The organism is Sandaracinobacter neustonicus (assembly GCF_006385875.1).
GTDB classification, from domain to species: domain Bacteria; phylum Pseudomonadota; class Alphaproteobacteria; order Sphingomonadales; family Sphingomonadaceae; genus Sandaracinobacteroides; species Sandaracinobacteroides neustonicus.
Window position 1 is genome coordinate 111,914 of the sequence record NZ_VFSU01000024.1, and the last position, 178,455, is coordinate 290,368.

Annotated in this window: 164 protein-coding genes, 5 tRNA genes and 3 pseudogenes (1 of these 172 running past the window's edge); 94 read left to right on the forward strand and 78 right to left on the reverse strand. The window is 65.9% G+C overall.

The window, feature by feature from the left end:
• On the reverse strand, positions 1-827 hold the 5' portion of the coding sequence (locus tag FJQ54_RS09260) for a phosphotransferase family protein (RefSeq protein ID WP_181160075.1). It extends 136 nt beyond the left edge of the window; only the first 827 of its 963 coding nucleotides appear in the window; its start codon is at positions 825-827; the stop codon falls past the left edge of the window.
• A 19-nt stretch (positions 828-846) separates the two neighbouring features.
• Positions 847-1,938 carry a hypothetical protein gene (locus FJQ54_RS09265; protein WP_140928136.1) on the reverse strand — a complete coding sequence of 364 codons (1,092 nt, stop codon included), beginning with the start codon at positions 1,936-1,938 and terminating at the stop codon, positions 847-849.
• A 115-nt stretch (positions 1,939-2,053) separates the two neighbouring features.
• Here FJQ54_RS09265 and nusB point away from each other — a divergent pair, with 115 nt between their 5' ends.
• The 3 genes from nusB (at position 2,054) to FJQ54_RS09280 (ending at position 5,692) form a co-directional block, all read left to right on the forward strand.
• Positions 2,054-2,530 (forward strand): transcription antitermination factor NusB, encoded by a 477-nt coding sequence (gene nusB / locus FJQ54_RS09270; RefSeq protein ID WP_140928137.1) that lies wholly within the window; start codon positions 2,054-2,056, stop codon positions 2,528-2,530.
• Between the two features lie 14 nt (positions 2,531-2,544).
• On the forward strand, positions 2,545-3,450 hold the full coding sequence (gene thiL, locus FJQ54_RS09275; RefSeq protein WP_235890381.1) for a thiamine-phosphate kinase: 906 nt from the start codon (positions 2,545-2,547) through the stop codon (positions 3,448-3,450).
• A gap of 148 nt (positions 3,451-3,598) precedes the next feature.
• A complete protein-coding gene (locus FJQ54_RS09280) occupies positions 3,599-5,692 on the forward strand; it encodes a sodium-translocating pyrophosphatase (RefSeq protein WP_140928139.1) in 2,094 nt (697 codons plus the stop codon).
• 371 nt (positions 5,693-6,063) lie between these two features.
• Here the strand turns inward: FJQ54_RS09280 and FJQ54_RS09285 are convergent, their stop codons facing one another.
• Positions 6,064-6,576 carry an outer membrane protein assembly factor BamE gene (locus tag FJQ54_RS09285; protein ID WP_235890382.1) on the reverse strand — a complete coding sequence of 171 codons (513 nt, stop codon included), beginning with the start codon at positions 6,574-6,576 and terminating at the stop codon, positions 6,064-6,066.
• An 86-nt stretch (positions 6,577-6,662) separates the two neighbouring features.
• On the opposite strand from FJQ54_RS09285, the gene FJQ54_RS09290 reads away from it, so the two are divergent.
• The 3 genes from FJQ54_RS09290 to FJQ54_RS09300 are packed head-to-tail and all read left to right on the forward strand — an operon-like array spanning position 6,663 to position 8,865.
• The gene (locus FJQ54_RS09290) at positions 6,663-7,175 is read left to right on the forward strand and encodes a ubiquinol-cytochrome C chaperone family protein (RefSeq protein WP_140928140.1); all 513 of its coding nucleotides are present in this window, start codon (positions 6,663-6,665) and stop codon (positions 7,173-7,175) included.
• Positions 7,172-7,705, forward strand: a complete 534-nt coding sequence (locus FJQ54_RS09295; protein ID WP_140928141.1) for a YceD family protein — start codon at positions 7,172-7,174, stop codon at positions 7,703-7,705. The genes FJQ54_RS09290 and FJQ54_RS09295 overlap by 4 nt, the downstream gene beginning before the upstream one ends.
• Positions 7,702-8,865, forward strand: coding sequence for an aminotransferase class I/II-fold pyridoxal phosphate-dependent enzyme (locus tag FJQ54_RS09300; RefSeq protein WP_140928142.1), 1,164 nt, complete (start codon positions 7,702-7,704; stop codon positions 8,863-8,865). Before FJQ54_RS09295 ends, FJQ54_RS09300 begins: the two co-directional genes overlap by 4 nt.
• 190 nt (positions 8,866-9,055) lie before the next feature.
• Here FJQ54_RS09300 and FJQ54_RS09305 read toward each other — a convergent pair whose 3' ends face one another.
• Positions 9,056-9,208, reverse strand: coding sequence for a DUF1674 domain-containing protein (locus tag FJQ54_RS09305; RefSeq protein ID WP_140928143.1), 153 nt, complete (start codon positions 9,206-9,208; stop codon positions 9,056-9,058).
• 47 nt (positions 9,209-9,255) lie between these two features.
• Between FJQ54_RS09305 and FJQ54_RS09310 the strand changes: the two genes are divergently transcribed.
• The 3 genes from FJQ54_RS09310 to FJQ54_RS09320 are packed head-to-tail and all read left to right on the forward strand — an operon-like array spanning position 9,256 to position 12,355.
• A complete protein-coding gene (locus tag FJQ54_RS09310) occupies positions 9,256-10,098 on the forward strand; it encodes an SDR family NAD(P)-dependent oxidoreductase (RefSeq protein ID WP_140928144.1) in 843 nt (280 codons plus the stop codon).
• Between the two features lie 39 nt (positions 10,099-10,137).
• Positions 10,138-11,094, forward strand: a complete 957-nt coding sequence (gene htpX / locus FJQ54_RS09315) for a zinc metalloprotease HtpX (RefSeq protein ID WP_140928145.1) — start codon at positions 10,138-10,140, stop codon at positions 11,092-11,094.
• Positions 11,081-12,355: an RsmB/NOP family class I SAM-dependent RNA methyltransferase gene (locus tag FJQ54_RS09320; protein WP_140928293.1), complete on the forward strand. Its 1,275-nt coding sequence runs from the start codon at positions 11,081-11,083 to the stop codon at positions 12,353-12,355. Before htpX ends, FJQ54_RS09320 begins: the two co-directional genes overlap by 14 nt.
• Before the next feature lie 8 nt (positions 12,356-12,363).
• On the opposite strand, the gene FJQ54_RS09325 is transcribed toward FJQ54_RS09320, so the two are convergent.
• Positions 12,364-12,900, reverse strand: a complete 537-nt coding sequence (locus tag FJQ54_RS09325) for a glycine zipper 2TM domain-containing protein (protein ID WP_140928146.1) — start codon at positions 12,898-12,900, stop codon at positions 12,364-12,366.
• Between the two features lie 112 nt (positions 12,901-13,012).
• On the opposite strand from FJQ54_RS09325, the gene FJQ54_RS09330 reads away from it, so the two are divergent.
• Positions 13,013-14,059: an esterase-like activity of phytase family protein gene (locus FJQ54_RS09330; protein ID WP_140928147.1), complete on the forward strand. Its 1,047-nt coding sequence runs from the start codon at positions 13,013-13,015 to the stop codon at positions 14,057-14,059.
• A gap of 4 nt (positions 14,060-14,063) precedes the next feature.
• On the opposite strand, the gene rpmB is transcribed toward FJQ54_RS09330, so the two are convergent.
• Positions 14,064-14,354 carry a 50S ribosomal protein L28 gene (gene rpmB, locus FJQ54_RS09335; RefSeq protein ID WP_140928148.1) on the reverse strand — a complete coding sequence of 97 codons (291 nt, stop codon included), beginning with the start codon at positions 14,352-14,354 and terminating at the stop codon, positions 14,064-14,066.
• A gap of 174 nt (positions 14,355-14,528) precedes the next feature.
• Between rpmB and FJQ54_RS09340 the strand changes: the two genes are divergently transcribed.
• Complete coding sequence (locus FJQ54_RS09340; protein WP_140928149.1) at positions 14,529-14,822, forward strand: YciI family protein; 294 nt, start codon at positions 14,529-14,531, stop codon at positions 14,820-14,822.
• 175 nt (positions 14,823-14,997) lie between these two features.
• On the opposite strand, the gene FJQ54_RS09345 is transcribed toward FJQ54_RS09340, so the two are convergent.
• A complete protein-coding gene (locus tag FJQ54_RS09345) occupies positions 14,998-16,188 on the reverse strand; it encodes a serine hydrolase domain-containing protein (RefSeq protein ID WP_140928150.1) in 1,191 nt (396 codons plus the stop codon).
• 59 nt (positions 16,189-16,247) lie between these two features.
• Between FJQ54_RS09345 and FJQ54_RS09350 the strand changes: the two genes are divergently transcribed.
• The 3 genes from FJQ54_RS09350 to FJQ54_RS09360 all read left to right on the forward strand — a co-directional run bounded on the left by FJQ54_RS09350 (position 16,248) and on the right by FJQ54_RS09360 (position 20,358).
• A tRNA-Val gene (locus FJQ54_RS09350) sits at positions 16,248-16,322 on the forward strand.
• A 254-nt stretch (positions 16,323-16,576) separates the two neighbouring features.
• A complete protein-coding gene (locus FJQ54_RS09355) occupies positions 16,577-19,918 on the forward strand; it encodes a TonB-dependent receptor (RefSeq protein WP_140928151.1) in 3,342 nt (1,113 codons plus the stop codon).
• Positions 19,919-20,273: 355 nt separating this feature from the next.
• Positions 20,274-20,358, forward strand: a tRNA-Leu gene (locus tag FJQ54_RS09360).
• Between the two features lie 177 nt (positions 20,359-20,535).
• Here FJQ54_RS09360 and FJQ54_RS17490 read toward each other — a convergent pair.
• From FJQ54_RS17490 to FJQ54_RS09385, 5 genes are all read right to left on the reverse strand, one after another.
• Positions 20,536-20,976 carry a MarR family winged helix-turn-helix transcriptional regulator gene (locus FJQ54_RS17490; protein ID WP_181160076.1) on the reverse strand — a complete coding sequence of 147 codons (441 nt, stop codon included), beginning with the start codon at positions 20,974-20,976 and terminating at the stop codon, positions 20,536-20,538.
• Between the two features lie 106 nt (positions 20,977-21,082).
• A complete protein-coding gene (locus FJQ54_RS09370; protein ID WP_140928153.1) occupies positions 21,083-21,655 on the reverse strand; it encodes a DUF2939 domain-containing protein in 573 nt (190 codons plus the stop codon).
• Positions 21,656-21,734: 79 nt separating this feature from the next.
• Positions 21,735-22,157: an OsmC family protein gene (locus tag FJQ54_RS09375; protein WP_140928154.1), complete on the reverse strand. Its 423-nt coding sequence runs from the start codon at positions 22,155-22,157 to the stop codon at positions 21,735-21,737.
• Between the two features lies 1 nt (position 22,158).
• Entirely contained in the window at positions 22,159-23,556 is a 1,398-nt protein-coding gene (locus tag FJQ54_RS09380; protein ID WP_140928155.1) for an alanine/glycine:cation symporter family protein, read from the reverse strand.
• Positions 23,553-25,028 (reverse strand): alpha/beta hydrolase, encoded by a 1,476-nt coding sequence (locus FJQ54_RS09385; RefSeq protein ID WP_140928156.1) that lies wholly within the window; start codon positions 25,026-25,028, stop codon positions 23,553-23,555. The genes FJQ54_RS09380 and FJQ54_RS09385 overlap by 4 nt, the downstream gene beginning before the upstream one ends.
• Before the next feature lie 143 nt (positions 25,029-25,171).
• On the opposite strand from FJQ54_RS09385, the gene FJQ54_RS09390 reads away from it, so the two are divergent.
• A complete protein-coding gene (locus FJQ54_RS09390; protein WP_140928157.1) occupies positions 25,172-26,680 on the forward strand; it encodes a tetratricopeptide repeat protein in 1,509 nt (502 codons plus the stop codon).
• Positions 26,681-26,775: 95 nt separating this feature from the next.
• Entirely contained in the window at positions 26,776-28,281 is a 1,506-nt protein-coding gene (locus FJQ54_RS09395) for a tetratricopeptide repeat protein (RefSeq protein WP_140928158.1), read from the forward strand.
• Here the strand turns inward: FJQ54_RS09395 and FJQ54_RS09400 are convergent.
• The gene (locus FJQ54_RS09400; protein WP_140928159.1) at positions 28,278-29,147 is read right to left on the reverse strand and encodes an acyl-CoA thioesterase; all 870 of its coding nucleotides are present in this window, start codon (positions 29,145-29,147) and stop codon (positions 28,278-28,280) included. The genes FJQ54_RS09395 and FJQ54_RS09400 overlap by 4 nt on opposite strands.
• A gap of 67 nt (positions 29,148-29,214) precedes the next feature.
• On the opposite strand from FJQ54_RS09400, the gene FJQ54_RS09405 reads away from it, so the two are divergent.
• Complete coding sequence (locus FJQ54_RS09405) at positions 29,215-30,099, forward strand: alpha/beta fold hydrolase (RefSeq protein ID WP_181160077.1); 885 nt, start codon at positions 29,215-29,217, stop codon at positions 30,097-30,099.
• 189 nt (positions 30,100-30,288) lie between these two features.
• Positions 30,289-30,699: a hypothetical protein gene (locus FJQ54_RS09410; protein ID WP_140928161.1), complete on the forward strand. Its 411-nt coding sequence runs from the start codon at positions 30,289-30,291 to the stop codon at positions 30,697-30,699.
• A gap of 9 nt (positions 30,700-30,708) precedes the next feature.
• On the opposite strand, the gene FJQ54_RS09415 is transcribed toward FJQ54_RS09410, so the two are convergent.
• From FJQ54_RS09415 to FJQ54_RS09430, 4 genes are all read right to left on the reverse strand, one after another.
• The gene (locus tag FJQ54_RS09415) at positions 30,709-31,998 is read right to left on the reverse strand and encodes an adenylosuccinate synthase (RefSeq protein WP_140928162.1); all 1,290 of its coding nucleotides are present in this window, start codon (positions 31,996-31,998) and stop codon (positions 30,709-30,711) included.
• Positions 31,999-32,091: 93 nt separating this feature from the next.
• Complete coding sequence (locus FJQ54_RS09420) at positions 32,092-33,192, reverse strand: ATP phosphoribosyltransferase regulatory subunit (RefSeq protein ID WP_140928163.1); 1,101 nt, start codon at positions 33,190-33,192, stop codon at positions 32,092-32,094.
• Positions 33,189-34,769 (reverse strand): phosphoglycerate dehydrogenase, encoded by a 1,581-nt coding sequence (gene serA, locus FJQ54_RS09425; protein WP_140928164.1) that lies wholly within the window; start codon positions 34,767-34,769, stop codon positions 33,189-33,191. Before serA ends, FJQ54_RS09420 begins: the two co-directional genes overlap by 4 nt.
• Positions 34,770-34,772: 3 nt before the next feature.
• Complete coding sequence (locus FJQ54_RS09430) at positions 34,773-35,894, reverse strand: phosphoserine transaminase (protein WP_140928165.1); 1,122 nt, start codon at positions 35,892-35,894, stop codon at positions 34,773-34,775.
• A gap of 135 nt (positions 35,895-36,029) precedes the next feature.
• Here FJQ54_RS09430 and FJQ54_RS09435 point away from each other — a divergent pair, with 135 nt between their 5' ends.
• Positions 36,030-36,899 (forward strand): LOG family protein, encoded by an 870-nt coding sequence (locus FJQ54_RS09435; RefSeq protein ID WP_140928166.1) that lies wholly within the window; start codon positions 36,030-36,032, stop codon positions 36,897-36,899.
• Between the two features lie 18 nt (positions 36,900-36,917).
• Here the strand turns inward: FJQ54_RS09435 and FJQ54_RS09440 are convergent, their stop codons facing one another.
• On the reverse strand, positions 36,918-38,381 hold the full coding sequence (locus FJQ54_RS09440) for a S41 family peptidase (RefSeq protein WP_140928167.1): 1,464 nt from the start codon (positions 38,379-38,381) through the stop codon (positions 36,918-36,920).
• Between the two features lie 83 nt (positions 38,382-38,464).
• Positions 38,465-39,133, reverse strand: a complete 669-nt coding sequence (locus FJQ54_RS09445; protein WP_235890384.1) for a c-type cytochrome — start codon at positions 39,131-39,133, stop codon at positions 38,465-38,467.
• A gap of 185 nt (positions 39,134-39,318) precedes the next feature.
• Between FJQ54_RS09445 and FJQ54_RS09450 the strand changes: the two genes are divergently transcribed.
• The gene (locus FJQ54_RS09450; protein ID WP_140928168.1) at positions 39,319-40,227 is read left to right on the forward strand and encodes a prephenate dehydratase; all 909 of its coding nucleotides are present in this window, start codon (positions 39,319-39,321) and stop codon (positions 40,225-40,227) included.
• Between the two features lie 42 nt (positions 40,228-40,269).
• A complete protein-coding gene (locus FJQ54_RS09455; protein ID WP_140928169.1) occupies positions 40,270-42,780 on the forward strand; it encodes a putative bifunctional diguanylate cyclase/phosphodiesterase in 2,511 nt (836 codons plus the stop codon).
• Here FJQ54_RS09455 and nudC read toward each other — a convergent pair.
• Together nudC and FJQ54_RS09465 are read right to left on the reverse strand one after the other, a co-directional pair.
• Entirely contained in the window at positions 42,695-43,576 is an 882-nt protein-coding gene (gene nudC, locus FJQ54_RS09460; RefSeq protein WP_140928170.1) for an NAD(+) diphosphatase, read from the reverse strand. The genes FJQ54_RS09455 and nudC overlap by 86 nt on opposite strands.
• Positions 43,573-44,646 carry an A/G-specific adenine glycosylase gene (locus tag FJQ54_RS09465; protein WP_140928171.1) on the reverse strand — a complete coding sequence of 358 codons (1,074 nt, stop codon included), beginning with the start codon at positions 44,644-44,646 and terminating at the stop codon, positions 43,573-43,575. The genes nudC and FJQ54_RS09465 overlap by 4 nt, the downstream gene beginning before the upstream one ends.
• A 27-nt stretch (positions 44,647-44,673) precedes the next feature.
• Here FJQ54_RS09465 and FJQ54_RS09470 point away from each other — a divergent pair, with 27 nt between their 5' ends.
• On the forward strand, positions 44,674-45,192 hold the full coding sequence (locus FJQ54_RS09470; RefSeq protein ID WP_140928172.1) for a DUF721 domain-containing protein: 519 nt from the start codon (positions 44,674-44,676) through the stop codon (positions 45,190-45,192).
• A 5-nt stretch (positions 45,193-45,197) separates the two neighbouring features.
• On the opposite strand, the gene FJQ54_RS09475 is transcribed toward FJQ54_RS09470, so the two are convergent.
• Positions 45,198-45,374: a YegP family protein gene (locus tag FJQ54_RS09475; RefSeq protein ID WP_140928173.1), complete on the reverse strand. Its 177-nt coding sequence runs from the start codon at positions 45,372-45,374 to the stop codon at positions 45,198-45,200.
• A gap of 153 nt (positions 45,375-45,527) precedes the next feature.
• Here FJQ54_RS09475 and FJQ54_RS09480 point away from each other — a divergent pair, with 153 nt between their 5' ends.
• From FJQ54_RS09480 to FJQ54_RS09505, 6 genes are read left to right on the forward strand one after another with little or no spacing between them, the layout of a single operon-like run.
• Complete coding sequence (locus FJQ54_RS09480; protein ID WP_140928174.1) at positions 45,528-45,848, forward strand: DUF1476 domain-containing protein; 321 nt, start codon at positions 45,528-45,530, stop codon at positions 45,846-45,848.
• A 6-nt stretch (positions 45,849-45,854) separates the two neighbouring features.
• Positions 45,855-46,088: a BolA/IbaG family iron-sulfur metabolism protein gene (locus FJQ54_RS09485; RefSeq protein ID WP_140928175.1), complete on the forward strand. Its 234-nt coding sequence runs from the start codon at positions 45,855-45,857 to the stop codon at positions 46,086-46,088.
• Between the two features lie 44 nt (positions 46,089-46,132).
• Positions 46,133-46,459 carry a Grx4 family monothiol glutaredoxin gene (grxD, locus tag FJQ54_RS09490; RefSeq protein WP_140928176.1) on the forward strand — a complete coding sequence of 109 codons (327 nt, stop codon included), beginning with the start codon at positions 46,133-46,135 and terminating at the stop codon, positions 46,457-46,459.
• Between the two features lie 36 nt (positions 46,460-46,495).
• Positions 46,496-47,245 carry a glycerophosphoryl diester phosphodiesterase membrane domain-containing protein gene (locus FJQ54_RS09495; protein WP_140928177.1) on the forward strand — a complete coding sequence of 250 codons (750 nt, stop codon included), beginning with the start codon at positions 46,496-46,498 and terminating at the stop codon, positions 47,243-47,245.
• A complete protein-coding gene (locus FJQ54_RS09500) occupies positions 47,245-47,727 on the forward strand; it encodes a dihydrofolate reductase (RefSeq protein ID WP_140928178.1) in 483 nt (160 codons plus the stop codon). Before FJQ54_RS09495 ends, FJQ54_RS09500 begins: the two co-directional genes overlap by 1 nt.
• Before the next feature lie 42 nt (positions 47,728-47,769).
• The gene (locus FJQ54_RS09505; RefSeq protein WP_140928179.1) at positions 47,770-48,693 is read left to right on the forward strand and encodes a bifunctional riboflavin kinase/FAD synthetase; all 924 of its coding nucleotides are present in this window, start codon (positions 47,770-47,772) and stop codon (positions 48,691-48,693) included.
• Between the two features lie 44 nt (positions 48,694-48,737).
• On the opposite strand, the gene FJQ54_RS18110 is transcribed toward FJQ54_RS09505, so the two are convergent.
• The gene (locus FJQ54_RS18110) at positions 48,738-48,914 is read right to left on the reverse strand and encodes a (2Fe-2S)-binding protein (protein ID WP_140928180.1); all 177 of its coding nucleotides are present in this window, start codon (positions 48,912-48,914) and stop codon (positions 48,738-48,740) included.
• A gap of 260 nt (positions 48,915-49,174) precedes the next feature.
• Here FJQ54_RS18110 and wecB point away from each other — a divergent pair, with 260 nt between their 5' ends.
• A complete protein-coding gene (wecB, locus tag FJQ54_RS09515; protein ID WP_140928181.1) occupies positions 49,175-50,329 on the forward strand; it encodes a non-hydrolyzing UDP-N-acetylglucosamine 2-epimerase in 1,155 nt (384 codons plus the stop codon).
• Here the strand turns inward: wecB and aroA are convergent.
• Positions 50,326-51,669 carry a 3-phosphoshikimate 1-carboxyvinyltransferase gene (gene aroA / locus FJQ54_RS09520; RefSeq protein ID WP_140928182.1) on the reverse strand — a complete coding sequence of 448 codons (1,344 nt, stop codon included), beginning with the start codon at positions 51,667-51,669 and terminating at the stop codon, positions 50,326-50,328. The genes wecB and aroA overlap by 4 nt on opposite strands.
• 135 nt (positions 51,670-51,804) lie before the next feature.
• Between aroA and FJQ54_RS09525 the strand changes: the two genes are divergently transcribed.
• The 3 genes from FJQ54_RS09525 to FJQ54_RS09535 all read left to right on the forward strand — a co-directional run bounded on the left by FJQ54_RS09525 (position 51,805) and on the right by FJQ54_RS09535 (position 53,647).
• Complete coding sequence (locus FJQ54_RS09525; protein WP_140928183.1) at positions 51,805-52,128, forward strand: TIGR02300 family protein; 324 nt, start codon at positions 51,805-51,807, stop codon at positions 52,126-52,128.
• A gap of 138 nt (positions 52,129-52,266) precedes the next feature.
• A tRNA-Ala gene (locus FJQ54_RS09530) sits at positions 52,267-52,342 on the forward strand.
• A gap of 117 nt (positions 52,343-52,459) precedes the next feature.
• Positions 52,460-53,647: a hypothetical protein gene (locus FJQ54_RS09535; protein WP_140928184.1), complete on the forward strand. Its 1,188-nt coding sequence runs from the start codon at positions 52,460-52,462 to the stop codon at positions 53,645-53,647.
• On the opposite strand, the gene hutU is transcribed toward FJQ54_RS09535, so the two are convergent.
• The 4 genes from hutU to hutI are packed head-to-tail and all read right to left on the reverse strand — an operon-like array spanning position 53,648 to position 58,849.
• Complete coding sequence (gene hutU / locus FJQ54_RS09540; protein WP_140928185.1) at positions 53,648-55,309, reverse strand: urocanate hydratase; 1,662 nt, start codon at positions 55,307-55,309, stop codon at positions 53,648-53,650. It lies immediately after the preceding gene.
• On the reverse strand, positions 55,306-56,133 hold the full coding sequence (gene hutG, locus FJQ54_RS09545) for an N-formylglutamate deformylase (RefSeq protein WP_140928186.1): 828 nt from the start codon (positions 56,131-56,133) through the stop codon (positions 55,306-55,308). Before hutG ends, hutU begins: the two co-directional genes overlap by 4 nt.
• Positions 56,130-57,656 (reverse strand): histidine ammonia-lyase, encoded by a 1,527-nt coding sequence (hutH, locus tag FJQ54_RS09550; RefSeq protein ID WP_140928187.1) that lies wholly within the window; start codon positions 57,654-57,656, stop codon positions 56,130-56,132. The genes hutG and hutH overlap by 4 nt, the downstream gene beginning before the upstream one ends.
• The gene (gene hutI, locus FJQ54_RS09555) at positions 57,653-58,849 is read right to left on the reverse strand and encodes an imidazolonepropionase (RefSeq protein ID WP_140928188.1); all 1,197 of its coding nucleotides are present in this window, start codon (positions 58,847-58,849) and stop codon (positions 57,653-57,655) included. Before hutI ends, hutH begins: the two co-directional genes overlap by 4 nt.
• 72 nt (positions 58,850-58,921) lie before the next feature.
• On the opposite strand from hutI, the gene FJQ54_RS09560 reads away from it, so the two are divergent.
• Positions 58,922-60,256 (forward strand): formimidoylglutamate deiminase, encoded by a 1,335-nt coding sequence (locus FJQ54_RS09560; protein WP_140928189.1) that lies wholly within the window; start codon positions 58,922-58,924, stop codon positions 60,254-60,256.
• A gap of 1 nt (position 60,257) precedes the next feature.
• On the opposite strand, the gene FJQ54_RS09565 is transcribed toward FJQ54_RS09560, so the two are convergent.
• Positions 60,258-60,989, reverse strand: a complete 732-nt coding sequence (locus FJQ54_RS09565) for a UTRA domain-containing protein (RefSeq protein WP_140928190.1) — start codon at positions 60,987-60,989, stop codon at positions 60,258-60,260.
• Positions 60,990-61,213: 224 nt separating this feature from the next.
• On the opposite strand from FJQ54_RS09565, the gene FJQ54_RS09570 reads away from it, so the two are divergent.
• Positions 61,214-64,114: a TonB-dependent receptor plug domain-containing protein gene (locus tag FJQ54_RS09570; protein WP_140928191.1), complete on the forward strand. Its 2,901-nt coding sequence runs from the start codon at positions 61,214-61,216 to the stop codon at positions 64,112-64,114.
• 320 nt (positions 64,115-64,434) lie between these two features.
• Here the strand turns inward: FJQ54_RS09570 and FJQ54_RS09575 are convergent, their stop codons facing one another.
• The 9 genes from FJQ54_RS09575 to FJQ54_RS09615 all read right to left on the reverse strand — a co-directional run bounded on the left by FJQ54_RS09575 (position 64,435) and on the right by FJQ54_RS09615 (position 72,834).
• Entirely contained in the window at positions 64,435-64,761 is a 327-nt protein-coding gene (locus tag FJQ54_RS09575) for an SHOCT domain-containing protein (RefSeq protein ID WP_140928192.1), read from the reverse strand.
• Position 64,762: 1 nt separating this feature from the next.
• Positions 64,763-65,215, reverse strand: a complete 453-nt coding sequence (locus FJQ54_RS09580; RefSeq protein ID WP_140928193.1) for a DUF6325 family protein — start codon at positions 65,213-65,215, stop codon at positions 64,763-64,765.
• Positions 65,216-65,276: 61 nt separating this feature from the next.
• Complete coding sequence (locus FJQ54_RS09585; RefSeq protein WP_140928194.1) at positions 65,277-66,092, reverse strand: universal stress protein; 816 nt, start codon at positions 66,090-66,092, stop codon at positions 65,277-65,279.
• Positions 66,093-66,178: 86 nt separating this feature from the next.
• A complete protein-coding gene (gene fahA, locus FJQ54_RS09590) occupies positions 66,179-67,474 on the reverse strand; it encodes a fumarylacetoacetase (RefSeq protein WP_140928195.1) in 1,296 nt (431 codons plus the stop codon).
• Positions 67,471-68,736, reverse strand: coding sequence for a homogentisate 1,2-dioxygenase (gene hmgA, locus FJQ54_RS09595; RefSeq protein WP_140928196.1), 1,266 nt, complete (start codon positions 68,734-68,736; stop codon positions 67,471-67,473). The genes fahA and hmgA overlap by 4 nt, the downstream gene beginning before the upstream one ends.
• A complete protein-coding gene (gene hppD, locus FJQ54_RS09600) occupies positions 68,733-69,824 on the reverse strand; it encodes a 4-hydroxyphenylpyruvate dioxygenase (RefSeq protein WP_140928197.1) in 1,092 nt (363 codons plus the stop codon). Before hppD ends, hmgA begins: the two co-directional genes overlap by 4 nt.
• Before the next feature lie 42 nt (positions 69,825-69,866).
• The gene (locus tag FJQ54_RS09605) at positions 69,867-70,292 is read right to left on the reverse strand and encodes a MarR family winged helix-turn-helix transcriptional regulator (RefSeq protein ID WP_140928198.1); all 426 of its coding nucleotides are present in this window, start codon (positions 70,290-70,292) and stop codon (positions 69,867-69,869) included.
• A gap of 33 nt (positions 70,293-70,325) precedes the next feature.
• Entirely contained in the window at positions 70,326-71,915 is a 1,590-nt protein-coding gene (locus tag FJQ54_RS09610) for an acyl-CoA dehydrogenase family protein (protein ID WP_235890385.1), read from the reverse strand.
• A 4-nt stretch (positions 71,916-71,919) separates the two neighbouring features.
• The gene (locus FJQ54_RS09615; protein ID WP_140928199.1) at positions 71,920-72,834 is read right to left on the reverse strand and encodes a LysR family transcriptional regulator; all 915 of its coding nucleotides are present in this window, start codon (positions 72,832-72,834) and stop codon (positions 71,920-71,922) included.
• A gap of 106 nt (positions 72,835-72,940) precedes the next feature.
• Here FJQ54_RS09615 and FJQ54_RS09620 point away from each other — a divergent pair, with 106 nt between their 5' ends.
• From FJQ54_RS09620 to FJQ54_RS09630, 3 genes are read left to right on the forward strand one after another with little or no spacing between them, the layout of a single operon-like run.
• The gene (locus FJQ54_RS09620) at positions 72,941-74,434 is read left to right on the forward strand and encodes a CoA-acylating methylmalonate-semialdehyde dehydrogenase (RefSeq protein ID WP_140928200.1); all 1,494 of its coding nucleotides are present in this window, start codon (positions 72,941-72,943) and stop codon (positions 74,432-74,434) included.
• Positions 74,435-74,439: 5 nt separating this feature from the next.
• Positions 74,440-75,315 (forward strand): 3-hydroxyisobutyrate dehydrogenase, encoded by an 876-nt coding sequence (gene mmsB, locus FJQ54_RS09625; protein ID WP_140928201.1) that lies wholly within the window; start codon positions 74,440-74,442, stop codon positions 75,313-75,315.
• A gap of 26 nt (positions 75,316-75,341) precedes the next feature.
• Positions 75,342-75,830, forward strand: coding sequence for a low molecular weight protein-tyrosine-phosphatase (locus FJQ54_RS09630; protein WP_140928202.1), 489 nt, complete (start codon positions 75,342-75,344; stop codon positions 75,828-75,830).
• On the opposite strand, the gene FJQ54_RS09635 is transcribed toward FJQ54_RS09630, so the two are convergent.
• The 5 genes from FJQ54_RS09635 to FJQ54_RS09655 all read right to left on the reverse strand — a co-directional run bounded on the left by FJQ54_RS09635 (position 75,820) and on the right by FJQ54_RS09655 (position 79,840).
• Entirely contained in the window at positions 75,820-76,473 is a 654-nt protein-coding gene (locus FJQ54_RS09635) for a 2'-5' RNA ligase family protein (RefSeq protein ID WP_140928203.1), read from the reverse strand. The genes FJQ54_RS09630 and FJQ54_RS09635 overlap by 11 nt on opposite strands.
• Before the next feature lie 195 nt (positions 76,474-76,668).
• Positions 76,669-77,202, reverse strand: a complete 534-nt coding sequence (locus tag FJQ54_RS09640) for a hypothetical protein (RefSeq protein ID WP_140928204.1) — start codon at positions 77,200-77,202, stop codon at positions 76,669-76,671.
• Between the two features lie 295 nt (positions 77,203-77,497).
• Positions 77,498-77,574, reverse strand: a tRNA-Pro gene (locus tag FJQ54_RS09645).
• A 54-nt stretch (positions 77,575-77,628) separates the two neighbouring features.
• The gene (locus FJQ54_RS09650) at positions 77,629-78,930 is read right to left on the reverse strand and encodes an FAD-dependent oxidoreductase (protein ID WP_140928205.1); all 1,302 of its coding nucleotides are present in this window, start codon (positions 78,928-78,930) and stop codon (positions 77,629-77,631) included.
• A 76-nt stretch (positions 78,931-79,006) separates the two neighbouring features.
• Positions 79,007-79,840 carry a helix-turn-helix domain-containing protein gene (locus FJQ54_RS09655; protein WP_235890386.1) on the reverse strand — a complete coding sequence of 278 codons (834 nt, stop codon included), beginning with the start codon at positions 79,838-79,840 and terminating at the stop codon, positions 79,007-79,009.
• Between the two features lie 122 nt (positions 79,841-79,962).
• Here FJQ54_RS09655 and FJQ54_RS17945 point away from each other — a divergent pair, with 122 nt between their 5' ends.
• Both FJQ54_RS17945 and FJQ54_RS09660 read left to right on the forward strand, forming a co-directional pair.
• Complete coding sequence (locus FJQ54_RS17945) at positions 79,963-80,085, forward strand: hypothetical protein (protein ID WP_268920569.1); 123 nt, start codon at positions 79,963-79,965, stop codon at positions 80,083-80,085.
• A 179-nt stretch (positions 80,086-80,264) separates the two neighbouring features.
• Positions 80,265-81,332, forward strand: coding sequence for a sigma-54 interaction domain-containing protein (locus FJQ54_RS09660; protein ID WP_140928206.1), 1,068 nt, complete (start codon positions 80,265-80,267; stop codon positions 81,330-81,332).
• A 570-nt stretch (positions 81,333-81,902) separates the two neighbouring features.
• On the opposite strand, the gene FJQ54_RS09665 is transcribed toward FJQ54_RS09660, so the two are convergent.
• Positions 81,903-83,186 carry a citrate synthase gene (locus FJQ54_RS09665; RefSeq protein WP_140928207.1) on the reverse strand — a complete coding sequence of 428 codons (1,284 nt, stop codon included), beginning with the start codon at positions 83,184-83,186 and terminating at the stop codon, positions 81,903-81,905.
• 103 nt (positions 83,187-83,289) lie between these two features.
• Positions 83,290-84,729 carry a glutamate--tRNA ligase gene (gene gltX / locus FJQ54_RS09670; protein ID WP_140928208.1) on the reverse strand — a complete coding sequence of 480 codons (1,440 nt, stop codon included), beginning with the start codon at positions 84,727-84,729 and terminating at the stop codon, positions 83,290-83,292.
• 58 nt (positions 84,730-84,787) lie between these two features.
• Between gltX and FJQ54_RS09675 the strand changes: the two genes are divergently transcribed.
• Together FJQ54_RS09675 and ligA are read left to right on the forward strand one after the other, a co-directional pair.
• On the forward strand, positions 84,788-86,932 hold the full coding sequence (locus FJQ54_RS09675) for a ComEC/Rec2 family competence protein (RefSeq protein WP_140928209.1): 2,145 nt from the start codon (positions 84,788-84,790) through the stop codon (positions 86,930-86,932).
• A complete protein-coding gene (gene ligA, locus FJQ54_RS09680) occupies positions 86,908-89,031 on the forward strand; it encodes an NAD-dependent DNA ligase LigA (protein ID WP_140928210.1) in 2,124 nt (707 codons plus the stop codon). Before FJQ54_RS09675 ends, ligA begins: the two co-directional genes overlap by 25 nt.
• A 52-nt stretch (positions 89,032-89,083) precedes the next feature.
• Here the strand turns inward: ligA and FJQ54_RS09685 are convergent, their stop codons facing one another.
• From FJQ54_RS09685 to pnuC, 4 genes are all read right to left on the reverse strand, one after another.
• Positions 89,084-89,389, reverse strand: a complete 306-nt coding sequence (locus FJQ54_RS09685; RefSeq protein WP_140928211.1) for a GIY-YIG nuclease family protein — start codon at positions 89,387-89,389, stop codon at positions 89,084-89,086.
• A gap of 155 nt (positions 89,390-89,544) precedes the next feature.
• Positions 89,545-90,507 carry a 50S ribosomal protein L11 methyltransferase gene (locus tag FJQ54_RS09690; RefSeq protein ID WP_181160079.1) on the reverse strand — a complete coding sequence of 321 codons (963 nt, stop codon included), beginning with the start codon at positions 90,505-90,507 and terminating at the stop codon, positions 89,545-89,547.
• Positions 90,504-91,025 (reverse strand): AAA family ATPase, encoded by a 522-nt coding sequence (locus FJQ54_RS09695; RefSeq protein ID WP_181160080.1) that lies wholly within the window; start codon positions 91,023-91,025, stop codon positions 90,504-90,506. Before FJQ54_RS09695 ends, FJQ54_RS09690 begins: the two co-directional genes overlap by 4 nt.
• Positions 91,025-91,591: a nicotinamide riboside transporter PnuC gene (gene pnuC / locus FJQ54_RS09700; RefSeq protein ID WP_181160081.1), complete on the reverse strand. Its 567-nt coding sequence runs from the start codon at positions 91,589-91,591 to the stop codon at positions 91,025-91,027. Before pnuC ends, FJQ54_RS09695 begins: the two co-directional genes overlap by 1 nt.
• A gap of 118 nt (positions 91,592-91,709) precedes the next feature.
• On the opposite strand from pnuC, the gene FJQ54_RS09705 reads away from it, so the two are divergent.
• The 19 genes from FJQ54_RS09705 to FJQ54_RS09795 all read left to right on the forward strand — a co-directional run bounded on the left by FJQ54_RS09705 (position 91,710) and on the right by FJQ54_RS09795 (position 111,574).
• The gene (locus tag FJQ54_RS09705; RefSeq protein ID WP_181160082.1) at positions 91,710-92,717 is read left to right on the forward strand and encodes a phosphotransferase family protein; all 1,008 of its coding nucleotides are present in this window, start codon (positions 91,710-91,712) and stop codon (positions 92,715-92,717) included.
• 1 nt (position 92,718) lies between these two features.
• Positions 92,719-93,057, forward strand: coding sequence for a DUF6285 domain-containing protein (locus tag FJQ54_RS09710; RefSeq protein WP_140928216.1), 339 nt, complete (start codon positions 92,719-92,721; stop codon positions 93,055-93,057).
• 156 nt (positions 93,058-93,213) lie between these two features.
• Positions 93,214-93,609, forward strand: a complete 396-nt coding sequence (sdhC, locus tag FJQ54_RS09715) for a succinate dehydrogenase, cytochrome b556 subunit (RefSeq protein ID WP_140928217.1) — start codon at positions 93,214-93,216, stop codon at positions 93,607-93,609.
• The gene (gene sdhD, locus FJQ54_RS09720; RefSeq protein WP_140928218.1) at positions 93,609-94,001 is read left to right on the forward strand and encodes a succinate dehydrogenase, hydrophobic membrane anchor protein; all 393 of its coding nucleotides are present in this window, start codon (positions 93,609-93,611) and stop codon (positions 93,999-94,001) included. The genes sdhC and sdhD overlap by 1 nt, the downstream gene beginning before the upstream one ends.
• Positions 94,002-94,003: 2 nt before the next feature.
• Positions 94,004-95,806 (forward strand): succinate dehydrogenase flavoprotein subunit, encoded by a 1,803-nt coding sequence (gene sdhA, locus FJQ54_RS09725; protein ID WP_140928219.1) that lies wholly within the window; start codon positions 94,004-94,006, stop codon positions 95,804-95,806.
• 7 nt (positions 95,807-95,813) lie between these two features.
• Entirely contained in the window at positions 95,814-96,599 is a 786-nt protein-coding gene (locus FJQ54_RS09730) for a succinate dehydrogenase iron-sulfur subunit (protein WP_140928220.1), read from the forward strand.
• Between the two features lie 231 nt (positions 96,600-96,830).
• Entirely contained in the window at positions 96,831-97,637 is an 807-nt protein-coding gene (locus FJQ54_RS09735; protein WP_140928221.1) for an SPOR domain-containing protein, read from the forward strand.
• Positions 97,638-97,670: 33 nt separating this feature from the next.
• Positions 97,671-98,111, forward strand: coding sequence for a PaaI family thioesterase (locus FJQ54_RS09740; protein ID WP_140928222.1), 441 nt, complete (start codon positions 97,671-97,673; stop codon positions 98,109-98,111).
• Positions 98,108-99,226, forward strand: a complete 1,119-nt coding sequence (gene zapE / locus FJQ54_RS09745; protein ID WP_140928223.1) for a cell division protein ZapE — start codon at positions 98,108-98,110, stop codon at positions 99,224-99,226. Before FJQ54_RS09740 ends, zapE begins: the two co-directional genes overlap by 4 nt.
• 212 nt (positions 99,227-99,438) lie before the next feature.
• Positions 99,439-99,810, forward strand: coding sequence for an HlyD family secretion protein (locus tag FJQ54_RS09750; RefSeq protein ID WP_140928224.1), 372 nt, complete (start codon positions 99,439-99,441; stop codon positions 99,808-99,810).
• Complete coding sequence (locus FJQ54_RS09755; RefSeq protein ID WP_181160083.1) at positions 99,758-100,480, forward strand: HlyD family secretion protein; 723 nt, start codon at positions 99,758-99,760, stop codon at positions 100,478-100,480. Before FJQ54_RS09750 ends, FJQ54_RS09755 begins: the two co-directional genes overlap by 53 nt.
• A complete protein-coding gene (locus FJQ54_RS09760; protein ID WP_140928226.1) occupies positions 100,477-102,084 on the forward strand; it encodes a DHA2 family efflux MFS transporter permease subunit in 1,608 nt (535 codons plus the stop codon). Before FJQ54_RS09755 ends, FJQ54_RS09760 begins: the two co-directional genes overlap by 4 nt.
• Positions 102,085-102,179: 95 nt before the next feature.
• Positions 102,180-103,142: a malate dehydrogenase gene (mdh, locus tag FJQ54_RS09765; protein WP_140928227.1), complete on the forward strand. Its 963-nt coding sequence runs from the start codon at positions 102,180-102,182 to the stop codon at positions 103,140-103,142.
• Between the two features lie 10 nt (positions 103,143-103,152).
• Positions 103,153-104,352, forward strand: a complete 1,200-nt coding sequence (gene sucC, locus FJQ54_RS09770) for an ADP-forming succinate--CoA ligase subunit beta (RefSeq protein ID WP_140928228.1) — start codon at positions 103,153-103,155, stop codon at positions 104,350-104,352.
• A gap of 3 nt (positions 104,353-104,355) precedes the next feature.
• Entirely contained in the window at positions 104,356-105,240 is an 885-nt protein-coding gene (gene sucD / locus FJQ54_RS09775) for a succinate--CoA ligase subunit alpha (RefSeq protein ID WP_140928229.1), read from the forward strand.
• Positions 105,241-105,417: 177 nt separating this feature from the next.
• The gene (locus tag FJQ54_RS09780; RefSeq protein WP_140928230.1) at positions 105,418-108,261 is read left to right on the forward strand and encodes a 2-oxoglutarate dehydrogenase E1 component; all 2,844 of its coding nucleotides are present in this window, start codon (positions 105,418-105,420) and stop codon (positions 108,259-108,261) included.
• Between the two features lie 10 nt (positions 108,262-108,271).
• Positions 108,272-109,516: a 2-oxoglutarate dehydrogenase complex dihydrolipoyllysine-residue succinyltransferase gene (gene odhB / locus FJQ54_RS09785; protein WP_140928231.1), complete on the forward strand. Its 1,245-nt coding sequence runs from the start codon at positions 108,272-108,274 to the stop codon at positions 109,514-109,516.
• 26 nt (positions 109,517-109,542) lie between these two features.
• The gene (gene lpdA / locus FJQ54_RS09790) at positions 109,543-110,934 is read left to right on the forward strand and encodes a dihydrolipoyl dehydrogenase (protein WP_140928232.1); all 1,392 of its coding nucleotides are present in this window, start codon (positions 109,543-109,545) and stop codon (positions 110,932-110,934) included.
• Positions 110,935-110,944: 10 nt separating this feature from the next.
• Positions 110,945-111,574 carry a trimeric intracellular cation channel family protein gene (locus FJQ54_RS09795; protein WP_207790399.1) on the forward strand — a complete coding sequence of 210 codons (630 nt, stop codon included), beginning with the start codon at positions 110,945-110,947 and terminating at the stop codon, positions 111,572-111,574.
• A 283-nt stretch (positions 111,575-111,857) separates the two neighbouring features.
• Here the strand turns inward: FJQ54_RS09795 and FJQ54_RS09800 are convergent, their stop codons facing one another.
• Entirely contained in the window at positions 111,858-113,147 is a 1,290-nt protein-coding gene (locus tag FJQ54_RS09800) for an APC family permease (protein ID WP_140928233.1), read from the reverse strand.
• Entirely contained in the window at positions 113,137-115,026 is a 1,890-nt protein-coding gene (gene sppA / locus FJQ54_RS09805; protein WP_140928234.1) for a signal peptide peptidase SppA, read from the reverse strand. The genes FJQ54_RS09800 and sppA overlap by 11 nt, the downstream gene beginning before the upstream one ends.
• A gap of 116 nt (positions 115,027-115,142) precedes the next feature.
• Here sppA and FJQ54_RS09810 point away from each other — a divergent pair, with 116 nt between their 5' ends.
• The 5 genes from FJQ54_RS09810 to FJQ54_RS09830 all read left to right on the forward strand — a co-directional run bounded on the left by FJQ54_RS09810 (position 115,143) and on the right by FJQ54_RS09830 (position 120,415).
• On the forward strand, positions 115,143-116,225 hold the full coding sequence (locus FJQ54_RS09810; protein ID WP_140928235.1) for a hypothetical protein: 1,083 nt from the start codon (positions 115,143-115,145) through the stop codon (positions 116,223-116,225).
• Between the two features lie 244 nt (positions 116,226-116,469).
• Positions 116,470-117,654 (forward strand): class I SAM-dependent RNA methyltransferase, encoded by a 1,185-nt coding sequence (locus FJQ54_RS09815; RefSeq protein ID WP_235890387.1) that lies wholly within the window; start codon positions 116,470-116,472, stop codon positions 117,652-117,654.
• Positions 117,655-117,660: 6 nt separating this feature from the next.
• A complete protein-coding gene (locus tag FJQ54_RS09820) occupies positions 117,661-118,563 on the forward strand; it encodes a DMT family transporter (RefSeq protein WP_140928237.1) in 903 nt (300 codons plus the stop codon).
• 132 nt (positions 118,564-118,695) lie between these two features.
• The gene (locus FJQ54_RS09825; protein WP_140928238.1) at positions 118,696-119,277 is read left to right on the forward strand and encodes a PEPxxWA-CTERM sorting domain-containing protein; all 582 of its coding nucleotides are present in this window, start codon (positions 118,696-118,698) and stop codon (positions 119,275-119,277) included.
• 70 nt (positions 119,278-119,347) lie between these two features.
• Positions 119,348-120,415 (forward strand): DUF5694 domain-containing protein, encoded by a 1,068-nt coding sequence (locus tag FJQ54_RS09830; RefSeq protein WP_140928239.1) that lies wholly within the window; start codon positions 119,348-119,350, stop codon positions 120,413-120,415.
• A 122-nt stretch (positions 120,416-120,537) separates the two neighbouring features.
• On the opposite strand, the pseudogene FJQ54_RS09835 reads toward FJQ54_RS09830, so the two are convergent.
• The 4 genes and pseudogenes from FJQ54_RS09835 to FJQ54_RS09850 form a co-directional block, all read right to left on the reverse strand.
• Positions 120,538-121,589: pseudogene (locus FJQ54_RS09835) on the reverse strand (1,9-bis(guanidino)-5-aza-nonane synthase).
• A 98-nt stretch (positions 121,590-121,687) separates the two neighbouring features.
• Positions 121,688-122,905: an alanine racemase gene (locus tag FJQ54_RS09840; RefSeq protein ID WP_140928240.1), complete on the reverse strand. Its 1,218-nt coding sequence runs from the start codon at positions 122,903-122,905 to the stop codon at positions 121,688-121,690.
• A gap of 189 nt (positions 122,906-123,094) precedes the next feature.
• A complete protein-coding gene (locus FJQ54_RS09845; protein WP_140928241.1) occupies positions 123,095-123,619 on the reverse strand; it encodes a hypothetical protein in 525 nt (174 codons plus the stop codon).
• Between the two features lie 57 nt (positions 123,620-123,676).
• A complete protein-coding gene (locus FJQ54_RS09850; RefSeq protein ID WP_181160084.1) occupies positions 123,677-123,955 on the reverse strand; it encodes an acyl carrier protein in 279 nt (92 codons plus the stop codon).
• Positions 123,956-124,126: 171 nt separating this feature from the next.
• Here FJQ54_RS09850 and dapF point away from each other — a divergent pair, with 171 nt between their 5' ends.
• The 6 genes from dapF (at position 124,127) to FJQ54_RS17790 (ending at position 129,461) form a co-directional block, all read left to right on the forward strand.
• Entirely contained in the window at positions 124,127-124,921 is a 795-nt protein-coding gene (dapF, locus tag FJQ54_RS09855) for a diaminopimelate epimerase (RefSeq protein ID WP_140928243.1), read from the forward strand.
• Positions 124,918-126,057 (forward strand): radical SAM protein, encoded by a 1,140-nt coding sequence (locus tag FJQ54_RS09860; protein WP_140928244.1) that lies wholly within the window; start codon positions 124,918-124,920, stop codon positions 126,055-126,057. The genes dapF and FJQ54_RS09860 overlap by 4 nt, the downstream gene beginning before the upstream one ends.
• Positions 126,054-126,986, forward strand: coding sequence for a signal recognition particle-docking protein FtsY (ftsY, locus tag FJQ54_RS09865; protein ID WP_140928245.1), 933 nt, complete (start codon positions 126,054-126,056; stop codon positions 126,984-126,986). The genes FJQ54_RS09860 and ftsY overlap by 4 nt, the downstream gene beginning before the upstream one ends.
• Positions 126,987-126,990: 4 nt before the next feature.
• Positions 126,991-127,620, forward strand: a complete 630-nt coding sequence (locus tag FJQ54_RS09870) for a septation protein A (protein WP_235890388.1) — start codon at positions 126,991-126,993, stop codon at positions 127,618-127,620.
• A 176-nt stretch (positions 127,621-127,796) separates the two neighbouring features.
• Positions 127,797-128,525, forward strand: a complete 729-nt coding sequence (locus tag FJQ54_RS09875; protein ID WP_181160085.1) for a PEPxxWA-CTERM sorting domain-containing protein — start codon at positions 127,797-127,799, stop codon at positions 128,523-128,525.
• 198 nt (positions 128,526-128,723) lie between these two features.
• Positions 128,724-129,461 (forward strand): PEPxxWA-CTERM sorting domain-containing protein, encoded by a 738-nt coding sequence (locus tag FJQ54_RS17790; RefSeq protein ID WP_235890389.1) that lies wholly within the window; start codon positions 128,724-128,726, stop codon positions 129,459-129,461.
• 60 nt (positions 129,462-129,521) lie between these two features.
• Here FJQ54_RS17790 and FJQ54_RS09885 read toward each other — a convergent pair whose 3' ends face one another.
• Complete coding sequence (locus FJQ54_RS09885) at positions 129,522-131,108, reverse strand: leucyl aminopeptidase family protein (protein ID WP_140928248.1); 1,587 nt, start codon at positions 131,106-131,108, stop codon at positions 129,522-129,524.
• A 169-nt stretch (positions 131,109-131,277) separates the two neighbouring features.
• On the opposite strand from FJQ54_RS09885, the gene FJQ54_RS09890 reads away from it, so the two are divergent.
• Together FJQ54_RS09890 and FJQ54_RS09895 are read left to right on the forward strand one after the other, a co-directional pair.
• Positions 131,278-132,717: an aldehyde dehydrogenase family protein gene (locus FJQ54_RS09890; protein WP_140928249.1), complete on the forward strand. Its 1,440-nt coding sequence runs from the start codon at positions 131,278-131,280 to the stop codon at positions 132,715-132,717.
• A 13-nt stretch (positions 132,718-132,730) separates the two neighbouring features.
• Positions 132,731-133,558, forward strand: a complete 828-nt coding sequence (locus FJQ54_RS09895) for a metallophosphoesterase (RefSeq protein WP_140928250.1) — start codon at positions 132,731-132,733, stop codon at positions 133,556-133,558.
• Between the two features lie 3 nt (positions 133,559-133,561).
• Here FJQ54_RS09895 and cysK read toward each other — a convergent pair whose 3' ends face one another.
• On the reverse strand, positions 133,562-134,479 hold the full coding sequence (cysK, locus tag FJQ54_RS09900; RefSeq protein ID WP_140928251.1) for a cysteine synthase A: 918 nt from the start codon (positions 134,477-134,479) through the stop codon (positions 133,562-133,564).
• A 12-nt stretch (positions 134,480-134,491) separates the two neighbouring features.
• Complete coding sequence (locus FJQ54_RS09905) at positions 134,492-135,754, reverse strand: MFS transporter (protein ID WP_140928252.1); 1,263 nt, start codon at positions 135,752-135,754, stop codon at positions 134,492-134,494.
• 183 nt (positions 135,755-135,937) lie between these two features.
• Between FJQ54_RS09905 and FJQ54_RS09910 the strand changes: the two genes are divergently transcribed.
• Entirely contained in the window at positions 135,938-138,070 is a 2,133-nt protein-coding gene (locus FJQ54_RS09910) for a PQQ-dependent dehydrogenase, methanol/ethanol family (protein WP_140928253.1), read from the forward strand.
• A 7-nt stretch (positions 138,071-138,077) separates the two neighbouring features.
• Here FJQ54_RS09910 and FJQ54_RS09915 read toward each other — a convergent pair whose 3' ends face one another.
• The gene (locus FJQ54_RS09915) at positions 138,078-139,622 is read right to left on the reverse strand and encodes a winged helix-turn-helix domain-containing protein (RefSeq protein ID WP_140928254.1); all 1,545 of its coding nucleotides are present in this window, start codon (positions 139,620-139,622) and stop codon (positions 138,078-138,080) included.
• 183 nt (positions 139,623-139,805) lie between these two features.
• Between FJQ54_RS09915 and FJQ54_RS17795 the strand changes: the two are divergent.
• Positions 139,806-140,810 (forward strand): annotated as a pseudogene (locus FJQ54_RS17795) (ScyD/ScyE family protein); the annotation flags it as partial.
• Positions 140,811-140,813: 3 nt separating this feature from the next.
• A pseudogene (locus FJQ54_RS18115) lies at positions 140,814-140,927 on the forward strand (PEPxxWA-CTERM sorting domain-containing protein); the annotation flags it as partial.
• A gap of 107 nt (positions 140,928-141,034) precedes the next feature.
• On the opposite strand, the gene FJQ54_RS09925 reads toward FJQ54_RS18115, so the two are convergent.
• From FJQ54_RS09925 to FJQ54_RS09945, 5 genes are read right to left on the reverse strand one after another with little or no spacing between them, the layout of a single operon-like run.
• Complete coding sequence (locus tag FJQ54_RS09925) at positions 141,035-141,691, reverse strand: DUF1345 domain-containing protein (protein ID WP_140928256.1); 657 nt, start codon at positions 141,689-141,691, stop codon at positions 141,035-141,037.
• Positions 141,688-144,003 (reverse strand): ATP-dependent helicase, encoded by a 2,316-nt coding sequence (locus FJQ54_RS09930; RefSeq protein WP_140928257.1) that lies wholly within the window; start codon positions 144,001-144,003, stop codon positions 141,688-141,690. The genes FJQ54_RS09925 and FJQ54_RS09930 overlap by 4 nt, the downstream gene beginning before the upstream one ends.
• A gap of 21 nt (positions 144,004-144,024) precedes the next feature.
• The gene (gene rsmD, locus FJQ54_RS09935) at positions 144,025-144,564 is read right to left on the reverse strand and encodes a 16S rRNA (guanine(966)-N(2))-methyltransferase RsmD (RefSeq protein WP_140928258.1); all 540 of its coding nucleotides are present in this window, start codon (positions 144,562-144,564) and stop codon (positions 144,025-144,027) included.
• Positions 144,565-145,509, reverse strand: coding sequence for a pseudouridine synthase (locus tag FJQ54_RS09940; RefSeq protein WP_140928259.1), 945 nt, complete (start codon positions 145,507-145,509; stop codon positions 144,565-144,567).
• Positions 145,502-145,978, reverse strand: a complete 477-nt coding sequence (locus FJQ54_RS09945; protein WP_140928260.1) for an Lrp/AsnC family transcriptional regulator — start codon at positions 145,976-145,978, stop codon at positions 145,502-145,504. The genes FJQ54_RS09940 and FJQ54_RS09945 overlap by 8 nt, the downstream gene beginning before the upstream one ends.
• Positions 145,979-146,156: 178 nt before the next feature.
• Between FJQ54_RS09945 and trxB the strand changes: the two genes are divergently transcribed.
• The 7 genes from trxB (at position 146,157) to FJQ54_RS09980 (ending at position 153,395) form a co-directional block, all read left to right on the forward strand.
• Entirely contained in the window at positions 146,157-147,113 is a 957-nt protein-coding gene (gene trxB, locus FJQ54_RS09950; RefSeq protein ID WP_140928261.1) for a thioredoxin-disulfide reductase, read from the forward strand.
• A 22-nt stretch (positions 147,114-147,135) separates the two neighbouring features.
• Positions 147,136-148,044, forward strand: coding sequence for a LysR family transcriptional regulator (locus FJQ54_RS09955; protein ID WP_140928262.1), 909 nt, complete (start codon positions 147,136-147,138; stop codon positions 148,042-148,044).
• A 429-nt stretch (positions 148,045-148,473) separates the two neighbouring features.
• Positions 148,474-148,550: transfer RNA gene (locus FJQ54_RS09960), tRNA-Ile, on the forward strand.
• A gap of 152 nt (positions 148,551-148,702) precedes the next feature.
• Positions 148,703-150,112 (forward strand): efflux transporter outer membrane subunit, encoded by a 1,410-nt coding sequence (locus FJQ54_RS09965; protein ID WP_140928263.1) that lies wholly within the window; start codon positions 148,703-148,705, stop codon positions 150,110-150,112.
• Positions 150,109-151,476, forward strand: a complete 1,368-nt coding sequence (locus tag FJQ54_RS09970) for an efflux RND transporter periplasmic adaptor subunit (protein WP_140928264.1) — start codon at positions 150,109-150,111, stop codon at positions 151,474-151,476. Before FJQ54_RS09965 ends, FJQ54_RS09970 begins: the two co-directional genes overlap by 4 nt.
• Position 151,477: 1 nt before the next feature.
• Positions 151,478-152,185, forward strand: coding sequence for an ABC transporter ATP-binding protein (locus FJQ54_RS09975; RefSeq protein WP_140928265.1), 708 nt, complete (start codon positions 151,478-151,480; stop codon positions 152,183-152,185).
• A gap of 1 nt (position 152,186) precedes the next feature.
• Positions 152,187-153,395, forward strand: coding sequence for an ABC transporter permease (locus tag FJQ54_RS09980; RefSeq protein WP_140928297.1), 1,209 nt, complete (start codon positions 152,187-152,189; stop codon positions 153,393-153,395).
• Between the two features lie 7 nt (positions 153,396-153,402).
• Here the strand turns inward: FJQ54_RS09980 and FJQ54_RS09985 are convergent, their stop codons facing one another.
• Entirely contained in the window at positions 153,403-154,062 is a 660-nt protein-coding gene (locus tag FJQ54_RS09985) for an MOSC domain-containing protein (protein ID WP_140928266.1), read from the reverse strand.
• An 83-nt stretch (positions 154,063-154,145) separates the two neighbouring features.
• Between FJQ54_RS09985 and FJQ54_RS09990 the strand changes: the two genes are divergently transcribed.
• The gene (locus FJQ54_RS09990) at positions 154,146-154,583 is read left to right on the forward strand and encodes an MAPEG family protein (RefSeq protein ID WP_140928267.1); all 438 of its coding nucleotides are present in this window, start codon (positions 154,146-154,148) and stop codon (positions 154,581-154,583) included.
• Positions 154,584-154,737: 154 nt separating this feature from the next.
• Positions 154,738-155,379, forward strand: a complete 642-nt coding sequence (locus FJQ54_RS09995) for an Npun_F0296 family exosortase-dependent surface protein (RefSeq protein WP_181160087.1) — start codon at positions 154,738-154,740, stop codon at positions 155,377-155,379.
• Positions 155,380-155,649: 270 nt separating this feature from the next.
• Here FJQ54_RS09995 and purL read toward each other — a convergent pair whose 3' ends face one another.
• Entirely contained in the window at positions 155,650-157,812 is a 2,163-nt protein-coding gene (gene purL / locus FJQ54_RS10000) for a phosphoribosylformylglycinamidine synthase subunit PurL (protein ID WP_140928269.1), read from the reverse strand.
• 94 nt (positions 157,813-157,906) lie between these two features.
• Here purL and FJQ54_RS10005 point away from each other — a divergent pair, with 94 nt between their 5' ends.
• The 3 genes from FJQ54_RS10005 (at position 157,907) to FJQ54_RS17800 (ending at position 160,303) form a co-directional block, all read left to right on the forward strand.
• The gene (locus FJQ54_RS10005) at positions 157,907-158,374 is read left to right on the forward strand and encodes a VOC family protein (protein ID WP_140928270.1); all 468 of its coding nucleotides are present in this window, start codon (positions 157,907-157,909) and stop codon (positions 158,372-158,374) included.
• Between the two features lie 194 nt (positions 158,375-158,568).
• On the forward strand, positions 158,569-159,282 hold the full coding sequence (locus FJQ54_RS10010) for a DNA helicase (protein WP_140928271.1): 714 nt from the start codon (positions 158,569-158,571) through the stop codon (positions 159,280-159,282).
• A gap of 373 nt (positions 159,283-159,655) precedes the next feature.
• Positions 159,656-160,303: a PEPxxWA-CTERM sorting domain-containing protein gene (locus FJQ54_RS17800; protein WP_235890390.1), complete on the forward strand. Its 648-nt coding sequence runs from the start codon at positions 159,656-159,658 to the stop codon at positions 160,301-160,303.
• Between the two features lie 277 nt (positions 160,304-160,580).
• Here FJQ54_RS17800 and FJQ54_RS10020 read toward each other — a convergent pair whose 3' ends face one another.
• From FJQ54_RS10020 to FJQ54_RS10030, 3 genes are all read right to left on the reverse strand, one after another.
• Entirely contained in the window at positions 160,581-161,435 is an 855-nt protein-coding gene (locus FJQ54_RS10020; protein WP_140928272.1) for an alpha/beta hydrolase, read from the reverse strand.
• A 125-nt stretch (positions 161,436-161,560) separates the two neighbouring features.
• Positions 161,561-162,469: a dioxygenase family protein gene (locus tag FJQ54_RS10025; RefSeq protein ID WP_235890391.1), complete on the reverse strand. Its 909-nt coding sequence runs from the start codon at positions 162,467-162,469 to the stop codon at positions 161,561-161,563.
• A gap of 99 nt (positions 162,470-162,568) precedes the next feature.
• A complete protein-coding gene (locus FJQ54_RS10030) occupies positions 162,569-163,804 on the reverse strand; it encodes a DNA polymerase Y family protein (protein ID WP_235890392.1) in 1,236 nt (411 codons plus the stop codon).
• Between the two features lie 77 nt (positions 163,805-163,881).
• On the opposite strand from FJQ54_RS10030, the gene FJQ54_RS10035 reads away from it, so the two are divergent.
• The 3 genes from FJQ54_RS10035 to FJQ54_RS10045 all read left to right on the forward strand — a co-directional run bounded on the left by FJQ54_RS10035 (position 163,882) and on the right by FJQ54_RS10045 (position 165,531).
• Positions 163,882-164,649, forward strand: coding sequence for a queuosine precursor transporter (locus tag FJQ54_RS10035; RefSeq protein WP_140928274.1), 768 nt, complete (start codon positions 163,882-163,884; stop codon positions 164,647-164,649).
• On the forward strand, positions 164,646-164,960 hold the full coding sequence (locus FJQ54_RS10040; protein WP_207790400.1) for a hypothetical protein: 315 nt from the start codon (positions 164,646-164,648) through the stop codon (positions 164,958-164,960). The genes FJQ54_RS10035 and FJQ54_RS10040 overlap by 4 nt, the downstream gene beginning before the upstream one ends.
• A gap of 115 nt (positions 164,961-165,075) precedes the next feature.
• Positions 165,076-165,531: an ester cyclase gene (locus tag FJQ54_RS10045; protein ID WP_140928275.1), complete on the forward strand. Its 456-nt coding sequence runs from the start codon at positions 165,076-165,078 to the stop codon at positions 165,529-165,531.
• A 154-nt stretch (positions 165,532-165,685) separates the two neighbouring features.
• On the opposite strand, the gene purQ is transcribed toward FJQ54_RS10045, so the two are convergent.
• A complete protein-coding gene (gene purQ / locus FJQ54_RS10050; RefSeq protein WP_140928276.1) occupies positions 165,686-166,351 on the reverse strand; it encodes a phosphoribosylformylglycinamidine synthase subunit PurQ in 666 nt (221 codons plus the stop codon).
• The gene (gene purS, locus FJQ54_RS10055; RefSeq protein WP_140928277.1) at positions 166,348-166,578 is read right to left on the reverse strand and encodes a phosphoribosylformylglycinamidine synthase subunit PurS; all 231 of its coding nucleotides are present in this window, start codon (positions 166,576-166,578) and stop codon (positions 166,348-166,350) included. The genes purQ and purS overlap by 4 nt, the downstream gene beginning before the upstream one ends.
• Before the next feature lie 47 nt (positions 166,579-166,625).
• On the opposite strand from purS, the gene FJQ54_RS10060 reads away from it, so the two are divergent.
• Positions 166,626-167,486, forward strand: coding sequence for a c-type cytochrome (locus tag FJQ54_RS10060; RefSeq protein ID WP_140928278.1), 861 nt, complete (start codon positions 166,626-166,628; stop codon positions 167,484-167,486).
• Between the two features lie 26 nt (positions 167,487-167,512).
• Complete coding sequence (locus FJQ54_RS10065) at positions 167,513-168,208, forward strand: NYN domain-containing protein (RefSeq protein ID WP_140928279.1); 696 nt, start codon at positions 167,513-167,515, stop codon at positions 168,206-168,208.
• Between the two features lie 535 nt (positions 168,209-168,743).
• On the opposite strand, the gene FJQ54_RS10070 is transcribed toward FJQ54_RS10065, so the two are convergent.
• From FJQ54_RS10070 to FJQ54_RS10100, 7 genes are all read right to left on the reverse strand, one after another.
• A complete protein-coding gene (locus tag FJQ54_RS10070) occupies positions 168,744-171,479 on the reverse strand; it encodes a valine--tRNA ligase (protein WP_140928280.1) in 2,736 nt (911 codons plus the stop codon).
• A gap of 33 nt (positions 171,480-171,512) precedes the next feature.
• The gene (locus FJQ54_RS10075; RefSeq protein ID WP_140928281.1) at positions 171,513-171,851 is read right to left on the reverse strand and encodes a DMT family protein; all 339 of its coding nucleotides are present in this window, start codon (positions 171,849-171,851) and stop codon (positions 171,513-171,515) included.
• Complete coding sequence (locus FJQ54_RS10080; protein ID WP_140928282.1) at positions 171,848-172,192, reverse strand: DUF2497 domain-containing protein; 345 nt, start codon at positions 172,190-172,192, stop codon at positions 171,848-171,850. Before FJQ54_RS10080 ends, FJQ54_RS10075 begins: the two co-directional genes overlap by 4 nt.
• Positions 172,193-172,202: 10 nt before the next feature.
• Positions 172,203-173,594, reverse strand: coding sequence for a TolC family outer membrane protein (locus FJQ54_RS10085; protein ID WP_140928283.1), 1,392 nt, complete (start codon positions 173,592-173,594; stop codon positions 172,203-172,205).
• 11 nt (positions 173,595-173,605) lie between these two features.
• Entirely contained in the window at positions 173,606-174,304 is a 699-nt protein-coding gene (locus FJQ54_RS10090; protein ID WP_235890393.1) for a protein-L-isoaspartate O-methyltransferase family protein, read from the reverse strand.
• 50 nt (positions 174,305-174,354) lie between these two features.
• The gene (locus tag FJQ54_RS10095; RefSeq protein WP_235890394.1) at positions 174,355-175,866 is read right to left on the reverse strand and encodes an MFS transporter; all 1,512 of its coding nucleotides are present in this window, start codon (positions 175,864-175,866) and stop codon (positions 174,355-174,357) included.
• Positions 175,867-175,974: 108 nt separating this feature from the next.
• A complete protein-coding gene (locus tag FJQ54_RS10100; RefSeq protein ID WP_235890396.1) occupies positions 175,975-177,024 on the reverse strand; it encodes a LacI family DNA-binding transcriptional regulator in 1,050 nt (349 codons plus the stop codon).
• A 209-nt stretch (positions 177,025-177,233) separates the two neighbouring features.
• Here FJQ54_RS10100 and FJQ54_RS10105 point away from each other — a divergent pair.
• Positions 177,234-178,455 (forward strand): TonB-dependent receptor plug domain-containing protein (locus FJQ54_RS10105; protein WP_181160088.1); only part of this gene is annotated, 1,222 nt, incomplete at its 3' end.

Sequence of the window (178,455 nt, forward strand, 5' to 3'; positions counted from 1 at the left end):
AGCCCCTGATAGGTGGAGAACAGCTGCCACCAGCCGCGGCTGCGCGCATCGAACTGGCGGCCGGATGCCGCCTCCCACGCGGCAATTGCGGCCTCCCGGGTGCAGGTGCCCGCCACCACGCCCGGCATCTGGTGCCCCCATAACGGGTCCGTCACCCAGGCCAGATCTTCCATCGGATCGCCCAGATGCGCCATTTCCCAATCCAGAATCGCGAGCAGCCGATTGTCCGCATCCACAAGGAAATTGCCGGAGCGGAAATCCCCATGCACCAGCGTGGGCGGGCCGGATGGCGCGGGGATATTTGCCACCAGCCAGCGCCACGCCGCATCGGCCGCCGGTTCGGGCCGCAGCCGGTGGCGGTCGATCTCCGCCTTCCAGTGCGCCAGCCGCCCGGCGGCATCCATGAAGGGCAGGGTGGCGCGGTCCGCCGCATCCGGCTCCAGCGCGTGCAATTGCCCCAGCGCGGTGAACAGCGCCACGCCGGTTATCGCCGCATTGGCTCCATAGGCCCCCGGCTCGAACGGGTTGCAAGCCCGGCCACCGGCAATCTCTGTCATCACGAATCCCGGCGAGCCAAGGTCCACGCCGCTCGCGTCCAGATGCACCGGGCGCGGCACCGGCAGCCCCGCCGCATGCGCCCGGCCGATGGCGTGAAACTCCACCTCGCGGGAGGTGTCGATCAGGCTGGCAGACGGATCGCGCCGCATCACCAGCCATTCGGAACGGCCCCCGGCGCTGGCGCGAAAGCGGTAAGTCTCCCGCGCGGCACCGCCATGGAAGCGGTCGATGCCGTCGATTGCCACGTCCGCGCCCCACAGGCGCGACATCAGCGCTGTCAGCCGGGCCTCAGGCAAGGTCGAACAACTCCCGGAAACCCGAAGGTGCGTGCGGGCCGATGAACAGCTGCTCCAGCACGCCCCGGCCGTGCAGGATGCGCCCATCCGGCAGCTTCATTTCGGCGGAAACCAGTGCCTGAATATGCGCGTTCAGCGGGCTGGCCGGATCGGCTGCCGCCGTATCGAAGCGCTCGGTCTGCACGTCCAGTTCGCCACGCCAGCCGCCATGGCCGAACTTCGGATGGCCATAACCGATGCCGTGCATGTGAAACGCTGCCTCCGGCATCAGCTTCACCTGCACCGGCCCGTCCGCCATCCGCCCGCTCAGCAGCGCTTCGCCCGCGCGGCGCGTGCCCGGCCGATAGGGAAGGGCGGCCGCAGGGTCCGCCAGCTTGGTTTCCGCGCCCGACGCCAGATCCACCAGCACGGCAGAGCGATTCCACGGCGCGCCATCGGCAGCATCGTTGGTGTGGAAGAACAGGGCATGGCCGTCGAAGTTGATCGGCGCCCACAGCCAATAGAATTGCGGCAGCGCGGGCGGGGCCGCCCCTTGCGGATCGGCCGCGCCGATCGGCCGCACGCCCCAGCTGCGATCCCGCGTGCCACGCCAGCTGTCCACGCCGATGCGCTGCCCATCCACCGTCACACTGCCGGACACCGCGACATTCTGCGTCATCCGCGTCACGTCCATGATGGTGCGCGGGCCTTGTCGCCATGTGAAGCGCGGCTCCTCGATGGGGGCGTGCCGCCCCTCGAACAGCAGGTCCGCGCACAGCCCGTCCGTCTCGCTCAGCCGCAGCCGCAGCTTCTTCAGCGGCTCCACCACCTCCACGGAAATCGGCCCCACTTGTGTATCCAGCCGCTCCATCCCCAGCAGGCGGGAGGCGAACACAGACCGCTGCACCCCGCCTTCCATCCAGCAGACAGAGGCGTCCATCACGTTCAGATGCGGATAGACTCCCAGCGCCGCCGCCACGAAGCGCGACCCGTCCGCAGGCTGGGCATTGAAGAAATAGCGGTCATAGAAATTCCGGTCCGTGCCCGCATAGGCTATCGGCTCCGGGCGCTGGTGCACCGGATAGTCATCGGCCTTGGTCAGCATGTCTCTCTCCCGCTCCCCTTGTTGGCGAATAGACCGCGCGCTCTCAAGCCTGCCAAAAGAACCGGCTTCGCCTGCGGCCTCGCAAAACCGTCATGTCGGCGCTAAGGGGCTGGCCATGTCCTCTCAGAATCTCTCTCCGGCAGATGCCCGCCGTCGCCGTTCGGCCGCCCGGCTCGCTGCCGTGCAGGCGCTTTACCAGCATGCGTCGGCCAGCACCCCGCAGGCGAAGCTGATCGCCGAATTCCATGATCACCGCCTGGGGGCGGAGGTGGAGGGTGAACAGCTCTCCGCCGCCGATCAGCCCTTTTTCGACGATCTCGTCTCCGGCACGCTCGCCCGGCTGGACGAGCTGGACGCGCTGATCGCGCAGTTCCTCGGCGCGGGCTGGTCGCTGGACCGGCTGGACAGGCTGATGCTGCAAATCCTGCGCGGCGGGGCCTATGAACTGCTGGCCCGGCCGGACGTGCCGCGCGCGGCGGTCGTCTCCGAATATGTCGATGTCGCCCACGCCTTCTACGAAAAGCGCGAGGCCGGATTCGTGAACGCCCTGCTGGACAGGCTGGGCCGTTCCGTGAGGGACAACGAAAGCTGAGCCTTGAGGCAGATATGCTGGCCCGCCTGAAGGCCGTCGCCCGCCACCCGGCGGCGCGCGGGCTGGCGGACGACGCGGCCGTGCTCGGCTGGCCGCTGGGGCAGGATCTGGTCGCCACGCACGACATGCTGGCCGAAGGCGTGCATTTCACGCCCGATTGCCCGCCCGCAGACATCGGCTGGAAGCTGGCCGCCGTGAACCTGTCAGACCTCGCGGCGATGGGCGCGCGGCCCGTCGGCGCGCTGATGGGGGCGGGCATCGGCAACGCGCGCGGCACCGACTGGGCCGCCGAACTGCTGCGCGGGCTGATGCAATGCCTCGACGCGTATGACACCCCGCTACTCGGTGGAGACACCATCCGCTCCGGCCCCACCAGCGTCCTCTCGCTCACGGCATTGGGGCAATCGGCCCCCGGCACCGCACTGGCGCGGAGCGGCGCGACGGACGCAGACGATCTGTGGGTTTCCGGCACGATCGGCGACGCCGGGCTGGGCCTCAGGATCGCGCAAGGTGGCCCCGGCGCATCCGCGCTGCTGAAACGCTATCGCCGCCCCACCCCCCGCCTCGCGCTGGGCCTCGCGCTGAGCGGGGTGGCGAGCGCGGCAATGGACGTGTCGGACGGGCTGCTGATCGACGCCGCGCGCCTCGCCGCCGCCTCGGGCCTTGCGGCGGATATCAGTGCCGCCGCCATCCCGCTCAGCCCGGACGCCCGCGCCAGCGGCGTGCCAGTCGCCGAGCTCGCCACGCTGGGCGATGATTATGAACTGATCTTCGCCGCGCCCCCCGCCGCCCGCGCGAAAATCGAAGCCGCAGCCACACAGGCGCGCACCCCCATCTGCCGCATCGGCCGCCTGCACGCGGGCGCGGGCCTCACGCTGGACGGCGCAACACCCGCCGCGCTTGGCTATCAACATCGCTGAGCCGTTGCGCGGGCGCGACGGGTTGCGCCCCGTCCGCCACAGTGCCACAACCTTTCCACCCCCGCCGGGCATGTCCGGCGGGAGACGCCCATAACCGGCGCGATCCCTGGGGAGGGGGAGCGCCCCTTTTGAGAGGGGTAGGGGACTGATGGATTTCGTCTTGATCGCCATCCTGTGCGGCCTGTTGGCCGTGCTCTATGGCCTGTTCACCACGCGGCAGGTGCTGGCAGCGCCAGCCGGAAACCCGCGCATGCAGGAAATCGCCGCCGCCATTCAGGAAGGGGCCGGGGCCTATCTGCGCAAGCAATATAGCGCCATCGCCATCGTTGGCGTGGTCGCGCTGGCGCTCGTCTGGTGGTTCTTCGGGGTTTATCCGGCCATCGGCTTCCTGATCGGCGCGCTGCTGTCCGGCCTCACCGGCTTTATCGGCATGAACATCTCCGTTCGCGCGAACGTCCGCACGGCGGAAGCCGCGCGGCAGGGGCTGCAGGCGGGCCTCACGCTGGCGTTCCGCGCCGGGGCCGTGACGGGCATGCTGGTCGCGGGCCTCGCGCTGCTGGCCATCGCGGGCTATTATTACATCCTCACCCGGCAACTCGGTTTCGCCACCGATGACCGGGTGGTGATCGACAGCCTTGTCAGTCTCGCGCTGGGTGCGTCGCTGATCTCCATCTTCGCCCGTCTGGGCGGCGGCATCTTCACCAAGGCCGCCGATGTCGGGGCCGATCTCGTCGGCAAGGTGGAGGCTGGGATTCCAGAGGATGACCCCCGCAACCCCGCCGTCATCGCCGATAACGTGGGCGACAATGTCGGCGATTGCGCCGGGATGGCCGCCGATCTGTTCGAAACCTATGTCGTCACCGTCGGCGCGACCATGGTGCTGACAGCGCTGCTGGTGGGCGGCGAACATCTCTCCAGCCTGATGATGCTGCCGCTGCTGGCAGGCGGGGTGTGCATTCTCACCTCCATCCTCGGCACCTATTTCGTGAAGCTGGGTTCATCGAAGAACATCATGGGCGCGCTCTACAAGGGCTTTGTGGTGTCGGCGCTGGCCTCCATTCCGGCCCTGTGGCTGGCGACGAAGCTGGTGTTCCCGGATATGTCCGCAACGCTGGGCACCGCCAATGGCGTGGCCTTCACCGCGACCGATCTTTTCCTCTCCATGCTCGTCGGCCTCGCCGTTACCGGGCTGATGGTGTGGATCACCGAATATTACACCGGCACCAATTATCGCCCGGTCCGTTCCATCGCCAAGGCGTCGGAAACCGGCCATGGCACCAACGTGATTCAGGGGCTGGCGATCAGCCTGGAATCGACGGCGCTGCCCACGCTGGTGATCTGCGCGGGGATGATCACGGCCTACCAGTTCGCAGGCGTGATCGGCATCGGCTTCGCAGCCACCGCGATGCTGGCGCTGGCAGGCATGGTCGTCGCGCTGGACGCTTATGGTCCGGTCACTGACAATGCGGGCGGCATCGCCGAAATGGCGGGTCTGGAAGGCGAAGTGCGTGAACGCACCGATGCGTTGGATGCCGTGGGCAACACCACCAAGGCCGTCACCAAGGGCTATGCCATCGGCTCAGCGGGGCTGGCGGCGCTGGTGCTGTTCAACGCCTACACGGCGGATCTCGGCAAATTCTTCACCGATCTCACCGTCGATTTCTCGCTGTCCAATCCGTACGTTATCGTCGGCCTGCTGATCGGGGCCTTGCTGCCCTATATCTTCGGGGCGATGGGGATGACGGCGGTCGGCCGCGCGGCCGGATCGGTTGTTGAGGAGGTGCGCCAGCAGTTCCGCTCCAACCCCGGCATCATGGCGGGCACCTCCAAGCCGGATTACGCCCGCACCGTGGGCCTCGTCACACAGGCCGCCATCAAGGAGATGATCATCCCCTCGCTGCTGCCGGTGGTGGTGCCGATCCTCGTCTATTTCGTCATCACTGCGGTGGCGGGGCAGGCGAACGGCTTCGCGGCGCTCGGCGCGCTGCTGCTGGGCGTGATCGTCTCCGGCATCTTCGTCGCCATCTCGATGACCTCGGGCGGCGGCGCATGGGACAATGCGAAGAAGTATATCGAAGACGGCCACCACGGCGGCAAAGGCTCCGACGCGCACAAGGCGGCGGTGACCGGCGACACCGTGGGCGATCCGTATAAGGATACGGCCGGGCCTGCGGTGAACCCGATGATCAAGATCAGCAATATTGTGGCGTTGTTGTTGCTTGCTGCTCTTGCCCATGGCTAAGCGGGTGGGGGAGGGCGTGAGCCTTCCCCCATCCACTGCCGTTCGTTCGGAAGCCGGACGTTGATTCACCCACCACCGTCACCCCGGACTTGATCCGGGGTCCAGCTGTTCTTCGGCGGCGGTTTGGGTGGATGTGGGCTACGCGGAGCAATCAATGGGATTGTCCGCGCGGAGGCGCGGCCGCTGGCGAAGCCAGCGAGTCCGCTCAGAGGGAAAGGGAAAGAAAAAATCCGGCGAACCGAAGGTCAGCCTCTGGCTGAACGCCGGACTCGTCGGACGGGTTCGTCGGGCTGATGCCCTCCGCCCCGCCGTCCGGGCTTGCGCCGAGTCTGCGAGTTAAGGCTTTGCCTTAATCGCAGCCGGCTACAGCCTCACTGCGGCCCACCGCCACCCGGCGCGGCCCCCACAGTGCCAATATTCCCAAACAGATCCTCCAGCAGCGTCGCCTCGCGGCCCAGAGTCGGGGTCTTGTCGGAATTGGGGCTGATGTTCGCCACATGCTCCAGCCCGCGGCGTTCCACATTGCTTACCGATCCATCGGCGGCAAAGCGCACGATGATCACCCGCTGATCCCTCGGCACCGGCCGGGCAAAGGCCAGCTGCTTGGTGTTGCGCGACACATAATACCAGACGTTCGGATCCCAGCGGCTTTCCAGCGTGGGGCGGCCCAGCGCGCGCTGCACGGATTCCTTGTTGTCCACGCCCGGCTGCACGCTGTTCGCCAGTTCCTCGTCGGCGATATAGCCCTGATTGTTCTGGATTTGCCGCGTGGCGCAACCGGCGGTCATCAGGGCAAGGGCAGGCAGCAGGATCAGGTAAGGCGGGCGCATCGGCTCTCCGGCAGTAAAATTCCGCTGCTTGCGGGCAGCGATTACGCGCGTCATATGCGCGTTGGATGCCGCCCTTGCAAGCAAGCGGGCGTCGGCTCGTCGCACGCACCGGCCTGCCGGGCATCACTCAGGAACCGCGAATGTCCCTTCTGAAGCGCCTGCTGAACCCGCCCCCGCCGCCGCTGATGCCCCTGTGGACATGGATCACCGAAACCGCGCGGGACCCGCTCTACTACACCCGCCACCAAGTCGCAGACACGGTGGACGGCCGTTTCGATATGGTGGCGCTGGTCTCCTCGCTGGTGCTGATCCGGCTGGAACAGCTCGATCTGCGCCGCGAACAGGCCATCCTCACCGAACGCTTCGTGGAGGATATGGACGGCTCGCTGCGCGACATCGGCATCGGCGACATGGTGATCGGCAAGCATATGGGCCGCATCATGGGCGCGCTGGGCGGGCGGCTGGGCGCTTACCGCGACGCGCTGGCCCAGGCCGCCGCGCCGGACCTGCTGGCCGAGGCGCTGGCCCGCAATGTCTATCGCGGCGATCCGCCCGACGGCGCGGCAGAGGATATGGCCATTGCCGTGCGCGCGCTGTTCGCCCGCATCGCCGCTGCGCTCCCTGCGCAATTGCTGGAAGGAACCGTCCGTTGAGCACACGGGAATTCTCCCACATCGTTGCGCTGGCGAAGCTGTCGCCGCGCGCGCAACCGCATCATCTGTCCGCAGGGGAGGGGGCGCGTGAGGCGCTGGCCCGTCGCTTCGGGCTGATCTCCATCGCCCGGCTGGAAGGCGATTTCGACGTCTCCCGCAGCGGCAATGGCGCCGATCTCACCGGCCGGATGGTGGCGGATGTGGTGCAAAGCTGCATCGTCTCCGGCGAACCCGTGCCCGCCCATGTGGAGGAGGAACTGACCCTCCGCTTTGAGCCGCAGGCCGAAGCACCGGACGATCTCGAGCTGGATTCGGGCGCGCTCGACGTGCTGCCGGTGGAAGGCGACAGCATCGATCTGGGCGAGGCGCTGGCGCAATCGCTCGCGCTCGCGCTGGACCCATGGCCCCGCGCCGCGCCGGAGCAGCTGGCCGCAGCCCGCCGTCACCTGATCACAGAGGCAGAGGCCGAAGCGCAAGCGGAAGCCGAAAAGCTGGCCGCCAGCCCGTTCGCGAAGCTGCGCCCGAAATGAGCGGCATCGGCCCCATCCCGGTTCGCACCACCATCTTCGAATTCATGTCCGCGAAAGCGGCGGCGCTGGGCGCGATCAATCTGGGGCAGGGCTTCCCGGATGCCAGCGGCCCGGCCAGCGTTCGTGCAGAAGGCGCGCGGCTGATGCTGGAAGGGCCGCAGCAATATCCGCGCATGCGCGGCACGGATGGGCTGCGCACGGCGCTGGCGGCTTTCTATGCCGAGACGCAGGGGCTGGCGCTGGACCCGGCGACGGACATCGTCGTCACCAGCGGCGGGACGGAGGCGATCGCCGCCACCCTGCTGGCGCTGCTCTCGCCCGGAGAGGCGGCGCTGGTGATCGAACCCGCTTATGACGCCTATGCCCCGCTGATTCGCCGGGCGGGCGCGACGGCGAACTTCACCCGGCTGTTCCCGCCCGAATGGCGCATCACCCGCGCCGCGCTGGAAGCCGCCGTGACGCCGAACACGAAGCTGATCCTTGTGAATGATCCGGTGAACCCCACCGGCCGCATGCTGGATGCGGATGAACGCGCCGCCGTGCGCGAGGTGGCGCTGGCGCATGATCTGCTGATCGTCGCGGACGAGGTGTGGGAGGAAGTGCGCCCCAATTCGCGCCCGCATGTCAGCCTGGCGGCCGATCCGGCGCTGGCGGGCCGGGTGGTGAAGATCGGCTCTGCGGGGAAGATTTTTCAGGTGACGGGCTGGAAGATCGGCTGGGCACTGGCGCCTGCGCCGCTGGCCGCGAAGATTGCCGCGACGCACCAGTTCCTCACCTTCACCTCATCCCCCACCTTGCAGGATGCGGTGGCTTTCGGCCTCAACAGCGAACGGGCGTGGCTGACCGTCATGCGCGACGAGATCGAGGCAGGCCGCGCCCGGCTCGCTGACGGATTGGCGGCGGCAGGCTATGTGGTGCTGCCGTCGGAAGCCACATGGTTCCTCTCCATCGACCTCGCAGCCTCAGGAATCGCGCTGGGAGACGTGGATTTCTGCACCCGAATCGTGGAGCAGCACGGAATCGCCGGAATCCCCGTCAGCGCCTTCTTCGAGGGGGAGGACGGCCCAACCAATGTCGTCCGCTTCTGCCACGCCAAGGCCCCGGCCACCATCGACGCCGCGCTGGAACGGCTGGCGGCGGCGCGGAGGGCGCTGGGTTAAAAGGGCGATTACAGCTTTGCAAATCCGCCGACTTTTCGGCCTCTACCGCCGCCGCCCGCTCAGGCTGAGCTTGTCGAAGCCCATGGAGCATGTCCCCCGGGCTTAGCCACAGTGCTTTCACGTCCGGGGCTTCGACAAGCTCAGCCTGAGCGGGGGAGAGGACAGGCAAGCGATTCCGGCTCAATCGCTCCTAGAAGTCGCTGCAAATCCCGTTGCGTTCCCAATCGCCATAGCGGGTGGGTTCGGGGCCTTTGGGGCCGCCGATTTCGCCGGTCTCAGCGGGTTTCTTTTCGGCCTCAGCCGGTTCGGCCTGCGGCTTTTGCGGGGTCTCTTTCTCTGCCATGCGCGCTGCTCTAGCATGGCGCGAACAAGATAAGGAGAGGGAGGTTTATGCCGGAGCTGAAGGGGAAGGTGATCGCCGTTACGGGCGCGGGCAGTGGCATCGGCCGGGCGCTGGCGCTGGGTCTGGCGCGGCGCGGGGCGACCGTGGCGCTGGCAGACAAGGATGCGGCAGGGCTGGCGGAAACCGCGCGGCTGCTGGGCAATTATCCGCACAGTTTGAAGGCGTTCGACGTAACCGACCACACCGCGCTGAAGGGCTGGATCGATGGTGCGGCGGCCGAATTCGGCGGACTGGATGGGATCATCAACAACGCCGGGCTGTCCGTTGTTGCGCCGTTCGCGGATTGCCCGCGCGAGGATTTCGACCGGGTGATGGCGGTGAATTTCGATGCCGTGGTGGAAGGCTGTCGGCAGGCCTTGCCGCATGTCCGGGCGAGAGCGGCGGGTGGAAAGCCCGGCTGGATCGTCAATATTTCCAGCGTGTTCGGCATGATGGGATATCCCACGCAAAGCGCCTACAACGCCTCCAAATTCGCCGTGCGCGGGCTGACGGAGGCACTGCATCTGGAACTGGCCGTCACTGATCCCAGCATCAACGTCATCCGCGTGCATCCGGGCGGCATCAAGACGAACGTGGCGCGCAACGCTAAGGTGATCGCCACCATGCCCGGCACGGACAGCGCGCTGGACAATGGCGAGGAGTTCGAGAAAGCCGCCCGCACAACCCCTGAACAGGCAGCCGAAACCATCATCAGCGGCATGGAGCGCGGCCAGCACCGGGTGCTGATCGGCCCGGACGCGCGCTTTATCGACTGGATGGTGCGGCTGTTCCCGGTGAGCTACTGGAAGCGGATCGGTGCGTTCCTTGGCGGCGCGAGCCGCAACGACTGACGCATTGATTTTTCCGCCCGCCTGTCCATCTGGAGAGCCATGAACCAGACCAAGACTTTCATGCTGATGGCCGCCATGGTCGCCCTGTTCATGGGGCTGGGCTTCCTGATCGGCGGCCGCCCGGGCATGACGATTGCGCTGCTGTTCGGGCTTGGCACCAACATCTTCGCCTGGTGGAACAGCGACAAGATGGTGTTGCGCATGCACAATGCGCAGGAAGTGGGGCCGGACCATCCGTTGCACCAGATCGTGGCCCCGCTGGCCGCCCGCGCGGAGCTGCCGATGCCGCGCGTTTACATGGTGGAACAGGATCAGCCCAATGCGTTCGCCACCGGGCGCAACCCGGAAAATGCCGCTGTTGCAGCCACTTCCGGGCTGATGCGCACGCTGGACCGCGACGAGATCGCCGCCGTGATGGCGCATGAACTGGCGCATGTGAAGAACCGTGACACGCTGTTGATGACGATGACGGCGACGCTGGCGGGGGCGATTTCCATGCTGGGGAATTTCGCCTTTTTCTTCGGCGGCAACCGGGGCAATGGCCAGTCCAACGCGCTGGTGGCGCTGGTGGCGATGATCGTGGCCCCCATCGCGGCGGCCATTGTGCAGATGGCGATCAGCCGCACGCGCGAATATGGCGCGGATGCCGTGGGCGCGGATATTTCGGGCCAGCCGCTGAAGCTGGCCTCTGCACTGGGGAAGCTGCAAGGCGCGGCGCAGCGGATTCCCAATCCTGTCGCGGAAGCCAATCCGGCTGCGGCCTCTTTGTATATCGTGAACCCCGGCCTTGGCGGCGTGCGCGACAATCTGTTCAGCACCCACCCGGCAGCGGAAAACCGCATCGCCGCGCTGGAGGCAATGGCGGGCAGCGCCTTGCCAGAAATCGGCGGAAGTGGCGGTGACCCTTGGCCCGTGCGTGACAGTGCGCGCAAGCCGAGCGCCTTGGGGCTTCCCAAGTCCGCACCGCCGAAGGGGCCGCGCAATCCCTGGGCCTGACCGCGCGCGGCAGGCAGCGGAGGTGCCGGGGCTGGAAGCCCGGCGCGCCGCCGTGCGGCTTGTGCATGCAATTACCGTGCTGGGGCGTCCGCTGGACGGCCAGCTTGAATCCGCGCTGAAAGGGCTTGGGCCCAGCGACCGGGGGCTGGCGCGGGCGCTGACGGGGGGCGTGCTGCGCAACCTGCCGGGGCTGGATTCGCTGATCGACGGCGCGACGCGCCTGCCGCTGCCGACGGACGCGCGGGCGCGGATGGTGCTGCGGGTGGCGCTGGCCGGGCTGCTGCTGCTGGAAACACCGCCGCATGCCGCGATTGCCACGGCCTTGCCGCTGCTGGAGGGCGGGCCGCGTCGGCTGGTGCATGGGGTGCTCTCCACCCTGATCCGCGAGCGGGCGAAGCTGCCGCCGCCATCGCTGCCCGGCAAATGGGCGGCGCGCTGGACGGACAGCTGGGGGGCGGACGAAGCCGCAGCCGCAGCGGAGCGGCTGGGGGAAATCCCGCCGACGGACCTCTGTCTGCGCGATGCCACGGCCACGGCGGACTGGTGCGCGCGGCTGGGCGGAAGCTCGCTGATGCCCGGCCATGTGCGGCTGGAAGGCTCGCAGCAGGTGGAGGCGCTGCCGGGCTTCGCGGACGGGGCGTGGTGGGTGCAGGATATCGCCGCCAGCCTGCCTGCGCGGCTGCTGGGCGATGTGGCGGGCCTGCGTGTGCTGGATATGTGCGCCGCGCCGGGCGGCAAGACCATGCAGCTGGCCGCCGCCGGGGCGGAGGTGACGGCGCTGGATATCAGCGGCCCCCGGCTGAAGCGGCTGAAGGCCAATCTGCAGCGCACCGGGCTGACGGCCGCCGTGGTGGAGGCGGATGCGAAGCAATGGGAGCCGGATGCGCCGTTCGACGCCATCCTGCTGGACGCGCCCTGTTCGGCGACCGGCACATTCCGGCGGCATCCTGACCTGTTGTATTTGAAAGACGATCTGGATCTGGGCGCGTTGACGGCCTTGCAGCAGGCGCTGCTGGCGCGTGCGGCCACATGGCTGAAGCCCGGCGGACGGCTGGTTTATGCCGTCTGTTCGCTGGAACCCGCGGAAGGGGAGGGGGAGACCCCTCCCGCGGGTTTGCTGCCAGACCCTGTTGGGCCGGGCGAACTCCCGGCCGGGCTGCTGCCCGAGTCCGGGGGTGCCGTCCGCACCCGCCCCTCTGTTTGGGGGGCAAAGGGCGGGGCGGACGGCTTCTTTATGTCACGCTGGCGAGCGCCAGCGTAACGAATGCCTCAGCGGCAGCGGGCGCTGCCCTTGGCGATTTCGTTGCCCAGCACCGCGCCCAGCGTTCCGCCGATCACGCTGCCCAGCGTTTTGTCGCCCTGCTTGGCGATCATGTTGCCCAGCGTGCCGCCGGCCAGCGCGCCGACGACAAGGCCGGTGGTGCCATCCTGCCGGCGGCAATGCACCTGCCCGTTCGAACCCCACCAATAGGGCTGCGAGCCTTGCACCGTCGCGCCGCGATAGGTGGGATAGCGGTTGTTATAGCTGTTGCCATAGACGGGCTGCTGCCAGCCGTAATTGCCGCGATACTGCTGGCGCTGATCGCGGCGGTTTTCCGCGCGCCAGCCATCACGATAGCCTTGATAATAGGCTTGATTCTGCTGATAGCTGTTGCTGCGCGAGCGGCGGTCGTCATGGCGGTGCGGCCTGTCATCGCGCCATTCGCGACGATCATCGTCGCGATCCCAGCGGCTGTCGGCCAGCGCGGGCGCACCCAATCCCAGGGTCGCGAGCGTTGCGGCGGTCACTGCAAGTCCGGTTTTCATGGCGGCCTGTCCTCCAAGTGGTGATGATGTTTTCAACCACGGCGGCTTGCAACAAGCTGAAGTCTCCGTTCATCCGAGAGACAGGCCGGATCGGCCCTGCTAATCCGCGCTTATGACCCGGATTCGTCGCGCCATCCCCTCCGCCGCCGCCATTGCCGCCGGTGCCGTGCTTGGCGTCTATTTCGCGGGTCCCGCGCTGGGGGCCGGGCCGGTGACGCCGATCGAGGTGCAGGCGAAGGCCATCCCGCTGAGCAACGCCGATCCGGCGCAGGATCGGGTGGGGCGGCTGCGCTACATGGGCGGGCTGGTGCTGAGCGCGAACAACATGCGCTTTGGCGGCATTTCCGACATGCTGTGGGAGCCGGAGTGCAACCGGCTGCTGGCCGTGACAGACGCCGGAAGCTGGGTGATTCTGGAGCCGCGTGAGCAGGACGGGCGGCTGACCGGCGTTTCCGCAGGCTGGATTGCGCCGATCAAGGGGCCGGACGGGATGCCGCCGGTGACCAAAAGCGGGGCCGATGCGGAAGGGGTGACGCGGACGACCGACGGTCGCACATGGGTGAGCTATGAGCAGGCGCACCGGTTGGAGCGGTTCGCGGATGTGTCGGGCTGTCGCCCCGAATCGCTCGATTCCACGCCGGACCGGCGCTGGGTGCTGCCCGCGATGGCCGGCTGGCCTGAGAATGGCGGCGCGGAAGCGATTGCGGCGGACAATGGGCGGGTGGTGATTCTGGCCGAGGAAGTGAGCGGACCGGGCGGCGGGATACTGGGGCTTTCGGCCGACCCGGAAGCCGGGGTGCAACAGTTCGGCTGGCAGGCACCCAAAGGCTATGCCCCCACCGCGATCGGCAGGCTGGACGATGGGGCGGATGGATTCGTGGTGCTGCACCGCCGCTTCACGCCGATCGAGGGGGTGTCCGCGGTGATTTCGCAAGGGCGGATTCCGGCCGATCCGGCGAAGCTGCCCGAACTGGTGCAATCGACAGAACTGGCGCGGCTGCGGCCGCCGCTGAACGTGGACAATATGGAAGCGCTCGCCATCCGCAAGGAGGGCGAGCGCCGCTATCTCTACATCATGTCAGACAACAATTTCAACGCCTTGCAGCGGACCTTGTTGCTGAAGTTCGAGCTTCTGCCAGAGGCTGACGCGAAGCCCTGAAACCTCAGGCGGCTTCGGCCACCTTCTTCGCGACATCGCGCTTCAGCCGACGGGCGCGCAGGCTGAGATCGTCATCGCTGGTCTTCAGCAGCCAGTTGTCCAGACCGCCGACATGCTCGACGGAGCGCAGGCCGTGCGTGGACACGCGCAGACGGACGGAGCGGCCCAGCGCTTCGGACTGGAGCGTCACATTCTGCAGGTTGGGCAGATAGGTGCGCTTCGTCTTGTTGTTGGCGTGGCTGACATTGTGGCCGACCTGACGACCCTTGCCCGTGATCTCGCAAACGCGCGACATAGTATAAGTCCCTTAAGAATGACTCGAAAATGCAGGGGGCGAACTGGAAGGCCCGCCGGAAAAACGAGCGCGCGCCATAGCGGCGGGGCGCTTTCCAGTCAAGCTTTGTGGCCCGGTTCGGGACTGAACCGCTGCCAGCGCAATGGCGGCTGGACCGATGGGATTCAGCATGCCATGAACGCCCACGTGCCGATATTCGCGATCCATTGCATCGACAAGCCCATGCAGCAAGCGCTGCGCGCCGCCACGCGCGCGGAGCATCTGGCCTATCTGGAAAACGCGATCGAGCAGGTCGTGCTGGCCGGGCCGTTGCTGGACGATGAGGGCGGGCCGATCGGATCGATGCTGTTGATGAAGTTCCCGGATCGCAAGGCGGCCGTCAGCTTCGCCGCAGCAGACCCCTATGCGCTGGCCGGGCTGTTTTCCAGCGTGGCGGTGACGGCGTGGCGGCAGGTGCTGCCCAAGTAGGGCTGTGGCAGGTGCTGCCTAGAGTTTCGGGCGATTATGTCCTTTGTTAACCTCTACCACCTTTCCCCCGCTCAGGCTGAGCTTGTCGAAGCCCTATGGAGCATGTCCCCGGCTTAACCGTTGAGCATTCACGTCCGGGGCTTCGACAAGCTCAGCCTGAGCGGGGGAAGGGGCCTCACTCCACCGCCGAGTAAACCATCGTCCGCAGTTGCCGCCTGACCGGCCATGTGGAGGAGGGGATCAGCTGGGTGAGGAACAGCACCGTCATCTCCTCCGCCGGATCGATCCAGAAGAAGGTGGAGGCCGCGCCGCCCCAGAAATAATCGCCGTCATTGCCCGCGATCATCGTCTTGTGCACTGCCGTGGTGGTTGCGAAGCCCAGCCCGAAGCCGACGCCTTCATAGGCAGCCTCCGAAAAGGCCGAGCGCGAGAGCGCCGGGAGATCCTTGCCGCCGGGCAGGTGATTCGCCGTCATCAGCTCCAGAGTCTTGCGGCCCACGAGGCGGGGCGTGCCGGTGCGCAGCGCCTCTGTGAAGCGCAGATAATCATCCGCGCTGGAGATCAGCCCGCCGCCGCCGGAGATGAAGCTGGGCGGGGCGAGGAAGCTGGAGGTTTCGGCCTGATCCTGCACCACGATCCCGCCCTTGGGGCTGGGTTGATAGCAGGTGGTCAGGCGGTGCCCCTGACCTTCGCGCACATGAAAGCCGGTATCCACCATGCCCAGCGGGCGGAAGATACGTTTGGCCAGAAACTCTTCGAAGGGCATGCCCGACACGACCTGCACCAGCCAGCCGACGACATCGGTGGCGACGGAATAGTTCCACCAGTCTCCGGGCGAGAATTCCAGCGGCAGCTGGCCCAGAAGCTCGATCATCCGCTCCAGCGTGATGTCGCCCTTGTCGATCTCCCCCACACCCAGCTGACGGTAGGCGGCATCGACATTGGTGTTCAGCTGGAAGCCATAGGTGAGGCCGGCGGTGTGGCGCATCAGGTCGATCACCAGCATCGGCCGCTTGGGCGCGCCGGTTTTCCAGCCGGTTTTCAGCGTGCCGCTTTCAAAGACCTGCAGATCCTTCCACGCCGGGATATAGCGATGCACCGGATCATCCAGCTGGATGCGGCCTTCTTCCACCAGCATCATCAGCGCGATGGACGTGATGGGCTTCGTCATGGAATAGATTCGGAACAGGCTGTCGGCCTGCAGCGGGCGGGCGGCTGCGACGTCGGCGAAGCCAGCCACGCTTTCAAACAGGATCTCGCCCCGCTGCTGCACCCTGACGATGGTGCCGGGCAGGCGGCCGGTATCAAGATAGGCGGATTTCAGAAAGCCGTCGATCTTCTGAAGGCGGTCCCGGTTGAGCGACATCACTTCCCCTTTGCATGCGGATGCCAATCTCGCGTAGCAGGGCAGGCGGCTTGCGCAAAGGGTGGTTAGCTCAGCGGTAGAGCATCTCGTTTACACCGAGAGGGCCGGGGGTTCGAAACCCTCACCACCCACCAGCCTTTTGGTTGGCGCATCGAATCTGTTGCTGCACTGCAACAGCCCGGCAAAACCCCGCGCACAGATGGCAGGCTTCATGCCACAGCCCCTCAACTGCAACAAAAATGTCATATAAGACGGCCATTGCGGCCCCATTCGGGGCGAACGTCGCCTTCAACATGATTCGCGTTAATCGGGGCTGAATTCAGCCATCAGGCTGTAACTCACTGTGGTTAGTGGACATTCTTTCAACTGCCGAAGGGGTATTCTTCGCATGGCACTTCGTATTTCCTCTCTCGTCTGGGCCGGTCTGCGCCTTGGCGCTTCCGCTTCCATCATCGCGCTGGCCGCCACCTCGGCCTATGCGCAGGAAGTTACCGGCACGATCCGCGGCGATGTGCAGGATGAAAACGGCAACCCGCTTCCCGGTGCCACCGTCACCGTGACGCACGTGCCGTCGGGCACGCGCTCGGTGCAGACGACGGATTCGTCGGGCAGCTTCACTGCCCCCAACCTGCGCGTCGGCGGCCCGTTCGACGTGGAAGTGACGGCCCCCGGCTTCGATCCAGCCAAGGCCACTGTGCCCACCATTCAGGCCGGCGTGCCGCAGCGACTTGCCGTTTCGCTCGTCAGCGAAGGCGCCACCATCGAAGTGACTGCCGCGCGGACGATCTCCTCCATCGCCATCGCCACCGGCCCGGCCACCACGCTGAACGCGCGGGAAATCGCCGGGGTGTCGTCTGTGAACCGCGACATCCGCAACCTCGCCGCGCGCGACCCGATGGTGACGCTGGACCCGACCAACGGCGGGGCCATCTCCATCGCCGGGCAGAACAACCGCTTCAACCGCATCACGGTGGACGGCATCGGCTTCGGCGATCCGTTCGGCCTGGAATCGGGCGGTCTCGCTTCGTCGCGCGGCCCGGTCCCGCTGGACGCCATCGCCGAATTCACGGTTGAAACCGCGCCGGTGGATATCCAGCAAGGCGGCTTCCAGGGCGGTGCCATCAACACCGTGCTGAAATCCGGCGGCAATGATTTCAACATCGGCGGCTTCTTCAGCTACACGGCTGACGAACTGGCCGGCACCCGCGTTCGCGGCGTGCACATTCCGCGTGATTTCGAATCCAAGGTGTATGGCGCGCAGATCACCGGCCCCATCATCAAGGACAAGCTGTTCTTCGCGGTGACGTGGGAACGCCTGCGCGACACCACGCCGTCGCTCGTCGGCCCCACGGGCGAAGGCTTCGCGAACCAACTGCCGATCACCCGCGCGCAGATCGATGCCGTTTCGGGCATCGCAGACACGGTTTACGGCTATGACACGATGGATGTCGCCACGGCCGTGCCGGAAAATGACGACAAGCTCGTCACCAAGATCGACTGGAACGTTACCGACAAGCACCGGCTGGCGCTGACCTACATCTACAACAAGGGCACCATTTTGGCTGGCACCACCGCCGCCAGCCAGGTGACCGCCACCAACCCGACGCTGTCGCTGCAATCGAACAATTACGAACAGGGTTCGATCAACCATTATGGCGTCGCCCAGCTGAACAGCGAATGGTCCGACAGCTTCTCCACGCAGGTCCGCGTGAGCTACAATGACTATAAGCGGATGCAGGTGCCGTATAACGGCCGCGACTTCGGCCAGTTCCAGGTCTGTCTCGATCCGACGAGTCAGGGCACGACCAACGCCACGCTGATCCGTTGCACGGCGACCGTGGGGCAGGTGCAGTTCGGTCCCGATGCCTCGCGTCAGGCAAACGAACTCTATGTGCAGACGCTGGGTCTGGAATTCCAGGGCCGCATTCAGGGCAATGGCCATGATGTGAAGCTGATCGCCGAATACAAGGATCAGAACATCAACAACCTGTTCGCCCAGAACGTCTCGGGCGTGTGGTATTTCGACTCCGTCGCCGATCTGCAGGCGAAGCGGGCGAACCAGCTGATCTATTCCACGCCGACCGGCGGCAGCATCGACAGCGCGCGCGCCCTGTTCGACAACAATATGCTGACCTTCGGCATTCAGGACACCTATGACCTGACGCCCGATATCACGCTGATCGCCGGTGTTCGTTACGACCTCTACATGACGAGCGACCGCCCGCAGTTCAATCAGGCGTTTGTTGATCGTTATGGCTTCGCGAACACCTCCACGCTGAGCGGCCGCGACCTAGTGCAGCCGCGCCTCGCTGTTACATGGAATGCGGACGATCGTCTGCGTCTGCGCGGCACCGCCGGCCTTTACGGTGGCGGCAACCCCAATGTGTGGATTTCGAACAATTATTCAAACCCGGGGCCGACGCTGGCGAGCACGCAGATCGACAGGACGCTGACCGGCTTTGCCGTTTCCAACATCACCGGCCTGACGGCGGCGCAGCAGAATGAAATCGGCGCGTCCGTTCTGAACAACGTGTCTGGCGGCACCGGCATTCCGGCGAGCCTGGACACCCTGCTCGCGACGGCCGGGTCCACGCTGGCGGTCACCAACTCGCTGGATCCGAACTTCCAGATTCCGTCGCAATGGCGGCTTTCGGGCAGCGTCGACTATCAGGCGAACCTCGGCCCGCTGGGCGACGGCTGGGATTTCGGCGCCAACGTGATGTGGTCCAAGGTGAAGAACGCGCTGACCTGGAAGGATCTGCGTCTCAGCCCGAACGGCACGCTGCCCGACGGCCGCGTGCGCTATCAGCAACTGACCTCACTGACGGCCAACTCCACGCTGACCGACATGATGCTGACGAACACCAGCCGTGGCTACAGCTGGAACATCGTGGGCAAGTTCAACAAGCGCTGGGATAACGGCATCGCCATCGGCGGCAGCTACACCTTCCAGCGTTCGAAGGATGTGAACCCGGGCACCTCGTCCGTCGCGCTGTCCAACTATAACAACACCGTCAGCGGCACGGACCCGAACGGTTCGGCCTATGGCACTTCCAACTATCAGGTGGACAACAGCTATCGCCTGCGCTTCGCCTATGACACGGAGCTGTTCGGCGACAACAACAGCCGCTTCGAACTGTTCTTCAACAGCCGCGCCGGCCAGCGTTACAGCTATGTGATGGGCGACACGGTGACGTCCGGCCGCTCGCCGGTGTTCGGCACGCTGGGCACCAACTCGCGTCACCTGCTGTATGTGCCGGATGTCTCGTCGGCGACGGCGGACCCGCTGGTGCAATATGCGGCCGGCTTCGACTTCGCGGCGTTCCAGTCGTTCATCCAGAATGGCGACCTGAACAAGTATCAGGGCAGCATCGCTGCGAAGAACATGGCGAGCAGCCCGCGCTGGAACAAGCTGGACCTGCGCATCAGCCAGGAAGTGCCTTTCTTCCTGGGCGGCAAAATCCAGGTCTTCGCGGACATGGAAAACTTCCTGAACATGCTGAACAGCGACTGGGGTTCGCTGCGGCAGGTGGCCTTCCCCTATCGGGCGCAGGTCGTGTCGGTGCAGTGTCTGAACTCCAGCGGCACCGTGATCACCGCGGGCACGATCCAGCAGCCTTGCGTGAAGTATCAATATTCGAACTACCGCACGAACGCCGAGACCGTGTATACCAACTACTCGATCTGGCAGGTTCGTCTGGGCGTCCGGCTGGACTTCAAGGGCCTGTAAGGCGCCTGAAGATGCAAGGGGCGGCTTCCCATACGGGAGGCCGCCCTTTTCTTTGCCCGGCGTTTTTTGACGACTGCGTCCTTTGCAGACAGATATGGTTTGCCTGCCCTTTGCCCCGCTTCCTCTCCCCCGCTCAGGCTGAGCTTGTCGAAGCCCCGGACGCGAAGGCGCAATGGCGGAGCCGGGGCGGGCTGCTCCAAGGGGCTTCGACAAGCTCAGCCTGAGCGGGTGGCGGGTGAGGTTCGCCTGAGCGGGTGGAGGGGGGCTGGGGCAAAAGCCGAACGGCCGACAGGTCTGCAAAGAGTATAATGGCCTTTTCTTTTTGGGCCTCAGCCGCTAGCAGCAGCGCTCCGTTGCCCCTGTGGCGGAATTGGTAGACGCGTCCGACTCAAAATCGGATGCCGCAAGGCTTGCCGGTTCGAGTCCGGCCGGGGGTACCAACGGGACCAGAGGCCAATGGCGATTGCATCCTTTTGCAGCCTGGAATCCTTGCCTAGCCTCCATTCCGCTCAGGCTGAGCTTGTCGAAGCCCCGGACGTGAAAGCAGTATGGCTGAGCCGGGGTGGGCTGCTCCATGGGCTTCGACAGGCTCAGCCTGAGCGGGGGCGGCTCGCCCCCTATGGTTGATCCAGCGCCTGCTGCAAGGCCATCAGGCGCGGGGAGAGCGCTTCGATCAGGCCCTTGGGCACAGCGTCTGCCGCCAGCGACAGTTCCGGCCCCAGCCGTTGCAGGCAATTGCCGTGCAGCCGCGCGCCGTCTGCCGTGCGCGAGACCAGCTTCACACGGCGATCCTTCGGGCTGATCCGAACCTGCGCCAGACCTTCGCGGTGCAGCCGTTTCAGCGTTGTCGTCATCGTCTGCTTGGTGACGCCCAGCGCGGTGGCGAGCGCCTGCGGCGTTCGCGCTCCACCGGCGCGGCCCAGTTCGCCCAGCACGGCCAGCTGCGCCAGCGTAACGGGCGGGGGCAGGGTGCGTTCCACCAGCGCCCGGCCCAGCTGATCGACGGCGGCGATACGGGTGAAAAGCGTGTAGAGCGCCTGTTCAGTTCCTGTCAGCAAATGGCCGCCACCTCCGGCAAGCAGGATGGTTTGCGGGCACAGGGGAGGCAAGTGGCCGGGCGGGCGGATTGATCCGCTTTGAATGGAAAGCGGGGCGGCGGGGGCGTCAGGCCGCCGGGGCAGGCAGGCGGGCCGGATCGAGATCGACGCCGGAAAGCCGCCAGCGCCAGCCGTCGCGGCGGAACAGCAGCCGGGGCGCGGCTTCATTGCCTTCCAGCGCGACTTGGAAGCTGCTGAACCCTTCGCGGCGGATGTCGAGATCGGGCGCGGCCAGCAGCGCGAGGCTTTCCATAACCGGAGAGCCTGCGAGTACGCCGCCATCCCCCATGGCGGTGAACAGCAGCCCCACGGCCTCCGGCGAAACGCTGTTCTCCACCAGCGGATCGACGAAGTTGCGCGCCATGGCGAGGCCCAGCGCCTTCAGCGACGTCTCAGGCGTGGCAGCTGCTTCGGCATCGATGTTCGCCCGCAGTTCCGCCTTCAGGGACTGGCGCAGCGCCGGATAATCGACATGATCGGAAAAGCCCTGCGCATCGCCGGACAGCGCCGCGCCCTGCATCGCGTTCAGCGTGAGGCGCAGGGAGGCCGCAACCCAGCCGCCGAACGCCAGCGCGGGAAGCGCGGCGATGGCGGTGGCGGCAACGGTGACGCGGCGAAGCGCAGTGGGGGCAATCTGCATCAAAAGGGTTCGTCCTTGGCCAAAAGTCGCTGGTGGCGGCGGCGTTTGGCTGAACGGGGACGAACCCGCGCTGAACGTCTTATTCAGCTGCCGTCAGGATCAGCGGCGTGCCTTCCAGCGTGCGCTGCACCGGGCATTTGGCAGCGATCTCGATCAGCTTCGCGCGTTGATCTGCCGTCAACGCGTCTCCGCTGAGGAGGATCGTCTTGGTGAACACGTCCTGCCGCGAACTGGACGAATTTGGCCCGCCCTTCTGGTGCGTGAGGGTGACCTCCACCTTTTCCAGCGGCCAGTTCTGCTGCCTTGCATACCAGCGCACCGTCATCGCGGTGCATTCCCCAAGGGCTGAGGCCAGCAGGTCATAGGGGGCGGGGCCAAGGTCTGCGCCGCCCATCTCCGCCGGCTCGTCGCCCAGCAGCGTATGGCCGGAGACGCTGATATCGACGGCGAAGGGGCTACGGCCGTTTTCAACCAGCCGGGCGGTGGTGGGGGCGTCTGTCATCTCAGTTCGTTCCCTTGCGCCACGCGAGGTAGCTTTCCATTTCTGCCCGCAGCGGCTTCGCCAGCAGATAGAGGCCGATGATGTTGGGCACGGCCATCAGGAAATAGACCGAGTCCACGAAATCCACGATCTTGCCCATTTCCAGGATCACGCCCAGCGGCAGGATGCAGCAGAAGGCCAGCTTGATCGCCAGCTCGCGGCGGCGGCCATGGCCCACCAGATACTGGAAGGCCTCCGCCGCATAGAAGCCGTTGGCGATCACCGTGGCATAGGCGAACAGGAACACCGCAACGGCCAGCAGCGCCGGGAACCATGGGGTGATGGTGGCGAAGGCGGCCGTAGCGATCTGCACGCCCTCCAGCCCGCCGTTGGTGGCCGGGTTCCATGTGTCCGCCACCACGAAGGCGATGCCGGTGATGGTGCACATCACCACCGTATCCATGAACGGCTCGATCAGGGCGACGAGGCCTTCGGAGGCCGGGTGCCGGGTTTTCGCCTGCGCGTGCGCGGCGACCGCCGTGCCGAGCCCTGCTTCACAGCTGTAGATGGCGCGGCGCATACCCGTGACGAAGGCCCCCAAGATGCCGCCGAACAGGCTCTGGCTGTTGAACGCTTCGGAAACGATCAGGCCGATGGCGTGCGGCACCCGATCATAGCCGGCCACGAGGATGGCGAGGCAGCCGCCCATGAAAATCACGCTCATCGCCGGGACGAGGATGGAGGTGGCCGACGCGATCCAGCGGATGGAGCCGAGCAGCACCAGCGCCACCATCACCGCGAAGATGATGCCGAACAGCAGCCGGTTGTCGAAGCCCAGCTGTTCCGCAACCGGCGGATAGGCCTGATTCACCTGAAACAGGGACAGCGAGCCGCCGATCATCAGCAGCGCGTAGAACAGCGCCAGCCCGCGCCCCAGCTTCGGCAGGCCGATGGAGGCGAGCCCCCGTTCCAGCGTGATCCACGCGCCGCCACGGATACGGCCGCCGGGCATTTCCTCGCGGAACATCAGCCCCAGAGTGACTTCGGCGCATTTCAGCCCCATCGCGAACAGGCCGATCACGAACATCCAGAAGATCGCGCCCGGCCCGCCCACCGTGAGCGCGACGCCGATGCCCGCGATATTGCCAAGGCCGATGGTGCCCGACAGCGCGGTGGCAAGCGCGGCGAACTGGCTGACTTCGCCCGGCGCTGTCGGATCCCAATATTTGCCGCGCAGGATGCGCCAGCTTTCCGAAAAGCCGCGAATCTGCGGCACGCCCAGCCAGAAGGTGACGAACACCATCGCGAAGGCCAGCCACAGCACGATCAGCTGCACCTCCACCCCGCCGATGGAGACGGTGTAGAAGACGAAGGCGGAGAGCCGGTCGATCCCGGCTTCGATGGTTTCGACGAAGCTCATTGGGCGGCTGCTTGCTCAGGCGTCTGCGCAGGCGGGGCAGCGGGGTCCATCCGCCCCAGCATCCACGGCATGAATGGGTTGGAGCTGACACGCGCCAGCGCGGATGGCGGGATGCCCAGCACGCCGTTTTCCCCGCGCGCGGCCAGCGCGCCGAGCGCCACGCCCTGCCGATCATCCGGCGACGGGTCAGCGCCGTAAAGCCCGTCAGACAAAGGGAAGGGCAAGGCGACATGCCCCAGCGAGTAGAAATCGCGGCGATAGGCGATGCCCAGCGGATAGTCCTGCGGGGTGGTTGCGTCCGGCGCATAGCTGCGCGCCACCGTCTGCGGATCGCCCGGGGCCGCGTTCATCACCAGCGTCAGCGTATAGCGGTGCGGACCGGCGGGGCGCAGCCTGTCGATCGCCGTCTGCGCGCTGTGGCGCACCATGGGGCCGACATAGGCGGCGCGGTTGATATCGAACAGCACCAGTTCCGAGCCGTTGGCGGGCAGGTGGCTGTAAAGCCCCTCCACCACGGCGGGCGCGCTGACGGTGGAATCGACGACCGACTGGAAGGTGAGGATGGGCGGTAGCCGGCCCATGCGGCCGCTGGCACGCGCGGCTTCGATTTTTTCGCCGAGGATCACCGTCATCCGGTGCGATTCCGCCCCGGCGCGCACCGGGAAGCTATTGTATTTGAACGGGTTATATTCAGGTTCTATGCCCAGCCACGCCGCCTTCACAAAGGCCGGGAAGATGGAGGGCATGGCCGCCAGCCCGGCGAAGCGGGCAAAACGGGTAAGGCCGATCATTGGCGAGATCAGCACCACCTTCTGCGGCGCGGCGAGCTTCGGGTTTTCCGTGGCATCCAGCGCGTACATCATCGCCAGCGCCGCGCCGTTGGAATAGCCGACGATGTGCAGCGGCTTGCCGGGTGCCAGCCGCGTGGCTTCCCGCACGGCGAGGCGGGTGGCCGCCTGCCACTGATCCGCACCCGCCTTCGTCAGCCCGGCGGGCACGGTGCCATGGCCGGGGTTGCGGATGGCGACGACGGCCCAGCCGCGCGCTTCATACAGCTTTGCCACATGGCGCAGGCTGTAGGGGCCGTCCGTCAACCCGTGCAGCAGCACCACTGCGCCCGCCGGTTCCCCTTCCGGGCGGAAGGTGAAGCTGCGGTTCCAATCGGTGCGCAGGTGGGCCGAATTCATCGGCGATTCCGCCCAGTAACGGTTCTGCGCGATGCGCTGATCGGCGGGCAGCTTGGCGACGACTTCGCTTTGCACCACCTTGAAGGCGGCGTCTTCGGCTTTCAGCCATGTGGGCCAGTCCATCGCGTCAATCTCGCTGGCGGTGGGTTCGGGCGGCACCACGAGATGCCATGGCTGCAGATCAGGCCCGCGCATGGATTGCACCATGCGAACCAGAAACACCGCAGCCAGAAGCAGCAGCGCACCGACGAAGATGGTTTTGAGAACCCCGAGCACAATCGACATCCGCTATGCCTAGCCGAGACGGGACGGGGCGCAAGCGGCTTTTGCGGAATGCGCCCGGCAGGCCCACCGCGCACCCGCTTGCGGGGCCGGATTTCGGCGATTAGGTTCACCCGGTGTCATGCGTTCGGGGAGGTTCGCAGCCCATGTTGATACGCCTGCTGATGGGGCTGGCGATGCTGTTTGCGGCGGGGGCGGCGCAGGCGGGCTGGCTGGTGGCCGAGACGGCGCATTTCCGCATCTACAGCACGATGAGCGAGAAGCGGCTGCGGCAGGAAGCGGCCGTGCTGGAGGATTATCACCAGTTGCTGGAGCTGCTGACGGGGAGGACTTTTCCCGCCGATGCGCCCAGGCTGGATATCTTTCTGGTGGCTGAGCAGAAGCAGCTTGCAATCGTGCAGCCGGGCGTGGGGAAGAATGTGGCCGGTTTCTACGTTTCCGCGCCGGGCGGGATTTTCGCGGTGGCGACGGAGCCGGACCTCGACAATATATGGTCTGGCGGGCGGGACACGCTGCTGCATGAATATGCGCATCATTTCATGATGCAGATGGGCGGCGGCACCGTGCCGGCCTGGTATCGCGAAGGCTTTGCCGAATATGTGATGACAGCCGCGTTCCGGCCGGACCGGATCGAATATGGCGGCGCGAACCGGGAGCGGTACTGGATCCTGATGAACCTGCCGTGGGAGCCGCTGGAAAAGGTGCTGGCCGGGGCGCGGAACATGGGTTTCGGCAATTTCTATGCGCAAAGCTGGCTGTTGACGCATTATTTGAACCGGGTCGATGGGATGCAGGGGAAGCGCAACGCCTATCTGAAGAAGGTGGCGGAGGGAGGCGATCCGGTGGAGGCGTTCAAAACCGAGGTCGATCCCGATCTGGCGAAGTTTCAGTCCCGCTTGCGCGCCTATATCAACGGCTCCGGTGCCACGCTGTCGCGCTTCAAGCGGACGCCGCCGGAGCCTGCATCCGTGCGGGTGACGGCGCTGCCGAAGGCGGCTGATGGGGCGTTGCTGCCGCTGCTCTCCATGCAAATGCCGCAGAAGGCGGAGGACGATGCGCAAAGCCTTGCGCGGGTGCGCGAAGCGACCGCGCGCACCCCGGACGACCCGTGGGCGAAGCGGGCCGCGGCGATCGCCGAGGCGATCGCCGGAGACGGGGCCGTCGCCGCGCGCACACTGGATGCGCTGTTGATGGAAAGCCCCGACGACGCGGACCTGCTGCGCTGGCGGGCTTCGCTCTACAAGGCGGACCGGCCCGGCGCTTCGCAGGCCGATATCACCGCTGCGCGCAAGCTGCTGGTGCGGGCGTGGAAGGCCGCACCCAACGACTGGCAGGTGCTGTGGGCCTATGGCAACAGCTTCCCGTCGCGCGGCAAGCCGCTGAGCGAGAGCGTGCTGGACGTGCTGTGGAAGGCGGCGGACCTCGCGCCGCAGGTGCAGGCGCTGACGATGAAAACCGGGGTGGAGATGGCGCGTGCGGGCCATTACGAACATGCGGAATCACTGATCGCGCCCAATGTGAACAACCCCCATTCCGGTGGGCCGATGATGTTGGAGCGCAACCTGCTGACGGCATTGCGCTCACGCGACAAGGAGGCGGTGGACGCAGCGCTGCTGGGCCTTTCGATGGGGCAGGGCAACGTGGGCACGGATTAGGCTACATTGGTTCACAGTTGAGGACACGCTTGCGGCTTTCGCCCGCGCGCCGGGATGGTTACGCTGCGTTCACCATGGCCCGGTGAAAGTCTTGCGTGCGCCTGCTTCTGTCCCTTTTGCTGCTGCTGCTTCCCACGCCATTGCTGGCGCAGTGGAAGATGGCGGAAACGGAGCGGTTCCGCGTCTATGCGGACATGCCCGCCAGAAAGCTGGAGCAGCGCGCCGCCTTGCTGGAGGATTTCCACGCCCTGCTGGTGCGGGCGACCGGACGTGATCTGCCGCCCGGATCGCCACCGCTGGATGTGTTCCTCGTTTCCGACATGGCGCAGGCCAGCCCATGGCGGCCTGTCGATCCGCGCGTGTCGGGCTTTTACCGGGCGAGTTCGGGGCGGATTTCCGCGTTCGCCATGGAGGATTTGCCCGACAGCCGCATTCCCGATCTGGCGCAGACGCTGCTGCTGCACGAATATGCGCATCACTTCCTGCTGGGTGCCAGCCGCAACGCCTATCCGGCCTGGTATGTGGAAGGATTCGCGGAATATTATTCCACTGCGCGCTTCGGCAATGACAGCATCGATTATGGGCTCGCCAGCCCCGTGCGCGCCCAGACGCTGGTGCGCGCGCCATGGATTCCGCTGGAACGACTGCTGGCGCGGGATCCGTCTTTGCTGCGCGGCGACGACTCCGCGATCTTCTATGCCCAAAGCTGGCTGCTGACGCATTATCTGTTCCGCGCGCCGGGTATGCGCGGACGGCTGAGCGATTATCTGAAGGCCTATGCAGCCGGCGCAGACCCGGTGGAGGCGTTCCGCACTCATATCGACCCGGATTTCCGCGCCTTCGAGGCGAAGCTGAGGCGCTATGTGGTGCGCGAGGCGACCTATTCGCGCTTCAACCGCATCGACGAGACGCGGCCGACGGTGCGCATCACCGAGTTGCCGGCATCAGCCTCCACGATGCTGATGCCGATGATCGCGATCGAGCAGGGCGTGCCGCCCGACCGGCGCGAGGAGGCGCTGGCCGATCTGCGCCAGCGCGCCGCGCGCTTCCCCGGCGATCCGCTGGCGCTGCGGGCGCTGGCGCTGGGTGAACTGCAGCTTGGATCGCCCATGGCGGCGGCGGACTTGCTGGATGCGCAACTGGCCCGCACGCCGGACGATGCGGACCTGTTGCGCTGGCGGGCGCAGGCGGCGCGGCTGCTGGGCCAGCCGGAGGTGGCGCGCACCTATCTGTTGCGGGCGATGCGCGCCAACCCGCAGGACTGGCGCACCGCGCTGGCCTATTCCCGCCTGTATCGCAGCACGGCGCAGCCGATGCCCGATCAGGCGCTGGAGGCGTTGATGAAGGCCTATCGGCTGGCCCCGCAAGTGAATGACGTGGTGCTGGACGCCGCGCTGGCGCTGGCGAACGCCGGGCGCACCGGGGAGGCCGCGCAGGTTCTGGAGCCGCTGGCATGGGCACCGCACGGCGGCCCGGCCTCTGAACTGGCGCAGCGGATGCTGGTGAAGGCTCGCGCCGGGGATGTGGCGGGGGTGCAGGGGCAGGTTGAGGACTTGCGTCGCCAGCAGATCGCGGGCGGGCAGATCGGGCGGCGGCGCTAGCCCCCGTTGCGGTAGCGGATCAGCCCTTCCTGCACCACGGTCGCGACCAGCAGGCCATCCTGCCGGAAAATCTTGCCGATATTCAGTCCGCGCCCGCCGGAAGCTGCCGGGCTGGACTGATCGTACAGGTGCCAAGCGGACGGGTCCGGCTGATGGTGGAACCAGATGGCGTGATCGAGGCTGGCGGATTGCAGCTTCGGGTCAGTCCATGAAATGCCATGCGGCAGGATACAGGTGTCCAGCAGGGTCATGTCGGTGGCGTAGGCGAACATGGCTGCGCGCAGCGCCTGTCCTTCGGGAACCTCGCCATCCGCGCGGAACCAGTTGTGGCTGATCGGTTCGGTCGGCTTCGGGTTGAAGGGATTGTGCCGTTCCACGGAGCGGAATTCGAACGGTCGGTCACGTTCGGCCCATGCTGTGCGGAAGGGTTCGGGCACCCTGTCTCCGGCAAGGGTGTGCAGTTCGGCCTCGTTCAGCAGGCCATCGGGGCCTTTTACGGCAGGCAGGCTGTCCTGATGCGAAAGGCCGGGTTCGACGATCTGGAAGCTGGCCGCCAGCGAGAAGATCGCCCGGCCGTGTTGGATCGCGGTGACGCGCCGCGTGGTGAAGCTGGCCCCGTCTCGTTCGCGGTCCACCTTGTAAAGGATGGGGATTCGCGGTTCGCCGGGGCGGATGAAATAGCTGTGCAGCGAATGGACGGGGCGGTCATCCGGCACGGTGCGCTGCGCGGCGGCCAGCGCCTGCGCCACCACCTGCCCGCCATAGACGCGTTCCCAGCCGGCATCGGTGTTGGCCCCGCGATAGAGATCGACTTCGATTTCCTCGACATCGAGGAGGGCGACGAGGCGGGAGAGTGGTGTGGACATGGGGCCAGCGGTTAAGGGCAGCCGGGCGGCCTTGCAACCTGCGGCTTTCAGAGGCAGGCCAGTGGTGATGCGGATGCTTGTTTCAGCCCTGTTGCTGGTTGCGGCCCCGGCGATGGCTGCCCCGGTGGATTTGCCGGTTGCGTTGCCGGACGGGCGGACGCTGAACCTCTATTGTCAGGGCAGTTCTGGCCCTGTCGTGCTGTTCGACGCGGGCTGGGCGGCGGACAGCCGGGTGTGGCGGCGGGTGATGGCGCAATTGCCGGGCGACGTGCGGGCCTGCGCGGCAGACAGGGCAGGGCAGGGCAAGAGCAGCCCCGGCCCGATGCCGCGCGATGGCGAGGCGGTGGCGCGCGACCTGCAGGCCGCGGCAACCGCCGCGAAGCTGCCGGGGCCATGGCTGCTGGTGGGGCATTCGCTGGGCGGGTTGAACATGCGGCATTTCGTGCGGCTGTTTCCGGCCGATGTGGCAGGGCTGTTGCTGCTGGACCCGACGGGCCTTTCCAGGCCCGGCGCATTTGCGCCGCTGGTCGCGCGGTCGCGGGGTTGTGTGGCGGCGCTGACGGCGGATGAATTCCCGGCCGATCGGCCCGATCTCGCCCGCTGCAAGGCAGAGGACCGGCAGGCGGCGCTGGCCCGGTGGGAGGCGAGGCTTTCGGAAATTGAATCGGCCGGGGAAAGCACCTCTGCCGGGCTGGCGGATCAGGGGCCGGGCAGCCTGACGGTTCCGCTGATCGTGTTGCGGCCCGGTCCGCAGGGGGTGGCGGCCGATGGGTTTGCCGATCCGCTCGCCACGCTTTCCGCGAAGGGGGAGGCGCGGCTGGTGCCGGGCAGCGGGCATATGATCATGCTGGATCAGCCGGGGGCTGTGGTGCAGGCAATCGCAAATTTGCTGGCTGCCGCTGACAGACATTCCAACGATGAAAAAGCCGTGATAAAGAAAAGCCAACAATAGATAAAATTGGTGGTCGCGGTGAGTGTAGCAGAGCGTGATTATATGCGGCGTTCGCCGCAAGATGGAATGGTCCCACATCCGGCCTTTGCCCGGACGGTCGGCAGGCCCCTTGGTCGGGCAGCTCTGATCGTTCTGGCGTTGACCCTTTTTTCGCTGGCCGTCTGGCTGAAATCAGCGGGGATCAATGGCGTGACCGACGCTGTCGGCCCGGAGTCCGAATATGAATTCCCCGGTGCGGCGATGACGGCCTATCCGGTGAGCGGAAAGCCGCTGCCCGGTGCTGTTCCCTACAATGTGATCGACAAGTCCGGCGACCGGCTGTTGAAGGTGGTTCGGTTCCGCGCCGAAGGGTCTGGGCAGCTGGTAGCGGAAGCCTATCTGCGCACCGGCCAGAGCGTCGCGGTGCGGATGCGGCCCGGAACCTATCGCATGCATGTGATGGAAGGCCGCCGCTGGCTTGGGCCGGAGCAGCACTTCGGCAAGATGGCGGCGACCTTCGATTTCGGCATCCATCAGGTGGGCGGCGAAATCGCGGGCATTGAAATCATGCCGAAATCGGCGGTTGGCGGCGCGCCGCCGATTTCGGGGTTTCGCTTCTAGCCTGCGGGGTTAGTCCCGGAACGGATCGCGGACGATGATGGTGTCCTCGCGTTCCGGGCTGGTGCTGACGAGGGCCACCGGGCAATCGATCAGTTCCTCGATGCGGCGGATATATTTGATCGCCGCCGCCGGAAGGTCAGCCCAGCTGCGCGCGCCCTGCGTGCTTTCCTGCCAGCCTTCGAAGCGTTCATATACAGGCTTTGCCGCAGCCTGTTCGGCGGCGCTGGAGGGGAGGTACTCCAGCGTGCGGCCGTTCACCTCATAAGCGGTGCACACCAGCAGTTCATCGAAGCCGTCCAGCACGTCCAGCTTGGTCAGCGCGATGCCGTCCACGCCGGAGAGGGAAATGGATTGCTTCACCAGCGCGGCGTCGAACCAACCGCAGCGGCGCTTGCGCCCCGTGACGGTGCCGAATTCGCGGCCGCGTTCGCCCAGCCGTTCGCCGGTTGCATCCGTCAGTTCGCTGGGGAAGGGGCCTGAGCCGACGCGCGTGGTGTAGGCCTTCACGATGCCCAGCACATAGTTGATCGCGCCCGGACCCATGCCGGACCCGGCCGCCGCCTGCCCCGCCACCACGTTGGACGAGGTGACGAAGGGGTAGGTGCCATGATCGACATCCAGCAGCACGCCCTGCGCGCCTTCGAACAGGATGCGCGCGCGCTGCCGCCGCTTGGCGGCCAGCGTGAGCCACACGGGGGCGGCATAGGGCAGGATATCCGGCGCGATCTCGCGCAGTTCGGCCAACAGCGCCTCGCGGTCGATCGGTTCCACGTTGAAGCCCGCGCGCAGTGCATTGTGGTGCGCCAGCAGCCGGTCGATCTGCGGCGCGGCGTTGTCGAGATCGGCGAGGTCGCACAAGCGAAGCGCGCGGCGGCCGACCTTGTCTTCATAGGCCGGGCCGATGCCGCGCCGCGTCGTGCCGATCTTGCCGGCCCCGCTGGCGTCTTCGCGCAGCGCGTCCAGATCGCGGTGGAACGGCAGGATCAGCGGGCAATTGTCCGCCACCAGCAGTTTTTCCGGCGTGATCTGAACGCCTTGCCCGCGCAGGCGGCCGATTTCGTCGCGCAGCGCCCATGGGTCCAGCACGACGCCGTTGCCGATGAGAGACAGCGTGCCGCGCACGATTCCCGAGGGCAGCAGCGAGAGTTTGTAGACCTGATTGCCCACCACCAGCGTGTGCCCGGCGTTGTGGCCGCCCTGAAAGCGCACCACCACATCGGCCCGCGCCGACAGCCAGTCGACGATCTTGCCCTTCCCCTCGTCACCCCATTGGGCGCCGATCACGACGACGTTAGCCATTGGGCGACGTTTCCTTCTTGCAGCGCATTCGCGCTGCGGGGCCCCATTGAGCGCCGATGACCACCACATTCGCCAAGATATGTTCCTTTCCGGTCAGCCCTTAGCGACTGCTTCGCGTCCGTTCCAGACATGGCTGCAGCCTTCGGCGGAATCGTCGGGCGAAAGCGCCTGCACCGTGGCCCAGCCGTCGGCCCTGAGTTGCGCGCCGGTTTCCGTCAGCGTGCCTTCGGGCAGGAAGATGCGGCGGCGGGCGCTGGCCCCAAGCCCGGCATCCACCAGCATGTCGACATAGAGCGAGACGCCCGCCGCCCGTTCCTCCGTGCCGTCCGGGTGGCGCACGCGATAGGCCCCGCCACGGCCGATTTCGGCGCGCAGCGGCTGGCCGTTCACATGGCCGAACAGGGAGAAGGCGCACCAGCTGTGATATTCGAAGCCATGCCGCTCGGTGGGATCGATGGTGATGCGCACGCCGGGCAGCAATGCGGCCAGAGCGGCCAGCCGGGCGGAGAGGTCGGGTGCGATTTTCGCCAGCAGCGGCAAGGCGTTGGCTGCTTCGCCTGCGGCCTCCAGCAGGGCACGATAGGGCGCGCGTTCGCGGATTTCCAGCAGGCCCCAATCCTTGCCGTCCAGCGCGGCGAGCAGGCCGGGGAGGTCTGAAACCGGCCATGGCACTGCCGCAAGCTCTGCCACAAGGTCCGGCGTGGTGAGATCGACGGAAAGGCCGCTGACGCCAGCCGCCGTCAGCGCCTCCACAGCGGTTGTGATCAGTTCGGCCAGCGCCGCGACATCATCGGTGCCGATCAGTTCCGCGCCCGTCTGCGTGAGTTCGCGTTCGGGCGAGAGTTGCCCGGCACGGCCGCGCAGAACCGGGCCTGCATAGGCCAGCCGCAGCGGGCGCGGCGCGGCCGCCAGCCGGGTGGCGGCGATGCGCGCGACCTGGCCGGTGATATCCGGGCGCAGCGCGAGGCCTTCGCCGGTGGTCGGGTCCGTGGTGCGGAACAGCGCGCCGCCCAGCGGCTTGCCCAGCCAGCTGGCCAGCCCCGCCTCATGCTCCACCAGCGGCGGGGAGACGCGCTCATACCCGCGCGCGGCGAAGCCGTCGACGAGGGTGCGGGTGAGCGCAGACGCAGCTTCCGCGGCCGGCGGCAGCCGGTCGCGGAAGCCTGAGGGCAGGAGGGCAACTCGATCCGTCACCCGAACGTCAGCGCCTTTGCGGTTTTCACGCCGGGAAGGGTTGCGATGTCCTTCAGCGTGCCGCCATCGACGGGCGAGTCGATCGACAGCAGCAGGATCGCTTCCGCGCCCGCATCGCGGCGGCCGAGGTGGAAGGTGCCGATGTTGACACCGACTTCGCCCAGCTTGGTGCCGAGACGGCCGATGAAACCGGGCTTGTCCTCGTTGATGATGAAGATCATCCGGTTCGCGAAATCCGCTTCCACCTTGATGCCGAAAATCTCGACAAGGCGCGGCTGCGCGGCCCCGAACAGCGTGCCCGCGACCGAGCGTTCGCCGGACGCCGACTTCACCTTCACCCGCACCAGAGTCTGGTAATCGGTGTCGCGTTCATGCCGCACTTCGGCGACTTCGATGTTGCGGTCCCGCGCCATCGTGGGCGCGTTCACCATGTTCACCGTGTCGGAGAAGGTGCGCATCAGCCCGGCCAGCACCGCGCCGGTGATCGGCTTGATGTTGAGCTGGGCGGCGGCCCCTTCCACTTCCACCGTGACGGCGCGGATTTCATCGCCCGTCAGCTGGCCGATCAGATGGCCCAGATATTCCGCCAGCGCCATGTAAGGCTTCAGCTTCGGCGCGTCTTCCGCCGAAAGGCTGGGCATGTTCAATGCGTTGGAGACGCCGCCCGTCAGCAGGAAGTCCGACATCTGCTCGGCCACCTGGATCGCCACATTCACCTGGGCTTCGTCTGTCGACGCGCCGAGGTGCGGGGTGGAGATGAAGTTGGGGGTGCCGAACAGCGGGCTTTGGGTGGCGGGTTCTTCCACGAACACGTCCAGCGCCGCGCCGGCGATATGGCCGGAATCCAGCCCCGCCTTCAACGCCGCTTCGTCGATCAGGCCGCCACGCGCGCAGTTGATGATGCGCACGCCCTTCTTCGTCTTGGCGAGGTTTTCGGCCGAGAGGATATTGCGGGTGCTGTCCGTCAGCGGCGTGTGCAGGGTGATGAAATCCGCCTTCGCTAGCAGTTCCTCCAGCGTGACCTTTTCCACGCCGATGTCCTGCGCCCGTTCCGGCGTGAGGAAGGGATCGAAGGCGACCACCTTCATCTTCAGCCCCAGCCCGCGCTCCGCGACGATGGAGCCGATGTTGCCGCAGCCGATCAGCCCCAGCGTCTTGGAGGTGACTTCCACCCCCATGAAGCGGTTCTTTTCCCACTTGCCTGCCTGCGTGGAGGCGTCGGCTTCCGGCAGTTGGCGGGCCAGCGCGAACATCAGGGCGATGGCATGTTCGGCCGTGGTGATCGAGTTGCCGAACGGCGTGTTCATCACGACGATGCCGCGCGCGGTGGCGGCGGGCACGTCCACATTGTCCACGCCGATGCCGGCGCGGCCGATCACTTTCAGCTTCGTCGCATGTTCCAGCAGCTGCGCCGTCGCCTTGGTGGAGGAGCGGATGGCGAGGCCGTCATAGTCGCCGATGATGGCGGCCAGTTCTTCCTTGGTGAGGCCGGGCTTTTCCACCACTTCGATGCCGCGGGCGCGGAAGATTTCGGCGGCCTTGGGGGACATTTTATCGGAAATCAGGACTTTGGGCATGTCTCAGGCCTCCTTCGCGGTGGCATAGGCCCAGTCGAGCCAGGGAATCAGGGCTTCGATATCGGCGGTGTCCACGGTCGCGCCGCACCAGATGCGCAAGCTGGGCGGGGCATCGCGATAGCCGTTGATGTCGAACGCGACGCCTTCCTTTTCGAGGAGGGACGCCATCGCCTTGGGCAGCTCGGCCGGGCCGTCGATCTTGATGCAGACCGAGGTGTTGGAGCGGGTGGCGGGATCGACCGCGAGGTTCGAAGCCCATGGCGTGCGATCCACCCACGCGTTCAGCGCAGCAGCGTTCGCGTCCGCGCGGGCGAACAGGGCGGGGAGGCCGCCGATGCTTTCGGCCCAGCGCAGGGCGTCCAGATAATCTTCCACCGCCAGCATGGAGGGGGTGTTGATGGTCTCGCCGCTGAAAATGCCTTCGATCAGCTTGCCGCCCTTCGTCAGGCGGAAGATCTTGGGCAGCGGCCATGCGGGCGAGTAGCTTTCCAGCCGGGCGACCGCGCGCGGGGACAGGATCAGGATGCCGTGCGCGCCTTCGCCGCCCAGCACCTTCTGCCAGCTGAAGGTCACGACATCGAGCTTCGCGAACGGCAGGTCTTGCGCGAAGGCGGCGCTTGTCGCGTCGCACAGCGTCAGGCCTTCGCGGCTGTCCGAAATCCAGTCCGCGTTGGGAACGCGCACGCCCGAGGTGGTGCCGTTCCATGTGAAGAGAATGTCAGACGCCTGATCGACTGCGGAGAGGTCGGGCAGCACGCCATAATCGGCCTTGATCACGGTGGGGTTCAGCTTCAGCTGCTTCACCGCATCCGTCACCCAGCCTTCGCCGAAGCTTTCCCAGGCGATGGCGGTGACGGGCTTCGCGCCCAGCAGGCTCCACATCGCCATTTCATAGGCGCCCGTGTCAGACGCGGGGACAATGCCGATGCGATAGTCTTCGGGAACTCCCAGCACGGCGCGGGTGCGGTCAATCGCGTCTTTCAGGCGCGTCTTGCCGATCTTGGCGCGGTGAGAGCGCCCGAGGCTGTCCGTGGGGAGGGTGGAAAGGGTGTATCCGGGGCGTTTTGCGCAGGGGCCGGACGAAAAATGCGCGCGCGCGGGGCGCACGACAGGCTTGGCAGTCATATTCTCTCCTCTCAGAGAGCTCGCGCCGCGTTGGGACGGCGTGGCCCGCTGCCGCCAATACAGGCGAAACTGCGCCGGTCAAGCGAAAGCCGCAGCGGTGGAAATCCGTCGCGCGAATGATTATGTTGGCTGGCAATGAAAAAAGAAGCAGTGCACACGCCGTTCAAGCCGGCGTCCCGCGAAGCTGGTTTCGCGGCCAACCCCACCCCCACGGCGCAGACGGAGCATCCCGCCTATCGCCTCGCCTTTCAGGACGACGATTTCCTGCTGCGCGAGGAATTGCGGCCCGTGCGGTTCCAGCTGGAGCTGATGAAGCCCGAGCTGCTGCTGACGGAAGCCGGGATCGCCTCCACCTTCGTGTTTTACGGCTCCGCGCGGATTCCCTCGCCCGAGGAAGTGGAGGATCTGCGCGCGGCGGCCGATTCGCCGGAACGCAAGGCGGTGGTGGAGCGGCTGGCGGCCAAGGCGCGCTATTATGAGGAGGCGCGCAAGCTGGCCTTCCTCGCCTCTTGCCGGGAGTGCGACATCGCTGGCCCGCGCGATTATGTCGTGTGTTCGGGCGGTGGGCCTTCGATCATGGAAGCCGCCAACCGCGGCGCGCATGATGCTGGCGCGCCTTCTGTCGGCTTGAACATCATCCTGCCGCATGAGCAGCTGCCCAACGCCTATGTGACGCCGGGCCTGAGCTTCCAGTTCCATTATTTCGCGCTGCGGAAGATGCACTTCCTGATGCGGGCGCGGGCGGTGGCCGTGTTCCCCGGCGGCTTCGGCACCTTCGACGAGTTGTTCGAACTGCTGACGCTGGTGCAGACCGGCAAGATGGCGCGAATCCCTATCTTGCTGTTCGGGCGGGAATTCTGGGGCAAGGTGATGAACTTCGAAGCGCTGGCGGATGAAGGGGTGATTTCGCCGCGCGATCTGGAGTTGTTCCACTTCGTGGAAACCGCCGAAGAAGCGTGGGACTATGTGTGCCGCCAGACGGCGGAGACCGCGAAGGCGGCCTGATCCCGACGGTCTGACAGGTCAAAACGTCCCCGGCGCTTCGCGCTGGGCGACGGTCGGCCTGTCGGGCACCAGCAGTTTCGGGCGGGACGACAGCGACTGCGATGTCGAGATGCCGTTGATGGGGGTGCAGCTTTCGCCCCTCAGCGCAGCGAGGGCGACTTTTGTTGAATCTTCAAACGGATAGCCCATCTCAAAGTCGAGATCGTCGTCCGCCCGGCAACTGCGGGACACCACCCGGGACAGGCCGTCGAAATAATCGCCCTGACGATCCGCGTTCTTGGTGGCGAAGGCGACGATTCGCAGCCGGTCGTCGCAGGCGGCGCGGTCCCGCGCGATCTGACCCACCGGTTTGCCATAGGTGTTTGCGCCGACGAGGATCACATCCTCTTTCAGCCATGGCAGCATGGCGTTGATGACCAGTTCGCTGGCGGAGGCGCTGGCCCCCGTGGTGATAAAGGCCAGCTTCAGCGGCGCGACGGATTCCGGCTGACGGCTGAAATGCGCGGTTTCATTATATTGCGACTTGGATGCACGGAATTCGGTGTAGGACAGCACGTCTGTTGAAGCTCGCGCGTCGCCCAGCAAATTGGCCAGAAGCTCGGCGATGCTGACGAGGCCGCCGCCATTGTAGCGCAGGTCTATGATGATGTGACGGATGTCGTTGCGCCGGAAGCGGCCGACTGCTTCCCGCAGCGCCGGGTCTGCGGTGCTGATGAAGGTTCTGAGGTTTATATAGCCGACATTCAGGCCGCCTTCGCTGATGATCTTAACGCCATAGTAGGGCGAAAGCGGGGCGATGGAATAGTTGGATTTCGTCAGCGTAATCACGCGGGTGCCCCCCCTATCCCGGACCTGCATGGCCCGCATAAGGCCGACGGTGCCGGGGCCGAGCGCATCGTAAAGGGCATCTTCCCCGCCATCGATGATGAGCTGGTTCACGGTTTTCAGCGAGTCCGCATTGCTGCCGATTGCCAGGATTTCGGTGCCGCGGCCGAGGCCCTGATACTGGCCGGACGTCATTTCGAACACTTCGGCCACGAACAGTCGCCGCTCGGCAAGATCGGTGCGAAGCCGGATGCCGAACCCGGCCGTCTGGCCGGATTCGTAATAGGCATTTTCGGCTGCTATCGAGGTGACATAGGTGAAGTAGCGATCCTTCCCCTGCGCCCGCGCCGTGGCGGTGAGCGAATCCACATAGTCTGAGACGGTGGAATAGGGGGCCGGGTTTGGCGCGGCGGGCAGGGTTTCCGGGAACAGATACCATTCGTCGAGCTGGGCAGCGGCCCAGTTCTGCCGGTCCCGCAGGCCGCAACTGGTGGGTGTTGGGGTGGGTGTCGGTGTCGGTGTCGGTGTCGGCGTTGGAGTGGGCGTCGGCGTCGGCGTCGGCGTGACGGCTCCGCCGCCGCTGCCGCCTCCTCCCGAAGAACAGCTGGCGAGAAGGGCGGAAACCGCAACGGCGGCAAGCAGACGGGACTGGAACATTGCCGCCAGATTAACGGCTGCAATGGGGCAGGGAAGGGGGCGTGCGCTCGGTTCGTCGCACGCCTTTTCCGGGCCGGTTGGCCTTAAGCCTTCGCCGGGGCTTCCGCAGGTGCGGCGGCCGCCGGGGCGGGCGCTGCCGCCGCAGCCGGTGCGCCTTCAGCCGGAGCGGCCGGGGCGGCTTCCGCAGCGGCAGGAGCGGCTGCCTCGGCGGGAACGGCCGGGATCGGCAGCGGCTTGTCGCTCTTGCTGTTGAGGTAAGCGATCAAATTGGCGCGGTCTTCCGGCTTGCTGATGCCCGCGAAGCTCATCTTGTTGCCGGGGATGTATTTTTTCGGGTTGGCGATCCAGTGCGCCAGCGCGTCCCAGTCCCACGGCTTGCCCGCGGTTGCCTTCATCGCGTCGGAATAGCCGAAGCTGCCCAGATGCGCATGATGGTTGCCGACGATGCCATAGAGGTTGGGGCCGATACCGCTGGCGCCGCCCTTGTCGATTGTGTGGCACGAAGCGCACTTCTTGAACTGGGCTTCGCCCTTGGCGACGTCTGCCGAGGCGAGATAGAATTCGATGGGCTTTTCAGCAGCGGCGGCCGCGCCGCCAGCTTCCCCTTCGGCTTCCACGCCTTCCACAACATAAGCGGGCTTTTCCGGCCCGTGGGTGGGGAACATATAGCCAGTCAGGATCGACAGGCCCAGAACGGAAATGGCGGCCGCCAGCACCCAGCCGGCAATCTTGTTCCACTCGTAGCTGTCCACCTGTCCCGCTCTCCGAAATATGTTGGGGCCCTGAAATGATGCCGCTTCCTGATGGTCGGCATCACTCCCCTTTACCCGCCTCAATAGAAACAGCGATGCGCCTTGGCAATGCTTGGCGACCCCCACCAAATGCCGCAGGTGACACATGGTTGACGGCGGCCGCCAGATGCAGGCAAGCGCCGCCGATGCAAAGCTATCCGCCCCTCGCCCAGCGCCTTGTGGATGACATGCGCGCCCGTGCCGCCGCCGAACCGGCGCGCGCCATCGCCTTCCAGGGCGCGCCGGGGGCCTATTCGCATCAGGCGGTGCGCGAAGTCGCGCCCGAAGGCCTGCCGCTGCCCTGTTTCAGTTTCGAGGATGCGATTGCCGCCGTGCAGGAGGGGGCCGCGGCAATGGCGGTGATCCCGGTGGAAAACAGCCTGCACGGGCGGGTGGCCGACGTGCATTTCCTGCTGCCCGAATCCGGGCTTTCCATCACCGGCGAACATTATGTGAAGGTGGAACATTGCCTGCTGGGTGCGCCGGGCGCGCAACTGGCGGACGTGCGGGAGGTGATTTCCCACCCGCAGGCGCTGGGCCAGTGCCGCAAGCGGCTGCGCGCGCTGGGGCTGCGCGCCACCAGCTATGCCGATACGGCGGCTGCGGCGGCGGCCGTGGCCGGGGAGGGCGATGTGAAAATGGCCGGGATCGCTTCCCGGCTGGCGGGAGAGCTGTATGGCAACAGCCTGCTGGTGGAAGGGTTGCAGGATGCCGATCACAACCGCACCCGCTTCCTGCTGCTGGCGCGCACGCCGAAGGAACTTCCCGCCGGGGAAGGCCGGGTGAAAACCACGCTTGCGTTCGAAGTGAAGAACGCACCGGCCGCGCTGTTCAAGGCGCTGGGCGGATTCGCCACCAACGGCGTGAACCTTGCGCGGCTGGAAAGCCATTTGCGCGGTGGGGCCTTCACGGCGGCCGAGTTCCTGATCGATATCGAGGGCAGCCCCGCCGACGCGCCCGTGGCGCGCGCGCTGGAGGAACTGGCCTTCCATTCCAAATGGGTGCGGCTGCTGGGCAGCTACCCGATGGTGCCGCCGGAGGTGGCTGCGCCTTAAGTGGTTGCCATAGCGGCCGTTCATGCTCTCAGGGTCTGATGCTTGGGAGCATTCCATGTCTATGCGACGGAATGGGCGGCCGGCCCGATGACGATCATGTTCAAGCCGCCCGCGGCGGACCGGGCGCGGTTCGGCTGGCGCGACCTGCTGACGCTGGGCGCAGAGGACGACCCTTTCTGGCGGCGCGTGCGGCGCAACCAGCTGGGCTATGTCGCGCGCTATCTGCCGGTGCTGGCCCCCGTGATGCTGTTCTATGGCGCGATCGTGGTGGTGGCCTTCGCGCCGCTGGCCAACCCGTTTGTGTTCAGCTTCTGGCTGATCGTGCAGGTGCTGCTGGCGCTGCGCTGGCTGTTCCTGCGCACCACGCGCGGGATATTGGGGCGCAGCCCGCGCCCCAGCCGGGCCTTCATGCTGCGACTGCTGGCGGAAATGGCGGTGTGCGGCATCGCCTGGGGGCTGTTGTTCGCCGATATCCTGCCGGTGGCCGAAGCTTCTGATTCGATGCTGGTGGTGGCGACTGCCATTGCCGCCATCGGCGCGATGGCGATCACGACGGCGGTGTTTCCGCTGGGCACGCTGACGCTGACGGTGCCCGTGCTGCTGGGCGTTGGCGTGGGGTTGCAGGGCATGGGCAGCGGCCAATTCTGGATGGCGCAGGCGCTGCTGGCGGGGTTCGTGGTGATGAGCGTGCGCGGCACGACGCTGACGAGTTTTGCTCTGCTGGGCCGGGTGCGGGCAGAGCAGCAACTGGTGGCTCAGGAGGAAGTGGTGCGCCTGTTGCTGAACGAATATGACACCAACGGGTCGGAATGGCTGTTCGAAATCAACGCTGACGGCCGCGTGACTTTCGTCTCCTCCCGCTTTGCGGATGCCACTGGCACGCCGGTGGAAGCGGTGATCGGGCGGGATTGGCGCAGCACCCTGTCCGACCATGAAGCCGCGCGGCCGTTGTTCGAGACTGTCGCGCGCGGGCAGCCGTTCCGCGATTATCTGATCCCGGTGGATATCGGCGGTGAGCGGCGCTGGTGGTCGCTTTCGGGAACGCCCAAGTTCGGCCACATGGGCGAGCTGCTGGGCTATCGCGGTGTGGGGTCAGACGTGACGGAGCGGCAGCGCGCCTCGCAGCGGATCGCCGAACTGGCGACCTTCGACGCGCTGACGGGGCTGGTGAACCGGCGAGTGGTGCATCAGGCACTGGCCGAAGGGCTGATGGCCGGGCAGGTGGCGCTGCTGTTCATTGATCTGGATCGCTTCAAGGCGGTGAACGACAGCCTTGGCCATGGCGCCGGCGACAGGCTGCTGGGCGAAGTGGCGGCGCGCATCCGCGAAGTCGTCGCCGAATCGGGCGCGGCCAGTGGCGCAATTGGCGCGCTGGCCGGGCGGCTGGGCGGGGATGAGTTCGCCGTGGTGCTGCGCGGGGCGAATCTGCCGGAAGCGGCGCGGATCGGCGAATTGCTGATCGCCCGGCTGTCGCGGCCCTATGATCTGGAAAGCAAACATGCCTCTATCGAAGCCAGCATCGGGCTGGCGCTGGGGCCGGGCGACGGCTCCACGGTGGAGGCGCTGATGCGCGCGGCGGACCTTGCCCTGTATGACGCCAAGGCGCGCGGGCGGGGGCAGGTGCGCGCCTATGATCGCGCCATGCACCAGCGCGCGGAAGACCGGCGGGCGCTGGAGTTCGATCTGAAATCCGCCATTGATCTGAACCAGTTGCGGCTGGTGTATCAGCCGGTGGTGAACGCGCTGGACGAGCGGGTGGTGGCGTTCGAGGCGCTGCTGCGCTGGCGGCACCCGATTCGCGGCGAAATCTCCCCCGCGATGTTCATCCCCATCGCCGAGGAATCCGGGCTGATCAGCCGCATCGGCGCATGGGTGCTGCACGAGGCAGCGCGCGCCGCCGCCAGCTGGCCGCGCAACATCCGCATCGCGGTGAACCTGTCTCCGTTGCAGTTCGACGATCCGAAGCTGGTGGAAACGGTGCGGCTGGCGCTGGCCCGTGCCAATGTCGCAGCCGAGCGGCTGGAGCTGGAGCTGACGGAAAGCCTGTTTCTGGATGAGCGGTCGCAGACGGCGGCGATGCTGGCCGATCTGAAGGCGCTGGGCGTGAGTTTCGCGCTGGACGATTTCGGCACCGGCTATTCGTCTTTGGGCTATCTGCAGAAAATCCCGTTCGACCGCATCAAGATCGACCGCAGCTTCGTGCAGACCAGCGCGCGCGGCGGCAGCGAGGCGGTGGCCATCGTGCAGGCGATCGTCGCGCTGGCCGGGCGGCTGGGGATGGAGACGACTGCGGAAGGCACCGAAACCCGCGACGAGTTCGAGGCGATGCGGCGGCTGGGCTGCACGCAGATGCAGGGCTGGCACTTCGGGCGGCCGATGGCGCTGGAGGAAACCCACCGGGTGCTGGATCGAAACCGGCCGCTGGTGGAACTGGTGGAGGGGCCGGAGCGGTCGGGCGAGCGACCCGTCAGCCGTCTTGCCCTGCCCATGTCGCCAGAAGCCAGTGGGCGATCGCCAATGGCGGCGGCGCGTTCCAGTCTGCGGTTCCACTAAGCGCGGCGCGGACTTCGGCTTTCGTCACCCAGCGCGCGTCCGCGATCTCGCTTTCGTCCAGCTTCAGGTCGAAGCTGTCGGCCTGTGCGAAGGCGCCCATCATCAGGCTGGAGGGGAAGGGCCATGGTTGGCTGGCCCCCAGCCGCACGTCATGCACGCGGATGCCCGCTTCCTCGAACAATTCGCGGGCGACGGCTTCCTCCAGCGATTCGCCCGGCTCCACGAAACCGGCCAGCGCGGAGAAGAAGTTGGCCGGGAAGCGCGGGCCGCGCCCCACCAGCGCCTTGCCTTCGCGTTCGGCCAGCATGATGACGACGGGATCGACACGGGGGAAATGTTCCGCGCCGCAGCCGCCGCACAGGCGGCTGTAGCCCGCCTTCTGAATCTCGGTGGGCGCGCCGCAATTGGCGCAGAAGCCGTGGCGGCGGTGCCAGTCCAGCATGGAGCGCGCCTGCGCGACGATGGCCGCGCGCGCATCGCCGAGCGCGGTGCCCGCGATACGGGCGTCGGTTGCGCGGGCGGGAAGGTCGTCGTCCGGCTCTCCGTCGACCGCGAAGCGCGGATCGCCATCGTCTGTCAGGCCGAGGAAGATGCCGGTGCCTTGCGGGGCCTCGCTGCGGCGCGCCCAGAACAGGTCGGTTCCGTCCTCCGTCATCAGCGGTTTCAGATCGTGCAGGATCAGGAAGCGGGCGCGCGGGTCCATCCTGAGCGCCTGTATGGCGGCGGCATCGCGCCTCAGGTTGTCGCCGCGATCCAGCGGTGCGCCGGTGAAACCCAGATGTCCGGTGAAACTCATGCGCTCTCCAGTTCCGGCAGATGGGCGAGCGCCAGGGCAGCGGCGCGCGCGAACAGGGTTGGCAGGCCCGCAAGGGAGTTGCGGGGCGTCCACAGCGGATCGTGCCCGGCGATATGCGCGATCCGATGCGGCAGATGCGCCGCCGCGACGCGCAATTCCAGTTCGAAATGGGTGAAGCCGTGGCGCACGGGGGTTTCGAGCAGTTGCCAGTCCGCCGGGAAGGGGAGGGACATGTCGCCCTCAACACTCCACGCGGTGCCGGGCAGCGCCAGCATCCCGCCCAGCAGGCCGCGCGGCGGGCGGCGCACCAGCGCGACCTCGCCTGCATGTTCGATCCACCAGAGCGTGCCGCGCTTCAGCGGCCGGGCCTTGCGCGGGGGTTTCACCGGGAAGGCCTCCTGCTGCCCCGTGGCATGGGCGAGGCAATTGCCGTTCAGCGGGCATAGCAGGCAGCGGGGGCTGCGCGGGGTGCAGATGGTGGCCCCCAGATCCATCAGCGCCTGCGCGAAATCGCCGGGGCGATCCGGCGGCACCAGCGGGGCAAGCGCCGCCGCGAGCCGGGCACGGCCTGCGGGCAGGGCATCGGGCAGCGCGAACAGGCGGCTGGCGACACGCTCGATATTGCCGTCGATCACCACGGCGGGCTCGTTGAAGGCGATGGCCGCGATGGCAGCTGCCGTATAGGGGCCGACGCCCGGCAGTTCGCGCAGGCCGGATTCGCTGGCCGGAAATCCGCCGCGCGCCGCCACCGCGCGGGCGGCGGCCAGCAGGTTGCGGGCGCGGGCGTAATAGCCAAGGCCTGCCCATTCGCGCATCACATCTGCATCGTCTGCGGCGGCCAGAGCCTGCACGTCCGGCCACAGCGCCAGAAAGCGTTCGAAATAAGGGCCGACGGCGGCCACCGTCGTCTGTTGCAGCATGATTTCCGACAGCCAGACGCGATAGGGATCGGGCAGGGCGTTGCTGCCGGGCGGCGCGCGCCATGGCAGGGCGCGGGCGTGCGCATCATACCAGCTGAGCAGCTTTCGCGTTGGCGAAGCGGCGGCGTCGATCTGCTGGTTTGCGGCCATGCCCGCTCTCTGGCACAGCGCGGGGCGATGGCGAAGCCTCCGAAAGACAGGAAGGGTGCGGAACCCCCGCCCCGGCGCAACGGCGTGCGCGACGTGGGATCGTTGCTGCCCGATGTGGGCGGCACCGCGTTCCGGCGTTTCGGATTTGTACAGGGGGCGTTGCTGGCGCGCTGGCGCGACGTGGTGGGGCCTGTTTACGCCCGCTGGTCTGTGCCCGAATCGCTGCGTTACCCGCGCGGGCAATCGGTGGGCGGCACGCTGACGATCCGGGTGGAGGGGCCGTTTTCGCTGCAACTGCAGCATGTCGCGCCGCAGATCATCGACAGGGCCAACCGGATATTGGGGGCCAATGCGGTGGCGAAGCTGAAGCTGGTGCAGGGCGAGGTGCCGAAGCCCGCCGAACGGCCGCAGCCACGGACCGCGCCGGTGCCAAATCAGTCCGCGCCCAATTTGTCAGGCGTGAAGGATGAAGGCTTGCGCGCCGCGCTGGAAGAACTGGCAGCCCAGTTGGGCAGCGCCACCGGGACGCCGCCCAAGGTGAGCTGAGCGCGTCAGACCTCGACGACGGGGGCGTCGGCGCTGGACTTCACATTCTCGATTCCCTTCAGCGCGGCGGCTTTCGAGGAATAGCCTTCGGACGACGCGGCGATGATGTTGCCGTTGCTGTGCTTCAGCCGCCAGCGATGCTCGCCAGCCTTATCCTTATAAAGTTCGAAGGTAAGAGCCATGAGATCCCTCCTTTTTTTCAGGCTTCCCGTGGCGATGCTCGCAGGGGAAGCCGCATGGCGCAACCCTTTGGTTGAACTGAAGCGCGAGGCCGCCTATCTCGGGCGCGAAGATCGGCCCGCAGGGGCGAGGCCCGAAAACTGCTGGGAGCAGGCATGACCACGTTCGACGATCGCGAGAAGGCGTTCGAAAACAAGTTCGCACATGAGGCAGAGCTGGAGTTCCGCATCACCGCCCGCCGCAACAAGCTGCTGGGCCTGTGGGCGGCAGACAAGCTGGGCCTGACGGATGCCGAGGCCGAATCCTATGCCAAGGCGGTGGTGCAGGCCGATTTCGAGGAAACCGGCGACGAGGATGTGATTCGCAAGCTGATCGGCGACCTGTTGAAGGGCGGTGTGGAAACCAGCGACATCGAAGTGCGCGAGATGCTGTCGAAAAAGGCGATCGAGGCGCGCGCCCAGATCGTGAAAGCCTGAGCCGCCATGCCGATGCCCGGCCATGAGATCGAGGCGGCGATCATCGCCGCCATCCCGGACGCCGAAATCCGGCTGACGGACCTTGCCGGAGACGACAACCACTGGGCTGCCCATGTGACATCGGCGCAGTTCCGGGGGCTGACGCGGGTGAAGCAGCACAAGATGGTGTATGACGCGTTGGGGGACCGCATGGGGGGCGTGCTGCATGCCCTTCAGCTGACAACCGCCATTCCGGCCTGAGCCGCCGACCTTATTGCAGCCTTCATGGCTGACGGAGACTGAAGATGGACGCAACGCAGGTTCGCATCGACGATATCGTGAAGGGCCATGACGTGGTCCTGTTCATGAAGGGCACGCCGCTGTTCCCGCAGTGCGGCTTTTCCAGCCGCGCGGTTGCCATCATGGAGCATCTGGACGTGCCGTTCCACCCGGTGGACGTGCTGCAGGATATGGAAATCCGGCAGGGCATCAAGGCCTATTCCGACTGGCCGACCATCCCGCAGCTGTATGTGAAGGGCGAGTTCATCGGCGGATCGGACATCATGATGGAGATGTTCGAGGCAGGCGAGTTGCAGGCGCTGATGGCCGACAGCGGCGTGAAGGCGGGCTGAGCCGACACGCAGCCGACGCGACGAAGCGCCCCCGTTTTGGACCCCATCAGCTTCGGCCAGATCTGGCCCCGAACCGTTTCCGGCGTGCGCCGCCATGGCGACATGCTCTGGTCTCTGGCGGCGGCCTTCCTGTTTTTGCCGCAGCTGCTGTTCGCGCGGCAGATGAATGATCGTTTGCCCCAGCAATGGTTCAAGGGCGAGCTGGCGATTGGTGACGGCGTGGCCGTGGCGCTGGTGGTGCTGGGATCGCTGCTGTTTCAGATCATGGCGGCGCGGCTGCTGGTGCGCGACGGCACGGGTGGGCAGCCTCTGGGGCGGGACCTGAAGGCGGCGTTCCGGCTGTTTCCGGCGGCGTTCGCGGCGCTGATGCTGCAAGGGCTGGCGACCGGCTTCGGCCTGTTCCTGCTGATCATTCCCGGCATCTGGATTTTCACCCGCCTGTCGCTTGCGATGCCGCTGGTGGCGACGGATCAGCCCGATCCCATCAACGCGTTGAAAACAAGCTGGGCGCTGACATCCGGCCGCACGCTGAAGGTTTTCGGCATGTTGTTCGTGCTGATTCTGGGTTTCATGATGCTCTCCATCGGCGTGGTGGGGCTTGGTTCGGCATTGGGGGTGATCTCCACCGTGGCCGCAGGCGCTCCGCCTGCCGAGGGCTGGGGCGTGGGCCGCTGGCTGTTCGAGCTGTTGAACGCGGGCGCATCGGCGGCGTTCGGCACCATCTACATCGCCTTCATCACCCAGTTGATGCTGGCCCTGAAGCAGCACCCGGCGGACAAATTCTGATGCCGCACATCGTGCTGGTGGTGGCCGCCGCAGACAATGACGTGATCGGCAAGGACGGGGCGATGCCATGGCATCTGCCCGCCGATCTCAGGCATTTCCGGCGCATCACCATGGGCAAGCCGGTGATCATGGGCCGCAAGACCTTCGCCTCCATCGGCAAGCCGCTGCCGGGGCGGCACAATATCGTGCTGACACGCGATGCGGCGTTCAGCGCGGAGGGCGTGACGGTGGCGAGCAGCTTCGCGGATGCGATATCTGCGGCGGCCGCAGACGAGATCATGGTGATCGGCGGGGCGGAAATCTATGCGCTCGCCCGCCCGCTGGCGACGGGAATCGAACTGACCCGAATTCATGCGCGCCCTGAGGGGGACGCCTTCTTCCCCGCGCCCGAACCCGAGCATTGGGCAGAGATCGCCCGGGAGGATCACCCGGCCGAGGGGGATGCCCCGGCCTATTCGTTCCTCAGCTATGCGCGACGTTGAGAGGCTGGCACCCGCCGCCGCTCCCCGCTAACGGACTTTGATATGAAACGATTGATGGGCAGCGAAGCGGTTCCGGCCAGCCTGAAGGGCGGGGCGCTGGCGCTTGGCAATTTCGATGGCGTGCATGCCGGGCATCAGGCCGTGATCGGTGCCGCGGTGGCGCAAGCGCATGCCGCCGGGCGTCCTGCGCTGGTCGCCACCTTCGATCCGCACCCGTCGCGGCACTTCCGCCCCGATACGCCGCCGTTCGCGCTCACTTCGCTGGAGCAGAAGCTGCGGCTGTTCGAAGCGCTGGGCGTGGATGGCGCGATCGTGATTCCCTTCGATGCGGCGCTGGCCTCCCTCTCTGCCGAAGCCTTCGCCTCGCGCTGGCTGGCGGCGCATCTGGGCGTGAGCCATGTGGTGACGGGCGAGGATTTCAGCTTCGGCAAGGGCCGGTCCGGCAACCCGCAGGTGCTGGCCGAACTGGGGCGTGGGCTTGGCTTCACGGCGCAAGCGCTGAAGCCGGTTTCCAGCGACGGCGAGACGGTGTCCTCCACGCGAATCCGCGAGGCGCTGGCCATTGCCGATCTGGCCGAGGCGCGGCGGCTGCTGACGCGGCCCTTCGCCATCGCGGGCGAGGTGGTGCATGGCGACAAGCGCGGCCGGCTGATCGGATCGCCCACCGCCAATGTGGACATGCGCGATTATGTGCGGCCTCTGTATGGCGTGTATGCTGTGCGCGTGCGCCTGCCGGACGGCAGCGAGCATAAGGGCGTGGCCAATCTGGGCATCCGCCCGATGTTCGATCCACCCAAAGAGCAGCTGGAGACGTGGATTTTCGACTGGTCCGGCGATCTTTACGGCCAGACAATCGAAGTGCAACTGATCGAGCGGCTGCGCCCGGAAATGAAGTTCGACGGGCTGGACGAGCTGATCGCGCAGATCCAGCGCGATGCCGACGCGGCGAGGGCGGTTCTGGCCTGAGCGGCGAGGTTATCCCGCCGAATCGGCAAGCCGCCAATCAAGAATCAGGAGGCGACGCGCCCGGATTCCTCGCGCACAAGCTGGCGGGCGAAGGGCAGGCACTGGCCGCATTGCGGGCGGCAACCGAGCCGCTGATACGCCTCTCGTTCGCAGCGGACACCGCCACGGGCAATTTCCCGCACCTGGGATTCGCGAAGCGCATTGCACGAGCAGACGATCATTCGGCTACATTTCCCGTCAGTTGCGCCACCGCCCAAGGGCAGGGACGCCGTTCACAGTTGCGACTGATACGCATTAAGGCGGATTGATGCAAGAGATTCGCATCAGCAGCGCTCACGTTTCGCGCGGCCGGCCGGGGTTAACTACTTTGTCTGACAATCCTGTCCGAAACTGATGGAATCGCGCGGATTTCATTGATACGCAGGGGGAAGGGTCGGCTGTTAACGGAATTGCTTCTGCAATCCGCTTGAGGGCCTGACGTATGCACGGCAAATCACCGCTGCTCGCGGTGTGCGGAACAAGACCGGAAGTGGTGAAGATGGCGCCTGTGATCGCTGCGCTGCGCGCACGCGGGCAACCGGTGCTGCTGGTGTTCACCGGCCAGCATGGCGATCTTGCGCCACAGATGCTCCGCGAACTGGGCCTCGTGGCTGATATCGACCTTGGGCTGCACCAGCAGGGCGCGGCACCAGCCCAGTTGCTGGCCTCCATCCTGATGCGGCTGGCCCCGGTGTTCGCGGCCTGGCGGCCCCGGCTGGCGCTGGTGCAAGGCGATACGGTTTCCGCGCTGGCGGGCGCGCTGGCCGCTGCCTATGCCCGTGTACCGGTGGCGCATGTGGAAGCGGGCCTGCGCACCGGCGATCCGGCCGAGCCATTCCCCGAGGAAATGCACCGGGCGATGATCACGCCAGCCGCCGCGCTGCACTTTGCCCCCACCGAAACGGCGGCGCAGGCGCTGCTGCGCGAAGGGGTAGACGCCACGCGAATCCACATCACCGGCAACAGCGGCATCGACGCGTTGCACGCGACCGAAGCGCGGCTGGATTCGGATGCCGTGGCCGCCGCAACGCTGGCCGCGCGCTATCCCTATGTGGTGAACCCGCGCTATCCGCTGCTGCTGGCGACCATCCACCGGCGGGAGAATATCGGCCGCAGGCTGGGCGCGATCGCCGCTGCGCTGGCCCGGCTGGCGGCCTTTTGCGAAACGGAAATCGTGCTGCCGCTGCACCCCAATCCGGCGGTGCAATCGGTGCTGCGGGAAAAGCTGGACGGGCTGGACGCCATGCATCTGATCCCGCCTGTCGATCATATGACGATGATCTGGATGATGCGCCGGGCGCGGCTGCTCGTCACCGATTCGGGCGGCCTGCAAGAGGAAGCGCCGGGGCTGGGCCTGCGCACGCTGGTGCTGCGGCAGGCGACCGAACGCACCGAGGCGCTGGCGGCAGGTGCATCGGAACTGGTGGAGATTCAGGCGGACAGCATCGTGTCGGCCGTGCGCCGCACTCTGCTGCGCGGGCCGATGCAGCCGGTGTTCCCCTTTGGAGACGGCCGCGCAGGCGAGCGAATCGCCGACGTGCTGGGGCAGTGGCTGGCGGATACGGCGACAGCCGGGGTGATGGCGGAGGCCTTTTAGGCCTGCACCGCCCCAAGCCGCTGCATCAGCGGCAGGAAATCCGGGAAGCTGGTGGCGATTGGCGCGCGATCATCCACGGTGATGGCCGTTTTCGCGGCCAGAGAGAGCACCGCGAAGCTCATGGCGATTCGGTGATCCAGATGGGTGGCGACGGTGCAGCCGCCCGCCACCTTTTCGCCGCCGGAACCTTCAACGATCAGCCCGTCCGGCAGTTCCTCCACCGCCACGCCTGCGGCGCGCAGCCCGGCGGCCATTGCGGCGATGCGGTCGCTTTCCTTCACCCGCAGTTCCTCAATCCCGCGCATCACCGTGCGGCCGCTGGCCAGCGCGGCGGCGACGAACAGGATAGGATATTCGTCGATCATCGAAGGCGCGACTTCGGGCGGCACTTCGATGCCCGTCAGCGCGCTGTGTGTCACCAGCAGATCCGCCACCGGTTCGCCGCCCACTTCGCGCTCGTTCAGTTTGGTGATGTCCGCACCCATCTCTTGCAGCACCCGCACCAGCCCGTCGCGCGTGGGGTTCAGGCCCACGCCGTGGATGGTGATGTTGCTGCCGGGCACGATCAGTGCCGCGACCAGCAGGAATCCGGCGGAGGAGGGGTCCCCGGGCACCTCCAGCGTCTGTGGTTTCAGCTCGGCCCAGCCACGAACGGCGATTCGCTTGCCGCCATCGGCCATCGGCTCCACCGACAGTTCCGCGCCGAAGCCTTTCAGCATCCGCTCGCTGTGATCGCGGGTGGGCACCGGTTCTTCCACCACGGTTTCCGCGCCGATGTTCAGCCCGGCGAGCAGGATGGCCGATTTCACCTGCGCAGAGGCGACCGGCAGGCGGTAGTGGATGGGCAGCGGCGTGTCCGCGCCACGCAGCATCAGCGGCAGCCGCCCGTCGGGGGAAGCCGTGATCTCCGCGCCGATGCGGCTGAGTGGCTCGATCACCCGGCCCATCGGGCGGCGGCTCAAGGAGGCGTCGCCGACGAAGGTGGCGGTGATCGGGTGGCTGGACACCAGCCCCATCAGCAGCCGGGTGGAGGTGCCGCTGTTGCCCATGTCCAGTTGGGCGTCAGGCTGCAAAAGGCCGCCCACGCCCACGCCATCCACCACCCAATGGCCTTGGCCCAGCCGTTCCACCTGCGCGCCCATCGCCCGCATCGCCGCGGCGGTGGCCAGCACATCCTCGCCCTCCAGCAGGCCGCGCACCTCGCTGCGGCCGACGGCGAGCGCCGAAAGCATGATCGCACGGTGCGAAATGGATTTGTCGCCCGGCACGCGGACCTCTCCGGCAAGGGGGGCAGGCGCGCTGAGGGAGAGCGGGGAGGGGGGTGTGTTGCTGCTGGTCATGACGGGTCTCAGGGCTGCGGGCTTTGACAGGCGGCATCGCCTATGGCAAGGCGCGCGCCTTCCGGATTAGAGTTGCAGGTGGGCCGCCAGACGCGCCACTTCGCAGCTGTTTGCCGAAACTGGAGTTTCAGAGACGTGATCAAGGCCGAATGGGGCACCAAGCGCCAATGCCCGAAGTGCGGGACCCGCTTTTATGACCTGCAGCATGACGATCCCGTCACCTGCATCAGCTGCGGCACTGCCTGGGTTCCCGAACCGATCCTGAAGTCGAAGCAGACGCTTCCGTTCGAAGCCGCCAAGGCGCAAGGCCAGTCGGCCGAATCCGAACCGGCGTTGGAAACCGACGATCTGGACATCGACGCCGACAGCGACGAGCCGTCGGAAGACGCCAATGTGGATATCGGCGACGACGACGACCTGAGCGAGGTTGTCGTGGAAGAGCGGGAAGAAGACCGCTAAAAAAGCCGGTGCGCAAAAATAGCTGGCGCAGGATGTGGAAAAGGGTTGAACCGCTCCACACCTTGCGCTAGGCGCACCGCTCCCGCCCCCCAGGCGGGTCCGGCAGCCACCCTAGGGTTGGCACAAAGGTGAAAAATCGGGGCCTTAGCTCAGCTGGGAGAGCGCTACAATGGCATTGTAGAGGTCAGGGGTTCGATCCCCCTAGGCTCCACCACCTTATAGTCCGCATGGACATTTTTCCCATACCCCCGATGATGCGCGGATGATTCGATCAGCCGTCCTTCGCCAGCCTCTGTTTTGCTTCCTTTCGCTTCTTGCGGTTGCCGCGCCATTGGCGGCGCTCTCGCCCGCCGCCGCTCAACCGGTGCCGGAGCAGACGGAAAGCGACGCTTACACCCGCTATGAATTGCTGGCGCCGGGGTCAGGCAAATTTCGTATTCTCTATGATGTCACGGCGACCACGCCGGGCGCGCGCTTTTACTTCAACCCGATCCGCAAGGGCAGCATCGCCACGGACGAGCGGGTGATCGACAGCCGGACGGGCAAGCCGCTGCCATTCGAGGTGGTCAGCGGCGACGTAGCGCGGGCGAATGGGCTGCCCCGGGCGGAGGCGGATGGGGAGTATATCCGCGTGGCGCTCGCCCGGCCGGTGCCCGTGGACGGCGAGGGGCGCATTCGGATCGACAAGACCTATGAAGACGCGAAAAGCTATCTGGCGGTCGGGGACAGCATCACCTTCACCCGCTCGCTGGGCATCAGGCGCAATGCCATCGTGCTGCCGCCCGGCTATGAGCCTGTTTCCGTCAACTATCCCTCGCAATTGCTGCAGGAGGCGGACGGGCGGATCAAGCTGAGCTTCTGGAACGTCGGGCCTGCGGCGGTGCCGCTGGTGGTGGAAGCGCGGCGTGTCGGCAAAACAGCCTTGCCTGCGGCTAAACTTCCGGCGGAGGTCGCCAAGCGGTTGCAGGAACGCGCCAGCCAGTCCCGCGAGATCGTCTATTATCTGCGCGATCCCGACACCCACGCCTTCGATCTGACGCACGATTATACCGAAACGCGGCCCGGCGTGGGCGTCTATACCAACATCGTGCGGACCGGCAGCCGGGTGTCTGACCCGTCCGCGCGCGATCTGGACACGGGCGAGGCCTTGCGGACGGAGGTGCTGAAGGGCGTTGCCATTGAGCAGGCCGGTGGCGAAGCGCCCGGCGCGGACGCCAACACAGAGGCTGTGCTGTTCCACTTCAACGCCCCCGCAGCGGGCGAAAGCCGCCGTCTGCGGATCGCTGAAACCTACACAGATACTGAGCGTTACCGGCGGGAGGGCGACACGCTGATCTGGGATCGCAGCTTTGGCCGCCCGGTGAATGCGATGGTGCTGCCGGCGGGCTGGACCCTCACCAACAGCTCGGTGCCGGCCACGATCAGCCAGCAGCCGGACGGGCGCGTCCGGCTGGATTTCATCAACCCGCGCACGGATGAAATCGCCGTGCTGATCACGGCCACTCGGAAACCGCTTTAGCTACAACGAAGGCAGGTCCAGCCCCTTTTCGCGGGCGCAGTCGATGGCGATGTCATAGCCTGCGTCTGCGTGGCGCATCACGCCGGTGGCGGGGTCGTTCCACAGCACGCGCTCCAGCCTGCGGGCGGCTTCCGGGGTGCCGTCTGCCACGATCACCATGCCTGCGTGCTGGGAATAGCCCATGCCCACGCCGCCGCCGTGGTGCAGGGAGACCCATGTCGCGCCGGAGGCCGTGTTCAGCAGCGCGTTCAGCAGCGGCCAGTCGCTGACGGCATCGCTGCCGTCTTTCATCGCCTCTGTTTCGCGGTTGGGGGAGGCGACGGAACCGGAATCGAGATGGTCGCGGCCGATCACCACCGGGGCCTTCAGTTCGCCGCTGGCCACCATCTCGTTGAAGGCGAGGCCGAGGCGGTGCCTGTCTCCCAGACCGACCCAGCAGATGCGCGCGGGCAGGCCCTGAAAGCGGATTTTCTCCCGCGCCATGTCCAGCCAGTTGTGCAGATGGCTGTCGTTGGGCAGCAGTTCCTTCACCTTTGCGTCTGTTTTGGCGATATCCTCCGGGTCTCCGGACAGGGCGGCCCAGCGGAACGGGCCGATGCCGCGGCAGAACAGCGGGCGGATATAGGCGGGCACGAAGCCGGGGAAATCGAACGCGTTCGCCAGCCCCTCGTCCTTCGCCATCTGGCGGATATTGTTGCCATAATCGGTGGTCGGCACACCGGCGGCGTGGAAATCCAGCATCGCCTTCACATGCACCGCCATGGAGGTGCGGGCGGCGCGCGCCACCGCCTCCGGCTCGCGCTCGCGCCGCTCGATCCATTGCGCCACAGTCCAGCCGATCGGCAGATAGCCGTTTACGGGATCGTGCGCGCTGGTCTGGTCTGTCAGCAAGTCCGGGCGGATGCCGCGCCGGTAGATTTCCGGCAGGATTTCCGCCGCATTGCCCAGCAGCCCCACCGAAACCGGCTTCCGATCGGCGCAGCTTTGCTCGATGATCGCCATCGCTTCATCCAGCGTGGTCGCCGAGCGGTCCAGATAGCCGGTGCGCAGCCGCATCTCGATCCGGCTGGGCTGGCATTCGATGGCAAGGCAGGAGGCCCCTGCCATCACCGCCGCCAGCGGCTGCGCGCCGCCCATGCCGCCCAGCCCCGCCGTCAGCAGCCATTTGCCGGAGAGGTCCCCGCCATGATGCTGGCGGCCCATTTCCACGAAGGTTTCGTAGGTGCCCTGCACGATGCCCTGCGTGCCGATGTAGATCCAGCTGCCCGCCGTCATCTGGCCGTACATGGCCAGCCCCTTGCGATCCAGTTCGTTGAAATGCGCCCAATTTGCCCAGTGCGGCACCAGATTGCTGTTGGCGATCAGCACGCGCGGGGCGTCTTCATGGGTGCGGAACACGCCCACCGGCTTGCCGGATTGCACCAGCAGCGTCTCGTCCGCCTCCAGCCGTTGCAGCGTGCTGACGATGCGGTCGTAACTCTCCCAATCGCGGGCGGCGCGGCCGATGCCGCCATAGACGACCAGCTCCTCCGGCCGCTCCGCCACATCGGGGTGCAGATTGTTCATCAGCATGCGCAGGGGCGCTTCCGTCAGCCAGCTTTTCGCGCTGAGGTCCGTGCCGGTGGCGGGGCGGATGATGCGGCTGTTGTCTGTGCGGGTCATGCCGGGTCTTTCTGCGCCGCGAAGGCGAGGCAGGCCTTCAGCACCTCTGTCAGCGTTTCGGTGATTTCCACGGCATGGGCCGGGTCATAGGGCACCGGCCAGTCGGCTTCGCCCAGCACCGGCGGTTCCTCCAGATAGGTGCGCATCGCCAGCTCCATCTGGATGGCGTGGATGCCGCTGCCCGGGCGGCCATAGTGGCGCGTCGTCCAGCCGCCGCGGAAGCGGCCGTCTGTGATGTGGGACCAGACGCTGGCGTCGGCGACCTTCTCCACCGCTTGCAGCAATTCCGGCGCACAACTGCTGCCGCCGTTGCTGCCGATGTTCAGATGCGGCAGTTCGCCATCGAACAGGCGCGGCACGATGCTGCGGATGGAGTGGGCATCATAGAGCACCACGCGGGGATGCGCCGCCCGCAGCCGTTCCAATTCGGCTGTAAGTGCCTGATGATAGGGTGTGAAATACAGCTCGCGCCGCCGGGCGATTTCCGCTGCGTCCGGGCCGGGGCCGTCATACAGCGGGTCGCCATCGAAGGTGCTGGTGGGGCAGAGTTCGGTGGTGGTCTGCCCCGGATAGAGCGACTGGCCCGAGGGATCGCGGTTCAGGTCGATCACGCTGCGGGAAATGCGGGTGTGGATGGTGGTGGCCCCCAGATCGGTGGCGAAGGCGTAGAGTTTATCCACCCACCAGTCGGTGTCGCGCCGGGCCAGCCAGTTGGAGCGGAACGGAGGGGACACCGGCACCAGATCGCGCCCCACATGCGGAAAGGCGACGATCAGCGGCGCGGTGCCGCGATGGATTTGCAGCCAGTCTGTCGTCTCAGTCATGGTGACACCTCCGGCAGTGGATGGATGGTGGTGAGCGCACCCGACGCGATGAGGCTGTTGGCGGCCTCCATATCGGGGTGGAAGTGGCGATCATCGTGCAGCATTGGCACCGCCGCACGCAAGGTGGCGCGGGCGGCTTCCAGCGGCCGGGACGAGGCGAGCGGCGCGTGGAAATCCACCCCTTGCGCGGCGGCCAGCCATTCGATGCCGATCACGGCCGTGGCGTTGGCGGCCATCTCCAGCAGGCGGCGCGCGCCATGCGCGGCCATGGAGACATGATCTTCCTGATTGGCCGAAGTGGGGATGGAATCGACGCTGGCGGGATATGCCCGCTGCTTGTTCTCGCTCACCAGCGCGGCTGCCGTCACCTGCGGGATCATGAAGCCGGAGTTCAGCCCCGGCTTCGGCGTGAGGAAGGCGGGCAGGCCCGACAGGGCCGGATCGACCAGCATGGCGATGCGCCGTTCGGCGATGGAGCCGATCTCGCAGATGGCAAGCGCGATCATATCGGCGGCGAAGGCGACGGGTTCGGCGTGGAAATTGCCGCCCGACAGGGCCTCATCGGTGTCGGCGAAGATCAGCGGATTGTCTGACACGCCATTGGCTTCGGTTGCCAGCGTGCTGGCGGCCTGCCGCAGCACGTCCAGCGCGGCCCCCATCACCTGCGGCTGGCAGCGCAGGCAATAGGGATCCTGCACGCGCGGATCGTCCACGGCGTGGCTGGCGCGGATGGTGGAACCGGCCATCAGCGCGCGCAGTGTATCGGCCACCTCGATCTGGCCCCGGTGGCGGCGCAGCGCGTGGATGCGCGGATCGAACGGCGTGTCAGACCCCTTGGCGGCCTCGGTGGAAAGCGCGCCGGTGACGAGGGCGGATTGGAACAGCAGTTCCGCCTGAAACAGCCCGCCGAGTGCATTTGCGGTAGAGAATTGCGTGCCGTTCAGCAGCGCGAGGCCCTCTTTCGGCCCCAGTTGCAGCGGTTGCAGCCCGGCGCGCGTCAGTGCTTGCGCTGCGGGCAGGCGCTCGCCCTGAAGGTCGATCCAGCCCACGCCGATCATGGCGGCGGCCATGTGTGACAAGGGCGCGAGATCGCCGCTTGCCCCCACCGATCCTTGCGACGGCACTTCCGGCGTCAGCCCGCGCGCCAGCATCGCCTCGAGCAGCGCCACCGTGTCCGGCTGCACGCCTGACGCCCCCTGCGCGAGGCTGGCCAGTTTCAGCGCCATCATCAGTCGCACCACGGCCACGGGGGAGGGCGCGCCGCTGCCCGCCGCGTGGCTGAGCACGATGTTGCGCTGAAGCGTGGCGAGATCGGCATCGCCGATGCGCACGGAGGCCAGCTTTCCAAAGCCGGTGTTGATTCCATAGACCGGCTCGCCCCTGGCAAGGATGCGGGCCACGGCCTCTGCGCTGGCCGCGATCTTCGCGCCGCTGGTCGGCTCCAGCCGGGGCGTGCCCCCGCGCCACAGCGCCCGCCAGTGCGACAGGGGGACTTCACCGGGAACCAGCCGGATGTCGCTCATGCACCACTCCACACACGGGCATGGAGCGGGTTCAGCCCCATGCGGTAAACCAGTTCGGCGGGTTCGCCGATGTTCCAGATCGCCAGATCGCAGGCCTTGCCCGGCTCCAGCGTGCCGATGCGCGCGGACAGCCCCAGCGCGCGGGCGGCGTTCACGGTGAGGCCGCGCAAAGCCTCCTCCACCGTCAGCCGGAACAGAGTGGCGGCCATGTTCATGACCAGCAGCGGCGAGGTGAGCGGCGAGGTGCCGGGGTTGCAATCGGTGGCGAGCGCGATGGGCACGCCCGCCGTGCGGAAGGCGGCGATGGGCGGCAGCTGCGTCTCGCGCATGAAGTAAAAGGCGCCGGGCAGCAGCACCGCGACGGTGCCGGATTCCGCCATGGCGGCGACATCGGCGCTGCTCGCATGCTCCAGATGATCGGCGGAAAGCGCCCGGTGCCGCGCGGCCAGCGTGGCCCCGCCCAGCGCCGACAATTGCTCGGCATGCAGCTTCACCGGCAGGCCATGCGCGTGCGCTGCGCGGAACACGCGCTCGGTTTGCGCGGGCGAAAAGGCGATGGTTTCGCAAAAGGCGTCCACCGCGTCGGCCAGCCCGGCTTTGGCGACGGCGGGGATCATTTCGTTGCAGACGAGATCGACGTAGGCGTCTGCTTCGCCGCGATATTCGGGCGGCACCGCGTGCGCGCCGAGGAAGGTTGTGGCCACCCGCACCGGCCGTGCTTCGCCCAGTGCGCGGGCGGCGCGCAGCATCTTCAACTCGTCGGTGAGGGAGAGGCCATAGCCGGATTTGATCTCCACCGTGGTCACGCCCTCGGCGATCAGCGCGTCCAGCCGGGGCAGGGCGCTTTCAACCAGTTGGGCCTCCGTCGCGGCGCGGGTGGCGCGCATGGTGGAAACGATGCCGCCGCCCGCCTGGGCGATGTCCTCATAACTGGCCCCCGCCAGACGCTGCGCGAATTCGCCCGCGCGGTTGCCGCCATGCACCAGATGCGTGTGACAATCGATCAGGCCGGGGGTGATCCAGCGGCCTTGGCAATCTTCGCTGACGGCGGCGGGGAAGGCGGGGGCGTCCGCCGCAGGCCCGACATAGGCGATGAGGCCGTCGCGGCTGGCCAGCAGCCCGTCTTCGACGATGCCCAATCCCTCCCCGGTCATGGTCGCGAGGCGCGCGTTGCGCCAGACTTTGTCCGCCATGGCTGATTCCCTATTTGTATATACAAAACCACGAGTCCGGGTTACTGTCCAGCCCATCCAGCAGGAGGCGTGATGGCTGCGTTGCATTTTTCACAGGCGCTGCTGCCCGACGGCTGGGCGCAAGGGGTTCGGCTGACGCTGGCGGATGGCCGCATCGCGAAACTCGAAACGGGCGTGGAACCCGCCGCCGGGGATGAGCGGCACGCGACCGCGCTGCCCGGCCTGCCCAATCTGCACAGCCATGCCTTTCAGCGGTTGATGGCCGGGCTGGCGGAGCGCAGGCTCGGCCCGGACGGCGATGATTTCTGGAGCTGGCGCGAGCTGATGTATCGCATCGTCGGCGAGATCGCGCCGCAGCAGATGGCCGCCATCGCCGCCATGGCCTTCGTGGAGATGCTGGAGGGTGGCTTCACCCGCGTGGGCGAGTTCCATTATCTGCACCACCAGCCCGATGGCCGGCCGTTCGATGACCCGGCGGAGATGGCCGTGGCGCTGGCCGGGGCGGCGGCGGAGACCGGCATCGCGCTGACGCTGCTGCCGGTCTTCTATGCCCATTCCGGTTTTGGCGGGCAGCCGCCGCAGCCGGGGCAGCGGCGTTTCGTGAACGATCTGGACGGCTTCGCGCGGCTGCTGGAGGCGAGCCGCCGGGCGCTGGCCCCGCTGCCGGATGCGGTGCTGGGCATCGCCCCGCATTCGCTGCGCGCGGTCACGCCGGAGGAGCTGGCCGCGCTTGTCGGCATGGCCGCCGGCCCCGTCCATATCCACATCGCCGAGCAGGTGAAGGAAGTGGCGGATTGCTTCGCATGGAGCGGCGCGCGGCCCGTCGAATGGCTGCTGGGTGCGCAGGATGTGGGCGAACGCTGGTGCCTCGTGCATGCCACCCACATGACGGACGCGGAAACCGCGCGGCTGGCGGCCAGCGGCGCGGTGGCGGGGCTGTGCCCCGTCACCGAGGCCAATCTGGGCGACGGCATCTTCCCGGCGGTGGACTATCTGGCGGCGGGCGGGCGCTTTGGCGTGGGCAGCGATTCCAACGTGCGGATCGACGCGGGCGAGGAACTGCGGCTGCTGGAATATGGCCAGCGGCTGATCCGCCGCCAGCGCACCGTGCTGGCGGCTGCTGACCGCTCCAACGGCCGTTCGCTGTTCGAAGCGGCGCTTGCCGGGGGCGGGCAGGCGCTGGGCGATACCCCGGCGCTGAAAGTGGGCGCCGTGGCAGATATTGTGGCGCTGGCCGCCGACCCGCTGGGCGCGGGCGATGCCGCGCTGGATCGCTGGATTTTCGCCAATGGCCGGGTGGACGGCGTCTGGCGCGCCGGGCGGCGGCTGGTGTCAGGCGGGCGGCATATCGCGCGCGCGGCGGTGGAACGGCGGTTCCATCAGGCCGCGATGCAACTGCTGGGCTAAGCTACCAACTGGGCCGGAAACGGGCGGTCTGGCTGTCGTCGTCTCCGGGATACCAGAAGCGGCCGAAGGTCACGGGCGCGTCGCCGTTCCATGTCCGCCGTTCCACCACGAGGCAGGCGGCCCCTTCGGCCAGCGCCAGATGCTGGGCCACCAGCGGCGTCGCGCCGCGCGCCGTCAGGCTGTGGCCGGCTCGCGTCCATGGCACATTGGCCAGTAGCCACTGGCCGGGGGAAACATCGTGCAGATGCGCGCAGGCGAGCGTCGGCGCGCTGTTGCGGCTAACGAGGCGCTCCTCCAGCTGGAAGGGCTGATCGTCCGCCAGATGCAGGCAGAGAATGCGGATGGAGGGCGCGCCCTCCAGCCCATCTTCAGAGGAGACCATGGCGCAGTCGATCAGCCGATAGCCATAGCGCCCGCCTGAGCGGTGCACGGCATCTGCGGCATCCCAGATTTCCAGCACCGGCCGTTCCCGCGCCCGGCCTGTCACCACCGTGCCAAGGCGCGGCCGCCGTGCCACCAGCCCTTCGGCGGCGAGGCTCTGGATCGCCTTGTTCACCGTCATCCGCGACGTCTGGTAATGGCTCGTCAGCACCAGTTCGGCCGGGATGCGGGTGCCCGCCGTCCATTCCCCGCTGAGGATTGCCTGCGCGATGGCGCGGCGGATCTGCAGCCACAGCGGCCCTTCGCCATCCAGCGGCGGAATGCCTGCGCCCTCTATTCGTTGCGTCGGCATTCCATCTCCCGCCTGTGGCCCTTGTTCCGCATGTGCACCAGCCGCGCCGATCCGGCAAATGGGGCGCGCTGTTGCGGGAATGCAACCCTTCCACCCCTGATTTGCCACATCTGCAAATTCCCGTTGCGCGACTTTCGCTTCCTGACAAAGATTGCGGGCAGATGAACATCCTGTTCACGCGGACGCAAGAAACGCCGTCCGGTATCAGTAAAAGGGGCCTGAGTATGAGACTGTTCGTCGCCGCGATCCTGTGCAGCAGTTGCCTGACGGTGCCCGCCATCGCGCAGACCGCCGAAACCGCTGCCTCCGATGATCTGATCGTGGTGACTGGGTCGCGCATCAAGCGCTCTGTAGAGGACAGCCCGGTTCCGCTGTCGATCATCACCACCGATGATCTGCGGCGCGAAGGCATCAACAGCCCCGAACAGTTCATCTCCTACCTTACATCCAACGGCAACGGTCTCGACAATCTCTCGTCCAACGCAGACGTGGTTTCGGGCGCGGCGCGCGGCAACAACGGGGCCTCATCCGCCAACCTGCGCGGGCAGGGCGCTGCCGCCACGCTGGTGCTGCTGAACGGCCGCCGCGTGCCTGCGCACGGCCTGAACGGTGGCGTGGTGGACGTGAACCAGATCCCGATGTCCGCCGTGGAGCGGATCGAGGTGCTGAAAGACGGCGCTTCGGCCATTTACGGCACCGACGCCGTGGGCGGCGTGATCAACTTCATCACCTACAGCAATTTTCAGGGTGTGAAGGTTACGGGCTTCATGGACGTGACGGAAGCGGGCGGCGGCAACATCTGGCGCGGCTCGTTCGTGGCCGGGCATGGTGATCTGGAGTCGGACGGCTTCAACGTGATGTTCGCGGCCTCCATCAGCGACAACAAGATGCTGCGCGGCGACCAGCGCGATTTCGTGAACACCTTCCAGGTGGATCGCGGGCTTTCGGTGGATACGCGCGGCACGCCATTCGCCACCATCTTCCCGCTGGGGGTTTCGCCCAACAGCCCGAACGGCACCATCATCCTGTCGGCGGCCACCGCGCCCTTCCTGCCCGGCAGCACCACGGTGCGCGCGGGCGGCGGCATCAACCCGCTGGACCTGCCCGGCGGCGCGGGCTGCAATTCCGTGGACGGGATGGACAGCTATGACCATCTGCTGTGGGACGTGCCGACCGCGCAATATGCCTGCGCATGGGACACCGGTCGCGCCGCCGTGCTGGCGCAGCCGATCCGCACCATTTCCTATTATGGCGCGGCCACCAAGCAGCTGGGCGAGCATCAGCTGAAGTTCGAAATCACCGGTTCGCAGGCGGATTCGAAGAAGAGCTTCTCTGCCAACCAGATGTCGTCCAGCGCCTCTGCCGCGGCGACGGCGTTGAATTATGTGTATGTGCGAAACCAATATAGTGCAGCCACTTATGATCGGGTGTTCAACCAGCTTGTCAGCGTGTTCCCCTCCCTGGAATCGCGGCGGGGACTGCCGATGGCGCTGCGCTGGCGCTGCCTTGAGTGCGGCAACCGCGAGATCGAGACCAGCACCGATACGATCCGGCTGGCGCTGACGGCTGATGGCCCGATTGCCGGGGCGTGGGAATATCATGCCGGCGTTTCCTACGGGAAGAGCGAGTCCACCTCCACGCTTGGCTCGGGCTATTTCTATACCCGCACCGTGCGCGACGCGAACGGCAACATCATCGTGAACGGCATGGTGGATGCCCTGATGACGGGCATGATCAACCCGTTCCTGCTGCCGGGCGAAACCCAGTCTGCCGAAGCGATGGCGCTGATCGAGGCGACGTCGGCGGCCGGTGTGCAGCTGTATGGCGGCAAATATGCGCTGTGGCAGGTGGATGCGGCCGCGACCGGCCCGCTGTTCGACGTGTGGGGCGGCACGGTGCAGGCGGCAGCCGGGGTGGACTGGCGGCGCGAGGAATATAGCTTCAACGGCGATGCGCGGGCGGCAGCTGCCCGCCCGGCGATCTTCAACGCCCCGTTCGACGATGCGAACGCGCTGGACAGCCGCACCCGCGATGTGAAGGCGGTCTATGCCGAAGTGATGCTGCCGCTGTTCACCGGTTTCGAGCTGACGGGCGCCTTCCGGATCGACGATTACACCGGCTTTGGCACCACCACGAACCCGAAGATCACCGCGAAATACCGGCCGATCAAGCAGGTGATGGTGCGCGGTTCCTACAGCACCAGCTTCCGCGTGCCGACCTTCAACCAGATCTACAACGGCACGCTGGAGTCACCTTATTCCGGCCGCGATCTTTATGATCCCGCGACCTGCTCGGCCGGGCGGGTGGACACCACCATTCCGGGCTGTGAATCGATCAGCCCCACCATCCTGACCGGCGGGCGGCCCGATCTGGGGCCGGAAAGCTCGCGGCAATGGTCGGCGGGGATCGTGATCGAGCCGATGTCCAACATCATGCTTTCGGCGGACTGGTGGCATATCCGCCGCGAAGGCAAGATCGACGTGCTGACGCTGCAGGACATGATCGCCAACTACAGCATCTTCGAAGATCGCTTCATCCGCGACGGCAGCGGCGCGATCACCATGATCGACCGCACCTGGGTGAACAGCGGCGAGACGGAGACCTCTGGCATAGAATTCGCCGCGCGCGCGGGCACGCCGCTGTTCGCGGGCGACCTGTCGTTCGGCTTCGATGGCAGCATGCTGTTGAAGAAGCGCTCGCGGCTGGTGCCGGGTGCCCCGTTGGGCGTGTCGGAAGTGGGGCGCTTCACCTTCTCGGGCGATCTGGGCCTGAAGTGGAAGCACAACATCTTCCTCACCTACACGCAGGGGCCGTGGGTAGGGTCGATCTCGCAGCTGCATCGCTCTGGCTACACCAATCAGGAGCTGCCCGGCGTCACCTCCGGCCGGGTCGATCCGCCGGACCTGCATGTGCGGGTGAAGCCCTACACCATCTACAATCTGTCGGCGGGCTATCGCCCGAACGAGCAGTGGAGCATCACGGCGGGCATCAAGAACCTGTTCGACACCGATCCGCCGTTCGCCATCACTTATGACAGCAACACTGGCGCTGGCAGCAGCTGGGAACCGCGCGTGGCCGATCCGCGAGGCCGTTCCTTCACGCTGACGGTGGAATATAAGATGTAAACGGGGGCGTTCGCGCCCCAACGCAGAAGGCACAAGGGAAAGGTGATTGTACCTTGGCCAACAAGCTTGCTGGCCTGTTCTCTTTCCTGCTCAAGCTGATAACCCGCTCAGGCTGAGCTTGTCGAAGCCCCGTGGGCCATGCACCCGACTCAGCCATTGGGCTTTCGCGTCTGGGGCTTCGACAAGCTCAGCCTGAGCGGGTGGAGGGGTGAGCGGGTGGCGGACAGGCATGTGATGCCTGTTTGCAGCGGATAGAATCGCCATGAAAAAGGCCCGGAACCGCGAGGTTCCGGGCCTTTTCATTCAGCCGAAGGGCGGCCTTAAGCCAGCCGTTCCTTCACCTTGGCGACGAATTCGGACTCCGTGAGGATGCCTGCATCATGCGCGGCGGAGAGCTTGCGCAGGGCCTCCAGCGCTTCGCCGCCTGCGGCCGGAGCCGCTGCGGGAGCAGCCGCAACCGGGGCCGCGCCGCCGACTGCCGCCATGCGTTCCGCATGGGCCAGTTCGGCTGCATGTGCCTTCTGCTGCTGCTTGGCGGCTGAGCTTCCGGCCACCGCAGTTGCGGTCTTGGTGATGACGGCAGTGCGCGCCGCCGTGCCAGCCGCGCGCCCGATCAGGCTCGGGCGTCCGCTTCTCGATCCCAGCATCTCAATTGTCTCCTGCAAGTTGCGCGGCCGCCGCGAGGCCTGCACGCGCCTGATCCACGAGGTCACCCGGAATGCGTTCGGCCACCAGCAGTTCGCCACCAGCGGCGCGCACGGCATCCGAAAAGCGGCTGGCCCAGATATGTTCCACCAGCAGCGCTGCAACCGTGGTTTCCGGTTCCAGATTGTCAGCCACTTCCAGCAAATCCGCTTCGGACATCAGGCCGCGCGATTCCCCGGTGAGGGAGCGGATCGCATCCGCCACATCTTCGGGCAGTTCCTGCATTTCCAATATGGCGGCATGGCCGTCGGCATCCTTGATCACCACGGCCACATCCAGCAGCCGGATCAGGCCGTTGCCCACCAGTTCACCCAGTGCTGGCGCTATGGCCCCGTTGAAGCGGTTGCCTTCAAACCCCAGCAGCAGAAATTCCACCGGGCCAATCGATACAGTCATACAGGTCTCCACAAAGTCTGCCGCCTTTTGCCAGCATCCCGTGTCTGCATGATGAACGTTTTTAGTGGGCAAGCAAAAGAGGAATATCGGCAGCCGCCAGCAGCCGCCGCGTCACGCCGCCCAGCAGGAATTCCATCGCCCGGCTGCGGCCATAGCCGCCCATCACGATCATGCCCGATCCCAGTTCTTTCGCGGTGGCGAGCAACGTGTCGGCGGTGCTGCCGCCGCCGGTGGTGCGCTCGTGCAGGTCGGAGCCGATGCCGTGGCGAGACAGGTAAGAGGAAACCGCCGTGGGCGGCAGTTCACCGCTGCCGGTGGGGTCAATCGTCAGCACGTCCACCCGCGCTGCCTGCCGCAGCAGGCTGACAGAGCGCTTCACCGCATGGGCGGCTTCGGGCGTGGGTTTCCATGCGACGAGGACGGGCTTTTCGATTTCCAGCCGGGTCGCGCCTGCGGGCATCGCCAGCACGGGGGCGTCTGCCTTGGTGACGACGGCCGCCAGCGTACTCGCCAGTTCCCTCGCGTCTGATCCGGCCAGCGACATTACGATCACGTCCGACAGCAGCGAGCGATCAACCAGAGTCTGCGCCGGATCACCCAGCGATTCGGTGAAGGTGAAAGGCACGCCTTCGCCATCCAGACGCTTCGAAAGCGCCGTCCGCTCGGCCTCTGCCAGCTTGGCTTCATCTTCCAGCAACTGCACCACCATGGCGGCGCTGCCTGCGAAACCGGCGGCATCCGCGCCAAGGAAGGCGGGCACCCGGCGGGTTTGCAGCACTTCCAGATGGCCTTCGGTGAAGCGGGCCAGATCCAGCGCGCCCTGCAGGCGGGATTCGAACTGCGGATCATTGCCGTGGTGAAGCAGAATCGATTTCATGCGCGCTCTCCTGTGCCCGGCCCGGTGCTGGCCGTCGCTTGGCTACCCCTTATGCGCTGGCAAAGGCAATCCCGCCTTGATTCCCGTCAAGAGTCCAGCACTTCGCCCACGCATTCGCCAAAGCCGATGGAGGCGAATCCATCTGCCCGCGCAACCGCCGAAATGCGCAGTCGGTCTCCATCCTGAAGGAAGGTCCGCGTTTCGCCCGACGGGAGGGTGATCGGGGCCTTGCCGCCCTGCGTCAGTTCCAGCAGCGAGCCTTCGCTGCCGTCCGCCTCGCCGGAAATGGTGCCGGTGCCGAACAGGTCTCCGGGCATCAGGTTGCAGCCGTTCACCGTGTGGTGCGCCAGCATTTGCTGCACCGTCCAGTAGAGCGCCTGCGAGCCGCCGCCGGACAGCCGGGTTTCGGGCAGCCCGGCCTGCCGCATGGCGCGGGTTTGCAGCCACACGCCCAGCTCCAGCTTCAGCCCGCCATGCGCTTGATCGTCCGCGTCCATCAGATAGGGCAGGGGCGTGGGTTCGTCTGCGCCGCGCGGATAGGCGCGCTCACGGAACGGGGCCAGCGCCTCTGGCGTGATGATCCAAGGGCTAATGCTGGTGAGGAAATTCTTGGCGAGGAACGGGCCGAGCGGCTGATACTCCCACGTCTGCACGTCGCGGGCGGACCAGTCGTTCAGCAGGCAGAATCCGGCGATATGTTCGGCCGCCTCGGCGATGGGCACGGGCGCGCCCAGTTCATTACCCGGCCCGATCCACACGCCCAGTTCCAGTTCCAGATCCAGCCGCTCGCTGGGGCCGAAACGCGGGCCGTCCGCGCCGGGCAACTGGCCCTGCGGCCGCTTCACCGGCGTGCCGGACAGCACGACGGACGAGGCGCGACCATGATAGCCGATGGGCACATGCCGGTAATTGGGCAGCAGCGGCGCGTCCGGGCGGAACAGCTTGCCCACCCGCATGGCATGGTGGATGCCCGCGTAGAAATCGGTGTAGTCGCCCACGTCGCAGGGCATGTGCATGTCCGCATGCGCCATCGGCACAAGAAAGGGGGCAACCGCATCGCGGTGCCGGGCGTCCGTCAGCAGCGCGAACAGGGCGTGGCGCAGCGCGCGGCGGGTTTCCGCGCCCAGCGCCAGCAGTTCGTTCAGCCGCTCCCGCAGCAGATCGGAAAGCATGTCCAGTTCGGGGAGCAGCCCGGCGTCGATCAGCCCGCCGAGGTCCAGCACGAAATTGCCGATGGCGACGCCTGCGCGTGGGCCTGAATCGCCATCGGAAAACAGCCCCAGCGGCAGATTCTGCACCGGGAAGCTCTCATGCCCGTCCGCGCCTTTCACCCAGCAGCGTGCCGCCGGGTTGTGGGTGTGATCCGTCTGCCACCAGTTCATGCGCCGCCCTTCGGAAATCCCTGCCAGACGCGGTCATAACCGGCCTGCGTTGTCTTTGCCGCCTGCCCGGTCAGCCGGAAGGGGCGGACGGTCTCGAACATGAAGGCAAGGCCATTGTCCAGCTTCATCGGCGCGAGTTGGGCGTGGCTGGCCTTTTCCCACGCCGCCGCATCGGGGCCGTGCGCGGACATGCGGTTGTGCAAACTGCCGCCGCCGGGCACGAAACCGCCGCCTTCCTTCGCGTCATATTCGCCGGAGATCAGGCCCATATATTCGCTCATGATGTTGCGGTGGAACCACGGCGGGCGGAACGTGTCTTCCGCCACCATCCAGCGCGGCGGGAAGATCACGAAATCGCAGTTCGCAACGCCGGGCTGGCCCGATGGCGAGGTGAGCACGGTGAAGATCGAAGGGTCCGGGTGATCGAAGCTGACCGTGCCGATGGCGTTGAAGCGAGCGAGATCATAGCGCCATGGCACGAGATTCCCGTGCCACGCCACCACGTCGAACGGGGACTGGGGCAGGGTGGTTTCCCACAGCTGCCCGCCCAGCTTCACCAGCAGTTGCGTGGGGGTGTCCGCCTCTGTCGCGGCGTCCGGGATTTCGAAGTCGCGCGGGTTGGCAAGGCCGTTGGCGCCGATCGGGCCAAGATCGGGCAGGCGGAACAGCGCGCCATGGTTTTCAAGAACATAGCCGCGCGAAGGGCCATTCACATCCACCCGCAGCTTCACCCCGCGCGGCACCAACGCCACATGGCCGGGCGGCACGTGCAGCAGGCCGAATTCGGTGGTGATCGCCAGTTCGCCAAGCTGCGGCACGAACAGCAATTCGCCGTCCGAACTGCTGAAGGCGCGGCCCGTCATCGGCGCGTTGCAGGCATAAAGATGGATGGAGACGCCGCTGCCCTCTTCGGCGGAGCCATTGCCCGCCAGCGTGTGCAGCCCATCCAGCCAGTCCGTCGGCGTTTCCGGCAGCGGCTGAGGATCCCAGCGCAGCCGGTTCGGCGTCAGCAACCCGTCCGCGAAGGGCGGGGCCGCCAGCCCGCCGTGCGGCAGCGGGCGATATTCACCATGCGCGGCGGACGGCATCCGCCGATACAGCCAGCTGCGCCGGTTCTCGTGCCGGGGGGCCGTGAAGGCCGTGCCGGACAGCTGCTCGGCATACAGCCCCAGCGCCGGGCGCTGCGGGGAGTTTCGGCCCACGGGCAGGCTGCCGGCGATGCTTTCGGACTGGAACTCGCCGCCGAAACCGCTCTGCGTCACGAACGCAGGCCCGCCGGAATCACGCCGCGGCGAATCTGGTCCAGTTCCAAACTTTCGAACAGGGCCTGAAAATTGCCTTCGCCGAAGCCGTCATTGCCCTTGCGCTGGATGATTTCGAAGAAGATCGGCCCCACCATATTCTCGGTGAAAATCTGCAACAGCAGGCCGCCGCCGGTTTCCGGCGCGCCGTCGATCAGCACCCGGCGCTTGCGCATTTCCTCCACATCATGGCCATGGCCGGGCAGGCGCTTGTCGATCAGGTCGAAATAGGTATCGGGGCTATCCTGAAAGGCCACGCCATTGGCCTTCAGTTGATCCACGGTTTTGAAAATATCGTCCGTCGCCAGCGCGATATGCTGAATGCCCTCGCCATTATAGGCGCGCAGGAATTCCTCGATCTGGCTGTTTTCATCCTGGCTTTCGTTCAGCGGGATGCGGATTTTGTCGTCCGGCGCGGTCATCGCCTTGGAGAACAGGCCGGTCGATTTGCCCTTGATGTCGAAATAGCGGATTTCGCGGAAGCCGAAGATGCGGCTGTAATAATCGGCCCAGCGCGCCATGTCGCCGCGCCCCACATTGTGCGTCAGATGGTCCAGCGTGTGCAGCCCCGCATCGCGGTCCTTTTTGCTGGCCCCCGGCACCGCCACGAAATCCACATCATAGATTTCCGCCGCGCCATAGCGATCCACCAGATAGAGGTTCGCGCCGCCGATGCCCTTGATGGCCGGGATGTTCAACTCCATCGGCCCGACAAGCCCCGTCACCGGCTCCGCCCCGCGCTTCACGGCTTCATCAAAGGCCTGGCGGGCATCCTTCACACGGAACGCCATCGCATTGGCACTGGGGCCGCGGTGGGCGCGGAATTCGGCGACTTGCCCCTGCGCATCGAAATTCAGCAGGAAATTGATATCGCCCTGCGCATAGCGGCGGACATTCTTGCTGCGGTGGGTCGCGACATGGGTGAAGCCCAGCGCTTCGAACAGCCGCCCCAGCGCATCCGGATCGGGGCTGGTGAATTCCACGAATTCGAAGCCGTCCAGCCCCATGAAATTGTCGTCAGCCGCCGTTTCGCGCGCAAGCGTCGCCATATCCCGTCTCCCATATCCGAAGTCGGGACAATGTAACCGTTGTTACGATCTGGCGCAAGCCTCTAACCGCGCCAGCAGGGCCAGAAGCTGTGCGCGTTCGGATTCTGAGAAGCCCGCGAGCAGTTCCGCCTCGATCCCCAGCGCCAGCGGCGCGATCTCTGAATGCAGCGCCTTGCCGTCCTCTGTCAGCGCCAGTTGCAGCGTGCGCCTGTCATCCGCGGTGCTGCGCACCAGCAGCCCGCGCTCCACCAGCGCGCCGACCGCGCGGGAGATCGTCATCTTGTCCATCTGCGTGGCAGCCACGAGGCCCGCCTGCGTGGCGCGGCCCTGTTCCGCCACCACGGCGATCACCCGCCATTCCGGAATCTTCAGCCCGAAGCGCGCCTGATAGGCATGCGCTACCCGATCCGACACCGCGTTGGAGGCAATGGAGAGCCGATAGGGCAGGAAATCCTGAAGCCGCAGCATCGGATCAGCCCAGCGGCAGCGCGCGTTGCAGGATCACCCGCGTGTCGATGGCGGCATCATACGCCCCATAAGCATTGCCGCGCCCGTCCAGCCGCAGGGTGCAAAGGCGTCTGCCACGGGGTTGTCCCATTCCAGCAGCGTTGCCGCCTGGGCCGCCAGCGCCAGCCGCTCCACGAACAACCGCGCCGTCGCTTCGGTGATCCGGCTGAAATCGAGGGCGGCGATGAAGCGGCCATAGCCCGCGTTGCGCCCCGCTTGCGCCTTCAGCCACTCCGACAGCGCCTCCACGCCCTCCGGCTCGCGCGCGATGGCCCGCAGCACGTCCAGCGCGATGACATTGCCCGATCCTTCCCAGATCGCGTTCAGCGGCGATTGCCGGAAGATGCGCGCCATGGGGCCGCTTTCGATGTAGCCCGCGCCGCCAAGGCACTCCATCGCTTCGTACACGAAGCCCGGCGTGCGCTTGCACACCCAATATTTGGCCAGCGGCGTCAGCAGCCGCGCCAGCGGTTCCTGCGCATCGAACGCCTGCGCCAGACGCAGGCCGATGGCCGTCGAGGCTTCGCTTTCCACCGCCAGATCGGCCAGCACGCCCGCCATTGCGGGCTGATCGATCAACCGCCGCTGGAACGCAGAGCGATGCGCCGTGTGCCATAGCGCCTGCGCCAGCGAGGCGCGCATCTGCTGCGCCGATCCCAGCACGCAATCCAGCCGCGTGTGCTGCACCATCTGGATGATGGTGGAAACGCCGCGCCCCTCCGGCCCCAGCCGCTGCGCCAGCGCGCCATGATATTCGATTTCGGACGAGGCGTTGGAGCGGTCGCCCAGCTTGTCTTTCAGCCGCATCACCCGGAACCCGGCGTTGCGCTCGCCATCGGGCAGCCAGCGCGGCACGAGGAAGCAGGTAAGACCGGCGTCGGTGTAGGCAAGCGTCAGGAAGGCGTCGCACATCGGCGCGGAGCAGAACCATTTGTGCCCCGTCAGCCGGAACCAGTCGTCTCCAACCGGTTCGGCTTTTGTGCTGTTGGCGCGCACGTCCGATCCGCCCTGTTTTTCCGTCATCGCCATGCCGATGGTGACGCCCGCCTTCTCCGCCGCCGGGCGCGCCGCGCCGTCGTAGCGCCCGGCCTGAATGCGCGGCACCCACTCGCGCGCCACTTTGGGTTCCGCCTGCAAGGCGGGCACGGCGGCGTAGGTCATCGTCATGGGGCAGATGCTGCCGGAATCGGCCTGCCCCTGCAGGAACAGGATCGCGGCATGGGCGACATGGCCCGCAGGCTGGCCCGTCCACGCTGCAGAGGCAAAGCCGCTGTCCAGCCCCAGCGCCATCAACTGGTGATAGGCGGGATGGAAGCGGACTTCGTCGATGCGGTGGCCGAAGCGGTCGAACGTTTCCAGCACCGGCGTCTGGCGGTTGGCTTCAAAGCCCCATTCGATCACCTCGGCCGAGCCGACGCGCGCGCCCAGCGCCTGCAAACGCGGGGCATGCGCCGCGCCGCCCGCCTTCGCCACGGCGTGTTGCAAAGCCCGGTCATCCAGCCAGAGGTTGCGATCCTCCATCGGCGGGGCCTGATTGAACACCTCATGCGTTTCCAGCTGCGCCAGCGGCTTCAGGCTCGACATCGGCTCACTCCCTTTCGCTCTGCTTAGCGTGGTCGGGTTCGGCCGCCAATGCGCGCAGCAGCGGCTCCGTCCCCGCCAGATCGACCAGCCAGCGGATGAAGGCGTCCACCCGCGCCAGTTGCCGGGCGTCGCGGTGCACCACCAGCCAGAAGGTGCGGCGGATATCCACTTCGGCAGGCAGCACAGGCGCCAGCCCCGGCATCTGTCGGGCGATGAAATGCGGCAGCACGCCGATCCCCGCGCCCGCGCCCAGCATCGCCGCCTGCGCACCGATGCTGCTGCTGCACAGCTGCGCCTCCAGCCCCGGCGCGATCTCAGAGAGGTAGCGCAGTTCCTCGGCGTAGATGAGGTCGGGCACATAGCCGATCAGCGGGTGCGCGCTCAGCGCCGCCACCTCGGCCGGCGCGCCATTGGCGGTAAGATAGCTGCGGGCGGCATATAGCCCCAGCCCATAATCCGTCAGCCGCCGGGCGATCAGCGGGCCGTGCGTCGGCCGTGCCAGCATCACCGCCAGATCGGCCTCCCGCCGGGACGGGCTGAGGAAGCCAGCCGAGGCGACCAGTTCCACCGCGATTCCGGGGTGGCGGGCATGGAATTCACACAGGCGGCGGGCGACCACGAAGGTGCCGAACCCTTCCGACACGCTGACGCGGAGTCGCCCTTCGCTGCCCGTCAGGCTTTCACGCGCGGCGTGGGCCGCGCGTTCGGCCTGTTCGGCATGCGCCATCAGTTGCACGCCTGCCGACGTTAGCTGGTGGCCGCTGCGGCCATGTTCGAACAGCGTTACGCCCAGTTCCGCCTCCAGCCGGGCCACCCGGCGGGAGACTGTGCTGGAATCGACGCCAGCCGCCAGCCCCGCAGGTTCCAGCCGCCCGGCCCGCGCCACGGCGAGGAAGATGCGCAAATCATCCCAGTTCATGCGGCCACTTTGCACCAATGCGCCAGCAGCTTGCAAATTTGCCCGCTTCACGGCCCCGCCGCGAAGGTCCAGAAGGCGGCCACATCGAACGGGAGGGAGCCCGGATATGAAGCAGATCGACCATTTCCTCGCCACTGGCGCGGCTGCCGCCACGCGATACAGCGACGTTTTCGACCCCAACGCAGGCGTGGTGCAGGCGCGCGTGCCGCTGGGCGACGCCGCGTTGCTGGATGCCGCCGTGGCCGCCGCGCAGAAAGCCCAGCCTGGCTGGGCCGCCACCAACCCGCAGCGCCGCGCGCGGGTGATGTTCGCCTTCAAGGCGCTGGTTGAAAAAAATATGGACGAGCTGGCGTACATGCTCTCGTCCGAACATGGCAAGGTGATCGCGGATTCGAAGGGCGATATTCAGCGCGGGCTGGAAGTGATCGAGTTCGCCTGCGGCATCCCGCACCTGCTGAAGGGCGAATATACGCTGGGGGCGGGCCCGGGGATCGACGTGCTTTCCACCCGGGTGCCGCTGGGCATCGGCGCGGGGATCACCCCGTTCAACTTCCCGGCGATGATCCCGATGTGGATGTTCGGCGTGGCGATCGCCTGCGGCAACGCCTTCATCCTGAAGCCTTCCGAACGCGACCCCTCCGTGCCGGTGCGGCTGGCCGAACTGCTGCGCGAAGCGGGTGCGCCGGAAGGCATTCTGCAGGTGGTGCATGGCGACAAGGAGATGGTGGACGCCATCCTCGATCACCCCGCCATCAGCGCCGTCAGCTTCGTGGGATCGTCTGATATCGCCCATTATGTCTATTCACGCGGAGTCGCGGCGGGCAAGCGGGTGCAGGCGATGGGCGGGGCGAAGAACCATGGCATCGTCATGCCGGACGCTGACTTGGATCAGGTCGTCTCCGATCTGGCGGGGGCGGCCTTCGGCTCGGCGGGCGAACGCTGCATGGCGCTGCCGGTGGTGGTGCCGGTGGGCAAATCCACGGCGGATGAACTGCGCGCGCGGATGGTGAAGGCCATTGCGAAGCTGCGCGTGGGCGTCTCCACCGATCCGGATGCCGATTACGGACCGGTCGTGAACGCCGCCCACAAGGCGCGGGTGGAAGGCTGGATCCAGACCGGCGTGGACGAAGGCGCGGAGCTGGTGGTGGATGGCCGGGGCTTCGAGCTTCAGGGCCACGAAAAAGGCTTCTTCATCGGCCCGACCCTGTTCGATCATGTGACGCCCGACATGCGCGCCTATAAAGAGGAAATCTTCGGCCCGGTGCTGCAGATCGTGCGGGCGGAGACGTTCGAGGATGCCGTCGCGCTGCCCAGCACGCACCAATATGGCAATGGTGTCGCCATCTTCACCCGCAACGGCCATGCCGCGCGCGAATTCGCGGCGCGGGTGAATGTGGGGATGGTGGGGATCAACGTGCCGATCCCGGTGCCGGTCGCCTATCACAGCTTCGGCGGCTGGAAGCGCTCCGCGTTCGGCGATCACAACCAGCATGGCACCGAAGGCGTCCGCTTCTGGACGAAGGTGAAAACGGTCACGCAGAAATGGCCGGACGGATCGGCGGAAGGCGGGAACAGCTTTGTCATCCCGACGATGGGGTAAGCGCCATGACGACAATCGCATTCATCGGGCTGGGCAATATGGGCGGCGGCATGGCCGCGAATCTGGCCGCCAAGGGGTTCGCGGTGCGCGCCTTTGACCTGTCTGCGGACGCGCTGGCGAAGGCGGAAGCGGCGGGCTGCACGCGTGCCGCTTCGGCCGAAGCGGCGGTGGCGGGCGCGGATGTGGTGGTGTCCATGCTGCCCGCCGGCGCGCATGTGGCTGCCGTGTATCGCGACGCCGTGTTCGGCAAGGCGGCACCCGGCACGCTGCTGATCGATTGCTCCACAATCGACGTCGCCACCGCCAAAGAACTGGGCGCGGAGGCGGCGGCGAAGGGCTATGTCGCTGTGGATGCGCCGGTTTCCGGCGGGATCGCGGCGGCGAATGCAGGCACGCTCACCTTCATGGTCGGCGGCACGGATGAGGGCTTCACCCGCGCGAAACCCGTGCTGGAAGCGATGGGCAAGGCGGTGATCCACGCCGGAGACAGCGGGGCGGGGCAGACAGCGAAAATCTGCAACAACATGCTGCTGGGCGCTTCGATGATCGCCACGGCCGAGGCATTCGTGCTGGCGAACAAGCTGGGGCTGGACCCGCAGCGTTTCTACGACATCGCCTCGGTGTCGTCCGGCCAGTGCTGGTCGATGACGAGCTATTGCCCCTTGCCGGGCGTGGGGCCGGAAACGCCCGCCGATCGCGGCTATCAGGGCGGCTTCGCGGTGAACCTGATGCTGAAGGATTTGCGGCTGGCGGCAGAGGCCGCGAACAGCGCCTATGCCAGCACGCCGATGGGTGCGCGGGCGCTGGAATTGTATGAAGCCTTCGCCGCCGAAGGGCAGGGCGGGCTGGACTTCTCCGCGATCATCAAGGCGCTGGACTGAGGCGCGTGATGGCATAAAAAGCGCGAATGCCTGCTCGCCAATCCGGGCCTTCGCGCCCGGCCATCCTGTTCGTCTGCCTCGGCAATATCTGCCGCTCTCCGCTGGCGGAGGGGGCATTCCGCGCCCGCGCCACGGCGGCGGGGCTGGACGTCATGGCGGATTCCGCCGGTACGGGGGACTGGCATGTCGGCCATCCGCCGGACCCGCGCGCGCAGGCCGTCGCGCGGGCGAACGGCGTGGATATCAGCGGCCTGCGCGCCCGGCAGGTGCGGCTGGATGATTTCACCCGCTTCAGCCACATTTTCGCGGCCGATCATGCCAATCTCGGCAATCTCCGCCGCCTTGCGCCCGATCCGTCGCCCGCCGAACTGGCGCTGCTGCTCGATCTGGTGAAGGGCAGGCAGGGGCAGGCCGTGGCAGACCCCTATTATGGCGACGCGCAGGATTTCGCCCGCAGTTGGGCCGAGGTGGACGCCGCTGCACAGGCGCTCGTCGCGCGGCTTCTCAATCACTGAAAAGCCCCGGCAACGCCAGCTGCACGGGCCTTGAGACATAGCGCTCCGCCTCCTCCAGCCGGATCGCTCCCTTCATCGGCAGCCTCCAGCGCGCCAGCCGCCGCAACGGCGATCCATCGGGCCGCTTCAGCGCCAGAAACACCTCGTCCACCGTCCAGCGGATCGGCCTGTGCAGCGCGCGCGGATCGGCAAGGCCGCCGCCATAGGCCAAGGTGACATGCGGATTGAGCCGCGAGAGCGGGGTGGTGACAACGGCCTGCCGCAGCGCAGCCCGATGCAGATCATAGGCCAGATAACCGGGCAGCCGGTCCCGTCGGGAACGGGCAAGGACGATGGCATCATGGAAGGCCATCATCTGATCAAACTGCAACTCGAACGCGCCCACACGCGGTGCCAGCTTCATGCCGCACAACTTGTCCAGCAACTCCACCGGCGGCTCATCGCCCTTGTGCACGCCCAGCAGCGTGAGATGCAGCTTGTCGTGGCGAAAGCTGGCGCCAGTCCCCAGCCGCGCCCACGCATCAGACATGGGTTTGATGACGTCCGGCGGCGGCACAGCCGCGAAATAGAGGTTGGCCTTGTGCGAAGGCCGCGCCGAGCTGGCGCGGGCAAGGTTTCGGGACGGGCGCGAATCGGCGAACATTCGCAGAGCATAGATCAGAACATAAGTAGAACAAATGGGATAATCGACATAGCGTAGTCCATCGTTCGAGCACGGCTACCTGCGGGCAGGGGGCACATCCATGTGGTATGGACGGCAGCGACGATGCCTTCCTCAAGGCCGTATTCACTAAGGCCTTCCGCTGTGTAGTGGCCGAAGGTTCCATTAGCTCAGAGATTATCTCAATTTTGACGGATCCTTGATCCTGAATATTCGAAAGCTGCAGTAACCGTTCATCTTGTAGAACGTGAAGGCGGTGTGTCCTACAATCGCACCGGGACCACTTGGAAATGCTGTGTAAGGCCAAACAAGGTCTGCAGAGCTGCCAACACGATTAACTTCCCGCACGTCGTTCGCAAAATTTGGCTCAAAGCTTTTTAGCAAACTTTTGGCGAGCACGCGGGTGTTTGGCACGCCAACGCATTTTTTATCAACGACAGGAAAGCGAACTTCGTATAGTCCGATTCTTCCGGTATCGTCATATGCGATGCCTACATATCCTTTAAGAGTGCCTAATGAGTAGACGAAAAAGGCGGGCTTGGAAAAACCTAGATAGTAGCCACCCGAATCTTTGAGCGGGGCAGGGTCGCGCCATTCGGCCCCAAAGGACTGCGTAAATGTGAGAGCCCGTTCCATATCCGGGAAGAGACCGGTCGAATCCTCAGCACAGGCGGATGTGACGCCAGCCGATAAACATATGGCAACCGTCAACTTGAGGTAGTTCCGTCCATTCCGCGACATTCACAACGCTCCACACATATCTAGATATCGTGCAAGGCCACAAATCTAGAAACCCATGAGTAGGTGATCGCGCGGGGCATGGTAAGATGTTTCCCGGACCGCAAACAGGTGAGGCCGACGGGGTGGGCTACCGTCCTTAACAACATTTTGGGCGGCCCCCGCTGCAGAGGAGGCGAGGGGCTAAGAGAAAGCGATCACCCAAACCTGCCCCACAATTTTCCAATTTTGCCGCTTAAAGCATTGTTTTTATTGCAAAAAAGGAAATTGGTCGGGGAAAGAGGATTCGAACCTCCGGCCTCTGCCTCCCGAAGGCAGCGCTCTACCAGGCTGAGCTATTCCCCGGACCGAGGCGGCGGGATAGTCGCGGGGGGTGGCCGCGTCAACATGGAAACGCGGCTATCCAGCAAAAACAGCGCGCAATTCCTCCAGCGCCACAATCTTCTCGCGCGGGGCGCCGGTTCGTGCACGGGAAACCTCCAGTGCGTCGATCATCTGCCAGTCGGCGAAATCGGCCACCTGCACCCCGCGCGCGGCCAGCAGCGCGTCGATCCCGGCGCGGCCGGGCTTGCCGCCTGCCACCGGAGTCGCTGCGATCCGTTCCACCAGCGCGAAGCCATCCGGCCGGTTGGTGCCGATGGTGCCCGAAGGCCCGCGCCGCGCCCAGCCCACGCACCACAGACCCGGCGCAATCAGCCCGTCCACATTCACGAAACGCCCCGCCGTTTCGTCGAACGGCACGCCCGGAATCGGCGTGCTGCGATAGCCGATCGCCGCCACCACCAGCCCGCAGGGGATCGTCTCCGTCTCGCCCGTGTCGATGGCTTGGCCGTCCTCGTCCAGCCGGGTTTTCATCACCTCCAGCGCTTCCACATGGGACCTGCCGATCACCCGCAGCGGGCGGCGGAAGAAATCGAGGCTGATTGTCACTGGCTTGGCTGCGTCCGGCCCGGCGGCAGCAAATTTGCGCAGCACCTCCACCACCCGGCGCTGGCCGCTGTCCAGCCAGCCGTCCTCCTCGGCGGGGGGGAAGTCTGCCGCGCGCACCAGCGGTGTGGCGCGGGCCAGTTCTCCCAGTTCCCCCACTTCCTTCAGCGTGAAGCTCGCCTGATGCGGCCCGCGCCGCCCCAGCACATGCACGCGGCGCACCTTCGATTGCGCCAGCGGGTCCAGCGCATGGTTCACGATGTCGCTGTCTTGCAGTTCCGCCACCGTCTTGGCGAGGATGCGCGCGCAATCGATGGCGACATTGCCATTGCCCACCACCACCGCGCTTTCCACGCCCAGCGGCGGGGCGAGATCGCGGAAATCCGGGTGGCCATTGTACCAGCCCACGAACGCGGCGGAGCCGACAACGCCGGGCAGCTCCGCGCCGGGCACGCCCAGCGGACGATCCTGCGGGGCCCCCACGGCCAGCACGACATCGTCGTAAATGCCCGTCAGCTCGGTGGCTGAGATGTCCGTGCCGATGGCGACATTGCCCAGAAAGCGCACGCGCGGGTCCGCCGCGACCTGATCATATCGGCGCGATACAGCCTTGATGGATTGATGATCCGGTGCGACGCCCGCGCGGATCAACCCATAGGGCGTCGGCAGCCGGTCTATGATGTCGATCCGGACGTGTTCGCCCATCGCCTTCAGCGCGGCCTCTGCCGTGTAGAATCCGGCCGGCCCCGATCCGATGATCGCCAATGTGCGCATCGCGCCTCTCTCCCGCAGTCTCCCGGTGGCAAGAGTGGCCGCAATGCGCGCGCTGCGCAACCTATTGGTCTGCAACCTATTGGCCGGGCTGGTTCAGCACCGCCTCCAGGCAGCCCTCCATCGCCTTGGCGCTGTGCGTCGTCAGCGCGATGAAGCTGCGCCGTGCGTCCGCCGGATCGCTGCGCCGTGTCAGCATGCCGCGATCCACCATCATCTTGATCGTGCGCAGCGCCGTGGTGGTCGGCACGGCGGCGGCGATGCACAGGCTGGAGACGCTGACGGGCCGCTCCTCCATCCGGGCGGCGGCGAGATCCAGCAGGATGTCCCATACCGGATCGGACAGCAGGTCTGCCGCGAAGAAGCGTTCGCGGTTGCGCCGGGCCTTGATGTGCGCGCGGATTCGCGCCGCCGTCACGGCACGCGCCTGTTCCGCGCCGCGCAGCCCTGCCAGATCGGCGAGCGCCGCCGCCACCCGCTCGGCATCGCGCTTCAGCGCTGCCAGCCGCTCGTCCGCCTCATATTCGGAGCGCGCGTCTGCTGCCCCACCGGACAATCCGGCCGCGATTTCGGCGGCGGCCGCTGCAAGATGCTCGGGCTGGCCGACGATTTTCAGTGGTCGTTCCAGCAGCAGGCCGACCGCTTCGGCATCTGCGTCTCCGGCCAGCAGGATCAGCGGGATGTGGGCGAATTCGGGCGATTGCAGCGTCGCGGCGAGGTCTGGTTCCACCTCTGCTGCGTCGATCAGCAGCAAGTCCGGCCGCTCGCGGCGCAGTTGGGCCGAAATGTCGCTCTCGCCCGTAACCAATTGCCATTGCCGCAGATCCGCCAGCGGCAAGCCGGTTCCGAGCAGCAAAATCTTCAGTGGATAACTGGTGGAACAGTTCATTCCGGATGTATCATAATCGGCCAAGTCGCGCTCCTAACCCAAAGAAAACCATATGGTTTCCCCGGTCAGATTCACGCCGCGCCGCCCTCCGGCCATGGCAAATCCACCAGAGCGGTCGTATCGCGGCTCAAGGCTGCCCGCCAGCCGTGCCACAGATCGTCCGCCGACCCGCAGACAGCTATGCCGGTCGGCAGGAAAAGGTCAACGGCAACTGCCCGCAGAACGGCCTTAACGGCGGTTTCGGGCACGGGTTGAAAGGCAGCATCTGAGCGGTTCCGGCAAGCGCATCTGATGGTTCAGGCACCCGCCGCAAGGCGGCCGCTGGAAGGAGCGGGCCTGAAGCAAGATATGGATTTCAGCCTGGCGCGATCCCGAAAGGGCCGGGCAGGCACGTCGCAAAAATGGGTCGATCAACTTCAGCAAACACCCCCGGCAGGAGCATAGAGGGATGGGCGAAGTTCCGATGTCCGGCGCGGGCAGCCTGCCAAGGGGGCCGCGCGCGTCTGCAGAGCTGATCGGCGGCTCCGCCGCCATGCGCCGCCTGCGCGAAACCATTGCCCGCGTCGCGCCGTCAGACGCGACCGTGCTGCTCACCGGCCCGTCCGGCAGCGGCAAGGAAAATGCCGCCCGGGCGCTGCACGCCGCAAGCCCGCGCGCCACCGGCCCGTTCGAGGCCGTGAACTGTGGCGCGATCCCGCACGATCTGGCCGAAGCCGAGCTGTTCGGCGCGGAAGCCGGGGCCTACACCGGCGCCAGCCGAACCCGCATCGGCCGGCTGGAAGCCGCGCACGGCGGCACGCTGTTTCTGGACGAAGTGGGCGATCTGCCGCTGCCGTTGCAGGTGAAGCTGCTGCGCGCGCTGGAAACCCGCAGCGTCGAACGGCTGGGCGGCGGCCGCCCCATCGCTGTCGATTTCCGCCTTGTGGCTGCCACCAACGTCGATCTGGAAGCTGCGGTCGACACCCGTCAGTTCCGCGCCGATCTCTACTGGCGGCTCGCCGTGGTGCTGCTGGACCTGCCGCCGCTCGCCGCCCGGCTGGAGGATATCGAGGCCCTCGTCGCCCATTTCGCCGATGCGCAGCGCCTGCGCCTGCACCTGCCCGCAGACGGGCTGGCGCGCCTGCAGGCGCATCACTGGCCCGGAAATCTGCGCGAACTCCGCAACTTCGTCGATCGCGCGCTGGCGCTGGGCGAGCGCCTGCTGCCCGCCGAAACGGTGGACCGGCTGCTCACCCCGCGCCGCCGCACCATGGAGGCGTGGTTGCAAGCCCCCGCCGCCACGCCCGCCCCGCGCACAGCCAGTCTCGCCGACAGCCTCGCGGTGGAGGCCAACCCGCTGGCCCCCATGGCGCTGAAACAATTGCTGGCCGAAGCCGAGGCCACGCTGATCGCGCAGGCGCTCGCCGCCTCCAACGGCACCATCGCCGAATCCGCCCGCCTGCTGGGGCTGAAACGCACCACGCTGGTGGAAAAGCTGAAGCGCATGGGGCTGAAAGCCGCAAACGAGGCGGCTTGAGGGGAGGGCGGGCGCGGTGCGGTTTAGTGAAGGCGGTGGGGTGTTTGGTGACTCCGGCGGCCAATGGCTCTGACCTTGGAACCCGGCTCCCGGTTTTTTGCCTCCGGCGGCCGGGCTCTGCCCGGACCCGGCAGGGAAATGATTTCCCTGCACCCTCAACATTTGCGTTGCGGCCCACCTACCACGTCGTGCGAGTGATCCACTTTGATTGCCTGCGGCGCTACGAAGCCCTCTCCCCCTGCAAGGGGGAGAGTTGGAGAGGGGGTGTCACCGCTGGGCCTGAGCCTCAGAGATCACAACAAGGGGGACAGAAGCGCCTCAGGCCATAATCCAACGCTGCCCACAACCTCAGCGTCACCCCGGACTTGATCCGGAGGGGGGGCGCTTCATCTTCCAACGTTGCCGAAGAACAGCGGGACCCCGGATCAAGTTCGGGGTGACGTGCGGAGATTTAACGGAAAAACAAGGAATGCGGGTGCAGGGAGCACGGCTCCCTGCCGGGCAAGTTTGAGGGGGCAAAGCCCCCTCAACCGCAACGTCGCCGCTTCACCACGGCAACGCCGCCGAAGCTCAGCGCTTGGCGATATCCACATAATCCCGCTGCGCCGCGCCGGTGTACAGCTGGCGCGGGCGGCCGATCTTTTGTTCCGGGTCGCCGATCATTTCGTTCCACTGCGCCACCCAGCCCACGGTGCGGGCCAGTGCGAACAGCACGGTGAACATGCTGGTGGGGAAGCCGATGGCAGACAGGATGATACCCGAATAGAAGTCCACGTTCGGGTAGAGCTTCTTGGAGACGAAATATTCGTCCTTCAGGGCGATCTGTTCCAGTTCGCGGGCGACATCGAACACGGGATCGGAAACGCCCAGCTTTTCCAGCACTTCCTTGGCGGTCTGCTGCATCACCGTCGCGCGCGGATCGTAGTTTTTGTACACACGGTGGCCGAAGCCCATCAGCCGGAACGGATCGTCCTTGTCTTTCGCGCGGGCGATATATTCCGGGATGCGTTCCGGGCGGCCGATTTCGCGCAGCATGTTCAGCGCTGCTTCGTTCGCGCCGCCGTGCGCCGGGCCCCACAGGCAGGCGATGCCCGCCGCCATGCAGGCGAACGGGTTCGCGCCGGAGGAACCGGCCAGCCGCACCGTGGAGGTGGAGGCGTTCTGCTCATGATCGGCGTGCAGGATGAAGATACGGTCCATCGCCCGCTCGATCACCGGATCGACGACATAGGGCTCGGCCGGCACGCCGAAGGTCATCTTCAGGAAATTGCCGGTGTAGCTCAGCGAGTTATCGGGATAAACGAAGGGCTGGCCGACGGAATATTTATAGGCCATCGCCGCGATGGTGGGCATCTTCGCGATCAGCCGGTTGCTGGCGATCATGCGCTGCTTGGGATCATCGACGTCGGTGGAATCATGATAGAAGGCAGACAGCGCGCCGACCACGCCGCACATGATGGCCATCGGGTGGGCATCGCGGCGGAAGCCGCGGAAGAATTGCAGCAGCTGCTCATGCACCATGGTGTGGCGGCTGATGGTATATTCGAAGCGCTTCAGTTCTTCGGCGGAGGGCAGTTCGCCTTCGGTCAGCAGATAGGCGACTTCCATGAAGCTGGATTTTTCCGCCAGCTGCTCGATGGGGTAGCCACGGTGCAGCAGCACGCCCTTGTCGCCATCGATGTAGGTGATGGCGGATTCGCAGGATGCCGTGCTGGTGAAGCCGGGATCGAAGGTGAAGGCACCCGTCTGGCCATAGAGCTTGCGGATATCGATGACTTGCGGGCCGATGGTGCCGTCTTTCACCGGCATCGTTACGCTCTTGTCGCCGAGGGTGAGTGTGGCTTCTGCGCTCATATCTGCCCTTCCAATCCCGTTTGCCGGGCGCGTTCAGCGCCCTTTGAACTCTGTTGCGCATTCGTATGCGCTTCGCGAACCATCCCGCTCTGCGGCGGGTTCCTTACCCGAGCGCGTCGTCAATGCGCCCTATGCTTTCGTCGCGCCCCAGCGCCGCCATCACGGCGAACACGCTGGGGGCGTTGGGCTGGCCGGTCAGCGCCGCGCGCAGCGGCCCGGCCACCTTGCCCAAACCCAGCCCCCGGTTTTCGGCCACCGCCTTGGCGGCCGTTTCCAGAGCTTCGCGATCCCATGAGGGAACCGCCGCCAGCGCTGCCCGGGTTTCCGCCAGCAGCGCCTTGCCGTCGGCGTCTAGCAACTTTGCAGCGCCCTCGTCCATCGCCAGCGGGCGATTGCGAACGAGAAACAGCGCCGACGATGCCAACTCGTTGAGATTCTTCGCTCTCGGCTTCAGCTCGTCCATGCTGCGGAGCAGAATCGCGCGGCTGTCAGCGCCCAGCGGCGCGCCCAGCAGCGCCTCCATCCGGGGCGCGGCCAGATCCACAAGCCTCTGATTGTCGGCCTGTTTCATATAATGCGCGTTCACGCTCTCCAGCTTCTTCAGGTCGAAGCGGCCCGGCGAACGGCCGACGCCGTCCAGATCGAACAGCTTCACCGCCTCGTCGCGCGTGACGAGTTCGGTGTCGCCATGGCCCCAGCCAAGGCGCAGCAGGTAGTTTTCCAGCGCTTCGGGCAGGATGCCCATTTCGTCACGATAGGCTTCCACCCCCAGCGCGCCGTGCCGCTTGGACAGTTTCGCACCATCCGGCCCATGGATCATCGGCACATGCGCATAGACAGGCTCCGGCCAGCCCAGCGCCTTGATGAGCGCCAGTTGCCGGAACGTGTTGGTCAGATGATCGTCCCCCCGGATGACATGGGAAACGGCCATGTCATGATCGTCCACCACCACGGCCAGCATATAGGTGGGGGTGCCGTCCGAGCGCAGCAGCACGAAATCGTCCAGCACCTCGTTCGCCTGTGTCACCCGGCCTTGCACCTGATCGTCGATCACCGTCTCACCCGTCTGCGGGGCCTTCAGCCGCACCACAAAGGGCAGGTCCGGAGTGTCGGTGCGATCCCGCCAGCGGCCGTCATAGCGCTGCGGCAGGCCGTTCGCCTTCTGATCTTCGCGCATCGCTTCCAGCTCTTCGGCTGTCGCATAGCAGCGATAGGCCTTGCCTTCGGCCAGCAGCCGATGGGCTATGGCCGCGTGGCGATCCGCGCGGGCGAACTGGAACAGCGGCGGCTTGTCGGGCGAAAGGTTCAGCCAGTTCATGCCGTCGATGATCTTGGCGATGGCATCGTCGGTGGAACGCGCCCTGTCCGTATCCTCGATTCGCAGCAGGAAGCTGCCGCCATGGTGGCGCGCATAGAGCAGGTTGAACAGCGCCGTGCGCGCCCCGCCGATGTGCAGATAGCCGGTGGGGGAGGGGGCAAAACGGGTGACGGGCCGGGGCAGGCCCGCATAGTCGGGAAGCACGGTATCGCTTGCGTCTGTCATCAAAGGGTCCGATTGAGGCCCCCGGGGTCGGCGGAGGCGAAGGGGCTGAAGTCGGCGCGTGGCTAGCACCATCGACGCATATGGGCAAAAGGCGATTGGGGTGCCCCATGGCCTGACGCAGCGCGTGGCGGAATTTGTGAGCGCGCAACAACGCCAGCTGATCCTGTTCGCGCCGGTGGCGCTGGCAGGCGGAATCGGCCTGTGGTTCGCGCTGCCTTTCAATGGTCAGCGGCAGGCGGCGCTGATCGCGGGTCTTGCGCTGGCGCTGCTGGGGCTGGCGGCCTCTGGCTTTGCACGGCGGCTGATCGTGGTGCTGGGGCTGCTGCTGGCGCTGGGGGTTGGCGCGGCGGAATTCCGCAGCGCCCAAGTTGCCGCACCCCGGCTGCACCACCGGCTGACGCCCTTTGATACCAGCGGCACTGTGCTGGCGGTGCGGCCGCAGCAGGGCGGCGCGCGCCAATCCATCCTGCTGCTGCGCGACGCCACTGCGGTGGACCCGGCCGTGACGGTGCGGCTGTCGCTGCACACGCCGCCGCCGGGCTGGCTGCGCCCCGGCGCGCGAATCGCCGGGCTGGCCAGCCTTGGCCCGCCGCCCGCGCCTGCCGTGCCGGGCGGCTATGATCCGGGCCGCCGCGCGTGGTTCGAGGGCGTGTCTGCCACCGGGCGGTTCTTCGGCGATATCCGCCTGCTGGCCCCCGCGCCGGGCGGGCCGCCGCCGCTGGCCGCCATCCGGGCGCGGGGCAGCGCGGCGACGATGCAGGCGCTGGGCGGGGACGCAGGCGCGATCGCGGTGGCGCTGATCTACGGCGAGCAGGGGCATATCCGCCCCGATCTGCTGGAGGCGATGCGCACGGCGGGGCTGGCGCATATCCTGACGGTGTCGGGCTTCCACATCGCCGTGGTGGTGGGGGGCGTGCTGCTGCTGTTGCGCCGCCTGCTGGCGCTGTGGCCATGGCTGGCGCTGCGCTTTTCCGTCACCCGGATCGCGGCGGTGGGGGCTGGCGTGGCGGGCACGCTGTACATGCTGCTCTCCGGTGCGGACCTGCCTGCGGTGCGGGCGACGATTGCCGCCTGGGTGGTGCTGGGGGCGCTGATGCTGGGGCGCGATCCGTTGTCTTTGCGGCTGATCGGCTTCGCGGCGCTGCTGATCCTGCTGGCCCGGCCGGAGGCGCTGCTGAACCCCAGTTTCCAGCTGAGTTTCGCCGCCGTCACGGCGCTGGCGGCGTTGGCGGCGTCTGAACTGGGCGCGCAGCTGCGGGCGCACCGCGAGGACGGGCCGCTGCGGCGGCTGGGTCGCCATGTCGCCGCGCTGGTGATGACGGGGCTGGTGGTGGAACTGGCGCTGACGCCCATCGTGCTCGCCCATTTCGGCCGCGCGGGGGTTTATGGGCTGTTCGCCAATTTGCTGGCCATTCCGCTGACGGGGCTGATCATCATGCCGCTGCTGGGGTTGTGGCTGGCGCTGTCCCTGATCGGGCTTGGCCCGCTGGTTGCGCCGCCGCTACGCTGGTCCCTGAACGCGCTGGCGGGCATCGGCGAGACGGTGGCGGGGTGGCCCGGCGCATCGGTGCAACTGGCCGCCATGCCGATGCCCGCGCTGCTGGTGATGCTGGCTGGCGGGCTGCTGATCGCGCTGCTGACGGGGCGGGCGCGCTGGCTGGGGCTGCAGCTGGTGCTGGCGGGGGCGCTGGCGGCGTTGCTGGCTCCGCGCCCGAACCTGTTCATCAGCGCGGATGGGCGGCAGGTCGCGGTGGTCGCCGATGGGCGGTTGCATACGCTGCGCGGGCATCGCGACGGCTTCCTCATCCACAGCTGGTCCGAACAGGCGGCTGCCGCGCCCACGGCCCGGCTGTCCGATCTGCCCGGCGCGCGTTGTGCGGAGTTTGGCTGCGAAGTGGCGCTGCCGGGCCTCAGGCTGCTGGCACTGACGGATGATCTGCCCGCGGACATCAGCCGCCGCTGCGCGCGCGCCGATCTGGTGACGGCCCCGCTGGTGCTGCACAGCCCCTGCGCGCCGCGCGGGCGCAAGCTGGACAAGGCGGCGCTGCGGCTGGAAGGCGCGGTTGCGATCCGCACGGTGACGGGCCGGTTCGACAGCGTGGCGAGGCGTGCGGGCGATCAGCCTTGGTCCCCTTCGGCCCTTCCCGGCCTCCGCCCGCGCCTGCTAGGGGGCATGGAATGGACGGGCGTGATCTCGGAATGACGGAAAGCGGCGCGGCCGACAGGCTCGCCGAATTGGCAGCGCTGATCGCGGAGCATAGCCGCCTTTATTATCAGGATGATGCGCCGCATATCTCAGACGCGGATTTCGATGCGCTGGTGGAAGAAAATAAGGCGCTGGAGGCGCGATTCCCGCAACTGGTGCGCGCCGATTCGCCCAGCCGCCGGGTGGGGGCGCCGGTCGCCTCCGGCTTCGGCAAGGTGCGGCACGCCCGGCCGATGCTCAGCCTCGACAATGGTTTTTCGGAAAGTGACGCGCTGGAGTTCGAAGCGCGGGTGAAGCGCTTCCTGAACTGGCCCGAGGGGGAGGCGCTGATCTTCACCTCCGAAGCCAAGATCGACGGGCTTTCGCTGAACCTGCGCTATGAAGGCCGCCGCCTCGTCACAGCCTCCACGCGCGGCGATGGCGCGGAGGGTGAGGATGTGACCGCCAACGCGCGGACGGTGGGCGTGATCCCGCAAATACTGCCCGATGACGCGCCGGATGTGGTGGAGGTGCGCGGCGAAGTTTACATGACATGGGCGGCGTTTCAGGCGCTGAACGCCGCGCAAGAGGCAGCGGGGGGCAAGATCTTCGCCAACCCGCGCAACGCGGCGGCCGGTTCGCTGCGGCAGATCGATTCCGGCGTCACCGAGTCGCGCACGCTGGCTTTTTATGCCCATGGCTGGGGCGAATTGTCCGCTCCGGTAGGGGAGACGCAGTTTGATTGCATGAAGCGTTTCGAAAGCTGGGGTTTCCCGGTTTCCGATACGCTGCGCCGCTGCAACGGCATGGCGGAGGTGCTGGAAAGCTATCGCGCGCTGCAACAGGCGCGGCCCACGCTGGGCTATGATATCGACGGGCTGGTCTCCAAGGTGGACAGCCTCGCGTTGCAGGATCGGCTGGGGCAGGTGGCGCGCCACCCCCGCTGGGCGCTGGCGCACAAATTCCCCGCCGAACGCGCGCTGACGGAGCTGTTGGCGATCGACATTCAGGTGGGGCGCACGGGCGCGCTGACGCCGGTCGCGCGGCTGAAGCCGGTGAATGTGGGCGGCGTCGTCGTCACCAACGCCACGCTGCACAATGAGGACGAGATTCGCCGCAAGGGTGTGCGCGTGGGCGACACGGTGGAACTGCAACGCGCAGGCGACGTGATCCCGCAGATACTGGGCTGGACGGGCGACGAAACCGCCCATGCTGCGCGCGCCGAATATGTCTTCCCCGATCATTGCCCCCAATGCGGCAGCCTCGCCGTGCGCGAGGACGGGGAGGTCGTGCGCCGCTGCACCGGGGGGCTGATTTGCCCGGCGCAGCGCTATGAACGGCTGCGCCACTTCGTCTCCCGCCGCGCCGTCGATATCGACGGGCTGGGCGGCAAAAGCCTTGAGGAATTCATCGCGCTCGGCTGGATCGCCAACCCGGCCGACATCTTCCGCCTGCACCTTCACGCCGACGAGCTGAAGGGCCGCGAAGGCTGGAAGGAGCGGAGCGTTCAGAACCTGATCGACAGCATCGAGGCGCGGCGTGGCGTGGGGCTGGACCGGCTGCTGTTCGGGCTGGGTATTCGCCATGTGGGCGAAGTGACGGCGCGCGATCTGGCGCGCAGCTACAATGTCTGGCCGAATATCGAGGCGCTGCTGGAGAGGCTGGTGGCGCACGCCCCCGAACCGGCGCTGGGCGAAACAGAGGAAAAGTATTGGAAGCGCGTGGCGGCAGGCCGCGCCGAACTGGTGGGGGTGGGCGGGGTCGGCCCCGAAGTCGCCTCGGCCCTCGCCGATTTCTGGCGCGAGCCGCACAACCGCGATCTGGTGCACGATCTGCTGCGCGAAGTCAGCCCGGCGGAGGTGCGGCTGGAAACCCGCGAAAGCCCGGTTTCCGGCAAGACAATGGTGTTCACCGGCACCCTGCAAAGCATGGGCCGGGATGAAGCCAAAGCAAAGGCGGAAGCACTGGGCGCGAAAGTGGCGGGCAGCGTCAGCGCGAAAACCGACATCGTGGTGGCGGGCGCGGATGCGGGATCGAAACGGGCAAAAGCGGAGGCGTTGGGCGTGCAGGTGATTTCGGAAGGTGAGTGGCTGGGGATTCTGGCCTCCGGTAGTTAACCCCACAACGTCACCCCGGGCTTGACCCGGGGTCCAGCTTTTCTTCTCAGCCTCACCGCATAGCCAGTTCCTCATACAGATCACGCCAATCCGGGTTCGCTGCCTCGATCAGCTCGAACTTCCACGCCCGCTGCCAGCGCTTGATCCGCTTTTCCTGCGCGATACAGGCCCGCATATCCGGCCCCCGTTCCGCCCACACGAGCCGGTTCAGCCCGTAACGAATACAGAAATCCGAGCCTTCCCCATTGCGATGCTGAAGAACCCGCGCGGCGAGATGCGACGTCACGCCGACATAGATCGTGCCGTGATAGCGGTTGGCCATGATGTAGACCCAGCCGCCGTGTTGCTCGCGATCCATAGGGCGGAGGGTGAAAGACAGCTGGACCCCGGGTCAAGCCCGGGGTGACGAAAAGAGGAGTTTCCACGGTTACGATTATAGCGCGGCAGTTCCTCAATCCGTCACCCCGGGCTTGACCCGGGGTCCAGCTTCTCTGTGCAACCGGCCGGAAGTCGCTACAAGCTGTCGATCTGCCACCCGCGCCCCGCTGTTTCCCGCCTTGCGCCGCGCAGCGCGGCGCGGCGATTTGCAGGCGCGTCCTTGCGGAACAGCAGCACTGGCCATTCGCGGCGCGGGGAGCGGTTGATCAGGGTCAGCCCTTGCGCGTGGTAGGCGGCGATCACCTTCCCGGCCTGCGGTTGCAGCAGCCCGGCGAGGATCAGATGCCCGCCGCGCGCCACCACGGCGGAGACGGACGGGGCCAGCGCCACCAGCGGGCCGGCCAATATGTTGGCGAACACCAGATCATAGGGCGCGCGGCCCGCGATCAGCGGATGCTCTACGCCGGGGGCTGCCAGCAGGCTGATCGCGCCCGCGCCGCGCCCCAGCGGCACACCGTTCAGCCGGGCGTTTTCCACCGCCACTTTCGCGGCCACCGGGTCCAGATCGGCCGCCGTCAGCCGGGCTTTCGGGAACAGCTTGCGCGCGGCGAAGGCGAGCAGGCCCGAGCCGGTGCCCACGTCCAGCACATTGCGTTTGCTGCCTTGCTTCGCCAGCCCGGCCGCCATGGCGATGCAGCCCGCCGTGGTGGCGTGCTGGCCGGTGCCAAACGCCAGCCCCGCGTCGATGCGGATTGGCCATTGCCCCGGCTTCTGCCCGCCCTGCGCTTCTCCGGTGTGCACATGGAAGCGGCCGATATCCACCGGCTCCAGCCCGGCTTGCGACAGCGTGACCCAATCCTCATCCGGCAACAGGGAGACGCTCGGCGCGGCCGCCGATGACGGGGCGAGCGCCGCGAAGGCCGCCAGCAGGTCCGCGCCCGGCTCCTCCTCGTGATACAGCCGCAGTTCCCAACCGTCCGCCGTTTCGGCAGCGGCAAGGCTGGGCATCGGCTCTGCGCCGGGGAAGGGATCGTCCAGCAGCGCGGCCATGTCCGCCTCGGCACGCGAACAGGGCAGGGTGGCGAGCCAGCTGCTCATGCCTGCACCCGCAGCGCGGCTTCGATGGCGGCTTCGGCTGCCGCCTTGCGCCCGGCCCATGTGCCGGAAATCACTTGCGGTTCGATCCCGCGCGCCTTGAATTCCGCCAGCACCAGTTCATGGAAGCGCTGCCGCTGCGTGTCCTGCCCGAACATGCGCACCGGGTCTGCGACGAAGGGCACATCGGGCAGCAGCAGCAGGTGCAGGTCTGCCCGGCTGGCGCGGCTCGCAAGGATGGGGTCGCGCGCGCCGAACAACATGCTGGCCCACACCGTGGTCATCACGATGTCGGTATCCTCGATCAACACCGGCGGGTTGGCGGCGGCGGCCTGATCGGCGGCGATCTCATGCCCCTCGGCGATGGCGTAATGATCTTCCAGCGTGAGGTCGCGGCGCAGCCGTTCCGTGTAGGTGCGGCCGAATTCCGGCACCAGCAGCCCGCGATATTGCTTCGCCAGCATCGCCGCGAGGGTGGATTTCCCCACCGATTCCACCCCAGACAAGACCACCCGCAGCATCAAACCTGTTCCCGTTCCACCCGGCGCCATTCCCGCCAGCCATAGAGGGCGACCGCCAGCAGCACCGCATAGACGGCGCTGGTGAACCACAGCCCCTGAGAGGCATACAGCCCCACGGACACAAGGTTCACGAGGCACCACAGCACCCAGGTCTCCACCCGGCGGCGGGCCTGCCAGAACTGCGCGGAGAGCGCCAGCGCCGTGTTCAGGCTGTCTGCAAAGGGAACGGCGGCATCCGTCGTCAGGTGCAGCAGCAGCCCCACCAGCAGCGCGATCTTCAGCGTGCCGCCCAGCGTGAGCCATTTTTCCAGCCTGCTCATCCGCAGCACCGGCACTTCGCCGGTTGCCGCCATGGAGCGCCGCCAGTTGATCAGTCCATACAGATTCAGCGCCAAAAACAGGAATTGCAGGCCGAAGGCGGCATAAAGATGCGCCCGCCAGAACACGACCGCATAGAGGCTGACGGCGGCAATCCCGAAGGCATAGTTCCACATGGAGCGGCGCGCGACGAGCCACACATTGGCCAGCAGCAATGCAGAGGCGACCGCCTCGATCTGCCAGTTCACTGCCTGCGGCTCCCCGCAATGGCAGGTTGTCGAACCGGCACGCCGCCCCCAAGGCTCGGCGCGGGACATAGGGAAAGGTGCGGCATGGCGGGTTATCGGTGGCGGCAAAGGGGATGGCGTGTCAATCGAGGTCTGCACCATGCTTGATCCGATGCGCGACGGGAAGGCGGCGTTGCAGGCGCTGATCGAGCGCGGGCTGGCGGAATCCGTGACGGTGGGAGATGTCGCGCAATTGACCGGCGGAGCCTCCAGCGCGACCTACCGGGTGGAGATCGAGGATGGCAGCGGCCCGCGCCTGCTGATCTTCCAGCGCACCGCCGGAGACATGAATGACAGCGCGCCGCGCAGCGTGCAGGCCGATGTGCAGGCCCGCGCCGGGGCGCTGGGCGTGCCGGTGGCGCGAGTGATCGCGAAAACCCTGCCGTCCGATGATCTGGGCGACGGCGTGGTGACGGAACTGGTGGAAGGCGAAGGGCTCGCGCCGCGCTGGCTGCGCGGGGAGGGCTATACGGCTGCGCGCGCGGCGCTGACGGGCCAGTGCGCAGAGGCGCTGGCGCGGCTGCATTCGGCCCCCGTCAGCCATTGGGCTGACCTGCCGCTGAAGGGTGGTTCCGGCGCGGAGCTGCTGGCAGACATGTTCGGCTGGTATCGGCGGCTGGGGGTGGATGTGCCCGCCTTCGATCTGGCCTTCGCATGGCTGAAGCCGCGCATGCCGCAGACGCCCGCCAGCTGCCTAGTCCATGGAGACTTCCGCTCCGGCAACATCCTTGTCGGGCCTGAGGGGCTGACGGCGGTGCTGGACTGGGAGCTGACGCATCTCTCTGTGCCGGCCGAGGATCTGGCGTGGCTGTGCGTGCAGGCCTGGCGCTTCGGGCAATGGCAGCTGCCGGTGGGCGGCTTCGGCACCCGCGCGGCGTTGCTGGAGGCCTATGGCGGCGGCGTGACGGCAGGCGAACTGCACATCTGGGAAGTCTATGGCAATCTGAAATGGGGCATGAGCTGCCTGCAACTGGCCGACGATCATGTCTCTGGCCGGGTGCCATCTGTGGAGCGCGCCGCCATCGGCCGGCGGGTGAGCGAAGTCGCAGCCGATCTCACCTATCTTCTGACTTTCGGGGAGCTTTGAGATGAGCCATCCAAGCGCGATCCAGCTGATCGAGGCCGTGCAAATCTTTCTGAAAGAGGCGGAAGCCGAACTGGACGGGCGGCTGGGCTTCCATGCGCGGGTGGCGGGAAACGCGCTCGCCATCGTGGCGCGCGAACTGGCGCAGCAGCCCGACGCGGCAGAGGCAGCGGCGCTGGCCCCGCTGGGCGGCGCGTCGGCCTTGTGCGAGGCGCTGAGGGCCGGGCAGCTCAGCCCGGATGACCCTGCGGTGCTGGGGCCGGTTCGGGCTGCCGTGCTGGCGCGGCTGGCGGTGGACAATCCACGCTATGCCACCTTTGCAAGGCTGCGGGATCGGGGTTAAAAAGTTGCGAATGCGTCGCAACAGCAGCCATGCGCCTGTGGCATGGCTGCCACGTTCACTTCGCAGGTGGTGCGACCATCGTCTCGACTGTTGCAACCGGGCAAAAACCGCCGCAATGCAGCCTGCGATAAGGGGATAGAAGGAAATAATCGCGCCATGGCTTCCAGCCGACCGCTGTCGCCGCACCTCTCCGTCTGGAAATGGCGGGTGCATGCGATCACTTCGATTACGCACCGGATCACCGGGAACGGCCTCGCCTTTGTGGGCCTTGCGCTGTTCGCATGGTGGCTGGCCGCCGCCGCGACCTCCAAAGAGGCGTATGAGACGTTCCTGTCCGTCGCGACCAGCCCGTTCGGCTGGCTGGTGTGGGTGGGGCTCAGCTGGTTCTTCTTCCAGCACCTGCTCTCGGGCATCCGCCACCTGCTGATGGACACCGGCTGGGGCTATGAGCTGGGCGTGGCCAAAGCCAGCGCCACTTGGACGTTCGTCGGCTCCGTGCTGCTCACCGCCCTGTTCTGGGGTGCGGTATTGTTCGGGCGGGGGGCTTTCTGATGGCCACGAAATTCCAGAGCGCCTCCGGGCTGAAGCAGGTGCGCGGCCTTGGCAGCGCTAAATCCGGCGTCCACCACTGGTGGCTGCAACGCGTGACGGCAGTGGGCACCTTCGCGCTGGCCCTGTGGTTCATCGCCTCGCTGATCCTGTTGCCTTCGCTGGATCATGGCAGCGTGGTCGCGTGGATCGGCCAGCCGCTGGTGGCGGTGCCGCTGCTGCTGTTGACGGTGTCCGTCTTCTGGCATGCGCGCCTCGGCAGCCAGGTGCTGATCGAGGATTATGTCCATTCCGAAGGGCTGAAGCTGCTGGCAGTGGTGGCCTTGAACTTCTTCAATCTGGGCGTGGGCGCGATCGCCGTCTTCTCCATCGCCCGCATCGCCTTCGGAGCCTGACCGTGTCGGAAGCTTACAAGATCATTGATCATACCTATGATACCGTCGTTGTCGGCGCGGGCGGCTCGGGCCTGCGCGCCACCATGGGCTCTGCCGAAGCAGGGCTGAAAACGGCCTGCATCACCAAGGTGTTCCCCACCCGCAGCCACACGGTGGCAGCGCAAGGCGGGATCGCCGCCAGCCTTGGCAACAACACGCCGGACCACTGGACCTGGCACATGTACGACACCGTGAAGGGGTCTGACTGGCTGGGCGATCAGGACGCCATCGAATATATGGTGCGCGAGGCTCCGGCTGCCGTTTACGAGCTGGAACATGCCGGTGTGCCGTTCAGCCGCAACCAGAACGGCACCATCTATCAGCGCCCGTTCGGCGGCCATATGCAGAATATGGGTGCCGGCCCGCCGGTGCAGCGCACCTGCGCCGCGGCAGACCGCACCGGCCACGCCATGCTGCACGCGCTCTATCAGCAGAGCCTGAAGTATGACGCGGATTTCTACATCGAATATTTCGCCATCGACCTCATCATGGAAAATGGGGCCTGCCGTGGCGTGATCGCCATCTGCATGGCGGATGGCTCCATCCACCGCTTCCGCAGCCATGCGGTCGTGCTGGCGACCGGCGGTTATGGCCGCGCCTATTTCTCCGCCACCTCGGCCCATACCTGCACCGGCGACGGCGGCGGCATGGTGCTGCGCGCGGGGCTGCCGTTGCAAGACCTTGAGTTTGTGCAGTTCCACCCCACCGGCATCTATGGTGCGGGCGTGCTGATCACCGAAGGCGCGCGCGGGGAGGGGGGCTATCTCACCAACTCCGAAGGGGAGCGCTTCATGGAGCGCTATGCCCCGTCCGCGAAGGATCTCGCCAGCCGCGACGTGGTGTCGCGCTCGATGGCGATGGAAATGCGCGAAGGCCGGGGTGTCGGCCCCAACAAGGACCATATCTTCCTGCACCTCGATCATATCGATCCCAAGGTGCTGCATGAACGGCTGCCGGGCATCACCGAAAGCGGCAAGATTTTCGCGGGCGTGGACCTCACGCGCGAACCGCTGCCGGTTACGCCCACGGTGCATTACAACATGGGCGGAATTCCCTGCAATTATCATGGGCAGGTCGTCACCAAGGTGGGCGATGACCCCGAAGTGGTGGTGCCGGGCCTGTTCGCGGTGGGCGAAGCGGCCTGCGTGTCGGTGCATGGCGCGAACCGGCTGGGGTCCAACTCGCTGATCGATCTGGTTGTGTTCGGGCGGGCGACTGGCCTGTTCCTGAAGGACAATCTGAAGCCCAACGCCGCCCACAAGGCGCTGCCGGCGGATTCGGCTGATCTGGCGCTGTCGCGGCTGGATCATTACCGCAACGCCAAGGGCGGTTCGCCCACGGCCGAGGTGCGGCTGCAGATGCAGCACACCATGCAGAAGCACGCCGCCGTGTTCCGCGACAGCGAACTGCTGTCCGAAGGCGTGCAACAGATGGCGCAGGTGAACAAGCGGATGCAGGACATCAGCGTTCAGGACCGCTCGCTGATCTGGAACAGCGACCTCATTGAGACGCTGGAGCTGGACAATCTGATGTCGCAGGCCGTGTGCACCATGGTGAGCGCGGAAAACCGCAAGGAAAGCCGCGGCGCGCATGCGCATGAGGATTATCCGAACCGCGACGACGAGAACTGGATGAAGCACACGATCAGCTGGTTCGAAGGCTGGGGCGGCAAGGGCGGCAAGGTGACGCTGGGTGACAGGCCGGTGCACACCTTCACGCTCACCGACGAAGCCGAATATATCAAGCCCAAAGCTCGGGTTTACTGAGGGTACTATGGCAGAGTTCCAACTTCCCGCGAACAGCAAGATTTCCGGCAAGGGCAAGGCTTACCCTGCGCCAGCCGGGGCGAAGCGCCCGCGCACCTTCAAAATCTATCGCTGGAGCCCGGACGACGGGCAGAACCCGCGTTACGACAGCTACACCATCGATCTCGCCGAGTGCGGGCCGATGATTCTGGACGCGCTGATCAAGATCAAGTCAGAGCTTGACCCGACGCTGACCTTCCGCCGCTCATGCCGGGAAGGCATTTGCGGCAGCTGCGCGATGAACATCGACGGCTCCAACACGCTCGCCTGCACCATGGCGATCGAGGATGTGAAGGGCGACATCACCATCACCCCGCTGCCGCACATGGAAGTGGTGAAGGATCTGGTGCCCGATCTCACGCATTTCTATGCGCAATATGCCAGCATCAAGCCGTGGCTGCAGACGGTCACGCCCGAACCGGCGCTGAAGGAGCGCATCCAGTCCCCTGAAGACCGGGAAAAGCTGGACGGCCTGTACGAGTGCATCCTGTGCGCCTGCTGCTCCACCTCCTGCCCAAGCTATTGGTGGAATTCCGACCGCTTCCTGGGCCCGGCGATCCTGCTGCAAGCCTATCGCTGGCTGGCGGACAGCCGCGACGAATATACCGGAGAACGGCTGGACGCGCTGGAAGACCCGTTCCGCCTGTATCGCTGCCACACGATCATGAACTGCGCGAACGTGTGCCCGAAGGGGTTGAACCCGGCGAAGTCGATCGCGGAGATCAAGAAGATGATGGTGGCGCGAGCCGTATGACGGCTGCGATTAGCGCGTAGCGCTAACTCGCAGACTCGTCATGGCTCGCGGCCGGCGGAATCGGCGATCTCTCTCGCCGATCCGTCCGACGGAGGCGGGCTATGCCCGCCTTTTTCTTCCTTTCCCTTCAAACCCCCAAAGCGGACTCGTCAGCTTGGCTGACGGCCGCGCCCAACGCTTGCCCCCACACCCCCACCCCGCCTAAACCACGCAAACCAAAGGGGGTCCCAAATGCGCCAACGCAATCTCACCGCGCTCACACTCACACTCGTGCTCGCCGCCTGTTCAACCCCCCGCGGCACGCCTACCCCCACCCCTGAACCTGCGCGCCCGGCCCCGGCCCCCGCACCTCTCTCCCCCATCCACCAGAATCTCGATCCGCTGGAAACGGTGTGGCACGTCCGCGCCGGGCTGAACGTGGCGGCGCTCAGTTGCGCGCAGCGGGTGGGGCCGGGGATCGTCACCGATTACAACGCCTTTCTGAAGGCGAAGAAGGATCTGCTGACACAGGCCTATAATGCGCTGTCAGACGAGTATCGCGCCAAGGGCGGCAATTGGCAGCGCGCGCTCGATACGGATATGACGAAGCTTTACAACCACTTCGCCTCGCCGGATGCGCAGGCGGGGTTCTGCGATGCGGCCGCCGTGGAAGTGAAGCGCGCCATCGCCGCCACGCCGGATGAGCGGCAGGCATGGGCGGAAACCACGCTCGCCACGCTGGACAAGCCCTTCACTGCCCCGCGCATGATGGCGGCGCGCGGCCTGCTGGCGATGCCGGTGGCGGAACCCGCCGTGCCGGCGGGCTGGCGCATCCAGCTGGGCGCGTTCGGCAGCCAGCAGGCGGCGGAAAAGGCGTGGACGAATGTGCAGTCGCGCAGCGCCGAACTGGGCGGCCTGACGCCGCATTTCGAACCGGTGCCCGGCAAGCCGCTGATCCGGTTGCAGGTGAAGGGCGTGAACAGCCGGGCAGAGGCGATCACGCTGTGCGCCCATGCGGCGGCTGCCAATTTCGACTGCATCCCCGTGAAAGAGGGGTAGCAAGCCGCCGCCCGCCTTTGCTAGGCGCAGGTCATGGCAGCGAAACTGGTGGAAGAAGGCCCGTGGAAGGGTTGGCATGCGTGGCATGCAAGGCCGGAAGGCCGCTTCGTGGACGGGCTTGGCAGCGTCTATTACCGCGACGAGCCGCCCGGCATTCTGTCCTGCATCGAAACTGGGCGGCAGCACAGCAACGCGCTGGGCTTTCTGCATGGCGGCTTCCTGATGGGCTTCATAGATGTGACGATGTTCGCCGCCATCCGTGAAAAGCTGGTGCAATCCGCTGCCGTCACGCTGCAATGCTCCACCGATTTCATGGGCGCGGGCACCATCGGCAAGCCGCTGGAAGGGCGCGGCCATGTGGTGAAGGAAACCGGCAAGCTGGTGTGGGTGGCAGGCACGCTGACGCAGGACGGCGGCGAAACGCTGCTCTGCCAGTGGCACGGGTTGCTGCGGAAGGTGCCCAGAAACAGGTGAACGCGGTTCGCAAAGCCTATGACGCGCTGGTCGCGGGTGGGGAACTGCGGCCCGATCCGGCGCAGGCGGCCGTTGCAGACCGGCTGGGCCGGCTGGCGGAGGAGTTGGCGCGCCCCCGCCCGAAACAGGGCCTGTTCGGCAAGCTGTTCGGTGGCGAGGCTCCGCCTGCGCCCAAGGGGCTTTACCTGTGGGGCGGGGTGGGGCGCGGCAAGTCCATGTTGATGGACCTGTTCTTCACCCATGCGAACGTGGAGCCGAAAACGCGGATTCACTTCCACCAGTTCATGCTGGAAACCCACGCCCGCATCTTCGCGCACCGGCAGAGCGACCCCGGCGACCCCATTCCGCCGGTCGCCAAAAGCTGGGCGGATGAGGCGCGGCTGCTCTGCTTCGACGAGCTTCAGGTGAACAATATCGCCGACGCGATGATCCTGTCCCGGCTGTTCACCACCTTGCTGGCCTCGGGCGTGACGGTGGTTGCGACTTCCAACCGGGTGCCTGCCGATCTGTACAAGGACGGCCTCAGCCGCGAGCTGTTCCTGCCCTTCATCGCGTTGATCGAGCAGCAGCTGGAGGTGATCCCGCTGGACGGCCCCACCGATTACCGGCTGCACCGCATGGGCGGCATGCCCACCTATTACACCCCCAACGGCCCCGAAGCGACAAAGGCGCTGTCAGAGCTGTTCTTCCGCCTGACCGACTTTCCCGTGGAGGATCGCAACAATGTGCCGTCCGCCGATCTGGGCCTTGGTGGCGGACGCATCCTGCATGTGCCCAAAAGCCTGAAGGGCGTCGCTGTCTTTTCCTTCAAGCGCCTCTGCGGGGAGGCGAGGGGGGCGGCTGATTATCTGGCCGTCGCGCGCGCCTATCACACCGTCATTCTGGTCGGCGTGCCGCGCCTGGGCCCGGAAAATCGCAATGAAGCCAGCCGCTTCGTCACGCTGATCGACGCGCTGTACGAATGGCGCTGCAAGCTGCTGATCGCCGCCGACGCCCCGCCGGAGGAGCTGTATATGGCAGGCGACGGCCGCTTCGAGTTCGACCGCACCGTGTCCCGGCTGATGGAGATGCAGTCCGCCGATTATCTGGCCGAAGGGCATGGCCTGAGAGTTTAGGCTCCTCGCGCATGGCTGCTGCGCAACCGCTGAGCGCATCTCACAATCACGGACAACTTGTCGACACCGCAGGTGCAGCATAAGGTCCGCGCCGATGTTTCGAGTCGCACTCAATAGCCAGTTTGCACCGGTATTCGGTGCGGGGTGGAATTGCGTCTCCAAGCCGTTTCACCAGCTTACCCGCGCCCCCCGCGACCGATAGGTTTTTGCCCATGAGCCGTATCCGTAACCATATTTTTCCGATCATTGTTGGCGTTCTGGCGCTGCTGGCGATCGGTTTCGGCCTCTGGTGGTATCTGGAAGGCCGTTTCTGGCAATCGACAGACAATGCCTATGTCGAAGCCGACATGGCGGTGATCGGCGCGAAGGTGACGGGCTATGTCGCCTCGGTGGACGTGAAGGACAATCAGCCGGTGAAGGCCGGGCAGCCGCTGGTGCATATCGTCGATGCCGACTATCGCGCCGCGCTCGCCAAGGCGGAGGCGCAGGTGGAGCAGCTGGCGCGCGCGTGGGGCAGCAGGCTCCCGCGCGGTGGCGCAGGCGGGCGCGATCAACGAGGCGGAGGCTTCCTTGCGGGCGGCTGAGGCGGATGCGCGACGGGCCGCAGCGGATGCGGCCCGGGCGGAAAATCTGCTGAAGCAGGGCTTCGCCACCCGTGCCACCGTCGATCAGCGCCGGGCGGATGCGGAATCGACGGCTGCGCTGGTGGCCGAACGCCGGGCCGGTGTGGCCGCCGCCCGCGCGGGGCGCGACGCTGCCAGCGCCGACACCGGCGGGGCAGGGGCGGCGCTGAAGGCCGCGATCGCCGCGCGCGATGCCGCCGCGCTCGATCTGGAAAACAGCGTGATCCGCGCGCCTTATGATGGCATCGTCGGCAACCGCACCGTCCGCACCGGCCAGTTCGCCCGGCAGGGGCAGCAGATGATGGTGGTGGTGCCGGTTCAGCAGGCCTATCTGGTCGCCAATTTCAAGGAAACGCAGATCGCGGGGATGAAACCGGGCATGCCGGTGGAAATCACGCTGGACGCCTGGCCGGATCAGCCGCTGAAGGGCCGGATCGACAGCCTGTCGCCTGCCTCCGGCTCGCGCTTTTCGGTGATCCCGCCCGAGAATGCGACGGGCAATTTCACCCGCATCGTGCAACGCGTGCCGGTGAAGATCGTGCTGGATCACCCGCTGCCGGAAGGGGTCCGGCTGACGCCGGGCATTTCGGCCAAGGTGGAAATCGATCTGCGCCGCCAGCCCGGCGAATGAGCGCAAACGCCCCAGCGGCTGACGCGCCGGCGGGCGGCCCGGCGGTGGTGGTGCCTGGCAAGCCCGACGCCGCCAGTTTCTTTGCCTTCGTGCTGATGGCGTTCGGCATGTTCATGGCGATTCTGGATATCCAGATCGTCGCCGCGTCTCTGGGGCAGATTCAGGCTGGCCTCGCGGCATCCGCAGACGAAATCGCCTGGGTGCAGACCAGCTACCTGATCGCCGAAGTGGTGATGATCCCGCTGTCGGGCTTCCTCTCCCGCGCGCTGGGAATCCGCGTGCTGTTCCTGATCTCCTGCGCGGGCTTCACCTTCGCCAGCCTGCTGTGCGCGATGGTGACGAGCATCGAGGGCATGATCGCCGCGCGCGCCTTTCAGGGCTTCATCGGCGGCGCGATGATCCCCACTGTCTATGCCGCGTCCTTCCTGATGTTCGGGCGGGAACGGCAAGCCAGGGTCACGGTTGCGATCAGCTTCGTCGTCACGCTGGCCCCCACCATCGGCCCGGCGCTGGGCGGCTGGCTGACGGGCTTCCTCAGCTGGCACTGGATTTTCCTGATCAACCTTGTGCCGGGCATTTTCATCACGCTGGGCGTCGCCCTGCTGGTGCGCATGCCCGACAGGCCCGATCACAGCCTGCTGAAGCGCGTGGATATCCCCGGCCTGATCGCGCTGTCGCTCGTGTGCGGCGGCATCGTTTTTATCCTTGAGGATGGCGCGCGCCGCCAGTGGTTCGAGGATGAGGCGATCCGCAACATGGCCGTCGTGGTGGTGCTGGCGGCCCTGCTGCTGTGGTGGCGCATCACCCATGCGGCAGAGCCGATCATCAGCGTGAAGCCCTTCACCAATTTCAACTTCGCCGCCGGGGCGTGGCTGGGGGCGATCTTTGGCATCGGCCTCTATGGCCTCGTCTATCTCTACCCGCTGTTCCTCGCCCGCATCGCCAACCTGTCCTCCGAACAGATTGGCACCACCGTGTTCGTGACAGGCATGTTCATGGCGCTGGGCGCGCCGCTGGGCGGGTTCCTCTCCACCCGGATCGATATCCGCGCGCTCGCCTTCATGGGTTTCATGCTGCTGGCCACCTCCACCTTCATGACGACGGATATCACCAACGAATGGCGCTTCTGGCAGCTGTTCTGGCCGCAGGCGCTGCGCGGCACGGGGATCATGTTCTGCATCGTCTCCGTCAGCGTGATGGCATTCGCCACCCTGCCGCAGCCGATGATCAAGGATTCCACCGGCCTGTTCACGCTGATGCGCAACATGGGCGGCGCGGCGGGTATCGCCATCATCAACACCATCCTGCAGGTGCGCACCAACTTCCATCAGGCGCGGCTGGCCGAATCGGCCAATCCCGGCCGCCCGGAAATCGCCGAGCGGATGGAGATGATTCAGGGCCTCGCCACCGCGCGCAACTTGCCCGACCCTGAGAATTACGCGTTGAGGCTGATGGCGCAACTGCTGCACCGCGAAGCCACCGTGATGGCGATTGCGGACGCATTCCTGATCCTGTCGATCATCTTCATGGTTTCCGCCTTCATCCCGCTGTTCCTGAAAAAGCCGGGAACCTTCGCGGATGCAGCACCGCCAGACGCACATTAGAAACAGGTTCAGACCAAAGCCCGGTTGACCATTGCGAAAGCCGGGGTCTATCGCGTGCCTCGCAATTGCAACACCTGTCCCCCAAGAGGATCACCATGGCACGCAGCAAGATCGCGCTTATCGGCGCTGGCAATATCGGCGGAACTCTGGCGCATCTCGCCGCCGCGAAAGAACTGGGCGATGTCGTCCTGTTCGACGTGGTGGAAGGCGTGCCGCAGGGCAAGGCGCTCGATCTGGCGCAATGCGGCCCGGTGGAGGGTTTCGACTCTGCCTTGAAGGGCACGAACGACTATGCCGACATCGCAGGCGCGAACGTGATCATCGTGACGGCCGGTGTCGCCCGCAAGCCGGGCATGAGCCGGGATGACCTGCTGGGTATCAACCTGAAGGTGATGAAGGCCGTGGGCGAAGGCATCAAGGCCAACGCGCCGGACGCCTTCGTGATCTGCATCACCAACCCGCTGGACGCGATGGTGTGGGCGCTGCGCGAATTCTCCGGCCTGCCGCACAACAAGGTGGTGGGCATGGCCGGCGTGCTGGATTCGGCCCGCTTCCGCCACTTCCTCGCTGACGAGTTCAAGGTCTCCGTGAAGGACGTGACGGCCTTTGTGCTGGGCGGCCATGGCGACACGATGGTGCCGGTGGTGGAATATTCCACCGTGGCGGGCATCCCGATCCCCGATCTCATCAAGATGGGCTGGTCCACGAAAGAGCGGATCGACGCCATCGTGGCGCGCACCCGCTCGGGCGGCGGCGAGATCGTTGGCCTGCTGAAGACGGGCAGCGCCTTCTACGCGCCCGCCACCAGCGGCATCGAGATGGCGGAAGCCTATCTGAAGGACAAGAAGCGCGTGCTGCCCTGCGCGGTGAACCTGTCCGGCGAATATGGCGTGTCCGATCTCTATGTCGGCGTGCCCTGCGTGATCGGCGCGGGCGGCGTGGAAAAGATCGTGGAAATCGAACTGACGGCGGAAGCCAAGGCCAACTTCCAGGTCTCGGTGGACGCAGTGAAAGAACTGCTGACGGCCTGCAAGGCCATCGACCCGACGCTGGCTTGAGGGGACAGACATGAACATTCACGAATATCAGGCGAAGGAACTGCTCGCCAAATGGGGCGTGCCGATTCCGAAGGGCGTGGCTGCCTTCTCCGTTGAGGAAGCCGTTGCAGCCACCAAGCAACTGCCCGGGCCGCTCTATGTGGTGAAGGCGCAGATTCACGCCGGTGGGCGCGGCAAGGGCAAGTTCAAGGAACTGCCCGCCACGGCCAAGGGCGGCGTTCGCCTCGCGAAGTCGGCCGAAGAAGTCGGCTTGGCCGCCGCAGACATGCTGGGCAACACGCTGGTGACGATCCAGACGGGCGATGCCGGCAAGCAGGTGAACCGCCTGTATGTGACGGACGGCGTGGATATCGCCAAGGAATTCTACCTCGCGTTCCTCGTGGACCGCGCCACGGGCCGGGTGGCCTGCGTCGCCTCCACCGAAGGCGGGATGGACATCGAAACCGTCGCGCACGACACGCCGGAAAAGATCCAGACCTTCACCATCGATCCGGCCACCGGCTGGCGCGCGCACCATGGCCGCTCCGTCGCTGCCGCGCTCGGCCTGTCGGGCGATCTGGCGAAGCAGGCGGCCGATACCGCTGCCAAGCTCTATGCCGCCTTCATCGGCACGGATGCCTCGCAAATCGAAATCAATCCGCTCGCCGTCACGGATGATGGCAAGCTGATGGTGCTGGACGCCAAGGTGGGCTTCGATCCCAACGCGCTGGGCCGTCACCCCGATCTGGTTGCCCTTCGCGACCTGACCGAGGAAGACCCCGCCGAAGTCGAAGCGTCCAAGTATGACCTCGCCTTCATCAAGCTGGATGGCAACATCGGCTGCCTCGTGAACGGCGCTGGCCTCGCGATGGCGACGATGGACATCATCAAGCTGAACGGCGCGTTCCCGGCCAACTTCCTCGATGTTGGCGGCGGCGCAGACAAGGAGAAGGTGACGAACGCCTTCAAGCTGATCCTCGCCGATCCGGCGGTGGAAGGCATCCTCGTCAACATCTTCGGCGGCATCATGCGCTGCGATATCATCGCGGAAGGCATCATCGCGGCTGCCAAGGAAGTGAACCTCGGCGTTCCGCTGGTGGTGCGGCTTGAAGGCACCAATGTGGAACTCGGCAAGGAAATCCTCGCGAATTCGGGCCTGCCCATCGTGAGCGCAGACGATCTGGGCGACGCAGCCCGCAAGATCGTCGCCGAAGTGAAGAAGGCGGCCTGAACCATGTCCATTCTCGTCAACAGCAACACCAAGGTCATCACCCAGGGCTTCACCGGCAAGCAGGGAACCTTCCACTCCGAAGCGGCCATTGCCTATGGCACGAAGATGGTCGGCGGCGTGGCACCGGGGAAGGGCGGGCAGACCCACATCGGCCTGCCCGTGTTCGACACCGTGCTGGAAGCCAAGGAAGTCACCGGCGCAGACGCATCGGTGGTCTATGTGCCGCCGTTCGGCGCGGCAGACGCCATCCTTGAAGCCATCGCGGCGGAAATCCCGCTGATCATCTGCATCACCGAAGGCATTCCGGTGCTGGACATGGTGCCGGTGAAGCGCGCGCTGCAAGGCTCCAAATCGCGCCTGATCGGCCCGAACTGCCCCGGCGTTCTCACCCCGAACGAGTGCAAGATCGGCATCATGCCCGGCTCCATCTTCTCCAAGGGCTCGGTGGGCGTGGTCTCGCGTTCGGGCACGCTCACCTATGAAGCCGTGTTCCAGACGACGAACGAAGGCCTCGGCCAGACGACGGCGGTGGGCATCGGCGGCGATCCGGTGAACGGCACCAACTTCATCGACATGCTGGAGCTGTTCCTTGCGGATGATGCCACCAAGTCGATCATCATGATCGGTGAAATCGGCGGTTCGGCGGAAGAAGAAGCCGCCCAGTTCCTGCGCGACGAAGCCAAGCGCGGCCGCAAGAAGCCGATGGTGGGCTTCATCGCCGGCACCACGGCTCCTCCGGGCCGCCGCATGGGCCATGCCGGGGCCATCGTTTCGGGCGGTCAGGGCAAGGCGGAAGACAAGATCGCGGCCATGGAAGCGGCCGGGATTCGCGTCAGCCCCAGCCCCTCTGAACTGGGCCGCACACTGAAAGCCGTGCTGAAGGGCTGAGCCTTCAGCCCCCTGTTTTCCGGCCGGTTGTCATGCCGGCCGGAAAAATCAGGGCAACTTTGGTCGCATGGCAGCCATGATGATGGCGTAAGCGGTTGAGGAACCTGTCCTCAGCCGCTATCTGCGGGTTTACAAGGCCCTTGATGGTGATTTGGGCCCCTAAAGGTGATTTGAAAGATGCAAGACGAGCAGGGATTTCCCGACACCCTGCCACGCCCGAGCTGGGCGCGGCCAAGCTGGCCCCTGATCCCGGATGACGAGCTGACGCTGGCGTTGGACGCCGGTCTGCCCGGCAAAGCGGCTGCCGCAATCGCCAAATCCGCAGGCAAGCCCGCCCCGGCCGTGGATTCCGGCGAAGCCCGTCGCGCCGCGGACGATACGGTGAAGGCGACGATGATGATCCGCACCTACCGGGTGCGCGGCCATCTCGCGGCCAATCTCGATCCGCTGGGTCTGGCAGACCGGCCGATGCCCGCCGATCTCACGCCGGACTATCATGGCCTCACCGATCCGAACCGCACCGTCTATATCGGCGGCCTGTTCGGCGGCATCGAAACCGTCACCGTCTCTGAACTGGTCGAAATCCTGCGCCGCAACTACTGCGGCCATGTCGGCCTTGAATATATGCACATCAACGATGTGGAAGAGCGCCGCTTCCTGCAGGAGCGCTTCGAGGGGCGGGACAAGGAAATCCAGTTCACGCCCGAAGGCAAGAAGGCGATCCTGAACAAGCTGATCGAGGCGGAGCAGTTCGAAAAATTCCTCGCCCGCAAATATGTCGGCACCAAGCGCTTCGGCCTTGAAGGCGGCGAAGCGGCGATTCCGGCGCTCGAATCCATCATCAAGGTGGGCGGCGCGAACGGCGTGAACGAAATCGTCATCGGCATGCCGCACCGTGGCCGCCTGAACGTGCTCGCGAACGTGATGCGCAAGCCCTATCGCACCATCTTCTTCGAATTCTCCGGCGGCTCCTCCAACCCGGAGGATATCGGCGGCTCGGGTGACGTGAAATACCACCTCGGCGCGTCGACGGACCGCGAGTTCGACAACAACAAGGTCCACCTGTCGCTCGCCCCCAACCCGTCGCACCTTGAAGCCGTGAACCCGGTCGTGCTGGGCAAGGCCCGCGCCACGCAGCGGCTGAAGGGGCTGAACGTCGCCTCGCCGGCATGGTCCGATCTGCAAAATCAGGTGCTTCCCGTGCTGCTGCACGGCGACGCCGCCTTTGCAGGGCAGGGCATCGTCGCCGAATGCCTCGGTTTCTCGGGCGTGCGCGGCTATTCTTCGGGCGGGACGATCCACTTCATCGTCAACAATCAGGTGGGCTTCACCACCTCGCCTGCGTTCGCGCGGTCCAGCCCCTATCCGTCGGACGTGGCGAAGATGGTGCAGGCACCGATCTTCCACGTCTATGGCGATGATCCCGAAGCCGTGACTTTCGCCACCAAGGTCGCCACCGAATTCCGCCAGAAGTTCCACCGCGACGTGGTGATCGACATGTGGTGCTATCGCCGCTTCGGCCACAACGAAAGCGACGAACCGGCCTTCACCCAGCCGCTGATGTATGCCCGCATCCGCGATCACAAGTCGGTCGCCGCGCTCTATGGCGAACGGCTGGTTGCCGAAGCGCAGGTGACGGCAGACGATATCGCCGCGATGGAAGCCAACTTTATCGCCCGGCTGGAAGCCGATTTCGAAACCGCTTCGTCCTTCCGCGCCGACAAGGCCGACTGGTTCGGCGGCCGCTGGATGGGCCTGCATCAACCGGCAGACCCGGTAACAGCGCGCCGTTCGGCAGACACCGGTGTCGCGGTCGAGCAACTCCGGGCGCTCGCCTACAAGCTGCACACGGTGCCCGAAGGCGTCACCATCCACCGCACGCTGGAACGGGTGGTGAAGGCGCGCGAAGCCACGGTTCTGGCGGGTGAGGGGCTGGACTGGGCGACGGCGGAAAGCCTCGCCTTCGCCACGCTCGTCACTGAAAAGCCGGAAAGCTACGGCGTCCGCCTGTCCGGGCAGGACAGCGGGCGCGGCACCTTCTCGCAACGCCACGCCGTCTGGGTCGATCAGAACAGCGGCCAGAAATATATCCCGCTCAACAATCTGGGCGGCGATTTCGAAGTCTATGACAGCCCGCTGTCCGAATTCGGCGTGCTTGGCTTCGAATATGGCTATGCCATGGCCGATCCGAAGAAGCTGGTGTTGTGGGAAGCGCAGTTCGGCGATTTCGCCAACGGCGCGCAGGTCATCATCGATCAGTTCATCGCCGCGGGCGAAGCCAAGTGGCTGCGCGCCAACGGCCTCGTGATGCTGCTGCCGCACGGTTACGAAGGGCAGGGGCCGGAACATAGTTCGGCGCGTCTGGAACGCTATCTGCAGCTGTGCGCTGAAGACAATATTCAGGTCGCCAACTGCACCACGCCCGCGAACTATTTCCACATCCTCAGGCGGCAGATGCTGCGGCCGTTCCGCAAGCCGCTCATCATCATGACCCCGAAGTCGCTGCTGCGCCACAAACGCGCGGTGTCGTCGCTGGCGGAGATGGGCGAAGGCTCCACCTTCCACCGCTGCCTCGACGATCTGGCCCCGGCCGATCCGGCGAAGATCAAGCGGCTGATCCTCTGCTCGGGCAAGGTCTATTACGATCTGGCGGATGAACGCGATGCCAAGGGCCGCGACGATGTCTATATCCTGCGGGTGGAACAGCTCTATCCGTTCCCGGGCGATGTGCTCGCGGAGTATGTGAAGCGCTTCCCGAAGCTCGAAACCGTGGTCTGGTGCCAGGAAGAGCCGAAGAATGCGGGCAGCTGGAGCTTCGTCGATCCGATGATCGAAGAAGCCATCGGCCAGCGCGCCATCTATGCCGGTCGCGCTGCGGCCGCCGCCACTGCCACGGGTCTTGCCCGCCGCCACGCGGCCGAACAGGCCAAACTCATTCTTGAAGCGCTTGGAGAGGATAAGAAGGCGGTTCGCGCCGCCATCCGCTCCAGCCTGAAATCGTCGGCCACCAAGGCCGCCTGAGGGGACGACAATGGACGTTGTGATTCCGGCGCTCGGCGAAAGCGTCACCGAAGCAACCATCGGCCAGTGGCTGAAGAAGGTGGGCGACGCGGTGAAGGCCGACGAGCCGATCGTCAGCCTTGAAACCGACAAAGTGGCGGTGGAAGTGAATGCGCCCGCTGCGGGCGTGCTGACATCGCTGGCCTTCAAGGAAGGTGACACGGTAACGGTGGGGGCGGTGATCGCCACGCTGGAAGCTGGCGCTGCTGCGGCTGCGGTCCCCGCCGCTTTGGCCCCGGCCCCGGCGGCACCCGCGCCTGCTGCTGCGCCTGCGCCTGCGCCGGCCGCCGCCGCGCCTGCGCCGGTCGCTTCAGCTGCACCGTCGGCCTATGAAGCCATCGCGCCCGCCGTTCGCGTGCTGATCGAAACCTACAACCTCGATCCCGCCAGCATCAGCGGCACCGGCAAGGATTCCCGGCTGACGAAGGGGGACGTGCTCGCCGCCATCGAAGCGGGCACCGCCAAGGTGAAGGGCGCGGCCGCCCCGGCCCCGGCCGCCGCCGCCCCGGCCGCCGCCCGCACGGAAGAGCGCGTGCGCATGACGCGCCTCAGGCAGACCATCGCGCGCCGCCTGAAGGAAGCGCAGAACACCGCCGCCATGCTCACCACGTTCAACGATGTGGACATGACCGCCGTGATGGACGCCCGCAACCGCTACAAGGACGCGTTCGAGAAGAAGCACGGCGTTCGCCTCGGCTTCATGTCCTTCTTCGTGAAGGCCTGCGCGCTCGCCGCGAAGGACGTTCCCAGCGTCAACGCCCGCATCGAGGGCGACGAAATCGTCTTCCACAATTATTTCGACGTCGGCGTGGCGGTCTCCTCGCCCGGCGGCCTCGTGGTGCCGATCCTGAAGGACGCGAACGCCAAGAGCTTCGCCGAGATCGAGCTGGAAATCGCCGACTTCGGCAAGCGCGCCCGCGACGGCAAGCTGAAGATGGAGGAAATGCAGGGCGGCACTTTCACCATCTCCAACGGCGGCGTGTTCGGTTCGCTGATGTCCACGCCGATCATTAACCCGCCGCAATCCGGCGTGCTGGGCATGCACCGCATCGAGGATCGCCCCGTGGTGGTGAAGGGCCAGATCGTGATCCGCCCGATGATGTATCTGGCGCTCAGCTATGATCACCGCCTGATCGATGGCCGCGAGGCCGTCACCTATCTGGTGCGCATCAAGGAAGCGCTGGAAGATCCTACGCGCCTCGTCATCGATCTGTAAGCTCAAGTTTTCGCAGGAATTTCGTCATGGCCGACTACGACGTCATCATCATCGGCTCCGGCCCGGGCGGCTATGTCGCCGCGATCCGCGCCGCGCAGAACGGGCTGAAGACGGCCTGCGTCGAATCTCGCGAGACACTGGGCGGCACCTGCCTGAACATCGGCTGCATCCCGTCGAAGGCGCTGTTGCACGCGTCGGAACTCTATGAGGAAGTGTCGGCCGGGCATCTGAAGAAGTTCGGCATCACCGCCAGCGCCAAGATCGACCATGGCGAGCTGCTCGCCTCCAAAGACAAGGCCGTGAAGGGCCTGACGGACGGCGTCGCCTTCCTGTTCAAGAAGAACAAGGTGGATTGGCTGAAGGGCCATGCCAGCTTCGAATCCAAGAACAGCATCAAGGTGGGTGATACGGTCTACACCGCGAAGAACATCGTCGTCGCCACCGGCTCCTCCGTCACGCCGCTCCCCGGCGCGGATGTGGATAACGACAAGGGCGTCATCGTCGATTCCACCGGCGCGCTCAGCCTGAAGAAGGTGCCCGGCCACCTCGTCGTCATCGGCGGCGGCGTGATCGGGCTGGAACTCGGCTCGGTCTGGCGGCGTCTGGGGGCCAAGGTCACCGTCGTCGAATATCTCGACCAGATCCTGCCCGGCATGGATGGCGAAGTGCGCAAGGAATCCGCCAAGCTGCTGAAAAAGCAGGGCATGGAATTCCTCACCTCCACCAAGGTGACGTCGGTGAAAACCGGCAAGTCCGGCGCGACGCTCACGTTGGAACCCGCCGCTGGCGGAGAAGCGACCACGCTGGAAGCCGATGTGGTGCTGGTTTCCATTGGCCGCCGCCCCAACACCGAAGGCCTCGCCCTCGAAAAATCCGGCCTCGCCCTCAACAAGCGCGGCCAGATCGAAGTCGATCATTATCTCGCAACCGCCGTGCCCGGCATCTGGGCCATCGGCGATGTCACCCCCGGCCCGATGCTCGCCCACAAGGCGGAAGACGAAGGCATTGCGGTGGCAGATAATATCGCGGGCCTCACCGGCTATGTGAACCATGATGTGATCCCGTCCGTCGTCTACACCATGCCCGAAATCGCCGGTGTCGGCCTCACCGAGGAAGCGGCGAAGGAAAAGGGCGAAGTGAAGGTCGGCAAATTCCCCTTCCTCGGCAACAGCCGCGCCAAGGCCAATCAGGATACCGACGGTTTCGTGAAGATCATCGCCGATGCCAAGACGGACCGCGTGCTGGGCGTCTGGATCGTCAACCGCCTCGCGGGCACACTGATCGCCGAAGCCGCGCTGGCCATGGAAATGGGGGCGTCCTCCGAAGACATCGCGCTCACCTGCCACGCCCACCCGACGCATGCCGAGGCGCTGAAGGAAGCGGCCATGGCGGTGACGGGCAAGCCGATCCACATCTAAAGGCCCGGCGTTGGACGCCGAAGCGCTCGACCAGCTCCGGCGCATCTTCCTTGCGCTGGATTTCGTCGGCGTGTTCATCTTCGCCGTCACCGGCGCGCTGGTTGCCGCGCGCGTGCGGCAGGATTTCGTCACCTGCGCCTTCTTCGCGGGGATGACAGGGATGGGCGGCGGCACCATCCGCGACCTGCTGATCGGTGCCCCCGTGTTCTGGATGGGCCATGGCTGGTTCATCGCCGTCTGTCTGCTCGCCACGCTTGCCGTCTGGGTGCTCCGCACGGATCAATGGCCCGGCAAACCCCTGCGCTGGCTCGACGCCATCGGCCTCTCCGCCTATTGCGCCTTCGGCTCGCTGAAAGCGCTCAGCTTCGGTGTCGATCCCATCCCCGCAGTCGTGATGGGCGTGATCACCGCCACCTTCGGCGGTGTCATCCGAGACGTGGTGGCAGGCCAACCCTCCATCCTGATGCAACGCGAAATTTACGTAACCGCAGCCATCGCGGGCGCCACCGTCACCGTGCTGCTCTCGGCAGCCGGAAACCTCAACGGCTGGATCGCAGGCACCGCCGGAGCCGCAATCGCCCTCATCATCCGAGCCGGTGCCATTGCGCGTGGGTGGAAACTGCCGATCCATCCGGGGTGACGGGCGGGGAGGGGGTGTTTTGCGCGCCGCGCGGCAGGGCTTTGCCCTGCACCCAGCAGGGAAATGATTTCCCTGCACCCTCAAAATTCACATCGTGTCCAAACTCCAACGCCGTGGACGTGATCCACTTAGATTGCCTGCGGCGCACCGCATCTCTCTCCCCCTGCAAGGGGGAGAGTTGGAGAGGGGGTGTCCCCGCCGGGCCTGATCCACAACATCCCCACCAACCTCACACATCACCCCGGATCAAGTCCGGGGTGACGGGTGGAGAACATCGGGTAGCCTAAGAATCCGCCCTCTCACCCCCCAAACGTCCCCGCCGCGCCACGAAAAACAACCCCGTCCCCACAGCCACGCTCCCGACCAGCATCGCCCACGCGTCCGCCTCCACCTGCAAAATCGCCCACAGGCACAGCCCTGTCGCGATCAGCAGCACCACAGTCAGCCCCACATCCGGCATCGCCCGCTCGCCCGCATCGCGGCGCAGCTTGGGCAGGCTGGCATAGACCATCAGGAACAGGAACAGTCGGGCGATGGTGCCCAGCACCGCCAGAAACACGAAGCTGCCGGTCAGAGCCAGCAGCAGCGCCATCCCGGCAAAGGCTAGCACGGCGTTGGCGGGCGTGCCGAACCGCGCATGCACCCGCCCGAACCACGCGGGCAGCACGCGCCGTTCGGCCATGGCGAACAGCAGCCGGGGGGATGACAGGATGTTGCCGTGCAGATTGCCCGTCAGAGACGCCAGCACCACCAGCGTCATCACCAGCGCGCCCGCCGCACCCGCCACCTTCGCGCCGAAGGCGATCATTGGCGCATCCTCGCTCGCAGGCGGATCGGCGGCCAGAAAACCGAACTGGATCAGCATGTAGAAGCTGGTCGTCAGCACCAGCGTCAGCACCAGCGCGCGCGGAATGGTGCGGCGCGGGTCGCGCGTTTCCCCGGCCGGCACCAGCACATTCTCAAAGCCCACAAAGGCATAGAGCAGGATCAGCGCGCTCGCCTCCACCTGCGAAAGCGGTGGAAACGGCCCCGGCGCGGGCAGGGCACCACCGAACATCCACAGTGCCGCCAGCACCAGCAGCAACACCGGCAGCACCTTCAGCACCGAAATCGCCGTCAACAGCCGGATAGATTGCTTCACCCCAACCACATTGGCCGCCGTCAGCGCGCCGATCAGCAGCAGCATCGAAAGCGGCCCGATGATCGCCGCGTTCAGCCCCGGAAACAGCCCCGTCAGATAGGATGCGAACACATTCGCATTGGCCGCCAGCGCCGTCAGCTTGGCCAGCGTGAACAGCCAGCCCGCCTGAAACCCCGCGAACGGGCCGAAGGCGCTCGCCACATAGGCGACCGGCCCGCCGTTCACGTCGAAGCGCGCCGCGACTGCCGCCAGCGGCAGCACCATCATCAGCATCACGCAGCCGAACAGCGGGAACAGCCACGGCCCGAACGCGCCGAACCTGTCATGCACCAGCCCGGGCAGCATGAAGATGCCCGCCCCCACGATGCCGTTGAAGGCGATCAGCGCCGCGCCCAGCGGCCCGATCCCGCGCGTGAGGGTTTCAGTCTGCAAGGAGCGCTTTCAGCGTGGGCAGCAGCTCCGCCGGGGCCGCCGCGCGAGACGGGATGGAATAGCCCATGCACGTCAGGCAATGCACCTGCACCGTCGGCCCGCTGGCAACCGAAATGGCGGCCTGCACCTGCGCTGCCGCGCGCAGCCGCGAAATCGCCACCGCCCGCGCCATGGCGTCGCGGTTCATCGCGCTCGCATGCGCGGCCTCGCCACCTTCCAGCTTCGACAGTATCTCCACGAGGAAGGATTTCGGCGGCGTCATCACCTTGATTCGCGGCTCGCCCTTCAGTTCGGCGCGCCGCCCGGCTTCGCGGACGGCATCCTGCAGATCGCCATAACGGTCGATCAGCTTCAGCTCTTTCGCCCGGGTGCCGGACCAGACGCGCCCTTCGGCGATCGGCTCCACCTGCGCCACCGGCAGTTTGCGCGCCGCTGCCACCAGCCCCACAAACTCGCGATAGACATCCTGCACGCCCGCCTGAATCAGCGTGCGCGTCGGGTCGTTCAGCCCGCCCACCACGTCGGGCTGGCCGGAAAAGGGCGTGGTCTTCACGCCGTCCGTCGAAACGCCCAGCTGCTTCAGCGTGCCTTCGAAGGTGGGGATCACCCCGAACACGCCGATGGAGCCGGTGATCGTCGCCGGGCTGGCGAAGATCATGTCCGCGCCGGTGCCCACCCAATAGCCGCCGCTCGCCGCCACCGGGCCGAAACTGGCGATCACCGGCAGCTTCTTCGCCCGTGCTTCCAGCAGCGCCTGCCGGATTTCCTCGGATGCCAGCACGGAACCGCCGCCGGAATCCACCCGCACCACGATGGCCTTCACATCGCCATCGGCCACGGCATCCTCGATCAGTTCGCGAACCGTCGCGCCGCCTGCCGTTCCGGGGGGGGCTTCGCCGTCCACGATGCTGCCCGTCACATGCACCACGGCGACGGCAGGGCCGCTTTCGCCCACAGGCCGTCGTGCCGCCCAATAATCCCGCACGTCGATGCGCTTGAAATCGCCCGGACGATCCGCGTCCTCGCCTTCGCCCAGCCGCTCCCGCAGCTTCGCGCGCCAGGCGTTTTCGCTGATCACCACGTCCACGAACCCGGCGTTTTTCGCCAGTTCGGCCTGCGTCTGGTTCGCGCCCGCCACGCGTTGCGGCCAGCTGGCCAGCGTGGCGGCCACGTCCAGTTCCTGCCGCTCGCGTTGCACGGCGGTGCGCCATGTCGCCCACAGGTCGTTCGCCAGCACCTGATCGGCCTCTTTCGCTTCCGGGGAGGCCTGATTGCGCGTGAACGGCTCCACAAAGCTCTTGTAGGTGCCCACGCGGAACACCTCCACATTCACCTTCAGCTTATCCAGCGCATCCTTGAAATAGAGCCCGCTGCCGCCCGGTCCGCTCAACGCCATCGCCCCCAGCGGCGAGATGCCGATGCTGTCGGCATGGGCGGCCAGATAATAGCCGTCGTCGGTATAGGCGGTGGCCCAGGCCTCCACCTCTTTCTTCTTGGCGCGGAAGCGCTTCAGCGCGGCCCCCACGCTTTCCAGATTGGCCTGGCCGCCGCCCATGAAGCCGTCCAGATTCAGCGTGATCATGCTGATCGCCGGATCGTCTGCGGCCTTGTCGATGGCGCGCACCAGCGCCAGCGTTTCCGTTTCGGGGATCACCTGCTGCCCGCCCAGCAGAGTCAGCGGGTCCACTTCGGTGGCCTGATCCACCAGCAGCCCGTCCATATCGATGTTCAGCGCCGCGCCCTGCGGCACCGTCACCGCCGAACGCCCGCCCATCGAAAGCCCGGCCCACAAAAGGCCGAAAACAAGCAGCATGAAGATCAGCACAAGGGCATCCTTCACACCGACAAGGAACGTCCAGACACCCTTCAGGAACTGCATGCGACCGGCTCCAACCTTCGATATCGGCCAGCCTTAGCGCTTGCCCGGCAAACTGCAATGCACCGGGGGCAGGGTTGGCGTTGACTTGCGCGGCCACCGACGCGATTCTGCTGCACATGGATATCCGCACCGAAGATCTGGATGCCGCCGTAGAGGCCGGCGTTATCGACGCCAACGCGCGGGACAGGCTGATCGCCTTCGCCCGAACCCGCCTTCAAGGTGCCAGCCCGGATAACGAGAGTTTCCGCCTGCTGACAGGCTTTAACGACATCTTCGTGGCGCTGGCCTGCCTGCTGATGCTGGGGGCGCTTCCGGCGATGCTGCCCACGTTGCCCGCCGCCTTGCTGACGGCGGCGCTGAGCTGGGGGCTGGCGGAATATTTCACCCGGAAACGGCGGATGGCGCTGCCGTCGATCATCCTGCTGCTGGCCTTCGTCGGCTCGATTTTCGTCGCCACCTTCACGGCCATCACGATGGGCGGGCACTGGGATCTCGCCATGCAGCAGTTGATGTTGCATCAGCAATTCGCAGCAGTGCTCGCGCCCACCATGGTGGCGGGGCTGGCGGCTGCTGCTGCCGCCGCGCTGCACTGGCGGCGCTTCCGCGTGCCGATCACGCTGGCGGCGGGGGCGGGCGCGCTGGCGATCGGCGCGGTGGCGCTGGCCGGTGCCGTGATCCCCTCCACGCTGGCAATGCGCGGCGCGGCGTTGCTCTCTGGCCTCGCCATCTTCGCGGTGGCGATGCTGTATGACATGCGGGATCGCGAGCGCCTCACGCGCAATACCGATATCGCCTTCTGGCTGCACCTGCTGGCCGCGCCGCTGATCGTGCACAGCGTGTTCAAATTCACCGGCATGCTGGATGCCGGTGCCAGCCCGGCCGGGGCGGCGGTCGTGCTGCTGCTCTATGCGGCGCTCACCCTCGTCGCGCTGGTGATCGACAGGCGGGCACTGCTGGTCTCAGCGATGATCTATGTGCTGTTCGCGCTGCAAAGCCTGTTCGAGGCCGGACGGGTGGCGGCCGGATTCGGCCTCACCGCGCTGATCCTCGGCAGCTTTCTGGTGATGCTGTCGGCGGGCTGGGCTAGTCTTCGCCGTCGCCTTCTTGCACATTTGCCGGCCGGCTGGAGCGCGCGGCTGCCAGTTGCTGGCTTGTCAGCACATTTTGGTTCATCGCCTGCTGAGTCGGCGCAGGCCTGATCGCCGCCCACACCGGCTCGCCACGCGCGTCGCGCGGAATCTCGCCCCAGGTCACCGCGCCGCGTTGCAGCCCGCTTGACGTATAGAGAGGGGCGGGCGCACAGGCTGCCACGCCGATCAACGATGCAAGCACCGCAACCGAACCGCCCAGCTTCGCTCCCCGGATCATGTTCATTCGTTTCTGTCCATTAACACCAACAGGATAAGCTTCCTTTCTCATATGACAGGCGCGTTGCATAGCATCTTGATCGAACGCTTCGCCGCGCGCGGGGATGGTGTCGCCGCAGACGGGCGTTTCGTGCCCGGGGCGGTTCCGGGCGATCTGCTGCTGGCTGATGGCAGCCTGCAACATGGCCCGGATCATGTTGCGCCGCCATGCCCGCACTTTGGCGAATGCGGCGGCTGCCAGCTGCAACATGTGTCGGATCGGCTGATCGCGGAGTTCGCGCGGGATCGCATATTGGCCCCGCTGGCGCGCTCGGGAATCACGCCCGAACAGGTGATGCCGGTGCATGTCTCGCCCGAAGGCAGCCGCCGCCGCGCGGCGCTGCGCGCCACCCGCACGGAAGGGCAAGTGCGGCTGGGCTTCAACGCCGAAGGCGCGCACCGGCTGGTGAATATGGCGCAATGCCCGGTGATGCACCCGGCGCTGTTCGCGCTGATCGGGCCTTTGCGCGATCTGCTCGGCCCGTGGCTGGCAGAACGCTCGGCCATCGGCATCACCATGACGCTGACGGACAATGGCGTCGATCTGCTGCTCGCCAATCTTCAGGCCAACAGCCTGCCCCGGATCGAGGGGCTGACCCGATTCGCAGCGGATCAGCGGCTCGCCCGGCTGTCGGTGGAAGGGCCGATGGGGGTCGAAACCCTCGTCGCCAATGCCGAGCCGGTGCTGACCATGGGCGGCGTGCGCGTCACCCTGCCGCCTGCCGCTTTTTTGCAAGCGACGGCGGACGGCGAAGCGGCGCTGGTTTCCGCCGTCACCGCCATATTGGGCGATGCGCCGAAGGTGGTGGATCTGTTCGCCGGAAGCGGCACCTTCAGCTTCCCGGCCAGCCGCCGGGCGCAACTGCACGCCGTGGACGGCGCAGGCCCGGCCATCCGCGCGCTGGGCGAAGCCGCGCGCAGGGCAGGGCGGCAATTGAGCACCGACCACCGGGACCTGTTCCGCAAGCCCTTGAGCGCAGATGAATTGTCCCGCTTCGATGCCGCCATCATCGACCCCCCGCGCGCCGGAGCCATCGCCCAGACGGAGCAACTCGCCGCCAGCACGCTGCCCGTGGTGGCCGCCGTCAGCTGCAACCCGGCCACCTTCACCCGCGATGCCGAGCGGCTGGTGGCGGCTGGCTTCCGGCTAGGGCGGCTGTGGCCGGTCGCGCAGTTCCGCTGGTCCACCCATGTGGAGCTGGTCGCCGAATTCCGGCGCTGACCCAAGATGTTGAGCGGCCCAAAACTCGGAATCGCGCTGCGCATCCTCTCGGCCGTCAGCTTTTCGGTGATGGGAGCGCTGTTCAAGCTGGCGACCATGCAGGGGGCCAGCGCACCGGAACTGCTGTTCTATCGCGCTCTGGTGGGCATCCCGGTGCTGCTGATCTGGGTGCTGATGGGGCCGGGCCTGTCGCAGCTGGGCACGAAGCGGCCGATGATGCACGCGGGTCGGGCGCTGTTGGGCAATGCCGCGATCCTGTGCACCTTTCAGGCGCTGACGATGCTGCCGCTGGCGGAAATCACCACCATCGGCTTCATGGCCCCGGTGTTCGCCACCATCCTGTCGTTCCTGATCCTGCGCGAACAGGTCGGCCCGCACCGCTGGTTCGCGGTGGCCTGCGGCTTCGCCGGCGTGGCGATCATCCTGCAGCCGGGCCAATCCGGGCAGTCGCTGCCCGCAGTGGGGCTGGCGCTCGCGCTGATCGGCGCGCTGGGCGCAGCGGGCGTCACCATCGCCGTTAGGCAGATGCGCGGCGAGCATGTGGCGGCGATCGTTTTCTGGTTCATGTCCTTGTCGCTCGTCACCAGCGCGCTGATGCTGCCTGTGTTCGGCCATTGGCACAGCTGGCCCACGCTGCTGTTGCTGCTGGGCGGCGGCGCGGCGGGGATCGTCGCGCAGATTTCCATGACCAGTTCGCTGCGGCACGCCGCCGTGTCGGTGCTGATGCCGTTCGATTATATCCAGTTGCTGGGCGCGATCCTGTTCGGCTGGTTCCTGATGTCGGACGTGCCCGGCCTCACCACGCTGGCGGGCGGGGCGCTGATCGCGCTTTCGGGCCTCTACACCGTGTGGCGCGAATATCGGCTGCAACGCGCGCAGGATGTGCGGCCGCCGCAGTCTGTGGGATAAGTCTTTCACGTCACCACATTGCGCAGATGTTACATACACTGGTTGACAGAAATCCTTGTGATTCCCGGATAAAGACGCCTCAGCCCGAAGCTGATCCAGGGTCGGCGGCTTCGGGTGAGAAAGGGTCGAACAATGAAACTGAATATCCTGATCGCGGGCGTCGCCTGCGCCTTGCTGGGAACGGCGGCAAGCGCGGCAACCCTGTTCACGCAAGGCGCGCCCACCGGCGCAATGACGAGCCCCGGCTCCGTCAGCTACCAGTTCGCCGCCAATGCCGGGGCCGGTCTCACCAGCTTCACGCTGAACGGCTTCAACTCGCTGGATGGCGAGGGCAATGGCTATACCGATGTCTTCACGTTGAAGCTGAACGGCACCGACATCCTGTCGGGCAGCTACAATCTGGGCGGTGGCGGCTATGACATCACCTATTTCGCCCCCGTCGGCAGCAGCGTCTCCGTCAGCACGCCGGGCAGCTGGCAGGGCGGCACCGGCCTGTTCAGCATTCCGCTGGGGCTGGCGCAGGGCACCAACACGCTGACGCTCAGCTATTCCGGCAATGCGCAAGGTCTGGGCGACGAAGGCTGGGGGGTCTCCAACCTCTCCGTCACCGGCGGCGTGCCGGAACCGGCGACATGGACGATGCTGATCGCGGGCTTCGGCTTCGTCGGTGCCTCGCTGCGCCGCCGCAAGCCGGCTCTGGCGACGCTCTCCTAAGGGCTGCAAAGGGCTTCTCCTCCCCTCTCGTGGCTGCTACATCGGCCGCGAGAGGGGTTGGAGGACATTCATGCGCCTGACCTTTCTCGCTGCCTTGCTGGGCAGTCTTGCCTTCCTTCCCGCCCATGCCGCCGGATTCGATCCGCGCGAGCACCGCGCACCACTGGCTGGCGAATCCACACAAGTGATGGTGCTGGGCACCCCGCATCTTTCCGGCCTGCCCAAGGATTTTCAGCCGCAGACGCTGTCGCTGTTGCTGGACCGGCTGGCAGGCTGGAAGCCGGACGCCATCGCCATCGAAGGCGTTTCCGGCCTGCAATGCGAACAATATCGGCAGAACCCGGCGATCTGGCCCGGCGTGGCAGACGCTTACTGTGTGGATCTGGCCGCAGCCGCCAAAGCCTCTGGCATGACCGTCCCCGCCGCCACGGCGGAGGCCGCCCGCCTGCTCGCCGCATGGCCCGCCACCCCCACGGCGTCTCAGCGGCGGCATCTGGCGCTTAGCTTCCTTGCCGCCGGGGAACCGGCGTCTGCTGTGGTGCAATGGCTTCGGCTTCCCCCTGCCGAACGCATCGCGCAGGACGGGCTGACGCCGGAACTGGTGGAGTGGCTGGATGCCCGCATCAATCGCCGCAACGAAAATTACCTGATCGCCGCCGCGCTGGCCGCCCGGCTCGGCCATGAACGGGTCTGGTCCACCGACGATCACAGCGCCGACAGCCTGACAGCAGCAGATGACCCGGATTTCGAAAAGGCGATGCAGCGCATCTGGAGCGGCCCGGAAAGCGATGCGCGATCTGCAGCCGCGAAGGCCATCAACGCACAAATGCAGACACAGCAGGCAGTGCTGAAAGCCTATCGCTACTACAATGATCCGGCCGAGGCAGACCGCGCCTTCGCCACCGATTTCGGCAAGGCGATGGCGGATGCCACGCCGCAAAACTATGGCCGCCGCTACCTCGGCTGGTGGGAAACCCGCAATCTGCGCATGGCCGGTAACGTCCGCGAAGTGGCGGCACTGAAGCCCGGCGGCCGTGTGCTGGTCCTCACCGGGGCCAGCCACAAGGGCTATCTGGATGCCTATCTGGGCATGATGCACGACGTGAAGATCGCCGACCCGCTGCCGCTTCTACAATAAGCCGAGCCAAAATCCTCTCCCGCTTGCGGGAGAGGCGACTCGCGCGCCAGCGCGGCGGGTGAGAGTGACCCCAAACCAAGGCCTGGAACACCCGGCCCGCCGCCTGTTGCCGAGTTTGGACTTCAGGCTGCGAACAGCTTCGCCCAGCCGCGCTTGGCGCGGGCCTTCCAGTGGCCGCGATGATAAGCGTCAGAGGCCAGCAGCGGCATCACGCTGCCCGCTTCGGCGAACACCATCTGCTCGATGCCGGTGTTCACCTTGCCCCAGCTGGCTGCCTCTTGCAGCGTGGAGGAGGAGCAGGCACCGTCGCGCACGTCTGCAACCGTGATCTGCACGGCATATTTGTGCACTTCCACATCCTCATGGCCGAGGATTTCCGCGCACACCACGGTGTCCTGAATGAAGTTCTTCGGCACGCCGCCGCCGATCATCAACAGGCCGGTGGTGCCCGCCTTGATCTTGATGTCCGTCAGTTCGCGGAAGTCTGCAATCGCGTCCAGCACCATATAGGGCTGGCCTTCCTTGGCGCGGTCCACCTGATGCTTCACCAGCCCGAATCCGGCCGACGAATCGACGAACGCCGGGCAGAAGATCGGCACGTCATGCTCGTACGCCAGCTTGACGAGGCTGTTGTCCTTCTTGCCATGCTCTTGCAAGTATTTGCCCATCTCGCGGATGAAGGCGCGGCTGGAATAGGCGCGCGGTTCCAGTGAGTTGGCGATCTTGTTGATGGTGAAGTCGCAGTCCTGAAGCTGTTCTTCGTCGATGTAGGTATCATAGATACGATCGATATAGAGCGAGCGCAGGGTATCATCGTCCGGGATTTCCAGCGCCTGATAATGCTTGTGGCCAAGGCCTTCGAAGAAATCCATGTCCACGATGGTGGCACCCGTGGCGATCACCACGTCCACCATATTGTTGCGGATCAGTTCGGCATACAGGTCCATGCAGCCGCCGGCCGAGGTGAACCGGCGATCACCAGGCAGACGGTGCAGTCCTTGTCTTCCAGCATCTGGTTGTAGATGCCGGTGGCGCGCGCGAGGTCGCGGCTGGTGAAGCTCATGTTCGCCATCTGGTCGATGATCGGCCGGGCGTCGAAGCTCTTGATGTCGATATGCTCGACCTTCTTGGACAGAAGTTCAGCCTTCCGCTGTGCGTTCACTTGCTCGCTCATGTTCGTCTCCAACAGAAATAGAACCCCACCGCCGAAGCGGTGGGGGAAAAGAATGAAACCTTGATGACGCGCTTAGTTGCGCGTCCATTCTGACGGGCTTACACCCGAGCCGCAACTCCCAGCGGCACGACATTGGCCGGAACCACGGCCTCGCCGCCCATCGGGATCAGGCTCGCCATCGGTGCGTCCGTCACGATCACGGTGTCGCCGTTGGTGAAACCGTTGAAGCCCGTGCGCATGGCTTGCCCATAGGCACCCAGCTGGCCGATCTCGATATAATCGCCCGCCTTCACATCCGCCGGCAGTTCGAACGGACCCTTCATATGATCCATGTCGTCGCAGGTCGGGCCGTAAAAGGCGAAGTCCATCGGTTCGGCCTGCGAGGCATCCGCCCGCACCAGCTTCACCGGATAGCGCCACTCCACATGGGCTGCATCGAACAGCGAGCCATAGGCCCCATCGTTGATGTAAAGCTCTTCACCGCGCCGCTTTTCCACCCGCACCAGCACGCTGGCATAATCGGCGGACAGCGCCCGGCCCGGCTCGCACCACAACTCGGCGGAGTAAGAAATCGGCAGCGATTCATAAGCCCGCTCGATCACCGCGAAATAGGTCTCAAGGCTGGGCGGTTCCATGCCCGGATAGCGGCTGGGGAAGCCGCCGCCCACGTCGATCACGTCCACGGTCACGCCCGCTTCCACGATCGCCGCACGCACGAAGGCCAACGCATCCGCATAGGCCGCCGGGCTCATCGCCTGCGATCCCACATGGAAGCAGATGCCCAAGGCGTCCGCTGCCTGACGCGCCGCCAGCAGCAGGGCAGGGGCATCGGCCACGCCGATCCCGAACTTGGAGGCGAGGCTCAGCTTGGAATAGCCGGACGACACCTTCAGCCGCACGCACAGCGTGAGGTCAGCCGCGGGCACGCCATCGGTCGCGCAGGAACGGACGATTTTCGCCAGTTCCTCATGCGTATCCAGCGAGAAGATCCGCACGCCATGCACATGATAAGCCTCGGCAATCGCCTCCTCGGCCTTCACCGGGTGCATGAACGCCAGCACGGCTTGCGGCAGCAGCCCGCGCACCAGACGCACTTCCGCGATGGAAGCGACGTCGAAATGGCGGATGCCACCTTCCCACAGCGTCTCGATCAGGTGCGGCGAAGGGTTTGCCTTCACGGCATAGAAGCTCTTGCCCGGAAATGCCGAAGCAAAGAAGCGCGCCGCATCGAGAGCAGCATCAGGACGGACGAGGGTGACCGGGGCTGCAGGCTGCAGCTCGGTCGCTACCCGAAGCGCGTTATGATGGTTGTGCAATTCAAGGGACCTCCGGGGTGCAGTTTCAGAATCGACTGCCTTGCGGTGGAAGTCCCATGGGGCAGCGGAGCGCGCATATGGGGACGAAGCCCCCCCATGTAAAGTGGAAAATTGTGACAATGCTATCGACTGTTAGCCCGTGCCGACGAAGCGGGTGGCAGCGTGGCGATATGCAGCCGATGATGCAGTTCAGGTGCAGCGAAATAGCGGCCCGCCGTCAGCGGTGATTATCTTATAGCGGACCCGGTAGGCATTGGGGTCAAACTCCGTCTCGTAGGGAGACGATAAAAGCTCCCGCAGCTCCGTCAGGCCATGCTTCTGATCGTAGAACATCAGCGCGGTGGGCAGCGCTTCCAGAATGTAGGTTCCGCTGGGCAGGCCATAGTGCGCCATCGGCGCGACAACAAAAACGCGGCCAGCAATTTTCGAATGCGGGATACTCGCTCTCTCAGCTTTTGTGAGATCGCACTTTCGAGCAAATGCCAGAGCCACTTTGTCCGGCACCGAGATGCAGTTGTAATTCGCATCGGAGCAATCAACGAATTGACTGCTCCAGTCATCGGTTGAGATTGTCCGGGTCTCGAAGTTTACCAGCATCCGTTTCAGGTCGGGGGCAACCATCGTTGCCGCCTTATTGTTGCTGGAAGCAGTCGCGTTGCCCGCCGACAGGGCGGCAATGACGCCCAAAACGATCAGCCGAACAAAAGCGAGCATGGGTCAACCGTCTTTCCGAGAACCGGAAAAAAGGGTTCCCTCAATCGGTCGGGCAGGTCAACCTGCCAGCTTCGCCGAAACGAAGTCCGACAGGGTGCCGACGCTCTCGAACAATTCGCCGGAAACCTCGTCATCGTCGATCAGGATGCCAAAGCGATCCTCCAGCGCCGTCAGCACCGTGGCGACCGCCATCGAATCCAGTTCGGGCAGGCTGCCGAACAGCAAAGTCTCGCGCGTCAGCCCCTCGGCCACGTCAGGCGTCAGCGACAGCGCGTCGACCAGCGTTGCCGCGACATCCTCCACGATCTGGTCAGGCGTAACAGACAGGCTTGCCACCTCGGTGCTCGCTCCCCGCATGCGGTTCCAAAGGGGGCCACGGGTGCATCGCCCGGGCGTCCTCCAAGGTCGCGCGCCTTACGCCTGCCTGCGCTGCAATGCAACAGGCGGGGGCAACAGGGAGGGGGAGGGCATTGCAACCGGCGCGCCCGCCCCATAGATGCAGGCCCCATGGCGACAGCCTTTCTGAAGATGCACGGGGCCGGCAATGATTTTGCCATCTTCGATGCCCGGCAAGTGGCGCTCGCCATGCCGCCGGAACGCGTCCGCCGTCTGGCAGACCGGCATCGCGGCATCGGCTGCGACCAGCTGATCGTGATGGAACCCTCCACCCGCGCAGACGTGTTCATGCGCATCTTCAACCCGGACGGCAGCGAATCCGGCGCTTGCGGCAACGCCACCCGTTGCGTCGCCCGGCTGCTGGGCGGGGCCGCCACCATCGAAACGCGCGGCGGCATCCTCACCGCCGCCAACGCCGAACAGGGCGTGACGATCGACATGGGCAGCCCCCGCTTCGGCTGGGAGGAGATTCCGCTCGCCTACGCAATGGACACCGCCGACATGCCGGTCGCATGGTCTGAGTTGGAACGCCCCTCCGCCGTGAACATGGGCAACCCGCATGTGATCTTCTTCGTGGCCGATGCCAACGTCGTGCCGCTGGAAAGCCTCGGCCCGGAGATCGAGCATGACCTGATCTTCCCCGAGCGCGTGAATGTGAACATCGCCACCGTGCTGAACCGCAGCCACATCCGCCTGCGCGTGTGGGAACGCGGCGCGGGCCTTACGCTCGCCTGCGGCACCGGGGCCTGCGCCACCTTCGCCGCCGCCCGCCGCCGCGGCCTTGTGGATGACAGCGCCACCATCAGCCTGCCCGGCGGAGACCTCATCATCGCCGAAACCGCAGGCGGCGGCATCAGCATGACCGGCCCCGTCTCCACCGCCTACCGGGGCGAGACCGACCTTTGACAGCAAGGGTCATCACCCACGGCTGCCGCTCCAACCTCGCCGAACGCGACGCGCTGGCCGCGCTGGCACCGGTGGGGGCCACCGTCATCAACAGCTGCGCGGTCACGGCGGAAGCCGTGCGCGACGCCCGCGCCGCCGCGCGCACAGCGGCCCGCAACGGCCCCGTCTATGTCACCGGTTGCGCCGCCACGCTGGAACCGGCACGCTTCGCTGATATCGCAACACTCATCCCCAACGCCTTCAAACTGAACGGAGACGCATGGGGAAGGGCAGGGCATCATACCCCCGTCACCCGCCAGTCGCGCGCCTTCGTCGCCGTGCAGGACGGTTGCGACCATGATTGCACCTTCTGCGTCACCCGCCTCGCGCGCGGGCGCTCGCGCTCGGTGCCGCTGGAAACCGTGGTCGCGCGCATCGCTGCGCTTGCCGCACAGGGCGTAAACGAGGTGGTGCTGACCGGCATAGACGCCACCAGCTATGGGCAGGACCTTCCCGGCACCCCCGCGCTCGGCACGCTGGTGCAGGCGATCCTCGCCCGCACCGCCATCCCGCGCCTGCGCCTCTCCTCGCTGGATTCGGCGGAAGCCGACGAGGCGCTGATCGAAGCCTTTCAGGATCAGCGGCTGATGCCGCACGTCCATCTCTCGCTGCAATCCGGCGACGATCTGATCCTGAAGCGGATGAAGCGCCGCCACAGCCGCGCAGATGCCGTGCGCCTGTCGGAACGGCTGCGCACCGCCCGCGCCGATATCGCGCTCGGCGCGGACCTGATCGCGGGCTTCCCGACGGAAGGGGAGGCCGCGCATGCCAACTCGCTGTCCTTGCTGGCGGATTGCAGGCTGGTGCACACCCATATCTTCCCCTTTTCGCCGCGCCCCGGCACGGCGGCTGCCCGCATGCCGCAGGTGCCGCCCGCCGTGGCCAAGGCCCGCGCGGCGGACTTGCGCGCCGCCGCCGCCAGCCGCCACGCCGATTTCACCGCCGCCTTTGTCGGAAAGCCGGTCGACAGCGTCAGCGAAGGCGGGCAGGGGTACAGCGCGCATGGCCTCCGGCTGCGCTATGCCGCGCCCCGGCCGAAGGGCGCTCTTGTGCGGCTTACGCCCACCCATCTGAACGACGGACTGCTGGCTGAATGAACGACGTCACGGAAAAGACAGGCTGGCTCGCCCGCATGCGTTCGGGCCTTGCCCGCTCGTCGGAAAAGCTGGCGCAGAACCTCACCTTCATGGTCGGCGGCGGCCGGATCGAGGCGGAAGACCTTGATTCGGTGGAAGATGCACTGATCGCAGCCGATCTCGGCCCGGCGGTCGCCGAACGCATCGTCATGAAGCTGGCCGCCGCCCGCCTTGCCGGGGACATCGACATGACCCGCGTGCGGCAGGTCGCGGCGGACGAGATCGCCGCCATCCTCACCCCGCTGGCGAAGCCGCTGCTCGTCACCGCCTTCCCGCGCCCGCACACCATCCTCGTGGTCGGCGTGAACGGCACCGGCAAGACGACGACGATCGCCAAGCTGGCGCATGTTTTTCAGGAAGATGATTATGCGGTGATGATGGCCGCCGGGGACACGTTCCGCGCCGCCGCCGTCGAGCAGCTGAAGGTCTGGGGGGATCGGCTGTCCATCCCTGTTATCTCGGGCAAGCCCGATGCCGATGCGGCGGGCCTTGCCTTTACCGCGATGGAGCAGGCCCGCGCCTCGGGCCGCGACGTGCTGATGGTGGATACGGCGGGGCGGCTGCAGAACAAGGCCGGGCTGATGGATGAACTGGCCAAGGTGCGCCGCGTGCTGGGCAAGCAGCACCCGGGCGCCCCGCATGACACCATCCTCGTGCTGGACGCAACAACCGGCCAGAACGCCCTGAGCCAGATCGAGATTTTTCGCGAAGTGGCAGGCGTGACTGGCCTTGTGATGACGAAGCTGGACGGCACCGCGCGCGGCGGCGTTCTGGTGGCGGCAGCGGAAAAATTCGGCCTGCCGATCCACGCCATCGGCGTGGGGGAAAAACTGGGCGACCTCCGCCCCTTCGACGCGCGCGCCTATGCCGACGCGCTCACAGGAGCCTGATAGTTTGACAGAGCAACCCGTCGTGAAACCCGCCCGCCGCGAACTGGACGGCTGGAAAAAGCTCTCGGTCGATCTCGGCCCGCTGCTGGTGTTTTTCGCCGTCTATTCCCGGTTCGACGTGTTCGTCGGCACGGCGGCCTTCATGGTCGCCACCGCCATCGCCATGGGGATTTCCTGGGCGCTCACCCGCCATATCGCTGCAATGACATGGTTTTCCGCCGTGCTGGTGGGTGTGTTCGGCGGCCTGACGCTGTGGCTGCACGATGAAACCTTCATCAAGATGAAGCCGACCATCGTCTTCCTCACCCTGTCGGGCGTGCTGACCTTCGGCTTGCTGCGCGGCCGGAATTATCTGAAGACGGTGGTCGGATCCGCCTTCAACGGCCTCAGCGACGAGGGCTGGACCCTGCTCACCCGCCGCTGGGCGCTGTTCTTCCTGTTGCTGGGCCTGACCAACGAACTGCTGTGGCGCGCCTTCCCAACCAACATCTGGCTGCATTTCAAAATCTGGGGCGATTCGCTGCTGACCTTCCTGTTCATGGGGGCGCAGGTGCCGATGATGCTGAAGCATGGCCTCAATCTTGAAGATCCCAAGGAAGCCGATCCGAAGGACGAAAGCCCGCCCAAAGCCTGATCGCGCAGCGCCGCCGAAGCCATCGGCGGAAAATTTCACGGACATTGCAAAAATTTGCATTTGGGGGCTGGCATCGCGTCTGCGCCTCAGCTATGCGAATCGTAACGTTCCAGTCGAACCCGTTGAGGAACATCGGGAAAGGCATGGGCGAAACAACATTTAGGGGGTCGCACCCAATGATTCATCCGTTTGCCGCTATCGCGGTCACTACGCTTGTCGGCGCGTTCGTCGCCGCAGCGCCTGCGTCTGCCGTCACCGTTGTGCTGGGCGGGGCAGTCCAGAATGTCAGCAGCGTCACCCGCAGTGCGGAAGGGGTGGATTTTACCGTCACCGCAGCCCGCTTCACCGGCAATCCTGCCACGCTGACGGGCATGTCCAGCCTTGGCGCGCCGCTGCTCGTTTCGGTCACGACGCCCGGCCTCGGCGTGGATGGCGGCGGCTCCGCGCCGCAGATCGACACCAACCAGACGAACCGTCGCGAAGCGCTGATCCTGTCGGCCAGCAGCCCGTTCGAAATCTCGCGGCTGAAGCTGTCGATGGTGGATGGCAATGACACGCTGATGCTTTATGGCGTCAAAGATGACGGCAGCTTCGTTGCGCTCATCAACGCGGGCACCATCATGTCGGGCCTGAACGGCGCGGCGGGCGTGGTGAGCACGGGTGCGAACGGCGGCACCTCGCTGCTCACCTTCGCCAACCCCTGGGGCAATTTCAGCCAATATGTCTTCACCACCCGCGTCGGCGGCGAAGTGCTTTACAACAATGATCGCGGGCAGGGGTATCGGCTGGATTCGATCAGCTTCAACGTGGTTCCTGAACCGCGCATGTGGGCGATGCTGATCGCGGGCTTCGGCTTTGTGGGCGTCGCCGCCCGCCGCCGCCGCAAGCCGGTGGTTTCCGCCTGACGCACCGCTGCCGCTGAAGGGCGGCACGGCTTCCACCGAATGTGAACGCCCCCGGCAACCGCAATGGTTGCCGGGCGTTTACGCATTCCCTGCGCCGTTAAGAACATAAGAATTGGATCGGGCGGCCGTTATAGCTCTATTTGGCCCGCAGCTATTCATCGCCTGATCCGGGCGGCGAAATCTTGCAGGGGTCTTGTCATGAAAATCTTCGCTGCTGCCGCGTTTGCGGCTGCAATCGCCGTTGCGCCCGCCAGCGCCTCCGTGATCACGCTTGGCGGCCCGAACGCCAATGTGCCCAGCATCACCGGCTCGGTGGATGGGGTGGATTACAGCTTCGAAGCGCTGCGCTTCACGCTGGCCCCCACCGCGCTCACCAGCTTCAGCCAGTTCAGCACCACCTCCAGCAGCGGCGCAGCGATGAAGATCAGCGTCACGGCCCCCGGCATCGGCGTGGACGGCGGCGGATCGGCCCCGCAAGTCGATACCAATCAGGTGCGCAACCGCGAAGCGATCCTGTTCAGCACCAGCAAGCTGATCGACATCAACGCGCTGAAACTGTCTTACATTGATGCGAACGACACGCTGCTCGTGTTCGGCGTGCAGGATGATGGCAGCCTTGTCTCGCTCACCGGTGCGGGCACCATCCTGTCGGGTCTCGGCGGCACAGTGGGCGTCAACAACAGCGGCGCGAACGGCGGCACGAGCGTTCTCAGCTTCGCCGACGCGCTGGGCAGCTACAACCGTTACATCTTCACCACCCGTGTGGGCGGCGAAGTGAATTACGGCGGGATGACGGGGCAGGGCTATCGGATCGATTCGATCGGCTTCGATACCGCCGCCGTGCCGGAACCCGCCACCTGGGCGATGCTGATCGCCGGTTTCGGCTTCGTGGGCGCTGCCGCCCGCCGCCGCCGCGCCGGAATGGTCACGAACTGAACCAGATCCAAGGGGTTGGATAAACGGGGCGGCGCTAAACGCGCCGCCCCATTTTTTCGTTTATTTCTCGTAGGATCGGATCAGCTGGTCGAACAGCCGCACGCCATAGGCGCGCAGGCCCTTGGGCACGGTCGGCAGGTCGGTCGCGGCGGTCATCACGCCCGCCATATCCACATGCGCCCAGGGCGTCGGCTCCGGCGTGAGGAAGCTGATGAAGTGCGCGGCCGTGCCCGCGCCCGCACGCCCGCCCTCGTTCGCATTCTTGATGTCGGCGATATCGCTCGCCATGTCCGCTGTGTAGCTGGGGTGCAGCGGCATCCGCCACACATCCTCGCCTGTCAGTGCGCCAGCAGTTGTCAGGCGCGCGGCCAGATCCTCGTTGCGGGCGAACAGGCCGGAATACTCATCGCCCAGCGCTGCGCCGATCGCGCCGGTCAGGGTGGAGAGGTTCACCAGCACGGCGGGCTTATACTGGCGGATGGCCCACTGGTTCGCATCGGCCATCACCAGCCGCCCTTCGGCATCGGCGTTGATCATCTCCACCGTCTTGCCGTTCAGCGTCCGCACCACGTCGCCGGGGCGCTGCGCCGTGCCGCCGGGCATGTTTTCCGCCAGCGCGGCGATGCCGATCACATTGGCCTTCGCCCCGCGCTTTGCTGCCGCGATGGCCGCCGCAACCGCCCCCGCCGCGCCAGACATGTCGGCCTTCATAGACCACATCCCGGCTGCGGGCTTGATGGAGTTGCCGCCGTTGTCGAAGGTGATTCCCTTGCCCACCAGCGCGATGGGGGCGGCATTTCCGGCCCCGCGATACTCCACCGCCAGCAGCCGCGAAGGCCGGGCAGAACCTTGCCCCACGCCCAGAAGCGCGCCCATGCCAAGCTCACGCATCTGCGCTTCGTTCAGCACGGTCACCCGCACATTGGGCACACCCTTCACTTCCTTCTGCACCGCCGCCACGAAGCTTTCGGGATAGAGTTCATTGGCCGGGGTGATGATCAGATCGCGGGCAAAGCGAATGGCGCCTGCCACCTGCGCCAGATCGGCGGCATAGGCGGCGGCTGCGCCTGCGTCGCTCGTCACCACCGTCACCGGGTTGGCGGGCGGCAGCTTCGGCTCGGACTTCAACCTGTCATAACGGTAACCCGCCAGCGCCGCACCATAAGCCAGATAGGGGGCAGACCCGGCGGGCAGCCCGCCAGAGAGGATCGCGATATCAGAGGGTTCGCTGCGCAGCGCCATGCTCGCCTTGCCTGCCGCATCGGCCAGCGCGGCCTCCTTCGGCGCGGTCAGGCTTTCCACGCCCACCAGCAGGATGGCGGGATGCCCGCCGATATTGTGCAGTTTCAACGTGGAGAGCGGCTTCGCATCAAAGCGTGCGGCCTTCGCCGCCGCCGCAATCGCTTCCGCCGTGGCGGCGGGCAGTTCCGGTGCGGATTTCGCGATATCCAGCGGGGCCGTCACCGGCACGATCAGCGCCGCGCCCACAGGCACGGTGGCGGCAAAGCGGATCGGCCGCTCAGGGCTGTTCTCCCGCGTGGAGGGGGCCACGCCGGATCCTATCAGCCCGGCGGGCCGGTCTTGCGCCAGCGCGGGGGCGGTGAGGGCAGTGGCGATCAGCAATGCTGCGAAAGGGGCGATCCGCATTCCTTATGTATCTCCTGTAACATTGTTACAGGCTGCCTAACGGCCACGCCCCCGCTTGCCAACCCGTGCAGCGCCCCCAGCGACAAATTGCGCGCCCCCTCTGAGTTGAGCGTTTTTCTGTAACCGCCGCCGCTCTACGTAGGGCAGTCAAACCTTGGGAGAGAGAGACATGCGCGAAGCCCTGAAATTCTATATCGACGGCCAGTGGGTCGATCCGGTCGAAGGCGTGAAGCCGCTGGACGTAATCAACCCCGCCACGGAACAGGCGTTCGGCCGGATCGCCATCGGCACCGCGGCTGATGTGGACCGCGCTGCCAAGGCCGCCGCTGCCGCCTTTCCCAGCTTCAGCCGCACCAGCCGCGCCGAACGGCTGGAGCTGCTGGGGGCGATCATCGCCGAATATCAGAAGCGCCACGCCGACATCGCCGCCGCCATCACCGAGGAAATGGGCGCGCCCGCCTGGCTGGCCACGCAATATCAGGCCGCGCTGGGCATGGGGCACTTCCAGATCGCCATGGAGGTGCTGAAAGGCTACAGCTTCGAAGAGGATCGCGGCGGCACCCGGCTGGTGAAGGAGCCCATCGGGGTGTGCGGCTTCATCACGCCATGGAACTGGCCGATCAACCAGATCGCCTGCAAGGTCGCCCCGGCGATCGCCACCGGCTGCACCATCGTGCTAAAACCCTCCGAAGTGGCCCCCTTTGATGCCGTCATTTTCGCCGAGGTGATGCATGCGGCGGGCGTGCCCAAGGGCGTGTTCAACCTTGTGAACGGGGACGGCCCCGGCGTCGGCGCGGCCATTTCCAGCCATCCGCTGATCGATATGGTCAGCTTCACCGGCTCCACCCGCGCGGGAATCGAGGTGGCGAAGAACGCCGCCCCCACGGTGAAGCGGGTGGCGCAGGAACTGGGCGGCAAATCCCCCAATATCGTGCTGGATTCGGCAGACCTTGCAACTGCCGTGGGCGGCGGTATCCAGTCCATGATGCTGAACTCCGGGCAAAGCTGCAACGCGCCGACGCGCATGTTCGTGCCGCGCCCGAAGATGGAGCAGGCCAAGGCAATTGCGAAGGCCACAGCAGAGGCGATCACCGTGGGCGATCCCAACGGCAACAGCGTGATCGGGCCTGTCGTCTCTGAAGTGCAGTTCAACAAGATTCAGGGCCTGATCCAGAAGGGCATCGACGAAGGCGCAACCCTCGTCGCGGGCGGCCCCGGCCGGCCGGAGGGGCTGGACAAGGGCTATTATGTGAAGCCCACCATCTTCGCCGACGTGACCAACGACATGACCATCGCCCGCGAGGAAATCTTCGGGCCGGTGCTGGCGATGCTGCCCTATGATACGCTGGAGCAGGCGATCGCTGAGGGGAATGACACCGTCTATGGCCTCGCCGCTTATGTGCAGGGCGATGAGGCGGAGGCGCGCGACGTCGCGCGGCAGCTGCGCGCGGGCCAAGTGAACATCAACGGCGCGGCGCTGGACCTGACTGTCCCGTTCGGCGGCTACAAGCAATCCGGCAACGGCCGCGAATGGGGCGATCATGCCTTCGCCGAATTCCTGGAAACCAAGGCCGTGATCGGCTGGGGCGCGGCGCAGGCGGCGGAATGAGGCTATTGGCCGAATGAAGCTGCTGGCGCGGGTTCTGGGCGCTCTTCTGGCGCTCGCGCTGGCCTTCATCGGCTGGGGCTATTGGGGGGCTACTCGGCCCCCGCTGGTGGTGCCCTTCAGCTATCAGCTGAAGGGCCTGCCGCCCGGCACCCGGCTGAAGGTGCTGCTGATCAGCGACACCCATCGCGGTCGCCCGGACATGTCCGCCGCGCGGCTGGATGCCATCATGGATCAGGCGAACGCGCTGAAGCCGGATCTGATCCTGCTGGCGGGCGACTATATCGGCGGCAATCCACTGGGCCTTGGCGGCAAGCCGCATCTGAAACCGGCGGTGCAACCGCTGGCGAAGCTGCGCGCGCCGCTGGGCGTGTTCGCGGTGCTGGGCAACCACGACAATGCCCATTGGGGGCCGATCGTCTTTGCCGCCCAACCGTCGCCGCGCCTGCTGGTGAACCAGTCGGTGGATGTCGGCCCGCTGGTGGTGGCGGGGGTGAATTCGGATGCCCATGGCGCGAACGTCCCGGCGGCGCTGTCGGCCGCCACGCCGGGCAAGCCGCTGCTGTTGCTGCGCCATGAAGGCGGCGCGCTGGCGCTGGATCCGCCGCGCCGGGACCTGTCCGTGCTGGCGCTGGCCGGGCACACCCATGGCGGGCAGATCCTGCTGCCGCTGATCGGCGCGCCCGCTGACAGGATTCTCGGCGGTCCGCCGCTGTGCAGACGCGGTTTCTGCACCGTCAACGGCTGGCCGCTCTATGTCACCTCGGGCGTGGGCACCAGCATGGTGCCACTGCGCATCGGCGTTCCCCCGGAGATGGTGCTGATCACCCTCACGCCCGGCTGAGCATCACTCCACCGGCAGGAAATCCGGCACGCTCAGGTAACGCTCGCCCGTGTCATAGTTGAAGCCCAGCACCTTCGCGCCCGCGCCCAGTTCGGGCAGCTTCTGCGCGATGGCCGCCAGCGTCGCGCCGGATGAAATGCCAACCAGCATCCCTTCCATGCTGGCGGATTTGCGCGCCCATTCCTTCGCGTCGTCCGCCGCGACCTGAATCACCCCGTCCAGCAATTCGGTGTGCAGATTGCCCGGAATGAACCCGGCACCGATCCCCTGAATCGGGTGCGGCGCGGGCTGCCCGCCGGAAATCACCGGGGACAGCGTGGGTTCCACCGCGAACACCTTCAGCTTCGGCCATTCCGCCTTCAGCGCCTGCGCCACGCCGGTGATATGCCCGCCGGTTCCCACGCCAGAGATCAGCGCGTCCAGCCCCTCGGGGAAATCCGCCAGAATCTCGCGCGCGGTGGTGCGGGCGTGGATGGCGATGTTGGCCGGGTTTTCGAACTGGTACGGCATCCATGCACTGGGGGTTTCCGCCACGATCTCCTGCGCGCGGGCAATCGACCCCTTCATGCCCTTTTCGCGCGGGGTGAGATCGAAACTGGCCCCATAGGCCAGCATCAGCCGCCGCCGCTCGATGCTCATGCTTTCCGGCATCACCAGAATCAGCTTGTAGCCCTTCACGGCGGCCACCATCGCCAGCCCGATGCCGGTGTTGCCGCTGGTCGGCTCCACGATCACCCCACCGGGCTTCAGCGCGCCCGATGCCTCGGCATCCTCGATCATCGCCAGCGCGATCCGGTCTTTGATGGACCCACCGGGGTTCTGCCGCTCGCTCTTGATCCAGACGGACTCATTGGGGAACAGCCGGGCCACCCGCACATGCGGGGTATTGCCGATGGTTTCCAGAATGTTGGCAGCTCGCATCGGAAATCTCCTTCAGCTTTTCAGATTGTCAGGCACGTCCAGCCTGTCGGCATCGCGCAGTTCGGGGAACAGCCGCGCCCACAGGATCGTCACGATCAGCGCCAGCACGCCGCCGCCCACGGTGGCGGCAATCGGGCCGATGGCGGCCGCCATCACCCCGGCGCGGAATTCGCCCAGTTCGTTCGAAGCGCTGATGAACAACAGAGACACGGATGAAACCCTCCCGCGCATCGAATCCGGCGTGTGCAGCTGGATCAGCGAGGATCGCACATACACCGAAACCATGTCCGCCGCGCCCAGCACGATCAGGCTGACAATGGAAATCCAAAGCACGGTGGAAAGGCCGAAGGCCACGGTGGCCAGCGCGAACAGCCCCACGTTCACAAACATCTTCTGCCCTACCTTGCTGCCCAGCGGGTTGCGCGTCAGCCAGAAGGCGACAGCGGCGGCCCCCAGTGCCGGGGCGGCGCGCAGCCAGCCCAGCTCCGCCGGGCCCACATGCAGGATATCGCGCGCATACACCGGCAGCATGGCGTTGGTGCCGGCCAGAATCACCGCGAACATGTCCAGCGACAGCGCGCCGAAGACGATGCGGTTGCCCCGCACATAATCCAGCCCCTCTTTCACCGCCGCAAACCCCTTCGCGCCGGAGGAGGGCGACAGTTTCACCGGCGGAATCATGAACAGCGCCACAAGCGAAGCCGCCAGCAGCCCGGCGGCCAGCCAGAAGGGGAGCGCAGGGTGCCCGTCATAAGCGAATCCGCCCACCACCGGACCCAGCACCGCGCCCGTCTGCCAGCCGATGCTGTTCCACGCGATGGCCGTGGGCAGCACATGCGGCGGCACCAGATTGGGGGCCAGCGCAGAGAGGGAGGGCGCGGCAAAGGCCCGCGCCACCCCCAGCGCCACAGCCACCGCGAACAACGGCCACAGGGCCGTCGATCCCGAAGCCGCCAGCGCCCCCAGCGCCAGCGCGCACAGCAGTTCCAGCCCGATCGCCGCACGCGCGATCACCCGCCGGTCCACCCGGTCCGCGATCACCCCCACCACAAGGCTCAGCAGGAACACCGGCAGGAATTGCGCCAGCCCTATCAGCCCCAGCAGGAAGGCCGCCTCGCGGATGGGCATGGTCTGCCGGGCGATGTCGTAAACCTGCCAGCCGATCACCACCACCATCATGATCTGCGCCAATGTGGAGCCCAGCTTGGCCACGAAAAAGGCGCGGAAGGCCGGCCATGCGAAGGGGGAGGGCGGGGGGGCGGTTTCAGCGGTCACGCGCGCTGCCTAGCAGCGCAGCAGTGGTTTCGGAAACGACAGTTTCGCTATGGCTGCCTGCAAGCCCCGCTATCCTCGCAGTTTGCTGATGTTTCGCTCGCGCGCGGAAACTGGGAAAAGCCGGATTGCCGGGCCGCCTTTTGGGAGAGGGGCGCGCCCGCCGCACCGACATCGGGGAGAAGCATGCCAATCGTCACACGCTCGGGCGTTTCCGCCCTCACCGTCGCCCTGTTGCTGTTCACCGCCGCCTGCGGCCAGCAGAAACCCGCCGCCGCCCCTGCCGCCGCCGGGGAAGACAGCCTCGCCGCGCAAGGCTCGGCCGGGGCTGAGTGGCTCAGCTATGGCGGCACGTACGATGAGCAGCGCCACTCCCGCCTCACGCAGATCAACAAGGACAATCTCGATCAGCTCGGCGTCGCATGGACCTATGAAATGCGCAGTGGCCGGGGCATCGAAACCACGCCCATCGTCGCCGATGGGGCGATGTATGCCACCTCCAGCTGGTCCATCCTGCACGCGCTGGATGCGAAAACCGGCAAGGAATTGTGGGTCTATGATCCCGGCGTGGACAAGGCCGTGGGTGTCGATGCCTGCTGCGACGTCGTCAACCGCGGCGTCGCCATCAAGGACGGAGTGATCTTCCTCGGCGTGATCGACGGACGTCTGGAGGCGATCGACGCGAAAACGGGCAAGCGCATCTGGTCCGTGCAGACGGTGGACCGCTCGAAGCCCTACACCGTCACCGGCGCGCCGCGCGTGGTGGGGGATAAGGTGCTGATCGGCAACGGCGGCGCGGAACTGGGCGTGCGCGGCTATCTCTCCGCCTATGACGTAAAAACCGGCAAGCTGGTGTGGCGCTTCTACACCGTGCCAAACCCGAAGATGCAGCCCGACGGCGCTGCCTCTGACGAAGTGCTGGCCCGCCTCGGCAACGCCACATGGGGCAAAACCGGCCGCTGGACCACGGACGGCGGCGGCGGCACCGTCTGGGATTCGATCGTCTATGATGAACCCAACCGGCAGATCATCTTCGGCGTCGGCAATGCCTCGCCATGGAACGCCGCGCTGCGCGATCCGACGTCCAAGGGTGACAATCTGTTCGTCTCGTCCATTGTCGCCGTCGATGCGGATACCGGCAAGTATAAGTGGCATTTCCAGACCACCCCGCGCGACAATTGGGATTACACCGCGACGCAAACGATCATCCTCGCCAACCTGCCGCTGGGCGAGAATGGCACGCCGCGCCGGGTGGTCATGCAGGCGCCGAAGAACGGCTTCTTCTATGTGCTGGATGCGAAAACCGGCCAGTTCATCTCGGGCAACAATTTCGTGCCGCAGAACTGGACGACGGGGCTGGACGCGAACGGCCGCCCGCTGGAAACCGCAGAGGCGCGGCCTGCCAACGGCAGCAGCGTGCTGATGCCGGGGCCGCAGGGTGCGCATAACTGGCATCCGATGGCCTTCAACCCGGATCTGAACCTCGCCTTCATCCCGGCGCAGGAACTGCCGCAGGGCTATGCGCCCAAGGCTGAAGCCGACCCGCACACCAAGTGGAACACCGGCTTCAAGTTCGAGGATGGCCTGCCTGTCGATCCCGTCGATCCGGCGACGATGAAGGCCATGCGCGCCGCCTTCAAGGGGCGGCTGATCGCGTGGGATCCGATCAAACAGGCCCCGCGCTGGTCCGTCGAACTGCCCACGCCATCCAACGGCGGCGTGCTCTCCACCGCGTCCGGCCTCGTGTTTCAGGGCACGGTCGCGGGCGATCTCGTCGGCTATGACGCGGCCAATGGCAAGGAGCTGTGGCGGCGCAACCTGAAGGGCGGAATCATGGCCCCGCCCGTCAGTTACGAGATCGACGGCGAGCAATATCTCGCCATCGCCAGCGGCTGGGGCGGTGCCTATGCGCTGGCGGCGGGCTTCCTGTTCGATCCGGCGGTGCAGCCGCTCAATGGCCGGGTGATCGTATTCAAGCTGGGCGCGAAGGGCGAAATCCCCGATCATCAGGGCGTCCCCATCGACCGCAAGCCGCAGGCCGCGAAGTTCGGCGATCCGGCGATGCTGCAGCGCGGCCTCGTCGCCTACAGCCGCAACTGCATGGTCTGCCACGGGCCGATGGCGATTTCGTCCGGCGTGCTGCCCGATCTGCGCTGGTCGCCGCTGTCCGGCGATGCGGACGCCTGGCGCGACGTGGTGATCGATGGCTCCCGCAGGGAAGCTGGCATGGTCAGCTTCGCCAAACAGCTGAGCCCGGAGGATGCAGAGGCGATCCGCGCCTATGTCGTCCTTCAGGCGCACGGCCCGGCGGCGAAGTAAGCGCGGCCTAAAAGGGAAGGAACTGCCCGGCGAGGAAGTCCGGCCGCTGGCTGGCACCTCGCCAATAGGCGGAAAGCCCGATCTCGCTGCACAGCGGCAGGAAGCGCGCATCCGCGCGCAACCCTTGCAGCGGCGGCAGGAACAGCGCCACCGTGCTCGTCCGGTGCAGCGTCACCGTCCGCTCTGCAGCCGTGCGGGTGTTGGCGCGGGCTTGGGAATACCAGTTGCGGGCCAACTGATAGGCGGCTTCCGTCCGGCCCAGAGATCCAAGGCCCAGCAACGAAACGAACTGCGTCATCCCGCCCAACCGGGCGGCAGTGAGCAACTCCGTCTCGGCGGCCTGCACATCCGCGTTCCGGCCAGAGCCGATGGCGCGCACCGTTCCACGCAGCGCCGTCAGGATGCGGGAAGGGCTGCGCTGGGACTGTTGAACCGCCTGAATGGCGGCCTCGCCATCAGCCGCACGCCCGGTCAGCGCCATCAGCAGCGGCCCCACCACCTGCATCGAGATGGACGCGGCCTCGCCATCGGCCTGCGCTTCCGTCAGCGCGGCTTTCGCGCCTCTGGTTGCCCACAGGCCGTATATCCGCCATTCGCTGCCGGCTTTGTGTGCGGGGTGCGTCGCCTTCAGCCGGTCGGCCAGCGCCAGTGTCTCACCGCTGCGCCCCACTGCCGCCATCAGCCGCGCCAGACCGCTCAGCCCATGCGGATTGTCCGGGGAGACATCCAGCGCCCGCAACAACCGCTGCTCGGCCGTCTGCCAATCGCCGAAAAAAGGCGGCAGCAGAGCCAGCGCCACATGCGCGTCGCCCTGCGCCCGTTCCAGTTGCAACGCGCGCGCCGCCGCCTCGCGCGTATGCGCCTCGGCCTCCGCGATGCTCCCGGCCGTCGCGAACGACGCGATGCGCTGCCATGCAATGGCCAGCAGTCCCCATGCCCGGGCATGCTCCGGCGTCAATCCGATCGCCTGTTCCAACAATCCGCGCGCCCGGCCCTCCGCGCCGGTGGCATCCGTTGCCAGCTGCTCCGCCGCCTGCGCCACCAGCGCATCCGCGCGGCCATCGTCACGCGGCTTCAGCAGGTTCCAGCCCACACCGGCGACGGCCGCCGCGCCAACCGCGCCGCCCAGCATCCAGCGTCGCGTCAGTGTGGCCGGTTCCGGCGGCACGGCCGGGGGCAGGGCAGGCCGCAGCACCTCTGGCTCGTCTGCACACAGCCGGTATCCCACCTTGGAAACCGTCTCCACCTGCACCCGTTCCGAACCGGCTTCGCGCAGCGCCCGCCGCAAGCCCGACACGGCGCGGTGCAGCGAATCCTCGCCCACCACCAGCCCGGGCCAGCAGCGCTCCGCCAGCCGATCCCGGCTCACCACCTCGCCCTCCGCGTCGGACAAAGCGACCAGCAGTTGCATGATGCGCGGTTCGGTCGAAACGATGCCCGCAGGCCCCTCCAGCCGCCGCTCGGCAGGGCGAACCCTGATATCCCCCATGGCAAACGGCAGGCTGCGGCCAAGCTCCACGGGGATGCCATGATCGTGCGTCTGCGCGTCCAAAATCCCCCCTTTCCCGCTCCATCAGGAAAATATCAGATTTTCGTCGTGCGCCCATCATGGTTTGCGGCGCGCCCTCCGGCCATTCTGAGCTTGCTGGTTCCGGGCGGGGGCGTCCGCCGCCAGCATACAGGGAGACGTTTGATGCGCAAATCTTCTGTGCTGGCCGCCACGCTGGCGGCGGTGATGCTGGCCGTTCCCGCCATTGCGGGCACCTATGTGTCGAAGGTGGTGGCAACCGGCCTCAACAATCCGCGCGGGCTGGCCTTCGGGCCGGATGGCGCGCTCTATATCGCGGAAGCCGGCTATTATGTGGAAGGCGGCCCGGTGGTCGTCACGCCGCGCGGCCCGGCGGGTTATGCCGCAACCGGCTCCATCACGCGGGTTGCGGGCGGCACGCAGACACGGATTCTCTCAGGGCTGCCCGGCGTCGGGCTGACGAACGGCACAGACATGGCCGGCCCGAACGACATTGCATTCACGCCCGACGGCGTTGGACATGTCGTGATCGGGCTGGGCATGAACCCGCAGTATCGCACCAGCGGGCTGGAACCGTTGGGCAGCAATCTGGGGCAGGTCTACTCCTTCACGCCCGGCGCATTCACCGCCATCGGCGATATCTCGGCCTATGAACTGGCCAACAACCCCGTGGGTGGCGCGCTGGACAGCAACCCCTTCCACGCCACCGCCATCGGCAATGATCTGCTGGTGACGGATGCCGGCTCCAACACGCTGCTGAAACTGGATCGCGGCACCGGCGAGGTTTCGTTGGTCGCGGCCTTTCCCGGCCGCTTCATGGGCCCGCCGCCGCCCTACAGCGACAGCGTCATCACGGGGGTCGCGGTGGGGCCGGATGGGAACTATTATGTCTCTGAACTCACAGGCTTTGCTTTCACGGAAGGCGCAGCGCGCATCTATCAGGTGACGCCGGGCGGCGATGTCAGCATCGCCTATGAAGGCTTCACCATGATCAGCGACATCGCCTTCGGTGCCGATGGCAGCCTGTATGTGCTAGAGGTGGATTCCAACGGCCTCGCCACGGCGGGCGGTTCGGGGCAGATCATCCGGGTGCGGCCGGGCGGCAAGCAGACGGTGGTGATGGGCGGCCTGGTGATGCCCACCGGGCTGGAAATCGGCGGCAACGGCAAGCTTTATGTCACCAACTTCAGCGCGATGCCGGGCATCGGGCAGGTTCTGGCCATTTCCTATGTGCCGGAACCCGCCAGCTGGGCGATGATGATCGCGGGCTTCGGGCTGGTGGGAGCGATCTCCCGCCGCCGCCGGGCGATGCAGTCGGCAGTCGCTTGAAATCGACGATTCCGCGTGGAACATCTCCAACAAATCCAACAGCTCCTACAGGCAAGTTGTTGAGATTGCAGTGTTGGATGGTGTTCCACGTGGAGCAACCAATCTGGTTATCCGGGGTTGAGCGTCGATCCCAGCACGTTGATCACAAAGCCGACCACGCCCAGATTGAACAGGAAGGCCGCCAGCGAATGCAGCGTCACCACCCGGCGGAAGCTGGGGGTTTTCACCGTTGTGTCGCTGGTCTGGAAGGTCATGCCCAGCGTGAAGGCGAAATAGAGAAAGTCGCCATAATCGGGCGGCGTGTCGCCGGAAAAGCCCAGACCGCCTTCGCCGTCCGCATCCTGCCGGTAATAAAGATGGGCGTAATGCAGCGCATAGATGCTGTTGGAAAACAGCCACGCCAGCGCCAGAGTCAGCACGATCAGCAGCTTGCCGCCCGCGCTGACGGCGTGCGGCAGAACCTCTACCAGCGCCAGCAGGACGGCCATCATCGTCAGCCCCGTCACCGCCAGCATCATCGGCCGGTTGGCGTCATTCTCAGCCACATGGCGGCGCATCACCGTCGGCTGGTGCAGCCTGAGCAGCGGCGCGCACAGCAGCAGGAACATGAGCGCCGCCAGATCGAAGGCCAGAATGAAGGCCTTGGGCGCCGCCAGCCCGGCCCTGTGAAAGACCAATGTGCCCAGCAGCAGCACCAACCCGAACGCGAGGAAGCGCGGCGGCGCGACCTTGCGGCCAAGGAAATGCAGGAACCGCGTGCTCATGCGGGCGATACGAAACTGTCCAGAACCATCTTGGTTCCGGCGGAGTCGAACTCAATCTCCAGCTTGTTGCCATCCTGCCCGCTGATGGTGCCCATGCCGAACTTGGCGTGGAACACCCGCGCGCCGATCGCCAGATCGTCCCGCGCCGCGCCGCCCACGGACGAACTGATCGGCCGGGCGTTGATGACTGAGCCGCGCTTGGCGGTGGAGCGGTCCAGGCCACCCGGCGCGCTGGCGCGCCATTCACTTGACCGCGCCGTGGCGCGCTCCCAGCCGGGGCCGCGCCCGCTGCCGCGCTCCATGTCGGCGAAGGGGTCGCGTTCGTCCAGCGCGGCGCGCCACAGGCTGGCCCCGCCCGTCAGCGTGGTTTCCACCGTCACATGATCCGCTGGCAATTCGCTGAGGAAACGGCTGGGAATGGCGCTGGTCCATTGCCCGTAAACCCGCCGGTTCGCGGCGTGGAGGATGGTCGCGCGGCGGCGGGCGCGGGTGATGCCCACATAGGCCAGCCGCCGCTCCTCCTCCAGCGCGGCCGCGCCATTTTCATCCAGCGAGCGCTGGCTGGGGAACAGTCCCTCCTCCCAGCCGGGCAGGAACACATGATCGAACTCCAGCCCCTTGGCGGCGTGCAGTGTCATCATCGTCACCTTGGCCTCCGCGTCGGAGCGGTCATTCTCCATCACCAGCGCCACATGCTCCAGGAAGGATTGCAGATCGGTGAACCCCTCCATCGCCCGCACCAGTTCAGAGAGGTTGTCCAGCCGCCCGGCGGATTCCGCGCTGCGGTCGGCTTCCAGCATGGCGATATAGCCGCATTCTTCCAGCACCGCCTGCGCGAGTGCGGCCTGATCCAGCGTGTCCATCTGCCCGCGCCAGCGGCGGATGTTGGCCAGAAACTCAGACAGCGCGCGTCGCGGGGCAGGGGAGAGTTCTTCGGTTTCAACCAGTTGCTGCGCGGCGGCCGGAAGTGTCAGCCCCATTGCCCGCGCGTGGGACTGGATTTTCGCCTGCGCCTTGTCCCCCAATCCGCGCTTCGGGGTGTTGACGATGCGTTCGAACGCCAGCGCGTCGTCCGGTTGGGAAATTAGCCGCAGATAGGCCAGCGCGTCGCGGATTTCCGCGCGCTCGTAAAAGCGGAAGCCGCCGACGATGCGATAGGGCAAGCCGATGGAAATGAAGCGATCTTCGAATTCCCGTGTCTGGTAGCTGGCGCGCACCAGGATGGCGATTTCGCTGGCGCTGGCCCCTTCGCGCAACAGCCGCTCGATGCGTTCGCCCACCAGCCGGGCTTCTTCAGGGCCGTCCCAGATGGCGACGACATTCACCTTTTCCCCGGCGTTCAACTGCGTCCACAGCGTTTTGCCCAGCCGCCCCTGATTGTTGGCGATCACATGCGCGGCGGCGGCCAAAATGTGCGGGGTGGAGCGGTAATTCTGCTCCAGCCGGATCACCTTCGCGCCGGGAAAATCCTGTTCGAAGCGCAGGATGTTGGCGATTTCCGCGCCGCGCCAACTGTAGATGGATTGATCGTCATCCCCCACGCAGCAGATATTGCCTTGCCCGCCCAGCGATTTGGCGGCGAGCAGGGTGAGCCAGCGATATTGCGCGGCGTTGGTGTCCTGATACTCATCCACCAGCGCATATTTGAAGCGTTTCTGCCACTCGGCCAGCACGTCCGGATGGGTTTCAAAGATGCGGATCATGTGCAGCAGCAAATCGCCGAAATCGGCGGCGTTCAGGGTTTTCAGTTCGGCCTGATAGCGGGCGTAAAGCTCCGCGCCGCGCCCGTCCCCGAAGGCGAAGGATTCGCCTTTCGGCACATTGTCAGGTAATTGCGCCTTGTTCTTCCACCGGTCTATCAGCCCGGAGAGCTGGCGGGCGGGCCAGCGTTTCTCGTCCAGCCCGGCATCCATAATGATGCGCTTCAGCAGCCGCTGCACGTCATCCGTATCAAGGATGGTGTAGTTGGATTTCAGCCCGGCCAGTTCGGCGTGGCGGCGCAACATGCGCGAGGCGATGGAGTGGAAGGTGCCGACGAACGGCATGGTTTCCGCCTGCGGCCCCAGGAGCGCGCCCAGACGATGCCGCATTTCGGCCGCCGCCTTGTTGGTGAAGGTGACAGCGAGGATTTCCGACGGCCATGCGCGGCGTTCGTGCAGGATCTGCGCAAGGCGGGCGGTGAGCGCGCGGGTTTTCCCGGTGCCCGCGCCCGCGAGCACGAGCACGGGGCCGTCCAGCAGGGTCGCGGCCTCGCGCTGCGGCGGGTTCAGGCCCTGAAGCCAGGGGGGATCTTGGGGCGAGAGACTTGCCATGTTGCGGAACAGATAGCGAACTTATGCGGTGGGACGCAACAGATGCAGGGCTGCCTTGCCGACCGGGCGGGTGGTTTCCAGCGTGAATCCTTCCGGCTCCACAACTTCGTCGCGGGCGGTTTCGAGGCTGATCCAGCTGTGTGGGGCGATCCAGCCCATCGCTTGCGCAGAGGCCAGCGCCGGTGCCCAGTGGCCTTCGCCATAAGGCGGGTCGAGGAAGATTAGATCGGCAGGGGTCTTGGCCGGGGGCAGGGCAGTGGCGTCGTTGGCGATCAGCCGGGCGTTGGCATCCAGCTTGCGGATGTTGGCTTCGATGGCCTTGCGGGCGGCGGGTGCGCGTTCGGCGAGGAAGGCTTGTTGCCCCCCGCGCGACAGCGCCTCCAGCGCCAGCGCGCCCGAGCCTGCGAACAGGTCCAGCACGGTCAGCCCCTCGAAACTGCCGAGGCGGCTGGTGAGCATGGAGAACAGCGTTTCGCGCGCCCGGTCCGCCGTGGGGCGGGTTTCCGCGCCCTCGGGCGTTTCCAGCGGGCGGGAGCGCCAGCGGCCCGCGATTATGCGCATCTAATCCGCTTTCTTGGGCGTGCGGATCAGACTGCGGCGAAGGTTGGCGACGGCCGGGCCGGGGGCTTCCTCCACCCCGCGCGCGGGCAGGTCTTCCAGCCGGAACGGGCCATAGCTGGTGCGGATGAGGCGGCTGACCTTCAGGCCCATCGCTTCGCACAATTTGCGGACTTCGCGATTCTTGCCTTCCGTCAGCGTCATCGTCAGCCAGATGTTCGCACCATCCGCGCGGGCGCGGCGATCCACCGAGGCATCGACCGGGCCGTAACGCACGCCTTCCAGCGTGACGCCCAGCGCCAGCGCCTCCAGATCCTGCTGCCGCACTTCGCCCAGCGCGCGGATGCGATAGGTGCGCGGCACCGCGTTGGCGGGCAGTTCCAGCGCGCGCTTCAGCTCGCCATCGTTGGTGAGGAGCAGCAGCCCTTCGGTGTTCATGTCCAGCCGGCCCACCGGCACGAGGCGCGGCAGGCCCTGTGGCAGCGCATCGTAAATGGTGGGGCGGCCGCCCGGGTCGCGCGCGGCGGTGAGGAATCCCGAAGGCTTGTGGAACAGGAAGATGCGGGTGGCCTCTGCCGCCGCCACCGGCTTGCCATCCACCGTGACGCCGTCCAGCGACTTCAGGATGGTGGCCGGGGTTTCCAGCGCCACGCCGTTCACCGCGACCCGGCCTTCGGCGATCATCCGTTCGATGTCCCGGCGGGAACCGACGCCCGCGCGGGCGAGCAGCTTGGCGATGCGATCGCCTGCGCCGGGGGCCTTGGGCGCGCCCGGCGGCGGGGCGCTGCGGGCGACACGGGCGGCGCGGCGTCCGCCCGGCGTGGCGCGGGCGGTTTGCGTGGGGCCGCCGGGGCCTCTGCCGCCGGATGCGCCGGAGCGACCGCCGGACTTGCCCGGCCCACCCGGTTTCCCGGGGCCGGTGCGGCGGGGAGGGCGGCCCTCAGCCATCGACCGGGACGCCGATCTGCGATTTCGAAGTGCGGATGGTGAGCGAGGTTTTCACGCTGGCCACATTGGGGGCGCTGGTGAGCTGTTCGGTGAGGAAGGCCTGAAAGCTGGGAAGATCGCGGGCGACCAGCTTCAGGATGAAATCAATCTCTCCGTTCAGCATATGGCATTCGCGCACCTGCGGCAGCCCTGCGACATGCGCTTCGAACGCGCGCAGATCGGATTCGGCTTGGCTTTTCAGGCTGACCATGGCGAACACGGTGATCGGCCAATCCAGTGCATGGGCGCTGAGATCGGCGTGATAGCCCCGGATCACCCCGGAATCCTCCAGCGCGCGGACGCGGCGGAGGCAGGGCGGGGCGGTGAGGCCGACCTTCTGCGCGAGATCGACGTTCGTCATCCGGCCATCGGCCTGAAGGTGGGAGAGAATATCCCGATCAATCTGATCGAGTTGGTGAATACGGCTCATTTGCAGCTTCATACCTCTGGAATGGGCGTTCGCAATAGGATTGTTGCGCGCGGGCGCAAGTCCCTTGCTTCAACTGGTGCGACGAACGGATGGCTTTCGCCGGTTCGGGACGATGCCGGTGCCCAAGCTTGCGCGCCGGGAGTGCGCCGCCTAAGTCAGCAATCGAAAGGATTTATGAATGAGCGACGTCAGGCGCACGAAGCTGCTGATCATCGGCTCGGGGCCGGCCGGCTACACCGCCGCGGTTTACGGCGCAAGGGCCATGCTGGAGCCGGTGCTGGTGGAAGGGCTGCAGCCCGGCGGCCAGCTGACCATCACCACGGATGTGGAGAACTGGCCCGGCGAAGTGGCGATCATGGGGCCGGAGCTGATGGCGAAGCTGCGCACGCAGGCCGAGCATGTGGGCACCCACATCATCACCGATATCGTGGCGAGCGTGGACCTTTCCCGCCGCCCGTTCCGCGCCGTGCTGGACGGCGGCGAGGTGATCGAGGCCGAGACGGTGGTGATCGCCACCGGCGCAAGCGCCCGCTGGCTGGGGCTGGAGAGCGAGACGCGGCTGCGCGGGAAGGGCGTTTCGGCGTGTGCGACCTGCGACGGATTCTTCTTCCGTGGCAAGCATGTGGCCGTGGTGGGCGGCGGCAACACCGCCGTTGAGGAAGCGCTGTTCCTGACGAATTTCGCCAGCAAGGTGACGCTGATCCACCGCCGGGGCGAACTGCGGGCGGACAAGACCAACCAGAAGCGGCTGTTCGCCAACCCCAAGGTAGAGACGATCTGGAACGCGACCGTGTCTGAAGTGACGGGTGCGGACGGGGTGGCGGGGCTTGAACTGACGGATACCGTGACAGGCGCGACGCGCGCGCTGGAGGTGGACGGGCTGTTCGTGGCGATCGGCCATGAGCCTGCGACGAAGCTGTTCGAAGGGCAGCTGGCGATGGACGAGGAAGGCTATCTGCTGGTGGCTCCGGGGACGCCGCTGACCAATGTGCCGGGTGTGTTTGCCGCCGGAGACGTGACGGACAAGCAATATCGGCAGGCGGTGACTGCGGCCGGAATGGGCTGCATGGCGGCGCTGGAAGCCGAGCGCTATCTGGCGCATGGGGTGGATGCGCATCAACAACAGGCCGCCTGAGCCTGTGAGTGAGGGGAGCTGAATGCCGATCGACTGGGACAAGCTGCGGTTGTTTCACGCCGTCGCCTCTGCCGGGAGTTTCACCGAAGGGGCGCGGCGGCTGAAGCTGTCTCAACCGGCGCTGAGCCGACAGGTGATCGCGCTGGAGGAAGCGCTGGGGGCGAAGCTGTTCCATCGCCACGCGCGCGGGCTGGCGCTGACGAACGAGGGCGAGCAGCTGCGATCCACCACCATGCGGATGGCGGAGGAGATCGAACGCACACGCAGCTCCATCGAGGCGACGCGCAACCGGCCGACCGGCGAGATCAAGCTGACGACGACGGTGAGCTTTGGATCAAGCTGGCTGCCGGTGCAGTTGAAGGAGTTTCTGGATCTTTACCCGGATATTCGGGTGAGCCTGATCCTGTCTGACGAGGAGCGCGATCTGGCGCGGGCTGAGGCGGATTGCGCCATCCGCTTCCACAAGCCGCATCAGGCGGACCTGATCCAGCGGCCGCTGGCCACCATCCGCCACCGGCTGTGCGCGTCTCCGGAGTATCTGGAGGCGTTAGGGGAGCCGCAGACGCCCGCCGATCTGCTGGATCACCGGATGATCGCCTATGGCCCGGAAGCGCCGGCCTATCTGCGCAGCATCAACTGGGCGCTGGAGCTGGGGCATGACGGGCCGCCGCGCGAGCCGGCGCTGAGCATCAACAACAGTTTCGGCGTGCTGCAGGCGGTGGAGGCAGGGGCGGGAATCGCGGCGCTGCCATCTTACCTGATCCGCCATTCGGGCAAGCTGAAGGTGCTGCTGCCGGAACTGCAGGGGGCAGTGTTCCAGACCTATTTCGTCTATTCCTCCGAATTGCGCGGGTCGGTTCGGGTGGCGGCGCTGCGGGATTTCCTGATCGAGCGGATGACGCCGCAAAATCTGGGCGATCTTTTGGGCTGACCCGATTTTCCGGGCCATATGGGCGCGAGATAAACATTTGGAATAAATTGATTTTGCGTGATTTTCCGAGGTCTCTTGGGGCTTCAGGAGGTGCGCGGATTCGGCCGTTGAGCCAACTGTCTTAGCCATGCGTTTTCTGCATGCCTGCCAGAGTTTGTTCGCACTTGCACAATAATCGGGGCTCTCATACATAGGTCTTGTTGCTGCATTGCAGCGCACGGCCGGTTCGCCTCACTCCTCCCCGAGGCCCCGGTCTGGTCGACCGCCACTCTCCCTCCCTCCCTCGGAGGTCGACCGAAAATCTGGGCCCGGTATTGAGCTTGCTCTACCGGGCCCTTTTTCGTTCTCGGGGTTTTTCCGTTTTGGGCTGTTTTGCGGTTTGCGCCGCTTTTCAACCGGCTGCTGCCCGGCTATCGCGGCGCGGAGGTGGGGCCTGTAGCTCAATTGGTTAGAGCTGGCCGCTCATAACGGCTTGGTTGCGGGTTCGAGTCCTGCCGGGCCCACCAGATTTTCCGTTGCAAATTCGGCGCCTGCAGGGGATGCGGTGTGGCCGTTGCGTATGCTGCATAAGGCCGCAGTCGTGACGGGCCTTTGTCTGATCGGCTTGTTTCGGGCATGAACCTTGCGGCCGGGCGACGGAAAGGACAACGCGAGGCGCATGTTGCGATTTGTGGGCCAAAGACCTCTGCTGGCGGGTTTGCTGCTGGTGAGCGTGGCGGGGTGTGCGGCCGGGCCGGATTACACGCCGCCAGCAAGCGTTGATCTGGGGGTGCCCGCGCGGTTTTCCGCCGGGGCGGAGGCCGGGCCGGGGGAAGCCGAACTGGCGAACTGGTGGTCCCGATTCGACGATCCGCAGCTGAATGCGCTGGTGGAGCGGGCGATTGCCGCCAATCCTGACATCGGGCAGGCGGAAGCGCGGTTGCGGCAGGCGCGGGAGGCTTCGGTGCAGGCTGGTTCGGCCTTGTTGCCGACCTTGGATGCCAGCGGGCGCGGCGGGCGGAATTTCGCCAGCAGGGGCGGGAACAGCAACAGCTTCTCGCTGGGGCTGGATGCCGGTTGGCAGCTGGACCTGTTCGGCGGCACGCGGCGCGGCATGGAGGCGGCGCGGGCGGATGAGGCTGCGAAGCGCTATGATCTGGCCGCCGTGCGGGTGGCGATCATTTCCGAGCTGGTCAGCAACTATGTGCAGCTGCGGCTGGCGCAGGAGCAGTTGCGGATTGCTGAGGCGACGGTGGCGAACCAGCGCGACAATCGGCAGATCGCCGGGTGGCGGGTGCAGGCGGGGCTGGTGTCCTCCTTGGATGAGCAGCAGGCGCGGACGCAGCTTGCGCAGACCGAAGCGACGATTCCCGCCATCGAGGTGAGCCTGCACAATGCGCTGAACCGCATCGCGGTGCTGACGGGGCAGGCGCCGGGCGAGGCGGTGCGGGCATTGGAGGCTGCGGCGGCGCTGCCGCAGCCCGCCGAGGGGCTGGTTTCAGCGGGGATTCCGGCGGAGGCGTTGCGGCAGCGGCCCGATGTGCGGGCGGCTGAGCGCAGCCTGGCGGCCGCGACGGCGCGGGTGGGCGTGGCCGAGGCGCAGTTGCTGCCCGCTCTGGGGATTTCCGGCAGCGTGGGCACCAGCGCGCTGACGGCGGGCGGGCTGTTCGATATCATCACCGGATCCTTGTTCGCCGGGCTGAGCCAGACGATTTTCGAAGGCGGCGCGCGCACCTCGCGGATTCGTGGGCAGAAGGCGGCTGTGGACGGGGCGTTTGCCGCCTATCGCAGCACGGTGCTGGCAGCGCTGGAGGATGTGGAGAATGCGCTGGTGGCGGCGAAGGCGGCGGACGCGCGGACGGCACAGCTGGCCGAAGCGGCGGATGCGGCGAACAACAGCGCCATCCTTGCGCGCATGCAGTATCAATCGGGCCTCACCGATTTCCAGACGCTGCTGACGGCGGAGCAATCCCTGCTGTCTGCCAGCAACAGCCTGGCGGGCAGCCGGGCTGATCGCGCGCTGGCGGTGGTGCAGCTTTACAATGCCCTTGGCGGCGGCTGGCAGACGATGGACGGACGCGACACATGACGACGAGCAGCAGCGGATCGCTGGATGAGTTTCTGGGCGTGAAGCCCGCCCGGCCGTGGATGAAATGGCTGAAATGGGGGCTGGGGGCGCTGGCGCTGCTGCTGATCCTGTTCATCGGCGTGAAGATGTTCGGCAAGCCCGATGCGGTGAATTACGCCACGGAAAAAGCGGCGCGCGGCGATCTGACGGTGACGGTGTCTGCCACGGGCAACATCCGGCCGATCAACGAGGTGGATGTCGGGTCTGAACAGTCCGGCCTGATCACGCGGGTGCTGGTGGATGTGAATGACCGGGTGACGAAGGGGCAGTTGCTGGCGACGCTGGATACGTCTCGATTGGAGGATTCGGTGAAGCAGGCGCGGGCGACGCTGGCCTCTGCACAGGCGGGCGTGGCGGAGGCCGAGGCCACGCAGGCGCAGGTGACGGCGACTCTGGCGCGGCAGGAGCAGGTGTATCGCCTGTCCGGCGGGCGGGTGCCTTCCAAGACGGAGATGGATTCGGCGCGGGCCGATCAGCGGCGGGCGCTGGCCTCTGTGGCCTCTGCGCGGGCGCAGGTGGTGTCGCAGCGCGCTGTGCTTGGCTCTGCCGAGACCAATCTTTCCAAGGCGCGCATCTATTCGCCGGTGACGGGGGTGGTGTTGTCCCGCGATATCGAGCCGGGGCAGACGGTTGCCGCTTCGCTGAACGCGCCGGTGCTGTTCACCATCGCCGAGGATCTGAGCCAGATGGAGTTGCAGGTTTCCATCGACGAAGCCGATGTGGGCGAGGTGCGAGAAGGGCAGGAGGCGACCTTCGCCGTGGACGCTTTCCCCGGCCGCCGCTTCCCCGCGACGATCCGGCGGGTGAACCTTGGCTCCAACGATTCGAGCAGTTCATCCTCCACCAGTTCCACGACCGGCACGGTGGTGGCCTATACGGCGCTGCTGACGGTGGACAATCGCGAGCAGACGCTGCGGCCGGGAATGACCGCCACGGCCGACATCGTGACGACGCGGCGCGACAATGTGCTGCTGGTGCCGAATGCGGCCTTCCGTTTCAAACCAGCCAGCGCACAGGCGGGCGCGAGCGGCGGCGGCATCGCCAGCGCCATCGTCCCGCGCGGGCCGCGCCGTTCCAGCGACAGCAGCACGCGGACGGCGACCACCGGTCGCGGGGCGCAGCAGAATCTGTTCGTGAAGGATGCGAACGGTTCGTTGCGCGAAGTGACGGTGACGACGGGCGACACCAACGGCACGATGACGGTGGTGACGGCGGGCGAGTTGAAAGAGGGCGATCTGGTGGTGACCGGGCAGTTGGCGGGGGCCGAGGGCAACAGCCGCGCGGGTGGGCAGGCCAAGGGCGGCGCGCCGAAGGCTGGCGGCTGAGATGACCGAGCCTCTGATCCGGCTGCGTGGAATCACCAAAAGCTATGGCGAGGGGGCGAACAGCTTTCAGGCGCTGCGCGGCGTAGACATGGATATCATGAAGGGCGATTTCGTCGCGGTGATGGGGGCATCCGGTTCGGGCAAATCCACCACGATGAATATTCTGGGGTGTCTGGATGTGCCATCGGGTGGGGAATATCTGTTTCGCGGGCATCATGTGGAGGAACTGAACCGCGACCAGCGGGCGCTGCTGCGGCGGAAGTATTTCGGCTTCGTTTTTCAGGGCTTCAACCTGCTGGCGCGCACCAGTGCGATGGAGAATGTGGAACTGCCATTGCTCTATCGTGGCGACGCGAAGACGGAGCGTCGCCGGGCGGCGATGGAAGCGCTGGACCGGGTGGGGCTGAAGGAGTGGTGGGATCACACGCCCGCCGAGCTTTCCGGCGGGCAGCAGCAGCGCGTGGCGATTGCGCGGGCCATCGTGACGCGGCCGGAAGTGCTGCTGGCGGACGAGCCGACGGGCAATCTGGATTCGGCGCGTTCGCGTGAGATCATGGAATTGCTGAGCGATTTCAACCGCAACGGGATCACCGTGCTGATGGTGACGCACGAGCCGGAGATGGCTGCCTTTGCGCGAACGGTGGTGCATTTCCGCGACGGGGTGATCGAGCGGATCGACAGCAATGCGCAGCACGGGGCTGTGGGCTGAGATGTACGGAACCGTCTTTCTGCTGGCGTTGCGGTCCATCCGGCGGCACCTGTTGCGATCCTTCCTGACGGTGCTGGGCATCGTGATCGGCGTGGCGGCCGTGGTGACGATGGTGACGCTGGGCAATGCGACCACGGCTGCCGTGCAGAACCAGATATCCTCTCTGGGCACCAACATCCTGCAGATTCGCCCCGGGCAGGGCTTTGGCCGGGGCGGCGGCGGGCCGCGTCCGCCCAATTTCGATATGGACGATGTGCGCGCCATCGAGCAGCAGATCGCGGGCGTGAAGGCGGTGGCCCCACAGGTGCAGACGTCGGGCACGGCGATTTTCGAAGGGGCCAACTGGTCCACCACGATCAACGGCACCAGCAGCGCCTATTTTCAGGTGCAGCCGTGGCCGCTGGCGAGCGGTCGGTCGTTCCTGTCCTCTGAAGAGCAGGCGGGCAAGGCGGTTTGCATCATCGGCAACACCGTGCACCAGAATCTGTTCCGGGGCGGGGAGGCGATCGGCCAGCGCTTCCGTGTGAAGGGCATCAGTTGCGACGTGATCGGCATCCTTTCCACGCGCGGGCAGGCGGGGTTTGGCGGCGATCAGGATGATGTGGTGATCATGCCGATCAAGACGGTGCAGCGGCGCTTCACCGGCAATCAGGATGTCTCGGTAATCTTGGTGGGCGTGGACGATGCCTATTCGACGACGCAGGTGCAGGCCTCCATCACTGATCTGTTGCGCGAGCGGCGGAAGATCGGCGAGGGGAAAGAAGACAATTTCAACATCTTCGACACGAAACAGATTTCCGACACGCTGACGAGCACGACCACGCTCATGACGCGGATCATGGCAGCGGTGGCGGCGATTTCGCTGATCGTGGGCGGGATCGGCATCATGAACATCATGCTGGTTTCAGTAACGGAACGGACGCGCGAAATCGGCATCCGGCTGGCCATCGGCGCGGTGTCTCGCGAGGTGCTGATGCAGTTTCTGGTGGAGGCGGTGGTGCTGTCCTGCCTTGGCGGCTTGATCGGGCTGTTGCTGGCGCAGATCGCCATCGCGCTGCTCTCCCCGCTGATGCAGGTTCCGTGGACGTTTGACGCGCAGATTAACATCATCGCCTTCGTGATTTCGGCGGTGATCGGGGTGGTGTTCGGTTATTTCCCGGCGCGGCGGGCGGCGAATTTGAACCCGATAGACGCGTTACGGCACGAATAGGGGCGGTTTACAGCGGCTTGGGGCCGGGTTTTTCCGATGTGGCGGTGCGGGCGGCCCATGCGGCCCAGCCGGAGGCAAGGCCGGGGATTTGCGCCAGTTCGGCGAGTTCGGCCCTGTCTGCCGGAGAGCGGTAGGAGGCCTTCACCACCTGCGCGATGGACCAGCTGCCGGGCTGCCGCTGTTCGAGGATTACTCTGTCTCCGGCGCTGAGGGTGCCGGGTTCCAGCACGCGCAGATACCAGCCGCACAGGCCGTTCCTGACCATGGCCTTCACCATTTGCGGATCGTCGAACCAGCGGGCCAGCGTGGCGCAGGGCTGGCGCGGCTGGCAGATTTCCACAAGCGCAGTGCCGATGCGCAGGCGATCCCCCACATGGGCGCTCTGTTCATCCAGCCCCTCGATCAGCAGATTTTCCCCGAATGCGCCGGGGACAAGGCAGGCCGTGTGACGGGGATGTTCCGCCGCCCACAGCAGGTAGCTGCTGGCACCGAAGGCATAGACGGCCTTTTCCGGGCCGCCATGGACTCGGGTGTTGGCAACTTCATCGCCATCCAGACCCAGCGCATGGACCGAAACCGGGCCTTCGCGCGGATCCTTGCCATAGGCGGTGACATGCTCACCGATGCGGCGGGCCTTGCCGGTGCGAAGCTGAAGCAGCGTGGGCATGGACACTCTTTAACGCGCCTGCTTGCGCCGGGCCAGCGGCTGGCGCAGGTTGCGGCCGGGAGACGATAAAAGGGGAGGGTGCAATGGGAGAACTGACCGCGGCCGCGCAATCGATGCTGCACGCCATATTGGCGATGGGGCTGCTGACGCTGGTGATGTTCATCTGGATGTATGCGACGCGGCTGCCCGCCTTTTCAAAGGTGAAGCTGGACCCGCAGGAGGCGATGCATCCGGGCAGCTATCATGACCGCATCCCCAGCGAAGTGCGGCGGGTGGCGGACAATTACAACCATCTGTTCGAGGCGCCGACGCTGTTCTACGCGACTGTGCTGGCGATCGTGTTGCTGGGGCTGGCCGATGGCGGCCATGTGATCGCGGCATGGGCTTATGTGGGGCTGCGGGTGGCGCATTCCATCGTGCAGGCGACATTCAACCGGGTGCTGGTGCGCTTTGCGCTGTTCGCGCTGAGCTGGGTTGCGCTGGGCTTCATGATCGTGCGGGCGGCGCTGGCGAGTTTCTGAACGGGGTAAAAGGTTAACGACGTGGTTGAGTGTCGGTAGAGTTTACAAAAATGCTGCAAGAGCTTTTCGTTTCCGAGTAGATTGAACTTGGCATGAAACCTGCATGTGTGATTTGGGCGGGTGGATGGACCCGTCGTTAGGCGAGGGCAGGAATATGATGAAAACTCTTCTTGGGGCAGCAGCAGTGGCGCTGATTGGCGCGCCTGCGATGGCGGCTGTGGTTGTGTCGTTCGACGCGGGTCTGGCGACGCCGTCAGCCGGCTACACGGTCATCGACACGTTCGATAACCTGGACAACGTGACTGTCAACTATGGCACGGTTCTGATCATGAACCCGCCGGCGACCAGCAATGGCGCGCCGCCGGCGAACTCGGTTCCGGCCGGAACAAGCTATCTTTCGGTTCTGGGCGGTGGCAGCGCGACGATCTATTTCGCGCCCGACACCAAGAGCTTCCAGTTCGATTGGGGCTCGATCGATACCTACAACACGCTGACGGTGACCAGCAGCACGGGCATTTATACGATCGTGCCGGGGTCTTCGAGCTTCCCGAACACCGCGGACGGTAATCAGCATGCGCACGGCACCAACGGCCGCGTGACGGTCTGGGGTGATGTGGCGGGCGAGACCTTCTCGTCGATCACGTTGACCTCTGGTACCAACTCGTTCGAGATCGACAATCTGGCGACGATTGCCGTGCCGGAACCGGCGACCTGGGCGATGCTGATCGTGGGCTTCGGGCTGGTAGGCTTTGCTGCCCGCCGTCGCGAGCAGCGTCTGGCGCGCGCGATTTCCTGAGCTTTTCTCTGGGATGCGGGGGAAGGGGCGGTGGCCGGAAGGCCGCCGCCCTTTTCCTTTGGCGATCAGATTCTTTGCAAGCGCGTCGGCCTTTCGGCTTTTGCCGCCGCTCCTCTCTCTCCGCTCAGGCTGAGCTTGTCGAAGCCCGTGGAGCAGCTACCACCCGGCTCGGCCGTTGTGCTTTGACGTCTGGGGCTTCGACAGGCTCAGCCTGAGCGGAGAGAGAGCAGGCAGGCGATGCCGGTTCATCGCCTTTCCGTTAGCGCTGGCTCAGCGCGCCATCATGTCTGGGAGGAAAATTTCGTGCGCCTTTCTCAGCGCGCCGATATCCTGCGCGCCGATGCCCTCCACCTTCAGCGCCGTGCCGCCGGTGCTGCCGATACGGCTGAGCGGGACGGGGCAGGGCGGGAGCGTGGTGCCCGGCTTCACGGTGATGATGTAGCGGCCCTGATCCTCGCCATAGGCCCATGCCGCGAAGTGGCTGCCCTTGGGCGTCACGCTGGCGCCGATGCCGCCCGCCATCGCCATTTCCGCGAGCGCGACGAGCAGGCCGCCATCGGCGGTGTCATGCACCGCCGTCAGCGTGCCGTTCAGGATGAGGGCGCGCACCCAATCGCCCGCCGCGCGTTCGGCGGTGAGATCGACCGGCGGCGGCGGGCCGTCTTCCAGCCCACGGATTTCGCGCAGCCAGATGGATTGGCCCAGATGGCCTGCCGACGCGCCGACCAGCCAGATTTCCTCGCCTGCCGCCTTGAGGGCGAGCGTGGCCGAGCGTTCCCAATCGGCGATCAGGCCGACGCCGCCGATGCCCGGCGTGGGCAGGATGCCTTGCCCTTCGGTTTCGTTGTAGAGGCTGACATTGCCGGACACGACGGGGTAATCCAGCGCGCGGCAGGCCTGTGCCATGCCCTCGATCGCGCCGACGAACTGGCCCATGATTTCCGGCCGGGTCGGGGCTGCGAAGTTCATGCAATCGGTGACGGCAAGCGGCGTTGCGCCCACCGCCGTGATGTTGCGCCAGGTTTCGGCGATGGCCTGCTTTCCGCCCTCCAGCGGATCGGCGAACACGTAACGGGGCGTCACATCCGTGCTGATCGCCAGCGCCTTTTTGGTGCCGTGCACGCGCACCAGCGCGGCGTCGCCGCCGGGGCGCTGCACCGTGTCTGCGCCGACCATATGATCATATTGTTCCCACACCCAGCGGCGTGAGGCGAGGTCGGCCGAGCCGAGCAGCTTCACCAGATCACCCATCAGATCGGCGCTGTCTGCCACCTCGCCCAGTGGTGCGCGGGGCGGGGTGGGGGCCCATGGGCGGTCATATTTCGGCGCATCTTCGCCGATCGGGTCGAGCGGGAGGTCGCAGACCATTTCGCCCTGCCATTCCAGCTGAAGCCGCCCGGTATCGGTGACATGGCCGATCACTGCGAAATCCAGCGCCCATTTGCGGAAGATCGCCTCCGCCTGCGGCTCAGCGCCGGGCTTTAGGATCATCAGCATGCGTTCCTGCGATTCCGACAGCATCATTTCATAGGGCGTCATCCCCTCTTCGCGGGTGGGGACATTGTCCATGATGAGCTTGATGCCGACGCCGCCCTTGGAGGCCATTTCGACACTGGAGGAGGTGAGGCCCGCCGCGCCCATGTCCTGAATGGCGACGATGGCGTCTGTCGCCATCAGTTCAAGGCAGGCTTCGATCAGCAGCTTTTCCATGAACGGATCGCCCACCTGCACGGTGGGGCGCTTCGATTCGGAATCCTCGTCGAACTCGGCGGAGGCCATGGTCGCGCCGTGGATGCCGTCCCGCCCGGTTTTTGAGCCGACATAGACGACCGGGTTGCCGATGCCCGCGGCGGCGGAATAGAAAATCTTGTCTGTGCGGGCGAGGCCGACGCACATGGCGTTCACAAGGATGTTGCCATTGTAGCTGGGGTGGAAGCGCACTTCGCCGCCCACCGTAGGCACGCCGGTGCAATTGCCATAGCCGCCGATGCCGGCGACCACGCCGCGCAGCAGTTGTTTGGTTTTCGGGTGGGTGGCTGCGCCGAAGCTGAGCGAATTCAGGTTGGCGACCGGCCGCGCGCCCATGGTAAACACGTCGCGCATGATGCCGCCAACGCCCGTTGCCGCGCCCTGATAGGGTTCGATGAAGCTTGGGTGGTTGTGGCTTTCCATCTTGAAGATGGCGGCATCGCCATCACCGATGTCGATCACACCGGCGTTTTCGCCCGGACCCTGAATGACCCACGGCGCCTTGGTGGGCAGCTTCGCGAGGTGGATTCGCGAGGATTTGTACGAGCAATGCTCCGACCACATCACGGAAAAGATGCCCAGTTCCAGCAGGTTCGGCTCCCGGCCGATGGCCTTCAGGATACGGGCATATTCATCGGGCTGCAGGCCGTGTTCGGCGACGATTTCGGGGGTGATCGCGGTCATGCCCGGCGCTCTAGCGGAGCTTGGGGAAAGAGTCATCCGGTGGGTTGCGTGCGAATAATGTTCCAGTTATGTTCTCATGCGAGGGAGAAGTGGGATGACCGTGCAGAATCCGCCGGAGGGCTATGTGGGGGTGACGCCCTATCTGACAGTGAGCGATGCCGACGCCGCCATCGGCTGGTATGTGCGGGCGCTGGGGGCCGAGCTGAAATACCGGATGGCGTGGAACGGCAAGGTGGGACACGCCGAGCTGGCCATCGGCGGCGGGCACTTCATGCTGGCGGATGAATTTCCGGACATGGGAATGCTGGGGCCGGGAAGCCGGGGCGGCACCACGGTGCGGATGCTGGTGTATGTGCCGGATGTCGATCTCGCCTTTCATCAGGCGGTGACGGAGGGCGCGAAAGAGCTTTACCCGCTGGAAAACAAGCCATGGGGAGACCGCAGTGTGCAGATCCTCGACCCGTTCGGCCATTGCTGGACGCTGGCGACACATGTGGAAGATGTTGCTTACGCGGAGGTGGATGCGCGGATGGCGGCGATGGGGGATCAGAGCGAAGGGTAGATCGGTTGGGCGCACCGGGGCGGCTTGTTGACGAGAGAGCATCTTGCTATTGCTGAGGCAAGGCATGGCCCGTGCCTCCTCCCACCGATGGGAAGCATCCAACATGCAGGGCCTTTGGCGGATTTCGGACCACTTTGTTCGAGCCTGCGCATGCGGTGGGATTGCGCGAATCGCTTGAAATGAGGAGGTTTCCGATGAAGTTGACCACTCCGGTTTTTCGGCTGAAGCGTCAGGCAAGGCAGCAGGCTCGCGCGACGGGCACGCCGTTGCACGCCGCACTCGACCGGATGGCGCACGACGAGGGTTTTCGGAGTTGGGGCCATCTGTCGGCATCGCTTGCCGTTGATCGGCCATCGGCTGCTTTGCTGCAGCAGTTGCGACCGGGTGATCTAATGTTGCTGGGTGGAAGGCCCGGCAATGGCAAGACACTGATGGGCCTTTCGCTTGCGGCGGAAGCGGCCAGCGCGGGCCGGCCGGCCTATTTCTTCACGCTTGAGGACAGTGAGAGCATCGTGCGTGACCGGCTGCGACTGCTCGGGTTTGCCCCGGGACTGATCGGCGGGAAACTGATTCTGGACACGTCCGATGCGATCTGTGCGCAGCATATGATTGAACGGATCGGTCCAAAGGCCGACCGGGCAGTGGCAGTCATCGACTATCTGCAGTTGCTGGATCAGCGCCGGCGCAATGCGGACCTTTCCGTGCAGGTCGCGGCGCTGCGGGAATTCGCAGAGGCGACGGGGTCGATACTGGTCATGCTGTCACAGATCGATCGGGTCTTCGATTCATCCGGGAGGCGCTTCCCGGAGCGGGCCGATATCCGCTTGCCGAATCCGATCGACACCAGCCTCTTCACAAGGGCCTGCTTCCTGCGCGCGGGAGAAGCCCGGCTTCAGGAGGTGGCCTGACGGCTATGCGGAAATGTTCGGAAACGCCGACTGGTCAGTCGGCGGGCAGACGCGAAATAGGCATTCGAGCTTGCGCGGCCTCAACTCTGCCTCACACCTGATGTCCTGCCGAGAGCCAGGATTTCGCGAGAAGGGTGCATTTGATAATAAATTGCAATTAAATTAACGATCACCAGGTCCGTCTCAAGTGTCAAAAATGCGAATCTGCAACTCATTATCAAACATATAGTCAATACACTCTTTATAAACTCCGATTTCTACTCCAACTGGACCCGGAAGAACCCAATATTAACCATTTTTCGACTATTTCCACTCCACATACGGTGATAGAATTCACGATAGCTACATGTGATTCATGAAGGGGTGCATCCGTGTGGCTGGCAACACCGGCCATGATCGTCTGGATAAGGGGGTCATCGGTCCGGCTTTGAGGGTTGGAGCCATGAAACATATCTTGATGGCAGGCGCACTTGCCTGTGGAACCTTGTTCTCTGCGTCCGGCGCAACGGCGGCGGTTGCAACCAATTACGGCAATTGCGACACGGCAGGGGTGTTCGAGGCTCCGTTCACTTACATCGCCTGCTCAGGCGGCTATGATAAGAATATTCTGAATAACAGCACCAACGGTGTGGATTCGCAAAAGGACGCGCTGCAAGCGCTGGACTTCGACACCACGGACTTCGATTTCAACAGCTTTTTCAAGATCGATAGCTTGAACGGCGCTGACGTCACCTCGCCGCCCGCACCGCTGATGACCGGCATCACCATCTTCGGAATCCACTTCGGAGGCGGTAGCGTTCTGGGTAATGTGACTGCATTCTACAAATTCGATGCAGGCGCCGGCACCACCACCATCCCGTTCGCCACCAACGGCAGTTCGGGCTGGGTGCTGTATCAGACGGGTGGAGACACTGGGGACGTCGTGCCCGAACCGGCGACCTGGGCGATGATGATTGCGGGTTTCGGATTGGTTGGCGCAGCTATGCGCCGCCGCGGAGGCAACGCAACCGTTTCCGCCTGACAGGCAGGTGCCGAAAATTCCATAACGAAAGGGGTGGTGCCGAAAGGTGCCGCCCCTTCTCGCTATCAGATTCTTTTGGGACCATGTGCTGCCGGGAGATGATGGCACAGTCCACTTATCTGAAGACGCACCGATAAGTGTGCGTGATCAGGTAGTTAGGCAAATGCCGCAATAGCCCTTTCCGTGGCCAGATTGGCCGAACACCGCATGTATGCAACGGGCGACCTCCGGAGTGCCGCCCCGGCTTTGCGGCCCCATCATGTCCATGTCCGGGAATTCATCGGCCAGCATGACGCGTGTTTATCCAGCCGATGATGTCTGCCACCACCTGTTCCTTGCCGAGATCGTTCAGGAGGTCGTGGAAATGGCCTTCGTAGAGTTTCAGGGTTTTGTCGGTTGAGCCTGCCTTTTCGAAGAACAGCTGGCTGCCCTCCGGGCGGGTGGTGTGGTCTGCTGTTCCGTGCAGGATGAAGACGGGGAGGGTGATTTTGGGGAAGTCGCGCTCCAGCCGTTCGTCGGCCCGGGTGAGGGCGGCGACGGTGGCGACGGGTTGCGCCTCTCCCTCGATCAGCGGGTCTGCATACATGGCGGCGACTGCGGCGGGATCGCGGGAGAAATCGTCGAACTTCAGTTTCAGCACGCCGGTATGCGGGATCACATGGCTGAGGCCCTTCATCAGCGTGAGGGCGAGATCGGGGGCGAAGACGCGGAAGGCGAAGCTTTCGCAGATGAGGCCTGCCAGTTCGGCCTGATGATCGAGCGTGTAGGTGCAGGAGACCACGCCGCCCGCACTATGGCCCAGCAGATAGAGCGGCAGGCCGGGGTTTTCGGCCTTCGCGTGGGCGATGAGGGTGGAAAGGTCTGCGACATACTCGTCGATGCTGTCCACATAGAAGCGCTCGCCGTCTGACTTGCCGCGCCCGCGCAGATCGAGGGCGTGGACGGCGAAGCCTGCCTTCGCCAGTTCCGCGCCCGCCCACAGATACTGGCCGCTGTGCGAGTTCACGCCATGACAGATGGCGACGATGGCGCGCGGTGGGTGGGGCGGCTTCCAGCTTCGGGTGAACAGCCTGAGGCCGGACGGGCCGGTGAGGATGGTTTCGTGCGGGGTGAGGGCCGGTTGATCGGACATTGCGCGCCTTCCGTTCCATACGAGGAATGGCGGCAGCATGGCATGATTGGCCGGGGCTTCCAATTGATCCGAAGCGGTAGAGCGGCTTTCGGCCTGCCCCGGATTTTATCCGGGGCAGGCGAGGGTCAGCGCGCCACGCCCACGAGGACGGTGGCGGTGTAGCCGTTGCTGGTGTCGCCGGACATTTTCAGGGTCTGCTGCTCCATCTGGGCGGCGCTGTTGTCTCCGAAAATGCCGTCTGAGCTGATGCTGGTGCGGTTGAAGCGGGCCAGATTGCCGCTGTAGGCGCTGACGTTGCTGTAGACATCGGTGCAGACCGCCGAGGGGATCGCCATTTGCGAGGTGAGGATCGCATAGCCGCCGTTGGTGGCGGTGGCGGTGCTGGAGAAAACCTCGAAATGGATATGCGGATAACGGCCTTCGTAGCAGCCCGGCACGATGGTGGTGAAGCTGACCTGTCCCGACGCGTTGGTGACCTGCACGCCGCGCAGATAGCTTTCGTTGGGCAGATTATAGAGCGAATATTGCCCGCTGCGATCACACTGCCAGATGTAGATCGCATAGCCTTCCAGCGGCGCGCAGCTGCCGTTCACATTCACAAGCGAGATGGTGAGTGTGACCGGAACGCCGGTGGCGGTGGCCGTGGAACTGCCGAGGAAGCTGGAGCGGATATCCGAGCGGATCACGCCGGACTGGGTGAGCACGTTGGAGGTGAGGCCGGGCGAGCTGTTGCGGCCGTCTGCCGGATAGGGGCCTTCGGTTTCGCTGCTGTTGACGATGCAGGTGCCTGTGGGGGTGGGTGTCGGGGTTGGCGTGGGGGTTGGCGTGGGCGTGGGAGTTGGTGTGGGCGTCGGCGTTGGGGTGGTTGTGGTGGTGCCCGTGCTTGTGCCGCTGCTGCCGGAACTGCAGCCCGCGAGGATGCTGGCCGAGGCCGATGTGGCGAGAAGCGCCATGAGATCGCGGCGGCCGAGGCGGTGCATGGCTTCGGCGTCGCGCTGGAAATGGGATCGGCGGGTCTTGAGGCTGTGCGGCATGCGAGGCTCCCTGGGGGTTTTTCGCATCTGCAGCATCGCCGGGTGAACGGCAGATGAGCGAGCAGGGGCTTTTGCGGCGGGCTGTTGCCGAGGATGTTTTTATTCGTGGAATTCCGCTGCGTCCGGGATTCGTCCGAAGGCGATCTTGGTGCCGATGAGGCTGGCGCGACCTTTGGCGACGGAACCGAGGGTGACGGTGTTGCGGCCGAATTTCTCGTTCAGCGCGTCCATCGCGTGGGCGATCCGCAGGGTGGGGCGGGCGGGGGCATCGAACAGGTTCAGCTGGGTGCCGATGGCGGGGCGGATATCGTCCAGCGTGACGCCGATGACGCGGATACGTTCAGCGCCGATTTCGCGGGCCAGCCGGGGCCAGAGCAGGGCGAGGGCTTCGAGCAGGGGGAAACTGTCATCCGTGGGGGCGAGTTTCAGCGTGCTGTGCCAGCTGCGGCGGGATTCGAAGCGGGCGTGCAGGGTGAGGTGGCGGGTGACGCACTCGGCGCGGCGCAGGCGGCTGGCGGCCTTCAGCAGAAGGCGGCGGGCGGTTTCGCGGGCGGTTTCCAGCGTTCGGATGTTCGGAGCGATGACATGACTGTGGCCGATGGAGCGGCTTTGCTGCGGGCGTTCGGGCATGTCTTTCCCGTGCAGCGCATAGCAGAGGCGGGTGCCGACGACGGAGCCCCAACTGGCGGTGGCGGCGTGGGGATCCTGCGCGAGCAGCTGGGCCATCGTGTGGATGCCTCGGGCGTTGAGGCGGGCTTCCATCTTCGCGCCGATTCCGGGGATGTCGCGCAGGGAAAGGGACAGGAGGGCGTTGGGAAGATCGGCGGACCGGATGAGGGTGAGGCCGTCTGGCTTTTGCATGTCTGATGCGATTTTCGCGACGAGGCGCGAGGGGGCGATGCCGATGGAGGAGGTGAGGCATTCGCCGACGTTCGCGCGGATTCCGGCCTTGATGCGGCGGGCGAGCGCGAGGGCCTGTTCCGGGCTGTTTTCATTGTCCAGCAGGCGGCAGGCGACTTCGTCTATCGAGCAGACATGGGTGACGGGGATGTGACGCCAGACTTCTTCGATGATCTTGTCGTGATAGGCTTTGTAGTGGCTGTGATCTCCGCCGCAGAAGATGATGTGGGGGCAGAGGCGGCGGGCTTCGCCGACGCGCATGCCTGTGTGGATGCCGAACGCCTTGGCCTCATAGCTGGCGGCGATGATGGTGCCGCTGTCGATACGTTCCGGGCCGACGGCGATGGCCTTCCCGCGCAGATGCGGGTGGCGTTGTTGTTCGACGCTGGCGAAATAGCTGTTGAGATCGAGATAGAGCCAGCGCAGGGGTTGCATAGCGTAGAACATATCAGGAACAGTTGCGCGACGAAAGGGGTTGCGCCAAGCTGTTCGGGAGATTCGAAAGGGGTGCGATGAGCGAGCAGCGCGTGGAAGGGCTGATTGTCGAGGAGCCGGAGGGCATCCGGGCGATCGAGGCGCGCGCGCTGGAGGGACGGCGGCTACGCTATTATGATTATTGCATGGCGGCGTTCGCCGTTCTGCTGATCTGCGCCAACCTGATCGGGGCGGGGAAGGTGGCCAGTATCGACCTGCCGTTGTTCGGCAGCGTGGTGTTCGGGGCGGGGATTTTATTCTTTCCTTTGAGCTATGTGCTGGGCGATGTTCTGACGGAGGTTTATGGTTACGCCCGCGCCCGGCGGGTGGTTTGGGTGGGGTTTGCAGCCAGCGTGTTCGCGGCCGGGATGGCGGCAACGGTGGTGGCCTTTCCACCCGCGCCGGGCTGGGAGGGGCAGGATGCGCTGGCCGCCGTGATGGGGCAGGCCCCGCGGATTTTTGCGGCTTCCATCCTTGCCTTCTGGGCCGGGGAGTTCGCCAATGCCTTTGTGATGGCGCGGATGAAGGTGTGGACTGAAGGGCGATATCTGTGGACGCGCACCATCGGCTCCACCGTGGTGGGGCAGGGGGTGGACAGCCTGATCTTCTATCCGCTGGCCTTTCTGGGGGTGTGGGAAACGAAGCTGGTGCTGACGGTGATGGCCACCAATTATCTGATGAAGGTGTTGTGGGAGGCGGTGCTGACGCCGGTGACCTATAAGGTGGTGGCGTTCATGAAGGCGCGCGAGGGGCTGGACGTGTTCGACGTGGACACCGATTTCACGCCGTTCCGGACGAAGGTGTGAACCCGCTGCAAGAGGTGAAGTGGTGGCTGATGGGGGCGACGGGCCTCTCGAAAGACGCGCTTCATGTCTATGTCGGGATGGGTGTGCTGTTGGGCGCGGCGTGGCTGGGGCGCTGGCGCGTGGGGGATTGGCGGCCGTTGTTGGCTGTGCTGCTGGTGGCGCTGGCGGGGGAGTTGTGGGATCTGATCGACAATATCCGCACCAACGCGCCGATGCAGTGGCGCGGGCATGGGAAGGATATTCTGAATACGCTGTTCTGGCCGACCGTGCTGACGTTGCTGGCACAGACACGGCTGTTCAGGCGAAGCTGAAACGAGGATCAGGCCCTCAGCCGCTCAATTCCCAAACGGGCTCTTAAAAATTCTATACAATTGAAGGTGGAGCGCCGCATAAACGCGACCGCGACACACTTAAAGGGATCGAGTTATGCAAGACGAGTATCTCGATGATACGCCCGGCGCCAGGAAGGATTTGTTCCGGCGGCTGATCGAACTCTATGCGCTCGGGGATGTCGATGCGCTCCGACCGCTTGTTGCCGCAGACTATGTCGGACACACTGCGGCCGGAGACAGGGACTGGGCCGAGTTTCGCCAGAGCATCCTCAATTTCCACCAGATCTTTGAATATGCACCGGATTCCTTCATCGTCGAGGACCAGTTCGTCGAAGGCGACAAGGTTGCGACCCGCATGACCGCCCATGTGCGCAGCCGCGAGACCGGTGAAGCGATGACCATGATCGGCATCAACCTCGCGGTGATCAGGGGTGGGCAGATCCGCGAGGAATGGAATACGTGGGAAATGGTGGGCTCCCCTGCAAAGGATGGCGAAGGGGCCGCGGACAACGCGTCGCTTTCGGTGCGCGGAGCGTCGACCTCAGGATGAGCGATTTATTTGGTTGCCAAAGGAACCGATGCGCCTGACCGGGCCGTATTCCCCTTGTCGCAAGCTATCGTCAGTGCCCCAAAAATCGCGAACATGTCTGCAATCAGCATCGCCGCGATCACTATTCTCCGGCGCTGGTTGATGAGTCCTGAGCTTAGGCGAGGACGTTGAGCAGGCCTTCGAACAGCTTGCGGCCATCGGTGTTGCCATGGGCCTGTTCCACCACCCGTTCGGGGTGGGGCATCATGCCCAGCACATTGCCCTTGGCGTTCAGGATGCCGGCGATCTGGCGGGCGGAGCCGTTCACTTCTTCGGCGTAGCGGAAGGCGACCTGGCCTTGTTGTTCGAGGCGGTCCAGCGTGTCTGCATCGGCCTGAAAATTGCCGTCGTGGTGGGCGACCGGGATGCGAATGGTTTCGCCCGGTTGATAACCCTTTGTGAAGGGCGTTTCCGTGGTGACGACTTCGAGGGCAACATCGCGGCAGACGAAATCGAGGCCGGCGTTGCGCATCAGCGCGCCCGGCAGCAGCCCGGCTTCGGTGAGCACCTGAAAGCCGTTGCAGATGCCGAGCACGGGGGTGCCCTTGCCTGCCGCTTCGATCACTTCGCGCATGATGGGCGCGCGGGCGGCAATCGCGCCGGAGCGCAGATAATCGCCATGGCTGAAACCGCCGGGCAAGGCGATCAGTTCGAGGCCAGCGGGCAGTTCCGTGTCGTCGTGCCAGAGCATGGCGGGCTTCACGCCGGTGATGAGTTCCAGCGCGACGGCGAGATCGCGGTCGCAGTTGGAGCCGGGGAAGACGACGACGGCTGTTTTCACGCCAGTTCCACCTTGAAATTCTCGATCACGGTGTTGGCGAGCAGCTTGCGGGCCATATCCGCCACCTGATCTTCCGTGGTACCGTCTGCGACGTCCAGCTCGATCACCTTGCCGACACGGACTTCGGCGACATCCGGAAAGCCGAGGCCTTCGAGGGCGTGCTGGATGGCGCGGCCCTGAGGATCGAGGACTCCGGGCTTGAGTGAGACTGTGACTCGGGCTTTCATGGGCGCGAGCCTATGCGCTGAGGCGGGGAAAAAGGGAAGGGGGCGGGATGGCGGAGGCAGAACAGGCGGGGCTACCCCGGCGAGTGTTGCGGTGGACGCTGATTGCCGGGGCCGTGGCGTTGGCCGCGGTGCTGGTGGCGTTTGCGACCTTATGGTCCATTTCGGAGGAGCAACTGTCGCGCAAATTCCCGGCTGACCCGCCTGCGCTGCGAGTGGCAGGCAAGGCGAATCTGGCCGAAGGGGAGCGGTTGGCACAGGTTCTCGGCTGCACATCCTGCCATGGCAAGGAACTGACCGGGACAGACTTCTATGGCATCCAGACGCCCAATATCCGCCGGGCGGCGAAGGCGTATGACGCCGCCGGTTTCGCCTTCGCGGTGCGGCACGGAATCCGCCCTGATGGCACGGCGCTGACATGGAACATGCCGAGCGATTTTCTCTCCGTGATGGCGGACGACCAGATTCGCGACATTCATGGCTGGCTGGCATCCTTGCCGGAAGTGCCCGACGATCAATCCGCCACGCGGATGCCGGTGAAGCGGCTGGGGGTGGCGGTGGGGCAGTTGCTGCTGATCCCCGATGTGTGGCGGCCCGAGCCGGTGCCAGTTGTGGCACCCAAGCCGGAAGATCCGGCATTCGGCCCTTATTTCGCGCGGGTAGCCTGCGCGGAATGTCATGGCTTTGATCTGAACGGCATGATCGGCGGCGATGCGCCGTCATTGCCGGTGGTGGCGAAGGCCTATGATCTGGCGGCGTTCCGGACATTCGTGAAGACGGGCAAGAATCTGGGGGGGCAGGAACTGCCGATGATGTCCGGCGTGGCGCGCTGGCGGCTGTCGCACATGAGCGATGCGGAGATCGAGGCGCTGCACAGCTTCCTGACGAGCCTTCCCAACCCCGGCGAATAGCGGCACTGCGGGGCAAGGAGTTAGACATGGCGAATGGAACTGCGAACATTGCGCTGCTGATCGATGCGGACAATGCCTCTCCGGCGGCACTCGATTCGGTGCTGACGGTGCTGGCCGAGCTTGGCGCGGTGAACATCCGCCGAGCCTACGGCAATTGGAGCAAATCGGCGCTGTCTGGCTGGTCCGGCCTTGCAGACCGCTATTCCATCGACCCGCAGCAGCAGTTCGACGTGACCAAGGGCAAGAACGCCACCGACATGCGGATGGTGATCGACGCGATGGACCTTCTCTATTCCGGGCGGGTGGACGGCTTCGGGATCATGTCGTCCGACAGCGATTTCGCGCCGCTGGTGCGGCGGCTGCGTGAGAATGGGCTGCCGATCTATGGCTTTGGCACGGATAAAACGCCGCTGAGTTTTCGGCAGGCCTGCAGTCGTTTCATCGACGTGACGCGGCTGCCCAGCGACGAGCAACCCGTGCCGGACGCGCCCAAGCTTGTGGACGCGGATGTGATCGACCTGCTGACTGATGCGTGGAAAGCCTCCAAGCGCGATGAACGCGGCTTTGCCTCGCTGAGCGAAGTGGGGCAGCGGGCGGGGAACCGATCCTCGTTCGACGCGCGCAACTATGGGGCGTCGCGGCTGTCGGAACTGGTGGAGCGGCTGCCGAACTTCGTGGTGGAACGGCGGGATAATCATGCGTTTGTGAAGCGGCTTCGGTAGGGAGGCTGGTGGAGGTGTCGCCTCCGGCGGGCAGGGCTTTGCCCTGCACCCAACAGGGAAATGATTTCCCTGTACCCTCTAAGTTAACGTTGCGGTCCAACTCCAGCGCCGCTTGTGTGACCGGATTCGATTGCCTGCGGCGCTACGGACACTCTCTCTCGGTGTTGGGGAGAGAGTTGGAGAGAGGGGAGCGACGCCGGGGCGAACCAACCAACCTTCCCAAACCTCCCCACCCGCTCAGCCTGAGTCCTGAGCTTGTCGAAGGGTCGAAGGCCCCTGAGAAACCCACCATCCTCTCCACCCGTCACCCCGGATCAAGTCCGGGGTGACGGGTGAAGAGGATGGTGGAACACGCTCTAAAGCGCCGCAGGCAATCAAACCCCCAGCCTCGCGCCTAGCGGATGGCCCCCACCCCAACCCCTCCCCTAAAGGAGGAGGGGCTAAGAAAAAACGTCGGGGGTGCAGGGGCGTCACGCCCCTGCCGGGTTCCAAGGGCAGAGCCCTTGGTTTTCCTTCGCCCAACTGCGCGGGCAAATTACCCCAACCGCGCCAGCGCCGCGCGCAGCCGTTGCGCCTCGGCGCTCCGTGCGGCGTGATCTTCGCGGGCCTTTTCGATCGCTTCCGGCTTGGCGCGTTCGACGAAGCCGGGGTTGGAGAGGCGGCCGTTGAGGGCGGACGCTTCTTTCTCGGCTTGTTCGGCCCCTTTCAGCAGGCGGGCGCGTTCGGCGGTGAGGTCGATCACGCCTTCCAGTGGCAGGGCGTAGGTGCGGCCTTCCACCACGATCTGGGCGGAGCCGCCGGTGGGCGGGGCTTCGAACGACAGGCTTTCGATGCGGGCGAGGCGTTCGAGCGCCGGGAGCTGGCCTTGCAGCCGGGCTTTCAGCGCCTCGTCTGCTTCGGTGGCGTGCAGCACAAGTTTGGCGGCGGGCGGCACGTTCAGTTCGGTGCGCGCCGAACGGATCGCCGAGACGAGGTCGATCAGCCAGCCGATTTCGGCGCTGGCGGCATCGGGCGTGGGGGTGAGGGCGGGCCATTCGGCCACGATCAGGTCTTGCGCGCGTGCGCCTTGCGCGTGCCACAGTTCCTCGGTGAGGAAGGGCATTGCCGGGTGCAGCAGGATCAGCATCTGGTCGATCACCCAGCCTGCGACGGCCCTGGTTTCATCGGCCGCCGCACCGCCTTCGGCCAGCAGCGGCTTGATCAGTTCCAGATACCAGTCGCAGAAGCGGCTCCACACGAACTGGTAGAGGCCGAGCGCATATTGATCGTAGCGGAAGGCGGACAGAGCGGCTTCGGCGTCTGCGGCGGCCTGCGCGGTTTCCGCCAGAATCCAGCGGTTGACGGGGAGGGTGGCGGTTGGCGTTTCCGCGCCGCCTGCGGTGATGCCTTGAGCCTGTGCGAAGCGCACGGCGTTCCACAGCTTGGTGGCGAAGTTGCGATAGCCTTCCACCCGCTTTTCGTCGAACTTCACGTCGCGGCCCTGCGTTTCCGAGGCGGCCATGGTGAAGCGCAGCGCGTCTGCGCCATAGCGGTCGATCAGCTCCAGAGGGTCCACGGTGTTGCCCTTGGACTTGGACATTTTCTGCCCTTTGGCGTCCCGCACGAGGCCGTGGATGTAGACCGTTTCGAACGGCTTTTCGTCCATGATCTCAAGGCCGAACATCATCATCCGGGCGACCCAGAAGAAGATGATGTCAAAGCCTGTGACGAGCACGCTGCCGGGGTAGAAGCGCTTCAGATCCTCGGAATTGTCCGGCCAGCCGAGCGTGACGAAGGGCCAGAGGCCGGAGGAGAACCATGTGTCTAGGACGTCTTCGTCTCTGTGAAGCGCCACAAAGGAAGGAGAGCCGAACAAATATTCCTTTGCAAAATCATCGTTATTGGTCGGCCATTCTTCGATATCTGTCCCGTAATATGCGGCAGCCTTCGTGCGAAGTTCGTCAATTGAACGCGCAACAAAGCACTTTGTGTAGGGGAAGCTACCTCGCGTAATTTCACCATCTACGATTTCTGGTCCAAACCACGCCGGGATGCGGTGGCCCCACCAGAGTTGGCGGGAAATGCACCATGGCTGGATGTTGTCCATCCAGTTGAAATAGGTTTTTTCCCATGCTTTCGGCACGAAACTGGTGCTGCCGTCCGTTACCGCCTCGCGCGCTTTGGCGGCCAGCGTGCTGGTGTCGATATACCATTGGTCCGTCAGCCACGGCTCGATCACCACGCCGGAGCGGTCGCCGAACGGGGTCTGGATGGTCTTGTCTTCCACCCGTTCCAGCAGGCCCAGTGCGTCCAGATCGGCGACGATGCGTTTGCGCGCCTCGAAGCGGTCAAGTCCGCGATAGGCTTGCGGGATGCTGTCGTCTGACAGGATATTCGCCTGAGAATCGAGGATGTTGATCCAGCCGATCTCTTTGTGGCGTTCATACACCTGCCAGTCGTTGAAATCATGCGCCGGGGTGATCTTCACGCAGCCGGAGCCGAGTTCCGGGTCTGCCCAGTCATCGCCGACGATGGGGATTTCCCGGCCTGTCAGCGGGTGGGCGATCATCCGGCCGATCAGATGCGCATAGCGTTCGTCAGACGGGTTCACCGCGACGGCCGTATCGCCCAGCATGGTTTCGGGGCGGGTGGTGGCCACCACCAGATGGCCGGACCCATCGGCCAGCGGATAGCGCAGGTGCCAGAAATGGCCCTGCATTTCGCGGGTTTCGACTTCGAGATCGGAAATGGCTGTCTGGAACTTCGGGTCCCAGTTCACCAGCCGCTTGTCGCGGTAGATCAGGCCCGCTTCGTGCAGGCGCACGAACACCTCCACCACGGCCTTGTTGAATCCGTCATCCATGGTGAAGCGTTCGTTGGACCAGTCCGCGCTGGCGCCCAGACGGCGCATCTGCCGGGTGATGGCGCCGCCGGATTGCTCCTTCCATTCCCACACATGCTTCAGGAACGCTTCGCGGCCCAGTTCCTTGCGGCTGAGACCCTGCGAAGCGATGGTGCGTTCCACCACCATCTGCGTAGCGATGCCCGCATGATCGGTGCCGACTACCCAGCGCGCATCCTTGCCCTTCAGCCGCTGCCAGCGGATCAGCACATCCTGCAACGTCTGGTCCAGCGCATGGCCGATATGCAGCGTGCCCGTCACGTTGGGCGGCGGCAGCACGATGCTGAACGGCTCCGCGTCCGGGCGGGCAGGGCGGAACAGGCCCTGTTCTTCCCAATGGGCATACCATTTGGCTTCGATGGCAGAGGGGGTGAAGGTCTTCTCAAGCATGGGCGCGGGATTAGCGGCTGAATGGCGCTTCCGCTAGTCGCCCACGATCAGCACGGCCGCCACGATCATCAGCGCGAAGCCCGCCAGCTGGCGCGGGCTGATGCCTTCGCCCAGCCAAAGGGTGGAAACGGCGAAGAAGGTGAGGATGGACAGCGTTTCCTGAATGCCCTTCAGCTGCGGCGCGGAAAACACCTGATGGCCGATGCGGTTGGCGGGCACTTGCAGCGAATATTCGAACAGGGCGATGCCCCACGCCACGAAGATCACCAGCGCCAGCGGCGCGGCCTTATATTTCAGATGCCCATACCAGGCGATGTTCATGAACAGGTTGGACACCGTCAGCAGCAGGACGGTGGTGACCTGTGGGCTCATTTGCGGCCGGTCAGCCGGGCGATTTCGTCTGCTGCCATCTTCTGGATCAGCTCCGGGAGATTGGCCTTCAGCCACGCGTCCACCTGCGGGCGGATCAGCTCGGCGAGGAAATCCTCCACCGTGCGGCCGCCGGATTGTGGAAGCGCAGCCGCAGGAGCGGGGGCGGCCGCCTTGCGCGTCGCCTTGGCGCGGGGGGCGGGCACCGGGGCTTCCGGCTCCGCAACCTCCTCCTCTTCCTCGATCTCAGGCTCGGCGGATGCAGGCGGCGCTTCGCCACCCACGGTCGCGCGGATCGAATCGAGAATCGAGGCGAGGTTGGGATCCAGTGTCTTGCGCGTCATTCTGCCCCGGCTATTGCTGCGGCCCCATCAGAGGGGCCGTGTTGCGCGCGCGATCCGTCGCCGGATCGGGATCGTAACCGAACTCGCTCCAGCCCTTGCCCCGAACACGCTCTGCGTTGGTGACAGGATCGTAACGCGCGACGCCCGCGCCTTCCAGTGCAATATCGGCGGCACCCACCGATTCCAGCAGCTGGTAGGCGGCGACATAACGGTCCCGCTCTGCCTGAACCAGTTGCACCCGGCTGTTCAGCAATTCCTGTTCGGCGTTCAGCACGTCCAATATGTCGCGGCTGCCGACCATATTTTCCTGCCGCACGCCTTCGGCTGCCAGCGTGTTGGCGCTGGTCTGCGATTTTGCGGCCTGAATGGTGGCTTCGGCGGTTTCCAGCAGCGCCCAGCTGTTGGCGACGCCTTCTGTCACCTGCCGCTCGGCGAGGCTGATATTCTCCATCGCCTCGCTTTGCCGCGCCTGCGCCTGCCGCACCTGCGCGGCGATCAGCCCGCCGGAAAACAGCGGCATGCCCGCGGTGATGCCGATACGCGGATCGAAGCCGGAGCTGCCGATGCGGTTGTTGCTATATTCGGTGTAATTGGCGGACGCCTGCACCCCCACGGAGGGCAGGCGGCCCGCCTTGGCGGCGCGCACATCTTCGCCCGCGGCCTTTTCGCTGGCCTTTGCCGCGCCAAGCGAGGGGTTCAGGTCTGCGGCGCGGCTTTGCGCCTGTGCTTCGCTTTCGGGCAGCGGCGGCAGCGGCGGCAGCGGCTCCAGCTGGCCCGGCGCGCGGCCGACAAGGCGCTGATAGGCCTGCCGGGCATAGACGGCGTTGCCGCGCGCGGCGATCAGATTGGCCTGAGACGCCGCCAGCCGCGCTTCGGATTGCGCGACATCCGTGCGGGTGACGTCGCCCACTTCGAAGCGATCACGCGAGGCGCGCAATTCCTGTTCCAGCACGCGAACCTGATTCTGGTTCAGCTTCACGATTTCCTGTGTGCGCAACACATCGGCATAGGCCGTCACCGTGTCGGTGATCAGCGCCTGTTCCTGCGCGGCGAGGCTCAGGCGGCTGGCGACGATGCGGGCCTGCGCGCCGGACACGCCTGCGCGCACGCGGCCGCCTTCCCAGATGGCCTGATTCAGGGTCAGCCCGCCGGTCCAGATCTGGCCGAGATCGGCGAAACTGTCTGACAGGCTCTGGTTGAAGCTGCCGGACAGACCGAGCGTGGGGCGCGCGCCGGAGGCTGCGATGGGCACGCCTTCATCGGCCTGCCGCACCCGCGCCCGGGCGGCGGCGACCGCCGGGTTGTTGGAATAGGCAAGGGCGATGGCTTCGTTCAGCGATTCCGCCGAAACGGGCGCGGCCACGGAAGCCAGCAGAACAGCGGTCAGGAAATGTCTGCGCATTGAGGGGGCTTTCAGAAGCGGAAGGACGGGGCCTTCCGGAAGGGCGGCAGAAGGGCGGCCGCCGCTTCGGCGAAGGGCTCAAGCCGGAGGATTCCGGCCCGTTTCACGCCCTTTGCCGCGCGGCTGACGCCATCGCTGCCATGAACGATCGCAACCATCCGGCCCCCCTCGGCCAGCTGGGCGATCAGGCTTTCGGGGAGGATTTCGATCCCCCCGTCGATCAGGATCAGGTCGAAATTGCCGCCGTCGGGCGCGCCCGCGTCCAGCGGGCCTTCGACGACACGCACGCCGGAATAGGCGGAGAGCAGGGTGGCAGCGCGGGCGGCGAGCCCCGCATCGCTTTCCAGCGCGATCACGCTGGCACCCAACTGTGCAAGGATGGCGGCGGAATAGCCGGTGGCCGCGCCGACGACGAGGGCATGCTCGCCCTGTTTCACATGCGCTTCTTCCACCATTAGCCCAAGGCTGAGCGGGGAGAGCAGTTCGCGGCCATTGCCCAGAGGCTGCGGCGCATCGACATAAGCGAGGCCGCGACGGCCTTCGGCGACGAAATCTTCCCGCGCGACATTGAAGAAGGCGGCCGAGCTGCGCGGGTTCACGACTCCGCAGGGCTTCAGCTGGCTGTCGATCATCGCTTCGCGGGGGGCGAGCGGGGAAGCGTAAGGGGCGGAAGCCACGGCGGAGAGGCCCTTCTTTCGAGTGACGCGCAAATTCAGGCTGCCCTGTTACCCAAGGGGCGCGCGTGCCGCAACTGTCCCTCTTAACGCAGGCTGTCCGACTGGTGATCCAGCCCGCGCATGGCAGCGGCTGCGATCAGCAGCACGAGGCTGGCGATGCCCATCAGCCAGATCGGCTCGTTCGGGAAGGCAAGGCCCATGATGCTGCCCATGGCGGATGAAACCAGCAACTGAGGAAGAACGATGAACATGTTGAAAAGACCCATGAACACGCCAAGCTTTGCCTGCGGAAGCGCGGACGAGAGGATGGCATAGGGCATGGTGAGGATCGAAGCCCACGCAATGCCGATCAGGATCATCGGCAGGATCAGCCACAGCGGATCACGGATCAGCAGGAACAGGCCGAAGCCGAACGCGCCCGCCAGCAGCCCCAGCACATGGGTGCGCACCCGGCCGATGCGCGCCGCGAGCGAGGGCAGGGCAAAGGCGTAGATCGCCGCGACGCCATTGTAGATGCCAAACAGCACGCCGACCCAGTCTGCGCCGTCATTATAGCTGCGGCTGGCGGTATCTGTTGCGCCGAACATGTAGCGGGTGACGATGGGCGTGGTGTAGATCCACAGGATGAACAGCGCGATCCATGTGAAGAACTGAACGAGCGCCAGCCGCTTCATCGTGGGCGGCATCTGCACCAGATCAGAGACGATTCGCGTGACCGGCCCGCCGCGCTTCCCGGCCAGCGCGTGGCGGCGGGTGAGTTCCTGCAGCCCGCCATAGGCCAGCAGCGCCCCGCCGAGGATGTAGACGGGCTTATCCAGCCCGAACTGCGACACGCAGATCACCACGATGGCCCCGAAGGTGACCCACCAGAAGCCGTTCAGCGGCACCGCCAGCGGCTCGTCGTGGGAAATCTCGGCCTGCTCGCCTTCGAAGGCGCGCATCTGCTCCGGGGAATATTCGCGGGTGGAAAACACCGTCCACAGCACGGAGGCCAGCAGCGCGCCTGCGCCGATGTAGAAAGCAAGGCGGACCGATGGCGGGATTTCGCCCGGAGGCGCGACGTTGGACACGCCGAACAGCTGTGTCAGCACGGCGGGCGCAAGGCTGGCGGCAACCGCGCCCGCGCCGATGAACACCGTCTGGAAGGCATAGCCCGCCGTGCGCTGCCGTTCCGACACCATATCCCCCACGAAGGCGCGGAAGGGTTCCATGGCGATGTTTAAAGAGGCATCCAATATCCACAGCATCCCGGCGGCGAACCACAGCGCGTGGGAATTGGGCATGCCCAGCAGCGCAAGGCTGGCGAGGATGGCCCCGGCCAGAAAATAGGGACGGCGGCGGCCAAGCGGAGTCCATGTGCGATCCGAGAAATAGCCGATGATCGGCTGCACCAGAAGGCCGGTGACGGGGCCTGCGATCCACAGGAAGGCCAGATCGTCGATGGAGGTGCCGAGCGACTGGAAAATGCGGCTGACATTGGCGTTTTGCAGCGCAAAGCCCACCTGAATTCCAAAGAAGCCGAACGAGAGGTTCCACAGCCCCCAGAAGCTCAATCTGGGGCGTTCCACGCGCCCGGCTGCGCTTGCCATATCCATGTCCCATCCCCTCCCTTGGGGCCTGTTGGGTGCCCGCCTCTCCCGCAGGCGCGTCCCATGCGTATACGCGAGGCTGGCGCGATTCGCGCCGCCTGACAACAAGCAGCGTCAGGCGCTGCCGCAGGACCGGCGGATAACAAGCCTTGTGGGCAGCATCGCCCCCGGCGCGGGCAACCCCTCCAGCTGGGCGCGGACGGAATCGACCAGCAACTGCCCGGCGCGCTGGGTGTCCTGCACCACCGTGGTGAGCGGCGGGCGGGTGCTGACGGCGGCGGGGATATCATCGAAGCCGGTGATGGCGACGTCTGTGGGCACGTTCAGGCCCAGTTCCTCCAGCGCGCGCATCGCGCCGATGGCGATCAGATCAGAGGCGGCGACGATGGAATCGAACGGCTGGCCGGATGCCAGCAGGGCGTGGACGGCGGCTGCGCCTGCATCCTCCGTGGTGATCGCGTCTGCCTGTAGCGGCGGCGGAAGCCCGGCTGCGGCAAGTGCTGAGGCTATGCCTTCGAAGCGGGCGAGGAATTCGGGATAATGGCTGGAGGCGTGGCCAAGGAAGGCGATGCACTTGCGGCCCAGCCCGATCAGGTGCCGCGCGGCCATTTCTCCGCCGGTGCGATTGTCGGACCCGATGGTACTGCCCAGCCCGTGCAGCGCTTCGGCTGCCTCCACCGAACCCCAGCGGGCGAAGCGGGTTCCCTGCCCCGACAGCTGAGCCACCCGCTCGCGGTAGATTTCCCAATCGCCATAGCCCAGCAGGATCAGCCCGTCGGCCTTGTGGCTGTCTTCATAATCTTTGTGCCAATCGTCTGACAGCTGCTGGAAGCTGACGAGCAGATCATAGCCGGCGCGCTTGGCGGCGCGGGTGATGGAACCGAGCATCGCCACGAAGAAGGGATTGATCAGCGACTCGTCCGCCGTGGGATCCTCGAAAAACAGCAGGGCGAGCGTATCCGACCGGCGCTTGCGCAGCGAGGAGGCGGCTTTGTCCACCTTGTAGTTCAGCTGCCGGGCGATCGCCTCGATCCGCTTGCGGGTCGCTTCGGAGACCATGGGAGAGCCGGACAGCGCGCGGCTGACGGTGGGCTGCGTGACGCCCGCCAGATGCGCGATATCGAAGGATGTGGGCGCGCGATCAGGGCGAACGGAGGCGCTAATACCTTCATCTTTCGCCGATTTCCCGCCCGCATGTGACCGTTCAGCCACGCCGCCTCCCGCTGCATTTCGCATACGTATGTGCATTTCTTGAACCGAACCGGTCCCGGGCGGATGATGGCAGCACAAACGAAATAAAGAAATGCCGATCGGTTCCGCGAGCCCATGGGAGGGCAGGCCGGGCCGACTTGCGAGGGACTGGGGAGACGATCATGGAAGCGATGCGTGACGGGCCGCGTGCGGCCCTTGGTTCCGGCCATGCGCTGAAGGGGGCGGGGCTGCTCGCGAAGGTGTCTGCGGGTGCATTGACGCTCGCGCTGGCCTCGGCCGCGATGGCGCAACAGGCCCCGGCGGCAGCCGACGAGGACATCGTCGTCACCGGCTATCGCGCCAGCCTCGCCAATGCGATCGCCGAAAAGAAAAGCTCCGACATGATCGTGGAGAGCATTTCCGCCGAGGATATCGGCAAGCTGCCCGACACCTCCATCGCGGAATCCATTTCGCGGCTGCCGGGCCTTGCCGCCCAGCGCGAGGGCGGGCGGGCGCGCAACCTCTCCATCCGCGGCCTTGCGCCGGATTTCTCCACCACGCTGCTGAACGGCCGCGAGCAGGTGACGACGAACGACAACCGGGGGGTGGATTTCGATCAGTTCCCCTCGGAAATGATCAGCCAGGTCAATGTGTATAAAACGCCATCCGCCAATCTGATCGGCGCGGGGCTGTCCGGCACGGTGGACCTGCGCACCGCGCGCCCGCTGGATAAGGACAAGCGCACCATCGCGCTGGGCGCGCGGGCCGAATTGCTGGACGCCAGCCGGTTGAACCCGGATTCCAGCAAATGGGGCTATCGCTTCTCGGGCACCTATATCGACCAGTTCGCGGACAACAGGATCGGCATCGCGCTGAACGCCACGCATATGAGCTCGCCGTCGCAGACGGAGCGGTTCGAGGCTTGGGGTTATCCGACGGTGAACGGCGCAAGCGTGATCGGCGGCACGAAATCCCATGCGATTTCCGGCGATCTTGAGCGCACATCCTTGACGGGCACGCTGGAATGGCGGCCGAGCGAGGCGATCAGCAGTTCGGTGGACATCTTCTGGTCCCGCTTCAAGGATCATCAGACCCGGCGCGGCATCGAACTGCCGTTGGCCTGGGGCAATGGCGTGCCGCTGACCAACGCTGTGGTGGAGGATGGCGCGATCATTTCGGGCACTTTCTCCAACGTGAAGGCGGTGGTTCGCAACGATATCAAGAACCGCGACGCAGACCTGTTTTCCGCCGGCTGGAACGTAAGCGCAGGCAACGACGTGCTGCGCGCCACCTTCGACGTGAGTTACGCGCAGGTGGACCGCAAGGATCTGGATATCGAAAGCTATTCCGGCACCGGGCGCGGCTATCTGGAAGGCAGCACCTCTCGCGGGGCGACTGATACGA

Excerpts from the sequence above, each read along its gene's own strand:
- FJQ54_RS09985 (WP_140928266.1), bottom strand. The coding sequence starts at position 154,062 with ATGCCCACGCTGCTTCAGCTTCGCACCGGCAAGGCCCGCCGCATCGGT.
- dapF (WP_140928243.1), top strand. The coding sequence starts at position 124,127 with ATGGCGACAGCCTTTCTGAAGATGCACGGGGCCGGCAATGATTTTGCC.
- mmsB (WP_140928201.1), top strand. The coding sequence starts at position 74,440 with ATGACGACAATCGCATTCATCGGGCTGGGCAATATGGGCGGCGGCATG.
- FJQ54_RS09435 (WP_140928166.1), top strand. The coding sequence starts at position 36,030 with ATGAAAAAAGAAGCAGTGCACACGCCGTTCAAGCCGGCGTCCCGCGAA.
- FJQ54_RS09370 (WP_140928153.1), bottom strand. The coding sequence starts at position 21,655 with ATGCAGATTGCCCCCACTGCGCTTCGCCGCGTCACCGTTGCCGCCACC.
- purS (WP_140928277.1), bottom strand. The coding sequence starts at position 166,578 with ATGAAAGCCCGAGTCACAGTCTCACTCAAGCCCGGAGTCCTCGATCCT.
- FJQ54_RS10095 (WP_235890394.1), bottom strand. The coding sequence starts at position 175,866 with ATGGATATGGCAAGCGCAGCCGGGCGCGTGGAACGCCCCAGATTGAGC.
- wecB (WP_140928181.1), top strand. The coding sequence starts at position 49,175 with ATGCACGGCAAATCACCGCTGCTCGCGGTGTGCGGAACAAGACCGGAA.
- hutG (WP_140928186.1), bottom strand. The coding sequence starts at position 56,133 with ATGACTGAGACGACAGACTGGCTGCAAATCCATCGCGGCACCGCGCCG.
- aroA (WP_140928182.1), bottom strand. The coding sequence starts at position 51,669 with ATGACCAGCAGCAACACACCCCCCTCCCCGCTCTCCCTCAGCGCGCCT.
- FJQ54_RS09405 (WP_181160077.1), top strand. The coding sequence starts at position 29,215 with ATGCGGATGCTTGTTTCAGCCCTGTTGCTGGTTGCGGCCCCGGCGATG.
- FJQ54_RS09970 (WP_140928264.1), top strand. The coding sequence starts at position 150,109 with ATGACGACGAGCAGCAGCGGATCGCTGGATGAGTTTCTGGGCGTGAAG.
- sucC (WP_140928228.1), top strand. The coding sequence starts at position 103,153 with ATGAACATTCACGAATATCAGGCGAAGGAACTGCTCGCCAAATGGGGC.
- FJQ54_RS09735 (WP_140928221.1), top strand. The coding sequence starts at position 96,831 with ATGCGCCAACGCAATCTCACCGCGCTCACACTCACACTCGTGCTCGCC.
- FJQ54_RS09890 (WP_140928249.1), top strand. The coding sequence starts at position 131,278 with ATGCGCGAAGCCCTGAAATTCTATATCGACGGCCAGTGGGTCGATCCG.
- trxB (WP_140928261.1), top strand. The coding sequence starts at position 146,157 with ATGAGCGACGTCAGGCGCACGAAGCTGCTGATCATCGGCTCGGGGCCG.
- nusB (WP_140928137.1), top strand. The coding sequence starts at position 2,054 with ATGTCCTCTCAGAATCTCTCTCCGGCAGATGCCCGCCGTCGCCGTTCG.
- sdhD (WP_140928218.1), top strand. The coding sequence starts at position 93,609 with ATGGCCACGAAATTCCAGAGCGCCTCCGGGCTGAAGCAGGTGCGCGGC.
- mdh (WP_140928227.1), top strand. The coding sequence starts at position 102,180 with ATGGCACGCAGCAAGATCGCGCTTATCGGCGCTGGCAATATCGGCGGA.
- FJQ54_RS09340 (WP_140928149.1), top strand. The coding sequence starts at position 14,529 with ATGAACGCCCACGTGCCGATATTCGCGATCCATTGCATCGACAAGCCC.
- FJQ54_RS09760 (WP_140928226.1), top strand. The coding sequence starts at position 100,477 with ATGAGCGCAAACGCCCCAGCGGCTGACGCGCCGGCGGGCGGCCCGGCG.
- FJQ54_RS09750 (WP_140928224.1), top strand. The coding sequence starts at position 99,439 with ATGAGCCGTATCCGTAACCATATTTTTCCGATCATTGTTGGCGTTCTG.
- FJQ54_RS09580 (WP_140928193.1), bottom strand. The coding sequence starts at position 65,215 with ATGACTGTATCGATTGGCCCGGTGGAATTTCTGCTGCTGGGGTTTGAA.
- FJQ54_RS09560 (WP_140928189.1), top strand. The coding sequence starts at position 58,922 with ATGGCTGCGTTGCATTTTTCACAGGCGCTGCTGCCCGACGGCTGGGCG.
- FJQ54_RS10005 (WP_140928270.1), top strand. The coding sequence starts at position 157,907 with ATGACCGTGCAGAATCCGCCGGAGGGCTATGTGGGGGTGACGCCCTAT.
- FJQ54_RS09875 (WP_181160085.1), top strand. The coding sequence starts at position 127,797 with ATGATTCATCCGTTTGCCGCTATCGCGGTCACTACGCTTGTCGGCGCG.
- FJQ54_RS09665 (WP_140928207.1), bottom strand. The coding sequence starts at position 83,186 with ATGAGCGCAGAAGCCACACTCACCCTCGGCGACAAGAGCGTAACGATG.
- FJQ54_RS09505 (WP_140928179.1), top strand. The coding sequence starts at position 47,770 with ATGAAACGATTGATGGGCAGCGAAGCGGTTCCGGCCAGCCTGAAGGGC.
- FJQ54_RS09910 (WP_140928253.1), top strand. The coding sequence starts at position 135,938 with ATGCCAATCGTCACACGCTCGGGCGTTTCCGCCCTCACCGTCGCCCTG.
- FJQ54_RS09310 (WP_140928144.1), top strand. The coding sequence starts at position 9,256 with ATGCCGGAGCTGAAGGGGAAGGTGATCGCCGTTACGGGCGCGGGCAGT.
- FJQ54_RS10065 (WP_140928279.1), top strand. The coding sequence starts at position 167,513 with ATGGCGAATGGAACTGCGAACATTGCGCTGCTGATCGATGCGGACAAT.
- rpmB (WP_140928148.1), bottom strand. The coding sequence starts at position 14,354 with ATGTCGCGCGTTTGCGAGATCACGGGCAAGGGTCGTCAGGTCGGCCAC.
- FJQ54_RS09565 (WP_140928190.1), bottom strand. The coding sequence starts at position 60,989 with ATGCCGACGCAACGAATAGAGGGCGCAGGCATTCCGCCGCTGGATGGC.
- FJQ54_RS09375 (WP_140928154.1), bottom strand. The coding sequence starts at position 22,157 with ATGACAGACGCCCCCACCACCGCCCGGCTGGTTGAAAACGGCCGTAGC.
- purL (WP_140928269.1), bottom strand. The coding sequence starts at position 157,812 with ATGACCGCGATCACCCCCGAAATCGTCGCCGAACACGGCCTGCAGCCC.
- FJQ54_RS09845 (WP_140928241.1), bottom strand. The coding sequence starts at position 123,619 with ATGCTCGCTTTTGTTCGGCTGATCGTTTTGGGCGTCATTGCCGCCCTG.
- sppA (WP_140928234.1), bottom strand. The coding sequence starts at position 115,026 with ATGCAGTTCCTGAAGGGTGTCTGGACGTTCCTTGTCGGTGTGAAGGAT.
- htpX (WP_140928145.1), top strand. The coding sequence starts at position 10,138 with ATGAACCAGACCAAGACTTTCATGCTGATGGCCGCCATGGTCGCCCTG.
- FJQ54_RS09630 (WP_140928202.1), top strand. The coding sequence starts at position 75,342 with ATGCCTGCTCGCCAATCCGGGCCTTCGCGCCCGGCCATCCTGTTCGTC.
- rsmD (WP_140928258.1), bottom strand. The coding sequence starts at position 144,564 with ATGCGCATAATCGCGGGCCGCTGGCGCTCCCGCCCGCTGGAAACGCCC.
- FJQ54_RS09615 (WP_140928199.1), bottom strand. The coding sequence starts at position 72,834 with ATGAACTGGGATGATTTGCGCATCTTCCTCGCCGTGGCGCGGGCCGGG.
- FJQ54_RS09820 (WP_140928237.1), top strand. The coding sequence starts at position 117,661 with ATGTTGAGCGGCCCAAAACTCGGAATCGCGCTGCGCATCCTCTCGGCC.
- FJQ54_RS09280 (WP_140928139.1), top strand. The coding sequence starts at position 3,599 with ATGGATTTCGTCTTGATCGCCATCCTGTGCGGCCTGTTGGCCGTGCTC.
- FJQ54_RS09575 (WP_140928192.1), bottom strand. The coding sequence starts at position 64,761 with ATGCTGGGATCGAGAAGCGGACGCCCGAGCCTGATCGGGCGCGCGGCT.
- FJQ54_RS09830 (WP_140928239.1), top strand. The coding sequence starts at position 119,348 with ATGCGCCTGACCTTTCTCGCTGCCTTGCTGGGCAGTCTTGCCTTCCTT.
- FJQ54_RS09305 (WP_140928143.1), bottom strand. The coding sequence starts at position 9,208 with ATGGCAGAGAAAGAGACCCCGCAAAAGCCGCAGGCCGAACCGGCTGAG.
- FJQ54_RS09620 (WP_140928200.1), top strand. The coding sequence starts at position 72,941 with ATGAAGCAGATCGACCATTTCCTCGCCACTGGCGCGGCTGCCGCCACG.
- FJQ54_RS09345 (WP_140928150.1), bottom strand. The coding sequence starts at position 16,188 with ATGTCGCTCAACCGGGACCGCCTTCAGAAGATCGACGGCTTTCTGAAA.
- FJQ54_RS10025 (WP_235890391.1), bottom strand. The coding sequence starts at position 162,469 with ATGCCGCACAGCCTCAAGACCCGCCGATCCCATTTCCAGCGCGACGCC.
- FJQ54_RS09695 (WP_181160080.1), bottom strand. The coding sequence starts at position 91,025 with ATGCTGCGGGTGGTCTTGTCTGGGGTGGAATCGGTGGGGAAATCCACC.
- FJQ54_RS10010 (WP_140928271.1), top strand. The coding sequence starts at position 158,569 with ATGAAGTTGACCACTCCGGTTTTTCGGCTGAAGCGTCAGGCAAGGCAG.
- FJQ54_RS09925 (WP_140928256.1), bottom strand. The coding sequence starts at position 141,691 with ATGAGCACGCGGTTCCTGCATTTCCTTGGCCGCAAGGTCGCGCCGCCG.
- gltX (WP_140928208.1), bottom strand. The coding sequence starts at position 84,729 with ATGACAGACGCAAGCGATACCGTGCTTCCCGACTATGCGGGCCTGCCC.
- FJQ54_RS09810 (WP_140928235.1), top strand. The coding sequence starts at position 115,143 with ATGGATATCCGCACCGAAGATCTGGATGCCGCCGTAGAGGCCGGCGTT.
- FJQ54_RS09660 (WP_140928206.1), top strand. The coding sequence starts at position 80,265 with ATGGGCGAAGTTCCGATGTCCGGCGCGGGCAGCCTGCCAAGGGGGCCG.
- FJQ54_RS09325 (WP_140928146.1), bottom strand. The coding sequence starts at position 12,900 with ATGAAAACCGGACTTGCAGTGACCGCCGCAACGCTCGCGACCCTGGGA.
- FJQ54_RS09780 (WP_140928230.1), top strand. The coding sequence starts at position 105,418 with ATGCAAGACGAGCAGGGATTTCCCGACACCCTGCCACGCCCGAGCTGG.
- FJQ54_RS10035 (WP_140928274.1), top strand. The coding sequence starts at position 163,882 with ATGAGCGAGCAGCGCGTGGAAGGGCTGATTGTCGAGGAGCCGGAGGGC.
- FJQ54_RS10085 (WP_140928283.1), bottom strand. The coding sequence starts at position 173,594 with ATGCGCAGACATTTCCTGACCGCTGTTCTGCTGGCTTCCGTGGCCGCG.
- FJQ54_RS09740 (WP_140928222.1), top strand. The coding sequence starts at position 97,671 with ATGGCAGCGAAACTGGTGGAAGAAGGCCCGTGGAAGGGTTGGCATGCG.
- FJQ54_RS09635 (WP_140928203.1), bottom strand. The coding sequence starts at position 76,473 with ATGTTCGCCGATTCGCGCCCGTCCCGAAACCTTGCCCGCGCCAGCTCG.
- FJQ54_RS09330 (WP_140928147.1), top strand. The coding sequence starts at position 13,013 with ATGACCCGGATTCGTCGCGCCATCCCCTCCGCCGCCGCCATTGCCGCC.
- FJQ54_RS09300 (WP_140928142.1), top strand. The coding sequence starts at position 7,702 with ATGAGCGGCATCGGCCCCATCCCGGTTCGCACCACCATCTTCGAATTC.
- FJQ54_RS09290 (WP_140928140.1), top strand. The coding sequence starts at position 6,663 with ATGTCCCTTCTGAAGCGCCTGCTGAACCCGCCCCCGCCGCCGCTGATG.
- FJQ54_RS09955 (WP_140928262.1), top strand. The coding sequence starts at position 147,136 with ATGCCGATCGACTGGGACAAGCTGCGGTTGTTTCACGCCGTCGCCTCT.
- FJQ54_RS09965 (WP_140928263.1), top strand. The coding sequence starts at position 148,703 with ATGTTGCGATTTGTGGGCCAAAGACCTCTGCTGGCGGGTTTGCTGCTG.
- FJQ54_RS10080 (WP_140928282.1), bottom strand. The coding sequence starts at position 172,192 with ATGACGCGCAAGACACTGGATCCCAACCTCGCCTCGATTCTCGATTCG.
- FJQ54_RS09265 (WP_140928136.1), bottom strand. The coding sequence starts at position 1,938 with ATGCTGACCAAGGCCGATGACTATCCGGTGCACCAGCGCCCGGAGCCG.
- FJQ54_RS09415 (WP_140928162.1), bottom strand. The coding sequence starts at position 31,998 with ATGGCTAACGTCGTCGTGATCGGCGCCCAATGGGGTGACGAGGGGAAG.
- FJQ54_RS09465 (WP_140928171.1), bottom strand. The coding sequence starts at position 44,646 with ATGGCCGCAAACCAGCAGATCGACGCCGCCGCTTCGCCAACGCGAAAG.
- FJQ54_RS09975 (WP_140928265.1), top strand. The coding sequence starts at position 151,478 with ATGACCGAGCCTCTGATCCGGCTGCGTGGAATCACCAAAAGCTATGGC.
- FJQ54_RS09980 (WP_140928297.1), top strand. The coding sequence starts at position 152,187 with ATGTACGGAACCGTCTTTCTGCTGGCGTTGCGGTCCATCCGGCGGCAC.
- FJQ54_RS10075 (WP_140928281.1), bottom strand. The coding sequence starts at position 171,851 with ATGAGCCCACAGGTCACCACCGTCCTGCTGCTGACGGTGTCCAACCTG.
- FJQ54_RS09475 (WP_140928173.1), bottom strand. The coding sequence starts at position 45,374 with ATGGCTCTTACCTTCGAACTTTATAAGGATAAGGCTGGCGAGCATCGC.
- FJQ54_RS10020 (WP_140928272.1), bottom strand. The coding sequence starts at position 161,435 with ATGTCCGATCAACCGGCCCTCACCCCGCACGAAACCATCCTCACCGGC.
- FJQ54_RS09400 (WP_140928159.1), bottom strand. The coding sequence starts at position 29,147 with ATGTCCACACCACTCTCCCGCCTCGTCGCCCTCCTCGATGTCGAGGAA.
- FJQ54_RS10030 (WP_235890392.1), bottom strand. The coding sequence starts at position 163,804 with ATGCAACCCCTGCGCTGGCTCTATCTCGATCTCAACAGCTATTTCGCC.
- lpdA (WP_140928232.1), top strand. The coding sequence starts at position 109,543 with ATGGCCGACTACGACGTCATCATCATCGGCTCCGGCCCGGGCGGCTAT.
- FJQ54_RS09485 (WP_140928175.1), top strand. The coding sequence starts at position 45,855 with ATGCCGATGCCCGGCCATGAGATCGAGGCGGCGATCATCGCCGCCATC.
- serA (WP_140928164.1), bottom strand. The coding sequence starts at position 34,769 with ATGCCCAAAGTCCTGATTTCCGATAAAATGTCCCCCAAGGCCGCCGAA.
- FJQ54_RS09995 (WP_181160087.1), top strand. The coding sequence starts at position 154,738 with ATGATGAAAACTCTTCTTGGGGCAGCAGCAGTGGCGCTGATTGGCGCG.
- sdhC (WP_140928217.1), top strand. The coding sequence starts at position 93,214 with ATGGCTTCCAGCCGACCGCTGTCGCCGCACCTCTCCGTCTGGAAATGG.
- hppD (WP_140928197.1), bottom strand. The coding sequence starts at position 69,824 with ATGGCGACGCTTGCGCGCGAAACGGCGGCTGACGACAATTTCATGGGG.
- hutH (WP_140928187.1), bottom strand. The coding sequence starts at position 57,656 with ATGAGCGACATCCGGCTGGTTCCCGGTGAAGTCCCCCTGTCGCACTGG.
- FJQ54_RS09710 (WP_140928216.1), top strand. The coding sequence starts at position 92,719 with ATGAGCCATCCAAGCGCGATCCAGCTGATCGAGGCCGTGCAAATCTTT.
- FJQ54_RS09930 (WP_140928257.1), bottom strand. The coding sequence starts at position 144,003 with ATGGCAAGTCTCTCGCCCCAAGATCCCCCCTGGCTTCAGGGCCTGAAC.
- FJQ54_RS10070 (WP_140928280.1), bottom strand. The coding sequence starts at position 171,479 with ATGCTTGAGAAGACCTTCACCCCCTCTGCCATCGAAGCCAAATGGTAT.
- FJQ54_RS09440 (WP_140928167.1), bottom strand. The coding sequence starts at position 38,381 with ATGTTCCAGTCCCGTCTGCTTGCCGCCGTTGCGGTTTCCGCCCTTCTC.
- FJQ54_RS09690 (WP_181160079.1), bottom strand. The coding sequence starts at position 90,507 with ATGAGCAGCTGGCTCGCCACCCTGCCCTGTTCGCGTGCCGAGGCGGAC.
- FJQ54_RS09570 (WP_140928191.1), top strand. The coding sequence starts at position 61,214 with ATGAGACTGTTCGTCGCCGCGATCCTGTGCAGCAGTTGCCTGACGGTG.
- fahA (WP_140928195.1), bottom strand. The coding sequence starts at position 67,474 with ATGAACTGGTGGCAGACGGATCACACCCACAACCCGGCGGCACGCTGC.
- FJQ54_RS09585 (WP_140928194.1), bottom strand. The coding sequence starts at position 66,092 with ATGAAATCGATTCTGCTTCACCACGGCAATGATCCGCAGTTCGAATCC.
- FJQ54_RS09610 (WP_235890385.1), bottom strand. The coding sequence starts at position 71,915 with ATGTCGAGCCTGAAGCCGCTGGCGCAGCTGGAAACGCATGAGGTGTTC.
- FJQ54_RS09470 (WP_140928172.1), top strand. The coding sequence starts at position 44,674 with ATGGCGAAGCCTCCGAAAGACAGGAAGGGTGCGGAACCCCCGCCCCGG.
- thiL (WP_235890381.1), top strand. The coding sequence starts at position 2,545 with ATGCTGGCCCGCCTGAAGGCCGTCGCCCGCCACCCGGCGGCGCGCGGG.
- FJQ54_RS09990 (WP_140928267.1), top strand. The coding sequence starts at position 154,146 with ATGGGAGAACTGACCGCGGCCGCGCAATCGATGCTGCACGCCATATTG.
- FJQ54_RS09685 (WP_140928211.1), bottom strand. The coding sequence starts at position 89,389 with ATGGATCGCGAGCAACACGGCGGCTGGGTCTACATCATGGCCAACCGC.
- FJQ54_RS09380 (WP_140928155.1), bottom strand. The coding sequence starts at position 23,556 with ATGAGCTTCGTCGAAACCATCGAAGCCGGGATCGACCGGCTCTCCGCC.
- FJQ54_RS09480 (WP_140928174.1), top strand. The coding sequence starts at position 45,528 with ATGACCACGTTCGACGATCGCGAGAAGGCGTTCGAAAACAAGTTCGCA.
- sucD (WP_140928229.1), top strand. The coding sequence starts at position 104,356 with ATGTCCATTCTCGTCAACAGCAACACCAAGGTCATCACCCAGGGCTTC.
- FJQ54_RS10045 (WP_140928275.1), top strand. The coding sequence starts at position 165,076 with ATGCAAGACGAGTATCTCGATGATACGCCCGGCGCCAGGAAGGATTTG.
- FJQ54_RS09385 (WP_140928156.1), bottom strand. The coding sequence starts at position 25,028 with ATGTCGATTGTGCTCGGGGTTCTCAAAACCATCTTCGTCGGTGCGCTG.
- hutI (WP_140928188.1), bottom strand. The coding sequence starts at position 58,849 with ATGGCGGACAAAGTCTGGCGCAACGCGCGCCTCGCGACCATGACCGGG.
- FJQ54_RS09945 (WP_140928260.1), bottom strand. The coding sequence starts at position 145,978 with ATGAGCCGTATTCACCAACTCGATCAGATTGATCGGGATATTCTCTCC.
- FJQ54_RS09825 (WP_140928238.1), top strand. The coding sequence starts at position 118,696 with ATGAAACTGAATATCCTGATCGCGGGCGTCGCCTGCGCCTTGCTGGGA.
- FJQ54_RS09355 (WP_140928151.1), top strand. The coding sequence starts at position 16,577 with ATGGCACTTCGTATTTCCTCTCTCGTCTGGGCCGGTCTGCGCCTTGGC.
- FJQ54_RS09885 (WP_140928248.1), bottom strand. The coding sequence starts at position 131,108 with ATGCGGATCGCCCCTTTCGCAGCATTGCTGATCGCCACTGCCCTCACC.
- FJQ54_RS17790 (WP_235890389.1), top strand. The coding sequence starts at position 128,724 with ATGAAAATCTTCGCTGCTGCCGCGTTTGCGGCTGCAATCGCCGTTGCG.
- ligA (WP_140928210.1), top strand. The coding sequence starts at position 86,908 with ATGGACGGGCGTGATCTCGGAATGACGGAAAGCGGCGCGGCCGACAGG.
- FJQ54_RS09500 (WP_140928178.1), top strand. The coding sequence starts at position 47,245 with ATGCCGCACATCGTGCTGGTGGTGGCCGCCGCAGACAATGACGTGATC.
- FJQ54_RS09430 (WP_140928165.1), bottom strand. The coding sequence starts at position 35,894 with ATGACTGCCAAGCCTGTCGTGCGCCCCGCGCGCGCGCATTTTTCGTCC.
- FJQ54_RS09450 (WP_140928168.1), top strand. The coding sequence starts at position 39,319 with ATGCAAAGCTATCCGCCCCTCGCCCAGCGCCTTGTGGATGACATGCGC.
- ftsY (WP_140928245.1), top strand. The coding sequence starts at position 126,054 with ATGAACGACGTCACGGAAAAGACAGGCTGGCTCGCCCGCATGCGTTCG.
- nudC (WP_140928170.1), bottom strand. The coding sequence starts at position 43,576 with ATGAGTTTCACCGGACATCTGGGTTTCACCGGCGCACCGCTGGATCGC.
- FJQ54_RS09390 (WP_140928157.1), top strand. The coding sequence starts at position 25,172 with ATGTTGATACGCCTGCTGATGGGGCTGGCGATGCTGTTTGCGGCGGGG.
- FJQ54_RS09650 (WP_140928205.1), bottom strand. The coding sequence starts at position 78,930 with ATGCGCACATTGGCGATCATCGGATCGGGGCCGGCCGGATTCTACACG.
- FJQ54_RS18110 (WP_140928180.1), bottom strand. The coding sequence starts at position 48,914 with ATGATCGTCTGCTCGTGCAATGCGCTTCGCGAATCCCAGGTGCGGGAA.
- grxD (WP_140928176.1), top strand. The coding sequence starts at position 46,133 with ATGGACGCAACGCAGGTTCGCATCGACGATATCGTGAAGGGCCATGAC.
- FJQ54_RS10060 (WP_140928278.1), top strand. The coding sequence starts at position 166,626 with ATGGCGGAGGCAGAACAGGCGGGGCTACCCCGGCGAGTGTTGCGGTGG.
- FJQ54_RS09605 (WP_140928198.1), bottom strand. The coding sequence starts at position 70,292 with ATGCTGCGGCTTCAGGATTTCCTGCCCTATCGGCTCTCCATTGCCTCC.
- odhB (WP_140928231.1), top strand. The coding sequence starts at position 108,272 with ATGGACGTTGTGATTCCGGCGCTCGGCGAAAGCGTCACCGAAGCAACC.
- FJQ54_RS09940 (WP_140928259.1), bottom strand. The coding sequence starts at position 145,509 with ATGGCTGAGGGCCGCCCTCCCCGCCGCACCGGCCCCGGGAAACCGGGT.
- FJQ54_RS09895 (WP_140928250.1), top strand. The coding sequence starts at position 132,731 with ATGAAGCTGCTGGCGCGGGTTCTGGGCGCTCTTCTGGCGCTCGCGCTG.
- cysK (WP_140928251.1), bottom strand. The coding sequence starts at position 134,479 with ATGCGAGCTGCCAACATTCTGGAAACCATCGGCAATACCCCGCATGTG.
- FJQ54_RS09285 (WP_235890382.1), bottom strand. The coding sequence starts at position 6,576 with ATGACGCGCGTAATCGCTGCCCGCAAGCAGCGGAATTTTACTGCCGGA.
- hutU (WP_140928185.1), bottom strand. The coding sequence starts at position 55,309 with ATGACCCGCACAGACAACAGCCGCATCATCCGCCCCGCCACCGGCACG.
- FJQ54_RS09730 (WP_140928220.1), top strand. The coding sequence starts at position 95,814 with ATGGCAGAGTTCCAACTTCCCGCGAACAGCAAGATTTCCGGCAAGGGC.